At 41.7% G+C, this 181875-nt stretch carries 155 protein-coding genes, 2 tRNA genes, 1 rRNA gene and 1 other annotated feature; of the genes, 62 read left to right on the top strand and 96 right to left on the bottom strand.

The annotated features are described in order from the left end of the window. Positions 1–168: 168 nt before the first annotated feature. Positions 169–1530 carry an MFS transporter gene (locus KDJ85_RS14755; RefSeq protein ID WP_225820309.1) on the top strand — a complete coding sequence of 454 codons (1362 nt, stop codon included), beginning with the start codon at positions 169–171 and terminating at the stop codon, positions 1528–1530. A 56-nt stretch (positions 1531–1586) separates the two neighbouring features. Here the strand turns inward: KDJ85_RS14755 and KDJ85_RS14750 are convergent, their stop codons facing one another. After that, complete coding sequence (locus KDJ85_RS14750) at positions 1587–2078, bottom strand: YajQ family cyclic di-GMP-binding protein (protein ID WP_042846924.1); 492 nt, start codon at positions 2076–2078, stop codon at positions 1587–1589. A gap of 183 nt (positions 2079–2261) precedes the next feature. Between KDJ85_RS14750 and panE the strand changes: the two genes are divergently transcribed. The 4 genes from panE to KDJ85_RS14730 all read left to right on the top strand — a co-directional run bounded on the left by panE (position 2262) and on the right by KDJ85_RS14730 (position 4699). Then, positions 2262–3173, top strand: coding sequence for a 2-dehydropantoate 2-reductase (gene panE / locus KDJ85_RS14745; RefSeq protein WP_225820308.1), 912 nt, complete (start codon positions 2262–2264; stop codon positions 3171–3173). Beyond that, positions 3136–3756: a protein deglycase YajL gene (gene yajL / locus KDJ85_RS14740; RefSeq protein ID WP_225820307.1), complete on the top strand. Its 621-nt coding sequence runs from the start codon at positions 3136–3138 to the stop codon at positions 3754–3756. The genes panE and yajL overlap by 38 nt, the downstream gene beginning before the upstream one ends. A 243-nt stretch (positions 3757–3999) precedes the next feature. Further along, positions 4000–4143 carry a Hok/Gef family protein gene (locus KDJ85_RS14735; protein WP_219245744.1) on the top strand — a complete coding sequence of 48 codons (144 nt, stop codon included), beginning with the start codon at positions 4000–4002 and terminating at the stop codon, positions 4141–4143. A 412-nt stretch (positions 4144–4555) separates the two neighbouring features. Beyond that, positions 4556–4699, top strand: coding sequence for a Hok/Gef family protein (locus tag KDJ85_RS14730; protein WP_219245744.1), 144 nt, complete (start codon positions 4556–4558; stop codon positions 4697–4699). 71 nt (positions 4700–4770) lie between these two features. On the opposite strand, the gene thiI is transcribed toward KDJ85_RS14730, so the two are convergent. Continuing rightward, on the bottom strand, positions 4771–6222 hold the full coding sequence (gene thiI, locus KDJ85_RS14725; RefSeq protein ID WP_225820306.1) for a tRNA uracil 4-sulfurtransferase ThiI: 1452 nt from the start codon (positions 6220–6222) through the stop codon (positions 4771–4773). 219 nt (positions 6223–6441) lie between these two features. On the opposite strand from thiI, the gene xseB reads away from it, so the two are divergent. From xseB to caiF, 4 genes are all read left to right on the top strand, one after another. Then, positions 6442–6693: an exodeoxyribonuclease VII small subunit gene (gene xseB, locus KDJ85_RS14720; protein ID WP_219245742.1), complete on the top strand. Its 252-nt coding sequence runs from the start codon at positions 6442–6444 to the stop codon at positions 6691–6693. Between the two features lie 3 nt (positions 6694–6696). Continuing rightward, positions 6697–7614 (top strand): (2E,6E)-farnesyl diphosphate synthase, encoded by a 918-nt coding sequence (gene ispA, locus KDJ85_RS14715; protein WP_225820305.1) that lies wholly within the window; start codon positions 6697–6699, stop codon positions 7612–7614. Between the two features lie 234 nt (positions 7615–7848). Further along, positions 7849–9714 carry a 1-deoxy-D-xylulose-5-phosphate synthase gene (gene dxs / locus KDJ85_RS14710; protein WP_225820304.1) on the top strand — a complete coding sequence of 622 codons (1866 nt, stop codon included), beginning with the start codon at positions 7849–7851 and terminating at the stop codon, positions 9712–9714. Between the two features lie 542 nt (positions 9715–10256). Further along, complete coding sequence (gene caiF / locus KDJ85_RS14705) at positions 10257–10649, top strand: carnitine metabolism transcriptional regulator CaiF (RefSeq protein ID WP_206084583.1); 393 nt, start codon at positions 10257–10259, stop codon at positions 10647–10649. A gap of 65 nt (positions 10650–10714) precedes the next feature. Here the strand turns inward: caiF and caiE are convergent, their stop codons facing one another. The 6 genes from caiE to caiT form a co-directional block, all read right to left on the bottom strand. Continuing rightward, complete coding sequence (gene caiE, locus KDJ85_RS14700) at positions 10715–11308, bottom strand: carnitine operon protein CaiE (RefSeq protein ID WP_225820303.1); 594 nt, start codon at positions 11306–11308, stop codon at positions 10715–10717. A 23-nt stretch (positions 11309–11331) separates the two neighbouring features. Beyond that, on the bottom strand, positions 11332–12117 hold the full coding sequence (gene caiD / locus KDJ85_RS14695) for a crotonobetainyl-CoA hydratase (protein WP_225820302.1): 786 nt from the start codon (positions 12115–12117) through the stop codon (positions 11332–11334). An 85-nt stretch (positions 12118–12202) separates the two neighbouring features. Then, complete coding sequence (gene caiC, locus KDJ85_RS14690; RefSeq protein WP_225820301.1) at positions 12203–13762, bottom strand: crotonobetaine/carnitine-CoA ligase; 1560 nt, start codon at positions 13760–13762, stop codon at positions 12203–12205. Positions 13763–13834: 72 nt separating this feature from the next. Continuing rightward, a complete protein-coding gene (gene caiB / locus KDJ85_RS14685) occupies positions 13835–15055 on the bottom strand; it encodes an L-carnitine CoA-transferase (protein WP_206084579.1) in 1221 nt (406 codons plus the stop codon). Positions 15056–15127: 72 nt separating this feature from the next. Continuing rightward, the gene (gene caiA / locus KDJ85_RS14680; protein ID WP_102139025.1) at positions 15128–16270 is read right to left on the bottom strand and encodes a crotonobetainyl-CoA dehydrogenase; all 1143 of its coding nucleotides are present in this window, start codon (positions 16268–16270) and stop codon (positions 15128–15130) included. Positions 16271–16304: 34 nt separating this feature from the next. Further along, the gene (gene caiT / locus KDJ85_RS14675; RefSeq protein ID WP_225820300.1) at positions 16305–17822 is read right to left on the bottom strand and encodes an L-carnitine/gamma-butyrobetaine antiporter; all 1518 of its coding nucleotides are present in this window, start codon (positions 17820–17822) and stop codon (positions 16305–16307) included. Positions 17823–18326: 504 nt separating this feature from the next. On the opposite strand from caiT, the gene fixA reads away from it, so the two are divergent. From fixA to KDJ85_RS14650, 5 genes are all read left to right on the top strand, one after another. After that, positions 18327–19097: a putative electron transfer flavoprotein FixA gene (gene fixA, locus KDJ85_RS14670; protein ID WP_225820299.1), complete on the top strand. Its 771-nt coding sequence runs from the start codon at positions 18327–18329 to the stop codon at positions 19095–19097. Positions 19098–19108: 11 nt separating this feature from the next. Then, positions 19109–20050, top strand: coding sequence for an FAD-binding protein (locus tag KDJ85_RS14665; protein ID WP_225820298.1), 942 nt, complete (start codon positions 19109–19111; stop codon positions 20048–20050). Between the two features lie 52 nt (positions 20051–20102). Further along, positions 20103–21389: an FAD-dependent oxidoreductase FixC gene (fixC, locus tag KDJ85_RS14660; RefSeq protein ID WP_225820297.1), complete on the top strand. Its 1287-nt coding sequence runs from the start codon at positions 20103–20105 to the stop codon at positions 21387–21389. Then, complete coding sequence (fixX, locus tag KDJ85_RS14655) at positions 21386–21673, top strand: ferredoxin-like protein FixX (protein ID WP_206084574.1); 288 nt, start codon at positions 21386–21388, stop codon at positions 21671–21673. Before fixC ends, fixX begins: the two co-directional genes overlap by 4 nt. A gap of 73 nt (positions 21674–21746) precedes the next feature. Continuing rightward, entirely contained in the window at positions 21747–23072 is a 1326-nt protein-coding gene (locus tag KDJ85_RS14650) for an MFS transporter (RefSeq protein WP_225820296.1), read from the top strand. A 59-nt stretch (positions 23073–23131) separates the two neighbouring features. Here KDJ85_RS14650 and pgpA read toward each other — a convergent pair whose 3' ends face one another. From pgpA to queA, 11 genes are all read right to left on the bottom strand, one after another. After that, positions 23132–23644 (bottom strand): phosphatidylglycerophosphatase A, encoded by a 513-nt coding sequence (pgpA, locus tag KDJ85_RS14645; protein WP_225820295.1) that lies wholly within the window; start codon positions 23642–23644, stop codon positions 23132–23134. Beyond that, positions 23634–24626 carry a thiamine-phosphate kinase gene (gene thiL / locus KDJ85_RS14640; protein ID WP_225820294.1) on the bottom strand — a complete coding sequence of 331 codons (993 nt, stop codon included), beginning with the start codon at positions 24624–24626 and terminating at the stop codon, positions 23634–23636. Before thiL ends, pgpA begins: the two co-directional genes overlap by 11 nt. A 252-nt stretch (positions 24627–24878) precedes the next feature. After that, entirely contained in the window at positions 24879–25295 is a 417-nt protein-coding gene (nusB, locus tag KDJ85_RS14635; protein ID WP_036958557.1) for a transcription antitermination factor NusB, read from the bottom strand. 89 nt (positions 25296–25384) lie between these two features. Next, positions 25385–25858, bottom strand: coding sequence for a 6,7-dimethyl-8-ribityllumazine synthase (gene ribH / locus KDJ85_RS14630; RefSeq protein ID WP_206084570.1), 474 nt, complete (start codon positions 25856–25858; stop codon positions 25385–25387). Positions 25859–25949: 91 nt separating this feature from the next. Then, a complete protein-coding gene (gene ribD, locus KDJ85_RS14625; RefSeq protein ID WP_225820335.1) occupies positions 25950–27062 on the bottom strand; it encodes a bifunctional diaminohydroxyphosphoribosylaminopyrimidine deaminase/5-amino-6-(5-phosphoribosylamino)uracil reductase RibD in 1113 nt (370 codons plus the stop codon). Between the two features lie 8 nt (positions 27063–27070). Beyond that, the gene (gene nrdR, locus KDJ85_RS14620) at positions 27071–27520 is read right to left on the bottom strand and encodes a transcriptional regulator NrdR (RefSeq protein ID WP_206084569.1); all 450 of its coding nucleotides are present in this window, start codon (positions 27518–27520) and stop codon (positions 27071–27073) included. A 243-nt stretch (positions 27521–27763) separates the two neighbouring features. Then, positions 27764–28732: a protein translocase subunit SecF gene (gene secF / locus KDJ85_RS14615; protein WP_225820293.1), complete on the bottom strand. Its 969-nt coding sequence runs from the start codon at positions 28730–28732 to the stop codon at positions 27764–27766. Between the two features lie 10 nt (positions 28733–28742). Beyond that, the gene (gene secD, locus KDJ85_RS14610; RefSeq protein WP_225820292.1) at positions 28743–30590 is read right to left on the bottom strand and encodes a protein translocase subunit SecD; all 1848 of its coding nucleotides are present in this window, start codon (positions 30588–30590) and stop codon (positions 28743–28745) included. Between the two features lie 26 nt (positions 30591–30616). Continuing rightward, entirely contained in the window at positions 30617–30949 is a 333-nt protein-coding gene (yajC, locus tag KDJ85_RS14605; RefSeq protein WP_004905542.1) for a preprotein translocase subunit YajC, read from the bottom strand. Positions 30950–31084: 135 nt separating this feature from the next. Further along, the gene (gene tgt, locus KDJ85_RS14600) at positions 31085–32212 is read right to left on the bottom strand and encodes a tRNA guanosine(34) transglycosylase Tgt (RefSeq protein WP_225820291.1); all 1128 of its coding nucleotides are present in this window, start codon (positions 32210–32212) and stop codon (positions 31085–31087) included. Between the two features lie 89 nt (positions 32213–32301). Beyond that, positions 32302–33372, bottom strand: coding sequence for a tRNA preQ1(34) S-adenosylmethionine ribosyltransferase-isomerase QueA (queA, locus tag KDJ85_RS14595; protein ID WP_225820290.1), 1071 nt, complete (start codon positions 33370–33372; stop codon positions 32302–32304). Between the two features lie 1100 nt (positions 33373–34472). Between queA and KDJ85_RS14590 the strand changes: the two genes are divergently transcribed. From KDJ85_RS14590 to ggt, 4 genes are all read left to right on the top strand, one after another. Further along, a complete protein-coding gene (locus tag KDJ85_RS14590) occupies positions 34473–35084 on the top strand; it encodes an acyl carrier protein phosphodiesterase (RefSeq protein ID WP_225820289.1) in 612 nt (203 codons plus the stop codon). A gap of 210 nt (positions 35085–35294) precedes the next feature. After that, positions 35295–35897 carry a peroxiredoxin C gene (locus KDJ85_RS14585; protein WP_219245721.1) on the top strand — a complete coding sequence of 201 codons (603 nt, stop codon included), beginning with the start codon at positions 35295–35297 and terminating at the stop codon, positions 35895–35897. A 195-nt stretch (positions 35898–36092) separates the two neighbouring features. Continuing rightward, a complete protein-coding gene (locus KDJ85_RS14580) occupies positions 36093–36713 on the top strand; it encodes a hypothetical protein (RefSeq protein WP_225820288.1) in 621 nt (206 codons plus the stop codon). Between the two features lie 210 nt (positions 36714–36923). After that, positions 36924–38690 carry a gamma-glutamyltransferase gene (ggt, locus tag KDJ85_RS14575; protein ID WP_225820287.1) on the top strand — a complete coding sequence of 589 codons (1767 nt, stop codon included), beginning with the start codon at positions 36924–36926 and terminating at the stop codon, positions 38688–38690. 42 nt (positions 38691–38732) lie between these two features. Here ggt and nadS read toward each other — a convergent pair whose 3' ends face one another. The 5 genes from nadS to phoB all read right to left on the bottom strand — a co-directional run bounded on the left by nadS (position 38733) and on the right by phoB (position 43403). Continuing rightward, on the bottom strand, positions 38733–39035 hold the full coding sequence (gene nadS / locus KDJ85_RS14570; protein ID WP_225820286.1) for a NadS family protein: 303 nt from the start codon (positions 39033–39035) through the stop codon (positions 38733–38735). A 46-nt stretch (positions 39036–39081) separates the two neighbouring features. Further along, positions 39082–39405: a type II toxin-antitoxin system RelE/ParE family toxin gene (locus KDJ85_RS14565; RefSeq protein ID WP_225820285.1), complete on the bottom strand. Its 324-nt coding sequence runs from the start codon at positions 39403–39405 to the stop codon at positions 39082–39084. Positions 39406–39563: 158 nt separating this feature from the next. After that, entirely contained in the window at positions 39564–40889 is a 1326-nt protein-coding gene (gene brnQ, locus KDJ85_RS14560) for a branched-chain amino acid transport system II carrier protein (protein ID WP_225820284.1), read from the bottom strand. A gap of 490 nt (positions 40890–41379) precedes the next feature. Further along, on the bottom strand, positions 41380–42690 hold the full coding sequence (gene phoR, locus KDJ85_RS14555) for a phosphate regulon sensor histidine kinase PhoR (RefSeq protein ID WP_225820283.1): 1311 nt from the start codon (positions 42688–42690) through the stop codon (positions 41380–41382). A gap of 23 nt (positions 42691–42713) precedes the next feature. Further along, complete coding sequence (phoB, locus tag KDJ85_RS14550; RefSeq protein WP_206084557.1) at positions 42714–43403, bottom strand: phosphate regulon transcriptional regulator PhoB; 690 nt, start codon at positions 43401–43403, stop codon at positions 42714–42716. A 236-nt stretch (positions 43404–43639) separates the two neighbouring features. Between phoB and sbcD the strand changes: the two genes are divergently transcribed. Together sbcD and KDJ85_RS14540 are read left to right on the top strand one after the other, a co-directional pair. Beyond that, positions 43640–44851: an exonuclease subunit SbcD gene (sbcD, locus tag KDJ85_RS14545; RefSeq protein WP_225820282.1), complete on the top strand. Its 1212-nt coding sequence runs from the start codon at positions 43640–43642 to the stop codon at positions 44849–44851. A gap of 5 nt (positions 44852–44856) precedes the next feature. Next, entirely contained in the window at positions 44857–48540 is a 3684-nt protein-coding gene (locus KDJ85_RS14540) for an AAA family ATPase (protein ID WP_225820281.1), read from the top strand. A 51-nt stretch (positions 48541–48591) separates the two neighbouring features. Here the strand turns inward: KDJ85_RS14540 and KDJ85_RS14535 are convergent, their stop codons facing one another. Together KDJ85_RS14535 and KDJ85_RS14530 are read right to left on the bottom strand one after the other, a co-directional pair. Continuing rightward, positions 48592–49875, bottom strand: coding sequence for a cystathionine gamma-synthase family protein (locus KDJ85_RS14535; RefSeq protein WP_225820280.1), 1284 nt, complete (start codon positions 49873–49875; stop codon positions 48592–48594). A 49-nt stretch (positions 49876–49924) separates the two neighbouring features. Continuing rightward, on the bottom strand, positions 49925–50959 hold the full coding sequence (locus tag KDJ85_RS14530; protein WP_225820279.1) for an isopenicillin N synthase family dioxygenase: 1035 nt from the start codon (positions 50957–50959) through the stop codon (positions 49925–49927). A 250-nt stretch (positions 50960–51209) separates the two neighbouring features. Between KDJ85_RS14530 and KDJ85_RS14525 the strand changes: the two genes are divergently transcribed. The 3 genes from KDJ85_RS14525 to KDJ85_RS14515 all read left to right on the top strand — a co-directional run bounded on the left by KDJ85_RS14525 (position 51210) and on the right by KDJ85_RS14515 (position 53770). Then, positions 51210–52070, top strand: coding sequence for a MetQ/NlpA family ABC transporter substrate-binding protein (locus tag KDJ85_RS14525; RefSeq protein ID WP_225820278.1), 861 nt, complete (start codon positions 51210–51212; stop codon positions 52068–52070). Between the two features lie 350 nt (positions 52071–52420). After that, positions 52421–53020 carry a nitroreductase family protein gene (locus tag KDJ85_RS14520; RefSeq protein ID WP_225820277.1) on the top strand — a complete coding sequence of 200 codons (600 nt, stop codon included), beginning with the start codon at positions 52421–52423 and terminating at the stop codon, positions 53018–53020. A gap of 450 nt (positions 53021–53470) precedes the next feature. Then, complete coding sequence (locus tag KDJ85_RS14515) at positions 53471–53770, top strand: hypothetical protein (protein ID WP_225820276.1); 300 nt, start codon at positions 53471–53473, stop codon at positions 53768–53770. 175 nt (positions 53771–53945) lie between these two features. On the opposite strand, the gene KDJ85_RS14510 is transcribed toward KDJ85_RS14515, so the two are convergent. Both KDJ85_RS14510 and mak read right to left on the bottom strand, forming a co-directional pair. Then, entirely contained in the window at positions 53946–55895 is a 1950-nt protein-coding gene (locus KDJ85_RS14510) for a bifunctional 2',3'-cyclic-nucleotide 2'-phosphodiesterase/3'-nucleotidase (RefSeq protein WP_225820275.1), read from the bottom strand. 785 nt (positions 55896–56680) lie between these two features. Further along, on the bottom strand, positions 56681–57586 hold the full coding sequence (mak, locus tag KDJ85_RS14505; RefSeq protein WP_225820274.1) for a fructokinase: 906 nt from the start codon (positions 57584–57586) through the stop codon (positions 56681–56683). 211 nt (positions 57587–57797) lie between these two features. On the opposite strand from mak, the gene rdgC reads away from it, so the two are divergent. Continuing rightward, positions 57798–58703 (top strand): recombination-associated protein RdgC, encoded by a 906-nt coding sequence (gene rdgC / locus KDJ85_RS14500; RefSeq protein WP_206084547.1) that lies wholly within the window; start codon positions 57798–57800, stop codon positions 58701–58703. A 240-nt stretch (positions 58704–58943) separates the two neighbouring features. Then, complete coding sequence (locus KDJ85_RS14495) at positions 58944–59453, top strand: GNAT family N-acetyltransferase (RefSeq protein ID WP_219245707.1); 510 nt, start codon at positions 58944–58946, stop codon at positions 59451–59453. Positions 59454–59671: 218 nt separating this feature from the next. Here the strand turns inward: KDJ85_RS14495 and yedF are convergent, their stop codons facing one another. The 4 genes from yedF to exbB form a co-directional block, all read right to left on the bottom strand. Next, positions 59672–59911 carry a sulfurtransferase-like selenium metabolism protein YedF gene (gene yedF / locus KDJ85_RS14490; protein ID WP_206084545.1) on the bottom strand — a complete coding sequence of 80 codons (240 nt, stop codon included), beginning with the start codon at positions 59909–59911 and terminating at the stop codon, positions 59672–59674. Next, the gene (gene yedE / locus KDJ85_RS14485; RefSeq protein WP_206084790.1) at positions 59908–61122 is read right to left on the bottom strand and encodes a selenium metabolism membrane protein YedE/FdhT; all 1215 of its coding nucleotides are present in this window, start codon (positions 61120–61122) and stop codon (positions 59908–59910) included. The genes yedF and yedE overlap by 4 nt, the downstream gene beginning before the upstream one ends. Positions 61123–62748: 1626 nt before the next feature. Further along, on the bottom strand, positions 62749–63174 hold the full coding sequence (gene exbD, locus KDJ85_RS14480; RefSeq protein ID WP_225820273.1) for a TonB system transport protein ExbD: 426 nt from the start codon (positions 63172–63174) through the stop codon (positions 62749–62751). A gap of 5 nt (positions 63175–63179) precedes the next feature. After that, complete coding sequence (exbB, locus tag KDJ85_RS14475) at positions 63180–64106, bottom strand: tonB-system energizer ExbB (protein WP_225820272.1); 927 nt, start codon at positions 64104–64106, stop codon at positions 63180–63182. Positions 64107–64536: 430 nt separating this feature from the next. On the opposite strand from exbB, the gene metC reads away from it, so the two are divergent. Both metC and KDJ85_RS14465 read left to right on the top strand, forming a co-directional pair. Next, complete coding sequence (metC, locus tag KDJ85_RS14470) at positions 64537–65721, top strand: cystathionine beta-lyase (RefSeq protein ID WP_225820271.1); 1185 nt, start codon at positions 64537–64539, stop codon at positions 65719–65721. A 148-nt stretch (positions 65722–65869) separates the two neighbouring features. Next, positions 65870–66538 (top strand): DedA family protein, encoded by a 669-nt coding sequence (locus KDJ85_RS14465; RefSeq protein ID WP_206084541.1) that lies wholly within the window; start codon positions 65870–65872, stop codon positions 66536–66538. Positions 66539–66576: 38 nt separating this feature from the next. On the opposite strand, the gene KDJ85_RS14460 is transcribed toward KDJ85_RS14465, so the two are convergent. The 9 genes from KDJ85_RS14460 to ribF form a co-directional block, all read right to left on the bottom strand. After that, positions 66577–67602: a MerR family transcriptional regulator gene (locus tag KDJ85_RS14460; protein WP_225820270.1), complete on the bottom strand. Its 1026-nt coding sequence runs from the start codon at positions 67600–67602 to the stop codon at positions 66577–66579. A gap of 163 nt (positions 67603–67765) precedes the next feature. Beyond that, positions 67766–70987, bottom strand: coding sequence for a carbamoyl-phosphate synthase large subunit (gene carB, locus KDJ85_RS14455; RefSeq protein ID WP_225820269.1), 3222 nt, complete (start codon positions 70985–70987; stop codon positions 67766–67768). 13 nt (positions 70988–71000) lie between these two features. Beyond that, on the bottom strand, positions 71001–72164 hold the full coding sequence (gene carA, locus KDJ85_RS14450) for a glutamine-hydrolyzing carbamoyl-phosphate synthase small subunit (RefSeq protein WP_225820268.1): 1164 nt from the start codon (positions 72162–72164) through the stop codon (positions 71001–71003). A gap of 444 nt (positions 72165–72608) precedes the next feature. Next, entirely contained in the window at positions 72609–73430 is an 822-nt protein-coding gene (gene dapB / locus KDJ85_RS14445) for a 4-hydroxy-tetrahydrodipicolinate reductase (RefSeq protein WP_225820267.1), read from the bottom strand. Positions 73431–73721: 291 nt separating this feature from the next. Beyond that, entirely contained in the window at positions 73722–74675 is a 954-nt protein-coding gene (ispH, locus tag KDJ85_RS14440) for a 4-hydroxy-3-methylbut-2-enyl diphosphate reductase (RefSeq protein ID WP_206084536.1), read from the bottom strand. Continuing rightward, positions 74656–75126, bottom strand: coding sequence for an FKBP-type peptidyl-prolyl cis-trans isomerase (gene fkpB, locus KDJ85_RS14435; RefSeq protein ID WP_225820266.1), 471 nt, complete (start codon positions 75124–75126; stop codon positions 74656–74658). The genes ispH and fkpB overlap by 20 nt, the downstream gene beginning before the upstream one ends. Positions 75127–75209: 83 nt before the next feature. Continuing rightward, positions 75210–75713 carry a signal peptidase II gene (gene lspA, locus KDJ85_RS14430; protein WP_206084534.1) on the bottom strand — a complete coding sequence of 168 codons (504 nt, stop codon included), beginning with the start codon at positions 75711–75713 and terminating at the stop codon, positions 75210–75212. After that, positions 75713–78523, bottom strand: a complete 2811-nt coding sequence (gene ileS, locus KDJ85_RS14425; RefSeq protein ID WP_225820265.1) for an isoleucine--tRNA ligase — start codon at positions 78521–78523, stop codon at positions 75713–75715. The genes lspA and ileS overlap by 1 nt, the downstream gene beginning before the upstream one ends. A 28-nt stretch (positions 78524–78551) precedes the next feature. Next, positions 78552–79490, bottom strand: coding sequence for a bifunctional riboflavin kinase/FAD synthetase (gene ribF / locus KDJ85_RS14420; protein ID WP_225820264.1), 939 nt, complete (start codon positions 79488–79490; stop codon positions 78552–78554). Between the two features lie 589 nt (positions 79491–80079). Here ribF and rpsT point away from each other — a divergent pair. Continuing rightward, positions 80080–80340, top strand: a complete 261-nt coding sequence (gene rpsT / locus KDJ85_RS14415) for a 30S ribosomal protein S20 (RefSeq protein ID WP_219245692.1) — start codon at positions 80080–80082, stop codon at positions 80338–80340. Between the two features lie 58 nt (positions 80341–80398). Here the strand turns inward: rpsT and nhaR are convergent, their stop codons facing one another. Both nhaR and nhaA read right to left on the bottom strand, forming a co-directional pair. Further along, the gene (nhaR, locus tag KDJ85_RS14410) at positions 80399–81316 is read right to left on the bottom strand and encodes a transcriptional activator NhaR (protein WP_225820263.1); all 918 of its coding nucleotides are present in this window, start codon (positions 81314–81316) and stop codon (positions 80399–80401) included. A gap of 192 nt (positions 81317–81508) precedes the next feature. Next, positions 81509–82684, bottom strand: a complete 1176-nt coding sequence (nhaA, locus tag KDJ85_RS14405) for a Na+/H+ antiporter NhaA (RefSeq protein WP_225820262.1) — start codon at positions 82682–82684, stop codon at positions 81509–81511. Positions 82685–83077: 393 nt separating this feature from the next. On the opposite strand from nhaA, the gene KDJ85_RS14400 reads away from it, so the two are divergent. Further along, positions 83078–83926 (top strand): EamA family transporter, encoded by an 849-nt coding sequence (locus KDJ85_RS14400; RefSeq protein ID WP_225820261.1) that lies wholly within the window; start codon positions 83078–83080, stop codon positions 83924–83926. 131 nt (positions 83927–84057) lie between these two features. Then, entirely contained in the window at positions 84058–85458 is a 1401-nt protein-coding gene (locus tag KDJ85_RS14395; protein ID WP_225820260.1) for an amidohydrolase, read from the top strand. A gap of 66 nt (positions 85459–85524) precedes the next feature. Here the strand turns inward: KDJ85_RS14395 and dnaJ are convergent, their stop codons facing one another. Then, entirely contained in the window at positions 85525–86664 is a 1140-nt protein-coding gene (dnaJ, locus tag KDJ85_RS14390) for a molecular chaperone DnaJ (protein ID WP_225820259.1), read from the bottom strand. Between the two features lie 109 nt (positions 86665–86773). Beyond that, positions 86774–88684: a molecular chaperone DnaK gene (dnaK, locus tag KDJ85_RS14385; protein ID WP_225820258.1), complete on the bottom strand. Its 1911-nt coding sequence runs from the start codon at positions 88682–88684 to the stop codon at positions 86774–86776. Between the two features lie 336 nt (positions 88685–89020). Between dnaK and satP the strand changes: the two genes are divergently transcribed. Beyond that, positions 89021–89587, top strand: coding sequence for an acetate uptake transporter (gene satP / locus KDJ85_RS14380; RefSeq protein WP_225820257.1), 567 nt, complete (start codon positions 89021–89023; stop codon positions 89585–89587). Between the two features lie 57 nt (positions 89588–89644). Here satP and mog read toward each other — a convergent pair whose 3' ends face one another. Together mog and tal are read right to left on the bottom strand one after the other, a co-directional pair. Further along, the gene (mog, locus tag KDJ85_RS14375; protein WP_225820256.1) at positions 89645–90226 is read right to left on the bottom strand and encodes a molybdopterin adenylyltransferase; all 582 of its coding nucleotides are present in this window, start codon (positions 90224–90226) and stop codon (positions 89645–89647) included. A gap of 186 nt (positions 90227–90412) precedes the next feature. Beyond that, on the bottom strand, positions 90413–91366 hold the full coding sequence (tal, locus tag KDJ85_RS14370) for a transaldolase (RefSeq protein WP_225820334.1): 954 nt from the start codon (positions 91364–91366) through the stop codon (positions 90413–90415). A gap of 595 nt (positions 91367–91961) precedes the next feature. On the opposite strand from tal, the gene yaaA reads away from it, so the two are divergent. Together yaaA and KDJ85_RS14360 are read left to right on the top strand one after the other, a co-directional pair. Further along, complete coding sequence (gene yaaA / locus KDJ85_RS14365; RefSeq protein WP_225820255.1) at positions 91962–92738, top strand: peroxide stress protein YaaA; 777 nt, start codon at positions 91962–91964, stop codon at positions 92736–92738. Between the two features lie 191 nt (positions 92739–92929). Next, positions 92930–93919 carry an aldo/keto reductase gene (locus tag KDJ85_RS14360; RefSeq protein WP_225820254.1) on the top strand — a complete coding sequence of 330 codons (990 nt, stop codon included), beginning with the start codon at positions 92930–92932 and terminating at the stop codon, positions 93917–93919. 54 nt (positions 93920–93973) lie between these two features. Here KDJ85_RS14360 and KDJ85_RS14355 read toward each other — a convergent pair whose 3' ends face one another. From KDJ85_RS14355 to KDJ85_RS14335, 5 genes are read right to left on the bottom strand one after another with little or no spacing between them, the layout of a single operon-like run. Then, positions 93974–94396 carry a DUF411 domain-containing protein gene (locus tag KDJ85_RS14355; protein ID WP_225820253.1) on the bottom strand — a complete coding sequence of 141 codons (423 nt, stop codon included), beginning with the start codon at positions 94394–94396 and terminating at the stop codon, positions 93974–93976. 45 nt (positions 94397–94441) lie between these two features. Beyond that, on the bottom strand, positions 94442–97579 hold the full coding sequence (locus KDJ85_RS14350) for an efflux RND transporter permease subunit (RefSeq protein WP_225820252.1): 3138 nt from the start codon (positions 97577–97579) through the stop codon (positions 94442–94444). A gap of 3 nt (positions 97580–97582) precedes the next feature. Further along, positions 97583–98851, bottom strand: coding sequence for an efflux RND transporter periplasmic adaptor subunit (locus tag KDJ85_RS14345; RefSeq protein ID WP_225820251.1), 1269 nt, complete (start codon positions 98849–98851; stop codon positions 97583–97585). Between the two features lie 17 nt (positions 98852–98868). After that, a complete protein-coding gene (locus KDJ85_RS14340; RefSeq protein ID WP_225820250.1) occupies positions 98869–99210 on the bottom strand; it encodes a copper-binding protein in 342 nt (113 codons plus the stop codon). An 8-nt stretch (positions 99211–99218) separates the two neighbouring features. Beyond that, complete coding sequence (locus KDJ85_RS14335; protein WP_225820249.1) at positions 99219–100610, bottom strand: efflux transporter outer membrane subunit; 1392 nt, start codon at positions 100608–100610, stop codon at positions 99219–99221. Positions 100611–100763: 153 nt separating this feature from the next. Here KDJ85_RS14335 and KDJ85_RS14330 point away from each other — a divergent pair, with 153 nt between their 5' ends. The 4 genes from KDJ85_RS14330 to KDJ85_RS14315 all read left to right on the top strand — a co-directional run bounded on the left by KDJ85_RS14330 (position 100764) and on the right by KDJ85_RS14315 (position 104308). Then, entirely contained in the window at positions 100764–101447 is a 684-nt protein-coding gene (locus KDJ85_RS14330) for a heavy metal response regulator transcription factor (RefSeq protein WP_225820248.1), read from the top strand. Then, on the top strand, positions 101440–102825 hold the full coding sequence (locus KDJ85_RS14325) for a Cu(+)/Ag(+) sensor histidine kinase (RefSeq protein WP_225820247.1): 1386 nt from the start codon (positions 101440–101442) through the stop codon (positions 102823–102825). The genes KDJ85_RS14330 and KDJ85_RS14325 overlap by 8 nt, the downstream gene beginning before the upstream one ends. 117 nt (positions 102826–102942) lie before the next feature. Next, entirely contained in the window at positions 102943–103410 is a 468-nt protein-coding gene (locus KDJ85_RS14320) for a hypothetical protein (RefSeq protein ID WP_225820246.1), read from the top strand. A 403-nt stretch (positions 103411–103813) separates the two neighbouring features. Continuing rightward, entirely contained in the window at positions 103814–104308 is a 495-nt protein-coding gene (locus tag KDJ85_RS14315) for a hypothetical protein (RefSeq protein WP_225820245.1), read from the top strand. 99 nt (positions 104309–104407) lie between these two features. Here KDJ85_RS14315 and thrC read toward each other — a convergent pair whose 3' ends face one another. The 4 genes from thrC to thrL form a co-directional block, all read right to left on the bottom strand. Continuing rightward, positions 104408–105703, bottom strand: coding sequence for a threonine synthase (gene thrC, locus KDJ85_RS14310; RefSeq protein WP_225820244.1), 1296 nt, complete (start codon positions 105701–105703; stop codon positions 104408–104410). A gap of 3 nt (positions 105704–105706) precedes the next feature. Next, complete coding sequence (gene thrB, locus KDJ85_RS14305; protein WP_225820243.1) at positions 105707–106636, bottom strand: homoserine kinase; 930 nt, start codon at positions 106634–106636, stop codon at positions 105707–105709. Between the two features lie 3 nt (positions 106637–106639). Beyond that, complete coding sequence (gene thrA / locus KDJ85_RS14300; protein WP_225820242.1) at positions 106640–109099, bottom strand: bifunctional aspartate kinase/homoserine dehydrogenase I; 2460 nt, start codon at positions 109097–109099, stop codon at positions 106640–106642. Positions 109100–109123: 24 nt separating this feature from the next. Continuing rightward, positions 109124–109245: a sequence feature (Thr leader region), on the bottom strand. Next, positions 109184–109252, bottom strand: coding sequence for a thr operon leader peptide (gene thrL, locus KDJ85_RS19280; RefSeq protein WP_071548816.1), 69 nt, complete (start codon positions 109250–109252; stop codon positions 109184–109186). (Overlaps the previous feature by 62 nt.) A 1056-nt stretch (positions 109253–110308) precedes the next feature. Between thrL and arcA the strand changes: the two genes are divergently transcribed. Continuing rightward, positions 110309–111025 carry a two-component system response regulator ArcA gene (gene arcA / locus KDJ85_RS14290; RefSeq protein WP_225820241.1) on the top strand — a complete coding sequence of 239 codons (717 nt, stop codon included), beginning with the start codon at positions 110309–110311 and terminating at the stop codon, positions 111023–111025. 73 nt (positions 111026–111098) lie between these two features. Here the strand turns inward: arcA and creA are convergent, their stop codons facing one another. Next, the gene (gene creA, locus KDJ85_RS14285; RefSeq protein ID WP_225820240.1) at positions 111099–111575 is read right to left on the bottom strand and encodes a protein CreA; all 477 of its coding nucleotides are present in this window, start codon (positions 111573–111575) and stop codon (positions 111099–111101) included. Between the two features lie 179 nt (positions 111576–111754). On the opposite strand from creA, the gene robA reads away from it, so the two are divergent. After that, positions 111755–112669 carry an MDR efflux pump AcrAB transcriptional activator RobA gene (gene robA / locus KDJ85_RS14280; protein ID WP_206084508.1) on the top strand — a complete coding sequence of 305 codons (915 nt, stop codon included), beginning with the start codon at positions 111755–111757 and terminating at the stop codon, positions 112667–112669. Between the two features lie 43 nt (positions 112670–112712). On the opposite strand, the gene gpmB is transcribed toward robA, so the two are convergent. Continuing rightward, entirely contained in the window at positions 112713–113360 is a 648-nt protein-coding gene (gene gpmB, locus KDJ85_RS14275; RefSeq protein ID WP_225820239.1) for a 2,3-diphosphoglycerate-dependent phosphoglycerate mutase GpmB, read from the bottom strand. A 52-nt stretch (positions 113361–113412) separates the two neighbouring features. On the opposite strand from gpmB, the gene yjjX reads away from it, so the two are divergent. Further along, entirely contained in the window at positions 113413–113949 is a 537-nt protein-coding gene (gene yjjX, locus KDJ85_RS14270; RefSeq protein ID WP_047756997.1) for an inosine/xanthosine triphosphatase, read from the top strand. Positions 113950–114188: 239 nt separating this feature from the next. Here the strand turns inward: yjjX and trpR are convergent, their stop codons facing one another. From trpR to KDJ85_RS14250, 4 genes are all read right to left on the bottom strand, one after another. Then, positions 114189–114506 (bottom strand): trp operon repressor, encoded by a 318-nt coding sequence (trpR, locus tag KDJ85_RS14265; protein WP_225820238.1) that lies wholly within the window; start codon positions 114504–114506, stop codon positions 114189–114191. A 382-nt stretch (positions 114507–114888) separates the two neighbouring features. Next, positions 114889–116802, bottom strand: a complete 1914-nt coding sequence (gene sltY / locus KDJ85_RS14260) for a murein transglycosylase (RefSeq protein ID WP_225820237.1) — start codon at positions 116800–116802, stop codon at positions 114889–114891. A gap of 294 nt (positions 116803–117096) precedes the next feature. Continuing rightward, positions 117097–117399 (bottom strand): HigA family addiction module antitoxin, encoded by a 303-nt coding sequence (locus KDJ85_RS14255; protein ID WP_225820236.1) that lies wholly within the window; start codon positions 117397–117399, stop codon positions 117097–117099. 10 nt (positions 117400–117409) lie between these two features. After that, complete coding sequence (locus KDJ85_RS14250) at positions 117410–117691, bottom strand: type II toxin-antitoxin system RelE/ParE family toxin (protein ID WP_225820235.1); 282 nt, start codon at positions 117689–117691, stop codon at positions 117410–117412. A gap of 259 nt (positions 117692–117950) precedes the next feature. Between KDJ85_RS14250 and ettA the strand changes: the two genes are divergently transcribed. Continuing rightward, positions 117951–119618: an energy-dependent translational throttle protein EttA gene (gene ettA / locus KDJ85_RS14245; protein WP_225820234.1), complete on the top strand. Its 1668-nt coding sequence runs from the start codon at positions 117951–117953 to the stop codon at positions 119616–119618. Positions 119619–119836: 218 nt separating this feature from the next. Here ettA and nadR read toward each other — a convergent pair whose 3' ends face one another. The 3 genes from nadR to serB form a co-directional block, all read right to left on the bottom strand. Next, a complete protein-coding gene (gene nadR / locus KDJ85_RS14240) occupies positions 119837–121072 on the bottom strand; it encodes a multifunctional transcriptional regulator/nicotinamide-nucleotide adenylyltransferase/ribosylnicotinamide kinase NadR (protein WP_225820233.1) in 1236 nt (411 codons plus the stop codon). Between the two features lie 24 nt (positions 121073–121096). Then, positions 121097–122482 (bottom strand): DNA repair protein RadA, encoded by a 1386-nt coding sequence (gene radA, locus KDJ85_RS14235; RefSeq protein WP_047756332.1) that lies wholly within the window; start codon positions 122480–122482, stop codon positions 121097–121099. Between the two features lie 469 nt (positions 122483–122951). Next, positions 122952–123929, bottom strand: a complete 978-nt coding sequence (gene serB, locus KDJ85_RS14230) for a phosphoserine phosphatase (RefSeq protein WP_225820232.1) — start codon at positions 123927–123929, stop codon at positions 122952–122954. Positions 123930–124120: 191 nt separating this feature from the next. Between serB and KDJ85_RS14225 the strand changes: the two genes are divergently transcribed. After that, on the top strand, positions 124121–124876 hold the full coding sequence (locus tag KDJ85_RS14225; protein WP_225820231.1) for an AhpA/YtjB family protein: 756 nt from the start codon (positions 124121–124123) through the stop codon (positions 124874–124876). A gap of 3 nt (positions 124877–124879) precedes the next feature. Here the strand turns inward: KDJ85_RS14225 and KDJ85_RS14220 are convergent, their stop codons facing one another. After that, positions 124880–125662 (bottom strand): energy transducer TonB, encoded by a 783-nt coding sequence (locus tag KDJ85_RS14220; protein ID WP_225820230.1) that lies wholly within the window; start codon positions 125660–125662, stop codon positions 124880–124882. A 200-nt stretch (positions 125663–125862) separates the two neighbouring features. Between KDJ85_RS14220 and KDJ85_RS14215 the strand changes: the two genes are divergently transcribed. From KDJ85_RS14215 to KDJ85_RS14195, 5 genes are all read left to right on the top strand, one after another. Further along, positions 125863–126396: an RNA polymerase sigma factor gene (locus KDJ85_RS14215; protein ID WP_047756334.1), complete on the top strand. Its 534-nt coding sequence runs from the start codon at positions 125863–125865 to the stop codon at positions 126394–126396. Between the two features lie 2 nt (positions 126397–126398). Then, positions 126399–127388, top strand: coding sequence for a FecR family protein (locus tag KDJ85_RS14210; protein ID WP_225820229.1), 990 nt, complete (start codon positions 126399–126401; stop codon positions 127386–127388). 117 nt (positions 127389–127505) lie between these two features. Continuing rightward, positions 127506–130271: a secretin and TonB N-terminal domain-containing protein gene (locus KDJ85_RS14205; RefSeq protein WP_225820228.1), complete on the top strand. Its 2766-nt coding sequence runs from the start codon at positions 127506–127508 to the stop codon at positions 130269–130271. A 56-nt stretch (positions 130272–130327) separates the two neighbouring features. Further along, entirely contained in the window at positions 130328–132034 is a 1707-nt protein-coding gene (locus KDJ85_RS14200; protein WP_225820227.1) for an ABC transporter ATP-binding protein/permease, read from the top strand. Continuing rightward, positions 132024–134813, top strand: a complete 2790-nt coding sequence (locus tag KDJ85_RS14195) for a M16 family metallopeptidase (protein ID WP_225820226.1) — start codon at positions 132024–132026, stop codon at positions 134811–134813. Before KDJ85_RS14200 ends, KDJ85_RS14195 begins: the two co-directional genes overlap by 11 nt. A gap of 84 nt (positions 134814–134897) precedes the next feature. On the opposite strand, the gene KDJ85_RS14190 is transcribed toward KDJ85_RS14195, so the two are convergent. Further along, a complete protein-coding gene (locus KDJ85_RS14190) occupies positions 134898–136046 on the bottom strand; it encodes a hypothetical protein (RefSeq protein ID WP_225820225.1) in 1149 nt (382 codons plus the stop codon). A 206-nt stretch (positions 136047–136252) separates the two neighbouring features. Here KDJ85_RS14190 and KDJ85_RS14185 point away from each other — a divergent pair, with 206 nt between their 5' ends. The 3 genes from KDJ85_RS14185 (at position 136253) to KDJ85_RS14175 (ending at position 137342) form a co-directional block, all read left to right on the top strand. Next, positions 136253–136747, top strand: coding sequence for a GNAT family N-acetyltransferase (locus tag KDJ85_RS14185; RefSeq protein WP_225820224.1), 495 nt, complete (start codon positions 136253–136255; stop codon positions 136745–136747). A gap of 92 nt (positions 136748–136839) precedes the next feature. Further along, a complete protein-coding gene (locus KDJ85_RS14180; RefSeq protein ID WP_225820223.1) occupies positions 136840–137022 on the top strand; it encodes a type II toxin-antitoxin system CcdA family antitoxin in 183 nt (60 codons plus the stop codon). Beyond that, on the top strand, positions 137022–137342 hold the full coding sequence (locus KDJ85_RS14175) for a CcdB family protein (RefSeq protein WP_225820222.1): 321 nt from the start codon (positions 137022–137024) through the stop codon (positions 137340–137342). The genes KDJ85_RS14180 and KDJ85_RS14175 overlap by 1 nt, the downstream gene beginning before the upstream one ends. A 70-nt stretch (positions 137343–137412) precedes the next feature. Here the strand turns inward: KDJ85_RS14175 and deoD are convergent, their stop codons facing one another. The 10 genes from deoD to KDJ85_RS14125 form a co-directional block, all read right to left on the bottom strand. Further along, positions 137413–138129 (bottom strand): purine-nucleoside phosphorylase, encoded by a 717-nt coding sequence (deoD, locus tag KDJ85_RS14170; RefSeq protein ID WP_206084491.1) that lies wholly within the window; start codon positions 138127–138129, stop codon positions 137413–137415. 244 nt (positions 138130–138373) lie between these two features. Then, positions 138374–139597: a phosphopentomutase gene (gene deoB, locus KDJ85_RS14165; protein ID WP_225820221.1), complete on the bottom strand. Its 1224-nt coding sequence runs from the start codon at positions 139595–139597 to the stop codon at positions 138374–138376. Positions 139598–139650: 53 nt separating this feature from the next. After that, complete coding sequence (gene deoA, locus KDJ85_RS14160; protein ID WP_225820220.1) at positions 139651–140973, bottom strand: thymidine phosphorylase; 1323 nt, start codon at positions 140971–140973, stop codon at positions 139651–139653. Between the two features lie 48 nt (positions 140974–141021). Next, complete coding sequence (gene deoC / locus KDJ85_RS14155; RefSeq protein WP_225820219.1) at positions 141022–141801, bottom strand: deoxyribose-phosphate aldolase; 780 nt, start codon at positions 141799–141801, stop codon at positions 141022–141024. Between the two features lie 495 nt (positions 141802–142296). Continuing rightward, positions 142297–143580 carry a NupC/NupG family nucleoside CNT transporter gene (locus tag KDJ85_RS14150; protein ID WP_225820333.1) on the bottom strand — a complete coding sequence of 428 codons (1284 nt, stop codon included), beginning with the start codon at positions 143578–143580 and terminating at the stop codon, positions 142297–142299. 303 nt (positions 143581–143883) lie between these two features. Then, the gene (locus KDJ85_RS14145) at positions 143884–144669 is read right to left on the bottom strand and encodes a TatD family hydrolase (RefSeq protein ID WP_225820218.1); all 786 of its coding nucleotides are present in this window, start codon (positions 144667–144669) and stop codon (positions 143884–143886) included. Then, positions 144662–145759, bottom strand: coding sequence for a patatin-like phospholipase family protein (locus tag KDJ85_RS14140; RefSeq protein WP_225820217.1), 1098 nt, complete (start codon positions 145757–145759; stop codon positions 144662–144664). Before KDJ85_RS14140 ends, KDJ85_RS14145 begins: the two co-directional genes overlap by 8 nt. Positions 145760–145890: 131 nt before the next feature. Beyond that, entirely contained in the window at positions 145891–146301 is a 411-nt protein-coding gene (locus KDJ85_RS14135) for a BON domain-containing protein (protein WP_047755654.1), read from the bottom strand. Between the two features lie 197 nt (positions 146302–146498). Then, positions 146499–148088, bottom strand: coding sequence for a peptide chain release factor 3 (gene prfC / locus KDJ85_RS14130; protein ID WP_206084485.1), 1590 nt, complete (start codon positions 148086–148088; stop codon positions 146499–146501). 202 nt (positions 148089–148290) lie between these two features. Next, on the bottom strand, positions 148291–149355 hold the full coding sequence (locus tag KDJ85_RS14125) for a tartrate dehydrogenase (protein ID WP_225820216.1): 1065 nt from the start codon (positions 149353–149355) through the stop codon (positions 148291–148293). Positions 149356–149456: 101 nt separating this feature from the next. On the opposite strand from KDJ85_RS14125, the gene KDJ85_RS14120 reads away from it, so the two are divergent. Together KDJ85_RS14120 and KDJ85_RS14115 are read left to right on the top strand one after the other, a co-directional pair. Next, positions 149457–150404, top strand: coding sequence for a LysR substrate-binding domain-containing protein (locus tag KDJ85_RS14120; protein WP_225820215.1), 948 nt, complete (start codon positions 149457–149459; stop codon positions 150402–150404). Continuing rightward, positions 150404–151309 (top strand): helix-turn-helix domain-containing protein, encoded by a 906-nt coding sequence (locus KDJ85_RS14115; RefSeq protein ID WP_206084785.1) that lies wholly within the window; start codon positions 150404–150406, stop codon positions 151307–151309. Before KDJ85_RS14120 ends, KDJ85_RS14115 begins: the two co-directional genes overlap by 1 nt. A gap of 34 nt (positions 151310–151343) precedes the next feature. Here the strand turns inward: KDJ85_RS14115 and KDJ85_RS14110 are convergent, their stop codons facing one another. From KDJ85_RS14110 to KDJ85_RS14100, 3 genes are read right to left on the bottom strand one after another with little or no spacing between them, the layout of a single operon-like run. Continuing rightward, entirely contained in the window at positions 151344–152297 is a 954-nt protein-coding gene (locus tag KDJ85_RS14110; protein ID WP_225820214.1) for a PDR/VanB family oxidoreductase, read from the bottom strand. A gap of 13 nt (positions 152298–152310) precedes the next feature. After that, positions 152311–153762, bottom strand: coding sequence for an NAD-dependent succinate-semialdehyde dehydrogenase (locus KDJ85_RS14105; protein WP_225820213.1), 1452 nt, complete (start codon positions 153760–153762; stop codon positions 152311–152313). A gap of 18 nt (positions 153763–153780) precedes the next feature. Further along, positions 153781–154911, bottom strand: a complete 1131-nt coding sequence (locus KDJ85_RS14100) for an aromatic ring-hydroxylating oxygenase subunit alpha (protein WP_225820212.1) — start codon at positions 154909–154911, stop codon at positions 153781–153783. Between the two features lie 321 nt (positions 154912–155232). On the opposite strand from KDJ85_RS14100, the gene KDJ85_RS14095 reads away from it, so the two are divergent. Next, positions 155233–156786, top strand: coding sequence for a BCCT family transporter (locus KDJ85_RS14095; protein ID WP_225820211.1), 1554 nt, complete (start codon positions 155233–155235; stop codon positions 156784–156786). 84 nt (positions 156787–156870) lie between these two features. Here the strand turns inward: KDJ85_RS14095 and rimI are convergent, their stop codons facing one another. Beyond that, a complete protein-coding gene (gene rimI / locus KDJ85_RS14090) occupies positions 156871–157323 on the bottom strand; it encodes a ribosomal protein S18-alanine N-acetyltransferase (protein WP_225820210.1) in 453 nt (150 codons plus the stop codon). Next, positions 157292–157702, bottom strand: coding sequence for a DNA polymerase III subunit psi (locus tag KDJ85_RS14085; RefSeq protein WP_225820209.1), 411 nt, complete (start codon positions 157700–157702; stop codon positions 157292–157294). Before KDJ85_RS14085 ends, rimI begins: the two co-directional genes overlap by 32 nt. A 131-nt stretch (positions 157703–157833) precedes the next feature. Between KDJ85_RS14085 and rsmC the strand changes: the two genes are divergently transcribed. The 3 genes from rsmC (at position 157834) to KDJ85_RS14070 (ending at position 159224) form a co-directional block, all read left to right on the top strand. Next, positions 157834–158847, top strand: coding sequence for a 16S rRNA (guanine(1207)-N(2))-methyltransferase RsmC (gene rsmC, locus KDJ85_RS14080; protein WP_225820208.1), 1014 nt, complete (start codon positions 157834–157836; stop codon positions 158845–158847). 159 nt (positions 158848–159006) lie between these two features. Beyond that, positions 159007–159092, top strand: a tRNA-Leu gene (locus KDJ85_RS14075). A 46-nt stretch (positions 159093–159138) separates the two neighbouring features. Continuing rightward, positions 159139–159224, top strand: a tRNA-Leu gene (locus KDJ85_RS14070). Positions 159225–159321: 97 nt separating this feature from the next. Here the strand turns inward: KDJ85_RS14070 and KDJ85_RS14065 are convergent. The 6 genes from KDJ85_RS14065 to KDJ85_RS14040 all read right to left on the bottom strand — a co-directional run bounded on the left by KDJ85_RS14065 (position 159322) and on the right by KDJ85_RS14040 (position 165774). Further along, positions 159322–159576: a DUF1435 family protein gene (locus KDJ85_RS14065; RefSeq protein ID WP_206084475.1), complete on the bottom strand. Its 255-nt coding sequence runs from the start codon at positions 159574–159576 to the stop codon at positions 159322–159324. Positions 159577–159695: 119 nt separating this feature from the next. After that, the gene (locus KDJ85_RS14060) at positions 159696–160226 is read right to left on the bottom strand and encodes a GNAT family N-acetyltransferase (protein ID WP_206084474.1); all 531 of its coding nucleotides are present in this window, start codon (positions 160224–160226) and stop codon (positions 159696–159698) included. A gap of 217 nt (positions 160227–160443) precedes the next feature. Next, a complete protein-coding gene (phoA, locus tag KDJ85_RS14055) occupies positions 160444–161883 on the bottom strand; it encodes an alkaline phosphatase (RefSeq protein ID WP_225820207.1) in 1440 nt (479 codons plus the stop codon). A 181-nt stretch (positions 161884–162064) separates the two neighbouring features. Then, positions 162065–163633 carry an alpha/beta hydrolase-fold protein gene (locus KDJ85_RS14050; RefSeq protein ID WP_225820206.1) on the bottom strand — a complete coding sequence of 523 codons (1569 nt, stop codon included), beginning with the start codon at positions 163631–163633 and terminating at the stop codon, positions 162065–162067. Positions 163634–163691: 58 nt separating this feature from the next. Beyond that, the gene (locus KDJ85_RS14045) at positions 163692–164306 is read right to left on the bottom strand and encodes a DUF3156 family protein (protein WP_225820205.1); all 615 of its coding nucleotides are present in this window, start codon (positions 164304–164306) and stop codon (positions 163692–163694) included. Continuing rightward, positions 164281–165774, bottom strand: coding sequence for an APC family permease (locus KDJ85_RS14040; protein ID WP_225820204.1), 1494 nt, complete (start codon positions 165772–165774; stop codon positions 164281–164283). The genes KDJ85_RS14045 and KDJ85_RS14040 overlap by 26 nt, the downstream gene beginning before the upstream one ends. A gap of 399 nt (positions 165775–166173) precedes the next feature. Between KDJ85_RS14040 and KDJ85_RS14035 the strand changes: the two genes are divergently transcribed. Continuing rightward, positions 166174–166839, top strand: a complete 666-nt coding sequence (locus KDJ85_RS14035) for a helix-turn-helix transcriptional regulator (RefSeq protein WP_225820203.1) — start codon at positions 166174–166176, stop codon at positions 166837–166839. A gap of 4 nt (positions 166840–166843) precedes the next feature. On the opposite strand, the gene KDJ85_RS14030 is transcribed toward KDJ85_RS14035, so the two are convergent. From KDJ85_RS14030 to KDJ85_RS14010, 5 genes are all read right to left on the bottom strand, one after another. Further along, complete coding sequence (locus tag KDJ85_RS14030; RefSeq protein WP_225820202.1) at positions 166844–167587, bottom strand: SDR family oxidoreductase; 744 nt, start codon at positions 167585–167587, stop codon at positions 166844–166846. Positions 167588–167714: 127 nt separating this feature from the next. Then, a complete protein-coding gene (locus KDJ85_RS14025) occupies positions 167715–169208 on the bottom strand; it encodes an aldehyde dehydrogenase family protein (RefSeq protein WP_225820201.1) in 1494 nt (497 codons plus the stop codon). Positions 169209–169236: 28 nt separating this feature from the next. Further along, positions 169237–169605 carry a cupin domain-containing protein gene (locus tag KDJ85_RS14020; RefSeq protein ID WP_225820200.1) on the bottom strand — a complete coding sequence of 123 codons (369 nt, stop codon included), beginning with the start codon at positions 169603–169605 and terminating at the stop codon, positions 169237–169239. A gap of 48 nt (positions 169606–169653) precedes the next feature. After that, positions 169654–170958 carry an NAD(P)/FAD-dependent oxidoreductase gene (locus tag KDJ85_RS14015; RefSeq protein ID WP_047757442.1) on the bottom strand — a complete coding sequence of 435 codons (1305 nt, stop codon included), beginning with the start codon at positions 170956–170958 and terminating at the stop codon, positions 169654–169656. 324 nt (positions 170959–171282) lie between these two features. Then, positions 171283–172029, bottom strand: coding sequence for a helix-turn-helix transcriptional regulator (locus KDJ85_RS14010; protein WP_225820199.1), 747 nt, complete (start codon positions 172027–172029; stop codon positions 171283–171285). Positions 172030–172298: 269 nt separating this feature from the next. Between KDJ85_RS14010 and uriH the strand changes: the two genes are divergently transcribed. Further along, positions 172299–173243 carry a uridine-preferring nucleoside hydrolase UriH gene (gene uriH, locus KDJ85_RS14005; protein ID WP_225820198.1) on the top strand — a complete coding sequence of 315 codons (945 nt, stop codon included), beginning with the start codon at positions 172299–172301 and terminating at the stop codon, positions 173241–173243. Positions 173244–173288: 45 nt separating this feature from the next. On the opposite strand, the gene KDJ85_RS14000 is transcribed toward uriH, so the two are convergent. Next, positions 173289–174275 (bottom strand): glycosyltransferase, encoded by a 987-nt coding sequence (locus KDJ85_RS14000; RefSeq protein ID WP_225820197.1) that lies wholly within the window; start codon positions 174273–174275, stop codon positions 173289–173291. Positions 174276–174562: 287 nt separating this feature from the next. Here KDJ85_RS14000 and KDJ85_RS13995 point away from each other — a divergent pair, with 287 nt between their 5' ends. From KDJ85_RS13995 to idi, 4 genes are all read left to right on the top strand, one after another. Then, positions 174563–175471: a DUF808 domain-containing protein gene (locus KDJ85_RS13995; protein WP_225820196.1), complete on the top strand. Its 909-nt coding sequence runs from the start codon at positions 174563–174565 to the stop codon at positions 175469–175471. Positions 175472–175940: 469 nt separating this feature from the next. Beyond that, positions 175941–177707, top strand: coding sequence for a nitrate/nitrite two-component system sensor histidine kinase NarX (gene narX / locus KDJ85_RS13990; RefSeq protein WP_225820195.1), 1767 nt, complete (start codon positions 175941–175943; stop codon positions 177705–177707). Positions 177708–177727: 20 nt separating this feature from the next. Beyond that, positions 177728–178384 (top strand): two-component system response regulator NarL, encoded by a 657-nt coding sequence (gene narL / locus KDJ85_RS13985; protein ID WP_225820194.1) that lies wholly within the window; start codon positions 177728–177730, stop codon positions 178382–178384. A gap of 159 nt (positions 178385–178543) precedes the next feature. Next, positions 178544–179065 carry an isopentenyl-diphosphate Delta-isomerase gene (gene idi, locus KDJ85_RS13980; protein ID WP_225820193.1) on the top strand — a complete coding sequence of 174 codons (522 nt, stop codon included), beginning with the start codon at positions 178544–178546 and terminating at the stop codon, positions 179063–179065. A 15-nt stretch (positions 179066–179080) separates the two neighbouring features. Here idi and KDJ85_RS13975 read toward each other — a convergent pair whose 3' ends face one another. Continuing rightward, a complete protein-coding gene (locus KDJ85_RS13975) occupies positions 179081–180631 on the bottom strand; it encodes an aromatic amino acid ammonia-lyase (protein ID WP_225820192.1) in 1551 nt (516 codons plus the stop codon). A gap of 1167 nt (positions 180632–181798) precedes the next feature. Next, a 5S ribosomal RNA gene (gene rrf, locus KDJ85_RS19295) occupies positions 181799–181875 on the bottom strand; the annotation flags it as partial.

Below are 181875 nucleotides of genomic sequence, written 5' to 3'. Positions count from 1 at the left end.
ATAATTGGATTTAAATAATTTTGCTACAACATGAAACGAATTTATTCAAAATAGTTCGAGTTGTAGCAAGGCGGCAAACGAAGATATCCTAGGGAGCATACATAAGTATGTGACCTAGGTAGCTAAGAGAAGCCAACACCGCTACAGCTCGAAATATGAAGAATAAAAATGAACGATAACAAAATGACATCCGCAGAGCTCAGATCCACGTGGGGATTAGGTTCTGTTTTCTCCTTGCGAATGCTTGGCATGTTTATGGTTTTACCCATTTTGACCAGCTATGGAATGCACTTACAAGGGGCAAATGAATTTTTAGTAGGCATTGCCATTGGTATTTATGGCCTTAGCCAAGCACTTTTTCAAATCCCTTTTGGCCTGATGTCAGACAAAATAGGTCGTAAGCCACTCATTGTTATTGGCTTAATCATTTTTATTATTGGGAGTATCATTGCAGCGCTAAGTGACTCAATATGGGGTATTATTATTGGCCGCGCATTGCAAGGCGCTGGTGCGATTTCAGCGGCTGTCATGGCGTTACTATCTGATTTAACCCGCGAACAAAATCGCACCAAAGCAATGGCATTTCTAGGGATAAGCTTTGGGTTAACTTTTGCGATTGCGCTTGTTTTAGGGCCTATCATTACCCATCTAATTGGGCTAAATGGTTTATTTTGGGGGATAGCCCTGCTTGCCGTTGGCGCGATTGCACTCACCATTTTTGTTGTACCAAACACCAATACCCATGTTTTAAACCGTGAATCTGCCTTTGTGAAAGGAAATTTAAAAACCGTTTTAGCTCAGCCTCAATTGTTAAAATTAAATATTGGTATTTTGTGCCTACATACATTGCTAATGTCGAGCTTTGTTGCTCTGCCACTGATTATGACAAAAGCAGGCTTTCTCGCCCAAGATCACTGGAAAGCCTATTTGGTCACAATGCTGATTTCCTTTGTGGCTGTTTTGCCTTTTATAATCTACGCAGAAAAATATCGTAAAATGAAGCAAGTCTTCCTGATCTGCATCGCACTATTGGCAGTTGCAGAAATCACGTTATGGCTCTCAGGTAGCCAGTTATGGGTCATCATCCTTGGCTTACAGATCTTTTTTATTGGCTTCAATATTATGGAGGCCATTTTGCCATCGCTGATTAGCAAGGAAGCCCCCGCAGGCTATAAAGGAACCGCGATGGGGGTTTATTCCACCAGCCAATTTTTAGGTGTCGCGCTTGGGGGGATTGTCGGTGGATGGTTATATAGTTTTGAAGGTGCAAATACCGTCTTTATTGGTGGTTTGATCCTGACAATCCTTTGGTTTGTCGTTAGTTTAACCATGAAACAACCGCCATACGTCAGTAGTATTCGTATCGAATTGCCTGCACACCTAAAAAATACTCAGGCACTGGAGCAAAAGCTGCGAGCTCAAAATGGGGTTATGGAAGCTTTGGTTGTCGACGAAGAACTCAGTGTCTACGTTAAAGTCGATCGAAAAATCATTAATCGCGAGCAACTGGAAGCCATTATTCAGCAGTAAAAAAATAGGCCTACAAAATTGTAGGCCTATTTTTATTGATGACTTATTCGTCGTAATTAATCACGGAAGTTATTAAATTGGAAAGGCTGGCCTAAATTCCCGCCACGCACTAGTGCCATAACCGACTGTAAATCATCACGTGCTTTACCAGTCACTCGCACTTGGTCACCCTGAATTTGCGCTTGGACTTTCAGTTTGCTGTCTTTGATTAACTTAATGATTTTTTTAGCAATAGCCGCATCGATGCCTTGTTTGAACGTCACTTCAACACTATAAGTTTTCCCACTATGAACAATATCGTCAGGGACATTTAGCACTGCGCCATCAATACCACGCTTCGCCATTTTTTCCCTTAAAATATCAACCAGTTGAAGGACTTGGAAATCCGATTCACTGGTGATTTTTACTGATTCATTTTTATCGTTAAGTTCAAAGCTTGCTTCAACATTTTTAAAGTCCCAGCGGCTCGTAAGCTCGCGCTGCGCATTCTCTACCGCGTTACGCACTTCATTCATTTCAACTTCAGACACAATATCAAATGATGGCATTGTTCAGACCTCTAAGGATATTTTTTGTTACATGCATAATAACGTTTTTAGCCACTGCACTTCAAGTTATCAGGACTCTCTCCTTCCTTACGCTATAATTAACGCACACTAAGGTATATACTTGGTTAGATAGCCAATGTCAGAGATGACAAGGTGTCAGAGCACATATTTCAGAGGGACACTATGAAAATAACCCTGATCGGTTGTGGTGCTATCGGTAAGCTTTGGCTTGCTGGCCTCACCTTACAAGGCCATGATACTCAAGGCTGGCTTCGTGTGGCTCAGCCTGATTTGTTTGTTGATGTAAATGAACCTGATGGACGTACTTTTCGCGAACTCATTCCTTGTAATAATATCAATCATCTACAAACCAGTGAACTGGTGATTGTCTGCTTAAAAGCATGGCAAGTTTCCGATGCCTTATTACCTCTACTTGGCAATATCCCTGAAAAAACACCGATTTTACTCCTCCATAATGGAATGGGGACAATAGAAGAGCTAGCACCTTTGCGACACCCCGTTTTAGCAGGTGTGACAACCCATGCGGCTTGGCAAGAAAACAACCAAGTATTTCATGTTGCTCACGGAATAACACATATTGGGGCGATCAATTCACAAGCGCAAGCTTATTACCCTATTGCAGATATTCTACATGAAGCACTTCCTGACGTTGCTTGGCACAATCAGATTTTGACCACCTGTTGGCGAAAGCTGATCGCTAATTGTGCTATCAACCCTCTCACGGTAGAACATAATTGTAAAAATGGTGAATTAACTCACCACACAGAGCAAATTTCACGGGTTATTGATGAGATCTGCCACGTTATGGCAGCGGAAGGGTTACACACCGATAAAACAGAACTAACCGAGTATATTAATGGCATTATTCAAAATACCGCCAATAACTACTCGTCCATGTTACAAGATATTCGCAATAATCGTCGCACAGAAATTGATTACATCACGGGATTTTTAATCAAACAAGCCAGAGTTCATGGCCTAAACACCCCTGAAAATGACCGTTTATATCATCTAGTCAAAAATAGAGAACAACAATATGACGACTTCCGTTCTAATTTGCATCACCCATGGTAGTGAAGAAATTGAAATTGTCACTACCGCGGATTTATTAGTCAGAGCAGGCATTCAAGTCACTCTTGCTAGTGCCAATGAAGACGGTTCCCTGCAAATCACTGCCTCACGCGGTATGAAAATCGTTGCAGACATCCCATTAATTAAAGTGGCTGACGAACCTTTTGACGCTATCGTTCTACCCGGCGGCATCCAAGGCGCTGAAACATTTCGTGATAGCCCATTAGTCGTTGAAAAAGTTCGCCGTATGCATCTGGACGGTAAAATTGTTGCGGCAATCTGTGCTGCCCCTGCCATTGTATTAGAACACCACCAACTATTTCCCCTTGGTAATATGACCTGCTATCCGTCGATGAAAGATAAAATTCCTGCGAGTAAATGGGTTGATCGCCGAGTTTACTTTGATGAACGTGTTAATTTGTTGACCAGCCAAGGGCCCGCCACATCCTTTGATTTTGCATTAAAACTAATAGAATTATTAGTTGGTCGAGAAACCGCAGGAGTCGTTGCTGGACAGCTTGTTTTACCGAATGGAATCAACGATTATTTGGAAGATAAACCCTCTACCCATACCCACCATGAATAATTGATTGAAAACCAATTAACATACTGAATTAAAATGGTTTATTTTACAAATAATGACTGAAAAAGCCTTTGAAGCTCACCGCTTTTTGTTATGATTGCGACGGGTGCTTGGATCATTTTGGTTCAAGCATTTGCCAGAGCCAAAAAGACGAAAGCCCCGAATTTAGATGTTAATCTTAATCCGAGGCAGTCTCAAACTCCAACAATTTGATTCTGTCTCCTTTTAGAAAAGGAGTCAAGAGGAATGGCCAAATTTGCCCTTGTAGGGTTAATTACCGTGTGTCTTACGGTATTGAGTTTTTCAGGCATGATGCAAGAAAGATTGTGTTCGTTGAGCATCAGTAGCGGAAATACTCTGGTTCAAGCTACTTTATCCTGCGGTAAGTAGTCTTGTGGGGGGGTTATCTCCCCCACATTTCTCTTTCTATTGTCGGTTTGTGGTACAAGCACCCAGTCTAATTATTGCCACCAAAATACCCCGAGGTGATTGGTTTTACCGAATGGAATCAACGATTATTTGGAAGATAAATCCTCTACCCATACCCACCATGAATAATTGATTGAAAACCAATTAACATACTGAATTAAAATGGTTTATTTTACAAATAATGACTGAAAAAGCCTTTGAAGCTCACGGCTTTTTGTTATGATTGCGACGGGTGCTTGGATCATTTTGGTTCAAGCATTTGCCAGAGCCAAAAAGACGAAAGCCCCGAATTTAGATGTTAATCTTAATCCGAGGCAGTCTCAAAACCCAAACAGTTTGATTCTGTCTCCTTTTAGAAAAGGAGTCAAGAGGAATGGCCAAATTTGCCCTTGTAGGGTTAATTACCGTGTGTCTTACGGTATTGAGTTTTTCAGGCATGATGCAAGAAAGATTGTGTTCGTTGAGCATCAGTAGCGGAAATACTCTGGTTCAAGCTACTTTATCCTGCGGTAAGTAGTCTTGTGGGGGAGTTGTCTCCCCCACATTTCTCTTTGATAAGTTTTGGATGATACAAGCACCCTGTCTCGCTTATGGGCGGTAAACCTTAATGTTTTCAAACCCTTGTTCTTTGAGGTACAACGCCTGTAAACGGCTCATCACCCCACGGTCACAATATAATAGATAGGTTTTATCTTTTGGTAAGTCACCAAATTGTGTGCTGAGCTTGTAGAATGGAATATGTTTGATTTGCATACCTTCAACTTTCAAAGGTTTATCTTCGAACTCATCAATAGAGCGGATATCCACGATCACTTCATTTTCCACTGAAAGCTCACTGACCATTTCAATTTCAGGGACTTTCTCTAGACTTTCTTGTGCAATTTGGCGAATATCGATATTTTGTGCCTGCTCAACAACAGACTCTAAAATACCAAAGTCAAAGTTAGCTTCTTCCGCTTCGATCCGCGCTTTTACCGCTTTCACTGTTGGGCTTTTCGAAATCACACCACAATACTCTGGCATGGTTTTCGCAAAATCTTCCGTCCCAATTTGACGAGCTAATTTGATAATGTGCTCTTTGTCATGGGAAATCAGCGGTCTTAATATTAACGTATCAGACGCATTATCAATCAAACGTAGGTTTGTTAAGGTTTGGCTGGAAACTTGCCCAAGAGCTTCTCCCGTCACAATCGCTTGCACACCATAACGCTCTGCAACTTTCGACGCCGCACGCACCATCATACGTTTTAATACAACACCCATTTGGCCATCATCGACTTTTTCTAAAATTTCTGCGACGACTGGTTCAAAGTTAACGGCAATAAAGCGCACTTTATGGGAGCTCCCAAAACGGTTCCATAAATAGTGCGCAATTTGTTTCACACCAATTTCATGGGCTGCGCCGCCTAAATTAAAGAAACAATAGTGCACGCGACAGCCACGGCGCATTAGCATGTAGCTGGAAACGCCTGAGTCAAAACCGCCTGAAATCAACGATAAAACATCTTCCTGAGTACCAATGGGGAAACCACCGATCCCTTCAATACGCGCTTTCACTAGGATGAGTTTGTCATCTTCAATTTCTAAATGTACGGTGGTATCAGGGTCTTTAAGCTTCACTTTCGCAGAAGCAATGTGTTGATTTAACCCACCGCCAATGTAGCGCTCAGCTTCAATAGATGAAAACTCATGTTTACCGCGGCGCTTTACACGCACACAGAAGGTTTTATTTTCCAATGATGGACCGTAAGCTTCGTGGGCCATTTCAAAGATATGGTGCAAACTGGTAAACGGTTTTTCTTCAACTTCAAGAATATGGTGAATACCTGGAATACGACCTAGCATGTCACAAATTTCGTCATGCTTCGTTTCCCCTTTCACACGCACTTCTATGTTATCCCAATTACGGACAACCGAAATTTCTTCGCCAAGTGACTTAAGCACGTTACGGATATTACTGGTCAAAATTTTAATAAAACGTAGCCTAACAGTTTGGCTTTTAATGGTAATTTCTGGGAATAACTTAATGATAAACTTCATAATAGCTGCATGTTCATGGTTGTTGGGGCTAACGAATGTATCTCACAGTGACACATGTACACGTTACCAATTGTCAATAAAGAGACGTATTATAACACTATCTTGCGGACTGAATCTAAAAACACCAATAATAAATTGTAACCGTAGCAAGACTGCGTTAGTCTGCTAAATATTTAAAATACCCCAAATATATTGATTTAACATTAGTGGCTAAATAACATGGCTAAAGAAAAATCTCAGCAAGTTCCAACTGTTAGTTTCGAAAACTCACTTCAAGAGCTGGAGCAAATTGTTGCTCGCCTCGAATCGGGCTCCCTTCCACTAGAAGATGCGCTCAATGAATTCGAGCGTGGTGTCCAAATCGCCAAACAAGGTCAAAAAGTACTGCAACAGGCTGAGCAACGCGTACAAATATTGCTTAGCGATGATGAAAATAAACCCCTTGCCGATTTTTCACCTGAAACTGAATAAATTATGTCTGAACAACTTCCAGATAGCTTTGCACTGCAACAAAAACATGCCTACGACAGAGTTAACCAATACCTATTAGATACGCTAAATGCACTGCCTTTTGCAGAACTGCCATTAGCCAATGCCATGCGTTACGGTGCATTATTAGGTGGGAAACGTTTACGCCCCTTTCTAACCTATGCAGTTGGTTCCATGCTGGGTGTCAGTGAAGAAAACCTTGATGCCCCCGCCTCAGCAGTTGAATGTATACATGCTTATTCATTGATTCATGATGATTTACCCGCTATGGACGATGATGATTTGCGCCGCGGCCAGCCGACTTGCCATATCAAGTATGGTGAAGGTAATGCCGTTTTAGCGGGTGATGCCTTACAAACCCTCGCGTTTCAGTTACTTGCTTCAGCAAAAATGCCTGATGTCTCTGATAAAGACCGTATCGCGATGATAGCTGAGCTAGCTTACGCCAGTGGCCTAGCAGGAATGTGTGGCGGCCAAGCCCTTGATTTAGATGCAGAAGGCAAACGTGTTGACCTTGCTTCATTAGAACGTATTCATCAACATAAAACTGGCGCGCTCATTCGTGCAGCGATTCGTCTTGGAGCATATGCTGCTGGCGATAGAGGCCATCAATTATTACCAGTCTTAGATAAATACGCCGAATCCATTGGACTTGCCTTTCAAGTTCAAGACGATATCCTAGACGTCATTGGGGATAGTGCGGTAACAGGTAAGCGCCAAGGCGCGGATGCTGAACATGAAAAAAGTACTTACCCATCGCTACTCGGCCTTGAGGCTGCACAGAAAAAAGCGCGTGAGCTATATCATGATGCGATAGACGCTTTAGAGACGATCCAATCCCATGGGTATAATATAGAGATGCTAAGTGCTTTAGCTAATTTTATTATTGAGCGTAAAAGCTGACAATATGCTTTGCCTTTACGCATTAAGAAGGCTGATAATTACGGCATTGATTACCCGATGTAGTTTAAGCTGTAAAACGGGCTTTACCTTAACTATTTGATGTGATGGGTCAGTGGCTAATAGAACAAATCGCGAAACATCGATTTTTATGTATGGCTAGCGTAAGAAAATACAACCCCTTACTGTCGCTGAAAATAGGATGGGTATTTTTGATTAATTATAAGTGAGCACCTAATGAGTATTGATATCGCTAAATATCCAACGCTAGCATTGGCTGAGACGCCTGATGAGCTTCGTCTGCTGCCCAAAGAAAGCTTACCTAAGCTTTGTGATGAACTCAGACAATTTTTACTGAGTAGCGTGGGTCGCTCTAGCGGTCACTTTGCCTCTGGTCTTGGTGCAGTAGAACTGACTGTTGCCTTGCATTATGTCTACAAAACCCCCTTTGATAACCTAGTTTGGGATGTCGGCCACCAAGCGTATCCCCATAAAATCTTAACGGGACGCCGTGACCGTATTGATACTATTCGTCAAAAAAATGGTTTACATCCATTTCCATGGCGCGGTGAAAGTGAGTATGACATTTTAAGCGTTGGCCATTCCTCAACATCCATTAGTGCTGGTTTAGGTATGGCCATTGCGGCAGAAAAAGAGAAACAAAACCGTAAAACTGTGTGTGTCATTGGCGATGGTGCAATCACTGCAGGGATGGCATTTGAAGCCATGAACCACGCAGGAGATGCCGCGCCAGATATGCTAGTTATCCTTAACGACAACGAAATGTCGATTTCAGAAAATGTTGGCGCGCTCAATAACCATTTGGCGCACTTACTTTCTGGCAAGCTGTACACCACATTACGCGAAAGTGGCAAAAAAGTGTTCTCTAACATGCCACCGATTAAAGAATTGCTGAAGAAAACCGAAGAACACATCAAAGGTATGGTGGTGCCTGGTACGATGTTTGAAGAGCTTGGTTTCAACTATATTGGCCCTGTCGATGGGCATGATGTTGTTGCACTCACCCAAACATTGAAAAATATGCGTGACTTAAAAGGGCCACAATTCCTGCATATCATGACCAAAAAAGGCCGGGGTTATGAGCCTGCGGAAAAAGACCCAATTAGCTGGCATGCAGTACCTAAATTTGACCCAAGTACCTTTACATTACCGAAAAGCAAAGAAACGGGTCCAACATTCTCCAAAATTTTTGGTGATTGGTTGTGTGACGAAGCAAAGGATGATGACAAATTAATGGCTATCACGCCAGCTATGCGTGAAGGCTCTGGTATGGTACGTTTTTCAAAAGAATTTCCAGACCAATACTTCGACGTTGCTATCGCTGAGCAACACGCTGTAACCTTTGCTGCTGGTTTAGCGATTGGTGGTTATAAACCGATTGTCGCTATCTATTCAACGTTCTTGCAACGTGGCTATGACCAAGTTATTCATGATGTGGCAATCCAAAAAGTCCCCGTGATGTTTGCGATTGATCGCGCAGGGATCGTCGGTGCCGATGGGCAAACTCACCAAGGGTCTTTTGATATTTCATTCCTGCGCTGTATACCGACCATGGTTATCATGGCCCCTAGTGATGAAAATGAGTGCCGCCAGATGCTACATACTGGCTACCACTATAACGATGGTCCAAGTGCTGTCCGTTACCCTCGTGGTACGGGTACAGGGGCTGAGCTCCAGCCTTTAGCACCATTACCTATTGGTAAAGGAGTGATCCGCCGTCAAGGGGAAAAAGTGGCTATTCTATGCTTCGGAACCTTACTCAGCCACGCCCTTGAAGCTGCAGAGCAATTAAATGCGACCGTTGTGGATATGCGCTTTGTAAAACCCTTGGATGAAGCATTGATCCTCGAAATGGCAAATAGCCATGATGTGCTAGTGACACTCGAAGAAAATGCCATCATGGGTGGCGCAGGGAGTGGCGTGAACGAGTTTTTAATGCATGAAAAGAAAATAATCCCTGTGTTAAACCTTGGCTTACCAGACTACTTTATCTCCCAAGGTAGCCAAGAAGAGCTGATTACCGATCTTGGATTAGATGCCAAAGGTATTGTTAATTCAATCACAAGCTACTTGAATAAATAATCTTTTATTAAATGAGAGTCATTATTTCACGTAATGACTCTCATTTTCCTTTAAATACGCACTGATTGAGTATTAGATTGATTTGTTATAAAAATAGTTATCTAAAATTACAATATTTACATATTCCCCTTAATTTAATATCATCCATTTTAATAAAAAAACCAAATATAATCACTTTATAAACAACAATGTTTATCTCTTTACCCAAGAATAGAATATAAACAAAATTATTGTCTTGAATGTAAATTTCAAAAATAAACACATGCAAATTATATTTAAATCTATTATTATGAACCTTGTCACTGTATGACTGCGCAATTTAGGCTCTGACTTATATTCGTATTATAAATACCTTAACTATTTCAAAGTAAAACGAAATAAATTAATAACGACTATATTATTTTAACAATTTTAACCGGGCTTTAATAAATATTATTTTTCTTTAATTTATTATGGAAAAATGAATAGCATTATTCTAACTACAATTTACATATAGTTTCTCTTTATTTATTCAATTTTAATAATTAGATTTGGGAGCGCTTATGTGTGGACAATATATTAACGAACCGCTGTATTTATCCATAGCACATTGGGTAATGAAACAAGGTCGTTGGACAACCGCCAGAGAAATATCTAACAATTTCGATATTCCGCATCCTAATGCTGTTAACATTGTTTCTTATATTCTATCGGATGTGGCTGAGATCCAATGTGAAGTTAAAATGATCCCGAATAAACTATCGGGTCGTGGGTGCCAGTGCCAGCGTTTAATTAAAGTGAGTAAAATTGATAACCAACTTTATTCTCGTTTAAGAAACCATCAATCGGAAAAAGTCACCATAGATTCCCCCGTGAAAGCGGCCTCAATGCCACCAAGTGAACTGAATAGAGAGCAGAAATGGCAATGGATGTTATCCAAAGCACAGCGCCGCTAGTTAATATGTTATATCAATAAAAAACGCAGGTTTTAAACCCGCGTTTTTTTATTTCTGACCAATACCTATTGTCCTTTAGGCTTCACTTCTGTGGTACCAAACAGTTTTGGTCGATTAATTTCAATTTCAGTGAGGGGCTCAGTCTCTTCTAACCCAACAAGATAGCGCCCAGCAAGATCCTGGTACTCTTTTGTATTCAATTGCTTCCAATATAGTTCTTCATCCTTAACCTGACGAAGAAACCGTGCGGGGCTCCCCACTAACATTTGCCGTGGTTCGCCTTGAAAACCAGCTTTAACAAAACTCATTGCAGCAACAATGCTTTCCTCACCAATCACGGCACCATCCATAATGACGCTATTCATTCCGACTAAAGCATCACGGCCAATGATACATCCGTGTAAAATAGCGCCATGACCAATATGCCCGCACTCCCGCACAATCGTTTCTACATCACTGTAACCGTGCATAATGCAGCAATCTTGAATATTGGCCCCTTTTTCAATTACTAAGCGCCCATAGTCCCCTCTGAGTGATGCATTAGGCCCAATAAATACCCCTTCTTTAATAATCACATCACCAATCACAACCGCAGAAGGATGAACATACGCCGTTGGGTGTACCACGGGCCTTACGCCTTCAAATGAATAGAAGCTCACAATTAACCTCTCAGATGGCTAGATTATCGGCCTTTCCAACTTGGAGAGCGTTTCTCTGCAAACGCTAACGGCCCTTCTGACGCATCTTCAGAGTGTAAAACCGCTGGGTAATTGGTTAATACCCCACTGCGCATCAGTTTGTAACCCTCTTCGACGGTCAACTCCCCAGTTGCACGGAAAATTTCTTTTAATGCCGCAACAGCCAATGGCGCACTTTGTGTAATTTGCTCTGCCAGCTCACGGGCTCTATCCATCAATTTCTCAATAGGCACCACATCATTCGCAACGCCCCAACGCAATGCTTCTTGGGCATCCATGCGCCTGCCTGTCATTACCATTTCATTCACGATAGGTGCGGGCACAATTTTTGGCAGACGTAAAACACCGCCACTGTCTGGAACAATCCCTAATTGGGCTTCTGGCAACGCAAAACTGGCATTTTCCGAACAAATAATCATATCTGCCGCCAATGCCAGTTCGAAACCGCCACCAAATGCATAACCGTTAACCGCCGCAATTACGGGTTTATTAAGATTAAAAATCTCAGTCAACCCAGCAAAGCCACCAGGACCAAAATCCGCATCAGGGGCTTCACCTTCCGCAGCGGATTTTAGATCCCATCCTGCAGAGAAAAAACGTTCCCCTGCCCCAGTAATAATCGCAACTCTTAAAGATGGGTCATCTCGAAAGTTAAGAAAAACTTCACCCATTTTGAAACTGGTTTTTGCATCTATCGCATTCGCTTTAGGCCTATCGAGTACGATTTCCAAAATGGAGCCATTACGGGTAATTTTTAATGATTCGCTCATAGTGCAACCCTTTCGTCATCATAGGGGAGCGCCTTTGTTTTAAGTAATAAACAGAGGTATCCCCAGAATTAATAGAATGAACCGATTATTGCAGATGTTTTTTCAGTACTTTCCCAGAACAATTTCGCGGCAAATCTTTGCGCACTTCAACACACGTTGGTACTTTGAATTTCGCCATTTGTTTTTCACAAAAGGCAAAGAACTCTTCCTGTGTTAAGGTTTCCCCTTCTTCCAGCACAATAAACGCCTTAATGGCTTCGTCACGTATATCATCCGCAACACCAATGACCGCGACATCCACAATGGCAGGGTGTGAGGCAATGATATTTTCTATTTCACTACAAGAGACGTTCTCACCACCGCGTTTGATCATATTGCTGCTTCTATCGACAAAATAGAAAAAGCCGTCTTCGTCTTGGTAGGCGAAGTCCCCTGTATGCATCCAACCAGCGCCATCAAAGGCTTTTTCTGTCGCCTCGGGGTTGTTGTAATACGCTTTAAACAGCGTTTTACCGCGCTCACCTTTAACACACAGTTCGCCAACCACTCCTGTTTTAACGGGCTGGTTATTTTTATCCCGAATTTGCGCTTGGTAGCAAAAGCCAGGGCGACCAATTGATGGCCAGCGGCGGATATCGCCGGGTCTGTCACCAATTAACCCCACTATCGTTTCGGTCATGCCATAAGAAGTTAAAAAGCGTTTCACGCCAAAACGTGCCATAAATTGCTCTTTTTCTTCATCGCTTAAATTGAGATAAAACATGGCTTCTCGCAGGCAATGCTCTTTTTCGTTATCCGCCAGCGGTTGACTTAATAACGTTCGGATCATCATTGGGATCAGCTCGGTGACGGTGGCACGGTGCCTAACAATTTGCTGCCAAAAACGCCGCGCACTGTATTTTTCGATTAAGACAAACGTTGCACCAACGGAGAAAGCCGCCATCGATGCCGTACACTGACAGTCAATGTGGAAAGCAGGCATCACCGTTAAATACACATCATCAGCACGTAACGCGTTTTGCCATGAGGAGTAGTACCCCGCAAAACGCAAATTATAGTGGGTGATAATCACCCCTTTCGGCTTTGACGTCGTTCCTGAAGTAAATAAGATTTCCGCGGTATCGCTCACATTAAGCTCAACAATTTGTGTGAGCGCCGCTGGCTGAGCCACTTGTTCTGATAAAAAGTCCGAAATACCATCTTGTTGTCGGACGGGCGTATCTGCAATTAAAAAAACATGTTCAAGACAAGTGCTTTCATCCGCTAAAACACGTTGATAAATATCTAAAAATGCGGTGCAAGTCACTACCATACGAGGTTGGCAGTTCTGCATAATCCAAGCGCTTTCGTTATATTTATACCGTGCATTGATGGGCACCATAATTGCGCCGATTTTCGCTAAACCAAACCAGCAAAAGAAAAATTCAGGGCAATTATCCAGATGTAAGGCAACTTTATCCCCTTTTTGAATGCCATAGGCTAAAAAGAGATTCGCTGTGCGATTGATTTGCTCATTCATTTCTAAATAGCTGAATTCACGAACACTTCCATCACAAGACTCAAAGATAAGCGCCTTATTGTCTTGGTGAGTTAACGCAAGGTCGTCCCACATTTGACGCAAATTTTGTCTACCGATTACATCCATTAATTGTTTTCCCTCTATTTCCCCAATGAACATTCAGGCCAACAGGAAAGATTGACCTGAATAATCATTTAATTACTCAACAATTTTCGCTAGCCCTTTATCGACCAGCTCCCGAATATCATTTTCGTTGTAGCCAATGTTTTTTAGTATTTCAGTGGTATCCATACCGTGAGATGGCATACCACGCCAAATTTGTCCTGGATTGTTTTTGAATTTTGGCATCACATTTGGGCCACGACAGGTTTCCCCATCCATAGTTTGCCAACTGGTGATAGATTCACGGGCAATATATTGTGGGTTAGTTTCTAACTCAGGAATGGTTAACACTTTAGCACTCGCAATATTCAGCTCAGCTAACCTTGCAAGTACCTCTTCGATGGAACGTGCGCCTAACCACTCATCTAATTTTTCTTCAACGAGTGGCCCATATGGGCATTCAACACGGTGAATAAGTTGTGTACCTTCTGGGATCTCAGGCGTACCCAATAAATGTGCGAGGCCAATGTCTTTGAAAATTTCTTGGATTTGTGTGATACCGACAATTTCCATGACAATATAACCATCGTTACAGCTATACAGGCCGCAGCCTGCATAGTATGGGTCTTTCCCTTTGGTCATACGTGGGCAAACTTCCCCCCCATTGAAATAATCCATCATGAAGTATTGCCCCATACGCAGCATCACTTCATACATTGCCACGTCGATGCTTTCCCCTTTCCCTGTTTCGCGCGCTTTATATAACGCCGCTAATGCCGCGGTTGTGGCGGTCATACCCGAGAAATAGTCTGCCGTGTATGGGAAAGCGGGCATTGGTTGGTCTTTATCACCGTTTTGAATAAGGTAGCCACTGAAGGCTTGAGCAATGGTGTTATATGCAGCAAGATTGGTATATTGCGGGTCGCCATACTGGCCAAAGCCCGATAAGTGAGCGATTACTAATTTTGGATTGTGCTCCCACAGCACTTCATCCGTGATCCCTCGGCGAGCAAATGCAGGGCCTTTACTTGCTTCAATAAATATATCTGTCGTTTCCATCAACTTGAGAAATGCTTCTCGTCCTTCATCCTTAAAGATATTCAATGAGAGCGCCCGTAAATTACGGCGCGATAGCTGCGGGTAATTTGGCTGGACACGAATAGTGTCTGCCCATGCCACGTTCTCAATCCAAATAACTTCAGCCCCCCACTCCGCAAACATTTGTCCCGCGAATGGGCCTGCAATTTCAATTCCTGAAAATACGACTTTAACCCCAGAAAGCGGGCCAAATTCAGGCATAGGTAAATGCGCTGCCATGTTCGATTCTCCTGTGAAACTCGGTTGACCCTCTAACCATGATTAAAGGGTCAATCCACGACGGTTACGTCATTAGCGGTACTGTTTCAGTACACTGCGGCCTAGTGTCAGTATTTGCATTTCGTCTGAACCACCCGATACGCGGTCAACACGCAGGTCGCGCCAGAAACGTGCGATCCGATGTTCACCCGCGATACCAACGCCACCCAGTACTTGCATCGCAGAGTCCACCACTTCGAATGCGGCATTTGCACAGAAGTATTTACACATTGCTGCATCACCTGAGGTGATCAGCCCGTTATCACTCTTCCATGCAGTTTCGTATAACATGTTGCGCATTGAATTGAGCTTGATCGCCATATGTGCGAATTTTTCTTGAATTAATTGATAACGACCGATTGCTTCGCCGAATTGAACACGTTGGTTGGCATAACGCGCCGCATCTTCAAATGCACACATCGCTGTACCGTAGTTAGTTAGCGCCACCAAGAAACGTTCGTGGTCAAACTCTTCTTTTACGCGGTTAAAGCCATTTCCTTCGCGACCGAACATGTCTTTTTCATCCAGTTCGACGTTATCAAAGGTAATCTCACAACAGCTATCCATACGCAGACCCAGTTTTTCAAGTTTGTTAACCTTGATACCCGGTTTGCTCATATCCAAGAACCACTCAGTAAAGACGGGTTTATCTGGTGAATCTGCATCGCGGCTCATCACCACAATGTATGGCGTATAGGCGCTACTGGTGATAAAACATTTGCTTCCGTTCAGGTAAACTTTACCGTTACGGCGCTGATAGGTAGTTTGTAGGCTACCCACGTCAGAACCCGCGCCCGGCTCAGTAATTGCAGAGTTCCACATTTGTTTCCCTGTGCCGCGGAACGCCATGATTTTATCAATCTGTTCTTGCGTCCCTTCACGCAGTACGGTATTAAAACCACCCGGCAGTTGATACAGCACGTATGTTGGCGCACCTAAACGACCCAGTTCCATCCACACCGCAGCAACGGTGATAAACCCTGCATCTAAACCACCGTGCTCTTCTGGGATCAGCAGGTTATCGATTTCCATATCCGCTAACGCTTTGACAAAGCGTTCAGGGTATTGGCTGTCGCGGTCGCATTGTGCGAAGTAGCTTTCCCAGTTTTCACTGGCCATCAGTTCACGGATCCCTGCGACAAACAGTTCCTGCTCATCATTCAATCTAAAATCCATATCAATAACCTCTTAAATGTTGTTTCTGAGTAAATTAGTCATTTTTCCAATGCACTTTGGCATCTTTAATAAACGAGAGCGTTACCATAATGTTGACGAAAAAAAGTGGGCATCCTCCAGCAATTATCGCTGTTTGAATTGGTTTCAATCCGCCTAGAGCCAGTAAAACAATGCCGATGACACCAACTAAAACAGACCAACCGATGCGCACTAACAATGGCGGCTCTTCACCGTCTTTCACTGCGCGACAAGTCGACATGGCGAGGGTGTAAGAACAAGCATTAATTAGTGTCACAGTGGCGATAAAGCAGAGGATGAAGAAGCCCCAAATTGTTACAGTGCTCAAAGGTAAGGCTGCCCATGTCTCAATGATGGCGCGTGGAACGCCAAACTCATCAATCAGTTTTGGAATGTTAATAATGTTTTGGTCGACAAGTTGCAGTGTGTTACTGCCTAAAATCGTCCAAATCAGAGTGGTACCTGCTGTCAGACCCGCGACCATACCAATACACAGTTCACGAACGGTACGACCCTTAGAGATACGTGCGAGGAAAATACACATTTGAATTGCGTAGATAACCCACCAAGCCCAATAGAATACTGTCCAGCCTTGTGGGAAACCGCTTTTACCGACCGCATCTGTATAGAACAGCATGCGCGGCATATACATCATTAATACCCCGATAGAATCGGTAAAGTAGTTAACGATAAAACTTGCACCACCAACAATGAATACCCATCCAAGCATTAAGAAACTCAGGTAGCTACGTACATCACTGGCGATTTTCACCCCTTTTTGCAGGCCGAATGCCACACAAACTGCGTTCAAAATAATCCAGCAAAAAATAATGATCGCATCAAGCTGTAAAGTGTGAGGGATACCGAATAAATACTGAATACATTCAGTCACTAACGGAGTTGCTAACCCTAAACTGGTGCCCATCGCAAGGATTAACGCCACTAAATAGAAGTTATCAACGATTGTTCCGAACCAACCATTAACGTGTTTTTCGCCAACCAGCGGTACTAATGTGCTACTTGGGCGGATAACATCCATTTTACGTACAAAGAAGAAGTAACCAAAAGCAACCGTTAAGAAGCTATAGGTTGCCCACGGTAATGGCCCCCAGTGGAATAAGCTATAGGCAAGCCCAATGCTTTTTGCCTGAGTTGAATAAGGGGCAAATTCAAAAGGCGGCGTTGAAATATAATAATAAATTTCAATAGACCCCCAGAAAAGTACCGCTGCCGATGTACACGAAGCGAACATCATAAAAATCCAGCTCGCACGGCTAAATTCAGGCTTCTCTTCCCCTAGGGTTTTTTTCGCGTATGGCCCTAAAATCAACCAAAACCAGCCACCAAGCATCACGACCATATACCATTCAAATGCCCAGCCCCACACGTTTGTCACATAGCTAAACACTTGGTTGATCACTTCATTCGAAGCATCAAGGTCACGGACGGTTAACCAACACAATAGTCCAACAATGATCAATGGAGGAAAAAACACTTTCGGTTCTATCCCACCCTTTTTATTTTCTTTGCTCATAGTTCGATCCCGATTTATTATTTAATACATAAGTTTTAAAATAGATATTATTCGCAATACCTCTCCACTTATTTATTATTTAATTCCCATAAATTTAATTAACTATTAATCCAATCACTATTCAAATCATGTCGACTCGCCATTAACAATTCTGTTATTAAGGTCACAATATTATTCGTGATAAATATTTGTTACTATTTTTATTCTTTTTTATTGTAGAAATAACTAATAAATACAAACAGATAAAATATCGTGTAACGACGATGTTATTAAATACCTTCAGTATTGGTGATTAGGGTAGCAATATTGAACATTTCGTCGCTAAGTTGATGATTTTTACAATATTGGTGAGTAAGGTAGCAGTATGAATATTTAAAACACGTTTAATTTCAAGTTTTCAATATTGGTGACCTAGGTTTTATTTTTAAATATCCAGTTCATGATAATTATATAATCCGAAACCAAAACGGATCATATTTATTAAATATATTTTTAGGAGATGTAATGAATATTATTACATGCTATAAATCTGTTCCTGATGAACAAGATATTATTATTAATAGCTCAGATGGCTCTTTAGATTTTTCCCGTGCGGATACCAAAATTAGTCAATATGATTTAAATGCCATCGAAGCGGCTAATCAAATTAAAGCACAACAACCCGATAGCAAAATCACAGCATTAAGTATTGGTGGCAAAGCGCTGACCAACATGAAAGGCCGTAAAGACGTGTTATCTCGCGGCCCAGATGAATTAGTCGTGGTTATTGATGACCAGTTCGAACATGCCCTTCCTCATCAAAGTGCCATTGCGCTTGGTGCAGCTGCACAAAAAATAGGTTTTGACTTAATCATTTGTGGTGACGGCTCTGCTGACCTCAATGCGCAGCAAGTCAGCATTCTACTGGGTGAAAGCCTGCAAATTCCTGCCATTAATGGCGTGAAGAAAATTGTTTCTCTTGCTGCCGATAATATTGTGGTTGAGCGTGAACTTGAAGATGAAATTGAAACATTGTCGCTTCCGCTGCCTGCCATTATTGCCGTGACCTCCGACATTAATGTTCCTGTTATTCCGTCTATGAAAGCGATTTTAGGCGCAGCGAAAAAACCCGTTCAAGCATGGGGCATCGCAGATATTGCACTCGCAGATGTCGCCGCTTTATCGGCTCAATCTATTGCAGCACCGAAGCAAAAAGTACGTCAGCGCATCATTATTGAAGGTGATGGCGATGACCAAATTGCACAATTTGCTGAACATTTAAGAAAAATTATTTAATCGGAGGCGTCATGAGCAAATTATCAACCGTTTGGGTCTTTAGTGATATGACTTCTCGCCTACCCGAACTGATTGGCGGAGCACTCACCCTCGGTGAGCAAGTGAATGTATTAGCGCTAGATGAAGCACAAAGTTCCCATGCATTTCAATTGGGTGCAACACAAGTCTTTCAATTAACGGGCAAACCTGATGACCGTATTCTGGAAGATTACGCTGACACCATCGTTGCGACCATCAAACAACATGGCGACAAAGGCTTATTACTGCTGCCAAATACACGCCGTGGCAAATTACTGGCTGCACGTTTGGGGGCAAGGCTACAAGCTGCCGTGTCGAATGATGCGGCATCGATTACTGTCGAAGCTGACAAAGCGGTCATTAAACATATGGTTTACGGTGGTTTAGCCTTTGGTCAAGAAACCTTAAATAGCGTGTTTTCCATTGCAACCGTTACCACAGGCACCTTTGAAGCCGCGACAAGTGATGCATCACGTAGCGGTGCGGCTCAAACTGCACAATGGGTCGAACCTAAACAATCTGTTGTACGTACCTCGGTTCAGAAAAAAGCAGGCAACTCCGTGGAATTAGACAAAGCTCGCCTTGTGGTCAGTGTAGGCCGCGGAATTGGCAGCCAAGAAAACATTGCGATTGCCAAAACACTTGCGGATACCATAGGTGCTGAAATCGCCTGCTCCCGCCCTGTCGCTGAAAATGAAAAATGGATGGAGCACGAACGCTACGTCGGGATTTCCAACTTAATGCTCAAACCAGAGCTGTACCTTGCCGTCGGTATTTCAGGGCAAATTCAGCACATGGTCGGGGCAAATGGTGCACAAACTATCGTTGCCATTAACAAAGATAAAAACGCACCTATCTTCCAATTTGCCGATTACGGCATTGTCGGTGATTTATTCAAAATTCTGCCTGCTTTAACGCAACAATTGGCGAAATAAGCCTATCGCAGTGGGGTTGTCACTCCACTGCTTAGTATGATTTGGAGAAACTATGTCCGATGATATTTTTGATGCAATCATTGTTGGCGCAGGCCTAGCGGGTTCTGTCGCTGCACTGGTACTTGCCCGTGAAGGTGCGCAAGTTCTCCTAATTGAAAGAGGAAACTACGCTGGCGGGAAGAACGTCACAGGTGGGCGGATGTACGCCCATAGTTTAGAACGAATTATTCCTGGATTTACCCAAGAAGCACCTATCGAACGCATGATCACCCGTGAAAGGCTGTCATTTATGACTGAAACTGGTGCCGTCACCGTCGATTTTCAAAATAGCGCCGCGCAGAGCCCAGACGAAACATCTTGGTCTGTTTTACGGGGAAAACTCGATCCGTGGCTGGTAGAACAAGCTGAAAATGCGGGAGCGCAATGCATTACAGGTATCCGAGTTGATAAACTGGTCGAGCGGGACGGCAAAATCGTTGGTGTCGAAGCGGATGGTGATGTGCTTGAAGCCAAAGTTGTTATTTTGGCTGATGGGGTGAATTCACTGCTCGCCGAGCAAATTGGCATGACCAAGCGTGTGAGCGCTGAACATGTCGCTGTTGGGGTTAAAGAATTAATCGAACTCCCTAAAGATGTTTTATGTAACCGCTTCAATATTAAAGACAATGAAGGCGTTGCATGGCTATTTGCTGGCTCGCCAACCGATGGGCTGATGGGGGGAGGATTCTTATATACCAATGAGGACACTGTCTCTTTAGGTCTGGTTTGTGGTTTGCATCATATCAAAGATGCCAAAAAATCTGTTCCACAAATGTTAGAGGATTTTAAGCAGCACCCCGCTGTCGCCCCGTTAATTGAAGGCGGTAAGATGATTGAATACGCCGCTCACGTTGTACCTGAAGCAGGTTTAAAAATGCAGTCAGAGCTTGTCCGTGATGGCGTGTTAATTGCGGGTGATGCAGCGGGTATGTGTATGAACCTTGGGTTTACCATTCGCGGCATGGATTTAGCTGTTGCCTCGGGTGAAGCGGCGGCTAAAACTGTGCTTAATGCAATGAAAAAAGAAGACTTTAGCAAGCAAGGGCTCAGTGAATATCTTTCACTATTAAATGAAGGCCCACTGCGTGACATGAAGATGTACCAAAAAATGCCTGAGTTTTTGGATAACCCACGTATGTTTACCGCTTACCCAGAAATGGCGGTTGGGATTGCGAAAAAATTATTTACTATTTCGGATGAAGCGCCTGTTCCACTGCGTAAAACTATGCTGCAACATGCGAAAAAAGTGGGTTTCATGAATTTAATCAAGGATGGAATTAAAGGAGTGAGAGCAATATGAGCCAGCCAGTTAACGTTGATGTCAAACTTGGTATCAATAAATTTAATGTCGATGAAGAAAACCCACATATCGTCATCAAAGAACACCCTGATATGCAAGTGCTCGACACTTTAACAAAGGCCTGCCCCGCAGGTTTATATAAAAAACAAGAAGATGGCTCAGTCCGTTTTGACTATGCTGGCTGCCTTGAGTGCGGTACTTGCCGTATTTTAGGCTTAGAGAGTGCACTCGAAAAGTGGGAATACCCACGTGGCACTTTCGGCATTGAATTTCGTTACGGCTGATTAGTATTACTCTCGAAGTTTCAAAGACTTCGAGAGCTTTATAGCGTATTTTACGCTGACACTGGGATACACAATGAAACCGAAAAGTTTTGATGACATTCAATTCTCCTCCGTGCATCGGCGGATCATGCTATGGGGCAGCGGCGGGCCTTTTCTTGATGGTTATGTATTGGTTCTGATCGGTGTCGCACTTGAACAACTCACCCCTTTACTCAATTTAAGCAGCGAGTGGATAGGCTTACTCGGCGCAGCAACCCTTGCAGGGTTATTTATCGGTACCTCGCTCTTTGGCTATATATGTGACCAAGTCGGTCGACGCAAAATGTTCCTCATTGACATTGTCGCGATCGGTGTCATTTCTGTCGCCACCATGTTTGTCTCCACGCCATTGCAGCTACTTCTCATGCGCTTTTTAATTGGTATCGTGATTGGGGCTGATTACCCCATCGCCACTTCAATGATCACCGAATTTTCAAACACCAAACAAAGAGCATTTGCCGTCGGCTTTATTGCAGCGATGTGGTATGTGGGTGCAACTTGCGCCAACCTTGTGGGCTATGTGCTGTACGATGTCGAAGGCGGCTGGCGCTGGATGTTAGGTAGCGCTGTGATCCCCTGTATTGTTATTTTGATCGGTCGCTTTGATTTGCCTGAATCACCACTGTGGTTGATACGCAAAGGGCGAATTAAAGAATGTGAAAAAATGATGGAAAAACTATTCGGGCAACCCGTGGTGTTTGAAGCAGAAGAACAGAAGAAAACGCATTTTCTGCAATTGTTCACTAAGCGCCATTTTTCTTTTGTCCTGTTCACTGCGATTATTTGGACTTGCCAAGTGATCCCAATGTTCGCCATCTACACCTTCGGCCCACAAATTGTTGGGCAGCTCGGTTGGGATCAAGGTAAAAACGCCGCGCTCGGTAACGTCGTGATCAGCCTATTCTTTATGTTAGGCTGCCTGCCTGCCATGTATTGGCTCAATAAAATGGGCAGACGCCCCTTGCTTATTGGCAGCTTTGCCATTATGACCCTCGCACTGGCAATACTCGGGCTATTCTCCAACCTTGGGATCTGTTTGGTGATCATTATGTTTGGGATCTACGCCTTTTTCTCTGGAGGACCGGGGATCTTGCAATGGCTCTATCCAAATGAACTGTTCCCAACGGATATCCGAGCTTCTGCCGTCGGTGTGATCATGTCAATTAGCCGTATCGGAACCATTTTTTCTACGTGGGCTCTGCCTGTGTTTATCAGTGAATATGGTATTAGCAATGTGGTATTAATGGGGGCGGGAGTGTCGTTATTAGGTTTAGTTGTTTCGATATTATTTGCTCCAGAAACCAAAGGGTTAACGCTAGCACAAACATCAGTAATGGGAATGAGTCGTCGAAAGAAATAGTTTTGTTAATGATAACAAGCCAATAAGAAAGCCATCCATTGATGGCCTTCTTATTTTACTCATAAAAAGGAGAGCAAATTAAACTTAACACATAGCCAGACAGTCGCATAAGCGAAAATCGCCGCGATGATATCGTCGATCATAATGCCAAAACCGCCGCCAACTTTACGGTCAAAAATACGGATCGGCCAAGGCTTCCACATATCGTAAATACGGAAAATAAAGAAAGCGGTGATAACCCACTCAAAATCCACCACAGGGATCGCCATCAACGTAATCCACATACCGATAAACTCATCCCAGACAATACTGCCGTGGTCATGAATTTTCATGTCGTCCGATGTGCGTTGGCAAATCATACAGCCAATCCAGAAGCCTGCGACAATCACCACCCATAAACTCCAAACGGGCATCCCTGACATCAATAGCCAGAATGGGATCGCAGCGAGTGAGCCCATCGTTCCAGGCACAATTGGCGATAATCCACTACCAAACCCCGTAGCAAGTAAGTGCCACGGGTTACGCATGTTTAGCCGTTTTTTCGCTTCTGCTTTTTCTTGGCTAGTCGCCATAAACACCTTCCGAAACAAAGTGATCGAAACCTTTAAGGTTTACATCAACTTCTTGGTTATTACAAAAGTAGCGGATCCCTTCGGACTGTGGTTTAATTTGCCCAATACAGGTAAAACCAGAGCCTGTATGTGCTAATGCCATTTCTAACGCGCCGCGGTTGATTTCAGGTACCGTGAAGCACAATTCATAATCTTCACCGCCACTGAGCGACCATAAACGCCCTTGTTCTACACTGCAACTTTGTTTTAACGCTTCCGATTGCGGCAACGAATCTAAATTGATCCGCGCACCGCAGCCACTCGCTTTTAAAATATGGATCAAATCAGAAACCAAGCCATCAGAAATATCAATCGCTGAAGAGGCTAAATTACGCAGGGCTTGGCCTTGTAAAATACGCGGTTGAGGACGCAAATGGCGTGCAACTAACCACGCTTTGTCTTCGATGTTCGCAACATGCAGTCTATCTTGCAAAATAGCGAGCCCTGCCGCGCTATCCCCCAATGTGCCTGTCACATAAATCCAATCACCATTACGCGCACCAGAACGGGACATTGCTTTACCAACTGGCACTAAGCCATGCACTGTATAGGTTAAGCTCATCGGCCCACGAGTCGTGTCACCACCAATTAATTGCATTCCATAATAATTTAGTTGTTCGAACAAACTATCACTAAAAGACTGCAACCATTCACAATCGACACAAGGCAGTGTAATGGCTAAAGAAACCCACGCAGGATCAGCCCCCATTGCAGCAAGGTCACTTAAATTAGAGGCTAATGATTTGTACGCAAGGTCAGCGGGAGAAATCGTAGGTAGGAAATGAATACCGGAAACGAGAGTGTCAGTACTCACAGCAAGTTGCTGTTTTTCCGGGATGGTCATCAACGCACAATCATCACCAATACCGATATTCACATCACGTCGGTTAGTGGTTTGACGGTTAAAGTAACGTGCGATGAGGTCAAATTCGCCATATGACATGGTAGATTTTCCGTTTTCGCTATCTCTATTTTCGTTTTAAACGAAATAAATAATTTATACTCTGAATAATTCAAGTTACAAATAGGCGGCAATTGACTGCATGTCCTAAAATAGACTAAAACCTGCATCTGAGCCAATTCTAGCCAATACACCTGTAACTTAAAGTATGACGAGCCTATAAGTACAAAGGTAGACTGGAACCCAGCCTACCTCTCGACTACTGTAGTGTTACAGGAGGGAACCCTGATATTATTATTTTTTACGGCGAACCGCAGGTGCCGCTTTATCTAATACACCGTTAACGAATTTATGGCTATCTTCTGCGCCGAATACTTTCGCTAATTCAATACCTTCATTAATTGCGACTTTGTAAGGCACATCTTCACGGAAGCTTAATTCAAACATAGAGACACGTAAAATCGCTTTTTCTACCTGACCCAGCTCTTCGAGTTGACGAGATAAATAAGGCGCCATCAGTTGATCAAGCTTAGTTGCATTGGTCGCAACGCCTGATAACAGTTCACGAAAATAGTTTACGTCAACGTCTGACATGTCCTGTTCAGCAATAAACTCATATTCGACTTCAGCAATTGGATTGCCAGATAATTGCCATGAATAAATGGCCTGTACAGCACACTCACGAGCGCGGCGACGAGCAGCAGGTTTCACAAGATTCCCCTTAAATTTAAAAACTATACACAATAATTTGTGTCGCAAAGAAGTTTACACACACTCCGCGACGTCACATTATTTGTGTATTATTTGCCTTTGATGGCTTTAATCACATTAATCATTTCAAGTGCTGTTAAGGCAGCTTCAGCGCCTTTGTTGCCCGCTTTAGTACCTGCGCGTTCAATAGCTTGCTCGATATTTTCGGTGGTTAGTACACCAAAGGTTACAGGCACTTCGCTATTCATTGCAACATGGGACAGGCCAGAGCTGCACTCACCCGCAACGTATTCAAAATGAGCAGTACCACCACGGATAACCGTACCTAGTGCAATAACGGCATCATATTTTTTAGTTTCAACCAGCGCTTTCGCGGTTAATGGCAGTTCATAGGCACCTGGGACCCAAACGATAGTGATGTTGTCGTTTGAAACCTGGCCAATACGCTCTAACGCATCAACAGCGCCTTCCAGCAGACTATCATTAATAAAGTTGTTAAAACGAGCAATAGCGATAGCAACACGCGCTTTTGGCGCAGCAACAACACCTTTAATTACGTTCATAGTCTTCCTCTAATATTAATTATAACCCGCGGGGCGCGGATTTTATCACATTCTTTCGTTTATCGTATGCGCGAATTTCAAAAAAACGCACTTACCAGACAGGACGTAGCCTGACACGCAGGTCATCACCAACTTTCGTCACATCTGTAAATTCAAACCTTGGCGCATCCACCAAGGCATTTAATGCAGGGAAATCAACCAAACTACGTGCATTGTTACCCAGTAATTTAGGGGCAATATACACAATCAGTTCATCAACAATACCCAGCTTGAGTAACGAACCCGCTAACTTGGCACCTGCTTCAACCCAGATGCTGTTTACGTTACGTTTCGCCAGCTGCATCATTAAAATAACCAGATCAGTGCCATTATCATCAGCGGGAACGGCAATCTGCTCAACTTTTCCTTGCCATGATGCGTTTGTTTCTGGGGTTGCGCGAACTAACCAACACTCACCATCAAGTTGTGTGACTTTATGGTCAGCCGTCACGCGGTTGTGGTTATCCAGCACAATACGAATTGGCTGGCGCACTTGGCTTTCTGGGTAAATGTGTTGAATATCCGCGGGGAGCTCGTTCCAACGCACTGTCAGCGATGGGTCATCCGCAATTACAGTGCTACTGGTGCTTAAGATGGCACTAGCCTGAGCACGAAACACTTGGACATCTTTACGCGCCGCGACACTCGTGATCCACTTACTTTCGCCTGTCTCTAACGCGGTTTTACCATCGAGTGAGGCCGCAAGTTTTAACTGAATATAAGGGAAGCCGGTACGCATGCGTTTTAAGAAGCCACGGTTTGCCGCTTCAGCTTCTTCTAATAAAACATTGCTGCAAGTTTCAATACCCGCTTGAGACAACATGTACAGACCACGCCCAGCAACCTGTGGGTTAGGGTCTTGCATCGCAGCAACAACACGGCTCACGCCTGCGTTAATCAACGCTTCTGCACAAGGTGGTGTGCGGCCATGATGGCTACAAGGTTCAAGGGTGACATACGCCGTTGCCCCTTTTGCTTTCTCGCCCGCCATTCGCAGTGCATGCACTTCCGCATGGGGTTCACCTGCTTTTTGGTGGTAGCCTTCACCAACAATTTCGCCATCAAGCACAATCACACACCCGACGTTCGGATTCGGTGATGTGGTAAAACGGCCAAGACGTGCTAATTCAAAAGCACGCGCCATGTAAATGTTATCTTGTTCAATCATTGGCGCTAGTCCTGTAATTTCGCGATTTCTTCGCCAAACTCACGCACATCTTCAAAACTACGATAAACCGAGGCAAAACGGATATACGCCACTTTATCGAGCTTTTTCAGCTCATCCATTACCAAGCTACCAATTAATTTCGACGGAACTTCACGTTCCCCTGTCGCACGGAGTTGGGACTTAATGGAAATAATGGCTTGCTCAATATCATCAGAGCTAACAGGGCGTTTTTCCAACGCTTTTTGCATACCGCGATTGAGTTTTTCTTCATCAAACGGCTCACGCACTTCATCACTTTTAATGACTCGGGGCATGACAAGTTCTGCCACTTCAAACGTGGTGAAACGTTCATGACAAAGCAAACATTGGCGGCGTCTACGGACTTGAGCACCTTCACCAACCAGACGCGAGTCGATGACTTTCGTATCTACAGCTGAGCAAAATGGGCAATGCATAGCGTTTCCTGAGTCCTATTTACGGAGGGATAGTTTACCCTACTATGCAAGAAAAAACACCTTGTAAGGTAACTTACAAGGTGTTTGTAACTCTTCATATTTCGTGTTGTGAGGGTGTTAGCTGCACTCCGATACCCTAGTCACATAGTTTACTATGTTCCTGGATATCGCTCGCTTGCTGCCTACTCACAACACAAACTATTTTGAGTACTAATTGGCTTAGTTATTTATCGTTTTTAAAAACTAAGGCAATAATGACTCTTGGTCTGCGCCTTCTTTTTCGACTTTTACTTGCATCAAGTGTTCGCGTCTCATCCCCATTTTCAGTGCTAATGCAGAAGCCACGTAAATAGATGAGATAGTACCGATAGTTACACCGATTAACATAACCAGTGAGAAGCCTTCCAGCATCGCGCCGCCGAACAGGTACAGCATCAGAACCACTAATAACGTGGTGGCTGATGTCATGATGGTACGGCTCAATGTTTGCGTCAAAGAGACGTTCATGATTTCGTACGGTGTACCACGACGAATTTTGCGGAAGTTTTCACGGATACGGTCGGAAACAACGATACTGTCGTTCAGCGAGTAACCAATAACCGACATCAATGATGCTACGATGGTCATATCTATCTCAATATGGAACAGAGACAGAATACCCAAGGTAATCACCACGTCATGGGCAAGAGACAATACCGCACCCGCTGCCAAACGCCATTCGAAACGGAAACCGACATAAATCAAAATACAGATAAGCGCAGTTAACAGAGCTAATGCCCCTGTTTGCGCTAGCTCTGCACCGACACTCGGCCCCACGAATTCGATTCGTTTTACAGTGGCTTTATCATCAACGTTTTGGTTGATAATCGTAATAATCTCTTTACCAACTTCTTGACCCGCAGTGCCTTCAATTGGCGGGATACGGATCATGATGTCACGGCTGCTACCAAAGTTTTGAATCAATGGGTCTTTATGGTTCGAGTTAGACAAGCTATCGCGAATTTTATCCAAATCAGCAGGTTGGCTTAGGTTAATCTCAATAACCGTCCCCCCTGTGAAATCCAGACCCCAGTTAAACCCTTTTAGGCCGATAATGACAACTGATGCAACCAATAACAGAGCTGAAATCGTGAAAGCAACGTTGTCCCAGCGCATAAAGTCATAGACTTTACGGCCATAGTTCAATTGTTCAACAGTATAATCCTGTGCCACAACGTGCTCCTTAAATTGACAGCTTGTTAATACGTTTACCGCCATATAGCAGGTTCACAATCGCACGTGTACCTACAATCGCTGTAAACATAGAGGTTGCGACACCAATCGCTGTCGTAATTGCAAAGCCTTTAATCGACCCCGTACCCACTGCATATAGAATGATAGCGGTGATCAATGTCGTTAAGTTTGCATCGATAATACTTGAGAAGGCACCTTTATAACCTTCATGAATCGCTTGCTGAACGGATCGCCCGTTTTTAAGCTCTTCTTTAATACGTTCGTTGATCAGTACGTTGGCATCGACTGCAACCGCAAGGGTTAATACGATACCCGCAATACCTGGCATGGTAAGTGTTGCACCTGGTAACAACGACATCACTCCCACAATTAATACCAAGTTCGCTAACAGCGCGCTGCTCGCAATCAAACCAAATTTACGATAGTAGATAATCATAAACAAGATAGACGCTAACAAACCTGCGATACATGCCTTCAGGCCTTGCTCGATATTTTGCATACCCAGCGTTGGACCGATAGTACGTTCTTCAACGATCTGAATTGGCGCAATCAACGCACCTGCTCGTAATAATAATGAAAGCTGACGTGCCTCATTACCATTATTGATACCAGTAATACGGAATTTGCTACCAAAACGTGCAGAAATACGTGCAGCATTGATAACTTTCTCGTCTTTCACCAAGATTGAACGGCCAGTCGCATCTTTTTTACCGCTGTCTTTATATTCAACAAACAGCGTTGCCATTAGCTTGTCTTGGTTATCACGCGTAAAGTCAGACATGATAGAACCACCCGAACTATCAAGGCTGATGCTCACTTGCGGTGCGCCGTTTTCATCGGCTTCAGAGGTGGAGTCAGTGATATGGTCACCCGTTAAAATAACACGTTTATACAGGACATATGGCGCCCCTTCACGGTCATATTTAACTTCAGAGTCACCTGGTACACGGCCACTTTCTGCAGCGGATGAATCCACACTGGTATTGACAAGGCGGAATTCTAATGTCGCGGTTGCGCCTAAGATTTCTTTAGCGCGTGCTGTATCTTGAATACCCGGCAACTCAACCACAATGCGGTCTGCACCTTGGCGTTGAACTAAAGGCTCAGCAACACCTAATTGGTTTACACGGTTACGGATGATAGTAATGTTTTGAGAAACAGCATAGTTACGAGCTTCACGTAAGCGCTCGTCGGTCATCACAGCGATCATCGTGTTGTCGCTGCCATCATTAAACACGAGGTCTGGGTATTTACGTGCTAATGCTTTTTCTGCTTGGCTACGATCGTCAGCATTACGGAAGCGAACTTCAACGCTGTAATCATTGCCTTTACGAATAGAAGAGTACGCAATGCCTTCTTGACGCAGGTCATTACGCAAACCATCCATGTTTTGTTCCTGCAACTTACCTAATGCAGTGTCCATATCAACTTCCATCAGGAAGTGAACCCCACCACGCAGGTCAAGACCCAGCTTCATCGGCTCACCGCCGACAGCTTCGAGCCACTTAGGCGTCGCAGGTGCAAGGTTTAATGCAACAACATACTGGTCACCCAGTGCATTCATGATGACTTCACGAGCACGTAACTGAACATCAGAGTTGTTGAAACGGGCTAAAATTGCCCCATTTTCCAGAGAGATAGACTTACTCTCAATGTTGTCATCTTGTAACGATTTTTGGACTTGGACCAGCGTTTGTTCATTGGCGGCGGTTCCCCGCACGCCAGTGATCTGAACAGCCGGATCCTCACCATATAGGTTTGGAAGCGCATAAAGCAGACCGATGAGGATCGCAACGATCAACATCAGATACTTCCACAAAGGATAACGGTTTAGCACGGCAGTTCCCTTCGGGAAAATCAGAATTAAATTGCTTTCATTGTGCCTTTAGGTAAAACAGCAGCAACGAAATCACGTTTGATGGTTACTTCTGTGTTCTCACTCAGTTCAAGAACAACATAACCTGTTTCAGACACTTTAGTCACACGTCCGATTAAACCGCCAGTTGTTAAAACTTCATCACCTTTCGTGATAGATTCCATCAATTTACGGTGTTCTTTCGCACGTTTTTGCTGTGGACGCAAAATCATGAAATAGAAGATCAGCGCAAAAACAACAAGCATGATAACCATGGTGTATGGGCTACCCTGCGCTGGTGCACCTGCTGATGCCGCTGCTTCAGAAATAAAAAAACTCATTCAACTTTCCTCATTGTTTTATTGAAAGCAATTTTAAGTACAGACTCTAACTAATTCAGTGCGTTTATATTCGAAGTCTAACGAATAAACCAAGCTAACTATGCTACACAGGTTAGCGTGATTTCGCACTTAAATTCATTCGATATTTAACGAAGGTTCAGCTTTTCCAATCTTTTGATAGAAATCTTTCGCAAACTCTTCGAAATTACCGTCTTCAATGGCTTGGCGGATACCCGCCATTAAACGTTGATAATAACGTAAATTATGGATGGTATTGAGCCTTGCGCCAAGAATTTCATTACATCTATCAAGATGATGCAAGTAAGCACGACTGTAATGACGACAAGTATAGCAGTCACAATCTGCATCGAGCGTTGATGTGTCAGATTTATACTTCGCATTACGGATTTTTACCACGCCATTCGTGACAAATAAATGCCCGTTTCGTGCATTTCGTGTTGGCATCACACAGTCGAACATGTCGATACCACGACGAACACCTTCCACTAAATCTTCCGGTTTGCCGACACCCATTAAATAACGCGGTTTTTCTGCCGGAATTTGTGGGCAAACATGCTCTAAAATACGGTGCATATCTTCTTTCGGTTCGCCAACGGCAAGGCCGCCTACAGCGTAACCATCAAAGCCAATTTCCACCAGCCCCTTAACCGAAATATCACGTAAATCTTCGTAAACACTACCTTGGATGATACCAAACAGGGCATTTTTATTGTTTAACTCGTCAAAACGTTGGCGGCTACGTGCAGCCCAGCGTAGTGACATTTCCATTGAGGTCTTTGCATAATCCCAATCTGCTGGATATGGCGTACATTCGTCAAATATCATCACGATATCTGAACCGAGGTCGTACTGAATTTCCATCGATTTTTCAGGGCTTAAGAAAACTTTCTCACCATTAATTGGATTACGGAAGTGTACGCCTTCTTCTTTAATTTTACGCATCGCGCCAAGACTAAAAACTTGGAAACCACCAGAATCCGTTAAAATCGGGCCTTGCCATTGCATAAAGTCATGGAGGTCACCATGCAACTTCATGATTTCTTGCCCAGGTCGTAGCCATAAGTGGAAAGTATTACCTAGCAGGATTTGAGCGCCCGTCTCTTTCACTTCTTCTGGGGTCATACCTTTTACAGTGCCGTAGGTACCCACTGGCATAAATGCAGGGGTTTCAACCACTCCGCGCTCAAACACTAAACGGCCGCGGCGTGCATTGCCATCAGTCGTTTGTAATTCATATTTCACGTTTGCCTCCAAACATCAGAAAAACAGTCTGATGTTATTGATAGTATTAATTTGCTAAGCAAGCAGCCGATGCCACCGCTTATCACTGATTATTCACCAATTTTTTCGAATTTAGCATCCGCATTGGGGGTGATAAACATCGCATCACCATAGCTAAAGAAACGGTATTGTTCAGCAACCGCTTCTTTGTACGCATTCATTGTGTTTTTATATCCAGCAAATGCAGAAACCAACATGATTAATGTCGACTCTGGCAGATGAAAATTAGTGATGAGTGCATCAATCACCTGATATTCATAACCTGGATAAATAAAAATTTGGGTATCATCAAAAAATGGAGCAATTAAGGCATCTTGGCTGGCTTTTGCCGCGCTTTCCAGTGAGCGAACTGACGTTGTTCCCACAGCAATAACACGGTTACCACGTGCTTTACATGCCAATACCGCATCAACCACATCTTGTGGCACTTCCGCATATTCTGAGTGCATGATGTGGTCTTCAATGGTATCAACACGAACAGGTTGGAACGTCCCCGCACCAACATGTAAAGTAACAAACGCCATTTCGATACCTTTTTGACGCAAAGCTTCAAGCAAAGGCTCATCAAAGTGTAAACCTGCCGTTGGTGCTGCGACAGCCCCTGGTTTTTTGCTATACACGGTTTGATAAAGCTCTTTGTCCGCTTCTTCATCAGGACGGTCGATGTAAGGAGGCAACGGCATATGACCAATTTGGTTCAAAATGCTCAACACATCCCGTTCATCATCAAAACGCAACTCAAATAAGGCTCCATGACGCGCCACCATCGTCGCTTTTACGCTTTCATCTTCACCCAATAGTAGCTCGGCACCTTCTTTCGGTGCTTTCGAAGCACGAACATGTGCTAATACACGGTGCTCGTCCAACATGCGTTCAATGAGAACTTCAATTTTACCGCCGCTGACTTTACGACCAAACAACCTTGCAGGGATCACGCGAGTATTGTTGAATACCAGTAAATCCCCTTTCTCCAATTTTTCTAGAACATCCGTAAAAACACCATGCGTTAGCTGCCCCGATCCGCCATCTAGACTTAATAAGCGGCAAGCGCTACGCTCAGCCTGTGGGTAGTGGGCAATCAGTTCTTCAGGTAATTCAAAAGTAAAATCAGAAACACGCATTGTATTGACATCAATCTAAAAAAACAGGCGACTAGTCTAGTGCCGCACCGCCTTTGGCGCAAGAAATAAGCGCAAAATCGCACAAAAAACCACCATTATTTAACAAATATTTTGTTAGCAAAAAATTCTGTACGCTATTTATCCATTCGATGGATGAATTATTTCAATTTTATTCCGCTTTCATGACAACTTTATTTCTATCATTTTTCATTATTTAGCTAAGTACTAAATAATATCCTATGGATTTCAAATCACAGGTAGGCAGCAAGCAAATTGATCCCTAGGAGCATACACAATTATGTGACTAGGGTCAGTTTGTACCGCTAACACAGCGATAATTTGAAAGACTTAAAGACTTTGATTTTTATCTCAATATTTATACCTCATGAATTTCGAATTAGAGCAAGGCAGCAAGCAAATTGATCCCTAGGAGCATACATAAGTATGTGACTAGGGTCGGTTTGTGCCGCTAACACAGTGATAATTTGAAAGACTTAAAGACTTTGGTTTTTATCTCAATATTTATACCTCATGAATTTCGAATTAGAGCAAGGCAGCAAGCAAATTGATCCCTAGGAGCATACACAATTATGTGACTAGGGTCAGTTTGTACCGCTAACACAGCGATAATTTGAAAGACTTAAAGACTTTGGTTTTTATCTCAATATTTATACCTCATGAATTTCGAATTAGAGCAAGGCAGCAAGCAAATTGATCCCTAGGAGCATACATAAGTATGTGACTAGGGTCGGTTTGTGCCGCTAACACAGTGCGATAATTTGAAAGACTTAAAGACTTTGGTTTTTATCTCAATATTTATACCTCATGAATTTCGAATTAGAGCAAGGCAGCAAGCAAATTGATCCCTAGGAGCATACATAAGTATGTGACTAGGGTCGGTTTGTGCCGCTAACACAGTGATAATTTGAAAGACTTAAAGACTTTGGTTTTTATCTCAATATTTATACCTCATGAATTTCGAATTAGAGCAAGGCAGCAAGCAAATTGATCCCTAGGAGCATACATAAGTATGTGACTAGGGTCGGTTTGTGCCGCTAACACAGCTATAATTTGAAAGGCATCAGGTATACTATAAGGGAATGAATTACCTAGCACACCTCCACCTAGCCCACCTCGCTGACAGCTCCCTGCTCGGCAACACAATGGCTGACTACGTTCGCGGCAACCCTGCGGGACTTTACTCGTCCGAAATTGTCTCTGGCATTATGATGCACCGTGCCGTCGATCGTGTTACTGACACGCATCCTTTGGTCAAAGAAGCCAAGTGGCTGTTTCGTGAGGAATATCGGCGTGTTGCGCCGATCACATTGGATTTAGTGTGGGATCATTTTTTGTCTTTGCATTGGTCGACAATTGAGCCAGCCACTTCATTACCTGAATTTGTGCATTATTGTCGAAATATTATCGAACCTCAGCTTTGTCATACCCCTGAAAAATTTCAGGAGCTAAATGAGTATCTCTGGCCGCAACAATGGTTAATTCGTTACGCAGACAAAAGCTATATCGGTAAATCCCTGAATGGGATGGCGAAAAGAAGGCCTAAACTGAGTGCGCTCAGTGGTTCATTTGATGATTTTTTATTGCAGTATAGTGAACTTGAAAATATTTTCTTTCAATTTTACCCACAAATGATGGCGAGTGCACTGCAACAAATTTTTGTACAAGATGTCACAATACAGGCAAAGGAATAAATTAATGCTTGCACTTTGGCAGAATAAAACTATCTTATTGATATTAATTTATTAAACCAGTACAATTGATAGTTAAAACCTATCACAATAATTGGTTTAAATGTCTTTATTATCAAAAGATAATTTTTTATCCTTTTGGAAGTCTATGTCCGAAAATATATAGTTTTTGTAAAATCTCTCGGACAAAAATCAAACTCATAGGAGTAAATTATGGTTCTGGTAACACGTCAAGCCCCTGACTTTACTGCTGCTGCTGTTTTAGGTAACGGTGAAATCGTTGAAAACTTCAACCTGAAAACCCACCTGAACGGCCGTCCAGCTGTGATCTTCTTCTGGCCAATGGACTTTACTTTCGTTTGTCCTTCAGAGCTGATCGCATTTGACCACCGCTATGAAGAATTCAAAAAACGCGGTGTTGAAATTGTTGGTGTTTCTTTTGACTCTGAGTTTGTTCATAACGCATGGCGTAAAACCCCAGTAGATAACGGCGGTATCGGTGAAGTTAAATACCCGATGGTTGCTGATATCAAACGCGAAATCATGAAAGCTTACGGCATTGAACACCCAGAAGCAGGCGTTGCCCTGCGTGGTTCTTTCCTCGTTGACAAAAACGGTGTTGTTCGTCACCAAGTGGTTAACGACCTGCCATTAGGCCGTAACATTGACGAAATGCTGCGTATGGTTGACGCACTGCAATTCCACGAAGAGCACGGTGATGTTTGCCCAGCTCAGTGGGAAAAAGGAAAAGAAGGTATGAATGCTTCTCCAAAAGGCGTTGCTGACTACCTGACCAAAAACTCTGCAAAACTGTAATCAATCGATTCAGTTTTTCGAAAGCGGGCTAATTGCCCGCTTTTTCTTTTCATAATATCGCCCTAAGAAACATCTCAAACAACCCCAAAATCCCCCTTATCATTTATCTCTGACTATAAACCTTTCCTTATTTATATTACCGTTACAATTAGAATCATTTAATTACAAATAAATAACAAAGTTAGGTATCGGAAAATGAAATTAAAACTCATCACCTCAATCGCCCTCATCAGTGCATTACTTGCTGGATGTGATAACAGCCAAACCGCATCAGAAAGTAACTTCAAAAAGTCTATCCAAGATTACCTCGATACTAAGAAAGCGATTTGTATCAATGTAGAGCCTATGCCAGCAGGCTTTATCACCAAATTCAGCTACCGTAATATTGAGCAACTGGATACTTTAGTGAATGCAGGTTTACTGGCAAAAAGCGAAAAACAAGTCACAGTGAAAGATATGTGGAGTGGTGAGCAAGTGGGGGATGGCGTCGAATATACGTTGACCAGTGAAGGGCAAAAATTTTATAACGAGAAGCAAGCCCAATCTTCAGGCCGTGGCAGTTTCTGCACAGGTAAGCTCGTCGTGAACGAAGTCACTAATTTTACTGAGCCAGCTGAGCGCGGTGGACAGCAGATTTCTATCGCCAACTACACGCAAAAACTGGAGGATGTTGCTGCATGGGCAAAAAATGAAAAAGTGATTGCGGCTTATCCTCAAATTAAATCAGCACAAACACATGCTGAACGTGCACAGCAAAGCCCTCTCATTTTAACCAATAATGGTTGGGTACACATGGCATTGTTTAATAAGAAATAATATACTTCACGGGCTCTTTTTGAGCCCTTTTCCTATCCATATTTAAATCCTACTTATTGATAAATAACCCTACCCAGTTAACACTTCTTAACTCAAATATTCAACGTTCTGCACTATTGTATGCTATACATTAAAAACACAAATAATTAACAAATTATTCATAATATTGATTTGTGTTACATCAAACCTTACCTTAACTGGGAGATACGAATGATCAGAACATCATTACGCCCTGCTGCTTTATTAGTTTCCTTATTATTTTCAAGTCAGCTCTTTGCTGCATCAGAACCCGCCGTTGAAGCCCAAAAAGGCATGGTTGTTTCATCACAACATTTAGCCTCACAAATCGGGGCTGATATCCTGAAATCTGGTGGTAACGCAGTGGATGCCGCAGTGGCAGTTGGCTATGCCCAAGCGGTTGTAAACCCATGTTGTGGCAATATTGGCGGTGGTGGCTTTATGACCATTCACTTGGCTGATGGTAAAGACCTATTCATCAATTTTAGAGAAACCGCCCCTGCCGCAGCAAGTGCAGACATGTATCTTGATAAAGACGGCAAGTTAATCAAAGACGCCAGCCTGTATGGCTACCTCGCATCTGGTGTACCAGGTACCGTCAAAGGCCTTGATTATGCATTAGAAAAATACGGTACAATGAGCCGACAACAAGTGATGGAGCCTGCAATTAAACTTGCCAGAGAAGGCTTCACCCTAACCCGTGCAGATACCGATGTGCTGGATACAACCACCGAGCGCTTTAAACAAGACCCTGAAGTTGCGCGCATATTCTTAAAGCCTGATGGTAGTGCTTTCCAGCCCGGTGACTTATTGGTACAAACCGATTTAGCCAATACCCTTGAAAAAATTGCTAAAAATGGGCCATCTGCTTTCTATGAAGGTGAAATACCAAAAGCGGTCGAGGAAGCCTCAAAGAAGAATGGAGGCATACTAACAGCCAAAGATTTTGCTGATTTTACTATTACTGATACAGCACCAGTTAGCTGCACTTATAGAGGCTATCAATTCATTTCTGCACCACCACCAAGCTCTGGTGGCGTAACTATCTGCCAAACCTTAAATATTTTAGAGGGTTATGACCTTAAAGAGATGGGTTTTAATTCTGCTGAGTATGTTCATACCCTGACTGAAGCCATGCGCCACGCCTATATGGACCGAAATACGTTTCTTGGCGACCCTGAGTTTGTGGATAACCCAACCGAAAAATTGTTAAGCAAAGCCTACGCCGAAGAGCTGCGCAAAGAAATCAAGCCAAACCAAGCGACACCGTCAACGCAAGTTCAGCCAGGGATGGGGCCTCATGAAAAGCCAGAAACAACCCATTACTCGGTTGTTGATGAAAAAGGAAATGCCGTTTCAACCACTTACACAATCAACGGTCGATTTGGCTCCGTGGTTATCCCGCCAGGAACAGGGTTCTTCCTTAATGATGAAATGGACGATTTCACGACAAAAGTTGGAGAGAAAAACCTTTATGGCTTAGTACAAGGTGAACGAAATTCTATCGCGCCGGGTAAACGCCCACTTTCATCAATGAGCCCAACTATTGTCACCAAAGATGGCAAAGTATTCTTAGTGCTTGGCTCACCGGGAGGCTCACGGATTATTTCTATCACCCTGCAAACTGCTTTGAATATCATTGACCACGGTATGCCACCACAAGAAGCTGTCAATGCACCGCGTATTCACCATCAATGGCTACCTGATGAGGTGTATTACGAAGAGCGTGGTGTGTCGAAAGATAGCTTAGCCCTCCTCGATAAGATGGGCTATAAGATGGTTGAGCAAACACCTTGGGGTGCCGCTGAGCTAATCATGGTTGCTATCCCTGATGGTGCTGGCGTCAGTGCTAAGTCATCGGGTAATGACTCCGCTGTTTCTGGCAAAGTCCGCGAAGGCTTTATTTACGGCTCTAATGATGTTCGCCGACCAGCGGGTAGCGCCGTCGGCGTGAATTAATTCAGCGTAATAAAACCAAGCCCTGTACTATCATGGGCTTGGTTAAATCCGAATATCCCTTAACTCATCGATAATGCAGGGTTTCTTTTCAATAAGAAATAAAATTTTGAGTGCCATGCCCGATGGGAATCTACGCTTTTGCTCCCAACTACGGACTAAATCCACACTTGAGCCAATCGCCTCAGCAAACTCTTGTTGCTTCATTCCAACATGTTTGCGAATCGCTTTGACATCTGGTAATTCGAGACGATGAACATTTTCGCTATCTGGAATCAGTTCGCCATTTTCAATGGCGACCATTTCTTCCAAACTACTCACTAAGTCATCAAAAAGTTTTTTTTCCATACCGTTCTTCCCATGATAGAAAGGTTTAATTCCATTTAGTCTCAAATTAAGCAAGCTTTTGAATAATAGACCTTAAGACAGTTTTTTCTTGCTCTTTTAAATCATCCTTTCCATTTTTAGCGTAAATCAGAAGCAGATACAGTCTACCACTGATTGCTCTTGTATAATAAATCACCCTAACACCACTACGTTTGCCTTTATTTAATAGGCTCCAACGTATTTTTTTACATCCGCCAGTGCGACTTATCGTGTCACCATATTCATAGTTTTCTAACAAAAATGTCTGAAATAATTGAAACTCATCATCATCCATTAATAACTTTCGCTCACGACTAAATACTGTCGTTTCAATAAGCTCTAAGTAGTTCATCTGCACCTCCTTGCGCATACACACCACTTTATTCGTACGGAGTACCAATTTCAACAAGAAAGATTGGATACTTATTTGATAAATACATTTCAGTTTTGAGTACACTCAAAAAGAAAAAGGGAGCCAATCGGCTCCCTTTTATTCGATAATTCAGATAATTAAACTTGTTTATGCTGCACTGCTGGTGACACCACTTTGTCACAAACAATCGCGACAACCAAGACGACAAGCGTAGGTAATACCCAAACTAAATCCTGTTTATACAATGGCATCGCTGTCATCCACTCTGGGATATAGACTTTCAAATGTTCGGACGCTTTCACCGCACCAATTAAACCGACCACAAAGCTTACCAGCATCGTTGGGGCTATCACCACCGTTGGATTTTTCCACCATTTCAATGTAAAGCTCAGTAAGATCAAAACAATACAAGGAGGGTAAATTGAAACCAGTACAGGTAGTGAAAAGGCAATTAACTTACTTAAACCTAAGTTTGAGATGACCATAGAGAAAATACCTAAGATCAACACAAGCTTACGGTAAGAAATTGGCACGTAGCGGCTAAAAAACTCCGCACAAGCACAGGTCAAGCCAACCGCAGTCACCATACAAGCCACAAAAATCAATACCGCAAGGAAGAAGCTACCGTAGCCACCAAACGTGTATTGCACATAAGTGTGTAGGATATCCGCACCATCTTCTGGATTTGGGATTAGCGAGCCACTGTTTTCACCCAGTTTGAACAAGGATAAATACACCAGCGTCAACAGTACCCCTGCAATTAAGCCTGCCCACATGGTGTAGCGAGTGAGTAATGATGAGTTTTCGATACCCCTTGAACGCGCCGCATTTACGATAACAATACCAAACACCATCGCCCCGAGGGTATCCATAGTGAGGTAACCGTTAATAAAGCCATTTGAGAAGGCCATATCACGGTAGTCTACCGTTGACGGAATTGGATCGCCCGCGGGCCACATCACCGCTGCAACACCCAAAATAGCCAATGCCAGCATTTTAACAGGCGCCAAAATGTGCCCTACGCTATCCAGTAGTTTCCCTGGATACAGCGAAATACCAATCACTAGCACAAAATACACCGCGCTATAGATAAACAGTAACATATCAGATTCGCCGCCAAATAATGGTGCGATCCCGACTTTATACGATACTGTTGCAGTTCTTGGTGTGGCGAATAACGGGCCGACAGATAAATAAGCGACTACCGCTAGCAGTAAACCCGCTGTTTTCCCCACTGGCGTACTCAGGGCTTCAATTCCCCCCCCAACTTTCGCCAATGCAATAACGGTTAATACAGGTAGACCCACACCCGTGACTAAAAAGCCAAGTGCGGCGGTCCAAACTTGTTCCCCTGCCTGTAAGCCAACCATCGGAGGGAAAATAATATTGCCTGCCCCGACAAATAACGCAAAGGTCATAAAACCTAATGCGATGATATCTCTTGATGATAAACGATGAGCCATATTATGTTAATTTTTAGTAGCGAAAATAAAAAATTACGGGTATGCACTTAGCAACCCTTTGAAATATATATAGCGAGATAGAATTCTGATAAACATACTATTAACAATATAAAAAGTATGCCTGCTTGCCTATGACAAAACGAAAAATCAAAAAACAGAAAAAATCGCCAATAACTGACAACAAGTAGAACTTTTATAGGGCAAAAAGGCAATAGCAAACCCGAAAACAAGAGGAAATAACTAAACTAATTTTCAGAACCAGTGATTCCTTTCAGTAAAATCACAATACTCGTTATATGATTTGCTCGAAAAATAATCAACTCATCATTTTGTCATTCATTTTTTTTACTAACTGGTAGGATATATAATATCAAAACCATTAATTGGCAGGATAATATAAAAAAATAATGTATTAACAGAATTAATTAATAGATAAACAAGTAGGATCCACTTTATTAATAATTTGATTATATTAACAAAGTGGAATCATTTAGGATTTTTTTAATTTTTTATCATCAACGATTAGCACTGGCGGTAAAGTAAATGAGAACTCACTCCCTTTACCGACTTGGCTAGTGACCACTAGCTGGCTGCTATGGTGCTGAACAGCATGTTTCACAATAGCCAACCCAAGCCCTGTTCCACCACCACCTTGACGTGAACGCGCTTTATCCACACGGTAAAAACGCTCTGTCAAACGAGGAAGATGCTCTGACGGGATCCCTGGCCCGTTATCCTTCACACTAAATTGAGCGCCAAGACTGGTTTTGCGCCAATCCACACAAATTATGGTGCCTTCAGGCGTATGGTTAATAGCGTTATACACTAAGTTCGCCACAGCACTGCGCAGTTGCTCCTCATTGCCATGTACTCGCAGTGATTCATCGATATTAAACTCAAATTTCTGGCGGCCTTGGCTTAAACTTAACGCTTCTTGCTCTATCATTTTGAGGATAACAGGAATGTTTACCTGCTCATCAAGGTTGATTTGCGGGGCTATTTCAATACGGGATAACTGCAAAAGCTGTTTAACCAAATTATCCATTCTATGGGCTTGCTCTTGCATCACATTCAGCGCTTTTTTATTGACAGCTGGCATACCTTCCTGGTCATCCATCACCTCAAGATATCCCTGAATAACGGTAAGTGGTGTGCGCAATTCGTGGCTAACGTTAGCAAAAAAATCCCTACGCGCTTTCTCCAACCGACGTTTTTCAGTGACATCTCGTGCCACCATCAGTAGCTGCCCTTCGGTATAAGGCAAGATACGGAACTCAACAATTTCCCCACTATTAAGCTCAATGGTTAATGCTTGGTCGTAGCTTTTGATTGAAAAATAACGACTAAAGTCCGGGTAGCGTAATAAATTAAAAATATGTTGGCCATTATCTTCTGGCCAGCGAAAACCTAACAAAGCCTGAGCGTGGCGATTACACCAAAAAATATTGCCCTCAGTGGTCATCATCACAACAGCGTCGGGTAAAGACTCAGCGCCACTACGAAAACGTTTAATCAATTGCCCTAATTCGCGGCGGCGTTTACGGTTACGCTGCTGCATCTGGTAAATACCGTAAAATATCGGCTCCCAGCCCCCTCGCCCTTCAGGTGGTAACATACTTTTATCCAGCCAAAGCCAATAAGAGAGCTTCAGTAAGTTATAGCCATGCCACACAAGCGCTGCTAATAATGAAATCACTAACAGCCAAGACAAGTGTCCGATAAAAACGGACAAAATGAGCGCGGGTAAGATAAATAAAAACAGCCCCCAAACCAGCTGTTTAATCGATAAGCGTTCAAGCACGCATGTCTCTCCCTAGTTTGTCGTTAATAACGAACAGAGAAACGGTAACCCGTACCGCGTACTGTTTGCACCATTTTATCATGACCTTCAGTTTCTAGCGCTTTTCTTAAACGCCGAATGTGCACATCCACCGTTCTATCTTCGACATAAACGTTCGCACCCCACACATAATTCAAGAGCTGCTCACGGCTGTATACACGCTCAGGGTGCGTCATAAAGAAATGCAGAAGCTTATATTCCGTTGGCCCCATATCAATCGGGGTGTCATTACTTGTCACTCGGTGGGAGGTTGGGTCTAACGTTAACCCATTCATTTCGATGATATCTTCTGTCGACATCGGAGAGATCCGACGGAGGATAGCTTTAACGCGAGCAATTAACTCTTTCGGGGAAAACGGCTTAATCAAATAATCATCAGCGCCGACTTCAAGCCCTTTCACACGATCTTCTTCTTCTCCGCGTGCTGTTAACATCATCACGGGAACATCACGCGTCGCGCTATCGCGCTTCATATGTTTAATCACTTGGAGACCTGAACCACCAGGGATCATCCAATCCAATAAAACCAAATCAGGGAGAGGATCAACTAGCTGTGCAATTGCGCTGTCATAATCATCAGCTTCAATTGGCTGAAAACCATTCTGTTCTAATACAAAACAAACCATTTCTCGGATGGGCGCTTCATCTTCAACCACTAGAATGCGTCTTGCCATGATTGTTCCTGTAAATAAGAAGACATTGTTAATGTGAACGCATTATGCGTCACTTTTATGACAGAATTATGAATGTCTATTCGCAAATCAAATATTTCTCCTTATATTAGCGGGTAAATGTCATCTAAGTGAAATAATTCCGCCATAACACGAGAAAAACACGAGGTTTTGATAGGATCAGGTATACTGGATAGCAGTAATTTATGCCCTTTATCAAAGACAGGAACGGATGGCTCATGCGCATTATTCACACCTCTGACTGGCATCTTGGCCAATACTTTTTTACCAAAAGCCGTGCGCCTGAGCACCAACACTTTTTAGATTGGTTAGTAAACCAAGTCGAAATTCATCACGTTGATGCCGTTATCGTAGCAGGGGATATTTTTGATACGGGCTCACCACCGAGCTATGCCCGCGAGTTATATAATAAATTTATTGTGGATTTGCAAAAAACAGGTTGCCAGTTGGTCATTTTGAGCGGCAACCACGATTCCGTCTCCGTTCTGAATGAATCAAGCGCATTATTAAGCTACCTCAATACCCAAGTGGTCACCTCTGGCAGTGAACCGAATGTTATCACTCTACACAATAAACAATCGCAACCCATCGGCCTCGTGTGTGCCATTCCTTTTTTACGCCCTCGGGATATTCAATTGAGCGTTGCAGGGCAAAGTATTGAAGAAAAACAGCTTTCGCTACAAACCGCTATTCATGACCATTACCTCGCCAGCTACCAATTTGCCCTCGAACAACGCGCAATGCTCGACGTGGATATTCCAATTATTGCCACGGGGCATTTGACTGTCATTGGTGCAGAATTAACTGATTCCGTGCGTGATATTTATATTGGCACATTAGAAGCCTTCCCTTCAGGGGCCTTCCCCCCTGCAGATTATATTGCTCTTGGCCATATTCATCGCCCTCAAGTGATTGGCGGAAAACAACATATTCGCTATTGCGGATCCCCTATTGCCCTCAGTTTTGATGAAACTGCCCAACAAAAAAGTGTCTGTTTAGTTGAATTCACAGGCAGTGAATTAACCGAAATCACCCCGTTAGCGATCCCTATTTTTCAGCCCTTACAGACGATTAAAGGCTCATTAAAAGAAATAGAACAACAACTTAGTGTATGGCAAGACTACCAAGGCGAAAATGCAGTTTGGTTGGATATTGAGGTAGCTTCTCAAGATTATCTCGCTGATATTCAACAACGCATCGAAACACTCACACAAAACCTTCCCGTTGAAGTCGTGTTACTGCGCCGTGCGAGAAAGCAAAAACAAGGACAAAACCTTGCGTTGGCCAATGAAACCCTGAATGAACTTACAGTAGAAGAGGTTTTCTTACGCCGCCTTAGCGAAGAAACGCTAGAAGACCCTGAACGTGAACAGCGTCTAACCCAACTTTTCCAACAATCCTACGACGCATTACGCCAAGAGCAAGGGTAATTGATATGAAAATCTTAAGCTTACGTCTCAAAAATATTAATTCTCTCAAAGGTGAATGGAAAATCGACTTTACGCAAGAGCCGTTTGCCAGTCAGGGGCTATTTGCTATCACAGGCGCAACAGGCGCGGGGAAAACCACCCTATTGGATGCCATTTGCTTAGCGCTATATCATCGGACGCCACGGTTAGATTCAATTTCCGCAAGCCAAAACGAGCTGATGACCCGCCACACCGGGGACTGCCTTGCTGAAGTGGAATTTGAAGTCAAAGGTACGGCTTATCGCGCATTTTGGAGCCAACGCCGCGCAGGGAATAAACCCGATGGCAACTTGCAACCACCGAAAGCGGAACTTGCCCAAGTCGCTGATGGTAAAATCATTACTGTTAAGGTCTCTGAAATTCGCGACCAAATTGCTAAAATTACAGGGTTAGATTTCGGTCGTTTTACAAAATCAATTTTGTTATCACAAGGGGATTTTGCGGCTTTCTTAAATGCCTCAGAAAAAGAGCGTGCAGACCTGCTTGAAGAAATTACAGGCACAGAAATCTATAGCCAAATCTCCAAATATATTTTTAACCAACACAAACAGGCAAAAACGGATTTAGATCTCTTAAAAGCCAGAGCACAGAGTATTAATTTACTTACGGAATCAGAACACCAAGAGCTGCTAGAACAGCAAAATACATTACTGAAACACGAAACTGAAATAAAGCGAAAGCGTGCACAACATCAACAGGAACTCAATTGGTGGCAGCAGCACAACCAGCTCACGGTGAGATTACAATCACTTGATAATCAACTAAAAAATGCCCAACTTGAATACCAAACGGCGCAACCACAACTAAAGAAACTGTCGAATGGCGAACCTGCGGAGTCGCTACGTCCTCTTTGGCAAAATATTGAAAGCCTACAGAGGCAACTCACTGAATACACAGAACAACAACAGCAGTTACAACTCAATCTGAAAAAACAACAGGCCGAACGAACGCCGCTACAAGCCACACTTATTCAATCTCAGGATGAATATCGCAAACATATTGATTTTGTAAAACAACAAAACCAAATGATTGATGAAACAGTTCGTCCTCTCGATAACCAAATTTTGCAGTTAACGCAGCAGCAACATGAATTAAAACAACAAATAGCTGAAAAGCAGGTAACTTTTGAACAAAAACAACAGTGGATAAATGAGACACAAGGCCAGATACAACAAGCAACTCATCAACTTAACGAGTTGAACATATTTCTAAATGAAAAACAAAAAGATGCAGATATCAGCGCTCAAATAGGCAGTTGGAAACAGCAAGGACGTTTTCTTTTTGAATTAGAAGATCAGCTCAATACCTTGTTACAGAAACAAAAGAAACTCTCAAACGAAATTGAACAACTGCAAGCAGATAAACAAAAACGCACAGAAGAATTAACACAAACTACATCCACCTTAGAAAAACACACGCTCACGTTTAAAAAACAAGAACAGCAATACAAAGCCGAGCAAGAGAAATATGATATTTACGCAGTTAATCAACAGATTGAGCAACTGCAAACGCGTTTGCAGCATGCCAAATTATTGCCGTTAATGTTGTCACAGTACCTTAGTGCGCAAGCCCAATTACAGCAACACAGTCAGCAACATACTGATTTACAGCAACAGAGCAGCCAAACACAAAAAGAACGCGAACTGATTGAGTCTCAAATCAATGAGTTGGCACCTCGCATCAAACTAACCAATGAAAAGTACCAATTAGAACAGAAAATTGTCAGTTTAGAGCAAGAACGTCAGCAACTCGTTTCAGGAAAACCGTGCCCACTATGTGGCTCTACAGAACATCCAGCGGTACAAACATACCAATCCATTCACCTGAGCGAAACACAACAGCAACTCATTCACTTAACTGAGCAGCTTGACCACCTTAAGCAACAACAAACTAAGTTAGCCACGCTATGCGAAACACAGCAGCTACGCCACAAAGAGCAATCACAACAACTGCAACAAACCACAGCTCACCTAGATAGCTTGGTTCATAATTGGAAAAAAATATGTGAGCAAGCACTTACACCTGAATTAGCACTGAACGAGCAGGCTGTGACTGCATTTATCAATGAGCTAACCACTAAACTGACACAACAACAAAAAATCACCCATGAATTCACAACACTAGAACGTGAATATCAGCAAGCTAAGCAGTTGCAGCACGACCAGCAAACGTATTTATCTCAACAACAAGCAGGCCTTTCTCTCGTTGAAGAGCGATTAAAATATCAAACCCAATTATTTGATGAATCGCAGAGAGAACTGGCTCAGTTACAGCAACGAAAAAATGAACAAACTGAGCAATTTCAAACAGCTCTAGTCCATTTTGATCTGAACTTACCAGAAAGTAAAAACTTTGATAAATGGGTGAGTGATATCACTCAACGTGGTGAGTTTTACAATACTCAAAAAGTCACCGCGCAGGCTCTAAACCAAAAAATTGAGGTCACGAGCGCCACGCTTAAATCAGAGTCCGAACAATTAAAGCAGCTCAATCAGCAAATTGAAAAAGAAGAAACCCAATTTAAACAAGCGAATATAGTCCTTCAACAAAAAAATGCGGAGCGCAAAACGCAACTTTCAGGGCTACCTATCCCTCTATTTATCCAGCGGATGAATACTCAACAAGAGGCGCTTTCGTTAGCTCAAGAACAACTTAGTCAACAGCTAAATGAAGTTGATAAAAATATTGCCTCTCTTAATGGTCGCTTGCAGGAGATTATCAAGACACTCAATAAAGCCAAATTAGAACATCAACAAGCGCAAGAACAATTTGATGATGCACTGGCAAAAAGCCCATTTAGCACACAACAAACCTTCCTTGAGGCATTGTTAAACCTTGAAGAAAAACAACAGTTAGAAGCGTTAAAGCAACGAGTCAGCCAAACACTATTGCAAAGTGAGACCCGCCACCAAGAAGGCATGCAAGCACTCGAAGCCCTTAGTCAGCAGCGTTCTGCAGACTTCTCGTCACTTTCTGAAGCTCAATTACACGACATTATCACAACCCTCGATGAGGAAATTAAACAATATAACCAACAACAAGGGCGCATTATTAATCGCTTAGATACCGATAGACAACAACGCCACCAGCAACAAGATTTACTGCAAGAAATAGAAAAAAGCCAACTCAGTTACGATGATTGGAGTTATTTAAATGCACTCATTGGTTCCGCTGAAGGGGATAAATTTCGCCGTTATGCACAAGGCCTAACGCTTGATTGTTTGGTGACGTTAGCCAACCAACAACTCGATAAGCTTCATGGTCGCTATATATTGCAACGTAGCCACCAAGCTAACCTAGAGTTACAAGTTATCGACAGCTGGCAGGCAGATTCTGTCAGAGATATCAAAACGTTATCTGGAGGGGAAAGCTTCCTTGTTAGTTTGGCATTAGCACTGGCGCTTTCAGACATGGTCAGCAACCGTACACAATTAGAGTCACTATTTCTAGATGAAGGGTTTGGTACTTTGGATGCCGAAACGCTAGATATTGCCCTTGATGCTCTTGAAAGCCTGAATGCTTCTGGGAAAATGATTGGCGTTATTAGTCATGTAGAAGCGATGAAAGAGCGTATTCCAGTACAGATTAATGTGAAAAAAGCCAATGGCCTTGGTTTTAGCGAGCTACCACCTCAATATCGGCTAAATTAGTCAAGAAAATGGAGAGGAGTAAACCTATTCCTCTCCATAATGTTTAACCGCTTAGATGGCGTCTAAAGCTAGCTCTAGTGCATGTTTTAGGTCATTTACATTCTCTATACCAATAGATAAACGCACTAAATTATCACTAATCCCAATTTTCTCACGTACCGCTTGTGCAACACCTGAGTGTGTTGTTGAAGCAGGGTGGCTTGCCAATGATTCCGTTCCCCCCAAGCTCACTGCTAGTTTAAAAATCGCGAGATTATCTAAAAAACGGAACGCATCGGCTTCATCTTTTCCAACATTAATGGAGAACGTTGAACCTGCACCAGTACATTGTTTCTGATAAACTTGGTATTCAACACTGCCTTTCGGAAAAAATGCAGGGAAATGCACTTTGCTCACTTTCGGGTGCTGATGTAAAAATTCAGCCAGCGTTTGTGCGCTGTTATTTGCCCTCTCCATCCGCAATTGCAGCGTTTCCAAAGAACGCCCTAACATCCAGCTGGAATGCGGGTCTAATTGCGTTCCGATGGCATTACGTTGCGCTTTGACTTTTTTCACCAGTTCATGACTACCTGCAACAGCCCCTGCAACAAGATCCGAATGCCCACCCACATATTTAGTTAGTGAGTACACACTTAAATCCGCACCTAATGCGAGAGGTTTTTGAAATACAGGACCCAACAACGTATTGTCACAAATCAATAATGGGGCTTCTCCACCTTGTTTTTGACCAATTAGTTTCGCCGCTTGGCTCAATAACTCAATATCAACCACTGTATTTAACGGGTTTGATGGCGTTTCAATATAAATAGCTGCAATCTTTTGGCCTTGCTCAATACTATTTGCCACGTCTAAAACGGCGTTTAAATCACAGCCATTTTGAAAAGGCACTGATGTAATACCAAAACGCTTTAACGTATTGAGAAACAAAGTTTCTGTTCCACCATAGAGCGGCTGTGAATGCAGCAATACATCTCCCGGTTGTAACACCGCCATCAAACAAGTGGTAATCGCTGACATACCCGATGAAAATAAAGCAGCACTTTGAGCCCCTTCATACAACGCTAATCGGTCCTCAACAATTTCACTGTTGGGGTGATTAAATCGTGAATAGACGAGCCCTTGCTTCTGGTGACTAGGCGCTTGTGTGCGCCCACTAACCAAATTAAAGAAATCTTTTCCTTCCTGAGCCGTTTTAAATACAAACGTTGACGTCAGAAAAACGGGAGGCTTAATCGACCCTTCTGAAAGCTGCGGGTCATACCCATAACTCATCATTAAGGTTTCAGGCGATAATGCCCTTCCATTTAAGTCTTTTTTGTAACTTTGATCTGACATTCTTAGCTCCAACTGATTTTCTTTCATAAATATCAATTTACTATATTTATTATAGAATATTACTGTTATTTATTATTTGCGCATATTCCGCAGGGTAAAATCTGCGTGTTACTGCTAAATGTGAACGCAAACGGCCTTTAATCACATTTTTTCCTAAATTGGTAAATAAAGGGTTGAGAGGGTCGCTATCAGGCCCTAAAGCTTGTTGTGCTAAATAACTTGGTAAAGTTAATAATGGCACTTCATCAGCAAAAACACTCGGCGTAATAAAATAAGCGATGGAATAACGGGAATCACTGTTTTTCTTTCTCACGACTTGGTGCACGTTAGCCCGTAAATAACCGTTAGTCGCTAATTCAAACACTTCACCAATATTTACGACAAATGCATTTTCCAGTGGCGCGACATCAATCCAGCCATTATCCGTTTCGACTTGTAGGCCACCACTGTTGTCTTGCCATAATAAGGTTAAAATACCTGCATCTTTATGCGCGCCAACACCTTGTTCTCCATCGTTATTATCTTCTCTCGCGGGATAGTGTATCAGCTTCAATAAATGCTGAGCAGGTTCAGCAATAATGTGCTCAAAACTATTTTCAGGGAGATCTAAAGCAACCAAAAATGCTTTGATGAGCTTCACTGCAATAGCACGCATATCACTTTGCCATGCCAGCGCTTGCTCTTTCAGCGCGGGTAAAGCCTGAGGCCATTGGTTTGGTCCATGTAAGTTAAACCAAATTGGGTCATTTTCTGTCAGTTCGAGTGCGGGTAACTCTTCACCAATATCAATTTGTTCACGGTAATCAGGTTGATTTCGAGTGCTTTCTTCTGTTGACGCAGTGTAGCCGCGAAAATGGCGTGAATGCTCCATAGAAATCATTTCTTTTTCTGCCTTTGGTAAGGCAAAAAATTGTTTTGTTGTGGTTAAGAGCTGCTCACGAGATTCAGGTGTAATGTTATGACCAACTAAATAAAAGAAACCAATTTCACGAGCGATAAAACGTAGCTTTTTATAAAAATCATCTCTGGTTTCAGGATTATCAAGTTCACGTAAATCAATAATAGGCAATTGTGTTAAAGACATAATTAATCAACCTTTTACATTATTTTTTAGATGGTGAAGAATTTTCACGTTTATATTTAATATCTGATTAGATACCACAATAAATATTGCTAAAAATAATTTAAAACTATATCGATATAACAATTTCGAATGAGTCTACGTGTATTTTCTGTATATAACCAAAAGCTTAGAGTCTGAATAAAATATTATTTATAAAAAACCATTTTTGTTTGATTAGATATCACCAACAACAATTATTAGAGATAATCGAATGAAAAAAATATCTGCATTATTATTAGCTTTGTCATTTTCTACTCTAACCGCTTGTTCACAAGAGGAAAACTCAACCGATAAACCAAACAAGCAAGAACAAACATCGCAAAAAATTATCATTGGTAGCCATGGAAGTGATGCTGATATATGGAAATTTATTGCGCAATCTCCGAGTGCGAAAGAAGCAAATTTAGATATTGATGTCAAAATCATTGATGACGGGATCACACTTAATGTAGCAACAATTGATGGGGACGTTGATGTCAACGCATTTCAATCATGGGGTTTTTTAAAAGATTTTAATAAAAACCATGATAATAAATTGGTAGCGATCTCCACCACTTATTTTGAACCCATGGGTATTTATTCGGTAAAACATAAAAACCTTGCAGATTTGCCTAAACAAGCCATTGTGGCTATCCCTAATGATGCAGCTAATCATATACGCGCACTAAAATTACTTGAAAAAGCTCAATTAATCACACTAAAACCTGATTTTAATCAAGCGACTGGGTCGACTAACGATATTATTGAAAACCCAAAAAACTTGGTATTTAGACAAATAAAATATGCGCATGGTCCAAGAGCTTTGCCCGATGTCGATATTGCCATTATCGGTAATACTGCCGCACAAGAAGGTGGACTTAATGTATTAAAAGATTCTTTATTTAGAGAGCAAAATGATGACACTATCAAGAACAATATTAATTTATTGGTCGTAAAAGCGGATAATAAAGATGACCCTAAATTTGCTAAATTAGCACAGTTGTACCACACTGAAGCTGTCAGAAAATATATCATTGATAACTTTGGTGGAACCAAAATTGAAATTACCAAAGATGTCAGTGAACTCAATTAAGTAAAGCTAGTTATCATTTTTTGTCTAGCGGGATTACGCCCCCGCTAGACCCTTTAGCTTGATACGCCTTCTCCCCTTTATATCCTCAATTTTTTGCTACCCATTTGATGCCCAATGCCCTATTTTAACTCATCAAAAACTAAAGACTGTAAAAAAATAAATTTAATACATTGAATTTATTGATTATTTATAAAAAACAATCTTAGTGTAAAATTTTGAACCTTACGGTTAAAATTTTTTTCTATGATTTTAACGTTCCCCCGTTATAGTAGTTACTATTGAAACGAACTGCGGCTTCTAAGATAGATTCTATAAAATGCCGTGCGCTAATGAAGATCTAGGAGACTAAAATGTCTAACGCATTTATCGAAATGATTAAAAATCGTCGTACTATTTATAACCTCGGCGATGCTTTACCTGTATCTGAAGAACACGTAACAAAATTAATTAAAGAAGCTGTAAAACATTCACCATCGTCGTTTAATTCACAAACTTCGCGTGTGGTTATTCTGTTTGGCGCTGAACATAAGAAATTATGGAATATGACCAAAGAAGCTCTGCGTAAAATTGTGCCAGAGCAAGCTTTTGCCGCTACAGAACAAAAAATTGACAGTTTTGCCGCGGGTGCAGGTTCTATCCTGTTTTTTGAAGACCAAGACATTGTAAAAGGTTTGCAAGAGCAATTCCCTTTATATGCAGATAACTTCCCAATTTGGTCAGAGCAAGCAAGTGGTATTGCACAATTCGCTGTGTGGACTGCGTTGTCTCAAGAAAATATCGGCGCGTCATTACAACACTACAATCCATTAGTGGATAACGATGTACAAAAAACGTGGAACACGCCTGCTAATTGGGTCTTACGTGCTCAAATGGTATTTGGTTCAATTAATGCACCAGCTGGTGATAAAGCCTTTATGGACGACGATGTACGTTTCAAAGTTTTCAAATAAAATGAAACAGTAAGCTTTTAAAAGAAATGCCCTTATAAAACTATTTATAAGGGCATTTTATTTTCACCATTTATTAAATCCCCACAAAAATAAATCATCACTAATGATTACCTTAATAAAAAAAATAGAAAACAAAGTTACTTTTATATTTTAAATTTATTTAATGTAACAATAAATTCAAAGAACATATTTACCAATAAAATTTAACTTAAATAAAAAGATAATTTCACACCTCCCTTCTTTGTTATTAACTCAAGAAAAAAACATGATTAACAATCAATCGAATGATATTAAAATAAAATAAAACTTGATGTTTATCAATGAACTGAACCACTCTAACACTAAAATCTAAATATATTTAGAAATTTTAGTTTGCATTACTAATAATTGAACTACACTAAAAGTGAAGGCAAAAAAACACTGTTCTCAGTGTTATTTAGGGGGTGGACTATGAAACGTTTATCTTTACTCACATCTGTAGTTGCTATAATCATTTCAAGTTGTTCTTTCACCTATGCAAGTAATAACTCATCAGGAGGGACAATCACATTCACTGGTTCTGTGTACGAACCACAATGTGCTATAAATGCGAATAACCAAGAACGTGTCAATGTTGTGTGCTACCGAAAAGGAAAAGACATTTCAATGACAGGCTCTTTAAAAAATGGCAAAAAAATAGAATCTGAGTATGTTAAAGTCGAATACGATAAGCTCAGTAAACTACCTATGTTGAATGTGTTTTATGAATAATTTATTAGGTGTCAAAAATCAATAACCGCTCGACGTGTTTTGATAGTTGTCAGTAAAATGCGCCGAGCGTTATTTATTTACCATAAAAATACCTTCCTACCCCATATTTCTCATTTTATTGATATAAAAAAGCCCACCCAATAGGGCAGGCTCACTATAACGTTAATTAAAATGCTTACTTAGCCGTTAGATCCACTTGGTAGATAGCGAAACCAATGTCATCAGTACCCACTTTTTTCATTGGATACTGTGCATTTTCTTTAATAAAGTTAGCCGCTTTTTCACTTGGTGCAGTTTCAAAGCGAACATCCAGTTTTTTGTCTGTCTTAATTGGTGTAAATGACCAGTTGTTTGCCGCTTTCGTTGAAATTTCACCTTTTTCTTTAGACACTTTCGCAATATACGCAGCTAGAATTGAACGGTTTTCATCTGGAGAAGCAAATGCAATATTACTGTCACCTGTACCTGCAAATTTACCGCCGTAGCCACGGTAGTTGTTGGTTGCCACTAAGAAAGTTGCTTTTGGATCAATCGGTTTACCTTGGTAAGTGACGTTTTTGATTCGGTTAGCATCTTTATTCACAGTTTGGCAATCAACATCATATTTCGCAGGCTGGGTCAGGTCGATTTGATAATCCACACCACTAATAGTGTCGAAGTTATACGTTCTGAAACCGTTCCAATTCAACAAACTTTGTGGCGCAGTTGATTGTGGGTCGATTTGGTTATACATACCCGCAGAACATTCTAACCATTCAACCACATCCGCACCCGTTGCTTTAACCACAACCAATGTGTTTGGATACAGGTAAAGATCCGCTGCATTACGGAACGTTAAATCACCTTTTTCAACTTCAATAAATTCAGTAGGTGAATTCTTACGACCACCCGCTTTAAACGGTGCTGCTGCTGCTAACACGGGTAAATCAGCCAGATCAGGGTCACCTTGAATGAAATTTTTGGTGTAATCGATTTGCGCATCATTGACGATTTGTACCGTTGGGTCACTTTGCACCAACGCTAAGAAGCTGTACATGTTTTCAGACGCTTTACCAATATGTTTACCGACAAACTTACGGGTATCTTCGTGCTCTTTTTCGATAATTTTCGCAAGGTCACCATCACGTTCAACGAGGGCTTTTTTATTTGGTTTATCGTAAACAGGGCGAGCATGTGCTGTTGCATCAACCACTTTCCATGCACCATCGTCATTACTAACCACTAAGTCGACAACCCCTAAATGATCCCCCCATTGACCTGGCATGACAGCGGGAACACCATTGACAGTTCCTTTTGCGATGTCGACACCTTTGATATCGCTAAAGTCTTTGCTTGGGAACACACCGTGTGAGTGACCAAACATAATGGCGTCAATTCCTGGGACTTCACTGAGGTAATACACAGAGTTTTCAGCCATTGCCTTGTAAGGCTCTTGAGAGAAACCTGAGTGAGGAATAGCAACGATTAAATCAGCACCTTCTTTTTTCATTTGCGGCACAAATTTTTTCGCTGTTTCAGTAATATCATTAACTAAAACTTTGCCTTCTAAGTTTGGTTTATCCCAAATAAGAATTTGAGGTGGAACAAAACCGATGTAACCCACTTTAATGGTATGCGTTTTCCCATCTCTATCTTTAACTGGCGTATCAACAATAATGTATGGGTTGAAGTAGTTTTTACCTGTTTTTGCATCAATAATATTAGCATTGATATATGGGAACTTTGCCCCCTCAATGGCTTTATGCAAGAAATCTAATCCAAAGTTGAACTCATGGTTACCAAAGTTACCGACGGTGTAACCCATTGTATTCAGTAATTTGTGCGCTGGGTGAGATTCGCCATCTTTTAGGCCTTCACCAACGATATAGTCAGCCAGTGGGCTACCTTGGATTAAGTCTCCGTTATCCACAAGTACAGCGTTTGTAGCTTCTTGTTTTGCCGCTTTAATTAAAGTCGCAGTACGAACATAACCAAATTGTTCTGTTGGCTTATCTTTATAATAGTCGAAGTCTACAAGGTTACTGTGAACGTCTGATGTTTCCATAACACGTAAATCAACCGTTGCCGCGTTCGCATTAAATGCGACTAACATAGCAAGTGTTGAGAGCTTCAATACTTTATTCATTTGATCCCCTTAGTTGCCTTTATTGAGAGAAAATTGCCTCTCGAATCCGTATACACACCTTATGCCATTGAGCAAATAACCAACAAAAATGGCATTAAAATTTTACACAATGTGCATAACATCAATTTTTAATGATAATACACTGCAAACAGTAACCATTTTTTGTGACTAAATCACGGTTTTCATCTTTTTATCGAGCCTGATTTTTATATCTGTCACAAAAATGAATTATTCATGACAAATTCACGCCAAATAACTAAAATTATTTTTCTGGTGTTTTGTGAATAATTTTCGAAGGAAAAAAAGAATTGTGATTGATATCACTTAGTATTGAGAAGCTTATTTAACTTAAATTTTATGTTTTATAAATATACGTATTATTTAATTTTTAATTAATATTAATTTAATTTAAGCAATAAAAGATGATTATTTAAACATTAAAACTAACACTCTATTTCTTGTTGATTTTTATCACATCCACGCTTTTTTCTAAATAGTTCGAGTTGTGGCTAGGCGGCAAAATGAAGATATCCCTAGGAGCATACACGAGTATGTGACTAGAGTGGCTGAATGAAGCCAACGCAGTCACAGCTTGAAGTATAACGAAAAAATGAGTAGCCAAGTGCAGCTAACACCACCACAACGTAAATAAGAACAAATGGAGAACCCTATTATTTTCTAACTAATTTTCGGTGTGGCTAGGCGGCAAAGGAGGCTAGCTCAGGGAGCATACACAAGTATGTGACCTGAGTAGCCGAGTGCAGCCAACACCGCCACAACGTAAATTAGGACGAAAATAGCCAAGCCGCGCCACGTACCCCACTCGAATCGCCATGCACCGCTTTACGAATGGGTGTATCACACTCACGCCCAAATACCCATGAGCGAATTCGTTTGGGTAGCTCTTCATAGAGGCTATCCACGTTACTCATTCCACCCCCTAACACGATGACATCAGGGTCAAGCATATTGATCGCCTGTCCTAATGCTTTTGCTAGTCGATTCAAATAATTATCCATCGCAATTTTAGCAAATTTATCCCCTTCTTGAGCTAACTTAACAATGTCTAAGCCTATTTTTGTCTCACCCGATAATTTAGCATAATCGGCCATAAAGCCTGTCCCAGAGACAAACAACTCTGTGCAACCTGTTAAGCCGCAATAGCAGTTTTCATTTGATAAGAACTGCCTATCACTATCATCTTGCCAGGGTAATGGGTTGTGTCCCCACTCCCCTGCTACGCCATTGCCCCCTGAGTGTACTTGCCCATCAAGTGCAATACCTGCGCCACACCCCGTTCCAATGATCACGGCAAAGACCACTTTTGCCCCCGCACCTGCGCCATCAACCGCTTCGGATACCGCTAAACAATTCGCATCATTCGCGACTTTAACTTCACGCCCTAATAATTTTCCTAAATCGGCATCAAAAAACTGGCCATTCAGCCATGTTGAATTGGCATTTTTCACTTTTCCAGTCACAGGAGATAAGGTTCCTGGAATTCCAACCCCCACACTTCCTGTCTGCCCAGTTGCCGTTTCCGCATCATTTACCAACCCGACAATAGCGTTGAGTGTTGCGGGATAGTCACCTTTTGGTGTTGAAACACGCTTACGAAATAAGGTTTCACCATCATCATCTAATGCAATCACTTCAATTTTCGTGCCACCTAGGTCAATTCCTATTCTCATTGCGCAGCTCTCTTTGATTTTCTTGTTTATCTTCACCATCATGACCTGCCTAGGATACTTTTTTCAAGTATAAGAGATAAAAACTGAGGGATTGCTTAACTTCCTTAATAAGCACCTTAGGCCAAATATATTTTTTTCGCTTAATAACTGACAATTCGTTATCATAGGCCCCTGCTCTAACTGGCTATTTATCAACAAAGGTAGGTTTTTCATGTGGTTCAAGAATATATTGGTCTATCGCCTGAATCGAGATTTGGCACTCTCCGCAGACGATCTGGAAAAACAACTTGCCGCACTTGCCTATCACCCTTGTGGCAGCCAAGACATGATGCAAACAGGTTGGGTTGCTCCGATGAACGGTGCGGATGCCTTAACCCACGCAGCAGGTAACCAAATTCTGATTTGTGCGAAAAAAGAAGAGAAAATGCTTCCATCTCCTGTCATTAAGCAGGAAGTACAGGATAAAATAGAGAAACTCGAAGCAGACCAAGGCCGAAAACTCAAAAAAACTGAAAAAGATGCCTTAAAAGACGAAGTCGTTCACACCTTACTACCTCGCGCATTCAGTAAATTTAGCAAAACCTATATTTGGATTGATACCGTCAATCAACTCATTATTGTCGATGCGGCAAGTGCGAAACGCGCTGAAGATAACTTAGCCTTATTACGTAAAAGTTTAGGCTCACTACCTGTCGTTCCTCTTACATTTAAAGATCCGATTGAACTCACACTCACCGAATGGATCCGTTCTGGCTCACTCCCTCAGGGCTTTGCTGTAATGGATGAAGCTGAACTAAAAGCTATCTTAGAAGAAGGCGGAATTATTCGCTGTAAGAAGCAAGATTTGATCTCCGATGAAATTGCTACCCATATTGAAGCGGGTAAACTCGTCACGAAACTCGCTTTAGATTGGGAAGAACGCATCCAATTTATGTTATCTGATGATGGTTCGCTAAAAAGACTTAAATTCAGTGATACATTGAAAGACCAAAATGACGATATCGGCAAAGAAGATTACGCACAAAAATTTGATGCGGATTATGTTCTAATGACAAGCGAGCTGAGCGCCTTAATCGCTCGCTTGATTGATGTTCTGGGCGGTGAAGCAGAACACTAACCCTTCTTAAATTTTCTTTCTTATCTCACGATGGCAACGCACTAAAAAGTAAGTTGCCATTTCTTTTTAGACTCCGCTTGCATAGCCACAATTAAGTCATTGACTGGTTGTGAAATCTCTGGTTGATTAAATTACAACCCTGTAACAAATTTACTTTAGTTTCAAATTTGTTAAATAAAAATAATAAATATCAGCCTCCATTATTGGAATTATGGTCAATATTCTATCGAAGGAATAGTCATGAAAGAGCTTATCGAACCTGAAGTGGATGAAAATTCATTAGTTACCTTACAAAAAGTCACTGCGGATAACTTCTCTGAAATTTGCCTACTTAGCCACACGTTAAGTGAGGCACAACGTAATATGGTCGCTGACAACGCTTACTCTATGGTAGAAGCGCAATTTTCAGACTGTGCCTGGTACAGAGGAATTTATGCGGATGATACCCCCGTTGGATTTATCATGCTGCACTCTGGTTTAGATGATGACGAGCTCGAATATGATGGCATCATGCTCTGGCGCTTCATGATAGCAGAGCCTTATCAAAAATTAGGCTTTGGCCGCGAAGCATTAATCCAAGTAATACGTTATCTAAAAAAGAAAGGTTATCCGCGCCTTTATAACAGCTGCGGAGAAGGGGAAGAAAGCCCATTTGAGTTTTATAAAAAATTGGGGTTTATTCCAACTGGAGGATATATCGATGATGAATGTGAACTGGTGTTAGATATTGCTAGCTGGCAAGACGAATAATTAAACTTTCACCTATATATGGCATTTATAATTCCACGCCCCCTAAATCGCTTTAATATTTAGGGTATCACTAAGATACCCTAAATAATTTGTGTTGCAGCTAGGCGACAATCGAATAGGCTCTAAGAGCATACCGTGTGACTAGAGAATAGGCGTAAGCCTATAAGTGCAGTCAACAACGCTGCGGCGCAAAGTATGACGGGTATCTCGGGTATCCGTTATTTTTGGATGAGATAGCGTATCGTCGGCCCATCTTGCTGGATATCCAAAACCGTATAGCCGTAGTTTTTTGCATCTAATGGAATATTATTAATGGATTGTGGGCAATCGCTTACCACTTCTAATATTTCGCCGCTTTTTAGTGATGGCATCGCTTCTAATGTTGCAACCGCAGGGTATGGGCAAGGTTCCCCGACCATATCTAAACGATAATCAGGAATAATTTCTTTCTTACTCATATTGCCTCCGCTGATGTTTGCTGTGATTTTTGTGTACGCTTACGGAAAAAGTGCTTTTCCCAGACTAACATCAGCACAAAAGCCACTGCCAATAATGCATACGTCACCAACAGACCACCTTGTGGCCCAAAGGTCTCTAATAAATTCACTTTGTCAAAATCGGTCGCTAACCAAGGGCCTAAATCATCCCAATAATAAGCAAGGATAGTGGCACCAATAATATTACCAAAACCAACCCACCAATAGTGAACCTGGCCTTCCACTGCGCGGTACATCCAACCTGTTTCACAGCCACCTGCTAGGACAATACCAAAACCAAAGAGTAAGCCGCCAATCACGGCATTTGGGCCTGCCCATAAAATTTTAGGTGTAGCCCCCAATTGAACATAGCTAAAGATACCAATCGCACTGACAGCCATCCCAATAATAATGGCTTTAGCCATATGGGTTCGACCTGTGATCCATAAATCACGAAAAGCAGAAGTAAAACAAATTTGAGCTCGTTCAATTAATAAGCCGAAGCCAATTCCACAAAGGATAGCAAAACCCATCACTGGGGAGTCAAGCAAGGTATAAAAACCCCACGCCAATGCTAAGGTAAAAATAATCATCCCTAACTTAAAGCGTCGTTTCGCCACATCATGATTTTGCGTTAATGGCGATGCCGCACTGACTTTTTTCAGTTTGACTGGGATCCTAAACATCGGCATCAATGTAAACTTAGCACCAAAATATGAACCTGCCGCAGTCGCGACAGCGAAATACCATGCGTGTAGAGAAAACTGTGGGATCCCAGTAAAGAATGCTGCCAAATTACATCCCATCGCTAAACGCGCACCAAATCCAGCAATAATACCACCAAGAATAGCTTGGAAAATGCGAATACGATGCTGTGGCATACGTAATTTAATATTATTGGCCCAAAGCGCTGCGGCAAAACACCCCGCAAACATACCAATAATCATGACGCCATCGATACGATCAAGTGGTGATCCTTCAAAGCCAATGACTTTGAAATAACCCCACGTTTCTGGATGAGCGCCAAAGAGCTGCATAATGTGTCCACCCCAGCGAGTGAACTCCCCCGTAACAGCCCAAAATGTACCCGTTAAACCAAAATAGTAGGTTGATAAAATACCTGCGGCAATCACTGCGGGCAAAGGTTTCCAAAAACCGATGAGATAGTGAGATTTGAAATCAGACCAAGTCATTATTACATCCAATTTATTCACGCCAGATCCTGGCAGAGAAGTTCGCCGTTGTATAATTATCTTTATAGTCTGTTATATCGATACCCCACAGCGAAGTGAAAATATCATACGCGGATATTTCTTTTCGTGAAGTTCTTTTGTCAAAAAATAGAGAAAAGATTGATTTTCTGCATTATAAGGGCTATTTGGTGCTAGATTGGCGGTTATACCATTCTGATTATGTTGTTGGTGCGAAACAAATGCGCATTTAGTATTCGATAAAATATTAAGTAAAAAAAAGCGTTACCTTAAAGGTAACGCTGGAAATGTAGTCTTATTTTATCTATAGAGGAGTATAATATGAAATTGCCATTTCTGGCTTCGCTTGCTATGCGTAGTCTGTAGTCAGCCCATTTGACTCCAGTAATAACATTCATGTTGACTCAAAAATATAATGTTCTACCTGAGTTACTCAATTAAGTAGTTATATCTATTTTTAATATAAAGCTTAAACATCTTGCTAATCTAAATTATTTTTTAAAATTAGCATGGCTTTATTATTTCCCTAGCACGAGTAAATTTCAAAAATAAATAACTTGGTATAATAAAATATTTAAAAGTGTTTCTAAATGTTATTGATTGTATTATAGCCCAACACTTAGGTTGCGCAAGTGTTTTTTTGTTTAGCTTAAGAAGTCACCAAAAATCCATTAAATACAATAATATCAATTAATTAAAGAAACCAGGCAACATAAAAAGCCTATTGTTAAGATATTACAATCTATTTACATATATACATATTTATTATTCATTCGCTATTTGCTTTATATTTAAATTAAATATATTTATATTGTTTTAAATATGCTGCATTGATGTAAATATATTTAAAATAAATACTCAATTCTAATTTCATAAAAAATACTTACATAATCATTATCTTTCTATAAAATAAAAATAATCATTTTTTTATTTATATCCTTATATCCATTCTATCAAACCTAAATTTTTCCATAAAAAACAATCATTTTATCTAAATTTTAATTTTTTAATTTATCCATGTAATTTCTATGGTTTTATTATTATATTGACAAAATAGTCATGATTAATAAAACCATTCAAATATAATGGTTTATTTTTCGTTATGTTTTGTCGGTTTAATTACATTGAAAGTAGGCAAATATCCCCTATTTCAGACTACACTAAGCTACATTTTCAATAAGAAAACGCATAAAAAAAAGAAGCTCAGCTTATAATTGAGTCAAAAATATCACGTTGAAATACGCTTTCATTCAATTACCTTACCTTAGAACAGATAAAAATTTTCGAATACACATCAATTATTTTAATATAAATTTGGGTTTATCACTTTATTCGAGCGCCAGTTACTCTTATTACGAGTAGCTGGCGTATAGATTAGGGCCTATCATCTCAAACAAAAACCAATAAAATTGGTAAAAATAGGATAAAAATCTTTTAATCATGATTTAATCATACAAATAAATATGACATTACACAGAATAATTAGCATACGATAGAAAAATCAGGCAGCTATACACTCGCTTTGATGCACTTTTGTTTGATTCATAAAAAACGCGCTTTACCCTTAAAGATAAAGCGCGTAATAACAGCTGGTATCGTTGATATTAACTATTTAGACGAAGTCGCTTCCATTCCAACTAAGCCAATTTTTAGATAACCCGACTGGCGTAATGCATTCATCACATCCATCATCGTTTCATAATCAACACTTTTATCTGCTTGGAAGAAGATCGTTGTTTCTTTATTTGCATTTGTTGCTTGGTCAAGTGTTGAAGAAAGCTGTTCTTTTGATACAGCTTGATCGCCAATAAATAACTGGCTATCCGCTTTAACTGTTAAGAACACTGGTTTTTCTGGCCGTGGCTGCGGCTTCGCGGTTGAAGCAGGTAAGTCAACTTTAATATCTACAGTTGCCAAGGGGGCCGCGACCATGAAGATAATTAATAAAACCAACATCACATCGATAAACGGTGTTACGTTAATTTCATGCATTTCACCGCTATCATCTTGTTCGTCACCTAAACGCATTGCCATAATAATTACCTTGCTTTGCTATTTGCCAGATCAAGATCACGCCCTAATAATAATGCAGACTGTGCAGCCACATCCCCGACCTGACCACGGTAGTTATTAATCATTCTGGCGAAAATGTTATAAATTACCACTGCAGGGATCGCAGCGATAAGACCAATTGCCGTTGCAAGAAGTGCCTCTGCGATACCAGGCGCAACCACTGCTAAGTTAGTGGTTTGTGAATGAGCGATCCCGATAAAGCTATTCATGATACCCCATACCGTTCCAAACAAACCAACAAAAGGAGAGATAGCACCAATAGTCGCTAAGTAACCATTACCACGGCCCATATATCGGCTGATTGCAGCAACGGCTCTTTCAAGGCGGAATGACGTCCGCTCCTTCGTACCAGACAGGTCGGTACTATTTGCCGATAATGCTCTTTCTGTTACCGCTTCATTAAGCAGCATTCGTGTAATACTATTTCCTTTGAAACCTTCAGCAATTTTCACGGCTTCATCAAGGGATTTCACTTCTGCGATCGCTTTCGCTTCGTCTTTTAAACGACGACGAGCAACTAAAATTTCTAGGCCTTTAGAGAAGAAGAGTGCCCATGTAATGACTGATGCAATAACCAAACCTATCATCACCGTTTTCACGACATTATCCGCATTTTGGTACATGCCCCAAACAGATAAATCCTGATCAAAACCCCCTGTTGGCGCCTCTGTCGCAATTTCGATATTTTCATTCACAACAGCAGTATTGACTGCAGGCTCAGAAGATACGGGAGCAACTTCACCATTTGGTGCTGTCATTGGCGCCGCAGGATTTGCAGCGGGTGTCGATGATGTATTTTGAGACGCAGCTGGTGTTGTTGCAGGTGTGGTTTCAGCAACTGCCGTCCCCATCAAGCCGAACGCCAATAGAATAGAAGCTGTTAGTTTACGCATCAGTTGGCCTTTACTCTCTTTTTAGTGTTGTATAAAAAAATTCATATCGATGATTGTGCCATTCATCGACTAACCTTTAAAAGCGAAATTTAACTCGCGCTGTTCGTCTCTTTTCAAAAAGACGGTGCTGATGATATCAAAGACAGCACGAATTGATAGTAATTATCATTAGTATTCACGATTTTTTTTATATTTTTTGTTCTCAAACAATGAAGTCCACGCCTATTACACGGGTATTGCTTGTTTATTCTTATTAATGCAGTAAAGACATTCAATGGGCAAATGTGTTCACCCCTTCTTCTATACCAATACGATTTATTGAACTTTGTAATACTGAAGAAAACTCAAGTTACATTTCCCCGCGAATGCATTAACGTCATAGTATCCATGCCTCTGGATAGGCTAAATTTAAAACTATAAAGGAAAGATCATGGCAAACACCAAACCAGAAACCCAATTAGTGCACATTGGTCGGAACCCTAAATTTACACAAAAAGGTGTAAACCCCGTCATTCAACGAGCATCTTCGATTATCTTTGACACGCTTGAAGAAAAACGTCATGCAACTCGGCATCGTGCAGATGGTGTGCTTTTTTATGGCCGCCGAGGCACACAAACCCATTTTGCTTTCCAAGAAGCCATGGCTGAATTAGAAGGTGGAGCAGGTTCTGTACTTTACCCATCGGGTGCTGCTGCCATCACCAATGCGATCTTATCCTTTATTTCTGCAGGAGAGCACATTTTAGTCACAGGCTCCGCTTATGACCCAACACAGAATTTTTGCGACCATATTTTAACCAAATTACAGGTTAAAACGACCTACTTTGACCCGCTCATTGGCGAAAAGATTGCAGATTTGATTCAGCCGAATACGCGCATTGTCTTTTTAGAATCGCCAGGTTCAATTACCATGGAAGTCCACGATTTACCTGCTCTCGTTCAAGCTATACGTAACAAAGCACCTGAAATCATCATTATGATTGACAATACATGGGCTGCGGGTGTCCTGCTCAAACCTCTATTGTTCGATGTGGATATTTCAATACAATCCGCGACAAAATACATTAATGGACATTCTGATGGCATGTTAGGAGTCGCAGTAGCAAATAAGCGCTGCATCGAAACTTTACGTGAAAATTCATACCTGCTTGGGCAAACAGCTGATCCTGATACTGTTTATATGGCGAATAGAGGGCTACACACCCTTGCAACACGGCTAAAACAACACCAAGAAAATAGTATACAAGTGGCAACCTGGCTACAAGAACGCCCTGAAGTCGAACAGGTTTTTCATCCTGCACTACCATCCTCTCCTGGCCATGCGTTTTTTATTCGTGATTTTTCAGGCTGCAATGGCTTATTTTCTTTTCAACTTAAGTCACGTCTATCCACTGAACAATTCACTGCTTTTATTGAAAACTTAGCGCATTTCAAAATGGGGTATTCCTGGGGCGGATTTGAATCACTGATTTTGGGTTACCAAAAAGAAGATTTAATCAGTATGAGGCAATATGATTTTCACCCAAATGAAGGTACCTTTTTCCGTGTTCACATTGGGCTTGAACATCCACAAGATTTAATTGATGACCTGCAATTGGCTTTTAAACGTATTTAAAATGAAAAATCAAAATTGCAGAAGACACAAAATGCTTTCTGCAATTCATCGACTAATGAATGAATACCCCAAACAAATCAAACCCAATGTTATTTTTTCCTGTAATATAAATAAGGAAATTCGCTTTTAGACAAATACAGGAATGATTATGGAAGTCCTACGCGAAATCGTACTAGCGCTTTGGGATCACGATTTCCTAAAACTCTCCAACCCCGAAGTACTTTGGGTTATTTATACCGTACTTTTTGTTGTTATTGTTTTGGAAAATGGGGTTCTTCCCGCCGCTTTTCTGCCTGGAGATACTTTGTTAATCCTTTCTGGCGCATTAATCGCCAAAGGGGTTTTGCACTTTATCCCAACCATTTTATTGCTCGCCACAGCTGCGAGTTTGGGTTGTTGGTTAGGGTTTATGCAAGGTAGATGGCTCAGTGAAACCAAAACGGTCAAGCGTTGGCTAGCCCAAATTCCTGATGAGTATCATGCAAAAGCAAATAATATGTTTAATAAACAAGGTTTATACGCCTTACTTATTGGTCGTTTTTTAGCTTTTGTTCGTACTTTATTGCCTTTACTTGCGGGGCTCTCTGAATTAAGCCATCGCCGTTTTCAGTTTTTCAATTGGCTAAGCGGGCTTTTGTGGGTAGGTATTATCGTTTCTTTAGGCTATGCCCTTAACCAAATTCCATTTGTAAAAGAGCACGAGCAAGTGGTTATTAGCGCATTAATGATCATCCCTGTTATCTTATTAATCAGTGGATTAATTGGCTCCATTGTGATGTATTGGAAACACCGCAAGGCATTAAGTAGCAATAAATAACACAAATATCTATGGCCGCAATATTGCGGCCACTTGCATTATTTCCCCATCAAAATATTCACCGCTGAAAATAAATATTGCCCAATTTCTGGCGTCATCCAAGTACCTTGAGAAACTTTAGGCTCTTCACGGTAAACTGTGCGGATCTTTTCCTGAATGATTGGGTCACCCCCAGTGAATTGAATAAACATGTCTAACCATGTACGAGCCAGTACTTGTACTTCTGGTGAGTCTGGGGATTTATGTGCTTTCAATGCATTATGCAGCCCAGCGATCAGCTCAGGCCAAACTTGTCCCGCAGTAAAATAATGTTGCCGAACAAGCGCAAACTGCGCTTCTGTTAAATGGGGCTTAAACAGCGCTAATTGATATTCACTAAACCCTTGTGCAACAAATTGGATCATTGACTCAGAAATACCTGATGAATAAGCTAACGCGTTGTCTGTTAAGTGAATCTTATTCAACCTTGCAAAAAAATCCGGGTTTCCGCCCGTATCTCTTTCCAGCGCAACCATCCATTCATGACCCAGTTGTTGCACTTCAATTGATTGAGGTGTCATACCTTGTTGCATTAATGCATTCACCGCCGCCACTCGTTGCTGCCACTCTTGGTTTTTCAGCGTATGTGCGGTATAAAGCGGTAATTGTTCTAACTCTTGCGGTGTAAAATATTTATCAAACATCGTCATCATCTCCAATACAGAGAACCAATCGACCTGAGTTAAGGTATCGCCCATTTGCATCTGTTTTTGAAGTTGCTCCAACCGAAAACGCAATGTTGCCATTTGCTGCATTTGTTCAGTTAATAAAGCAATTCGTTCCTGCAGAAGGTTTGCCATATCTCCACTCTGGCCATCCAGTATTTCACCGATGTTTTTGAGTTTGACTCCAACTTGGCGCAGTAATTGAATTTGCGTTAATCGCTCAATACATTGCATGTTATAGAGTCTGTAACCTGCATCGGTTCTTGCAGTTGGAAGCAATAAGCCAATTTCTTCATAATGATGAAGTGTTCGGATGGTTAACCCTGTTTTTTCCGCGATTTCACCCACTTGAAATAGCATACGTTCCTCCTGTAAGTGAGACTGAGGTTACGGCCTCACGTTACGTGAGAGTCAATGACCATTTTGCCTTTTTTTATTTTTTTTGCACCTTTCCCCTTCAAGCAATATATAAAAAAGCCCCAGTCGGCAGGCTACCGCTGGGGCTCAATTCAATACACGTTTATTACTTAATCAATGCGTGCATCTCTTGGACTGAAATCACTTTCTCAGTTGGATCTGCACTCAGTGACATTGTAGTTGCAAAACCACCATTCAACGTCGTGTCATAGTGAACCTTATACTGCAATGCGCTGCGACGGATTAGTTTTGAGTCTTCAATCGCTTGACGCCCTGCAGTTGTATTCACGATGTAATCGTACTCACCATTCTTAATTCTATCCTGAATGTGTGGGCGACCTTCATGTACTTTGTTAACTAAGCGCGGGTTAATCCCTGCTTCACCAAGAACAATCGCCGTACCGTGCGTTGCATCTAGCTCGAAGCCATGTTTTAGCAATTTAGCCGCTAAATCAACAACGCGAGTTTTATCGCCTTCACGCACGGACAACAATGCTCGACCTGATTTTTTCATGGTTGAGCTGCTACCTAACATCGCCTTAGCAAACGCTTCTGCAAAAGTACGACCAACTCCCATGACTTCCCCTGTTGAACGCATTTCAGGGCCAAGAATTGGGTCAACACCTTGGAATTTGTTAAATGGCAGAACCACTTCTTTGACTGAATAATAAGGAGGTATAACTTCTTTCGTCACACCTTGCTGAGTCAATGTCTGGCCAACCATAACACGGGCAGCCACTTTTGCCAGCGGTACGCCCGTTGCTTTTGAAACAAATGGGACAGTTCGCGCAGCACGAGGGTTCACTTCAATCAAATACACTTCGTTATTTTTGACTGCGAATTGAACATTCATTAAGCCGCGTACACGTAATTCGAATGCTAAGTTGCGAACTTGCTCACGCATCACATCCTGAATTTCTTGGCTCAGTGTATAAGCAGGCAATGAACAAGCAGAATCACCAGAGTGAACGCCCGCTTGTTCAATGTGCTCCATGATCCCGCCAATCAGCACCATTTCACCATCACAAATCGCGTCAACATCCACCTCTACAGCGTCATCTAAGAAACGGTCAAGTAGTACTGGTGCATCATTTGAGACACTGACTGCGGTTTGGAAATAACGGCGCAGGTCGATTTCATCATACACGATTTCCATCGCACGACCGCCGAGAACATATGATGGGCGTACAACCAGTGGATAACCAATTCCAGCGGCTTTTTCAACAGCTTGTTCAATCGCTGTCACCGTCGCATTTTGCGGTTGTTTTAAATTCAAACGATTAACCGCTTGTTGGAAACGTTCGCGGTCTTCTGCACGGTCAATCGCATCAGGGCTAGTTCCAATAACAGGAACACCTGCGGCCTCAAGTGCACGTGCCAATTTCAGTGGCGTTTGACCACCATACTGCACGATCACACCTTTTGGCTGCTCAATACGCACAATTTCTAACACATCTTCGAGTGTAACAGGTTCGAAATAGAGACGGTCAGACGTATCATAGTCAGTTGAAACTGTTTCTGGGTTACAGTTAACCATGATAGTTTCATAGCCATCTTCACGTAGCGCGAGTGAAGCGTGCACACAACAATAGTCAAACTCAATACCTTGACCAATACGGTTAGGCCCTCCCCCCAGAACCATCACTTTTGGCTTGCTATGGTTGGGGTTGGATTCACACTCATCTTCATACGTGGAATACATATAGGCAGTATCGGTTGCAAACTCAGCAGCGCAGGTGTCAACACGCTTATAAACGGGATGCAAATCATAACTTTGGCGTAATTTACGTAGCTCAGCTTCTGAGACACCAACTAAACTTGCTAGGCGTGCATCCGCGAACCCTTTGCGTTTTAATACGCGTAAAAACTCTTTGGTTAAGCCGTTGATACCTAACTCTGCAACTTCTTCCTCTAGACGTACCAGCTCTTCAATTTGCACTAAGAACCAGCGGTCAATATTGGTTAAGTTGAAGACACCATCAACGGACAAGCCCGCACGGAATGCGTCCGCAATAAACCAGATACGTTCTGCACCTGCATCTTTTAATTCACGACGAATGCGCGTCAGTGCTTCAGGATCATCCTGTTCAACTTTCGGATCAAAACCTGTTGCGCCCACTTCTAAGCCGCGTAACGCTTTTTGCATCGATTCTTGGAAAGTGCGGCCAATCGCCATCACTTCACCCACTGATTTCATCTGCGTGGTTAAACGGTCATTGGTACCCGCAAATTTCTCAAAGTTAAAGCGTGGAATTTTAGTCACAACGTAGTCGATGGAGGGCTCAAACGAAGCAGGTGTACGGCCACCAGTAATATCATTCATCAGTTCATCGAGGGTATAGCCAACCGCCAGTTTCGCTGCAATTTTCGCGATTGGAAAGCCCGTCGCTTTAGAAGCTAGCGCTGACGAGCGAGAAACCCGCGGGTTCATTTCGATAACAATTAAGCGCCCATCTTTTGGATTAACCGAAAACTGAACGTTTGAACCGCCCGTTTCAACACCAATTTCGCGCAAAACTGCCATCGAGGCGTCGCGCATGATTTGGTATTCTTTATCTGTTAAGGTTTGAGCGGGTGCAACGGTGATTGAGTCACCAGTGTGGATGCCCATTGCGTCAAAGTTTTCGATTGAGCAGACAATAATGCAGTTGTCATTTTTATCGCGAACAACTTCCATTTCATACTCTTTCCAACCAATCAATGACTCATCAATTAATAATTCATTGGTTGGCGATAAATCTAAACCGCGCGTACAAATCTCTTCAAATTCTTCACGGTTGTAAGCGATACCGCCCCCCGTTCCGCCCATTGTAAATGATGGGCGAATAATACAAGGGAAACCCACATCGTCTGCAACGGCATACGCCTCTTCCATGTTGTGAGCAATACCTGAGCGTGCAGTACCTAAACCAATTTTTTTCATCGCTTTATCAAAGCGTTGACGATCTTCGGCTTTATCAATGGCGTCTGCTGTTGCACCAATCATCGTCACGCCAAACTCGGCAAGAACCCCTTTACGCTCAAGTTCAAGCGCACAGTTAAGCGCTGTTTGCCCACCCATTGTTGGTAAAACTGCATCAGGACGTTCTTTTTCGATAATTTTACGAACCACTTCCCAGTGAATCGGCTCGATATACGTCGCATCGGCCATCTCTGGATCGGTCATAATCGTCGCAGGGTTAGAGTTAACTAAAATGACACGATAACCTTCTTCACGTAAGGCTTTGCATGCTTGAGCCCCAGAGTAATCAAACTCGCATGCTTGACCGATAACAATTGGGCCCGCACCTAAAATCAGAATGCTTTTTATGTCTGTACGCTTTGCCATGATTTGCTCCCGATTATTGTGCGTTTTGACGTGGTGTGGTTTGACGATATTCGTTAATCAAATCAATGAAGTGATCGAATAAATTTGCTGCATCATGCGGCCCTGAACTTGCTTCAGGATGGCCTTGGAAACTAAATGCAGGTTTATCTGTACGGTGAATACCTTGTAGTGTTCCATCAAATAGTGACTTGTGAGTCACACGCAATGTATCGGGAAGTGTAGATTCATCGACTGCGAAACCATGATTTTGTGCTGTGATCATCACAACATCTCGATCCAAATCTTTCACTGGATGATTTGCTCCGTGATGGCCAAATTTCATTTTTAGGGTATTTGCACCGCTAGCTAAAGCTAATAATTGGTGCCCTAAGCAAATACCAAAAACAGGAATATCCGTTGTTAAAAATGTTTTAATCGCCTTGATTGCATAATCACATGGCGCTGGGTCGCCAGGGCCATTCGACAAGAAAATTCCATCTGGATTCATTGCAAGTACTGTTTCTGCTGATGTTGTCGCAGGCACAACCGTTAAACGACAACCACGGTCAACTAGCATGCGTAGAATGTTGCGTTTTGCACCGAAGTCGTAAGCAACAACATGCAATGGTAACTCTTCAACTGATTTAGCACCTTGTTGGCCGTTTTCTAGCGTCCATGAGCCTTGGTTCCAACGATAAGCTTCTTTAGTACACACTTCTTTTGCTAAATCTAACCCATTGAGCCCAGAAAAGTTACGTGCTTTTTCTAGCGCAAGCGCCACATCAGGGTTGTCTCCTGCAATAATGCACCCATTCTGCGCCCCTTTCTCTCTCAATAAACGGGTCAGTTTACGTGTATCGATATCTGCAATTGCCACAACATTGTGGCGTTTCAGATACTCGGATAGCCCTTCTTGCCCACGAAAGTTACTGTAAACCAATGGTAAGTCACGAATGATTAAGCCTTGAGCATGAACATTTGGGGATTCTTCATCATCAGCATTAGTGCCGACATTACCAATATGGGGATAAGTGAGAGTAACAATTTGGCGGGAATAGGAAGGGTCTGTAATTATTTCTTGATATCCGGTCATTGACGTATTGAAAACGACTTCTCCAACTGCGGCCCCTTCAGCACCGATGGCACGCCCGTGGAATTGGGTTCCGTCTTCCAGAACCAATATAGCTGACTTAATCAAAACACCCTCCGGAGAATAATAAATCACGTTTTTTGCATATTAATTCAGATTTTGCGATCTAAATCAATGCCAAAATGAGTTTTTAAGCAAATTTTTGGCAAATTGCGCGCATTCTAATGATGAGATAGGGTCTTGTCTAGAAAAAAATGCATTTTTTACACTTTTATCTTACTTTTATAGACAGCACCCCCAGTTTACTTAACGTGAGCACTGAAAATGATAGCCAATATGAATAAGTAAACGGTTGCTAAGTAAGATAACTGCATAATTGATAATAACGCAGCTTGAGTTGAGATTAAAGGGAAATTAACTTGAACAAAAGTCAGTTTTACAGATGAATTAAAAAGAAAATAGTGATTTAAAATAAAATAATAATAAAAACCATCATAAACCAATAAATAATTAATAATCTATTGATTTATAATGGTAATTTCAAATTAAAAATCAAAGATCATCAAGACAAAGCACGTCTTTCATATCATATAACCCTGATTTTTTAGCAAAAACCCAAGAGGATGCCTTAATAGCGCCATTTGCAAAGGTCATTCTGCTTGATGCCTTATGTGTGATCTCTACGCGTTCACCGATATCAGCGAACATCGCCGTATGTTCACCAACAATGTCTCCTGCTCGAATTGTTGCAAAACCGATAGTGCCAGCTTCACGCTCACCAGTATAACCTTCACGGGTATATACTGCGCAGTCGTTTAGATCCTTTCCTAACGCACCCGCAATAGATTCCCCCATCGCTAATGCAGTACCAGACGGAGCATCAACTTTGTGACGATGGTGAGCTTCCACAATTTCAATATCGGTGTAAGTTCCCATCACTTTTGCTGCTTTTTCCAGTAATTTAAGGACTAAATTAACACCGACGCTAAAGTTTGCCGCGAACACAATTGGAATGACTTTTGCCGCATCAGCAATGGCTTGTTTCCCTTGTTCATCAAAACCTGTTGTGCCAATAACCATGCCCTTTTGGTTAGCTTTGCAAAATGCTAAATAATGCAGCGTACCTTCAGGCCGAGTGAAATCAATAACAACATCAAAATCATCAACGACTTTATCAAGAGAATCCGTAATATAAATTCCTAGCTTACCAACACCAGCAAGCTCACCTGCATCTGCGCCAATCAGCGAAGAGCCTTCTCGCTCAATAGCAGCGCCTAATTGAATGCCATCTTGTTGCTGTGCCGCTTGAATTAACTGCCGCCCCATACGACCACCTGAGCCGACGATCGCAACACGTACCACTGAATTTGCCATGGTTCATCCTTTTTCATTATTGATGCAAATGACTAAATTTAAACTGTATATCCCACGTGAATATCAATATTTTTCACAAACAATTTAATTTATTATTGCGTTACAGATTAACCATCATGATGAGATTCTGCCAGTATTAATCGACAGTTATTAACAAAAACGTAGAACGCGGGCTTATTATCAGAAAAAGTGTTGGTGATAAGAAAAGTAGGAAAGAAAAACTCAGAATAAAAAAAGACTGAGCCACTTTGATGATACAAAATGACTCTTTGAATAATATGCTGCTATGTATTAGTTAATTTCTTTAACTTCGACTCGTAATTCTTTTGGCACTTCAAAAACAATATTTTCTTCACGGCCTTGCAGTTCAACAACGGAGTCTGCACCAAGCTCTTTTAATCTATCAATAACTTGGCGGACTAAAATATCAGGCGCTGATGCCCCAGCGGTTAAACCAATAATATTTTTATCCGTTAGCCACTCAGTTTGGATGTCTTCTGCACCATCAATCAAAAATGCAGGTTTTTGCATTCTTGATGCAAGTTCAGCAAGACGGTTTGAGTTTGAAGAATTTTTGGAGCCTACAACTAGCACAATATCTGCACGCTCAGCCAGCTCTCTTGCCGCTTCCTGCCTATTGGTTGTTGCATAACAAATATCATCTTTACGAGGCCCAACAATACTTGGGAAACGTGCGGTTAGTGCATCAATGACATCGGAAGTGTCATCCACAGAAAGTGTCGTTTGTGTCATAAACGATAAATTATTTTCGTCTTTGACTTTTAATTTCCAAACATCTTCTGGGCTTTCAACAAGATACATACCACCTTCAGGGTTGCTATATTGCCCCATCGTCCCTTCGACTTCTGGATGCCCTGCATGCCCAATCAAAATCGCTTCTTTGCCTTTACGGCTTGCACGAGCGACTTCCATATGTACTTTAGTCACTAGTGGGCATGTGGCGTCAAATAGCATGGTCAAGTCACGAGAACGTGCTTCTTGACGGATAGCTTGTGACACACCATGCGCAGAAAAAATTAAGATTGAACCATCTGGTACTTCAGAAATTTCTTCAATAAAAATAGCACCACGCTGACGCAAATCATCAACTACATAACGGTTATGAACCACTTCATGACGAACATAGATAGGTGCGCCGTATAGTTCTAATGCCCTTTCTACAATGCTAATTGCGCGGTCAACACCAGCACAAAAACCACGAGGGTTAGCCATTAATATTTGCATTGTGATTCTCCAATTGCGGGTCTACTTCAAGCACTTCAATTTCAAAGCTAATTTGTTGCTCAGCGAGTGGATGATTAAAATCAACCGTGATCGATTCACCTTCGATCGATTTTACTACACCAGGCATTTCGCTGCCATTCATTGCGGTAAATAACATGATAGTCCCAATTTCAGGAATACCTGTATCCATAAAATCACGCAATGAAAAATACTGCACTAAATCAGGGTTATGTTTACCAAAAATAGCATCACCAGGTAATGAAAAATTTTTCTTTTCACCTTCGTTAAGCCCAATTAATTTAGCCTCAAGTTCAGGTGATAACGAATCATTCCCTAACACAAACAACGCAGGCTTTCCTTGTGCGTGTGAAGAGTCTGCTGTAGAGCCATCTTCCAATTTCAATGTGAAATGCAGTAAAACTGCGCTCTGAGCCTGTATTTGAGTAGACATAAACCAAACCTATTTTGTCATAAAATTCAGCCCAGAAAATCTGGGCTGTGTGTTATTACATTGTAACCTATTGTGCTACCAATTTATTTGGCTTTTTCCTGCTTTGGCTTTTCTGGTAAAAAACCTTCCAAAATAACTAAAGCAGCACCAATACAAATTGCCATATCAGCTAGGTTGAATGTTGGCCAGTGCCAATTACCGACATAAATATCAAGGTAATCAACGACAAACCCATGAACCAGACGATCGCTAAGGTTACCAATTGCCCCGCCAATAATGAGTGCGTAAGCAATATTGGAGAGGCGTTTTTGCGCACTTTGGCGGTACATCATCACCATTAAAATAATGGAAATTCCCACAGCAATACCCGCAAAGAACCAACGCTGCCAGCCGCCTTCATCAGCCAAGAAACTAAATGCCGCACCAAAATTTTGGGCGTACATTATGTTGAAAAATGGCATTACAGCATGTGGTTCATACAGATTCAGGTCTTTTAGCACCAACTGCTTTATTCCTAAATCTGCCACGATAATCACGATGGTTAGCCATAACCAACGCAGGCCAGTAGAACAAATAGGCGTCTTCATTAAGCAAACTTACGCAATTCGCCGTCACCGGCTACGTTCGTCACACAGCGACCACAAATTTCTGGTTGCTCGCTTGATGAGCCGATATCGCTCGCATAATGCCAGCAACGTGGGCATTTTTCGCCTTCCGCTTTACTAAAGGCAATTTTAAGGCCTTTTAGCTCGCTCTCTTGCGCATCAGCAGACGCCGTTGCAATATCCGCGACAGTCGCTTGAGAAGTCAGCAGAACGAAACGCAGTTCATCACCTAAACTTTGCAGTTTGTTTGCTAAGTCTTTATCTGCATATAACGTCACCGCAGCCTCTAGTGAGCCACCAATGTGTTTATCTGTACGCGCTTGCTCTAACACTTTATTCACTTCACCACGAACCGCCAGCAGTTCAGACCAGAAGCTGTTATTCATTTCATTTGACTCATCTAAGCCAAATAAGCCGTTATACCATTCTTCGGTTAGAACGAACTGAGCACGTTTTCCTGGCAATTCATTCCAGATTTCGTCTGAAGTGAAAGAAAGCACTGGGGCTATCCAACGTACTAATGCTTCAACGATATGGAACAGAGCTGTTTGGCAGCTACGACGCGCTAAGCTATCGCCTTTCGCTGTGTACTGACGGTCTTTAATGATATCCAGATAAAACGAACCCATTTCGATAGAGCAGAAATGCATTAAACGCTGAATAACGGAAAGGAAATCATATTCATCATACGCTTTGGTGATTTCTTGTTGTGCTTCAAGCGCACGGCTAACCGCCCAACGGTCTAACACCACCATATCTTCAGGTTTCACCATGTCTGTTTCTGGATTGAAACCGTTAAGGTTCGCCAATAAGAAGCGGGCAGTATTACGAATACGGCGATATGAATCCGCTGCACGTTTTAAGATTTCATCAGAAACCGCGATTTCGCCAGTATAATCCGTAGAAGCAACCCATAGACGCAGAATATCTGCACCCAGTTTATTCATGACATCTTGTGGACTTACCGTATTGCCTAATGATTTAGACATTTTACGGCCTTGGCCATCAACGGTGAAACCATGCGTTAATACTTGGCGGTATGGCGCTTTACCTTTCATTGCTGTTGATAACATCAATGAGGACATGAACCAGCCACGGTGTTGATCAGAGCCTTCCAAGTACATGTCAGCTGAATTACCATGGAATTCAGGACGTGCATCAACCACGGCAAAGTGTGTAGACCCTGAGTCAAACCAGACGTCTAGTGTATCTGGCACTTTACGGTAGGTTTCAGCTTCATCACCCAGTAATTCAGCTGGATCGAGATCCCACCATGCTTGAATACCGTCAACTTCAACGCGTTTAGCGACTTCTTCCATTAATTCTAATGTACGAGGATGCAGCTCTTCGGTATCTTTATGAACAAACAAAGACATCGGCGTCCCCCAAGTACGCTGGCGAGAGATACACCAGTCAGGGCGGTTTTCAACCATTGATTCAATACGTGCACGCCCCCAACCAGGGATCCACTGAACGATATCAATTTCTTTCAATGATTGTTCGCGTAAGCCATTTTTATCCATGCCAATAAACCATTGTGGTGTTGCACGGAAAATAACGGGGGTTTTATGACGCCAGCAACATGGATAGCTGTGGGTGATTGCTTTTTTATACAGCAACGCGTCTTTTTCATTTAACAGCTCAACAATCAAATCGTTAGCTTTAAAAATGAACACACCATCCAATGTTGGATAGGTATTGGCTAAGAAACAACCGTCTGGCCCAACAGGGTTTGCTGTCTCTAAACCGTATTTTTGGCCAACCACATAGTCCTCGGGACCATGGCCTGGCGCAGTATGAACAGCACCTGTACCTGCATCTAATGTAACATGGTCACCTAAGATTGCAGGAACATCAAAGCCCATAAATGGGTGCTCAAAGCGCAACAGTTCAAGCGCAGCGCCTTCACATTCGCCTAAAACTGCCCATTCGTCGATACCAACAGTTTTCATTACATCTTCAACAAGGTCAGCCGCTAAAATGACTAATTCGCCATTCGCTTGTACCAAATTGTATTTAAATTCAGGATTCAACGAGATTGCGCGGTTAGCAGGCAATGTCCACGGTGTTGTTGTCCAGATAACCAGTGATGGCGTTTTATCACTCGTAACCCCGAATTTTTCACACACCGCTTTGCTATCTACTGCTGGGAAACGAACGTAGATAGATGGGGAAGTTTTGTCATAATACTCAACTTCAGCTTCAGCTAATGAAGAACCACATGCTGTACACCAATGAACAGGCTTAGCGCCTTTCACTAAATGGCCGTTTGCAATGGTTTTTGCTAACGCTCTGATGATGTGGGCTTCGGTTTTGAAGTCCATGGTTAAGTAAGGTTTATCCCACTCACCTAACACACCGAGACGCATAAAGTCAGCTTTTTGGCCTTCAATTTGCTCTTTTGCATATTGACGGCATTGTGCACGAAATTCAGCGGCGGAAACTTTTTCACCTGGTTTACCCACGATTTGTTCAACTTTGTGTTCAATCGGTAAGCCATGGCAATCCCAACCAGGAATATACGGGGAATCATAACCCGCTAACCCTTTGGATTTAATAATAATATCTTTGAGAATTTTGTTAACTGAGTGACCAATATGAATACTGCCGTTAGCATATGGAGGGCCATCGTGCAGAATAAAAGTTTTCTTGCCCGATTTTGCTTTACGGATTGCCTGATACAAACCTTCTTTGTACCAGCGCTCTAACATCTGTGGTTCGCGTTTAGCGAGATCGCCACGCATTGGGAACCCTGTTTCTGGTAGATTCAGGGTATTTTTATAGTCACTCATCGATTCTCAGTTCCAATTTTCCGCTAAATTATCTGATTCCTATTGCAGTGAGATATTCTCTTGCTGCAATTACATCATTAGCAATTTGCTCCTTAAGCGCTTCCAACGAAGCAAACCGCTGCTCATCACGTAATTTCTTACGTAACACTACATCGATATGACGCCCATATAAATCCATAGTGGCATCAATCAGATGAACTTCTAACTGCGTTCCTTTTCCAGATACAGTCGGTCGTGTGCCGATATTCGCCACACCAGGCAAAGGCTTATCACCTAAACCATAAACTTCTACAGCATACACACCCGTCACTGGTGTGACTAAACGTTTTAATGGTAGGTTTGCCGTCGGAAAACCTATTGTTCTGCCAAGCTGGTTACCATGAACCACTCGCCCACTAATACGATAGGCATGTCCTAACAGGTTTTCCGCCAATTCAAGGTCGTTAACCTGAATTGCCTTACGAATGGCCGTGCTGCTGATGCGAAGACCGGAATCACAAAAGCTTTCTGTATCAGCAACCTCAAACCCAAACTCTTCACCTGCTTGCTGCAAAAAGGCAAAATCCCCCATGCGATTTTTCCCAAAACGGAAATCATCACCAATAGCGAGATATTTCACCCCTAATTTGTCAACCAGTAAATCTGAGACAAACTCAGTGGGTGTTAAAGAGGCAAAGTGCTGGTTAAATTCGACACAAAGAAGGTAGTCAATACCACTGTCTGCGAGGTATTTCACTTTATCTCTTAAACGTGTCAAACGCGCAGGCGCTTTGTCACCAATAAAAAATTCAAGAGGTTGTGGCTCAAAAATCATCACAACCGTAGGTAAGCCAAGTTCCTTACCCTTGAGTTTCAAATTTTGAAGTAATACTTGGTGCCCACGATGAACACCGTCAAAATTACCAATAGTCAGCACGCAACCATGATGGCACGCCCGGATATTCTGTATACCGCGAATTAGCTCCATAACAGGCTCAATACCGAGGAAATTGCAGGATTATACCTTGTACGACGCATAAGGTTAACCTTAGTTCGCAAAAGGTTACATTAAACCCTATTTTTTTGATTCTAACACGACCTAATAGCCATCTATTTTACGTGAACAACAAGCCACAATGCTACCCAATATGAGCAATTAGGCATAGATATCAAAAAATGTTGGGATAACCAATGGATTATCAATACAACAAATTTGTTCCGAGGTCTCTAAAAATATTCAATTTTTATCGTTTTCTCATCAATGCCTATAGCTAAACACATTTCGCGATTAATAAGCAATCAATAAGCGAGCAAATATCATACTCCCCTCTTATTGATGGGCTAAAATTTTTTTCTATCGTGATTGTTTTTAATTTTCTGACATCAATTACGCATTTTTTCACGCTGAGATCTGTATTCTTCTCATATTTGCTGATAGAATCTTGCACCATTCACAGCGCATGGACATCGAAGTACACGATGTTTATTTGCACAAATCCATTGACAAATGCAGGGCGAAAGGGCATATTCCTCGACCTTTGAATTGTCCTCAATAGAATACATTTGGGAGTTGGACCTTGGCTAATATCAAATCAGCTAAGAAACGTGCCGTTCAGTCAGAGAAACGTCGCCAGCACAACGCTAGCCGTCGCTCTATGGTACGTACTTTTATCAAGAAAGTTTACCTTGCTATCGCTGCAGGCGATAAAGAAGCTGCTCAGAAAGCATTCAATGACATGCAACCTATTGTTGATCGTCACGCCGCTAAAGGCCTGATCCACAAAAATAAAGCAGCACGTCATAAAGCTAACTTAGTTGCTCAAATTAAAGCAATGTAATTTTGCTTCTTGATTAGCTAAAAAAACCGGCCTAGGCCGGTTTTTTTATTTGCTTAATTTACCGCTCTAACCTGTCAAATGGCACCGAAAATAATTCTGAAAAATCTTTATTGCAAACTCGCTGTACTGCTGGATGCTGAATCATTCTTTCTGCAAAAATAACGTAATATTCTTCTTTTACATTTTCTAGTCGCCCTAACTCTACAATATCTTCTCCGCCTAAAAGGTCAGGTGTGTACTGCGAAGGAGCAACAAAAATAGCATTATAATGCATGCCAAACGCTTTCATTAATGCAGCATCATCGAACTCGCCTAATACTTCAACTTGTAAATTTTTATTCCGTATCCAAGCTAAAATATGCCGACCTAAAAGATAACGTCTTCCAGGAATCAGTAAGCGACGCTCTTCTAAACATTCAGGAAATGGCTTTTTCGGTATTGGCTGACGGCAAAAAAAGCTCATACTGCATTCACCCAATTTAACGGAAAACAGGCCTTCCTGCTGTGATGAATCAACTGGGCAGTCAGATAAAATCATATCCAACTTATGTTGGCTAAGTTGCTCTAATAACAGCTCGTGAGTTGATTCAAAACAACGCAAGTGAATCTGTTCATGCTCAACAACTGTCGTTTCCAATATTCGGCTAACTAACTGTTTTGACAATGTATCAGCAACACCAACATCAAATAGTAAGTTGGACTCTCTGCTGTAATTAACTATATCGAGCATTTCTTGGCTAAGCATAAACATTTTATCTGCATAGCGAAAAATCAGTTGCCCGAGTTCGGAAGGCACTAAACCACGCCCCTGCCGCTTAAATAATTTACCACCTAAACGCTCTTCTAACGCCTTTATTTGGCCCGTTATGGTCTGAGGAGTCAGGTAAAGTGCTTCAGCCGCTCCGACGACAGAGCCCTCTTTACATACATGCCAAAAGTAGTAAAGATGGTTAAAATTTAAATGTGAAACCCGCATATCGATTCCTTTTGTATCGTCAATAACCACACTTGGTGCTATTCACCATACATATCTACCTGTCCCCATGAATCAGGGGCTTTTATTATGTATAACCGTAGTGTATCTACAAAAGATACACTACGGCATATCATAGAATATTAGTTCGGAAATTCTTACTAATAATTAACTAAATTACTTTATAATTCTAGTTCACGCTAACTGTTTTTGTTTCGGTAAGACTACTCTTAACATAAAATAACCGAGCACGGCTGCCACTGTGGAGCCAATTAAAATACCTAGGCGTGAGTAAGTACTATATACCTCATCAATACCATCGAATGCGAGTCCAGTTATAAAAATAGACATAGTAAAACCGATCCCACATAACACGGAAACGGCAAAAACTTGCTTCAAATTAATCGACTCAGGTAATTTCGCAAAGCCAAGTTTTACCGAAATCCAACTAAATAAGAAAATCCCAATTGGCTTACCCAATATCAGCCCTGCTGCAACTCCTAGTGGCAATGGACTCAACAAGCCATCAAAAGTCACACCTTGCAACTGCACACCTGAATTTGCAAATGCAAAAATAGGTAAGATTAAATAGACAACCCACGGATGTAAGACATGCTCAAGCTCTTCAGAAGGTTTTGTTTGGTTTGTGCCCCTTAATGGAATTAAGAAACCAACGATCACTCCCGCTAATGTTGCATGAACACCTGACTTTAATATACATACCCACAATATCAGCCCTATAACTAAATAAGCTGCTGTATTTTCCACTTGGCGCCAATTCATTGTGACCAATATTGCAATACATAAGGCAGCTAAGCCGAGCGCAATCATTGACACAGAACTTGTATAGAAAAAGGCAATAATCACAATAACACCAAGATCATCGATAATAGCTAGCGCCAATAAAAAGACCTTTAACTCAGTGGGTACTCGCTTACCTAATAACGCCATCACTCCCAAAGCAAATGCAATATCTGTTGCCGCAGGTATTGCCCAACCTTGTTGAGTAATTTCATTTCCACCGTTAAAAAGCAGATAAACGAGAGCAGGAGCAATCATCCCACCTAATGCTGCAATTGCTGGAAATATTGCTTTATCACGACTTGCAAGGGATCCCTCCAATAATTCACGTTTAACCTCAAGACCTACGACTAAGAAAAAAATAGCCATAAAGAAGTCATTAATCCATAAAATTAATGGTTTATCTAAGCTGAAGTCTGAAATTTTAATCGAGACCGGAATCTCTAAAAATTGCTGATAAGCCCCTTGTAATGGCGTATTAGCCATGATCAAAGCAACTATGGCAGCAATAATCAGGAGTAAGCCCCCTGCTGCTTCTAACCTTAAAAATTTACGAATAATTGCTGTCATTTTTTTTAACCTCAATATTTTTTGAATGTTAATATTATGCTAATTATTAATTCGTAAAAAATCGTTTATTCATCCATTAATCATCGGAATTTACGATATATTTAGGTTAGAGATCACTAAAAATGATAATGAAACGTTAATTTCACTATAGACAACTTTTATAAAAACAAATAATAAATTTTTTAAAAAAGTAACTTTATAAATTCAATTTTTTCTCGTTTTTTATAATTTACTTTTTTTGACGATCTTGAGGCAATCATCGATTTTTTATGTCCGAAGGCTTTCCCAATAATTTTTAATGTGGGAGACTGGATTACAATAATTTTGCGAAACGCTTAGCAAAAATAAATAACTTTATTTTTCAGACAAAAAACTCACTTTTACACGTTAATTATGACAACTTACGTATTACTCGCCGTCCTTTTTGCTGCTTTTTGCCATGCAACTTGGAACGCTTTAGTTAAATTTGGTAATGACCGTTTTTTTGGTCTCGTCATGATCTCTTTTTTTTCGGGAGTGCTCGCCATTCCAGCTATATTCTGGTTAGGACTACCTTCTCCCCAAGCAATGTACTGGTTGGCCTTATCGGTATTGTTCCATATTGGCTATACCTACTTTTTAAGCCAGGCCTATACTCACGGTGATTTGAGCCAGATTTACCCTATTTCACGAGGTTCCGCGCCACTGATTACGGCATTACTTGGCGCTGTATTATTCAATGAGTTTATTCCATTAATAGGTTTTATTGGCATACTGCTCATTATTAGTGGTGTTTTACTCATCGCCTTTGCTGGAAGAAAATTTCAATTAAATATCAAAGGAAAAGCGTTATCTTTTGCCTTATGTACAGCCTTTTTCACTGCCTGCTACACACTTTCAGATGGCCACGGAGCACGAGCCAGTGAAGACCCTGTCGTCTACACGCTTTGGCTCTTTTTATTAAATGGTATCGTCTTAACTGTTTCAGGTATTATTAAATATCGCACAACACTTGTGCTCGGTATTCAGCAATATTGGCGTTCTGGGTTATTAGGTGGGTTAATGCAATTAGTGAGCTATGGCATTGCCATTTGGGCAATGAGCCAAGCACCTATCGTTATGGTAGCAGCCATCAGAGAAACCAGCGTACTCTTTGCAATGTTCCTTTCGATTGTCTTTTTAAAAGAAAAATTCAACTTAATGCGAGTTCTTGCCTGCATAGTTATTTTATCGGGGGTTTTACTTGCCAAACTTGGCAGTTAGCCCGCAATAAGGGACTAAACATAAATATTAATCCCTTATATTTAGGTATTAGAGTGTGTGGTTTTTAATAAATCCACTTGAGCCTTTTATAAAGAATAAAAACTGATTTTTCATTTAGATATGAGGTAACAATGTCTTTTACAAAATCCTTATTAGCCCTCGCAACAATGACGGCTTCTTTTGCCAGTTTTTCAGCCACACCTGCGGATATGATGATTGTTGATGGTACAGTCTTAACGATGGATGCTAAAAATCGGATTATCGAAAACGGCACTGTGGTTATTAAAGAAAATAAAATCATTGCTGTCGGTGGCCCTGAACTGACTAAAGATTACCAAGCTCCAAAGGTATTAAATGTTGAAGGCGATATTGTCATGCCTGGTCTAATTAATACCCATACTCATGCATCAATGACTGTTTTTCGTTCATTGGCGGATGATGTTCCAGACCGCTTGCATCGTTATATATTTCCCCTAGAAAACAAGATGGTAAGCCGTGAAATGGTACGCGTGGGTGCGAATCTTGCCAATATTGAAATGATTAAGGGGGGCGTCACAACATATGTCGATATGTATTATTTTGAAGACGAAGTGGCAAAAACGGTTGATAAAATTGGCTTAAGAGCTGTTTTAGGTGAGACAGTGATCCAGTTTCCTGTTGCTGATGCACAAAATGCAGATGAAGGTATTCAATATGCAGTGAATTTTATTAATCAATACAAAGACCATCCACGCATAACTCCAGCTTTTGCACCCCATGCTCCATATACCAACTCAACTGAACATTTACAGCAAATTTCAACATTATCTCAAGAATTAAATGTTCCAGTCATGATCCACTTAGCCGAAACTGATCGCGAGCAAGAAGAAATTGCTAAGCGAACAGGTGGTAAAAGCCCCGTTCAATACATGGCTGATATTGGTGCACTGAATAATAAAGTCATTGCTGCACACGCTATTATGGTGAATGAGCAAGATATGGATTTGCTGAAAAAATACGATGTCGGTGTCGCACATAATATCAGTGCCAACACCAAATCAGCAAAAGGCGTTGCGCCTGTCACGACTATGTTAGAAAAAGGTATTCGAGTAGGGTTAGGAACCGATGGCCCAATGTCGAGTAATACTCTAACAACATTAAATGAGCTTAATTTGGTCGGCAAAATTCATAAACTAGAGAACAAAGACCGAGCTGCAATGCCTCCGCTCACTGTTATCGAGCTAGCCACCAAAGGCTCAGCTAAAGTTTTGCATATGGAAGATAAATTAGGCTCACTTGAAGCGGGTAAACTTGCAGATATTATTGTTATTGATACTAAATCACCTAATATGGTTCCAATGTATAGTCCATATGCCGCACTTGTTTATGGTGCGAATGGGGCTAATGTTCGCCATACGATAGTAGACGGTAAAGTTTTGATGCAAGACCGCCAATTACTCACCGCTGATGAAAAAGTGATTATCCAAGAAGCACAAGACTTTGCAAATAAAGTACGCGAAACCGTTATTGCTAGCGGGGAAGTGGTTAAATAACATAAAAAAATGGCTGGTTCTGTATTTCACAGGCCAGCCATTCTAATTTATAAAATAACTAACACATTATTTGTTCGTTAAATCATCAAAGAATTTTTTCACGCCATCTAGGAAGCTTTTGGAACGCGGACTATTTTTTTCTCCGCTTTTGCCACCTAAAGACTCGCCAAACTCTTTGAGTAACGCTTTTTGTTTCTCATTCAGTTTTACGGGAGTTTCAACAACAATGTGGCACATCAAATCACCTTGCAGACCTCCACGCACAGATTTCACGCCTTTTCCTTTCATACGGAAAATTTTACCTGTTTGTGTCTCTGCTGGAATTTTCAGTTTTACACGACCATCAAGGGTTGGAACTTCAATTTCACCACCCAAAGCTGCATCGGCAAAGTTAATTGGTACTTCACAATGCAGGTTATTACCATCACGTTCAAAAATATTATGAGGTAATACATGAACTTGAACAAATAAATCGCCTGCTGGAGCTCCGTTCTCACCCGCTTCACCTTCACCCGATAAGCGAACGCGGTCGCCCGTATCAACACCCGCTGGAATTTTAACTGATAGTGTTTTATATCTTTCAACACGACCATGACCATGACATTTATTGCATGGGTCTTTGATCACTTTTCCGCGACCGTGACAAGTTGGGCAAGGTTGTTGTACCGAGAAAAAGCCTTGGCGCATGTGCACTTGGCCCATACCATGACAAGTAGAACAAGTATCAGCACTGGTTCCTGGTTTCGCACCATTACCATGGCACACATCACAGGTTTCTAGCGTCGGAATACGAATTTCTTTGGTCACTCCACGGACAGCCTCTTCAAGAGTCAATTCCATGTTGTACTGCAGATCAGAGCCACGGCTTGGGCGTTGTTGTCTGCGACCGCCTCCGAAAATATCACCGAAGACGTCACCAAAGATATCGCTAAAGTCAGCGCCACCGCCAAACCCGCCACCACCGCCCATTCCGCCTTGTTCAAACGCGGCATGACCATATTGGTCATAAGCGGCACGTTTTTGCTCATCGGAAAGAACTTCGTAAGCTTCTTTAATTTCTTTAAATTTTTCTTCAGATTCGTCTTTATTGCCCTGATTACGGTCAGGATGGTATTTCATTGCTAAGCGCTTATACGCTCTTTTAATGTCTTTTTCTGAAGCATTCTTTTCAAGTTCTAAAACCTGATAAAAGTCTCTTTTTGCCATTTAATTTACCCTTAACATGCGGAACGGGCGCAGAGTTCCCTCAACGCCCGTATCCGGTATCAGTAACTATTAACCATCTTCGCTACAGCTACTGCGCCCGCTAAGGGCATTATTTTTTGTCTTTGTCGTTAACTTCTTCAAACTCAGCGTCAACAACATCATCATCTTTCTTAGCTTCTGCGCCAGCTGCACCGCCTGCTTGAGCTTGTTGCTGTGCGATTTCCAGAAGTTTTGCAGATGCAGTGACTAAAGCTTGGATTTTCGCTTCGATATCTGCTTTATCTTCGCCTTTCGCTGCAGCTTCTAACTCAGATGTTGCTTTTTCGATGTTTGCTTTATCGTCCGCTGGTAATTTGTCACCTGCTTCTTCGATTTGTTTGCGTGTACCGTGAACCAGTTGGTCAGCTTGGTTACGAACCTGCACTAACTCTTCAAATTTACGGTCAGCTTCTGCGTTCGCTTCTGCGTCACGTACCATTTTTTCGATTTCTTCGTCGTTCAGGCCTGAAGAAGCCTTAATGGTGATGTTTTGCTCACGACCGCTGTTTTTGTCTTTCGCAGACACATGCAAGATACCATCAGCATCGATGTCGAAAGTCACTTCGATTTGTGGCATACCACGTGGTGCTGCTTGGATACCGTCTAAGTTAAATTGACCCAGTGATTTGTTATCACCCGCACGTTTACGTTCACCTTGCAGAACATGGATCGTCACAGCTGCTTGGTTATCTTCCGCAGTTGAGAACACTTGGCTGTGTTTTGTTGGGATAGTGGTATTCTTCGAAATTAACGAAGTCATCACGCCACCCATGGTTTCGATACCTAAAGACAGAGGCGTTACGTCAAGTAACAGAACGTCTTTAACATCACCAGCTAAAACACCACCTTGTACTGCCGCACCCATTGCAACCGCTTCGTCTGGGTTCACGTCTTTACGTGGTTCTTTACCAAAGAAGTCAGCAACAACTTTTTGAACCATTGGCATACGTGTTTGGCCACCGACTAAAATAACGTCGTTGATTTCGCTCACGCTTAAGCCTGCATCTTGCAATGCAACTTTCACTGGCTCCATTGAACGTTTAACTAAATCTTCTACCAGTGACTCTAATTTTGCACGAGTCACTTTGATGTTCATGTGTTTTGGACCTGTTGCATCAGCAGTGATATATGGCAGGTTCACATCAGTTTGTTGTGCAGAAGACAGCTCAATTTTCGCTTTTTCTGCAGATTCTTTCAGACGTTGCATTGCTAACGGATCGTTACGCAGGTCAACACCTTGTTCTTTTTTGAATTCTTCAACTAAGTAGTTGATTAAACGTGTATCGAAGTCTTCACCACCTAAGTGAGTATCACCATTGGTTGCTAACACTTCATAGGTTTTTTCGCCATCAACTTCATCGATTTCGATGATTGATAAGTCGAATGTACCACCACCTAAGTCGTAAACAGCAATTGTACGGTTACCGACTTCTCTATCTAAACCATAAGCTAATGCTGCTGCTGTTGGTTCGTTGATAATACGTTTTACTTCTAAACCAGCGATACGACCCGCATCTTTAGTTGCTTGACGCTGAGCATCGTTAAAGTAAGCAGGAACAGTGATAACCGCTTCTGTAACCGGCTCACCCAAGTAATCTTCCGCTGTTTTCTTCATTTTTTTCAGAACTTCAGCTGAAACTTGTGGTGGAGCCATTTTTTGGCCTTTCACATCTAACCAAGCATCGCCGTTATCTGCAGCAATGATTTTGTATGGCATGATAGCGACATCGCGCTGAACTTCTTCGTCTTGGAAACGACGACCAATCAAACGTTTGATTGCAAATAAAGTATTTTCTGGGTTAGTAACAGCCTGACGTTTTGCTGGCTGACCAACTAAAATTTCACCATCTTGAGTGTACGCAATGATGGAAGGAGTAGTTCTGTCACCCTCGCTGTTCTCCAGAACACGAGCGGTAGTACCATCCATAATTGCAACGCATGAGTTAGTTGTACCCAAGTCGATACCAATAATTTTACCCATCTAAAACGCCTCCAAAGGAATTCTTTTCACTATGATTTCGATATCAATCTATATGCGGCTCAATATTTCTTTTTCAAGGGTATTTTTCACCCTGAGCCTAAATTATTTTTCAATACGCAATAATTCACAGAGATATCGGTTGATGCTTTAAAGATGGGGTCGTAAATCCATTCATCAAGGGGGGAATTAAAAAAAATTTGCATTTATTGCAAAAAAACCTGTCTTGTGATCATTGTTTAGGCAACTAAAACTGCGTATGATTCGCCGCCACTGCCATTTTAGCGGTGTTTATTTCTTTTTATCTATTTGAATTTTATATATTTTACCAGAGGTTATATGCAGTCTAGCTCTCTTGCAAATCCAGGCCCACTTGGTTTACTAGGCTTTGGTATGACAACCATCCTGTTGAATATTCATAACGCAGGATTTTTTCCGCTTTCATCCGTTATTTTGAGCATGGGTATTTTTTATGGTGGGATTGCCCAATTTATCGCAGGGCTGATTGAATATAAAAAGGGCAATACATTTGGCGCAACCGCATTTACCTCTTATGGGATGTTTTGGATTGCATTAGTTGGTTTATTATTTTTACCAACTATGGGGTTAGCCGAAGCCACCTCGCCTGAATTTTTAGGCGTTTTTCTTGCTATTTGGGGTATTTTTACCTTTTTCATGTTTCTTGGCACATTTAAAGCTAACGTTGTACTGCAATTTGTTTTTGGTAGCTTAACGGTCTTATTTGCTTTACTTGCTATTGGCAATCTGACGGGCAACGCTGCGCTACTAAAATTTGCAGGTTTTGAAGGAATTATCTGTGGCGCGAGTGCGTTCTATTTAGCGGTCGCAGAAGTGTTAAATGAGCAATACGGCAGAACTGTGCTACCTATTGGACAACGTGGCTAATTATTGATAATGGTATTTAATCAGGTGAGTGAATGCTCACCTGATTGTATTCAAAACTTATTCAGTACGAATCGCCGATTTCGGCCTAAACGCCTTAACGATTGCAGGATCAGTTTCCACATACGGGCCATCGAGCAATTGAATGCAATAAGGAACACTGGCAAAAATCCCCGATACTAGTACATTTCCTTCTTTATCTTTCAACCCTTCCAATGTTTCAGCAATGGCTTTTGGCTGCCCTGGTAAGTTTAAAATTAAGGCCTGATTGCGGATCACGCCGACTTGACGCGATAAAATAGCCGTGGGAACGAATTTCAAGCTAATTTGGCGCATTTGCTCACCAAACCCTGGCATTTCACGATCAGCGATGGCTAACGTTGCATCAGGTGTCACATCACGACGAGCAGGCCCTGTACCACCAGTTGTAAGCACTAAATGGCATGCAAACTCGTCCACCAGCTCACACAAAGTTTGTTCAATCATGACTTGCTCATCTGGAATTAACCGCGTTTCAATACGAAAAGGCGTTGTTAGCGTTTTTGCTAACCACTCTTCTAATGCAGGAATGCCTTTATCTTCATAAATACCACTCGAAGCACGATCAGAAACAGAAACCAGACCTATGCGCAATTCATTCATACAAACCTCAAAAATTGACTTATCAGAAACTGTTTATTTGCCCATAAACAGGTGCGATATCATACCATGAAGCATATTTTCATGCAGCGTTGTGGTTTTTTTATATTTAAATTGAGATATAAATCAATGAAAAATAGCCATAAAAAAACCCAGCCAATTGGCTGGGTTTTGACGACGCTAGAAAAATTACAGTAAATCTGCAATCATTTTTTCCAGTTTTTCTTGGTCTATAGCAAACTTACGGATACCGTCAGACAGTTTATCAACTGCCATTGGATCTTGGTTATGCTGCCAGTAGAATTCAGCTTCGGTCAGTTTAGCACCTGGCTCTTGCGTTTTACCCGCATCAGTCAGTTTACGTACTAATGTGCCTTCAGACTCAGACAGCTCTTTCAGTAAGCCTGGGGAGATTGTTAAGCGATCGCAACCTGCTAATTCAATGATTTCGCCCACATTACGGAAACTTGCACCCATAACAACTGTTTTATAGCCGTGTGCTTTATAGTAGTTATAGATTTCAGTTACAGAAACCACACCTGGATCTTCTTGTGGTGCAAACTCTTTTTTGTCAGTATTTGCTTTGTACCAGTCAAGGATACGGCCCACGAATGGAGAGATCAGGTAAACACCTGCTTCTGCACAAGCGCGTGCTTGAGCAAAAGAGAATAATAAAGTCAGGTTACAGTTGATGCCTTCTTTTTCTAGTTTTTCCGCTGCACGGATACCCTGCCAAGTAGACGCTAATTTAATCAAGATGCGATCATTGCTGATACCCGCATCGTTGTACATTTTGATTAAATGACGTGCTTTAGCAATACAGGCTTCTTCGTCATAAGAAAGACGTGCATCAACTTCGGTAGAAATACGACCCGGAACTAATTTCAGAATTTCCAGACCGATATTCACAGCCAGTTTGTCACAAGCATCAATAATTTGTTGCTCACGATTGCTGCTTTGCTTACGTGCCCATTCAACCGCTTCATCAATTAATTTACGGTACTCAGGAATTTGTGCAGCATTTAAGATTAGCGACGGGTTGGTGGTCGCATCTTGTGGTTTGTAAAGCTTCATTGCTTCGATGTCGCCAGTATCAGCAACAACAGTTGTCAGACTACGTAAGGAGGTCAGTTTATCGGTCATTTCTTTAGTCTCGTTGTTATACCCGTCATATTTCAAGTTGTAGCGGTGTTGGCTACGCTCTCTCGCTCTAGTCACATACTAATGTATGCTCCTAGAGACTCGTTTACTTGCCGCCTACCTACAACTTGAAGTATTTAGGGTAACCCGTCATGCTCCAAGCTGTAGCGGTGTTGGCTACGCTCTCTCGCTCTAGTCACATGCTAATATATGCTCCTAGAAACTCGTTTACTTGCCGCCTACCTACAACTTGAAGTATTTAGGGTAACCCGTCATGCTCCAAGCTGTAGCGGTGTTGGCTAACAGGCTGCAACTTGAATTACTTTGCGTATTATAAAGGAATTGTGGCTATCGCCGCACCGTCTACAGATAATATCATGCATCCATATTGCTGCAAGCAAGGAAATCTAGTCAAAAGCAACTATTTGATTGGCAAACGGTTTCGCAACTTGATATCAAGCTGAATCCTTTTAGCGAAATATTTCGTTAGCTAACAATAACAAAGAATAATATTGATTTGGCTTATTGCATCAATTAGCTATTTAGGATGAATTTTTGCTAAAGTAAGCGTTATTATTCTTTTATAAAGGGTCAAGTCATGCTTATTACTATTTCACCTGCAAAAACATTAGACTACGAAAGCCCACTTGCGACAGTGCAATTTACGCAACCTGAGTTATTAGCAGAATCGCAAAAACTCATCAAAGAATGTCGTAAGTTAACCCCTGTGGATATCGCCAGTTTAATGAAAATTAGTGATAAATTGGCAGGCCTCAACGCCGCTCGTTTTGCAGAATGGCACGCAGACTTTACCCCTGAAAATGCACGCCAAGCCATTTTAGCGTTTAAAGGTGATGTTTATACCGGGATGAAAGCAGAGACTTTTTCTCCAGCAGATTTCGAGTTTGCCCAGTCTCATTTACGTATTTTATCTGGCCTTTATGGTATTTTGCGCCCATTAGATTTAATGCAACCTTATCGCCTTGAAATGGGAATTCCACTAAAGAATACCCGTGGTAAAAACCTCTATGAATTCTGGGGCGATATCATTACCAAACAATTGAACCTGGCACTTGCTCAGCAGAACGACAAAGTTTTAGTTAACCTTGCTTCCGATGAATATTTTAAATCTGTAAATACCAAAAAATTAGATGGGCAGATTATTAAGCCTGTTTTCCTTGATGAGAAAAACGGCAAATATAAAGTCATCAGCTTTTATGCAAAGAAAGCACGCGGTTTAATGAGCAGATTTATTATTCAAAATAAACTGACAAAAACCGAGCAATTGCCTGACTTTAATTTAGAAGGTTATCAATTTGATGAAAGCCAATCTAAAGGTAATGAGCTCATTTTTACTCGCCCAGAACAAATCTAATCCTCTAATAACGGGTATTGACTCACAATTAGTACCCGTCGCTTTCAATACATCCTAAAATTCTTCGTACACCATCACAATTTCACGATAAAACGACCATACTAAATTAAATTAGCATTGATTCCTCAGCTCACATTTGGGGTTTATGACAATATCAGAGTGATTTTTGCTTACTATTTTGGAGGTGAAGTATGCCTTATGTCGCATCATCAAAGCGCTATACTGAAATGGAATACCGTTTATGTGGCCGCAGTGGGCTGCGTTTACCACTGATTTCCTTAGGCTTATGGCATAATTTTGGCGATAACAAATCGTTTGATAACTGCCAAGCTATGCTGCGCCATGCTTTTGACCTTGGTATTACGCATTTTGATCTTGCCAATAACTATGGCCCTCCACCAGGATCTGCCGAAACAAAATTTGGCCAGATCTTACATCGAGATTTTCTACCTTATCGCGATGAAATGATCATTTCATCAAAAGCGGGGTTTACCATGTGGGATGGGCCCTATGGCGATTGGGGAAGCAAAAAATATTTGGTTGCCAGTCTTAATCAAAGTTTAAAGCGTATGGGACTTGATTATGTGGATATTTTTTACCACCATCGTCCAGACCCTGATACGCCATTAGAAGAAACTATGGCTGCCCTTGACTTAATTGTTCGCCAAGGAAAAGCACTGTACGTTGGGATTTCAAACTATCCCGCCGATTTAGCGAAAGAGGCCATTGGCATTCTGACTGAATTAGGAACGCCCTGCCTTATCCACCAACCAAAATATTCCATGCTTGAACGCACGCCCGAAGAAGGTTTGCTTGATGTTCTTGAAGAAGAAGGCGTAGGTTCAATCGCATATTCTCCACTTGCTGGCGGGATCTTAACGGATCGCTATTTAAATGGTATCCCTGCTGACTCACGAGCTGCAGGTAATCCGTCACTGCCTCCTGAGCGACTGACTTCTGCTATCTTAGCAAAAGTTAAACAATTGAATGAAATTGCGGCAAAACGCGATCAAAAGCTGAGCCAAATGGCATTAGCGTGGTTATTACGCCATGATAGGATCACTTCCGTTTTAATTGGGGCAAGCCGTATTAGCCAAATTGATGACGCGATAGGGATCTTAAAAAACCGCGATTTCAGCCAAGAAGAGCTGAAATCCATTGAGCTGATATTAGAAAGTTAATGCTATTCGCACAAGTTGCAGGTTCCCCTGCAACTTAATGAAGTTTTTTCTGAACTAACGGTATTCGCCATTGGCTTTAAATTGAACCACGGAATACGGCTGCGTTCTCCCATCTGGTTGCTCCATACCTAAGCTGCCAATTGGCATGCCTGGTACTGAAATTCCAACCACATCCGTAGGCAACGTATCAATCGTGTCTAAGCTGCTCACAGGCACATGCCCAACAATCACTTTACCTTTGTATTTTGCGATATGGCAGCTGCGTAAGTTGTATGGCACATTCAGCTCATCATTCAATTTGTTCAATTCATCATAACTAATTTCATTGACCACAACGTCATACCCTGCTTTTTTTACGCCTTCTCCCCATAACTGGCAGCAACCGCAGTTGGCATCTTTATACAGTTGCACGCTCTGGTTTTGAGAAAATGCAGAAAATGACAGTAAAAACATTCCACCTAAAATTATCTTTTTCATTGCTATTTACCTTATCAATAATAATGATTAATACCTGTAAAATTTCTATTTTTTATGGCGCATTTGGCAAATTAATTTATATGCAGCAGGAATGATAAATAACGATAACAATGGTGCCGTTATCATCCCGCCAATCATTGGGGCAGCAATTCGGCTCATCACCTCTGACCCAACTCCTGTTCCTAATAAAATTGGCAATAATCCTGCTAAAATAACAGCAACTGTCATCGCTTTAGGTCGGACACGCAATACTGCCCCTTCATATAACGCACTATCTAAATCCTGATTGGATAATGTGTTTATTCCTTGCAGTTTTTCTCTATCTTCAATGGCATGCCTTAAATAAATCAACATCACCACACCAAATTCAGCAGCGACCCCAGCTAATGCAATAAAGCCAGTCCCTGTTGCAACGGATAAATTAAAATTCATCCCATATAGGAACCAAATAGCGCCCACTAATGCAAAAGGCAAACTTAATAAAATCAACAGAGCCTCACTAAAGCGCCTGAAGGCTAAATAGAGCAAGACAAAAATAATCATGATGGTAGCAGGTACCATTAACATTAATTTTTGGTTGGCTCTTTCAAGTAATTCAAATTGTCCTGTGAAGGAGTAACTGACCCCTGATTTCATTTGAATATTATTTTTTATTGCCATATCGATATCATTAATGACAGAGACCATATCCCTATCCCGCGCATCGATATAAATCCAACTGGTGGGCCGTGCATTTTCTGTTTTTAGCATCGGTGGCCCCATTTGCACTACCACATCAGCCACATCACTGAGAACGATTTGTTGCTTATTTGGTGTTAAAATCGGTAATAGTTTCAATGCAGAAACACTGTTTCGGTAATCCTGTGGGTACCTTAGGCTAATGGGGTAACGCTCAATCCCTTCAACGGTTTCTCCTATCATCTCCCCCCCTGTCGCCATAGAGATATAAACCTGTACATCACTGATACTCATACCAAAACGAGCGGCTTTTTCCCTATCGATTTTGACATCAACATACCGACCGCCCACCAGCCGTTCGGCTAACACAGAGACGACCCCTGGGACTGTTTTCGTCACTTTTTCAATCTGTTGTGCAAATGCATCGATTTCTTCGAGGTCTTTCCCTGAAACTTTAATGCCTATCGGGCTTTTAACCCCTGTGGAAAGCATATCGATTCGATTACGAATCGGTGGAACCCATAAATTAGCAACCCCTGGCAAACGCACAGTTTCATCTAACTCATCGATAATTTTTTCCAGTGTCATCCCTTCACGCCACTCAGACTGTGGCTTTAAACGAATGGTGGTTTCGATCATTTCCATCGGTGCCGAGTCAGTAGCGGTTTCTGCTTTCCCCACCTTGCCAAAAACGGTATCAACTTCAGGAATAGTTTTGATTAGCTTATCGGTATTTTGTAGTAAAAACGCCGCTTGAGCAGGAGATACCCCCGGTAGTGTTGAGGGCATATACAGCAAATCACCTTCATTAATTGACGGGAGAAATTCACCCCCTAAATGCTTTAATGGCCATATCACGGTAAACAATGACAAAATGCCAATCAGCAATGTCGTTTTCGGCCATGCCAACACTTTTAATAACATTGGGCTATATATTGCAATTAGCCAGCGGTTTAGTGGGTTTTTATTTTCATTTGGGATATTACCGCGGATCCAATACCCCATTAATATCGGAATTACGATTAATGCTAGTGCAGCAGCCCCAGCCATCGCATAGGTTTTGGTAAAGGCCAGAGGGCCAAATAAACGCCCTTCTTGGCCTTCCAACGTAAAGATGGGAATAAAAGACAACGTGATAATAAGTAAGCTGATAAATAATGCAGGCCCGACTTCAACTGCTGAGTCAGTAATTAATTTCCAACGCTGTGTATTATCAAGAACTTGCCCTTCATGTTGATGTTGCCATTTTTCTAATTTCTTGTGGGCATTTTCAATCATCACAATAGCCGCATCAACCATTGCGCCAATCGCAATCGCAATTCCCCCAAGCGACATAATGTTTGCATTTATTCCTTGGTAACGCATAACAATAAACGCAATAAATAGCCCTAGAGGTAAAGAAATAATCGCGACTAAAGCAGAGCGGAAATGCCATAAGAAAACTGCACAAACTAAAGCAACAACAATAAACTCTTCTAACAATTTATCGCTGAGGTTATCAATCGCATTATCAATCAGAATGCTTCTATCATAGGTTGTGATGATTTCAATACCGTCAGGCAAACTCGCACTTAAATCTTCAAGCTTTTGTTTTACATCATTAATAACATTTCGCGCATTTTCACCTGAACGTAATAAAATGATCCCACCGACAACTTCACCTTCCCCGTTAAGCTCAGCAACACCACGGCGCATTTCTGGGCCTTCTTGAATACGAGCAACATCTTTCAGGTAGATTGGGACGTTATTTTCTGCCATTTTCAGGTAGATTTTATTAAAGTCATCCATAGATTGCAGATAACCATTGGCTCTAACCATAAACTCAGCTTCAGCAATTTCGATGGAAGACCCACCAGCCTCTTGATTCGCCATTTCAACGGCTTGTTTTATTTCAGGTAACGTCACTGAAAACTGCGTTAATTTAAGTGGGTCAACAATAATTTGATAAGACTTCACTACACCACCAACTGTTGCAACTTCAGAAACATTTGGCAGCGCTTTTAATTCATATTTCAAAAACCAATCTTGCAGCGATCGTAACTCAGCTAAGTTATGTTTACCGTTTTTATCAACCAAGGCATATTCAAACACCCAACCTACACCTGTTGCATCCGGGCCAATTGAGGCGACTGCACCTTTTGGCAGTTTTGCCTGAACTTGGTTTAAATATTCCAAAACCCGTGAACGAGCCCAATATAAATCCGTATTATCCTCAAAAATCACATACACATAAGAATCACCGAAGGCAGAAAAGCCGCGAACTGTTTTCGCCCCTGGCACGGATAACATTGTGGTCGTAATTGGGTAAGTAACTTGGTTTTCAACCAGTTGGGGAGCTTGTCCTGGATAAGTGGTTTTGATGATCACCTGCACATCAGATAAGTCAGGCAGTGCATCCACTGGCGTACTACGAATACTCCATATTCCTGCTATGACTAAAAATACCACCCCCATTAAGACTAAAAAGCGATTCGCAACCGAGCGTCTTATAACCCATTCCAACATAGTCTACTCCTTAGATTTATGCGATGAATGATTTAATGACGTGGATTGCACGGGAAGCGCCTCCATTCGAGCTAATGCACCCGCAATACTTGCTTCTGAATCAATCAGGAAAATACCTTGCGTCACAACCTTTTCGCCAACTTGCAACCCTTGTGAAATAGCCGTTGTTTGCTGGGATTCGGCCATAATACGCACGTTCTTAGGGATAAACTCCCCTTGCTCCCCCACCACAATAACGTGTTGTTCTTTCCCTGAATCCACAATAGCTTGAGAGGGAACTAATAAACTTTCTTGGCCTTTCGCCAATACATTTAAATAGGCGGTCATTCCTGGTTTTAATACATTGGCGTTATCTTCAATTTCTGCACGGATATTGATGGTGCGACTTGTTTGATCCGCACTTGGTAATATTAACCAGTTTTTCACTATAAATTGCTGAGTTGAATAAGCGGGAATAGAAACAGAAAACTGCGCTTGTTTAGTCAGTAATTCCGCCGCTAATTGGGAGACGGATGCATTCACCCACAGAGGGTTAGTTCCCTGTATTTGGGCGATAATCACTTCTTTAGAAATATTCATTCCTAAACGTAGATTTAATGCAGTAATAACACCGGATATCGGCGCTTGAATGGTAAAGCGTGTTTGCACTTTTCCCGTTTTAATAAATTGGGAGAGCGATCCTTCAGGCATTCCATTTAATCGTAGGCGCTCGATCACGCTATTAAGATCAGATTGGTTAGCACCCATTTGTTTTAACGCTAAATATTCACTTTGCGCTTCAACCCACGCAGGGATCGTTAGATCAGCAATTGGAACGCCTTTTTGAATTCGTTCACCAACGGTAAATGGATATACTTTTTCCACAAAGCCGCTTTCCCTTGCTTGTATAATCGCAAATTGGTGATCATTAAACGTAATTTCGGCAGGAAATGTTAGGTCATAGCTTAGTTGCCCCCATTTTACCTCAACCGTTTTTAGCCCTAAATTTTGGGTTTGAGTTGGGTTAATAGTGACTCCTTTACTCTTTGCTGATCCTTGGTTTTCATCGGCATATTTAGGCACAAGATCCATGTCCATAAATGGCGACTTACCTGGTTGATCAAACTTGGTATTTGGATACATAGGGTCATACCAATACAATACCGTTCGTTCTTGTTTTTCCATCAGTTGACTATTATTTTCTTCAACAAAAAAATAGCGATAAAACAAGATTGAAATAACGCTCGATACAATAATAACCAACAGCAATTTAGTGAGGTTAACTAATGACATAACATCTCTCTATCTAATTAGTTTATTTTTTCGACGGATTTCAATATTGAAAGATTGCCTTTTTGCTCAAAGGAAAATTTTAATTCGTCATTGTCTTGTAAGCCTTTAATCATATTTTCATCTTCATAAGTGAAGCGCATCGTCATTGGTGGCCAACCAATACTTTCAATCTCTTTGTGATTAATCGTTAATTTCTTATTTTCTTTATCAATAGAAATTAATTTCCCCTCCGTATTAATAACAGGTTCTGCAACTTTTTCAGGGTACACAGAGTGATTATGATCCGCTGCATTTGCGTAACCTGTCGCAGTGAATATGCCGATTGAAAGGACAAAAATAATACCGTTTAACTTTTTCATACTTATCCTTATGATTTAATAAACCCACCACCTAGTGCAGAGAACAAAGTCACCTCATTCTTCTGCTGTTCGATTTTTAACTTCAGTAAATTTTGCTGCTCAGTAAATAAGCTTCTCTGTGCTTCAAGTACATCAAGGTAGCTGGTGGCACCCCCATAGCGGTAACTTGATTGTTTCTGTGTTAAGACACTCTGCAATGTATTGACGTACAGTACCTGTTCACTTAATTGCCTCTCCAAACTCGACTTAATAACAAACGCATCTTTCACTTCACGAAATGCTACTTGAATACTTTTTTCGTAGTTCACTATCGCTTTATTTTTACGAATATTTGCGAGCTCTAGATTTCGGCTATTTGTTCCCCCAGTAAAAATAGGTAAGGTGATTTTAGGAATAAAATTCCAAACACCATTAGAAGAGTCAAATAAGCCAGATAACGAGTCGTTACTATTAGCAACACCAGTATTGAAGGAAATCGACGGGAAAAAGGCTGCTCTTGCTACGCCAATATTGGCATTTTCAGAAATAATATTTTGCTCTGCTGCTATAATATCTGGACGGCTTAATAGAATGTCAGACGATAAGACTGAGGGGGCTGTAATCAACGGGTAATTAAGCTCAAAACCACCTTCTGGCATTTTGACTTGTTGAATATAGTCATTCGTTAAAAAATTCACTAAGTTTTCATTTCTAGCAATTTCGCGGTGAATGTTTTCGATATTGATCTCAATTGACTGGACTTGCCCTCTCGCTTGTTCTAAATCAGCCAATGTCGCTTTTCCCGCTGCCACTTTTTGTGCCACAATCGACTGGCTATTGAGGTAACTGGTTTTCGTCTCTTGTGCAATCAATAAGAGTTGCTGGTTATACGCCACATCTAAATACGCTTCTGCAACTGTTTTAATGGTTAAAATTTGAGTCGCTCTGAGCATCTCTTCTGAGGCAATAAATTTAGCTCTATCCGCTTCAGTTAAGTTCTTTATTCGCCCAAAAAAGTCCAATTCATAGCGAATATCTACGCCTGCATTATATTTTTTATCGAATACAGCGCCTTGCTGTAACCCTTGGCTATACTCACTTCCCATTGACGCATTAATTTGTGGATATCTTTCTGCACTGGCTAACCCAAAACGGGCTCGAGCTTCTTCGACATCTAATACCGCTAAATAAAGATCACTGTTTTTTTCAAGCGCACGCTGAATAACTGCTTTCAGTTGCGAGTCTTGAATAAATGCTTGCCAGCTTGGTACTGAAAATGTTGATTCTTCACTTGAGGTGGGTGCACTGCTGCTTAATTGGTTCGGAATATTTAGATTTGGGCGTTGGTATTCAGGCGCTAATGAAACACAGCCACTTAAAAGCAGGGCATTCGCTATCAATAATATTTTGAGAAAATACATGGTATAGCCATGCCTCTAGTGATTTAAATTAGCGTTATCGTAAAAAAAACCCTCTGTTAGATTCATGACATGAAAATGACAAATTTGTCATTTTACATTTGTGGATTTCAATGCTTAGAATGAAGTCGTACAAATATTGTCGTTGAGGTGACTGTGAAATTACTTATTGTGGAAGATGAACATAAAACTAGAGAATATTTATCCAAAGGATTAACAGAATCTGGCTTTGTGGTTGATGCAATAGAGAATGGGATCACAGGCCTGCATATGGCGACAACCGAAGCGTATGATTTAATTATTCTTGATGTGATGCTACCCGATATTAATGGTTGGGAAATTGCCAAAAACTTGCGAGCGATGGGAAAAAATACGCCCATATTAATGCTAACAGCATTAGGTAATGTTGAGCATCGAGTAAAAGGGCTCGAATTGGGAGCCGATGATTATTTAATCAAACCTTTCGATTTTTCTGAATTACTGGCACGTGTTCGAACATTACTGCGCCGTGGCAATAATAATATCCAAAAAACTCAATTTCATATTGCAGACCTTCATGTCGATTTAATAAAACGACGCGTTACCCGTGCCAACGATAAAATCAATTTAACCAGTAAAGAATTCGCGCTACTTGAATTTTTTGTTTTACACCAAGGTGAGGTTTTATCTCGCTCTTTGATTGCCTCAAAAGTGTGGGACATGAATTTTGACAGTGATACCAATGTCATTGATGTGGCGATTAAGCGTTTAAGATCAAAAATAGATCTCAATTACGAGCCCAAATTGATCCATACCATCAGAGGAATGGGATATTTATTAGAGATCCCAGAAAATGATTAAATTATTTAATGCGCCTGTTTCTATCTTAACTCGACTCGTCGTTTTGATCGGTGCAACGCTCTCACTGGCTTTATTATTATTTAGTTGGATCATGATCAACTCCGTTGTGTTACATTTTAAGCAACAGGACGAATACACCTTAAGCCAAATAAATTTAACCATTAGTAGTTTATTAAGTGAAAACTCAGATTCACAAAATGAACAATTTTCGCGTATAAAAACCATTTTAAATGAGCACCAAGATATTGCTGTTTACCTTTCAGATAATCAGGGTAATACGTTAATTTCCCCCAATACGAATAAAGATATTATTGAAGCATTAAAAAACTATAATGTTGAAAAAGATAATCACGACCAATATCTTGAAAATTACCGTATTGCAGAAAGCCATATTCAGGTTAGCGTGCCGGATGACACAAAAAAATATCGATTAGTCACCGCACTTTCTCTTAACTTTCATCATGATTACCTGAGCTCCTTAATCAATAACTTAATTATTAGTGCTGTTTTACTCTGTTTACTAACAATTATTATTGTCTATTTTTTAGTCATTAAAGGGCTTAAGCCCCTTAAAGAAGTCAGTGACGAAATTAAAAATGTCACGTCGGAAAATTTGAGCATTCGGTTAGACCCCACATCCGTACCAAAAGAATTAAAGCAGCTCACTGAATCATTTAACCAAATGATAGTAAAAATTGAGGATGTTTTTGTTCGGCAGACTAATTTTTCTGCCGATATCGCTCACGAGATGAGAACGCCGATTACAAACTTAATGACAGAAACTCAAATTTCGCTAAATAAAAATCGGACAAAAGAGGAGCTTGTTGAAGTCCTTTATTCAAACCTAGAAGAATATAACCGACTTTCACGAATGATTTCAGACATGTTATTTCTTGCTCAAGCCGATGATAACCGACTTATTCCAGAAAAAACGCAAGTGGATGTCCAATCCGAAATTACACTTATTTTCGATTATTTTGAATTCTTAGCTGAAGACAATGAAATTCAACTTACAATGACTGGTGAAGCTAACATTATTTTAGCTGATAAAGACATGCTAAGAAGGGCACTAACAAACTTAATTTCTAATGCAATTCGCTATACACCTAAAGGTAACGCTGTCAGTATAAACCTAGCAAATGTCCAAAATGGCATTAAAATTATTGTCAGTAACCCCGGAAAAAAAATACCAGATGAACATTTACCAAAGTTATTTGACCGTTTTTACCGCGTCGATAAATCACGCCAGCGAAAAAATGAAGGAAGTGGTATCGGCCTCGCCATTGTGAAGTCCATTATATTGACCCATAAAGGAACTATTAACGTAGCATCTGATGAATACTCAACACAATTTACTCTTTTTTTACCCAATAACTAAACAGTTAAAAGATAAAATGGCAATATTGTCATTTTACTGTCAGTCTTAAGACAGCATGCATCTATTATTATGCCCTTATTGAAATTCGAGATTCGTTTAATTAAATAAGGATAGATAATGAAAAAAATTATTATTGCATTAGGTTTTATTGTTGCTACCAATAATATAGCGAATGCACAATCAGACGTAAATACTCATAAAAATGCAGCAACAGCATTAACATTCGTTGAAAATAATAGTTCGGCGGCTAACCAACGTGCAATCCAACAACATTTAAACCTGGCGGGTATTTCTACTGAAAAAAATACGCATATGAGTACGGCATTTTCCCAATTAGATAGCCATGAAAAAGCGGCCATTGCCTTAAGTTTCACCCAAAATAATACGGCTCCTACAATACTAAACAGTATGCAATCCCACGTTGAAAAATCAAAAAAATTCAAAAAAATTCAAACTAAGCCAGCAACTTTGTTTGCAGATATGAATGAACATGAAAAAGCTATTGTCATGCTGAATTTAAATAAAAATAGCTCATCTGAATATATTCAAAATGAAATAAAAAAGCACTTAAAAACGATTAATTGATTTTTATAAAAGCCATATTATATGCCCTTTAATAATATGGCAAAAATCTAATTCCCACCGAAGTCATTACACTATCATTTTATATTTACTGTAAATAAATTTAATAGACCATTTAACTCATTACTTTATTGAACATTACAAATAATAAATTAGACTTTTTTATGCAGTTTATTTAATTCATTTTAATCAAGGATTTTATATGCATAAAATATCTATTTTAATTATATCTTTATTCTTCCCCATTTCCTCTTTTGCAACATCATCTTTACTCTCATTATTAGAGACTCCGCCGTTAGTCACATCTGAACTCTGGCTGAATCATAGTGGAAATGGTGGTAATAGCCATTAATTAATATACCAATCAATAATTCCCCCTTGTCTAAAGGGGGAAATGGAGGCGCTTATGAATAACCAATCAACTCTATCGCTCTGCTCTCTATTATTAATGAGTATCTCTATTACTAGTCACGCCACTAACTCCTTTAATCTATTGATTAATTGCTTATCTCAAGAAGCCACTACCACCACCATGACTAATCCGCACTCACAATTCAATTGTGGGCTAATACTCGAGAAAAAAAATGCTTTTCAATTGATTAATCAAGAAAATACCTCGAATAGTGGACAAAATGGTACAAACGGCAGTCATCGTGAGGCTGGAGATAACGGACAGGACGGTGGAAACCATACTGTTCAAGGTCACGGGAACCATGGTGGGCATGCAGCACCAGGAAGCAATGGTAACGGGGGCAATGGCGGTAGTGGTGGTATCTATGGAGGGAATGGTGGAGATGGCTCAGGAAGTGGTGACAGTGGTAAAGGCGATGATTCAGGGCCAAATAGCGGTAAAGATGGAAAAGATGGGCGAGATGGTGATGATAGGTGGAGCTCAATTTAATTGATAATATTATTGTAATATCAACTAATTAGGCTTCCTTTCAGAGTGATGACAAACCGATTAAGTTTGTCACCACTCTGATAGGTTTTGAAAATCAAATTATTGCTTAGGCGCTAATTTCATTAGAAATTCACGTAGTTTTGCAAAATCAGATGGTAAGAAATGAGATAACAGCGGTAAATCGGCTCGCTCTGCTAATTCTTTTGGTAAAGGGATCTGTTTATTTAAGATCTCCTCAACGCTTTCTTTGAATTTAGCTGGGTGTGCGGTACCTAAAAATAGGCCATATTCACCCGCTTGGAGTTGATCACGTAACACACGGTAAGCAACCGCTGCATGAGGTTCTGACAGATAGCCTTTTTTATCCAATTCACGAACGGTATCTTTTGTCACTTCATCATCAACCGCACCAAATCCAAGTTCTTTCAAAGACCAACCTTTGCGGCGGAAGAGTTCTTCAATACGTGGCCAGTTATTTGGCTGGCTCACATCCATCGCATTAGACAAGGTTGCCACAGTTTGATGCGGTTTCCACTCACCTTCGACTAAATAACGTGGAACAGTGTCATTCACGTTGGTTGCCGCAATAAAACGTTTAACAGGTAACCCCATGGACTTTGCCAATAAACCTGCGGTTAAATCACCAAAGTTACCGCTCGGAACAGAGATCACTAAATGATCGCGTTTTTCCGCTGGGATCTGTGCAACCGCTTCAAAATAATAACAGATCTGCGCTAATAAGCGGCTGATATTGATCGAGTTCGCAGAGTTTAAAAATAACGCTTTTTTCAACTCTTCATCATCAAACGATTGTTTAACTAATGCTTGGCATGCATCGAAATCGTCTTTAATTGCCACCGTATGAATATTTTCACCCAGCGTACAGAACAGTTTTTCTTGCAGCGGGCTAATTTTACCTTCTGGATAGAGGATGACCACTTGAACGTTATTTAAACGATAGAAAGCATGCGCCACTGCCGCACCTGTATCACCAGACGTTGCGGTTAAAATAGTCACAGGTTGCTCACCTGCAACTTGTCCCAGAGCCTGCGCCATAAAGCGTCCACCAAAGTCCTTAAATGCCAATGTTGGCCCGTGGTATAGCTCTAGGGTTGCTACGTCATCTTCTACTTTAGAAACTGGTGCAGGGAAAGCAAATGCCGTTTTGACACGCGCCGCAAGCTCTGTTTCTGGAATTTCATCACCAATAAATGCGCTCAGAATTTTGCTACTGCGCGTAACGAAATCTAATTTTAATAATTCGTCGATTTCTGCAGTGCTAAATTCTGGCAAATCTTGTGGGAAAAACAGACCTTGTTGCTTGCCTAAACCTTGCTTGACGGCTTGCGCAAAGCTGACTTGTTCGTTGTTATCTTTTAAATTATACAGTTTCATTGTTTACCCTATTGTCCTTGCCCCGGCGAGATCTAAACGGCAGATATGCACAAAGCCTTCATCATTCTGAATATAATGTTGTTGCAAATACGCAGCCATTTTTTCAGCGATGAGTTTGTCATCGCAAATGGCAAATAATGTTGGCCCTGAGCCAGAGATCCCACAAGCTAATGCGCCAATTTCTTTAGCATTTTGACGAGCCTCAGCAAAGCCAGGCAGCAATTGTGTACGGTATGGCTCTGCGACAACGTCTTGGATCATCGTCGCCGCCAATAATGGCTGTTGAGTATGACAAGCGTGAATAAAGCCCGAAAGATAACGCCCATGATTAACAATATCATGACGCGGATAGCTGTTTGGTAAGATAGCACGCGCTTCAGCTGTCGAGACTTTAATTCCTGGGTACGCCATTACCCAATACCAATTTTCAAATGCTGGTACAGGTTGGGAAATAATACCATTTTGCTCGATAATCAGCTGTAATCCACCAAGGAAACACGGTGCGACGTTATCGTAATGCACACTACCTGAAATACGCCCTTCCAATTCTCCCATCATGCCAAGCAGCTGAGTGTCATCGAATGGCTTTTGCGCAAATTCATTCAGCGCCATCAGTGCAGCAACAACAGAACATGCGCTCGAACCTAAGCCAGAGCCAATTGGCATGTTTTTCTCCAGCGTCATTGCCACATTCAAGGTTTTCCCCAAACGCTCACAAAACAGCTGCCAACATTGGTAAACGATATTGTGCTCGTTTTTCTTTGGTAGCTTAGAAACAAATTTGCCTTTATTTGTTAACGAAAACGTCTCTGCCGCTTCGACAGTCACACAATCGCCTAATAATGAGCCGTCAGCGGGTGATACTGCCGCACCAAGGACATCAAACCCAACACTAACATTACCAATTGAAGCAGGTGCATAAACTTTAATCACTTATTAAACTCCCAATTTCCATGACAGAGTACGTAACATATCTGCAAATACACCCGCTGCTGTAACATCATTACCCGCACCATAACCTCTTAATACTAAAGGAATTGGTTGGTAATAGCGTGTATAGAAAGCCAATGCGTTTTCGCCATTTTTGACTTTAAAGAGCGGGTCATTACCATCCACTGCAACAATCTTAACTTGGCAGCGCCCTTCTTCTATCAATCCAACATAGCGTAACACTTTTTGTTCCGCTTCTGCGGCTTTTATGCGTTCAGCAAATTGCGCATCGAGTTGCGGTAAACGCGCCATAAACTCAGGAACTGGGCCTGAGCTGTCAAAATCAGCTGGGAGAACGGCTTCAATTTCAATATCTTGTAACTCTAATTTATAACCTGCTTCACGGGCTAAAATTAATAATTTACGCGCAACATCCATCCCTGATAAATCATCACGAGGATCTGGCTCAGTAAAACCTTTTTCTTTCGCCAAGGTTGTTGCTTCAGATAATGACATACCTTCATCTAACTTACCGAAAATAAAGGATAATGAACCTGATAAGATACCGCTAAAGTGCACCAGTTCGTCACCTGCATTCAATAAATTTTGCAGGTTTTCGATAACTGGCAGACCCGCTCCCACGTTTGTATCATATAAAAACTTACGCTTTGACGTTTCACTTGCTGCACGTAATTGATGGTAATAATCCATTGATAACGTGTTTGCTTTCTTATTTGGTGTCACCACGTTAAAGCCATCTTTTAAGAAGTTCACATATTGTTCAGCAATTTCTTGGTTAGACGTACAATCGATGATCACTGGGTTTAAGAAATGATATTCACGTTCTAAACGGATCAAACGGCTTAAACTAAACGGTTCTTTCGCTTGCGCTAATTCGTCTTTCCAATTATCAAGATCAATGCCTTGCATATTGGTCAACATCGCGCGCGAGTTAGCAATACCGCAAACACGCAGATCGATGTGTTTTTGCTTCAACCATTGCTGTTGGCGATGAATTTGTTCAATCAATGCGTTACCCACACCGCCAACACCAACGATGAATGCTTCAATCACTTGTTCTGCATTAAACAGCATTTGGTGACAGAGACGAACCGCTGTTGTCGCTGACTCATTTGCAATCACCGCAGAAATAGAGCGTTCAGACGAACCTTGAGCGATTGCTACTATGTTGATATTACCGCGGGTCAATGCCGAGAAGAAACGCGCTGAGATACCTTTTAATGTGCGCATGCCATCACCAACAACGGAGATGATCGCCAGTTGCTCCATCACATCCAGTGGGTCTAATACGCCATCTTTAAGTTCTAGATAGAACTCTTCTTCAAGAGCTGCACGTGCACGCTGTAATTCACCTTGGGGCACACAGAAGCTAATACTGTATTCAGACGACGATTGAGTGATTAGCACGACAGAGATCCCCTTGCGAGACATCACTGAGAAAATACGTGCGGCCATCCCTACCATCCCTTTCATTCCAGGCCCTGAAACGTTGATCATCGCCATATTGTTCAGGTTAGTAATGCCTTTTACTGGTGTGCTGTCATCTGTTTGACCGTCACCAATTAGGGTGCCAGGAGCGCTTAAGTTAGTGGTGTTTTTGATTAGGCAAGGGATTTGGAACTGGGCAATTGGGGCAATTGTTCGAGGATGAAGAACTTTAGCACCGAAATAAGAAAGCTCCATGGCTTCTTGGTACGACATCCCTTTCAATAAACGGGCATCTGGTACAAGACGTGGGTCACAGGTATAAACACCATCAACATCAGTCCAGATTTCACAACAATCTGCGCGTAGACAGGCTGCTAATACGGCTGCTGAATAGTCAGAACCGTTACGCCCTAAAACGACTAACTCCCCTTTCTCATTACCTGCAGTGAACCCTGCCATTAACACAAAGTGGTCTTTGGGGATATTCAGATCAGCAATACGCTTTGTTGACTCATTAATATCAACTGTAGACTCGAGGTAGTGCCCCTTGGCTAATAAACTTTCGACAGGGTTGATTACCGTGACGTTATGACCCCGAGCTTTTAAAACGGACTCCATAATGGCAATTGACAGTTTTTCACCACGACAAATAATTGATGCGTTAATGCTATCAGGACATTGACCGAGAAGAGTAATACCATGCAGTACTTGTTTGATTTGCGCGAATTCTTGTTCAGTGAGTTTTTTCAACCTGTCATATTCAAAACCAGGCTGTTTTTCTTTCAATCCTTTTAACAAGCTAGCAAAAATCATTTCGGCATCATTCACATGCGTGATGACATCCTGACCTGCAACCGTTTTATCAATCATTGCAACGAGATGGTTTGTGATTTTTGCTGGTGCTGACAACACCAGAGCCACTTGCCCATCTGCTAATTTACTTTCAGCAATGTCAGCAACATTCAGTACTCGTTCATCATTCGCAACCGAAGTACCGCCAAATTTAAGCACACGCATGGTATTTCTCTCCTGAATTAACACCAAAAAAAAGCCCGCATCTGGTAGGGATGCGGGCTTTTTCATTTTTATTTTTTGGATGCGTCAGCCCGCCCCGTTTCCTGTGGTTACGGTGGTGGTGGTAATAATAATAGTCAGGCTGATATTACGCATAAATTCTGTCTGTCTCATTAAATCCATTAGGTTTCTTCCTATACGGTTAAAGCAATTGCTATAAATTGTCAAATTTATTTGTAAAAACACATGGCTAAAATTGCTTTTTTTTGATTAAAAATTATCTATAAAAAGAGCCAAACCTTGAATAAAAACAGAGCAAATGTAAAAAATACAGTTTTTAGCACCATAAAATACAAAATTACCAGCTTAATATCTTTTTGAAAATTTTAATTCAAAACAGGTCATTAAATAACCAAAAATAACACGTACCCTGACTTTACTGTGAGCGATGTACATCTCTAAAAACAAAAAATTCATTGTTGTTTTGATTTTGTCTTCCCAAGTAAAATCACCTACCCAGAACTAAGTATTTTTACCTATCAATATGATTTTATTGGTATCTATCCAACAAAAATACTGAGTAATATGTTTCTTAATTGTAAAAAAAGCCAATTAACTAAAATAAAATAAAAGGCTTTCCAAACTAAACACCATAAAAACCTAAGATAGGTGTTTTTATTTTATTTTCCCGCTATCACTGATTCTCCAAAGCCGTTTTCTGGCAATGCAAATAACCCTCTAGAATTCGAACCCGGTCACAAATTGAGCATTATTAATTATGGTATATTTAGCGCGCTAAAAACTTAATGCTTTAATATCAACCCCCAACAGGAATCCTTCTCATTAGCTCCTGCAATTTTAAGCTCCTATCTGATATCTAAACCACAAGTTAATTTATATAATTATCTCCCTAACAATTTTTGTTAACGTGCTACAATTGATTTTGATATGTATCAACAAAAGTTAGTTTTTTAGGTGGTAAATGCAGTATTAGCTGTTATATTGCTGTTAACAGCCCAATATTGGGAGAGTGCTTATATTTTGATTCACTTTTAGAGTCAATTGCTAGAAACGGCAACATAAAGTCACTGTTGAATTTCAAAACAAATTTATACTCATAAACGTGTTTTTCCAGAGAACAATATCAATAACCACCTAACTGGAAACGGCTTGTGAGTTCAGTATTTTTATTTTAATACTTAGGTAGCAACTATGCAGACCCCACACATTTTGATTGTTGAAGATGAGATTGTCACACGCAATACGCTGAAAAGTATCTTTGAAGCGGAAGGCTATGTGGTTCATGAGGCAACTGATGGCGAGGAGATGAATAACATTCTCTCTGAACATGATATCAATTTAGTCATCATGGATATTAACTTACCAGGTAAAAACGGTTTATTATTGGCGCGTGAGTTACGCGAACAAGAAAGCATCGCTTTAATGTTCCTAACAGGCCGTGATAACGAAGTTGATAAAATCCTTGGCCTCGAAATCGGCGCTGATGATTATATCACCAAACCATTTAACCCACGCGAACTGACCATTCGTGCGCGTAACTTGTTATCTCGTACCATGAATTTAGCAGGGGGTTCTGAAGAACGCCGCCTCGTTGAAAGCTATAAATTCAATGGTTGGGAATTGGACATTAACAGCCGTTCATTAGTCAGCCCTGCTGGTGAACACTACAAATTACCACGTAGTGAATTCCGTGCGATGCTGCATTTCTGTGAGAATCCGGGCAAAATTCAAACCCGTGCGGATTTACTGAAGAAAATGACTGGTCGTGAATTAAAACCACACGACAGAACGGTTGACGTAACTATCCGTCGTATCCGTAAACACTTTGAATCGACACCAGACACGCCAGAAATCATCGCGACTATTCACGGTGAAGGCTATCGTTTCTGTGGTGATTTAGACGAATAATTAGCACTCTAATTTTTCGACGTAAAAAAGCACCTTTTCAGGTGCTTTTTTTGTGTTTATCACTCTCTCAGCATCACCAAGGCATAATCGGCACAGCACTTAAAGCATTTTTCGGGGAACCGTCGATCATTTTATCTGAGTAAGTTAAATAAATTAGTGCATTCCGTTTTGGGTCATAAAAACGCACCACTTGCAGCTTTTTGAAAACTAACGACGTTCTTTTTTGGAAAACAACCTGACCTTTTGTTGGCTTGCGTTTTACGCGGTCGCTCAATTCAATAGGGCCAACTTGTTGGCAGGAAATTGCTGCATCTGAAGTATCTTCCGCTAACCCCAACCCGCCCTTGATCCCGCCCGTTTTTGAACGACTCAAATAGCATGTGACATTTTCAACATCGGGATCATCAAAGGCTTCAACAACAATTTTATGGTCTGGCCCAAAAATTTTAAACACAGTATCCACTGAACCAACTTCTTCAGCGAGCGCTGAACCAGACGTCACCGCTAATAATGACGCAAATACAACCTTTTTTAATGTGGAAAAACGCATACTGGGTTTCCTATTTAATTTAAACCAATAAAACACCGTTACAGAGTTAATTATTCACTTTTCTAACTAATTCTCAAATACAACTCATTTACTATAAACGAAAAAGATAACTTGATATAGAATAGCAATTCATTGATAGATTATATCTGTTCTATAAGTCGCATTGGCTGGGGATATACATGGATCAAACTAATATTATTCGCGACTTGCTTCGCTGGATAGATGATAACCTCGATAAACCGCTTTCGCTGGATAATGTCGCCGCAAAAGCAGGCTACTCTAAGTGGCACTTGCAACGTATGTTTAAAGAGGTCACTGACCAAGCGATTGGCGCTTATATTCGAGCCAGAAGGCTTTCTCGTGCGGCTGTAGCACTACGTTTAACCAGCCGACCAATTTTAGATATTGCTCTGCAATATCGCTTTGACTCGCAACAAACATTTACGCGCGCCTTTAAAAAGCAGTTTAACCTAACGCCCGCTTTTTATCGCCGCAGTGAAGAATGGTGCGCCGCGGGTATTTGCCCGCCAATTATTTTAGATAACCACGTCAATATTGATCATGAGTTTATGCAAATGCCTGAGCTGTCACTGGTTGGCTTAGAACAAAGCTGTTCATATGCTCTCGAAGAATGGTCAACTGCGTGTTCGAAAATGCGCCAATCGTTCTGGCACTACTATTTGGATAACACGACAACTATTGCCTCTGAGGTTTTTGGCTTGCATCATGCGATCCATAATCCCGAAAAAGAGGATGAGCAGACAGTGTTTTATACCACGGCTGTAAAACCAGAAGATGCGAGTTTCAATACGGATCAATACTCGAATATCACCCTACCGAGTGGAAATTACGTCAAATTTTCATTTAGTGGCGTGCCAACTCGTGATGCACTGCAAGAGTTTTTGTATCAAATCTACGGTGTTTATTTACCAAAACTCAATTTAACCCGTCGACCAGGTTATGATATCGAACACTATCGATTAAAAAACATAGAGTTACATAACATAAAACCTGACAGTGATGACCCCAAAACGCACATCGATACGTTTGACTATTATGTCCCTATCAAAACGGATGTTGCTGCAGCAGCTTAATTGGAAGGCGTTTCACCGTTGAAACGCCTTTTTCCTATCACTACTATCCCTGCTGTTCATCCAACGCGGGTTGCGTAAGATGAGTAACTTCCCCTGCCGTTTCAACAATCCAACCACTCGCTAACCAAGGGCTGTTTTGGTAATCCACGCGAGATAACGAGCAATTACGTAAACGTAAACGACGCTCTGAGTATGCAGGAACCCCCATGATACGGCTAATTAATGAACTCAATGCAATACCGTGACTCACTAATAATGGTCGGCTACCTTCAGGCAAGTCTAAGCAGCTATTTAACGCGGCAAACATACGAGTGTAGAGCTCCTCCATGGATTCACCATTCGGGATACGCCCACCGCGAGTGCCATCAATCAAACTTTTGCGCCACTGTTCTTCTTCTTCCGTCAATGATTCAATCGCTCTTTGCTCTAACACGCCCATATTTAGTTCACGTAGACGCGGTTCTGTGATAATTTCACATCCGCATACACTTGCAATGATTTGTGCAGTTTCTAGTGTGCGCCCCATATCACTAGTGATAATATGGGTAATGCCTTCTGATTTTATCCTTTCAGCCACCTGCTTTGCTTGCAATCGTCCTGTGGCTGTCAGAGGGCTATCAGATTGTCCCTGGATGCGACGAGCCAAATTCCATTCAGTTTCGCCATGGCGAACAAGATAAACCTGTAACATAGATGTGTTCCGTTATTACTTTTCGAAGTATGTGTTCAAAGGAAAATAATGAATGTACCAAGTTATAGCTGCAACGACTAACCCTGCCAAAATTAAAGCGATCAATCTAGCTTTCGATGCTGTATTTGGGCCAGGCAGTTATCAAATTGAAGATATTAATGTCGATAGCAGTGTTCCACAGCAACCTATCGGTAATAATGAAACCCGTACAGGTGCTAGGCAACGCGTGATGGCTTCAAGACAAGTTCGCCCTGAAGCCGACTTTTGGGTCGGTATTGAAGCAGGTATTGATGATGACATGACTTTCGCTTGGATTGTCATTGAACACAAACAAATTCGCGGTGAGTCTCGCTCTGCAAGTATTATGATCCCAGAAAAAATTCTGGCAGGTATTCGCGAAGGTCGTGAACTCGGCGATGAAATGGCCTTTTTGACGGGTATCGATAATATCAAACAACAAGGTGGTGCCATCGGTTTTTTCACTGACGGTGTATTAACCCGCACCAGTGTTTACCAACAAGCCTTGATATTGGCTTTGGTTCCCATTAAGCATGAAATTTATAAAGAGCTAAACCAAGTCGAAGACTAATTATACTCAAAATAATTAAAATTGCATGTCGGCAAAAGCACCACTTTTATACACACCAAAGTATGGGAAACCATACTTTTTTTATATGCACTAATTCAAAGTATAACAAATAAAGATATTCTAGATAATTCGTGCGGTGACTAGGCGACCAGCGAGGATAGCTTGGGGAGCATACACAAGTATGTGACCCAAGTAGCCGAGAGCAGTCAACAACGTCATCGTGCGAAGTATGACGAATATCAGAGGAGTTGTTGCTCCAGCCACACCTTCACAGGAATAGGCGCTGATTTTAGGCTATTAGACCCACGTGTAATTGTTGCGATCCCAACACCGAGCTCATTTTTTAGTTCTCGTTGGCTCATTTCACCGCGCATCAGCTCTTGTACGATTCTGACTCGAGTCGCTAGTGCCGTTCGTTCATCAGGGGTGAGTAATAATTGCAGAACTGGCAATTGAATATCTTGTTCAAAGGCCAATTGAAGTAAATTCACAAAGCGCAGCCAGTCAGCGTTCTCATCGGCTGTTAGCGCCGGATCATGGTGTTGATTTGCTGTCATCGTTTATCCATCCATACTATTTAACTAGTACAAATAATAACACACTCTAATTAGAAATCATCAACCAAACGCTTTTCAAGCTTCAATAATACAAAAAATAACCAGATTTCATTTAGTTACTGCATTAATACGCTAAATAGTTTGAGTTGTGACTAGCCGACCAGCGAGGATAGCCCTAGGAGCATACACAAGTATGTGAGTAGGGCTAACACATGAAGCCAACACTCCTACAATTCGCAATATGACAAATCTTAATACTCAAAATAGTTCGGATTGTAGGTAGGCGGCGAGTGACGCTAAGCCCTAGGAGCATACACAAGTATGTGACTAGGGCTAACACATGAAGCCAACACCCCTATTATTCGAAATATGAAGAGTATTTTTAGTATTTCATATTCCATTCGTGGGGAAGTAAAACCTTACTCCCCTTTTGCCCCATAAAATGACGATAAAATAAATCATACGACAGCACATTTTTCACGTACCCGCGAGTTTCCGAGAATGGAATACTTTCAACAAATGCCACGGCATCGATGCGACCACCGCTGTTTCCTAACCAACGTGTCACTCGTGATGGGCCTGCGTTATAGGCTGCGCTGGCTAAGATACGGTTGTTACCAAATTGCTGATACACATCTTCCAGATAAGCCGTCCCTAGCTCGATATTCATCGTTGGGTTAGTTAGCTGGCTCGTATTCACATAATCAATCCCCTGCTTCTGCGCAGTATGTTTTGCGGTTGCTGGCATTAACTGCATCAAACCTGTCGCACCAACAGGTGAACGTGCCTGCGGGTTCCAAGCACTTTCTTGGCGGGCGATTGCCATTGCATAACTTTTTTGTATATCTTTTGACTTGGTATACAGATTAAATTCTTTATCCCACGCCAATGGGAAGCGCTCTTCAAGGTGATCCCACAGTTTTGCCGTGATCGTCGCTTGCACGCTGAGATCCGCCCATTTATTATCGAACGCATAACGTGCCAGTTGTTCTTGTTGGTTTGCTGGGCGGGATGCCACCAAGCTTGCCCATTCTGAACGCGCTAAATTATCCATTTCCCAATACATCAGCTCTCTCACGCGTTGGACTTCAGGTAACTGGCTGATACTTTCATCTGGTTTTACTGCACTTTTGACTAAAATAGGGTAATCAATCCCTAACACTTGCGCGGCGACCATTGGGTAAAACCCGCGTTTTTCAGTTAGCTGACGAAGTAGTGTCTCGCCTTCCGCTTTTTTCCCTGCATCAATTAGCGTGATAGCTTGCCAGTATTGCCACTCTTCCTTGTTCTTCACTTCAGCTGGAAGCTGTCTTAACCATGAAGCTACACCTGTTTTATCCCCTTGGCCTAACGCAAGGCGAACACGACGTTCTTTCAAAGAAGCTGAATGACTTTCCTGAATCGTCTCATCACGCCACTGTGCTTGTTCAGGCGTCACATCCCCCATGTATTGCCATGCAATGCTGTCTTTTAACTGTTGGCTCTCCGCCATATTCATTTTTTGCGCAGAACTGACACTGCTTAATGCCGTACGAGCTGCGTCTGGTGATTGCCTAGCATAGCGGTTGAATGCCGCAATAGTCGCTTGGCGTGTAAAGTCTGTTGGTGTCACTGTTTTGGCAAACGAAACCACCGAAGCTGGCTCGTTTTGCAGTTTAATCAATGCATCACCGATGGTTTTATAACTCGGAGGTAGGCGTTTTGCTAAATAGCTAGCAATCGACGGATTACCTTCTTTAATCGCAAGGTTAATACGTTCAAGCACCATTTCAGCACTTAAATAGCCCGCTTTTTCCCATTCATTAAACAGCTTATCGCAGGCCGCAGGCATGGAATGACCATTTAGCCACGCTTTTTCAGCGCCTTGCCAAGCCACTTGCTTATTTCCTACCGCCCAGTTTGCGAAGTAGAAATTACACTGTGCTTCAGCGGGTTTTGGCGCTTCAGGGCTAAATTCAAGCAGTGATTTCCATTCTTGGCGACGAGCAAGTTCGTTGACAAAACGTGTTTTTAAATTCTTAGCAACAGGTAACGTTGGGTAGGCGTTAATAAACTCTTGAACCTGACGAGGTGAAACAATATCAAGATCTTGCGTCAGCTCACGGTAAGCCAAATAGGGATAAAGAGGATAGTCATGCAACGTCGGCAATAACCGCTCCACTTCATCCATTTTATTTGCATCCCAAGCAATTTTAATCGCTTGATACCGATCCCGCTGTGACTGTAGGGAATCTGCCCATACGGTGCTAGAAACCAGCATCATTGTCACTGGAACTGCCGCTAACCAACGTTTCATATCCACTCGCTCCATCGCTAAACTAAAGTCAAAATACAGGAGAACCCATAACCTATATATACCCCAAATAATTCGAGTTGCATGTAAGCGACAAGCGAAGATAGACGGGAAGCATAGATAAACTATGTGACTCGGCTAGCTGAGCGCAGTCACTTATACTTAAACGAAAAGCGCTGCAACTTGAAGGATTACGGGTATATTAAACATATATCAATAATGTTAATGCTACCGAAAGTTTTTATCGAGCAACAGCGGAGAGTTCCTGAATTGACCTGTTTTACAGTCTTTTACGTATCATTTATGCAGTTCCGTATCCACTTGAGTCGGAAATAAAGGTTTGATTGCTGGCCGCTCTGCTAAAGAGGCTTGCCACAGCTCATATTGAGCCTGCATTTCTACCCACATCTTTGCACTGGTTCCTAATGCCATTTCCAAGCGGATCGCCATATCTGCCGAAACGCCACTGCTACCATTAAGAATACGTGATAATGTTGCACGTGTGACACCCAGCCCTTTCGCAGCGTCTGTCACTGAAATTCCCTCTAAATACTCACGCAGCACCATACCAGGGTGTACAGGGTTATGCATTTTATTCATGATTTTCACCTTAATGATAATCTTGATAATCAACGAGGATGGCATCTTCACCCTCAAATTTAAACGTTAACCGCCAATTTCCATTGACGGATATTGACCAATGGCTTTGCAAATCTGCACCTTTTAGCTGATGGAGTTTCCAACTTGGTGCAGACATATCTTGTGGTCTTTTGGCCGTATTTAACGCAGTAAGCTGTATCCGTAATTTTGTAATATGTTTCGCTTGAATACCTGAGGTCATTCCCATCCTAAAAAAACGCTCTATTCCTTTGTGCTTAAAACTTTTTATCACAATTCACTCCCTGTATAGCGTATCGATTCACTATACAGTCAGCACTAGAAAAGTAAATGTTTAAAAATAAAACACCGCTGTTATCTGTCTATCTCTCTCATCTGATAACGGGGAGGGATGGATGATCCTCTGATGTTCAGGTATAGTTCAGGACAAACAATTTATCGCGGTTTTTCTCTGCTCTTTAGGGTATTTCCCCTTGAAGTACATAAAGCTGCATAAAATTAAAATTCCCTTTATAAAACAAAAGGTAAATAACTTGGCTCAATTCGTTTATAGTATGTATCGAGTTGGAAAGATTGTTCCACCGAAACGTCATATTTTAAAAAATATCTCTCTGAGCTTCTTCCCAGGGGCTAAGATCGGTGTTTTAGGTCTCAACGGTGCGGGTAAATCAACATTACTGCGCATCATGGCGGGTATTGATACCGATATCGAAGGTGAAGCACGCCCACAACCTGGTTTAAAAATTGGCTACTTACCACAGGAACCTAAACTAAACCTTGAGCACACAGTGCGTGAAGCAGTGGAAGAGGCTGTTGGCGAAGTTAAACGTGCATTAACACGTTTAGATGAAGTTTACGCAGCTTACGCTGAGGAAGGTGCAGATTTCGATAAACTGGCCAAAGAACAAGGTGAGTTAGAAGCGATTATTTCCGCGCAAGATGGCCACAATTTAGATAACCAACTGGAACGTGCCGCTGATGCGCTGCGTTTACCCGCTTGGGATGCAAAAATCGAAAACCTCTCTGGGGGTGAACGCCGCCGTGTGGCAATTTGCCGCCTGCTGCTGGAAAAACCAGACATGCTGCTGCTCGATGAGCCAACCAACCACTTGGATGCCGAATCCGTTGCGTGGTTAGAGCGCTTCTTACATGACTACGAAGGCACCGTTGTGGCCATCACGCATGACCGTTACTTCTTAGATAACGTTGCCGGTTGGATCCTCGAACTTGACCGTGGCGAAGGTATTCCATGGGAAGGCAACTATTCTTCATGGCTTGAGCAAAAAGATGAACGTTTGGCGCAAGAAGCATCAACTGAAGCCGCTCGCCGTAAGTCTATCGAGAAAGAACTTGAATGGATCCGCCAAAATCCAAAAGGCCGTCAATCGAAAGGTAAGGCGCGTCTGGCTCGTTTTGAAGAACTTAATAACGTTGAATATCAAAAACGTAATGAAACAAGCGAACTCTTTATTCCACCTGGACCACGTTTAGGTGACAAAGTGATCGAAGTTGAAAACCTCAGCAAATCTTATGGCGACCGCGTATTAATCGATAACCTGAATTTTTCCATTCCTAAAGGGGCCATTGTTGGGATTATCGGTCCAAACGGTGCGGGTAAGTCCACTCTGTTCCGTATGATTTCAGGCCAAGAGCAACCTGACTCAGGCACAGTCACCTTGGGTGAGACAGTAAAAATTGCGTCTGTTGACCAATTCCGTGACTCAATGGATGACAGCAAAACCGTATGGGAAGAAATTTCTAACGGACAAGACATCATGCGCATCGGCAATTTCGAGATCCCAAGCCGTGCTTACGTTGGCCGCTTTAACTTTAAAGGCGTTGACCAAGGTAAACGTGTTGGCGAGCTATCTGGTGGTGAGCGTGGTCGTTTACACTTAGCAAAACTGCTGCAAGTGGGCGGTAACGTGCTGTTACTCGATGAACCAACCAACGACCTCGACGTAGAAACTTTACGTGCATTAGAAAATGCGCTGTTAGAGTTCCCAGGTTGTGCAATGGTTATTTCCCATGACCGTTGGTTCCTTGACCGTATCGCTACGCATATCATTGATTATCAAGATGAAGGTAATATTACGTTCTTCGAAGGTAACTTCTCTGAGTATGAAGATTACAAGAAGCGGACGTTAGGTGCAGAAGCGTTGCAGCCGCATCGGATGAAATACAAAAGAATGACGAAGTAATCTTCTTTATTCTTCGGCTTGCAGCGATGTTGGCTTCGTTTACTAACCCTAGTCACATACTGATGTATGCTCCTAGGGCTTAGTTTCACTCGCCGCCTACCTGCAAGCCGAATTATTTTGAATATAATGAATTGCCGCTTAATTCTTCTAACGTCTGCGCTTTTAAGGGATAGAGGTAATAAAACGGTGCCCAAATAGCACCGTTTTTATTGGGGGATTTATAGTTCGTCCAACATCAGTAACTGTTGAACTAATGAGATACACTCCAAGAAGCGCGTATCGTAGTCTGAGGACTCCACACGGACAAACTCAATATTATTTTTCTTAAGCATTTCAATGAGTAAATTTTGAAACGCTTTTCGGTCTTTGTCGCTGCCTAAACTTCTCAAGCCATCGGCGACCCATGGCGTGTTGTTCTCTAGAACGATAACCAAATCAAATCGATACTCATCGATTAGCGCTTGAACAAATGGATGCTCTTTACCTTCATAACGTAAACAGAATGCTTGCGTGGTCACAAAGTCTGTATCGATAAACGCCACTTTATTCGCATATTTTACTGCAAAATCAATATATTGAGCATGCCCCAGCGCGATTTTGTCATAATCCGAATATTGCAGCGCCATTTCGTCACCACCTAAATGGCTAAAAACATAATCACGGCCATATTCCCAAGCACTGGATGTATTAAAGATATTGGCCAACTTATTGACCAGTGTGGATTTCCCACTAGATTCACCACCTAAAATCGCCACTTTACGCACAAAGAATGGCTTCACTTCAGTCGGAATATATTCCCAATAACGAAATGGCGCTTGGCGGATTTGATTACCGCTGATATTCATAAACGTGCGTTCTGGGTCGATGAGAATGGTTTCAATACCCAAGTATTTCTTATAGCGGGGGGCATCGTTCGCTTCCCCTGAATAAATAAAACTTGGATTAATATTGTGCTTTTTCAAAAAGCCTTTCATTCCATCGCTCCACACTTCCCAACCGTGTGGATAAGGCTCGATACCTTGTTCATCAAACGAATGAATATGAATATTTTTTTGATATTTAAAGGTTTGTAGCAACCAACGCAATCTGTCGCTCACCGTAGGCTGTTGGGACATGGAGCTATTGACGAACAGCTCTTTATCACGAGGTTCATCGTGGCACAAAATAATGTGCAACTCATCCACTTGGCTACACGCCCGCTGAATAAGATAGATATGCCCCGTATGTAGCGGGTAAAATTTACCAAAAACCACACCAATCGTTTTTTGCTGATTGGGGAATTCCAACCCAAGAAAGCGATGAAGCGCGGCGATTTTTTGGGCACTTGGGCTCTTAATTTTGTCGTTAATCAACTGGCTGAGATAGCCTTTGGTCATATCTGTCGCATCCGCAACCTGTTGAAGCGTATAGCCCGCTCTTTTGATCGCGTTTTTTAGATAGTCAAATTCAGCCATGGTTTTTCCTTTTTGCTCTAAGCGTTATAGCTCATCCAAAATACTTAATGCATCCGCTAATTTCTTCACCCCATACACTTTCATATCTGGTGGTGATTTTTTCGGCATATTGGCATGGGGGACAATAGCGCGTTTAAAACCGTGTTTTGCCGCCTCTGAAATACGCTCTTGCCCACTTGGTACTGGACGAATTTCACCCGCCAACCCGACTTCGCCAAAGACAACAAGGTCACGCGGTAATGGCCTGTCACGGAAACTGGATACGAGAGACAATAGTAAAGCGAGATCAGCACTGGTTTCAGTCACTTTTACGCCCCCAACTACATTCACAAACACGTCTTGATCCGACATTTGCAAACCACCGTGGCGGTGCAACACCGCCAATAAAATAGCTAAGCGGTTTTGCTCTAAACCAACCGCAACACGGCGTGGGTTCGACATCATTGAGTGATCGACCAGCGCTTGGATTTCCACCAGCAGTGGGCGCGTTCCTTCCCATACCACCATCACGGAACTCCCAGACGTAATTTCATCGCCACGACTTAAGAAAATCGCGGAGGGATTGCTCACTTCTTTGAGGCCTTGCTCTGTCATCGCAAACACCCCTAATTCATTCACTGCCCCAAAACGGTTTTTATGGCTGCGTAAAGTCCGGAAACGGTTATCTGCATCACCATCTAGCATAATTGAGCAGTCAATACAGTGTTCAAGCACTTTGGGCCCTGCCAGAGATCCGTCTTTGGTCACGTGACCCACCATAATGATGGCGACACCGCGCGTTTTAGCAAAACGCGTTAAATAGGCTGCCGTTTCACGAACTTGCGCAACACTGCCTGGTGACGATTGAATATCCGCCATATGCATCACCTGGATGGAGTCAATCACCATTAATTTGGGCTGTTCTTGCTCTGCGGTTAAACAAATTTGTTCGATGCTGGTCTCAGAGAGCATATTGAGCGAATCTGTCGGCAAACCTAATCGGTGCGCGCGCATCGCCACCTGTTGCAATGACTCTTCCCCCGTGACATACAGGGTTTTCATTTCGCGAGATAACAAACACATGGTTTGCAGCAGTAAGGTACTTTTACCCGCTCCTGGGTTTCCGCCGATCAGAATAGCACTTCCTGGCACGACACCACCGCCTAATACACGGTCAAACTCTTTAAAACCTGTCGTAAAGCGAGGCAATTCTTCAAGGCTGATATCAGAGAGTTTCTGAACTTTACTCACCCCCGCCGCATTCCCTGCATATCCCGTTAAACGGTCATTACGTGAAGCCGAGTTTGTTGAGGCAAGACGCACTTCCGTAATCGTATTCCATGCATGGCAAGCACTGCATTGCCCCTGCCAACGCGGATAATCCGCCCCGCATTCATTACAGACAAACGCCCTTTTCACCCCTTTCGCCACACCAAACTCCTCGTTAAAATTATTCTGTATTACAACCGACGAACCACAGTGTTCTAATGTTCTTTAGTCTTGAAATCTCGAAAATTAAATTAGCTTAATATTCAAAATGGGTTGTGTTGTAGCAAGGCGGCAAGTGAAGCTAAGCCCTAGGAGCATACACCAGTATGTGACTAGGGTTAGCGAGCGCAGCCAACACCGCTACAGCGCAAACCATGAAGAATAAGGCGGCAAAAGAGGATGTCTTCGGGAGAATACACAAGTATGTGACCCAAGCAGCCGAGTGAAGCCAACACCGCCACAGCAAACTCTTTTATCTCTTAATTTAACGTTAAATCAATCTCATAATATTCAAAATAGTTCGTGTTGTGGCAAGGCGGCAAAGGAGGATGTTTTGGGGAGCATACACAAGTATGTGACCCAAGCAGCCGAGTGAAGCCAACACCGCCACAGCACGAAATATGAAGAATATTTAGCGTTCCTCGTGCTTCAGGCCCCCGCTTAATACACACAACACCCCCATGAGATCCGCATGACGAATCGCCACTTTTGCTCTCGCATATACCTTTGGTTTCGCATGGTACGCTATGCCTAGACCTGCCTTGCGGATCATTTTTAGGTCATTGGCACCATCGCCGATCGCCACGGTTTGCTCTATTGGGATCTCGAGTTTTTCCGCCAGTTTTACTAGGGTTTGCGCTTTATATTTTGCATCAACAATCGGCCCTTTAACTTTCCCTGTTAGCTTGCCATTTTTCACTTCAAGCTGATTCGCGACAGCCGCCACTAATTTGAGTTTTTGTTTTAGGTTGTCGGCGAAAAACGTAAAACCGCCTGAGGCTATTGCAATATGCCAGTTCATCGCTTGTAGCTTACGAACAAGGTTCGTTAACCCAGGCATTAATGGCAGTGTTTCTAAGACTTTATCTAAGATAGCTGCATCTGCGCCTTCCAATAATGCGACACGGGCACGTAGGCTTTCGGTAAAATCCAGTTCCCCCTGCATTGCACGCTCAGTGACCTCGGCCACTTGCTCACCTACCCCTGCTAAGCGAGCGATTTCATCAATACATTCGATTTGGATAGCAGTGGAGTCCATATCCATCAACAATATCCCCGGAGAACGTAAGCGCGGGATTTGCCCTAATGGCACCACGTCTAATAGACATTCGTCAGCGAGCTTTTTAATTCTTGGCGTGATGCTGCCTGCTATCCTTACAACTTGGTAGTCATCAATGCGCCATGAAGACACAATCACAATCGCAATTCCTAGACGTTGTTGGAAATTACTAATCCTCGCTTTATCTAAACCGCGACCATAGAGCAACCACCCACTGTCACCAGCACGATAATCAAGGGGCATCACTTCTTCCCCACTTAAAGAGAGAGGCAAACCAGGCCATTTTTGGATTTCGTCGGGTAGGTAACAATAGGTCAAACTCGTTGACATGAAAATGCGCTCCTGTAATCGAAATAACTTTTTTATAATGATGTGTTGCGAGTAGCCGAACGAAGCCACTATACTAAACTTTAAGGCTTTATAACCTTACGTTTTTACTGTGAAAACGAAATATAAACCCCTATTACTTGAGTATAAGGCTATCTTTATACTCAAAATAAGTCGAGAGCACCAATAAAGCAATGAAACGCACCTTCAGGCTACATAAAACTGTCATTATCGTTATCTGCGTTGCGCTGGTAACTTTACTGATGCACGGCATTTCCTATTTAGGTTATAGCCAAAATCAAAGCCGAATCGAGCAATTTAAACAATTGACTTATGTTCTTGCTGAACAGGTTGCTTTCAGCTTATCTGATTATATTGTTCCTGGCAGCAAAGATTTTAATTTGGAACGAATTAATGCCAATTTAAATAATGTGGCAAAAGACCGCTATATTTTAGATGCGAGTATCTACACCGCGAGTGGGACATTGGTCACTCAAGTTGGAGAACCAACAACAGTCAAAGAACGCCTTGCCATTGACAATAATTCTTCGCTGCAAAACTTTCAATATCAACTCGTTGTCCCTATTCAAGGCGCGAAAGAACCGAAAGGCTACTTACGCCTGACAATTGATACCGAATTGCTGGCAGCGGAAATTCAGCAAGCAGATAACAGCACCAATGTATTACGTATTTTTATTTTATTCGCGTTGTGCATAGGTTTTGTTTTGGCCAATACCTTACTGAAATTGAAGAAAAAGAAAGGCCACAAACAGCCACCACCGTTAGTGGTAAATACTGAAGAAAATAACGAAGAAAATGAAGTAGATAACCAAAGCGATGAGCCGGCTATTCGCGCAAAACCAGTCCGATTGCGGCGCAAAAAAGAGCCTCGTCCTTATCGACCAAAACGGCCTGCGTCAAAACGCAAGCCGTCACAATCGGAAAAATAGCGCTTAAATTGAGGTTGTATCAAACACAATCGGAGCAATAAATTCAACACGTCCATCAACTAATAAGGTTTCTGGCGGTACTGGAAAAGGTGCCGCGCGTGAAATTGTTGCAATGGCCTCTTTATCTAAAATTTTTGTGCCTGACGAATTAAACAAACTCGCGGTGACAACTTCCCCTTTGCTATCCAGCACCACTTTCACTTGGGAAACCCCTGTTGAGCGAAAACGCAGCGCTGCTCGTGGGTAACGCTTTGTTTTTGCAATGCGTTGATGGACTTCGCTTTGCCACCCTTGGTGACCACTTACTGCCATTGAGGCATTGCTAGAAAAGTTTGCACTGCTGCTGGATTCACTTCCTGACGCGGGTGCGGATGTCACTGCAGACTCTTGGGTTGTCACAGGGGCATCTTCAAACACTTTTTTCTCTTGAGGCATTTTTTTCTTTGGTGGGCGTTTTTTCTCCGTCACTTTCGTTAACGTACCGTTATCCACCAGTGCAGTTTCAGGCAATTTCTCTGCTTTTTCCACCACTTCTGGCAAGGTTTCCTCGCGAGTCACCACTTGCTGTTTAGGCGCATGGTTCACCTCAGGCTCCGCTTGCTGCTCTAGCTGATAAACCCCGAGTTGCAAAGAAATTGCTGGTGGCAATACGCCTGTTTTGGGGATGGAAGACGTAAACCATCCAATAAAAATAATTGCTAGTGTTCCGTGGAAAAGACAACTCAACGCCAAACCGCCCAGTGGACGGAAAATCGGGCGTTCTAACTTGCCCGTTATACTGCTCATATTCTGCCTCTCGACTTTATTTTTTGCAGATTATAGGCATAATACAAACAAAAATGATATTCATTATTATTATTAAAAACACAATAATTAAAATAAGATATTGATTTATAATAAAAAGTAATCTGAGCGGATTATTCATCAGCGCATTTAGGGCTCCCATCCTGTTATTTGCGCACTTTGATAACATTGACACCAGTAAAATGACCATCGATAAATCCCTTGCCCGCAAAATTAGCGGTGCGTATCAGTCAACTTATAGCCAACTTGTTCGGTTTTTCCGCAATCGGCTAGACAACAGCAACGATGCTGATGATTTATCACAGGATGTGTTTACACTATGGCTTAATCGCAAGGAACAAACACCTGTAAAAGAGAGCCGCGCTTACCTGTTTAAAATTGCAAATCATGTGTTGATTGACCATTGGCGACGTAACCTGCGCCAAACGAAATCAGAAACTACCATTGATGAGATCGCACATGAACACAGTTTAGAGCAACGTGAAGCTGATCCCAGTGAAATATTGGAGCATCAGCAACGTATTCAACAGTTAAGTGAAGCCCTTGAAACTTTGCCTCCTCGTCGACGAGAAGCTTTTTTGCTGTATCGTTTTGATGGGTTATCACAAAGTGAAATCGCTGAGCGAATGGAAATCTCAATCAGTATGGTGGAAAAACACATTGCGGCGGCGCTAGTTCATTGTAAAAAACACCTTGATAATCAGGGCAATAAATAGTCATGACACACGAGCCTTTGCACGAATCAGAGGATATAGACCGCATTGATGAAGAGGCTGCGCTTTGGTTTACCCGAATGCACAGCCAACGCATCAGTGAACAGGAAACCGCGCAATTTAAACAATGGCTTGCGGCGTCCTCTGAACATGCAAAAGCCTATGACTCAATGGCGTCAGTATGGCGTGATTTTGATGCAATGCCTCGCCCTGCCAGTGCTAAAAAAGAGGCAAGTGAAAAACGCCCTTTTTTTCGCCTCTGGCGGCCGCTGGGTAATACATTAGCCGCATTTTTTATCGCCGCTATTTTATTTTTACCTTATAGTCATCTACCTTCCATGTTATTGAATAACATGACGTTGGTGACGACTGATACTCCAAAAGAAGTCACGCTTCCCGATGGTTCTCAATTATTTCTCAACCGCCACACCCGTGTCCGAATTGCCTATGAGACACCTGTGCGTAACCTGTTTCTTGATGAAGGAAATGCATATTTCAAGGTAAAATCAAACCCTTATCGCCCCTTTGTTATTCAGACTGACCAACGGCGCATTCAGGTTGTCGGTACCGAGTTTGAAGTGAATAAGGCCGCGCAGCAGGTTTCGGTGAATGTTAGCCAAGGCATTGTGAGCTTCCAAAGTGAACCAAACTCCCACCCTATTTTTTTGCTCGCAGGCGATAGCGCGATCAGTGCCAGCCCGAGCAGCAAAATTACCCGACAACACGTGGATGCGCAGGATGTCGCGCGCTGGCGCTTTGGCGAATTGGTTTTTGTAGATAAACCCCTTGCTGAAGTACTCGCTGAACTCAAAAACTATTCTGCCGTCAATGTTGAGCTTTCACCTGCCACATTAGCAAACAGTAAAATCTCAGGGCGTATCAATATCCGCCAGCCGAATTTGTTTTTTCAAGCACTTCCTTCGCTATTACCTGTCCAAGTTGTCTATCAAGATAAAAATAACATTTTGATTATCAACAACAAAAAAAATAAATGAAAAATATTTTCATTTGCAGGTGAGGATAATTCTCATTTCACCCTCTTCTTAAGTAGTTCGTTTTTTACTGACTATTTTCCGCACACTTTTTGTGCAGCTTAAGAATAAGGGATATCCATGTCTATTCAGTTTACTCAAGGCCGGTTAAAGCCGCTTGCCCTTGCTGTGGCAGTTGGTAGCGCAATAGTTTGCCAATCCGCAGCTGCACAAGAGCTGGCATTTTCACTACCCGAACAATCACTTGCAACCTCCGTTGCAGAAATTAGCCGCCAAGGCCAAGTTCAACTGCTGTACGATAAAAGTCAGCTTAATGGCTTACGTGCCCCTGCACTGTCTGGCAATTACTCCGCACAAACCGCATTACAAAAAATACTTATCGGTAGCGGGTTAGAACTTGTCAGTGAAAACGGCGTTTTCGTGATCCGTCAGCAAAATCTAAACCAAGGCACATTGGTTTTACCTGAAACCCAAGTCTCGGGTGTGGTACAAAATCACCCTGCAACCGATGTGATGTCAGCACCGCAATATGTTACCGCCGAAGAGATCAGCCAAAAAAATACGGGTGATGGCAACATTACTGATCTGATGAAAACCAACCCTGCAGTGCAATTTGCTAACAATGACAGCAACTCCATGAACCAAGGGGAAATTAAACCTTCCCGCGTGTCAATCCACGGTTCAAGCAGCTACCAAAATGCCTATCGCCTTGATGGCGTGAGTTTTAATAATGACTTTGACCCTGCCGATAGCGGTTTAGGGGAAACGGCAACTCGCTTAAGTAGCAGCGACCAAGGGATTTACATCGATAGCCGCCTGATTGACAGCATGACGGTGTACGATAACAACATTCCTGTCGAATTTGGTGGCTTTACGGGGGGTACCGTTGAAGTGAATAGCCGCCGCTGGCAAGGAGAGAACAGCGCCCATGCCTATTACCGCTTAACACGTTCGGGCTGGAACAACTTATTCCACGATTCAAGCCAAGGCATTGATACCACTAAGAATGACACTGCCAACCCTGCACGTTTCCAAAATCGCTACGATAAAAATGACTTTGGTGGCTGGTTTGAATTAGGGGTTAGCGAAAATTCAGGGATTGTCTTCTCTGCTTCACGCCGCAGTTCGACCATTCCGATGACTCTCGCCAATGATGGTGCCGCAATGATCAACGGCGATGGCGAGTTAGAAATGACAGATGGGCTGACAGGGAAAAAAAATCAAAAAAGAACTTCCGATAACTATTTTTTGAAATATACCTTTGATCTATCTGATAAAAGTTCTTTTGACCTTTCCGCAAACTATGCTAACTATGATAGTCGCTTATTTACTTCCACTATAATGAATTCTGGCTATGACAGTACACATAAAGGCCTAGGCTTTACTGGTATCTTCAAACATCAATTTGATATGGGCCAGTTAGAGCTTACAGCAAGTACCCAACAGCTAAAAGATGAACGCGCTAATGACCAGAACTATTATGTCGAAGTTCTCGCAATGGATTCTGACTATAATTGGGATAACCGAAAATATCTACGTAGTGGTGGACAAGGCGATTTAATTTCTGAACAAAATAGCCAAACAGCAAAAGCCGTTATGCGATTCACGCCAATGAATGATGGATTAGGGATTAGTCATACCCCTACAATTGGTAGTGAAATAAGCTATACCAAAGGAACATATAAGCGAGATAGTGACTTTTATCGTTATAACTATTCAGGCGTTATTGATAAAAATGACTATTGGAATGGGCAACTCACTAACGTCACTCGCTTCCAAGCCGGTAAACACTCCGCAGATTATACCAATTACGCATTATTTCTTGATGACAACCTGCAATATGACAAGTTAACACTGCGTCCAGGAGTTCGTTTAGACCGCGATGATTTTGTGAGCCGCACAAATATCGCGCCTAGACTTTCTGGCTCATATGACGTTTTTGGTGATAACTCAACGCTATTAATAGCGGGTGCCAATCGCTATTATGGTCGTTCAATGCTCACCTATGCCTTATATGGCGCTCAAAATGCAGGAATGCAAAACTGTAATTGGGGATGTTCATTAGACCCAAGTTTAAATGACTGGGATAATAAAAAAGATTATGAGGGAATTGATTCACTAAAAACCCCCTATAACGATGAGCTCACCTTAGCACTGCAACAAGAGATCCTTTCGACTACGTGGCGCTTACAATACGTACACCGTGAAGGGTATGACGAAGTCAGAACTCGCACCAAATATGACACCCGCGATGCCGACAAACGCAGTATTCGCATGTATGACAATGGTGGTCGTAGTTCTCATGATACAGTCACTTTATCCGTGAAAAATAGCCAACCATGGGAATGGGCTGAAGCTTCTCATGTTATGAATGCGTCTTTCACATGGCAACAAACAGAAAGTAATACACCAAAAGATGCTGGCTATAACTCTTTCGATCCCGCCAATAAAGTCAATCTGAATAAAGTCTGGTATGACGGTAAAGTTATTGACGCCTCAAAACTACCTTCAACCAGCTTTAACTCACCCATCAAGTTAAACCTCGAACTTACCAGTGTATGGGATGAATACGATGTTACTTGGTATAACCGCCTTCAATGGTGGGGAGCCCGCAGCCAAGCCGTTCGGTACGACAACGCCTACGCTGTTGATCCTGAATATGGCCAATTACGCAAATACACCAAGCAAAATTTTGCCAGCAAATACACATGGGATACCCGCCTCGGCTGGAAACCCGACTTTGCTCATGGTTTCGGTTTCTCGGTTGAGGTGAACAATATTCTGAATAATAAAAATATTGCTGATCGCTTTGTTTTCGAAGACCGCGTGCTGAAGTCCTACGATCCAGGCCGTCAGTTCTGGTTACAAGTGAATTACGACCTGTAATACCCGTACGCCTATCGGCAATGTGAGCTATTAAAACAACAAATGAATAAAACGTCATGAAGACACTGAAACAATTTTTCTATTTAGTAAAACCTTTTTGGGGGCAGCGTGCTGCCCTTTTGTGCTGGATACTGCTTTTCGCCTCACTGGGGCTAACGCTGTCATCCGTGTGGTTCAACGTCAAAATGAACATGTGGAACGGCGACTTTTATAACGCGCTACAAAAGCTTGATGGCCAAGCACTGTATGGCTTATTACAGTACTTTGTTATCTTAGTCAGCGGGTTAATCTTTGTAGTGGTCATGGGAAATTACCTCAAACAAATGTTGATTATCCGTTGGCGTAAAGGCATGACTGAGCAAGTCCTTGGCCGTTGGTTATCCCCCAACAGTAAACATTACCTGTTAAGGCTCACCGCCCAAGAGCCCGACAACCCCGACCAACGTATCGCTGAAGACATTCGTTTATTGATTGAATCGACACTCAACCTGGTAGTGACATTCTTACACTCAATGTTAACACTCATCTCATTCGCGGCAATTTTATGGACGCTCTCTGGTAGCCTGTCATTCAACTTTGCCGATAGCGATTGGACTATCCCTGGTTATATGTTCTGGGCTTGTATCATTTATACCCTAATTGGTATCGCCCTCACCCAGTGGATTGGTTTTCCACTGCGCCGTTTGCACATGGATAAGCAGCGCCGTGAAGCCGATTACCGTAGCTCGCTCATTAACTGCCGCCAACACGGTGACGCCATCGCAGGGCAGCGCGGTGAAAACCAAGACAGAAAAGAGTTAATGGGGCGTTTTGGTGAAATCATCACTAACTGGAACCGTTTGATCCGCTGTGAGCGAAACTTATCTTTTTACACTGTGGGTTACCAACAAGTCACCGCATTAGCGCCTGTTTTATTGGCCTTACCTAAATTCCTTGCAGGGGAAATTATGTTAGGTGGATTAATGCAATTGCGCCAAGCGTTCACTAGCGTTGCCACCTCTTTGGGCTGGTTTATTTTCGCCTATAAAGAAATTGCGGCATGGCAAGCTACCGTCTCCCGTTTATATAACTTCGTGGTGTTACTGGAAAACGACAATAAAGCGCAAGTCACTGTTGATGAACAACATGCACCGCTAGCCGCCAAAATTAGCGTATCAACGGCAGATAACCGCCTACTGGTTGAAGACGTTAACTTTACGGCCAAACAAGGGGAACTGACATTAATTTCAGGACGCTCTGGTATTGGTAAATCCACTTTACTGCGCACACTCAGTGGCCACTGGCCGTTCTTTAGCGGTACGATTTCACGCACAGAGCACGTCATGTGGATCCCACAGCGCTTGTATTTACCTGTCAGCCGCTTAGATAACTTACTAGCTTACCCGCAAGCTGCTAGCCAATTTAGCCAACACGATTTTCAATATGCGCTGACCTTAGTGGGGTTAGAAAAACTGCACCATCAGCTCGCCTTAGAAACGGACTGGAACAACCGCCTATCTGGAGGCGAACAACAACGCATCATGTTTGCGCGTTTGTTGCTTAATCGCCCGAAACTCTTACTGCTTGATGAAACTACATCGGCGCTGGATGAAAGCAGTGCATTGGAATTACTCGCACTGTTAAAAGCAGAATTACACGATAGCGCTATTGTACTCGTTAGCCACCAACGCTTTGTTGCGCAATTTGCAGAACAAAAAATTCACCTATCAGAGTCTATCCGTACTGACTCTGTAATGACAGGAACACCTGAATATGCTTCGTAAAATCACCTTTGCTACTTGCATCAGTTTACTGCTAGGAGGTTGTGCAGGTAGTGTTGCCACCAGCCAAAATGCGCAAACCTTACTGCCTGTGCGTAGCGATCTACAGCATTATCAATTAGATAACGGCCTGCAAGTTTACCTCTTACAGCGTAACCAGCCGGGTGTTGAGTTGCGTTTATTAGTGAGTAGCGGCTCATTGCAAGAAAATGAACAGCAGCTTGGTCTTGCGCATTTTACCGAGCACATGGCCTTTAAAGGCACCAAACATTTTCCCGGTACAACGGGCTTTAAACAGCTTGAACAGCAAGGGCTGAAGCTGGGTAGCCACGTTAACGCCATCACCAGTTTAAATTCCACCCTGTATAAGTTGTCGTTACCCGATGCAACCGCGAAACAGGTAGAGACTGGCTTGCAAGTCATGGCAGACTGGGCCTCAAATATGACGTTCGACCAAGAGGCGTTTGAAAAAGAACGCCCTGTGATTGTCGAAGAGTGGCGCTTACGCCAAGGGATGGGCTACCGCATTAATGATAGTCTTGAAAAATTACGTTACCACGGCAGCCGTTATGCAGAACGTAACCCAATTGGTTCCCTCGATATCGTGCGCCAAGCACCAATTGAACAAGCAAAAAACTACTATCAAACATGGTACCAACCACAACGCATGACCCTGTTAGTGATTGGTGACTTTAATAGTTCTTCAGTTCGCCATCAGGTCAATACTTTATTTGCCTTACCTAAACCTGAAAAAGTGGCAGAAGATAACCCGCAATGGAAGCAATTTGCTAGCTCCACCAATATGTTAGTGCAAGGAATTTTTGATAAGGAACAAGGTGCACGTTATGTTCAATTTTCCTTACAAAAAGATGTTAGCGCACCACTGAATACCCGCTTAGGGCAACAAGAAGACTTATTAGACAGTTTATGGCTCGCCATTTTAAACCAACGCTTTACGGTGATGGTGGATAATGGTGTTCTGCCATCGATCAGTATCAATGAGCAAGGTGCAATGCTGGATAACCAACGTTTACAGCAACTGATGATTATCCACCCGAAAGGCAATGACTATGCAGGTGCCACTCAAATTCTGTTTACGGAATTACAGCGATTAGCCACTGAGCCTGTAACCCAAGAAGAGCTCGATAGTGCAAAACAAGCGATGTTGAAAAAGCTCAGCTTACAAGCCGCCTCTGAACAACGCTACAGCAATGATTATCTGGCAGGGCAGCTGACGACCGCCCTTGAGTATGACATGCCAATGTGGAATAAACGCCAGCAATTGGATGGCAGCTATCAATTGATTAATGGAATAAAACCACAAACGTTACAGCAACACGTGGCAAAATTCCTACAAGTGGCTTCCCCACGCTTAGCGCTGATTGGCCCAGATACTGATGCCCCAACCGTGGATAAATCCACATTTAATACCCAATGGCTCAACGTCCGCCAAAGCTCACCAGGGCCATTTACGTTACGCTCAAAAGCCATTGCCTTGCAACTGCCTGAAGTGGCAAAAGGCACTATTGTTGAGCAAGCCAAATTGCCCGTTGATAAAACCGAGCAATGGACATTAAGTAATGGCATCAAAGTGATTGTTAAAACGGATAAAAATCTTAAAGATGATATTCAGTTTAACCTTCAATTACCAGGTGGCCGTTCCTTAGAAACCCAACAAACTGCAGGTTTAACCGACTGGGCATTGAAACTGCCTGAAAGCAGCGGTTATGGTCACTACAGCGCGCGTGATTTAGCGCTGCTCGCAAAACAAAACCAAATTTCGCTACGCCCTTACAGTGAGTTACTGACACACGGCTTTCGTGGTAAAACCCCTGTCGATAACCTCGAAACCGCATTACAGCTACTGAATTTAAAACTCACTGCGCCGCAATTTAGCGGGGAAAAACTCGAGCAACAAAAACAGTCTTTTGCGTTAAATTTATCGAAAACGCCTGTGGAGCGAACCTTCCTCGATAATATCAATCAGGAAAGTTATACCCACGGTGAATTTTTAGTCATCAATCCTCAAGGTGGCTGGCAGCAATTCACCGCACAACAATTGCAACAAGCCAATCGCCAATTAGTCACCTCAACCGCGGATATGACGTTGGTCATAACAGGGGCGATGAATAGCAAAGATCTGAAACCAATGTTAGAGAAATGGGTTGCTTCACTGCCATCTAATGACCAAAAATTGGTATCACGCGACCAAGGCATCATGCCAAAAATGGCGAGTTTCAATAAAACCTACCCGATCAGTAGCAGCGATAAAAGTATGGTGAGCATTCAATTTGCGGCGCCTGCAGTTTGGACACAGCAAGATCAACTCGCACTGCAATTGATTGATACCCTTGTTAGCCAACGCTTACGCGGGGAACTACGTGAAAAAGCCAGCGGAATTTATGCGCTCGGTTTCTCTCAAATGTTAGCGAAAAAACCGCAGCCTTATTACCTTGCTCGCTTGAACTTCACCACCTCCCCTGAGCGTGCGCAGGAAATGACAGCAATCGCGCAAAAAACCATTGCGCAAATTCGCCAATCGGGTGTGAGTGAAAAAGAGTTAACGGAAGCCAAAAATATTTGGTTAACGGAGCATTCGCAAGTCACTGACAGTGCAAGCTATTGGACAGAAGCACTGGCACAAATCGCTGCTGATGATGGGCTATATCAACGTTTGAACCAAGAAAAAGCCATTGTGCGCCAACTCACAGTTGAAGATATAAACCGTTTGGCTCGTCAATATTTAGGGCAAAACAGCAAAGTGTTTATGATGACGCCTTAATATGCATTAGTAAAATGAGTCCGTAGGTATAACGGGCTCATTTTTTTATTGTTTACCATACTCTTATATGACCGAAATTTGTGATTAATTTCTAGAAAAGAGTCTTCGTATATTATTAATTACTCGATTGAATATATGTGAAACTATTTTCTTTAAACTGACTTCCTTCAATAACTCTTCCGTAGCTACACTTCCTTTAGGTTCCAATAATTCTGTTTTACTTGCAACACTGAGTTTTTCATCACTCTTCAATTCATTTATTCTATCTATTGAATGAATATCAATGAAATCATTAACCATTTTAGCAATATTTTCATGAGTGTAATCTGATATTCTTTGCTTTAAATCAGATGCGTGTTTTTCAATATTTTCAATAGGCTCTTTTTCAAAATTATCTACAATTACCATTTTAAATTCATTGAGTTTCCGTGGGGTAATACTTTGCAACCCAAATACGGAATTTATGGCGTACCAAACTCGGCTTATCAGATTTTTGTTTTCTCTAATATACAATTCATGCTCATCTAAATATTTATTAATGATTGTATCTATTTTCTTACATACTAATTCATTATCATATTTTTTTAATATCCCCTGCATATTTAACATTTCAATTTCAAATTTTTCGGGTGTTTCACTTGATTTTAACTCATTAAATCTTTCCTTAATTTTAGCTTCAATCAAATTTAATGAGCGTCCCGAAATCTTGTCAAAAATCACTTTAATTTTAATTGCTTCCTCTATCGTATGATGTGGAAGAATTTTTTGAAATTCAGGTTTTTTTTCACTTAATCCCGATTGATTTAATTGTTTTTCTTTTATTGAATCATTAGATAAATCGTCACTATGTGATTTTCGCTCAGTCACTTTATCAAGTGTATTTTCTTTTTGCTCAGTTTGTGTTTTTTTAGCAGGAAGTGATTGTTCAGGAGACGAAGAAAAATAATTTGTGCTAGCTTTCATACCCCGATGAAAATACTTATCAATTTTATATTTCGCCTTCTTATTAGCCTCACTCTTTTTCGCCCATGCCTCCTGTATTTCCTTCATTCCATCATCACCCACACTATTCTTCAAACTCACTATTTTATCTATTATTAGATGGCTAGAACCCTTATAAAAGTTATATCTTCTAATAATATTATCTACCATATCATTCAATGAAATTGATGGATCCGTTTGTTTTTTAGCATGATTTTGGGGTGTTAGGCTTATAGCTTTAGGGATTTTCATATTAAATTTCCTATTTTTAGGTAAAAAACATAAAAATCATATATAAGCCCACAGGCTTTCGATATCAGATAGCGATTCCTTTATTGTTTTTAAATCCAGCCAGTAAAATGTAATGTGACTACTTGATTTATATAATATTGTTAGTTGACATATATTATTTTTAATGTGATTAATATCCTTCTAGAAAATGATAATAAGAGAAAATCATGAGTGACGTAATCATACGCAGAGCGACAATGGCAGATATCCCTGCCATCACACAAATTCACACGGACTATTCGGCTTACGCCAATACATTACAGTTACCATACCCAACAGAAAAAACATGGGAAGCGCGTCTTGGGGCGAATGATCCGCTTGTGACGCAGTTTGTCGCCACCATTGATAATATCGTTGTCGGATTACTGGTTATTAGCCAACCAAGCCAAGTTCGCCGCCGTCATGTGGCCACCTTTGGCATCACGGTTAGCGAAACACACCAAGGAAAAGGCATTGGCTCAAAGCTGATGCAAGTGATGGTAGATTACTGCGATAACTGGTTGAATGTGCACCGCATTGAGCTCGAAGTGTTCGCTACAAATGGTAGCGGAGTCGGGCTATATGAGAAATTTGGCTTTGTGCAAGAAGGCCGTATGCGAGATTATGCGTTTCGTGACGGGCAATACGTTGATGCCGTGATGATGAGCCGAATAAAAAGTTAGTCCTAAAATTCGCCCTATTCATTGCGAGTGGCTTGGAGCTATCTTAAACTAATAAATATTCTGTGCCTCCATAATTTGAGATAATAAATAAAATGCAAAATCATTTATCTAAGCCATTAAATCAAACACTTCCTCATAAGAGTCCTGCTGCTTTAGTTAAATCAGCACCTAAATCGGAATGGAAAGAAATACATAAAATCGCCATTGATGCATTCAATGAATTCGAAGAGCAAGCGGGTCTATTTACTGATGATGGTGAGTATGGAGTAATTTGATGCTGCAATATGCCGTATACCGTAATAAGTCCATTAAGTCTAAAGAACAATACCCTTATATTATTGATATCCAAAATAACTTACTTGATGACTATCATTCACGAGTAATTATGCCTATTGCTCCGCTATCACAAAAAAATGCGCAAATAAAAGTCTTATCACCAATAATCACAATTCACGGCATCCATCATGTAATTATTACAAAATCAATTACAACCGTTTCTAAAAATAAACTCAAACCAAATGACCTTGTTTGTATTATACCAAGCATTCATACCAAAATTATTTCTGCTGTTGATATGATCCTTTCAGGTATCTAGTCGCTATTTAAGCAAAAAAATGCCACGCTATACGTGGCATTCATCGAAAGCTATTTATCAAATCAAACGATTATTTGTCGCCTAACAGTACTGAGTCCAGTGCGATTTCAATCATTTCATTAAATGTAGTTTGACGCTCATCAGAAGTGGTTTGTTCACCAGTTTTGATATGGTCTGATACGGTACAGATAGCCAGTGCGCGTGCACCGTATTCTGCCGCAACACCATAGATACCCGCAGCTTCCATTTCAACACCTAAGATGCCGTATTTTTCCATCACTTTGAACATATCTGGATCTGGCGTGTAGAATAGGTCAGCAGAGAACAGGTTACCCACACGGACGTTAACTTTTCTGGCTTTTGCTGCTTCAACCGCATTGTGAACTAAATCATAGTCTGCGATTGCCGCGAAATCTTGGTCTTTGAAACGCAGGCGGTTAACTTTAGAATCTGTGCAAGCACCCATACCGATAACAACATCACGCAGTTTCACATCATCCATCACTGCGCCACATGAACCTACACGAATAATCACTTTTACACCGAAATCGGTGATCAATTCTTTTGCATAGATTGAGCAAGAAGGGATACCCATGCCGTGACCCATGACAGAAATCTTACGACCTTTATAAGTCCCTGTAAAACCTAACATGCCACGAACGTTGTTCACTTGACGGACATCTTGCAGGAAAGTTTCTGCGATGTATTTTGCACGTAATGGATCGCCTGGCATCAGAACGACATCAGCGAAATCACCCATTTCTGCATTAATATGTGGAGTTGCCATGATTATTTCCCTTTAAACGATAAAATATTTTTAAAATAAATAAGGTGGTCCCCCACCTTATTATTAGAATCAGAATTCCATAACCCTAAGCAATTATTACCCTAATTAACTCATTACCCTAGATAATTTGAGTTGTAGCTAGGCGGCTAGCAAAATCATCCCTATGAGCATACATCAGTATGTGATTAGGGTGGTTTTGTGCAGCCAACACCGCTACAGCTCAAAGTATGACGGGTAATTGGGATTAAAGCATTGGTTTACCGTAATCCATTGGCGACAAATCAAAATACTTAGCGACTGTCTGACCAATATCTGCGAACGTTTCGCGGTGACCTAATGAACCTGGTTTCACTTTTGGCCCATAAATGAGAACTGGAATGTGCTCACGTGTATGATCTGTACCTGGCCAAGTTGGGTCACAACCGTGGTCAGCTGTTAAAATCAGAATGTCATCTTCTTTAACCAGTTTCATTAATTCAGGTAAACGGCGGTCGAACAGTTCTAATGCTCCTGCATAACCTGCAACGTCTCGGCGGTGACCGTATGCTGAGTCAAAGTCAACAAAGTTAGTGAACACGATAGTGTTATCACCCGCCAGTTTCATTTCTTCTACTGTTGCATCAAACAGTGCATCGATACCTGTTGCTTTAATTTTCTTAGTGATACCAACGTGTGCGTAAATATCCGCAATTTTGCCGATAGAAACAACTTCACCTTGTTTCTCATCCACTAATTTTTTCAGTACAGTTGGTGCTGGTGGTTCAACCGCTAAATCGTGACGGTTGCCCGTACGTGAGAAGTTACCTGCTTTATCACCAACAAATGGACGCGCGATAACACGGCCGATGTTATAACCACCTTTTGTTAACTCTTCACGTGCGATTTCGCACAGCTCATACAGTTTGTCTAAGCCATACGTTTCTTCGTGGCACGCAATTTGGAATACAGAGTCTGCAGAGGTATAGAAAATTGGTTTCCCAGTTTTCATGTGCTCTTCACCCAGTTGGTCTAGGATGACAGTACCAGATGAATGGCAGTTACCTAAGTAGCCTGGCAGGTTAGCTTTTTTAACTAAAGTATCTAGCAGTTCTTGTGGAAAGCTGTTTTCTTCGTCAGAGAAATATCCCCAATCGAATAACACAGGCACACCCGCGATTTCCCAGTGGCCTGATGGGGTATCTTTACCAGAAGAAATCTCGCTTGCGTAACCATATGCACCGATAATTTCAGCATTAGGATCAAGACCCGCAGGGAATGAACCGCTTGATTCTTCTCCTGCTTTACCTAAACCTAATTTTGTTAAATTAGGTAAATGCAGAGGCCCTTTACGACCAATATCCGCTTCGCCGCGTGCACAAGCATCTGCAATGTGACCCAATGTATTTGAGCCTTCATCACCAAATTTATGTGCATCGTGTGCAGCGCCGATCCCAAAGGAATCCAAAACCATAATAAATGTGCGTTTCATATTTTTCTCCTGCGGTATTTATTAGAACGATATACCACTAAAATCTATTTGTATTACTCGCTGATTTGGCGATAAACCATCGGCGTTTGCTCAGGGGAATTATCACCAATCACCATTGCTGCGCGCACTTCTTTTGCCGCTTCTTCCCATGCTTTTTCACTGTTTGCATGGATAATTGCCAATGGTGTTTGTGTATCCACTTTCGCGCCAAGTGCCGCGATATCACTCAAACCAACACTGTAGTCAATTGGGTCTGTTGCTTTACGGCGACCGCCGCCTAATGTCACAACGGACATCCCCAATGCACGCGTATCCATTTGCGTGATAATACCGTTTTTCGGTGCATAAACGGCTTTGCTCAGCACGGCAGTTGGTAGGTATTTGTCATAATTTTCAACAAAATCTACTGGGCCTTTTTGTGCTGCAACCATACGGCCAAACACTTCTGCCGCTTTACCGTTATCCAGCACCGCTTGCAGTTTTTGGCGAGCCTCTTCACGAGTAGCTGCTAACGAGCCTGAAACCAACATTTCCACACAAAGTGCCATTGTCACTTCATACAGACGTGGATTACGGTATTCGCCAGTTAAGAATTGCACAGCTTCGCGCACTTCAACCGCATTACCCGCACTGGACGCCAACACTTCGTTCATGTCGGTTAACAATGCCGTCGTTTTACACCCTGCGCCATTTGCCACTTTGACAATTGACTCTGCCAGTTCTTCTGATTTCTCATAGGTTGGCATAAATGCGCCAGAGCCGACTTTTACGTCCATGACTAAGGCATCAAGGCCTTCAGCCAGTTTTTTACCTAAAATGGATGCAGTGATCAGCGGAATCGAGTCAACTGTTGCAGTAATATCACGGGTTGCATAAAAGCGTTTATCTGCTGGTGCTAATGAATTGGTTTGCCCAATAATTGCCACACCCACACCTTTAATAATGTCACGGAAACGAACATCATCAGGAAAGATATCGAAATTAGGGATAGCTTCCAGCTTATCCAGCGTACCACCTGTATGACCCAGACCACGGCCTGAAATCATAGGGACATAACCGCCGCATGCAGCGACCATTGGGCCTAGCATCAGGGAAGTCACATCACCAACACCGCCTGTAGAGTGTTTGTCCACCAACGGGCCGTTAAGGTTGAGTGATTTCCAATTCAGCACCGTTCCTGAATCACGCATAGCCAGCGTCAGTGCAACACGCTCAGGCATCGTCATATCGTTAAAATAGATGGTCATTGCCAGTGCAGCAATTTGACCTTCCGAAACAGAATTATCACGAACACCATTGATAAAAAAGCGAATTTCCTCTTCGCTTAATGGTTTACCATCGCGTTTTTTACGAATAATTTCTTGTGCCAGAAACACGATATACTCCTTTAAAGTCGAATTTATCGGCTAACAATAATGCGAAAATTAATAATTGCTGCTTGATTTTTTAACGTCGTAACCCAGCGTGTTTAATAAATTTGCTAGTAAGCTTGATGCGCCAAAACGGAAGTGGCGGCTATCAGCCCAATTGTCACCTAAAATTCGGCCTGCTAATGCTAAGTAATCCGCAGCTTCTTCTGCGGTACGTACACCACCCGCAGGTTTGAAACCAACGGTTTTTGCAACGCCCATATCACTGATGACTTGCATCATGATTTCTGCACTTTCTAATGTTGCGTTAACAGGCACTTTACCTGTTGAGGTTTTGATAAAATCAGCACCTGCTTTAATTGAAATTTCAGACGCTTTACGAATTAACGCAGCATCTTTTAATTCACCTGTTTCAATGATCACTTTCAGTAACACATTGGCAGCTGCACAAGCGTCTTTACATGCTTTGACTAAATCAAAACCGATTTGTTCATTGCCTGCAATCAGCGCGCGGTATGGGAATACAACGTCAACTTCATCCGCACCATAAGCAATAGCCGCTTTGGTTTCTGCTAATGCGATTTCAATATCATCATTGCCATGTGGGAAGTTGGTTACGGTCGCAATGCGAACGTCAGGTGTGCCTTGCTCACGCAAAGTTTTACGCGCAATTGGAATGAAACGAGGGTAGATACAAATTGCCGCTGTGTTGCCAGCAGGGCTTTTGGCTTGATGGCATAATGCGATCACTTTTGCATCAGTGTCGTCATCATTCAATGTGGTTAAATCCATCAGGGTCAGCGCGCGTTGTGCGGCTGCTTTTAAATCAGTCATATAACTCTCCAACGTTATTAATTCTTCAGAACGACACGTTCTTTGTTGGCGAGCGGGCTTGGTTCCTTAAAGATGCCAGCCGGATGCTTCCGAACTGAGCAGCTGAGTTCCTTCTCACCGCACGATGCCCTAGAGTCATTCGACTCTGAGAACTAGCAGTTCCATTAGCAGCTTACTAGTGTCTATTTGACCATGGAACAGCGTCACTTTATGTGCTACAAATCACATTAATCGACTGAATGTTACATTATTAAATATAATTATGTGAATCAGATCTCATTATACCCGATCCAACTGTTAATTTATTCACTCAAATGGCTTTTCTAGCCTTAGACAATCATTAATTGACTAAGTTAAGAATAGTTGAAATTCTGCCGTTGAATATAAAAGATAGCAAAAGAATATAACCGATAAAAATAAAAGCGAAAGAGCTACGCCCTTCCGCTTCTATAGTGAACAGGCTGAATAAACCTGCCTAAAATCTTACACGATGCTTTATGCTACCGCAGCTGCCCCCAAGGTCAAGAATAAGCCAGCAATAGTCGCGCTCATTAAGTTAGATAATGTTCCTGCCATGACTGCTTTCATGCCAAGACGCGCAACGTCGCCACGGCGATTTGGTGCCATTCCGCCTAAACCACCCAGCAAAATTGCCACTGACGATAAGTTCGCAAAACCACACAATGCGAATGAAATAATGGCTTTTGTATGGTCAGATAGCACTTGCTTACCTGCTGCAATCACTTCTGCATCTGCCTTCATGTATTCACCGAAATTCATGAACGCAACAAATTCATTCACAACAATTTTTTGACCAATAAATGAGCCCGCAATAGTGGCTTCGCTCCACGGCACACCAATTAAGTAAGCAATAGGCGCAAACAACCAACCTAATAGCAACTCAAGGGACAGCTGCGGATAATCAAACCAACCACCAATGCCACCTAAAATACCATTGATTAATGCAATCAATGCAATGAACGCTAATAACATAGCGCCAACGTTCAATGCTAATTGCATCCCTGACGATGCTCCCGCTGCTGCGGCGTCAATAATATTTGCAGGACGTTCATCTTCTGCAACTAAATCAGTCGCGTTAACTCTATCGCGCACATCTTCTGTTTCAGGAACCATCAGTTTTGCGAATAACAGACCACCTGGTGCCGCCATAAATGATGCGGCAATCAAGTATTCCATTGGCACGCCCATTTGTGCGTAACCCGCTAGCACAGAACCCGCCACTGACGCTAAACCACCACACATAATCGCGAACAGTTCAGAAGTGGTCATGGTTGCAATGTAAGGACGAACAACTAAAGGTGCTTCAGTTTGCCCCACGAAAATGTTCGCCGTCGCAGATAAGGACTCAGTTCGTGATGTGCCAAGGACTTTCTGTAAACCGCCACCCAATACTTTAATTACCAACTGCATGATACCTAAGTAATAAAGTACAGCGATCAATGATGAGAAAAACACAATAATAGGCAGAACGCGAAAAGCAAAAATAAAGCCGCCACCGCCAAATAATTCAAACATTTTGTCGGACACTAAGCCGCCAAAAATAAAGCTCATACCATCTTGACCATATCCGATGACTTTAGAAACACCATCAGACATCCCTTGTAGCACGCTGCGCCCAGCAGGGACATATAACACTAATGCACCGATTGCCAATTGGATAATAAAAGCACCACCTACAGTGCGAAGTCTTATCGCTCGGCGATTGCTAGAAAATAGGATAGCTATCGCGATGAGTACCGCCATTCCTATAATACTCATAATGAGTTGCATGGAAGGATCCCTGTTCACTTGATTCTAGGTTGATATATAAGGAAACGTGTAAGTCGCCTTGTCTCTTTGTGTGATGATTATACCTAGTCATCATGAATAACTCGCAATGTTCATCACAAATACGAGGTGCAAGAAACACTGAAAATTCAAATAATGTGATAACAATCACAAAATTCAGTCAGTTTTATCTGGAAAGGCGCTAAAGGTGTCATAAGTCATAGTAAAAGCTGAATGGATTAAATCAGATGGGAAACAGATTTATATAAGCATTACTTATCGTTTTAACTGTTTTTACTTTGTCAGATTAAATAACGACAGGCTATTATTGTAAAGTTGTTGAGCGATTTCTTCTGGAGATTCGTGGCGAAGCTCACAAAATGAACGAAAAACCCACTCAATACGCTCTGGTCGATTGGGCTCTCCCTGGAAACCTGAGACAGGCATATCTGGCGCATCAGTTTCAAACAATAATGATGTGAGTGGTAATTGCGACATCACATAGCGAGTTTTATTAGCACGCTCATAGGTTATTGTTCCCCCGACACCAATATAATAACCGAGTTTAACAAAAGCTTGAGCTTGGGATAGGCTCCCCGAAAAACCATGTACTACTCCACGAGCTGGCACATCAATACGGCGCAATATCGCTGCTAGCGGGTCATGCGTTTTGCGAGAATGCAAAATGACAGGTAAATCAAACTGTTTTGCCAGCTTAAGCTGCGCAATTAACAATTGCTGTTGGCGCTCAAACTGCGGGTTTGGCATGTATAGATCGAGCCCAATTTCCCCTACTGCCACACAGTTTGTATTTTTCTGCTGAAGGTAATCCACTAATACATCAAAGTGTGCATCTTGATACTGACTGATATACAGAGGATGAAACCCCATCGCTGCATGCAATTGAGGGTATTGCTGCGCCAATTGCCACACACGAGCGAAGTTATCTAAACTCACCGTAGGGATAACAATCTGTTCTACGCCACTTTGTTGTGCAAGGTGCAAGCTTTCGCTAAGCGCATCACTAAAAGGCGGAAAATCAAAATGGCAGTGAGTATCAATAAATTGAGGTTTATCCATTACGATTTTCATTCACTGGCAATATAATTGAAGGTGCCTCAGCAAGCTCTGGCACTAGATCTTCAGGCACTGATGCATTTTGCTCTGAAGGTTCGATATCAATCTCAAGGGGATTGAGTTCCATCTTCTGTGCCAAAGTGCGACTGAAGCTGTTTTGACTCTGATTAAACCCTGCACCAAGCGCTGCCATGAAATAACGTCCACAACGTCGCCCTGTATGATAGTCTTCATTTAAGGAAGAGATTTTACTCCCCAATGCGCTACTTTTTAGCGGAACAGGTGGGTAAATTTCGAAAACTTGCACATCTTTAGGCGGATTTTCAATAAATTCTTGCGTCTTGCGATAGCTTTTCAGATGCACTTTCAACATCGCCGCCATGCGCTGTAATCCGTTATTCTCACCTTCCAACCAGCGCGTCATTCTTTTCACCCATTCAGGGGTGAAATACATTTGGGATGGCACAGTACGGATCACCACAATTGTTTCAGCCCCACGTCGGTAGGCTTCCTCAACAGGGATTGCCGCACTGATCCCACCATCGTGATATAACGTGCCATCAAATTCAACGCCTTCGCGGTAGAACCCAGGGATTGCACTCGATGCACGAATAATATCCAGCCAAGTATCTGCATTGGGTTGTAAAAACTCAGCAGAAAAATCATCACTACGGCTAGCCCCCATATAAAATTCACGGCCTGAATCCAAGAGATCCAGCCCCGCTTCCATTCTCAAAGGGAACTCTTTTGCTGTGGTTTCGATCAACCAATCGAGGTCAATGAGGTGACCCCCACGGATAAAACGTAGTGGATTAAAAAACGCAGAATTAGTGGTATAACGAGTGATCACACGGCGTGCATAGCCTGCTTGCCCGCAGATATAAGCAGATAAATTTTGCGCCCCTGCGGAGGTACCAATCATTAAATCAAATGGGTTAAAATCAGAAATCAGAAACTCGTCCAGTACACCTGCAGTAAAAATCCCTCGCTGCCCGCCACCTTCACAAATCAGTGCGGTTTTTCCTGAGTTGATATTATCTAAAAATGCGAGAGGCTCAATAGTGCCTAAAGTGACTGAAACGTGTTTTCCCATAATACACCTGAATGACTTGAATAGCTTTCATTGACTCAAAAACAGAATGAGCTTCCCTTTGAAAGCTCATTCTATCGACATTGTACAATAAACGTTCATCAATTTGGGCTATTGAGACATTTATTTACAGATTAGTTAGCAAGCACCAATCCATTTTGCACAGATTTCACCCCATTAACGCGGGAAGCAACCTGCGTAATTTTATCGATTTGGTCAGCAGATTTCACAAAACCTGAAAGATAGACTACACCGTTAACCGTTTTCACGGATACGCTATTGCTAGAAATTCCCTTGGTGCCCAATAATTTGCCTTTCACATCCGCAGTAATTGCCGAATCATCAATGTATTCGCCCGTATTTTTTGCGCCGCTAGAGATAGCATTCCCCGTATCTTTACCTGCCATTTCAACGGTTTTGGCCGCACTATCCCACGTTTCAGAAGCTTGTTTTTTCAGCGCGCCATCTGATGATGAGCTGCATGCAGTGAGTGCAAAGCTCAATCCAATAGCAGTAAAACTACTTAATAGTATTGCCTTTTTCATAGGAACCTTCCTTTCACTGTGGTAAACGAGTTAACGTTACTAGCCTAAGTAAAAAAACAGAAAAAATAAAGTGGTTCAAGGGTAAAGACAGAATATTCTTGATGAAATAGTTTTAAAGACAGGAAAAGGCTCTCTAAAAGAGCATCAGGAAGAGATAACCCGCTACTTCATGATGAAATAGCGGGTTCAAAACAAGATTAGTGTTCGCGTGTTTTACGGAACCGAACGTCTGGATAACGTTCGCTGGTCAGGTTGAGGTTCACCATCGTTGGTGCGATATACGATAAGTTATCACCGCCATCAAGGGCTAAATTTTGCTCATTTTTGCGCTTAAATTCTTCGAATTTCTTCGCGTCATCACATTCAACCCAACGTGCCGTTGAAACGTTAACCGCTTCATAAATCGCTTCAACGTTGTATTCGCTTTTCAGACGCGAAACGACCACATCAAACTGTAGTACCCCTACCGCACCGACGATTAAATCGTTATTGGTTAATGGACGGAACACCTGCACCGCACCTTCTTCAGATAATTGAACCAGCCCTTTTAGCAGCTGTTTTTGCTTCAGTGGATCACGTAAACGAATGCGACGGAACAGCTCTGGTGCAAAGTTCGGGATCCCCGTGAATTTCAGTTCTTCACCTTGAGTGAACGTATCACCAATTTGAATCGTCCCGTGGTTATGCAAACCAATGATATCCCCAGCGTAGGCATTTTCGACCTGAGAACGATCCCCAGCCATAAAGGTTAATGCATCGGAAATTACCACGTCTTTTTTGATTCGCACTTGGCGTAACTTCATGCCTTTTTCGTAGGTACCTGAAACAATACGCATAAACGCAACGCGGTCACGGTGTTTCGGGTCCATATTGGCTTGGATTTTAAAGACGAAGCCCGTGAATTTTTCTTCTGTGGCTTCAACTTCACGCACGTCAGTTTGGCGGGCTTGTGGTGCTGGCGCCCACTCGACCAAACCATCTAACATGTGGTCAACCCCAAAGTTACCTAATGCAGTACCGAAGAAAACAGGCGTCAATTCCCCTTCTAAGAACGCATCATGGTCAAATTCGTGGGAAGCGCCTTGAACCAGCTCTAACTCATCGCGCAATTGTGCTGCCAGCTCATCACCTACCGCCGCATCTAAATCAGGGTTATTTAACCCTTTGATGATACGAACTTCTTGAATTGTATGACCTTGACCTGTTTGGTAAAGAATCGTCTCATCACGCAGTAAATGATAAACCCCTTTGAATAACTTACCGCAACCAATAGGCCAAGTGATTGGACAACAAGCAATTTTCAGCTCATTTTCCACTTCATCCAGTAGTTCCATTGGATCACGAATATCACGGTCGAGTTTATTCATGAAAGTCAGAATTGGCGTATCACGCAGACGGGTAACTTCCATCAGTTTACGAGTACGATCCTCAACCCCTTTACCAGAGTCAATAACCATTAAGCAGCAGTCAACAGCAGTTAACGTTCGATAGGTATCTTCAGAGAAGTCTTCGTGCCCTGGGGTATCCAGTAAGTTAACTAAGCAATCATTGTACGGAAACTGCATCACAGATGTGGTAATCGAAATACCACGCTGTTTTTCCATTTCCATCCAGTCGGATTTTGCATGCTGATTGGAGCCACGGCCTTTTACTGTCCCTGCACGTTGAATAGCGTGCCCGAACAGCAATACTTTTTCTGTAATCGTGGTTTTACCCGCATCGGGGTGAGAGATGATAGCAAACGTTCTACGCGTGCTAACTTCCTGTAGAAAATTCTGATCTGTCATTTAACCGTTCTTTTCGTCTGAATACAGATTTATAGCGGCACGCGTCTTAGCTTAATGTAGCATTTAGCGGTGCAAATCCGTCTTGTTAAACATAATTGGCGGATATTTTCGCAGATCTTGGGGGTATTAACAATCAAAGCATCGAGGTATGGTAAAAACAATACCCCGATGTGACATAAAAATGACTTAAATAACGAACGGATTACGACAAAATCAATTGAGTGATTTCATCGCCTAACGCCTGAGTACTTGCATTTCCACCCATATCACGGGTTAAGTGACGGCGCTCTTTAATCGCCGTTTCCACCGCAACCATAATGCTATCGTGCATTTCAGGGCAACCTAAGTGTTGCATCATCATCGCTGCCGCCCAAATTGTCCCTATTGGATTAGCAATATTTAACCCTGCAATGTCAGGGGCTGAGCCATGGACTGGCTCAAACATCGATGGGAACTCTTTTTCTGGGTTGATATTGGCAGACGGTGCAATCGCAATGGTTCCAGTACAGGCTGGGCCTAAATCAGACAAAATATCCCCAAATAAATTTGACCCAACAATCACATCGTAAAACTCTGGCATGCGCACTAAATTTGCCGCAAAAATATCAATGTGGAATTGATCGACTTTAATCTCTGGGTAGTGTTTTGCCATTTCAGCCACGCGGCTATCCCAATACGGCATAGAGTGGAATAATCCGTTAGATTTAGTGGCTGAACTCAGGTGTTTTTTCTCACGAGTTTGCGCTAATTCAAATGCATATTTTAAAATACGGTCAGTGCCTTTGCGGGTAAAAATACTCTGTTGCAACACCATTTCATCTTCAGTGCCTTCATATTGAATACCACCAATAGCGGAGTATTCTCCTTCTACGTTTTCACGCACCACATAAAAATCAATATCCCCTGGTTTTTTATCTGCCAGTGGGCATTTAATCCCATCAAATAAGCGAACTGGGCGCAGGTTAACATACTGGTTAAATGCACGGCGAATAGGCAACAATAAACCCCATAACGAAATATGGTCTGGTACACCAGGGAAACCTACTGCACCAAGAAAAATCGCATCAAACTTTTTCAGTTGCTCTAAACCGTCTTCTGGCATCATACGCCCAGTGCGGTGATAGGTTTCACATGACCAATCAAATTGTGTAAAGTTGAGTTTTACATTGTGTTTGCTCGCAGCGGCTTGTAAAACTTTTAACCCCTCGGGGATCACTTCTGTACCAATACCATCGCCTGGAATAACCGCTATGTTGAATTGTGACATGGTGAAAACCTCTGATAAATGAATTAGGTGTGTTTTTCTCCAGTTTAGGGATTGCTGTGATAAAGTATAGACATGAACTGTAATCCTTAGGTTTACAAACTATGAACAAGCTCCCTGCGTTAGAGGACATTCGCGTTTTTGTCACTGTCGCCCACTTAATGAGTTTTTCTCAAGCGGCAGCACAGCTATTGGTTTCACCTGCCTATATTTCTAAACGAATCAAACTGTTGGAAGAAAATCTGGGGCAAACACTATTTTTTCGAAGTGCACGCTCAATTAAGCTCACCCATGAAGGGCAAATTATTCTACGCAGCAGTGAATTGATGTTAGCGGAACTTGAACATATGCAAGAAACGCTCAATGCTTGCCGGGAAGAAATCCGTGGTACACTGCGGATCAGTTGTAGCACAGGGTTTGGCAGCACTTATATCAATCCGTTTATCCTATCATTACGCGCTCAGTACCCTTTATTGGCTATCGACCTCACGTTAACAGATAAATCCGTTGATATTATTAATGAAAACATTGATGTGGATATTTGTATCGGAGGCACTATCTCCGATCAGTTTATTGCACGGCGTATCGCTGCCAATCAACGCATACTCTGTGCCGCACCTCGCTATTTAGAAAAAAATGGCTACCCAGTATATCCACAAGAACTTGAACAAAAACATTCTTGTATTGCGATTAAAGAACGCAATCAAGCCCCCGCGGTGTGGAAATTAGCCCACAACCAAGAAAGCATGACCGTTAGCCCGAACAGTCAACTCACCGTGAATAATGGTGAGGTTGCAAAGCAATGGTGTTTAAGTGGGGAAGGCATCCTACTGCGATCATTGTGGAGTGTCTTGCCAGAATTAGAATCTGGACAGTTAGTGCGTGTTCTCCCAGAATGGTACCAAACCGCAGATGTTTATGCCGTTTATTCGAGAAGTATTCGAACAAGTGCTAATCTTAGAGTTTTCATTGAAAATCTCGAACAGTACCTTGCGGCCCATTTGCAAAATGGATTTATGGCAACACCTTCAGTAAAGGTTGATACCAATTGATGACAGAAACTGAGACATTCAAAGAACGTTTATTAAAACTACTCAAACAAAAGAAAATGAGCCAACTTAAGGCGGCACAAGCCCTTGGCGTCTCCCGAACCGCCGTCAATAAGTGGACGAAAGGTGGTATGATCGACGAAGACAACCTTGATAAATTGGCAACGTTACTGGATGTCGATAAAATTTGGTTAAAATACGGCGAATATACGAACAACCAAATTACGGTCACCAATGCAGGGGTGATGCGTAACATCAACGAAGTGCACCTGCAAGAATCTGCCGATATCGTAACGTGGGAATGGGATTTGCTCACAGGGGAATTAAACTACTCAGATAATGTCGAAGCCGTTTATGGCATTAAAATTACGACTAATGAAGATTTTTGGGCATTGATGGCGCCTGAGTCCAAAGAGAAGCTGGTGAATGGTTACTCAAAAATCATTCGTGAAGGCGGTGCCCATGAGATGGATTTTAAAATTAACTGGGAAGGCGAGTACCGTTGGATCACTTCTCGCGCCACAGGGGTTAAAGGGCCAAATGGTAAAGTCACTAAATTAGTTGGGATCAGCCTTGATAATACCGAACGTAAGAATAGCGAATTACGCCTACGAAAAATTAAGTGCTATTTTGATGTTTTACTCTCCCACTTCAATTACTTAGTCGCTTTCACTGACAAAGCGGGTGAAATCCTTGCCAGTAACTTGAGTAGCCAATCCACTGAAATTGACTACCTCGAACTGCAACGTTTATTGTACCAACTCATCATTAATCACAAAACATGGCTAGAAGAAGTGTGCCAAACAGGCCGTGGGCAAATCGTGTTTCAAGATAAACAAATTACTGCATATCAACATTTTAATGATGAAAACCAACCCTTTTTGATGTTTGAACTCAAACCAATTTGATACTCCCCCCACAAATAACAGTGGGGGAATACATTTATAAATCAAGTACTAAACGCTTACTTCTTGCCCTAGACACGCACAACATCATGGTTTTTTGCTCTGCTTTCTCATCGTCATCTAAATAGTGGTCACGATGATCAGCTTCGCCTTCAAGGATCGCGGTTTCGCAGGTTCCGCAAACCCCATTACGGCATAAACATTCCACATTGATGCGCTTATCCGCTTCAATAGCCTGTAAAATAGACATATCTTTGCCAACTTCTAAGCTAAAGCCTGAACGTTGAAAGTAAACTTCGAAAGAATCCCCTTCACTGGCAACTTCACCAAAGTTTTCAAAATGTACCTGTGAGTCTCCTAGATATTGGTTACCTTTTTCAATCACCTCATTAATTAATGATTGAGGGCCGCACACGTACACATGGCTAGACGAAGGCTGAGACTGAATCAATTGCTCGACAGACATCCTCTGCCCTTGGCTGCCATCATAAAGGTGTAAGCGTGAACCAATACGCTGTTGTAAATGTTCGACAAACGCAGCGGTTTTCACATCGCGAAAGCAATAATGTAACTCAAAATCCATACCGCCTTGCTCTAATTCATACAAATAAGACAAAAACGGTGTGATACCGATCCCTCCAGCAATTAGCAAGTGCTTACACTGGTTATCTTGTTCCAGGGAAAAGAAATTTTGAGCAGGTGAAAGATGAATACAATCGCCAACAGACAGCTGCTCATGCATAAATGCCGAGCCACCTTTCGAATTTTCATCACGCAAAACGGAAATACAGTAACTGCCTCTATGTTTTGGGTCGCTAATCAGCGAATAAGCGCGCTGTAAGCCCGTTTGCTCCCCCATGTGTACAGTGACATGACTGCCAGCACTAAAAGGCAGGAAATTTCCTTCTTGGGCAACAAATTCGAACATTTTAACGGTTGAACTCACTTGTTCGATTCGGCTGACATTCACTGCAATTTTTTCTTGGCTCATCACCGCGTCCCTCTTATTCGCCGATATCTAAGCACAGGTATTTGATACTTAAGTAGTCTTCAATACCATATCGAGACCCTTCTTTACCCAATCCTGACTGTTTAACCCCACCAAATGGTGCCACTTCATTAGAAATCAACCCTGTATTGATCCCCACCATGCCACTTTGCAGTTTTTCAGCAACGCGATAAACACGGTTCACATCACGGGAGAAGAAGTAAGCCGCGAGTCCATAAATGGTATTATTTGCTCGCTTAATAACTTCATTTTCATCAGTAAAGCGGATCAACGTTGCGATAGGTCCAAAGATTTCCTCGTGCACAATGTCCATCGAATCATCAATATCCACCAGTACTTTTGGATTGAAAAAATGACCTTGCTCTTTGATTTCATTGCCCAATACCAGCTGCTTTGCACCTTTTGCCAATGCGTCTTGCAATAATGCATTCATACCATCAATAGCGCGTGTAGTGATCATTGGCCCGATATCTGTGCCAACCGCCAACCCATTTCCGACTTTCAATTTGGCGACTTTTGTCACGAATTTGGTCTTAAATTCGTCGAAAATAGCATCATGAAGGTAGAAACGGTTAACGCAAACACAGGTTTGCCCGCCATTGCGGAATTTTGCCTGAATCGCACTATTTACCGCTTTATCAATATCCGCATCATCAAACACAATAAACGGTGCATTACCACCAAGTTCTAACGACGTTTTCTTGATGGTTGATGCACATTGTTCCGATAGCACACGACCGACTTGTGTTGAACCTGTAAATGAAAACTTGCTGATAAGCTCATGTTTAGTCAGCCTTTCCCCTAAAACTCGAGAATCCCCAGTGATGACGTTAAATATCCCTGCTGGAATACCGGCTTCATCCGCCAGCTGCGCTAATGCGAGAGCAGTAAAAGGTGTTTCTGTTGCAGGCTTAATAATAATGCTACAGCCCGCAGCCAAAGCAGGGGCGGCTTTTCGCGTGATCATCGCCGCAGGGAAATTCCACGGTGTGATAGCGCTACAGACACCAATCGGCTGTTTTATCGTTGAAATACGGTTGCTACCAACAGTTTGGGGGATGGTTTCCCCATACACACGCTTACCTTCCTCCGCAAACCACTCAATAAAAGAGGCTGCATAGCGAATTTCCCCTTTAGCTTCGTGCAGCGGCTTACCTTGTTCGAGGGTCATTATCAGGCCAAGATCATCAACATTGGCTTCAATCAGCTCAAACCAACGGCGTAAAATGATCGAACGTGCTTTCGCGGTCAATTGTTTCCAACTGTCCATTGCACGGTAAGCCTGTTCAATGGCGTCATCCACTTGTGCTGCCGTTAGGCTGGGAATAGTTCCCAGCACAGATTGGTCAGCAGGATTCGTCACAGGAATTTTTTTATCTGAATCAACCCATTGCCCATTAATATAGCAAGACTGACGAAAAAGCATCGGGTGAGTGACTGTCTGCATATGTGACGGCTCCTTTCATTATTCTTCGGTATGTGCACCAGCAACAATTTTGTGGAAATGCGCCACACCGTGCTCACTGATCCCACTGCGTTGTCTGTCGGCCATAATACGTCCTTGACCACGGTAGCCCCGCGATCTCAGCCCTTTTTGAACACTTTCAACTAAGCGTAGGTCTTCTGGGCGGAACACGGTGCGATACCATTCCACTAAGTTTTTCTGATACTCCGTCAATTCTTCATTAAGGAAATAAATATCATAGTGTTGCAAGGTCTCCCCAGCGTTCACTGGGAACTCATAGATAACCGTCATGAAGTCCCCTCCTGGCGGCATATTGAACATGGTGCTTGGCCAAATCCAGAAACCAAAGAAGCGCGGGTCTAAAACCGATTCATCAAACTGATAAGAAGATTCAGACGGTTTTGCTTTACCAATTTGTACCGTCCAATTATCCAGAAGTTGGTGCTCGTAAACATTCACATCCACAGAACTGGCGAAACTGACGTGGTTGGTAGGGCAGTGATAGCATTCAATATAGTTATCAACAATGGTCTTCCAGTTGGCTGGTGTATGGCTAACAAAACGCGCCGCCAGTTTTAAATCGCCAATCACCGCACAAGCTTCCTGCATTTTTTCAGCAAGGCCAGGCAGTTGTTCTTCAATCGGTTGCGGCTCACCCACGGTCATATTTACGTAAATAAACCCCGCATGCTCAGTCACATGGAAGCTGCTCAGTGACATCGCATCAGACTCAAAGTTATTCACATTTTCACAGTTTGTCGCATGGGCTAATTGCCCATCGAGTTTGAAAGCCCACGCATGGTAAGGGCAAGTAATCACATTTTTAACTTTACCACTATCACCGCTAATTAATTGGTGCCCGCGATGTGGGCACACATTATAAAAACCACGTAAAACATCATCACGACCACGCACAATCACTAAGCTTTCACCGATCAATTCACGGGTGATGTAGGAATTTTTTTCTTTAACTTCACTAACGTGGGCAACACAAACCCATGAGTTAGCAAAGATTTTTTCTTTTTCATATTCAAAAATATCATTAGACGTGTAATAACGCGCAGGGATTGTCCATGCGTTATCAATATCAAGGTGATCATTAATCGAAATGACTTTAGCTGCATTGCTCATAATTGCCCTCACTTATGTAAACTTATAGTTAACATCTTTTTTGTGGATGTTAACGAAGATCGCATAAATGATCAAACAAAATATTGCATGATATTCAAACAATATTTTATATATCAATAAAATCATACTGTTAAATGAAATTAAATCAAATTAACTGTTAATAATTGGTTAATTACTTGTTGACTACACAATCTTTGCATGGCTATTCTCTGTAAACCCAAAGTAACCACAACTAGCTGTACCCTTAAAAAATAAACAGGCATTCCCTGCAAGCCAACTCTCATAAAAGACAAAAAATAAGTGAGCAACTGGAGAAGAGGTATGATGAATCATAAGAAATCCGTATTTTACGTGTCGTTAGCCATTAGCTTGGCGATCATCAGTGTGGGCGCATTTATCCCCGACAAACTGGAAGCATTTTCACATTCTGCTCTGAGCTTTATCTATAACAACCTAGGTTGGTTCATTCTGGGCTCTGTTTTTATCTTTTTTAGTTTCTGCATGTTTCTTGGTTTTTCTAAATTTGGTCATATTCGTCTTGGTGATGACAGCGATCGACCTGAATACAGCACAGTGACGTGGATTGCTATGCTATTCAGCGCATCTATTGGTATCAGCTTGATGTTTTGGGGAGTTGCAGAACCAGTTTCCTACTACATCAGTCCCCCCATTGGCCAAGGATCAACGGAGCAATCCGCAAAATCAGCGATGCAGTATGTTTACCTTCATTGGGGGGTTTCCGCATGGGCTTGCTACGCGTTAGTCGGTGTTGCTCTTGGTTATTTCCAATTTAGAAAAAAACTGCCATCTTCACTCAGTTCGGTGTTTTATCCATTAATTGGCGACCGGATCTACGGGACGATGGGTAAATTGATCAATGTGTTAGTGATCTTATCCGTTGTTATCGGGATCGCGACCTCATTAGGCTTTGGTACACTTCAAGTTAACAGTGGAATGAATTACTTATGGGGACTGCCCATTAGTATTTATGTTCAGATTGGCATTATTGTGCTGGTTACGATTGTGTATATCACATCGACTATTTCAGGTTTACAAGGCGCAATTAAACATCTATCCAATCTCAATATCATCCTCGCCCTAGCATTGATGGCGTTTATCTTTATCTCTGGTCCAACACAAACCATTTTAAAAGTGTTGTTCCAAGGTATTGGCGATTACGTACAAAACTTTGTCAGTATGTCATTTCGTACGGAACCTTATAATGACGGTACTTGGATTGCTAACTGGACACTGTTTTACTTCGGCTGGTGGATTGCTTGGGCACCATTAGTCGGTAGCTTTGTTGCGCGCATTTCGAAAGGGCGAACCATTAAAGAATTTATGATTGGTGCAGTATTTATTCCAGTATTAAGTGCCTTTGCATGGTTTGCTGTAATGGGCGGATCGGCGATTCATTTAATTCAAAACTTAGGGCAAACAGCGCTCGCGGATGCAGTGAAAACCGATGTGACATCTGCGCTATTTAAGTTCTTAGATTATTTCCCTGCATCTACCTTCATTAGTGTACTTGCCATTGCATTGGTGTTGATCTTCTTTATTACTTCAGCAAACTCGGCGGTGTTTGTTTTGGGCATGGTCAGTGAAAACGGTAATCCTAACCCGTCTCACATCACCAAAACGATTTGGGGTGTTGTGATTGCTGCGATTGCAGTTGTACTCATCATGACGGGTGGGTTATCAGGATTACAATCAGCGCTAGTTGCCATGGCAGTCCCTCTTTCCATGATGATGCTGCTAATGTGTTATTCCACTTATAAAGGGCTGAACGAAGAAGTGAATGCACAGGCCGCTGTCCAAAGACAGACAAAAGAAGCTCTCTCAATGCCCAATGAACCTGTATTACCCGAAAAATAGTTAAAAAGTGAATTTATAGCCGCTCAATAAAAACCCCAGAACATTTGCCATGTGCTGGGGTTTTTTACTCGCTTTTAGGAGCAATCATTGGGAGTCAAACAGGGTGAGCGCTAAGACGAATGCGTCTTCTCGGCCTTTTTTAGCAGGGTAATAGTCTTTTCGTACAGTGACTTCATGAAACCCGAGCTTTTCATACAAATGCAATGCAGAAGCATTTGATTCTCGGACTTCTAGCCAAAGCGTCATAATGCCTTTATTTATCAGCTCACTAATCAATTGTTCTAGCAATAAACGCCCATATCCCTTGCCTTGGTAATCAGGGTGAATAGCGATATTAAATAACGTTGCCTCATCCAGAACACATTGCGTTATCGCATAACCAACAATCTGATTATTAATAGAAATTTTCAGATTATGATACTTTTCCCCTTGGTTCCCATAAAAAACCCGCTCAGTCCATGGAAAATCATGGCTTAACTTCTCAATTAAGAAGGCAGTAGCAAGATCAGATTGCTTTAGTGTTGAAATTTTCATCATATTGATAAATTTGTTTCCATAGTGCCTGTTTGGCGCTGATACTCATCATAAGCTCAGACAAAACAGGTGAAAAGTACGTCATTTTTGAACCTTCTGGGTGGATTTCCCCCCCGAGAACCCAACAAGGAATTGTTATTGGCGTTGGGATTAAATTCAGCTGCTCAGAATTAATGCAAACCACATCATCTTGTGCAATTCGCATTGAAAGAAAAATATCTTTTAACAGCTGGCTATTTAAATCAAGGTTCTCATCAGTAATAATAATAAGCTTAGTCGACGCTGGGATCCTGACACCACGTTCACCACGTAACACAGCTGGATTTCTCACCATCCATTGAGTGATCCCCATTTGTTCTAAAAGCCTGTCACGTCGTGTCATTTATTTTTCCAGTCGCTATTTTACAACCCCATCTTATCAAAGGGGATTAATAGCGCCAACAGAGCAATGCGATTTCTCGCATTTCTGGTATGGTGTTAGCAGTTTTTATCATTTTAGGAGATTGACAGAATATGTCATTACTGACACCGGCCAGTGAAGTTATCCAGCGCCATCTTGAGCATTTTACGGATCGTCATGTCATTTTGGCTGGTGACATTCAGGATGAATTGGCTGCCACTCTCGAAGCAGCAAGTGTTCGCGTCGTAACCAATCAATACCATCGTTGGAAAAACCTACAGCCTTTGATGGGCGAAATGGTTTTATTTTCATCAACCACACCCGCTGAATTTATTCAGCCTTGCGATACATTGATTTATTTCTGGCAAAAAAATAAACAAGAAGCTTGCTTCCAACTGGACGATCTGTGCACCCATCTTGCTGCGGGTAGTCAAATTTTTATTGTCGGCGAAAACCGCAGTGGCGTCAAAAGCGCAGAATCCATCATGGAAGGTATCGCTACCTTACAAAAAATCGACTCGGCCCGCCGTTGTGGCTTGTATTATGGTGAATTAGAGCAACCAACCACCTTTGATATTGCACGCTGGTGGCGTCACTATAATCTTGATACGGTTAGAATTAATGCACTTCCTGGCGTGTTTAGTCATAATGAGTTAGATATCGGCAGTGATTTACTGCTTTCAACATTAACAGAACCAATGAAAGGCGATGTTCTCGACCTCGCTTGTGGTAATGGTGTTCTTGCAACCGTCATTGGAACGCAAAACCCTGACGTTAAGCTGACGTTAAGTGATGTTAGCGCCTGCGCATTAGACTCCGCAGCCTCAACACTTGAAGCGAACAAACTCACAGGAACCATCATCGCCAGTGATGCTTATTCAGATATTCACGACAAATTCGATTGGATTGTCTCTAACCCACCTTTCCACGATGGGCTAAACACCAGCTACAGTGCCGTTGAAAACATGATTTACCAAGCCCCTAAATTCCTGAAAAAAGGCGGTCACTTGCGCATTGTTGCCAATGCATTTTTGCCTTACCCAGACTTATTAGATAAAGCTTTTGGTAGCCATGAAGTGCTAGCAAAAACAGGTAAATTCAAGGTATACCAAGCCACAAAACGCTAGTTAATGGCCGTGTTATCGTGCCATTTAGCGGTCAGCCTCATAGGCTGGCCGTTTTTTAATCAAACAAAAAATAGATGATTAAAAAAATATTGACGTCCGCTAAAATTAGCCTAAAATCCGCTGCGTATTATCGCTGTAAGAAAAGTTAGGTTTGGCATTGCGAGGGTGGCGGAATTGGTAGACGCGCTAGCTTCAGGTGTTAGTGTCCTATGGACGTGGGGGTTCAAGTCCCCCCTTTCGCACCACTAACTTTAGATAAACACAGTAGTTCAGCATTGACGAAACAGTATTGCGAGGGTGGCGGAATTGGTAGACGCGCTAGCTTCAGGTGTTAGTGTCCTTCGGACGTGGGGGTTCAAGTCCCCCCTTTCGCACCACTGCTCAGTGAATGTTATTTCCCCAGCAGCCTTACGCGCATTTTTCTGAAGTCTTCCCAAATTACATTCAGCTCAATTAACACTTTCGCAAATCAAGCTACCTTTGCAACACAAAAGCCATCAGAAAGCACAATAATGAAACTACAGCTGGAATAATCAATAAACGGCGAGAGCCGCGATTAAATAACATCCCCGCTGTTGCGATCATCATAGTGATCATCACCACTCTTAGGTTATCAAAACCCATATTGCTGAGGACATAAGCAATGCTTAGCAATACCACGGCAAAGACACCCCATAGGCCAGCGCCTATACGCCGTAAACCTGCGGTTTTTGATATGCTAGTTGGCATAGTGACCTCAACAATCTTAAATGATAATGATTATCAATCATATCTACTTTTTAGTAAATTTCAATCGTTTTTCTGCGAAAACACCCCTAAATTAACACGATTTTTACAAAATAGATAACTTAAGAAAACCAATAAACAAAATGAATATCTTCTGGTTCCAGGGCAAACAGCTCTGGGTCTGGCGTTTCAATCAAACCACATCCCATATATTGGTAAAAATGCACCGTATTTTCAGATGGCGTTGCAGAGATATATAGCCCTTTCGCCCCTTTTTGAGTCGCAATGTCTACACATTGTTGGAATAACATTCCCGCAATCCCCTTGCCTCGATATGCATGGCTCACGTGTAAAAAGGACAACTGCAGTAAATTCTTTTGCTCCCCTCGCCAAATATTATCCACGCTTGCAGCCGCAATAATTTTTCCTTGTTCGAAAACACCCAGAAAAATAGCGCCTTGGTCATAACTGTCTAATAAATGTGGGGTATAAGCCTCGGGTTCGCCTTCTGGCCAGCCTTTCATATCAAAACGCTGCTTCGAAAGCACCAGTTTGCCCTCTTGGTGTAAATAAAGGTGCTCAATTAATTCAGTGCGATCGATTGACCAAACAGAAGGGATTTCATCTCGTTGTAATTCGCGAATTTCTCTCATGATCTTACTCTCATTATCAGCGCCAATATAAACGCGCTTTATTGTTATCAGGTAAATTTGTTTTCCAAGATAACCGATAAAAAAACAAGTTCAACCATTTCAATAAGCTGTTAAGACAAGGTTGAAATAAAGGCAAGAAATTCAAAAGAGATGGGAACATAAAATAAAAATTCCCCACAACATCCATATTGCGGAGAATTTACACTACAGGGTTGGTTTATTGCTTCAATCCCATTGCATCACGCATGGTAAAGAACAAATCGGTTTGGTCAGTCAGACCCATCACATTCGCAGCGTGCGGGCCATAAGCCGCAACACGCAGCTGAGCACCAGTATGCTCTTGTGAATCATCTTCCTCAGAGTTACCGTAATTCACCACCATCACAGAGCCGTCTTTGGTAATCAACGCTTGAGTTAACCCCGTTGATTTCGTGCCTTCTGGAATAATTTGGCTTGAATGTGAATGGTCGGCAGTCACAATAACTAATGTATCACCATGTTTTTTCGCGAAATCTAAGCCCACTTGAACCGCTTGGTCAAGAGCCACTGTTTCACCAATTTGGCCACATGGGTTGGCTTTATGATCTTGTTTATCGATAGACGCACTTTCAACTTGTAAGAAGAAACCATTTGGGTTGACTTCTAATAGGTCAATAGCCTTTTGCGTCATTTGCGCTAAGGTTGGTGCGTTTGGATCTAATTTCGGGTTCGGCTTACACTCCAGCGGAGCATTGTTGATGTTGCCATAGTGCACAGCCTTTGGCCCTTCCCACGCGACTGTCATGTTTCCATCGTGGAATAATCCAAGTAGAGGTTTGTCTTGGTTTGCCACTTTTATATCATTCAGCGACTTAGCATCACGCACAATAGTATAACCGCGATCAATCGCTTGTTGCTCAAGCGTCTTGCCTTTATACTCACCTGCTTTCGCTTCTTGTGTGAAGCTCTTCGCCCCACCGCCTAACGTCACATCCGCACGGGTTACCAATAACTGTTCAGAAATCGAACCACGACCACCATTTTCAAGGGCATTGGTTCCACATTTTTCTGAAGTTTCCTCTGGGCCGTAACATTTACGTGCCGTCACGTGGGAGAATTGCGCCGCTGGCGTTGCATCCTGAATTTCAGAGGTCGTCACGTTACCTGTCGCTTTACCGTTACGTTTAGCAATTTCAATTAAGGTTTCGTGGTCTTTACCAAAGACATCTACCCCTAAAGCCCCATTGTAGGTTTTCACACCAGAAGACCATGCTGTCGCAGATGCCGCTGAATCTGTGACGTAATCAGGCTTTTGTGTCTTTTTATCTAACGCATAATGCGTATATTGCCCTGTAATTGGCAATGCATCGATACCTTTAAAGAATCCAGAAGCCCCTTCTGCATAGTTACGTGCAACGGTGATTTCTGAATCCCCCATACCATCACCAATAAATAAAATTACGTTTTTTGCTTTGCCATTATGTAATGCGGCTTTCATGATATCCGTTTGCTCGGTCGCTAAGCGGCGTGCACCACCAAATTTGGTGATATCGCCTTGCGCTGCGCGGTTCTCTGAAACTGCATCATTTTTATCCGCCGCATAAGCTGGAAGGGTGCTACCTAACATTAATGCGCTGACTGTGACAGCTAAAAGGGATTTCATAAAATTACCAGTCATAACTGTTTTCCTTGCCATTCAATAATGAAAAAAGAGGAAGTATGCTTCAAATAATGACAGGCATGCTAAAGCAGCCAGATGACAGTTGAATGACGTTTTTGTGGCGAAATGAAGACGATTGTCATAAATGTGAAAAAAGCAGCGCGTAATCAGCTGCTTTTTTGTTGAAATTAACACGCTATTACCACTGAGAAGACAGTTGTTTAGTACCTTCGTATAATGTTTCGCACCAAGAAACATAATCGTGCCCACTGGGTAATTCAATGGCATCCACTAAATAGCCTTTATGTTTCAACACTTCTAATAACTGATAATGATTTTGAATGATCCCGCCCCAGCTTCCTCGTTGTTCAAATAAGCCTGCTTCGAGGAAAAAGCGAATAGGCTTCGATGGCATCGTTTCTATTTCACTGATTAACCATTCAGGATCTTCCCCTTTTGGCGCCCACCAATAAGACCCTGACATACTCAGCACATTGCCAAATATTTCAGGGTGTTGTAATGCATTCCACGTAGCCCCTAATCCACCAAAACTTGATCCCGCAATAATGGTATGTTCCGCTTTCGCATCAATACCTTTTTTCACCAATTGCGGCATTAATTCATCCACCAGCAATTGCGGGAAAAGCGTGTTCGGCGGCAGCTCTTCACCGCGCCTATCAGAGCTAATGCTGTCGACAAACACAATATTCATTGGTGGAAGAGAGCCCTCGTTCATCCAGCTATCAAAAAATTTCGCCATTTGATAAGTATGCAGATAGATTTGCCCATCCAAAAGTACCAATAATGCAGGCTGTTTCATCGGAACATTTGGACGGTATACCGTAATTTGCCGATCATTATTCAAAATTTGGCTAGATAAGGTAAAGGTTTCTAACTGTCCTTGAATGTGTTTTTTTTCAATAGCAGGAAATTGACACTGGCGAATATTCGGTGCTAGTGATAGCAAGGAAAAACGATTATATTTATCCGTTGAGTCAGAAGGGATACTTTGTGAGTTGTAAGGGTCAGCCTGAGCGGTGACTAAAATGGCTTTGCGCTGTGCAAAACCGCCTTCAGGTACGGTAGGGATATCAGGGGCAATTTTATATTGAGTTAATGTATCCGCTGGAATCATGAAAGAACGGTACCAAATATCCGTTCCTTCTATTTGCGCCATTCTTTCATGATTCCCCGAAGGCGCTCCTAAAATATACGCATTGGACTTTGCTCCGCGCCATAAAAATGTCGCTCGCTTTTGTCGACCTGCAAGGTCTTCAATAAGCGGCGTCCCTTGTTTGGCAACCGCCTGCCAAAACGCATGAGTATCACCATGATGATAATGTTCATTAAGCAAACTTTGTAGTTTAGGGCTAATGGGCTCGTTATCTTTTTTAATCACCAAAGGCTGATAGTCGCTCACATCAAACTGTAATTGCCATGATTTACCTGGAGAGCCTTGTAAATCCAGGTAATACACACCATTTGTCGGCACGATGTAATCAGCTGTATGTGGTTCTTTGTCGGAACCATATGCCTGTAATACACGAACAGGCTGCTTGTCAGCATTTAATAAAACAACTTGAGAGAGCCCCTCTCCGCGCTGCTTAATAAAATCTTGCTGCAAAGCCTCAAAATAAACGCAGCTATGGCCTTCGTTATTATGAACGCCTTCCACAGAAGAAAGCTCACCTAAACGAATGCAGTCAGATTGCGTTGCCATCGCTGCGCAGGAAAACAGAATACAACCTAAAAGCGGCAAAGATTTCACATCTAATTCCAAGGAGTCAACTGATAATAATTATTACTATCAAAAAACCTTTTTAAACTCAATGGGTAGCGGTATGTTTTTCCATCAGTTGGCTAATCATCTGAAGGGTACTGAGTAACCGGTGCCGTTGTTTTTGAGATATTTTCAAATAACGTCTTGTTGCTGGAACGCGGCTAACAAGTTCCGATGCGGTAAAAGGCTCGATTTCACAACGCCACTGACCATGATTAAAAGTCATTTGGCATGAATTAAAATCTAACTCTTCCAGTGTCTCTCTGATAATTGGGTAAGCATTCAGCCAATCAATCACTTTTTGACCATCCGGTTGCTTCGACACAAAATGAATGTGTTTTTTTCTCACGCTACCACGCGTTTTCACAACAATTTTTGCATTTAAATTTTCATCACAAAAACCTGACACTGAAAAACGGCTGTACACAATAAACGCGAGGAAGAGTTTTCTAACGCGCTCAGTGACGTCAATGGTCAACGAAGGTTGCGGCTGGATAAGGAGCACACCTGGTGCTCCCCACTCACATGGATAAGGCGCCATGTCTCGCTCAATGCGATTTAACGTTAACCCAGCTTGGTAACCTGTTGGTAACCGTTTTTTGGTTAAGCCTCCCAGTCGCTGTAATAACGAAGGTTTAGGCGAGGTGACGTAATGGCTCAAGTTGTACCTCCTCATGCTCTTCATCTCTAAATGAATTAGACAGAACAACTTCAACATCAACGGGTTTGAACGGATTAACCTTCTGAACAAATACTGTCCAAATCAGTGCATAACTGGCCGTTAAACCTAACATTATCGCAAACGGAATATACACATCAGACTTATTCATACCTGGCGGTGTGATATACACAATCGCTAAAATAATCCCAACACTCGAAATAATTTGAGGAATTGGGAAAAACGGCGAGCGGTAAGCTCGGTGTAAATCAGGGCGGCGAATACGCAATAGCACCACGGAAATAGTCACTAATAAATACGCGGTTCCCCAAGAACACACTGCCGCTAACACCAGAGGAATAATACGATCAAGGTCGCCTTGGATAGCAAAAGCATGTAAACATGGGATCATCACAGCCACTAAAATGCCGAATACGGGTGTTTTAAAACGTGGGTGCAAATACGTGAAGATACGCGGCAATGCCCCATCTAATGCCATACCATATAGAATACGCGGTACAGCGGCCATCAGTGTATTGATGGTTGCCCCACCCGCTAATAGCAGTGCGACACCAATCCAGTATTTACCAAACTCCCCCATAACTCGCTCAGCAAAAGCTGGGATTGCCATCGGTGTTTCCAATAAGCGCGTGCCTGTTTGTGGGTCAACCACCACGTTTTCGACTTGATTGGCCAGCGCAGCACCAAACAGCACCATACATAAGGCCACGCAGAATAAACCGGTTGTCATGGCACGAGGGATCACTTTAGCTGAGTTTTTAATTTCAGGCGCCATCGGTGTGACTAGCTCACAGCCGACAAACATAAACATCGCCATTCCCACAAAGCTTAAAACCAGAGTCGGATCAGAGATATTTAGCTCTGCACCAAACCACCCTTCCATCGGTACGTTAAACGGTAACATCAAACCCGTAATACTAAAGATCACCAGTGTTGACCACATGGCGAAAGTCAGCACCACTTCAACCTTGCCAAACGCTTCAATACCAAAAGCATTTAAGATGCCGAAAGTGACAACTAAACCCACACCAACCATCCAAGACGAATTACTAGTTTCCAGTACCGTATTCAGATGCTCAAAGTTCACTAACGCCATAATCCCCGACAAAATAGTTTCTGCGGTTCCAGCAAAGACGTGCACAATCAAATACGCTGATAATGCACCAGTGATAGCCCAGAAGCGCCCCATACCACAAGAAATATAGTCATACACGGAGCCAGAGGTGGGTAAAATCGCCGCGGCCTCTGAAAAAGTGGTGAGCTGTGCCTGCATCATAATGAAGCTCAGTAGCACGGCTAATGCAAACGTATCGCCACCAATACCAAACCCACTGGTGACGGTTAAAATAACAGGGCTTGCCATAATCAGACCCGCCGAACTCGCCAGCGTCGTTGGGAACCCAACTTTCCCCTTTTCGAGATGTGACGTTAATTTTGAGGATAAATTCATTTTGCTTCCCTCTCGCTCTATACGCAGTCATGAATGTGAATTTTTTGTAAAAAAAGCGTGACTACATTGCCACTATAGAAAGAAGCACAAAGAGGCGACCATCGTCCTAAAGAACGATACCCAGAGAGAGGGGGAAGTTCTTGTAACTATTCGAAAAGTACCAAAAAAACCAACAGGAATAAAAATATATACTTGAATATCAATATATAACAATCATTTCAATCATTAATATATTAATAATTAATTAACAAAAGATACCAAATCCTAACAAATCAAGACTGAGCCAATTTTTACTTGTTTTAAATACTGTTATCAACCTCACGTTATTAACATGTTTGCTTTATGTTAATAAAAAGAAAGCGCATGATAATTATCTGACTCACTATGGAAGGGGATCAAATGAGCCCACCTCAGTTTAGCGACCACCAGCAAACATTGATTGATTGCTGCCTAAATACCATTGCGCACATTATTCCTATTTCTGCTTCAGTGTATTACTTGGTCAACGATCACTGGCAGCCCGATAACTATGTGTTATATGGGATCCCTGCTCAAATGCATCGAGACTATTTGGCTTATTTTCATCAACTCGATCCTCTCCATCCCGATAAATTCCGAGAGGATGATTTACGATTAGTCAGAATGGCACCTGAAATCCGTCAGCAAAATCAGGCTTTTTTTCATGATTTTATGCAACCTAATAATCTAACCGATATGGCTGAGATTTTTATTCGCCGGAAAAATAAAATTATTGCTGGAGTTTCAGTACTGCGAGACAGCCCGTTCTCGCAACACGAAATTATGCGGTTAAATGCGATTTTACCTGTTGCAGAGCTGATGACGTTTGATATTTTGCCTGATTCTTTAGTATCTTACACACCAAAAGAACAAGAAATCATTCATTTGGTTCGTGAAGGCGCGAGCAATAAGCGCATTGCGTTGTTATTGGGCGTGTCATTATCCACCGTAAAAACCCATCTGCGTAATATCTTCACTAAAGCCAATGTCACTAACCGAACTGAACTTGTGTCATCAGGGTTTATTATTCATCAGGAAAAGTTTTAATTAACTAGCGACCACCTGCCGCATCAATAATTGAACCCGTCACATAGGATGAAGCATCACTTAACAACCATGAAATGATTTCGGCAATCTCTTCAGGTTCTCCGCCTCTTTTCAGTGGTAACTGTGCCGCAACTCGATCAACACGCCCTGCTTCACCGCCGTCTTGGTGCATCTGCGTATAAATGTAGCCAGGACGAATGCCATTAACACGTACCCCTAATTCAGCTAATTCTAACGATAGTCCCTTTGTGATGGAATCCACTGCGCCTTTTGATGCAGCATAGTCAATATATTCCCCTGGTGCGCCTAAACGCGCTGCCGCGGATGAAACATTCACAATCGCTTTTTTATCAAAATGGTTGAAATGATGAGCCAGTTGAATAAATTCTCGGCAACATATCAGTAGCCCAGTGACATTAGTCGCAAAAACGGTATTAATTCGCTGTGCTGTTAACGCTTCCGTTCTGCATTGCTGAAATAAAATACCCGCGTTATTCACTAAATAGTGCAAATCACCATGTTGCTGCTTAATGGTCTCGAACAGCTTAACAACCTCACTTTCACTGCTAATGTCGCATGGTAATGCATACGCGACGCCTCCAGCCGCCTGAATTTCTGCAACAACCCCTTCCGCAGCCTGATGGTCACTTTTATAATTAATAAGCACTCGCATACCGAGCCGTGCGAGTTGTAGTGCTGTTGCACGACCAATTCCTCGGCTTCCACCAGTAATCAATACCGTCTTCATACCACCACCTAGCTCAGAAATAAGATACAGCTATCATAGCCCTATTTTTTATCACCTCGCGAATAAAAGCATAAAAAAACCCGGCACAATGGCCGGGAAGCAGTTGATTAATACTCAAAATTAACCACTAATAACGCACCATGACAGATTTTAACTCAGTGTAATACTCAATAAAGGCACTACCAAACTCACGGCCAATACCTGAAGACTTAATACCGCCAAATGGCACTGCAGGATCAAGGAAAGTGTGCATATTCACCCAAACCGTCCCCGCTTCAATACGAGAGATCATCCGCATCGCCTTACTGAGATCGTTTGTCCATACACTGGCTGCTAAGCCAAATGGCGTGCTATTCATCATCTCAATAAGTTGTTCTTCATCATCGTAACTTAAGAAGGTGCCGACAGGGCCAAAGGTTTCTTCCTTCATCAACGCATCGTCTGGGCTATTCGCTCGAATGATAGTCGGCGGAACAAAATACCCCGCACCTGCAATCGGCTGGCCACCATAAATAATTTCGCTGCCATCTTGGCGCGCCTTTTCAAATAGGCTGAGGATTTTTTCGTAATGGGCTTTGTTCGCAAGCGGCCCCATTTCGGTTGTTTCGTCTAATGGAGAACCTATTTTCATCGCAGATAAACGGACTTTAAGTTCAGCCAGTACCTCATCCATTAATTTGGATGGGATATAAAAACGCTCTGCCGCTGCACAGATTTGCCCTTGATTAAGGTAACCCGCTTCGATAATGCCATTAACGATCTTCTCAACAGGTAAATCCGCCAAGAATGCTGCGCCGTTTTTCCCCCCTAGCTCTAATGTCACACGGGTTAATTTCCCTTCCATCGCTGTGCGCCCTACCGCCAGCCCAGTCGGTACCGATCCCGTAAAGGTCACTTTAGAACACAGAGGGTGTTGAATAAGCGCGGGTCCTACTTCGCGACCACCACCGTTAACGATATTAATCACGCCATCAGGAATACCGGCTTCTTTCGCTAATTCCACCACACGTAACATCGTCAATGGCGTAAATTCGCTCGGCTTCAAGACAATTGTGCAGCCACACGTCAATGCAGCCGCTAATTTCCAAATGGAAATCATAATGGAGAAATTCCATGGAATAATTCCTGCAACAACCCCAACAGGCTCGCGTTGTGTAAACGCGGAATACTTTTCGCCATTAAATGATGGCAGTGAAACATTTAACGTTTCACCGCTAATTTTTGTCGCCCACCCCGCGAAATAGCGTAAAAACTGCGCCGCCGACCCCACCTCAAGGAAACGGGAAAGTTGAATCGTTTTCCCTGAACATAAGGTTTCAAGCTGCGCGAGTTCTTCAAGGTGCTTTTCCAGTAAATCCGCAAGGCGGTTTAGGCAATTTCCACGTTCCATCGGTGTGGTATTTGCCCAAATGCCTTTGAATGCCGCATGTGCCGCACTCATTGCAGCATCCACTTCTGCTAACGTCCCTTCTTTGACTTTAGCGATAACCTGTTCAGTGGCTGGATTAACAACGTCAAAAAAAGTTTCACCCTTGCCAGAAACCGGCAAACCATTGATAAAATGCCCATGTTGACGTTTCAGAAATTCACTGACTTCAGGTAATAGGGTTAACTCACTCATCGCAATCACTCCACTAAATAGAAATTAATTAAGCATTCACACAAGCTAGGTAGTGCTTAACGAAACGCGGGGCATCAATTTCCCATAAGACTTCAGTACCTTTCGCAGCAAACCATGTATCACCTTTATGGTACTCAACCGTCACACCCGTTTTTATGTCAGTCAGTTTTACGGAGCCTTCATGCACTGTCGCCATTTCATCAAACGGATAAACCATTTTGAATTTGCCTGTTGTACACGCAAAAATACCGCAAGTTAGGTTATCCGTTGGCTCGCCATGAACCATCGCCACACTTGCTTGTGGGTCACCTTCGACAACTACAGAGCCTAAGTTTGTTACGCTACCAATATTCAGCAGCTCTGGAAGCGGTTTATTCAGCAGTAATGGACTAATCATGATGTTTACCTTCAATCGATTTCAATAAAATAGTTATACGGATACGAATTAGCGGCGGCCTTGCCAGTAACCCGATGTTTGGTGCATGATTTTCGCAAGTGAAACAATCACATTACGCATGCTGTCTTTGCCAATAATATTGGCGTGAGGAATTGAACTCATTAAGTCATAACGATGAGAACCTTCCACCATGCCTTCAGCCAACACTTTGCACACGATCTGGCTTGGCGTTACGCCGAAACCTGAATATCCCTGTGCATAGAACACATTTTTATGTTGAGGCAAAGAACCAATTTGCGGGAAGAGATTCGCACTACAGGCCATCGGGCCACCCCACGCTAATTCGATTTTGACGTCTTTTAGATAAGGGAAAACCTTCAACATTAAATTGCGATTCCAGGCTTTTAAATCAGACGGAATATACTCAAGAAAATGCGTTGAGCTACCGAATAATAGGCGGTTTTCATTAGTGACCCGGTAATAATCAATCACAGGGCGAATATCACTATACGCACCGCGAATCGGGCTAATTTGCTCAATTAATTCGTCAGATAGCGCTTCTGTCATTAATTGATAAGCGTAGGTGTTGATGGTTTTTGGGTAAAGCGTGGGCTCAAGGCCATTTAAGAATGAATCACATGCCCATAACATTTTCTGTGCTTTAACGGTTCCCATCGCCGTTCTGACTTTGATGGTATTACCATACTCAACATTCAAAACTTGGCTATTTTCAAAAATTTTTGCGCCATAAATCTCGCTAACTGCTTTTGCTTCACCCAGTAAGAGATTCAATGAATGTACATGCCCACCGCCCATGTGCTTGATACCGCAGGTATAAGCATCTGAGCCGATAATCTGCTTTAGTTCTGAGCCACTATAAAATTCAATTTCTTCATCAGGATCAACAGATTTGAAATCCTTCAGCCAGCTACGTAATGTTTTTTCTTGGCGAGCATTGCTGCCTAAATAAGCATATCCACGGCAAAAATCCGCATCAATATCGTATTTAGCAATACGTTCACGCATGATCCCTGCGCCCATATTGCTAAGCTTAAAGATGGTTTCTAACCCTTCTGGGCCCACATATTTTTTGATTGCATCGATATCATGGCCAATTCCAGCCATCACTTGACCACCATTACGTCCTGATCCTCCGTAACCGAGGTAGCGACCTTCCAAAATAGCGATGTTTGTGATCCCTTTTTCGCATAATTCAAGCGCTGTGTGGATCCCTGAAAAACCGCCCCCGATGATCACGACATCCACATCAAGATCTTCTTTCAGTGTTGGAAAACGCAAATCGTATTTCTTTGTTGCTGCGTAATAAGTTAATGATTCTACTTGGTTATTCATAATGGATACCCTGTTTAGTATCTTGCAATACCTCGATTATCTTAACCTTACATTAACAATTACATAGCCCTTTAGGGACATTTAAAACAAAGATTTAACAAATGTGAGCCAGGTAGAATATTTAAATAAAAACAAAATATTTTTAAATTATTTTTTTTATTTTTAATTCAATTGGTTAATTAAATATTTCGATATTAATAATAATTAAATATATTTTTTCAAAAAAATTTAAATTAACATAACGAAAAAAACGCAATTATATGATTATTAGATATAATTATGGACATTAATTATTCTCACTGTATTTATACTCATGTTATACAGTCACTGAATTATTCGATTCATTAATAGATTAAATAGTTCAGCTTGCGAGTTAATATTCAATTTTTGGTAGATATTTTTACGATGATTTTTGACTGTACCAAGGCTAATAAAAAGCGACTCTGCAATTTGAGGTGACCCTTTGCCTTCCAGAATCAACTCCACTACCTCACATTCCCTTGGTGTGAGGCCGAAACGAGTTTGTCTATCTGCATTTTGATAGTGGTTCGATACCGCATTGGGAGAAACTTCTTTATGCAATCGAGCCATGCTGCAAATAATTTCAAACGCTTCTTTTAAGGGGGCTTGAGTGTATTTTTCAGAGAAAAATGGTCTGTCTTCATTACCAAAAAATATTCCCAATTGCCTATCCGCAGAAATTTCCAGCAACAGTCCTGCTTCGTCACACCAACCCGTTTTGCGATAAAAATTCAGGTAATAATCTGTATGATAAAAACCTTTAGGTGCCAATTCTTTCAATGTGAGAACCTTGGACGTCCCTCCTTTTTGGATCTCTTGGTAAAAAGGATCCATTAAATAAGCGCCTCGCTGATAGATTCGATTCACACTATCACTGTTTCGTCGTTCAACTTTTGAAAGGAAACGTGGAGGCGTATCCTTTTCAAAGGCATACACGATGGCATTATCAAAAGCGATAAAGGATGATAACCATGATAATAAATTAGGATAAAACTGGTTAGTTGCAACAGAATCAATCACATCAGGTAATTTAGTGAGATAATTATCCATTCCGCCCCCAAGTTTGTTAACTTATTAATAAATTAAATATGGCTCATAAATACATTAAGCCAAAAGAGTATAAAAAACACATTATTTGTATAAGCTCAAACCACTTGTTATTAATATGTTAATCAAATCACAGTATCGTCCAAAAGTATTAATATTTTGTTACTAAATACTTGAATGATGACAGATAAACAAGAAGCGGATCACAGGAAATTTCACCATAATTTCTTAGTCTACCTCATCAATAAAAGCGTTTTAGACAAGGAGATACGATGTCTTCACACAAAATTATTCTGGATTGTGATCCTGGCCATGATGATGCCATGGCAATTTTATTGGCGCTGGGTAATCCAAGTGTGGAACTATTAGCTGTCACCACCGTTGTGGGGAATCAAACCCTAGAAAAAGTCACTCACAATGCGCGCGCGCTCCTTGAATTTGCGGGCGCAAAACATATCCCGATTGCTGCAGGTTGCTCACGCCCATTAGTTAGAGACATTCAGAATGCTGCTGAAGTGCATGGAATTAGTGGGTTAGATGGCACACATCTCCCTGAACCGACATTACCCCTTGATAAGCGCCATGCTGTTGACCTGATCATCGATACGCTTAAAGCTCATCCTGCAAAAACGATTACATTAGTGCCCATTGGTGGGCTAACAAATATCGCCCTTGCGGTAAGAAAAGCCCCTGAAATTGTTGAATTAGTGAAAGAAATCGTGCTAATGGGTGGTGGATACCATACGGGGAATCGTTCAGCTGTCGCCGAATTTAATATTGCCATCGACCCAGAGGCCGCGCATATCGTTTTCAACGAAAAATGGCCATTAACAATGGTTGGATTGGATTTAACTCACCAAGCGAAACCAACAGATGCCATCATGGCTGAAATTGCCGCGCTCAATACACCAATTAGCCAATTTGTTGTTGAATCGTTGAACTACTATACAGCAGGGTATCGCCAACGTAACGGCTACAGCGACCATGCACCCGTTCATGACCCTTGTGCTGTTGCCTATGTTATTGACTCATCAATGATAGAAACATGCAAAGCCCCTGTTGATATTGAACTTCAAGGAACATTAACACTTGGAATGACAGTCACCGACTTTCGCGCTCAAGCCCCCGCGGATTGCCATACACAAGTGGCGACAAAGCTTAATAACCAGCGGTTATGGGAAATGTTTATCGATGCGCTAAAGCGATTAGATAAATAGTAAAAAGGTAGCTTATCCCGCTGCATAAGCTACCTGCTTTAAATACTAGCCTTTGATAATATCTTTTAATTTCGTATAGCGCCTAATTAAACGCCACTTTAATTTTACCGTTGTCGCATGGTTCCACACAATTTCCCAATATCCTTTGTCGAAAAATTGCTGCACCATTTCTTTACGAATTTCAGGGGATTTAATCGCAAGTAAAGCTTGAACAACGCCTAATCCCTCTTTACCTACTTGCCAAATACACGCAGGTGCTTGTTTGACTTGTTCAGGATAACGTTGGTAAATTGCTAATAACATATCGATAATTTTCAAATAAGTATTAATTTTACGTACTGACCGTTCGTCACCGCTCAACGAATGAGAAACAGACTGGTTGTGGATCAAATAGCGATAATATTGCTCATTAATAAATTGCACACGTTTCGCAACCAATAAGACCTCAGTTGTCCAAGGGATATCTTGATGATGCAGCTTCGGCTCAAAGAAAAAGTTATGTTGGCGCAGCATATCTAAACGGTATAGATTCAACCAAGTTACGTGCAAAAATTTACGTGAGCTTAGCCCTTTTTCTAACCATTCAGGGCCACTTATCACCCCTGTAGAGGCAACCTTATTTGGCGGAAATATCGCTTTCGGTACATCGCCATTAGTATAAACATAGGTACCATTACAAGTTGCAACATCTAAGTCGCCCGCTAATGCAATCTCTAGCAATCTGCCATACATTTTCGGGCTAATTTCATCATCGATATCAGGAAATGTAATGTATTTCCCTGTCGCTTCAACCATTCCAGTATTACGAGCAACAGACACGCCTTGGTTTTCTTGAGACAAAATCTTCAGATGACTGAATTTATCTTCATACTCTTTGATAATTCCTTCGCTATTATCCTTAGAGCCATCATTAACAACAATGAGCTCCCAATTTTCTAAATTTTGCGCTAGTAGACTATCAAAGAACTGAGGTAAAAACTTTTCACCATTATAAACCGCAACAACAATACTCAAAACTGGCTGAGAAGACATGTATTAACCCTATACCAATCAATTTAAAAGTGCTAACCCAATGCAACATTGCTCAATAACATAAACAAACTCACCTGATGAGTTTTTAGAAATGCCCTAAATTAGAAAAGAAGAAACCACATTGGTTCCATTGTCATAAAAATTTCATAATCCAATAACTCTAGGCATTCTTCTTAAAGGAATAATTAAAATTTCGAATATGTTATAAACTCTAATGAACTAATTATCACTTAATCAGCCTAATAAACATTAACGACATCTTAAACAAACTTAATTGAGGGTTTCTTGTGGCTGGAAGTAGTTTACTGACCTTACTTGATGATATTGCAGCCGTGCTTGATGACGTCGCAATGATGACAAAAATGGCCGCGAAAAAAACATCTGGGGTTCTAGGGGATGACCTTGCTTTAAATGCTCAGCAAGTATCAGGCGTTCGTGCTGAACGAGAAATTCCTGTTGTCTGGTCCGTTGCTAAAGGCTCATTTCTCAATAAATTAATTTTGGTTCCACTCGCTCTATTGATCAGCGCGTTTATTCCTTGGGCTATCACACCTTTATTAATGTTAGGTGGCGCTTACTTATGTTTTGAGGGAGCAGAAAAAATTGCCCATAAAATTTTTCATTCTAATGCAAAATTAGCAGCTAAAACACACTCGGTGCCTGAAGAAAAACTGGCTGAATTCGAAAAAGAAAAAATCAAAGGCGCTATTCGCACTGATTTTATTTTATCCGCTGAAATTATTGCAATTACATTAGGCATTGTATCTACCACAACGATTATTAATCAACTCGCAGTACTATCTTTTATTGCTGTTATTATGACTATAGGTGTTTATGGGCTCGTTGCTGGAATTGTTAAACTTGATGATTTAGGGTTTTATCTGCAAAAGAAAACATCAGCATTACTGCAAAAAATGGGCAATGGGCTTATTTATGCCACACCATATTTGATGAAAACACTTTCCGTTGTCGGTACAGCCGCAATGTTTATGGTTGGAGGAGGTATCCTCACTCATGGAATTCGCTATCTATCTGAATGGATTGAAGAAATATCTTTCACCGCCTTATTAACCCCTATTGTTGGGAGTACTATGCAGTTTATCCTACCGACAATAATTAACTTATTTTTTGGGTTCATTGTTGGTATGTGCCTTGTTATGGTTTTATCTTTAATCAAGAAAATTAAAAAAGCCTAATATCAAAAATAGAATACTACTTTTTGTCCGCAGTATTCTATTTTTTCGCATGATGAAATAAAAACGTTTCTACTTAGATTCCTATTATTTTACTTTATCTCATACTATCGATATATAATAAAACACATACCGATAAGTTCAAGTTTCGTGTATTTGAGGGGTTGTTAAACCTGCCTTTTAGAAATCATAAAACGTCTAATCTGATCTAAATCAAAAGAAACTCATCTTTAATTTACGTTATAATACGTAACCATTGTCAGAAAAAATACAAAGTAGCCTATTTTTATCTACTAATATCAACAAGTAAGGATAATCTCAGATTTTAATCTTCTATTTTCAGCGCGTTATACGCAAAGTAAGTTCTTTAAGTTAATACTAAGGTAGTATATTTAATTAGATTACCTTTATGAACAATATCGACAACCTAATCTTAAAACTAGCTGTACCACGGATTTTTGAGGAACTATAAATGCCGACTCTGTATCGTCGATTCTCTATTATTAACCAAGTTATTGGCCTAATGTTGCTAATTGCTATCCTTGGAATTATAGGAATGACGATTTCAAATCGAATGATTATCAGCGTTCAAGGTAACGCTCACGCAATCAACAAATCGGGTTCATTACGCATGCAGAGCTACCGGCTGCTCTCATTAGTTCCTCTTAATCAGCAAAATCAACACTACTTAGATTCTCTAGAAAGCGATTTACTAAGCCCTGAACTCACCCAGGTCGTCAAAGTTGAAGATTTAACGCCACAATTTAATGAACTTCACAACTTTTGGCTGCTTACATTACGCCCTACATTAATAAATGCAAATACACCAAATGACGCAAGATATGAAGTTATTTCATTTGTTAATAAGCTTGATGAGTTAGTCCACAGCATTGACGAAAAAACTGAAAGAAAGATAGCCTATGTCGCTATGACACAGCTCATATTTATTAGTTTAGTATTCTTACTACTCATGGGCACTATATGGCATTTACGGCGAAAAATTTACTACCCATGGATGAAATTGCTATCAATGGTAACCGCCATTGGACAAAAAGATTTCAGTCAACGCTATCCAAAAAATAACCGACAAGATGAGTTAAATGCATTGGGTGAAACATTGAACCAAATGTCAGAAGAACTCGCGCAAAGCTATCACCAATTAGAAGAAAGGGTGGCAGAAAAAACGGCCGACCTTACGAAAAAAAATCGTGTGTTGTCCTATTTATACCAGTCGAATCAAATTCTTCACTCATCTGAACCACTTTATTTAAGACTGCAAAAAGTCCTGATTGAACTGAAAAATATTACAATATTAAATAACCTGAGTTTACGGTTATATGAAGATAGCAATGAAGCTTACTTTCACAAAATCAACTGTCAATCGATAGGATTAGATGGTGAATCTCACCATTTAAGTGAGCAGCAAGAAAGTTTATTAGCAAATGAAAAAATCACAGTTTTACAGTGGGAGCTGTCAGATAACATGCACCGTTATGGTGTCATTATCGGTGAAATAATGGCTGGTCAAACTCTATCTGATGAACAAAACAATTTAGTCTCAATGTTAGTTAAACAAATATCTGGCATGCTCGCAATGGAACACCAAATTGAACAACAGCAACAATTATTAATTATGGATGAGCGATCGGCCATTGCACGTGAACTACATGATTCAATTGCACAATCACTATCTTGTTTAAAAATGCAAATTAGCTATCTACAATTGCAACCTGAACCATTACCCGAAAAACCTCAGCAATTATTAACTGAAATGCGCAGCGAAATTAACACCGCTTATAGTCAGTTAAGGGAGCTTTTAACTACTTTTCGGTTAAAATTAACTGAACCAGGACTACTCCCCTCTTTAGAGAGTACGATTAGTGAATTTAGTGAGCGGATGGGTTATACAATTAAGTTACACTATGATATTCCAGCGAAGAGCATCTCTCCACATCAATCAATTCATATTATACAAATAATCCGAGAAGCCCTAAGTAATATTTTAAAACATGCTAATGCAAGTTGGGCAGAAGTCTCATTAACACAAAATTCAGGTATTATTTGTATCAAAGTTATCGATGATGGAGCTGGAATCACTGCAAATGTCGACAAACTCAATCACTATGGTTTAATTATTATGAGGGAAAGAGCCCTTAGCCTTAATGGCGAATGTTTTGTTATTCCCAGACCTCAAGGCGGAACAGAGGTTAAGGTAACTTTCCCTTTATCTGATGCTTAATACACCAGAGAGAATCATCTATGGAAAATACAAATACAACAAATGACAAATCAACCATCCTGCTGATTGATGATCACCCGATGCTACGAAATGGCGTGAAACAACTGATTAGTTTAGAACCTTCATTATACGTTATAGGTGAAGCTGGTGATGGAAAAACAGGGATTCAAATCGCAGAAGAACAAGATCCTGACCTCATTCTTCTAGATCTCAATATGCCAGGCATGAATGGATTTGAAACACTCGATGAGTTAAGAAAAAGAGAGCTCTCAGGGCGGATCATTCTCTTCACTGTCTCAAATTATAGCGATGACTTAGTGAATGCTTTAAAACGTGGTGCTGATGGCTATTTATTAAAAGATATGGAGCCAGAAGAGCTTATTATCGCACTTAAAGAAGCTGCAAGTGGGAAACTAGTTGTTAGTCCAACACTCACATCAGTTCTTGCTGAATCTTTACGTGATAATCCTAATAATAATGAAAATAATATTGCGACCCTAACACCAAGAGAAGCTGATATTTTAGAGTTAATCTCACAAGGGCTTTCTAATAAAATGATCGCTCGTAAACTCGATATCGCAGAAAGTACTGTAAAAGTACATGTGAAACACCTACTTAAAAAATTAAACTTAAAATCTCGTGTAGAAGCTGCTGTTTGGGTTTTACAACAAAAATAAATATTAAAAGTGGCAGTACAAATAATATAGCTGCCATTTTAAAATAAATACACTGTGAACATAAATTAAGTATTATGGATAAATAGCTCAATTCTACAATTTTGTTTTTTTTAGTTATAATAAACTACAGCAATAATTTTAATGATAGGAATCAGGTCGATGGAAGATGAATTAATTTTAGTTAACGAAGATGATATTGCTATCGGCACTATGCCCAAATTACTCGCACATCAACTCGGTCGCTTACATCGTGCTTTTTCTATCTTCGTTTTTAATGAGCAAAATGAGCTCTTAATTCAACAAAGAGCACCACATAAATACCACTCTTCTGGTCAGTGGGCTAACACATGTTGCAGCCATCCCAAACCCAATGAAGAAACGCAAAGTGCAGCCGAGCGTAGACTTCAAGAAGAATTAGGCTTTACTACACCACTAACCCATGTAGGCTCTCTTATATACCGAGCCGATGTAAATGGTGGGTTAATTGAACATGAATATGACCACCTATATGTTGGCCATTATAATAAAATGGTTTATCCCAATGTAGAAGAAGTCTCATCCATCCGTTGGATTAGTATTTCTAAACTTATTTATGAAGTTAACCAACAACCAGATATCTTCACTCCTTGGTTTAAAAAAATACTGACTAAATACCCATCTTTAAATTTTAATAGAGATTAAATAATATTATTAAGATTATATTTTACAATTTAAAATATAATCATTAATCAGTCTTAATTCTTTTGAAAGTGATTTATCCTCACCATTTAACTCTATAAGTTCGCTTATCGCACGATAAACACCCTCTGTTTTTGGAGATATTAAATAAGAGATATCTTTCGATTTTCTTAAATTAATCGCTTGCACCACACATAAAAAAACAATTGAAATTAACTCATATCCATATGTTAATTGATTTTGTAATTTCTCAGCAACTAATTGTGCATTTGTCGCTGTATCTTCGACACCACCGGCGACAGAAAAGTAATCCAATGAAACAGGCATTGCTAGATTTTTAATTCTCATCCCCAAAGCAACTGCTGGTTTTTCAATAGCCCCAAGTGCATGAAATGCTGTTTTATTACCCAAAAATCGAGTTAATTGTGTAAAATAAGGATCATTGAGTTTTACTATCTGCTGTACATTTGCTAATGCATTATGAGCTATCGCTAAACTTAATTTTTCGACGGCTAAGACCCAAGGTAATGTTTCAAAGTTTCCAGTTGGAAGCACAGCCTGATGATCATTATTCCCAGTCAAACTATTATTTACATTTTTAGTGAGCACACATGGATTATCATTTGAACCATTAACTTGAATAAGAAGTTGCTTTTTCGCTTGTTCATAACTTAAACGCAATTCTGCTAGTCGATATACCCCGCAGCGGTAGCTTAATGGATCTTGTAAGTGTCGTTCGTCATCATGAAACTCTAGCGAAGAACCAATTAATAAATTTCTAAGTTTAGCGCCCATTACAATAACTTCAGGGTAAACACAAGCATCCAAAACCCGTTGATTTAAAGGTGAGAGATTACCATTTAAGGCTTGTAGATTTAAACAATACAGCAACTCACTTATATTTATATAATGCTCTAGTTTTAATAACTCAACCGCTGTAATAGCAACAGAATAAGCATTTGAACATAATAAAGATAGTGAATCTTTTGCCCAGGGCTCTATGGGTGTGATTCCAGCAAGTTGAAGTGCCTTTGAAGAAGACATTGTTTTACCTTGGTAAATTACCTCTCCTTCACCTAGCATTGTCAGTCCTACATGACTCAGTATAGTAATATCTCCCTGACCAATCGAGCCAATACTGGGTATACAAGGAATGATATTTTTGTTAAGCAATTCAACATAACTACTGATTATTCTAGGCTGAATTCCACTATAACCGTTGAGCAACATGTTTATATGAATCCCCATTAAAGCCCTAGCTAAACAGTTATCTATAAACTTACCTATTCCCACAGAATGTGCACGTATTAATTTTTTATTAAAAACAGTCGATTTCTCAATTAGCTCTTCAGTAAATTTTCCATTTAATTTTATATATTCTGTATCTTTATTTAAACCAACCCCCACTGTTAGACCGTATATTTTTGCACCTTTTTCTGCTTCTGATATTAATACTTTGTGGCTTTTATCTAATTGTTCCATTGCTGCGCCCTCCACAGCAATACACTCGCCGTTCATGATTAATTTTATATCATGAAGTTTCAAGTTTTTTCCATTTAATAAAATCATATTCCCCCTAAAAAATAGAATAAAGAACAAGATAATTATCAACTCCCCTTTTCACTTACTTATATTAAATGCTAACTTTTTATTTTTAAACTTCAACTATCAGCCATTATTCATTAGAGAGAATTAATAATAATTAAGTAATGCTATTATTTTAAATAACAACATTGTTAAATGTTAAAATACTTACCAAGGGGATTACTGATAAGCTTACGAGGTTTTCTCCGTTTTAATCACAAGCCATAACGATGTGAGCACAAAAACACAGAACATTGATGACACAACGGTGAGTTGCTGGGGGATTATTGATAAGCTTACGAGGATTTCTACACTTTAGTCACAAGCCATAATGACGTGAGCACAAAAACACTGAATACTGAACAGTAATGACATAACAATTAATTGCTAAGGTGGTCATTAATCACAGGAAGTAACTGACAGCGTAAAAAGAAGATACTTTCCCGCAATTAAGTTCATCTAAACGACAAACAGTGTCATAACCATATAAGTTAATTACCAAGTTAACAACAGATTGGCTTCTCACCTCTATCAATATCGACCCTTCATCCTCTTTTCCTGTATAAACGTCACTTTATCAGCACCAGCGATGAAGACTAATGAATGCTCACAAGTAATAAGGAGATAAAAATCGCACAGGATAAAAAAAGTAATAATCTTCAATTAGTTAATGACGACATCAACAACGGATTAGCCTAGGAGGTCACATCATCATAAGCCAGAACAATGACAATCAGTACCATCAACACAGAAAGGGACGATTTAGGAAGGTGAAATGAGGAAGATCTATTCAGGTGAAAAATGAAGTAACAACAGTCAGTTACTGAGGGAATTATTGATAAGCTTATGAGGATTTCTACACTTTAGCCACAAGCCATAACGGCGTAAGTATAAAAACACAGAACATTGATGACATAACGGTGAGTTGTTGGGGGATTATTGATAAGCGTACGAGCATTTCTCCGTTTTAATCACAAGCCATAACAGTGTGAACACAAAAACACAGCACAGTGATGACACAACGGTGAGTTGCTGAGGAGATTACCGATTCGCTTAGCTCGCGCTATTTATCCCGTCATCCTTGCCTTTTCTTGTCCCCATTCCCCAAACGCAAAAAAGCCACCCTATGGGTGGCTTTCTCACTAATTTAATGTCTGGCAGTTCCCTACTCTCACATGGGGAGACCCCACACTACCATCGGCGCTACGGCGTTTCACTGCTGAGTTCGG

Source organism: Providencia vermicola, from assembly GCF_020381325.1.
Classification (GTDB): Bacteria; Pseudomonadota; Gammaproteobacteria; order Enterobacterales; family Enterobacteriaceae; genus Providencia; species Providencia vermicola.
The sequence above is the reverse complement of the archived record's forward strand: the minus strand, read 5'-3'. Positions and strand labels throughout refer to the sequence as shown.

Excerpts from the sequence above, each read along its gene's own strand:
- KDJ85_RS14755 (WP_225820309.1), top strand. The coding sequence starts at position 169 with ATGAACGATAACAAAATGACATCCGCAGAGCTCAGATCCACGTGGGGA.
- KDJ85_RS14750 (WP_042846924.1), bottom strand. The coding sequence starts at position 2,078 with ATGCCATCATTTGATATTGTGTCTGAAGTTGAAATGAATGAAGTGCGT.
- panE (WP_225820308.1), top strand. The coding sequence starts at position 2,262 with ATGAAAATAACCCTGATCGGTTGTGGTGCTATCGGTAAGCTTTGGCTT.
- yajL (WP_225820307.1), top strand. The coding sequence starts at position 3,136 with ATGACGACTTCCGTTCTAATTTGCATCACCCATGGTAGTGAAGAAATT.
- KDJ85_RS14735 (WP_219245744.1), top strand. The coding sequence starts at position 4,000 with ATGGCCAAATTTGCCCTTGTAGGGTTAATTACCGTGTGTCTTACGGTA.
- KDJ85_RS14730 (WP_219245744.1), top strand. The coding sequence starts at position 4,556 with ATGGCCAAATTTGCCCTTGTAGGGTTAATTACCGTGTGTCTTACGGTA.
- thiI (WP_225820306.1), bottom strand. The coding sequence starts at position 6,222 with ATGAAGTTTATCATTAAGTTATTCCCAGAAATTACCATTAAAAGCCAA.
- xseB (WP_219245742.1), top strand. The coding sequence starts at position 6,442 with ATGGCTAAAGAAAAATCTCAGCAAGTTCCAACTGTTAGTTTCGAAAAC.
- ispA (WP_225820305.1), top strand. The coding sequence starts at position 6,697 with ATGTCTGAACAACTTCCAGATAGCTTTGCACTGCAACAAAAACATGCC.
- dxs (WP_225820304.1), top strand. The coding sequence starts at position 7,849 with ATGAGTATTGATATCGCTAAATATCCAACGCTAGCATTGGCTGAGACG.
- caiF (WP_206084583.1), top strand. The coding sequence starts at position 10,257 with ATGTGTGGACAATATATTAACGAACCGCTGTATTTATCCATAGCACAT.
- caiD (WP_225820302.1), bottom strand. The coding sequence starts at position 12,117 with ATGAGCGAATCATTAAAAATTACCCGTAATGGCTCCATTTTGGAAATC.
- caiC (WP_225820301.1), bottom strand. The coding sequence starts at position 13,762 with ATGGATGTAATCGGTAGACAAAATTTGCGTCAAATGTGGGACGACCTT.
- caiB (WP_206084579.1), bottom strand. The coding sequence starts at position 15,055 with ATGGCAGCGCATTTACCTATGCCTGAATTTGGCCCGCTTTCTGGGGTT.
- caiA (WP_102139025.1), bottom strand. The coding sequence starts at position 16,270 with ATGGATTTTAGATTGAATGATGAGCAGGAACTGTTTGTCGCAGGGATC.
- caiT (WP_225820300.1), bottom strand. The coding sequence starts at position 17,822 with ATGAGCAAAGAAAATAAAAAGGGTGGGATAGAACCGAAAGTGTTTTTT.
- fixA (WP_225820299.1), top strand. The coding sequence starts at position 18,327 with ATGAATATTATTACATGCTATAAATCTGTTCCTGATGAACAAGATATT.
- KDJ85_RS14665 (WP_225820298.1), top strand. The coding sequence starts at position 19,109 with ATGAGCAAATTATCAACCGTTTGGGTCTTTAGTGATATGACTTCTCGC.
- fixC (WP_225820297.1), top strand. The coding sequence starts at position 20,103 with ATGTCCGATGATATTTTTGATGCAATCATTGTTGGCGCAGGCCTAGCG.
- fixX (WP_206084574.1), top strand. The coding sequence starts at position 21,386 with ATGAGCCAGCCAGTTAACGTTGATGTCAAACTTGGTATCAATAAATTT.
- KDJ85_RS14650 (WP_225820296.1), top strand. The coding sequence starts at position 21,747 with ATGAAACCGAAAAGTTTTGATGACATTCAATTCTCCTCCGTGCATCGG.
- pgpA (WP_225820295.1), bottom strand. The coding sequence starts at position 23,644 with ATGGCGACTAGCCAAGAAAAAGCAGAAGCGAAAAAACGGCTAAACATG.
- thiL (WP_225820294.1), bottom strand. The coding sequence starts at position 24,626 with ATGTCATATGGCGAATTTGACCTCATCGCACGTTACTTTAACCGTCAA.
- ribH (WP_206084570.1), bottom strand. The coding sequence starts at position 25,858 with ATGAACGTAATTAAAGGTGTTGTTGCTGCGCCAAAAGCGCGTGTTGCT.
- nrdR (WP_206084569.1), bottom strand. The coding sequence starts at position 27,520 with ATGCATTGCCCATTTTGCTCAGCTGTAGATACGAAAGTCATCGACTCG.
- yajC (WP_004905542.1), bottom strand. The coding sequence starts at position 30,949 with ATGAGTTTTTTTATTTCTGAAGCAGCGGCATCAGCAGGTGCACCAGCG.
- queA (WP_225820290.1), bottom strand. The coding sequence starts at position 33,372 with ATGCGTGTTTCTGATTTTACTTTTGAATTACCTGAAGAACTGATTGCC.
- KDJ85_RS14590 (WP_225820289.1), top strand. The coding sequence starts at position 34,473 with ATGAATTACCTAGCACACCTCCACCTAGCCCACCTCGCTGACAGCTCC.
- KDJ85_RS14585 (WP_219245721.1), top strand. The coding sequence starts at position 35,295 with ATGGTTCTGGTAACACGTCAAGCCCCTGACTTTACTGCTGCTGCTGTT.
- KDJ85_RS14580 (WP_225820288.1), top strand. The coding sequence starts at position 36,093 with ATGAAATTAAAACTCATCACCTCAATCGCCCTCATCAGTGCATTACTT.
- ggt (WP_225820287.1), top strand. The coding sequence starts at position 36,924 with ATGATCAGAACATCATTACGCCCTGCTGCTTTATTAGTTTCCTTATTA.
- nadS (WP_225820286.1), bottom strand. The coding sequence starts at position 39,035 with ATGGAAAAAAAACTTTTTGATGACTTAGTGAGTAGTTTGGAAGAAATG.
- KDJ85_RS14565 (WP_225820285.1), bottom strand. The coding sequence starts at position 39,405 with ATGAACTACTTAGAGCTTATTGAAACGACAGTATTTAGTCGTGAGCGA.
- brnQ (WP_225820284.1), bottom strand. The coding sequence starts at position 40,889 with ATGGCTCATCGTTTATCATCAAGAGATATCATCGCATTAGGTTTTATG.
- phoB (WP_206084557.1), bottom strand. The coding sequence starts at position 43,403 with ATGGCAAGACGCATTCTAGTGGTTGAAGATGAAGCGCCCATCCGAGAA.
- sbcD (WP_225820282.1), top strand. The coding sequence starts at position 43,640 with ATGCGCATTATTCACACCTCTGACTGGCATCTTGGCCAATACTTTTTT.
- KDJ85_RS14540 (WP_225820281.1), top strand. The coding sequence starts at position 44,857 with ATGAAAATCTTAAGCTTACGTCTCAAAAATATTAATTCTCTCAAAGGT.
- KDJ85_RS14535 (WP_225820280.1), bottom strand. The coding sequence starts at position 49,875 with ATGTCAGATCAAAGTTACAAAAAAGACTTAAATGGAAGGGCATTATCG.
- KDJ85_RS14530 (WP_225820279.1), bottom strand. The coding sequence starts at position 50,959 with ATGTCTTTAACACAATTGCCTATTATTGATTTACGTGAACTTGATAAT.
- KDJ85_RS14525 (WP_225820278.1), top strand. The coding sequence starts at position 51,210 with ATGAAAAAAATATCTGCATTATTATTAGCTTTGTCATTTTCTACTCTA.
- KDJ85_RS14520 (WP_225820277.1), top strand. The coding sequence starts at position 52,421 with ATGTCTAACGCATTTATCGAAATGATTAAAAATCGTCGTACTATTTAT.
- KDJ85_RS14515 (WP_225820276.1), top strand. The coding sequence starts at position 53,471 with ATGAAACGTTTATCTTTACTCACATCTGTAGTTGCTATAATCATTTCA.
- KDJ85_RS14510 (WP_225820275.1), bottom strand. The coding sequence starts at position 55,895 with ATGAATAAAGTATTGAAGCTCTCAACACTTGCTATGTTAGTCGCATTT.
- mak (WP_225820274.1), bottom strand. The coding sequence starts at position 57,586 with ATGAGAATAGGAATTGACCTAGGTGGCACGAAAATTGAAGTGATTGCA.
- rdgC (WP_206084547.1), top strand. The coding sequence starts at position 57,798 with ATGTGGTTCAAGAATATATTGGTCTATCGCCTGAATCGAGATTTGGCA.
- KDJ85_RS14495 (WP_219245707.1), top strand. The coding sequence starts at position 58,944 with ATGAAAGAGCTTATCGAACCTGAAGTGGATGAAAATTCATTAGTTACC.
- yedF (WP_206084545.1), bottom strand. The coding sequence starts at position 59,911 with ATGAGTAAGAAAGAAATTATTCCTGATTATCGTTTAGATATGGTCGGG.
- yedE (WP_206084790.1), bottom strand. The coding sequence starts at position 61,122 with ATGACTTGGTCTGATTTCAAATCTCACTATCTCATCGGTTTTTGGAAA.
- exbD (WP_225820273.1), bottom strand. The coding sequence starts at position 63,174 with ATGGCAATGCGTTTAGGTGACGAACAAGATGATAGCGGTGAAATGCAT.
- exbB (WP_225820272.1), bottom strand. The coding sequence starts at position 64,106 with ATGCGTAAACTAACAGCTTCTATTCTATTGGCGTTCGGCTTGATGGGG.
- metC (WP_225820271.1), top strand. The coding sequence starts at position 64,537 with ATGGCAAACACCAAACCAGAAACCCAATTAGTGCACATTGGTCGGAAC.
- KDJ85_RS14465 (WP_206084541.1), top strand. The coding sequence starts at position 65,870 with ATGGAAGTCCTACGCGAAATCGTACTAGCGCTTTGGGATCACGATTTC.
- KDJ85_RS14460 (WP_225820270.1), bottom strand. The coding sequence starts at position 67,602 with ATGCTATTTCAAGTGGGTGAAATCGCGGAAAAAACAGGGTTAACCATC.
- carB (WP_225820269.1), bottom strand. The coding sequence starts at position 70,987 with ATGGCAAAGCGTACAGACATAAAAAGCATTCTGATTTTAGGTGCGGGC.
- dapB (WP_225820267.1), bottom strand. The coding sequence starts at position 73,430 with ATGGCAAATTCAGTGGTACGTGTTGCGATCGTCGGCTCAGGTGGTCGT.
- ispH (WP_206084536.1), bottom strand. The coding sequence starts at position 74,675 with ATGCAAATATTAATGGCTAACCCTCGTGGTTTTTGTGCTGGTGTTGAC.
- fkpB (WP_225820266.1), bottom strand. The coding sequence starts at position 75,126 with ATGTCTACTCAAATACAGGCTCAGAGCGCAGTTTTACTGCATTTCACA.
- lspA (WP_206084534.1), bottom strand. The coding sequence starts at position 75,713 with ATGAAGACGCCTATTTGTTCTACTGGCCTGCGTTGGTTATGGCTAACC.
- ileS (WP_225820265.1), bottom strand. The coding sequence starts at position 78,523 with ATGAGTGACTATAAAAATACCCTGAATCTACCAGAAACAGGGTTCCCA.
- ribF (WP_225820264.1), bottom strand. The coding sequence starts at position 79,490 with ATGGAGCTAATTCGCGGTATACAGAATATCCGGGCGTGCCATCATGGT.
- nhaR (WP_225820263.1), bottom strand. The coding sequence starts at position 81,316 with ATGCGGGTTTCACATTTAAATTTTAACCATCTTTACTACTTTTGGCAT.
- nhaA (WP_225820262.1), bottom strand. The coding sequence starts at position 82,684 with ATGACAGCAATTATTCGTAAATTTTTAAGGTTAGAAGCAGCAGGGGGC.
- KDJ85_RS14400 (WP_225820261.1), top strand. The coding sequence starts at position 83,078 with ATGACAACTTACGTATTACTCGCCGTCCTTTTTGCTGCTTTTTGCCAT.
- KDJ85_RS14395 (WP_225820260.1), top strand. The coding sequence starts at position 84,058 with ATGTCTTTTACAAAATCCTTATTAGCCCTCGCAACAATGACGGCTTCT.
- dnaJ (WP_225820259.1), bottom strand. The coding sequence starts at position 86,664 with ATGGCAAAAAGAGACTTTTATCAGGTTTTAGAACTTGAAAAGAATGCT.
- dnaK (WP_225820258.1), bottom strand. The coding sequence starts at position 88,684 with ATGGGTAAAATTATTGGTATCGACTTGGGTACAACTAACTCATGCGTT.
- satP (WP_225820257.1), top strand. The coding sequence starts at position 89,021 with ATGCAGTCTAGCTCTCTTGCAAATCCAGGCCCACTTGGTTTACTAGGC.
- mog (WP_225820256.1), bottom strand. The coding sequence starts at position 90,226 with ATGAATGAATTGCGCATAGGTCTGGTTTCTGTTTCTGATCGTGCTTCG.
- tal (WP_225820334.1), bottom strand. The coding sequence starts at position 91,366 with ATGACCGATAAACTGACCTCCTTACGTAGTCTGACAACTGTTGTTGCT.
- yaaA (WP_225820255.1), top strand. The coding sequence starts at position 91,962 with ATGCTTATTACTATTTCACCTGCAAAAACATTAGACTACGAAAGCCCA.
- KDJ85_RS14360 (WP_225820254.1), top strand. The coding sequence starts at position 92,930 with ATGCCTTATGTCGCATCATCAAAGCGCTATACTGAAATGGAATACCGT.
- KDJ85_RS14355 (WP_225820253.1), bottom strand. The coding sequence starts at position 94,396 with ATGAAAAAGATAATTTTAGGTGGAATGTTTTTACTGTCATTTTCTGCA.
- KDJ85_RS14350 (WP_225820252.1), bottom strand. The coding sequence starts at position 97,579 with ATGTTGGAATGGGTTATAAGACGCTCGGTTGCGAATCGCTTTTTAGTC.
- KDJ85_RS14345 (WP_225820251.1), bottom strand. The coding sequence starts at position 98,851 with ATGTCATTAGTTAACCTCACTAAATTGCTGTTGGTTATTATTGTATCG.
- KDJ85_RS14340 (WP_225820250.1), bottom strand. The coding sequence starts at position 99,210 with ATGAAAAAGTTAAACGGTATTATTTTTGTCCTTTCAATCGGCATATTC.
- KDJ85_RS14335 (WP_225820249.1), bottom strand. The coding sequence starts at position 100,610 with ATGTATTTTCTCAAAATATTATTGATAGCGAATGCCCTGCTTTTAAGT.
- KDJ85_RS14325 (WP_225820247.1), top strand. The coding sequence starts at position 101,440 with ATGATTAAATTATTTAATGCGCCTGTTTCTATCTTAACTCGACTCGTC.
- KDJ85_RS14320 (WP_225820246.1), top strand. The coding sequence starts at position 102,943 with ATGAAAAAAATTATTATTGCATTAGGTTTTATTGTTGCTACCAATAAT.
- KDJ85_RS14315 (WP_225820245.1), top strand. The coding sequence starts at position 103,814 with ATGAATAACCAATCAACTCTATCGCTCTGCTCTCTATTATTAATGAGT.
- thrC (WP_225820244.1), bottom strand. The coding sequence starts at position 105,703 with ATGAAACTGTATAATTTAAAAGATAACAACGAACAAGTCAGCTTTGCG.
- thrA (WP_225820242.1), bottom strand. The coding sequence starts at position 109,099 with ATGCGTGTGCTTAAATTTGGCGGTACTTCGGTTGCGAATGATGAACGA.
- arcA (WP_225820241.1), top strand. The coding sequence starts at position 110,309 with ATGCAGACCCCACACATTTTGATTGTTGAAGATGAGATTGTCACACGC.
- creA (WP_225820240.1), bottom strand. The coding sequence starts at position 111,575 with ATGCGTTTTTCCACATTAAAAAAGGTTGTATTTGCGTCATTATTAGCG.
- robA (WP_206084508.1), top strand. The coding sequence starts at position 111,755 with ATGGATCAAACTAATATTATTCGCGACTTGCTTCGCTGGATAGATGAT.
- gpmB (WP_225820239.1), bottom strand. The coding sequence starts at position 113,360 with ATGTTACAGGTTTATCTTGTTCGCCATGGCGAAACTGAATGGAATTTG.
- yjjX (WP_047756997.1), top strand. The coding sequence starts at position 113,413 with ATGTACCAAGTTATAGCTGCAACGACTAACCCTGCCAAAATTAAAGCG.
- trpR (WP_225820238.1), bottom strand. The coding sequence starts at position 114,506 with ATGACAGCAAATCAACACCATGATCCGGCGCTAACAGCCGATGAGAAC.
- sltY (WP_225820237.1), bottom strand. The coding sequence starts at position 116,802 with ATGAAACGTTGGTTAGCGGCAGTTCCAGTGACAATGATGCTGGTTTCT.
- KDJ85_RS14255 (WP_225820236.1), bottom strand. The coding sequence starts at position 117,399 with ATGAATAAAATGCATAACCCTGTACACCCTGGTATGGTGCTGCGTGAG.
- nadR (WP_225820233.1), bottom strand. The coding sequence starts at position 121,072 with ATGGCTGAATTTGACTATCTAAAAAACGCGATCAAAAGAGCGGGCTAT.
- serB (WP_225820232.1), bottom strand. The coding sequence starts at position 123,929 with ATGTCAACGAGTTTGACCTATTGTTACCTACCCGACGAAATCCAAAAA.
- KDJ85_RS14225 (WP_225820231.1), top strand. The coding sequence starts at position 124,121 with ATGAAACGCACCTTCAGGCTACATAAAACTGTCATTATCGTTATCTGC.
- KDJ85_RS14220 (WP_225820230.1), bottom strand. The coding sequence starts at position 125,662 with ATGAGCAGTATAACGGGCAAGTTAGAACGCCCGATTTTCCGTCCACTG.
- KDJ85_RS14215 (WP_047756334.1), top strand. The coding sequence starts at position 125,863 with ATGACCATCGATAAATCCCTTGCCCGCAAAATTAGCGGTGCGTATCAG.
- KDJ85_RS14210 (WP_225820229.1), top strand. The coding sequence starts at position 126,399 with ATGACACACGAGCCTTTGCACGAATCAGAGGATATAGACCGCATTGAT.
- KDJ85_RS14205 (WP_225820228.1), top strand. The coding sequence starts at position 127,506 with ATGTCTATTCAGTTTACTCAAGGCCGGTTAAAGCCGCTTGCCCTTGCT.
- KDJ85_RS14200 (WP_225820227.1), top strand. The coding sequence starts at position 130,328 with ATGAAGACACTGAAACAATTTTTCTATTTAGTAAAACCTTTTTGGGGG.
- KDJ85_RS14195 (WP_225820226.1), top strand. The coding sequence starts at position 132,024 with ATGCTTCGTAAAATCACCTTTGCTACTTGCATCAGTTTACTGCTAGGA.
- KDJ85_RS14190 (WP_225820225.1), bottom strand. The coding sequence starts at position 136,046 with ATGAAAATCCCTAAAGCTATAAGCCTAACACCCCAAAATCATGCTAAA.
- KDJ85_RS14185 (WP_225820224.1), top strand. The coding sequence starts at position 136,253 with ATGAGTGACGTAATCATACGCAGAGCGACAATGGCAGATATCCCTGCC.
- KDJ85_RS14180 (WP_225820223.1), top strand. The coding sequence starts at position 136,840 with ATGCAAAATCATTTATCTAAGCCATTAAATCAAACACTTCCTCATAAG.
- KDJ85_RS14175 (WP_225820222.1), top strand. The coding sequence starts at position 137,022 with ATGCTGCAATATGCCGTATACCGTAATAAGTCCATTAAGTCTAAAGAA.
- deoD (WP_206084491.1), bottom strand. The coding sequence starts at position 138,129 with ATGGCAACTCCACATATTAATGCAGAAATGGGTGATTTCGCTGATGTC.
- deoB (WP_225820221.1), bottom strand. The coding sequence starts at position 139,597 with ATGAAACGCACATTTATTATGGTTTTGGATTCCTTTGGGATCGGCGCT.
- deoC (WP_225820219.1), bottom strand. The coding sequence starts at position 141,801 with ATGACTGATTTAAAAGCAGCCGCACAACGCGCGCTGACCCTGATGGAT.
- KDJ85_RS14150 (WP_225820333.1), bottom strand. The coding sequence starts at position 143,580 with ATGAGTATTATAGGAATGGCGGTACTCATCGCGATAGCTATCCTATTT.
- KDJ85_RS14145 (WP_225820218.1), bottom strand. The coding sequence starts at position 144,669 with ATGGATAAACCTCAATTTATTGATACTCACTGCCATTTTGATTTTCCG.
- KDJ85_RS14140 (WP_225820217.1), bottom strand. The coding sequence starts at position 145,759 with ATGGGAAAACACGTTTCAGTCACTTTAGGCACTATTGAGCCTCTCGCA.
- KDJ85_RS14135 (WP_047755654.1), bottom strand. The coding sequence starts at position 146,301 with ATGAAAAAGGCAATACTATTAAGTAGTTTTACTGCTATTGGATTGAGC.
- prfC (WP_206084485.1), bottom strand. The coding sequence starts at position 148,088 with ATGACAGATCAGAATTTTCTACAGGAAGTTAGCACGCGTAGAACGTTT.
- KDJ85_RS14125 (WP_225820216.1), bottom strand. The coding sequence starts at position 149,355 with ATGTCACAATTCAACATAGCGGTTATTCCAGGCGATGGTATTGGTACA.
- KDJ85_RS14120 (WP_225820215.1), top strand. The coding sequence starts at position 149,457 with ATGAACAAGCTCCCTGCGTTAGAGGACATTCGCGTTTTTGTCACTGTC.
- KDJ85_RS14115 (WP_206084785.1), top strand. The coding sequence starts at position 150,404 with ATGACAGAAACTGAGACATTCAAAGAACGTTTATTAAAACTACTCAAA.
- KDJ85_RS14110 (WP_225820214.1), bottom strand. The coding sequence starts at position 152,297 with ATGAGCCAAGAAAAAATTGCAGTGAATGTCAGCCGAATCGAACAAGTG.
- KDJ85_RS14105 (WP_225820213.1), bottom strand. The coding sequence starts at position 153,762 with ATGCAGACAGTCACTCACCCGATGCTTTTTCGTCAGTCTTGCTATATT.
- KDJ85_RS14100 (WP_225820212.1), bottom strand. The coding sequence starts at position 154,911 with ATGAGCAATGCAGCTAAAGTCATTTCGATTAATGATCACCTTGATATT.
- KDJ85_RS14095 (WP_225820211.1), top strand. The coding sequence starts at position 155,233 with ATGATGAATCATAAGAAATCCGTATTTTACGTGTCGTTAGCCATTAGC.
- rimI (WP_225820210.1), bottom strand. The coding sequence starts at position 157,323 with ATGATGAAAATTTCAACACTAAAGCAATCTGATCTTGCTACTGCCTTC.
- KDJ85_RS14085 (WP_225820209.1), bottom strand. The coding sequence starts at position 157,702 with ATGACACGACGTGACAGGCTTTTAGAACAAATGGGGATCACTCAATGG.
- rsmC (WP_225820208.1), top strand. The coding sequence starts at position 157,834 with ATGTCATTACTGACACCGGCCAGTGAAGTTATCCAGCGCCATCTTGAG.
- KDJ85_RS14065 (WP_206084475.1), bottom strand. The coding sequence starts at position 159,576 with ATGCCAACTAGCATATCAAAAACCGCAGGTTTACGGCGTATAGGCGCT.
- KDJ85_RS14060 (WP_206084474.1), bottom strand. The coding sequence starts at position 160,226 with ATGAGAGAAATTCGCGAATTACAACGAGATGAAATCCCTTCTGTTTGG.
- phoA (WP_225820207.1), bottom strand. The coding sequence starts at position 161,883 with ATGACTGGTAATTTTATGAAATCCCTTTTAGCTGTCACAGTCAGCGCA.
- KDJ85_RS14040 (WP_225820204.1), bottom strand. The coding sequence starts at position 165,774 with ATGAATTTATCCTCAAAATTAACGTCACATCTCGAAAAGGGGAAAGTT.
- KDJ85_RS14035 (WP_225820203.1), top strand. The coding sequence starts at position 166,174 with ATGAGCCCACCTCAGTTTAGCGACCACCAGCAAACATTGATTGATTGC.
- KDJ85_RS14030 (WP_225820202.1), bottom strand. The coding sequence starts at position 167,587 with ATGAAGACGGTATTGATTACTGGTGGAAGCCGAGGAATTGGTCGTGCA.
- KDJ85_RS14025 (WP_225820201.1), bottom strand. The coding sequence starts at position 169,208 with ATGAGTGAGTTAACCCTATTACCTGAAGTCAGTGAATTTCTGAAACGT.
- KDJ85_RS14020 (WP_225820200.1), bottom strand. The coding sequence starts at position 169,605 with ATGATTAGTCCATTACTGCTGAATAAACCGCTTCCAGAGCTGCTGAAT.
- KDJ85_RS14015 (WP_047757442.1), bottom strand. The coding sequence starts at position 170,958 with ATGAATAACCAAGTAGAATCATTAACTTATTACGCAGCAACAAAGAAA.
- KDJ85_RS14010 (WP_225820199.1), bottom strand. The coding sequence starts at position 172,029 with ATGGATAATTATCTCACTAAATTACCTGATGTGATTGATTCTGTTGCA.
- uriH (WP_225820198.1), top strand. The coding sequence starts at position 172,299 with ATGTCTTCACACAAAATTATTCTGGATTGTGATCCTGGCCATGATGAT.
- KDJ85_RS14000 (WP_225820197.1), bottom strand. The coding sequence starts at position 174,275 with ATGTCTTCTCAGCCAGTTTTGAGTATTGTTGTTGCGGTTTATAATGGT.
- narX (WP_225820195.1), top strand. The coding sequence starts at position 175,941 with ATGCCGACTCTGTATCGTCGATTCTCTATTATTAACCAAGTTATTGGC.
- narL (WP_225820194.1), top strand. The coding sequence starts at position 177,728 with ATGGAAAATACAAATACAACAAATGACAAATCAACCATCCTGCTGATT.
- idi (WP_225820193.1), top strand. The coding sequence starts at position 178,544 with ATGGAAGATGAATTAATTTTAGTTAACGAAGATGATATTGCTATCGGC.
- KDJ85_RS13975 (WP_225820192.1), bottom strand. The coding sequence starts at position 180,631 with ATGATTTTATTAAATGGAAAAAACTTGAAACTTCATGATATAAAATTA.